The sequence below is a fragment of the Hahella sp. KA22 genome, from assembly GCF_004135205.1.
Classification (GTDB): domain Bacteria; phylum Pseudomonadota; class Gammaproteobacteria; order Pseudomonadales; family Oleiphilaceae; genus Hahella.
The window spans coordinates 2,547,492-2,778,177 of the sequence record NZ_CP035490.1 but is presented as its reverse complement, the minus strand read 5'-3'; the positions used below and the strand labels follow the sequence as shown (position 1 = coordinate 2,778,177).

The 230,686-nt window shown below is 54.0% G+C and carries 189 protein-coding genes, 8 tRNA genes and 1 pseudogene (2 of these 198 only partly in view); 93 read left to right on the top strand and 105 right to left on the bottom strand.

Annotated features, from left to right (window positions below):
- The 6 genes from pepN to EUZ85_RS12410 form a co-directional block, all read right to left on the bottom strand.
- Window positions 1–1,513 carry the 5' portion of an aminopeptidase N gene (pepN, locus tag EUZ85_RS12435; RefSeq protein WP_127969601.1) on the bottom strand. The gene continues 1,148 nt to the left of window position 1, outside the view, so 1,513 of the gene's 2,661 nt are visible here — the first part of the coding sequence; its start codon is at window positions 1,511–1,513; the stop codon falls past the left edge of the window.
- 44 nt (window positions 1,514–1,557) lie between these two features.
- The gene (locus tag EUZ85_RS12430; protein WP_127969600.1) at window positions 1,558–2,385 is read right to left on the bottom strand and encodes a DUF2797 domain-containing protein; all 828 of its coding nucleotides are present in this window, start codon (window positions 2,383–2,385) and stop codon (window positions 1,558–1,560) included.
- 86 nt (window positions 2,386–2,471) lie between these two features.
- Window positions 2,472–2,756 carry a YeaC family protein gene (locus EUZ85_RS12425; RefSeq protein ID WP_127969599.1) on the bottom strand — a complete coding sequence of 95 codons (285 nt, stop codon included), beginning with the start codon at window positions 2,754–2,756 and terminating at the stop codon, window positions 2,472–2,474.
- A 216-nt stretch (window positions 2,757–2,972) separates the two neighbouring features.
- On the bottom strand, window positions 2,973–3,863 hold the full coding sequence (locus EUZ85_RS12420; RefSeq protein ID WP_164887230.1) for a rhomboid family intramembrane serine protease: 891 nt from the start codon (window positions 3,861–3,863) through the stop codon (window positions 2,973–2,975).
- A 4-nt stretch (window positions 3,864–3,867) separates the two neighbouring features.
- Window positions 3,868–4,857, bottom strand: a complete 990-nt coding sequence (locus EUZ85_RS12415) for a metallophosphoesterase (protein ID WP_127969597.1) — start codon at window positions 4,855–4,857, stop codon at window positions 3,868–3,870.
- A gap of 4 nt (window positions 4,858–4,861) precedes the next feature.
- The gene (locus EUZ85_RS12410; RefSeq protein WP_127969596.1) at window positions 4,862–5,752 is read right to left on the bottom strand and encodes an NAD(+) kinase; all 891 of its coding nucleotides are present in this window, start codon (window positions 5,750–5,752) and stop codon (window positions 4,862–4,864) included.
- A 170-nt stretch (window positions 5,753–5,922) separates the two neighbouring features.
- Here EUZ85_RS12410 and EUZ85_RS12405 point away from each other — a divergent pair, with 170 nt between their 5' ends.
- Window positions 5,923–6,843: a DUF1853 family protein gene (locus EUZ85_RS12405; RefSeq protein WP_127969595.1), complete on the top strand. Its 921-nt coding sequence runs from the start codon at window positions 5,923–5,925 to the stop codon at window positions 6,841–6,843.
- A 9-nt stretch (window positions 6,844–6,852) separates the two neighbouring features.
- Here EUZ85_RS12405 and EUZ85_RS12400 read toward each other — a convergent pair whose 3' ends face one another.
- From EUZ85_RS12400 to EUZ85_RS12390, 3 genes are all read right to left on the bottom strand, one after another.
- Window positions 6,853–7,794 (bottom strand): 1-aminocyclopropane-1-carboxylate deaminase/D-cysteine desulfhydrase, encoded by a 942-nt coding sequence (locus EUZ85_RS12400; protein ID WP_127969594.1) that lies wholly within the window; start codon window positions 7,792–7,794, stop codon window positions 6,853–6,855.
- Window positions 7,795–7,797: 3 nt separating this feature from the next.
- On the bottom strand, window positions 7,798–9,114 hold the full coding sequence (locus EUZ85_RS12395; protein ID WP_127969593.1) for a DNA repair ATPase: 1,317 nt from the start codon (window positions 9,112–9,114) through the stop codon (window positions 7,798–7,800).
- A gap of 368 nt (window positions 9,115–9,482) precedes the next feature.
- A complete protein-coding gene (locus EUZ85_RS12390) occupies window positions 9,483–11,531 on the bottom strand; it encodes an NADPH-dependent 2,4-dienoyl-CoA reductase (RefSeq protein ID WP_127969592.1) in 2,049 nt (682 codons plus the stop codon).
- A gap of 203 nt (window positions 11,532–11,734) precedes the next feature.
- Between EUZ85_RS12390 and EUZ85_RS12385 the strand changes: the two genes are divergently transcribed.
- A complete protein-coding gene (locus EUZ85_RS12385) occupies window positions 11,735–12,790 on the top strand; it encodes an AraC family transcriptional regulator (protein ID WP_127969591.1) in 1,056 nt (351 codons plus the stop codon).
- A gap of 272 nt (window positions 12,791–13,062) precedes the next feature.
- Here EUZ85_RS12385 and EUZ85_RS12380 read toward each other — a convergent pair.
- The 7 genes from EUZ85_RS12380 to EUZ85_RS12350 all read right to left on the bottom strand — a co-directional run bounded on the left by EUZ85_RS12380 (window position 13,063) and on the right by EUZ85_RS12350 (window position 15,547).
- Window positions 13,063–13,139 (bottom strand) — tRNA-Asp (locus tag EUZ85_RS12380).
- 24 nt (window positions 13,140–13,163) lie between these two features.
- Window positions 13,164–13,239 (bottom strand) — tRNA-Val (locus EUZ85_RS12375).
- A gap of 36 nt (window positions 13,240–13,275) precedes the next feature.
- Window positions 13,276–13,352: transfer RNA gene (locus tag EUZ85_RS12370), tRNA-Asp, on the bottom strand.
- A 20-nt stretch (window positions 13,353–13,372) separates the two neighbouring features.
- A tRNA-Val gene (locus EUZ85_RS12365) sits at window positions 13,373–13,448 on the bottom strand.
- Window positions 13,449–13,669: 221 nt separating this feature from the next.
- Window positions 13,670–14,050, bottom strand: coding sequence for a lactoylglutathione lyase (gene gloA, locus EUZ85_RS12360; RefSeq protein ID WP_127969590.1), 381 nt, complete (start codon window positions 14,048–14,050; stop codon window positions 13,670–13,672).
- Between the two features lie 80 nt (window positions 14,051–14,130).
- A complete protein-coding gene (locus EUZ85_RS12355; protein WP_127969589.1) occupies window positions 14,131–14,466 on the bottom strand; it encodes a hypothetical protein in 336 nt (111 codons plus the stop codon).
- A gap of 229 nt (window positions 14,467–14,695) precedes the next feature.
- Entirely contained in the window at window positions 14,696–15,547 is an 852-nt protein-coding gene (locus EUZ85_RS12350; RefSeq protein WP_127969588.1) for a DUF2846 domain-containing protein, read from the bottom strand.
- Between the two features lie 380 nt (window positions 15,548–15,927).
- Here EUZ85_RS12350 and EUZ85_RS12345 point away from each other — a divergent pair, with 380 nt between their 5' ends.
- Window positions 15,928–16,482 carry a hypothetical protein gene (locus EUZ85_RS12345; protein ID WP_127969587.1) on the top strand — a complete coding sequence of 185 codons (555 nt, stop codon included), beginning with the start codon at window positions 15,928–15,930 and terminating at the stop codon, window positions 16,480–16,482.
- 84 nt (window positions 16,483–16,566) lie between these two features.
- Here EUZ85_RS12345 and EUZ85_RS12340 read toward each other — a convergent pair whose 3' ends face one another.
- Window positions 16,567–17,463, bottom strand: a complete 897-nt coding sequence (locus EUZ85_RS12340; RefSeq protein WP_127969586.1) for a hypothetical protein — start codon at window positions 17,461–17,463, stop codon at window positions 16,567–16,569.
- A 373-nt stretch (window positions 17,464–17,836) separates the two neighbouring features.
- Here EUZ85_RS12340 and purE point away from each other — a divergent pair, with 373 nt between their 5' ends.
- The 6 genes from purE to EUZ85_RS12310 all read left to right on the top strand — a co-directional run bounded on the left by purE (window position 17,837) and on the right by EUZ85_RS12310 (window position 25,332).
- Complete coding sequence (purE, locus tag EUZ85_RS12335) at window positions 17,837–18,328, top strand: 5-(carboxyamino)imidazole ribonucleotide mutase (protein ID WP_127969585.1); 492 nt, start codon at window positions 17,837–17,839, stop codon at window positions 18,326–18,328.
- Window positions 18,325–19,452: a 5-(carboxyamino)imidazole ribonucleotide synthase gene (locus tag EUZ85_RS12330; RefSeq protein ID WP_127969584.1), complete on the top strand. Its 1,128-nt coding sequence runs from the start codon at window positions 18,325–18,327 to the stop codon at window positions 19,450–19,452. Before purE ends, EUZ85_RS12330 begins: the two co-directional genes overlap by 4 nt.
- 359 nt (window positions 19,453–19,811) lie before the next feature.
- Entirely contained in the window at window positions 19,812–20,396 is a 585-nt protein-coding gene (gene sodB / locus EUZ85_RS12325; RefSeq protein WP_127969583.1) for a superoxide dismutase [Fe], read from the top strand.
- Window positions 20,397–20,622: 226 nt separating this feature from the next.
- The gene (locus EUZ85_RS12320) at window positions 20,623–22,683 is read left to right on the top strand and encodes a bifunctional diguanylate cyclase/phosphodiesterase (protein ID WP_127969582.1); all 2,061 of its coding nucleotides are present in this window, start codon (window positions 20,623–20,625) and stop codon (window positions 22,681–22,683) included.
- 98 nt (window positions 22,684–22,781) lie between these two features.
- Window positions 22,782–23,375, top strand: a complete 594-nt coding sequence (locus EUZ85_RS12315) for a LemA family protein (protein ID WP_127969581.1) — start codon at window positions 22,782–22,784, stop codon at window positions 23,373–23,375.
- A gap of 13 nt (window positions 23,376–23,388) precedes the next feature.
- Window positions 23,389–25,332 (top strand): M48 family metallopeptidase, encoded by a 1,944-nt coding sequence (locus EUZ85_RS12310; RefSeq protein ID WP_127969580.1) that lies wholly within the window; start codon window positions 23,389–23,391, stop codon window positions 25,330–25,332.
- A 64-nt stretch (window positions 25,333–25,396) separates the two neighbouring features.
- Here the strand turns inward: EUZ85_RS12310 and gspD are convergent, their stop codons facing one another.
- The 6 genes from gspD to EUZ85_RS12280 form a co-directional block, all read right to left on the bottom strand.
- Window positions 25,397–27,340 (bottom strand): type II secretion system secretin GspD, encoded by a 1,944-nt coding sequence (gene gspD / locus EUZ85_RS12305; protein WP_127969579.1) that lies wholly within the window; start codon window positions 27,338–27,340, stop codon window positions 25,397–25,399.
- Between the two features lie 63 nt (window positions 27,341–27,403).
- Window positions 27,404–28,240, bottom strand: coding sequence for a type II secretion system protein N (locus tag EUZ85_RS12300; RefSeq protein WP_127969578.1), 837 nt, complete (start codon window positions 28,238–28,240; stop codon window positions 27,404–27,406).
- A 6-nt stretch (window positions 28,241–28,246) separates the two neighbouring features.
- Window positions 28,247–28,996, bottom strand: coding sequence for a type II secretion system protein N (gene gspN, locus EUZ85_RS12295; protein ID WP_164887229.1), 750 nt, complete (start codon window positions 28,994–28,996; stop codon window positions 28,247–28,249).
- A 379-nt stretch (window positions 28,997–29,375) separates the two neighbouring features.
- On the bottom strand, window positions 29,376–31,025 hold the full coding sequence (gene groL / locus EUZ85_RS12290; protein ID WP_127969577.1) for a chaperonin GroEL: 1,650 nt from the start codon (window positions 31,023–31,025) through the stop codon (window positions 29,376–29,378).
- Between the two features lie 53 nt (window positions 31,026–31,078).
- Window positions 31,079–31,369, bottom strand: coding sequence for a co-chaperone GroES (groES, locus tag EUZ85_RS12285; protein ID WP_127969576.1), 291 nt, complete (start codon window positions 31,367–31,369; stop codon window positions 31,079–31,081).
- 170 nt (window positions 31,370–31,539) lie between these two features.
- Window positions 31,540–32,046 (bottom strand): FxsA family protein, encoded by a 507-nt coding sequence (locus EUZ85_RS12280; protein ID WP_127969575.1) that lies wholly within the window; start codon window positions 32,044–32,046, stop codon window positions 31,540–31,542.
- Between the two features lie 315 nt (window positions 32,047–32,361).
- Here EUZ85_RS12280 and EUZ85_RS12275 point away from each other — a divergent pair, with 315 nt between their 5' ends.
- Both EUZ85_RS12275 and EUZ85_RS12270 read left to right on the top strand, forming a co-directional pair.
- On the top strand, window positions 32,362–33,123 hold the full coding sequence (locus tag EUZ85_RS12275; RefSeq protein WP_127969574.1) for an SDR family oxidoreductase: 762 nt from the start codon (window positions 32,362–32,364) through the stop codon (window positions 33,121–33,123).
- 98 nt (window positions 33,124–33,221) lie between these two features.
- Window positions 33,222–33,542, top strand: coding sequence for an MGMT family protein (locus tag EUZ85_RS12270; protein ID WP_127969573.1), 321 nt, complete (start codon window positions 33,222–33,224; stop codon window positions 33,540–33,542).
- Between the two features lie 19 nt (window positions 33,543–33,561).
- On the opposite strand, the gene EUZ85_RS12265 is transcribed toward EUZ85_RS12270, so the two are convergent.
- Window positions 33,562–35,142 carry an MFS transporter permease gene (locus EUZ85_RS12265; RefSeq protein ID WP_127969572.1) on the bottom strand — a complete coding sequence of 527 codons (1,581 nt, stop codon included), beginning with the start codon at window positions 35,140–35,142 and terminating at the stop codon, window positions 33,562–33,564.
- 138 nt (window positions 35,143–35,280) lie between these two features.
- Complete coding sequence (locus EUZ85_RS12260) at window positions 35,281–35,766, bottom strand: YajQ family cyclic di-GMP-binding protein (protein WP_127969571.1); 486 nt, start codon at window positions 35,764–35,766, stop codon at window positions 35,281–35,283.
- A gap of 521 nt (window positions 35,767–36,287) precedes the next feature.
- On the opposite strand from EUZ85_RS12260, the gene EUZ85_RS12255 reads away from it, so the two are divergent.
- Window positions 36,288–37,274, top strand: coding sequence for a response regulator (locus tag EUZ85_RS12255; RefSeq protein ID WP_127969570.1), 987 nt, complete (start codon window positions 36,288–36,290; stop codon window positions 37,272–37,274).
- Window positions 37,275–37,793: 519 nt separating this feature from the next.
- Here the strand turns inward: EUZ85_RS12255 and EUZ85_RS12250 are convergent.
- The 3 genes from EUZ85_RS12250 to EUZ85_RS12240 are packed head-to-tail and all read right to left on the bottom strand — an operon-like array spanning window position 37,794 to window position 42,660.
- On the bottom strand, window positions 37,794–39,365 hold the full coding sequence (locus EUZ85_RS12250; protein ID WP_127969569.1) for an FGGY-family carbohydrate kinase: 1,572 nt from the start codon (window positions 39,363–39,365) through the stop codon (window positions 37,794–37,796).
- Entirely contained in the window at window positions 39,362–41,017 is a 1,656-nt protein-coding gene (locus EUZ85_RS12245; protein ID WP_127969568.1) for a glycerol-3-phosphate dehydrogenase/oxidase, read from the bottom strand. The genes EUZ85_RS12250 and EUZ85_RS12245 overlap by 4 nt, the downstream gene beginning before the upstream one ends.
- Window positions 41,005–42,660 carry an FAD-binding oxidoreductase gene (locus tag EUZ85_RS12240; RefSeq protein ID WP_127969567.1) on the bottom strand — a complete coding sequence of 552 codons (1,656 nt, stop codon included), beginning with the start codon at window positions 42,658–42,660 and terminating at the stop codon, window positions 41,005–41,007. The genes EUZ85_RS12245 and EUZ85_RS12240 overlap by 13 nt, the downstream gene beginning before the upstream one ends.
- Window positions 42,661–42,878: 218 nt before the next feature.
- On the opposite strand from EUZ85_RS12240, the gene EUZ85_RS12235 reads away from it, so the two are divergent.
- Window positions 42,879–43,922, top strand: a complete 1,044-nt coding sequence (locus EUZ85_RS12235) for an AraC family transcriptional regulator (RefSeq protein WP_127969566.1) — start codon at window positions 42,879–42,881, stop codon at window positions 43,920–43,922.
- A 32-nt stretch (window positions 43,923–43,954) separates the two neighbouring features.
- Here EUZ85_RS12235 and EUZ85_RS12230 read toward each other — a convergent pair whose 3' ends face one another.
- Window positions 43,955–44,758: a helix-turn-helix transcriptional regulator gene (locus EUZ85_RS12230; protein ID WP_127969565.1), complete on the bottom strand. Its 804-nt coding sequence runs from the start codon at window positions 44,756–44,758 to the stop codon at window positions 43,955–43,957.
- A gap of 146 nt (window positions 44,759–44,904) precedes the next feature.
- On the opposite strand from EUZ85_RS12230, the gene EUZ85_RS12225 reads away from it, so the two are divergent.
- From EUZ85_RS12225 to EUZ85_RS12215, 3 genes are all read left to right on the top strand, one after another.
- Window positions 44,905–45,792: a hypothetical protein gene (locus EUZ85_RS12225; protein WP_127969564.1), complete on the top strand. Its 888-nt coding sequence runs from the start codon at window positions 44,905–44,907 to the stop codon at window positions 45,790–45,792.
- 110 nt (window positions 45,793–45,902) lie between these two features.
- Window positions 45,903–46,397: a CesT family type III secretion system chaperone gene (locus tag EUZ85_RS12220; RefSeq protein WP_164887228.1), complete on the top strand. Its 495-nt coding sequence runs from the start codon at window positions 45,903–45,905 to the stop codon at window positions 46,395–46,397.
- A gap of 10 nt (window positions 46,398–46,407) precedes the next feature.
- A complete protein-coding gene (locus tag EUZ85_RS12215; protein WP_127969562.1) occupies window positions 46,408–46,956 on the top strand; it encodes a hypothetical protein in 549 nt (182 codons plus the stop codon).
- Window positions 46,957–46,958: 2 nt separating this feature from the next.
- On the opposite strand, the gene EUZ85_RS12210 is transcribed toward EUZ85_RS12215, so the two are convergent.
- A complete protein-coding gene (locus EUZ85_RS12210) occupies window positions 46,959–48,161 on the bottom strand; it encodes a CaiB/BaiF CoA-transferase family protein (RefSeq protein ID WP_127969561.1) in 1,203 nt (400 codons plus the stop codon).
- Between the two features lie 282 nt (window positions 48,162–48,443).
- Between EUZ85_RS12210 and EUZ85_RS12205 the strand changes: the two genes are divergently transcribed.
- The gene (locus tag EUZ85_RS12205) at window positions 48,444–49,463 is read left to right on the top strand and encodes an AraC family transcriptional regulator (protein WP_127969560.1); all 1,020 of its coding nucleotides are present in this window, start codon (window positions 48,444–48,446) and stop codon (window positions 49,461–49,463) included.
- Here EUZ85_RS12205 and EUZ85_RS12200 read toward each other — a convergent pair.
- Together EUZ85_RS12200 and EUZ85_RS31135 are read right to left on the bottom strand one after the other, a co-directional pair.
- Window positions 49,454–50,506 (bottom strand): GGDEF domain-containing protein, encoded by a 1,053-nt coding sequence (locus EUZ85_RS12200; RefSeq protein ID WP_127969559.1) that lies wholly within the window; start codon window positions 50,504–50,506, stop codon window positions 49,454–49,456. The two genes, EUZ85_RS12205 and EUZ85_RS12200, sit on opposite strands and share 10 nt — an antisense overlap.
- 172 nt (window positions 50,507–50,678) lie before the next feature.
- On the bottom strand, window positions 50,679–50,840 hold the full coding sequence (locus tag EUZ85_RS31135; protein ID WP_164887227.1) for a hypothetical protein: 162 nt from the start codon (window positions 50,838–50,840) through the stop codon (window positions 50,679–50,681).
- On the opposite strand from EUZ85_RS31135, the gene EUZ85_RS12195 reads away from it, so the two are divergent.
- Window positions 50,804–50,880: transfer RNA gene (locus EUZ85_RS12195), tRNA-Met, on the top strand. The two genes, EUZ85_RS31135 and EUZ85_RS12195, sit on opposite strands and share 37 nt — an antisense overlap.
- A gap of 21 nt (window positions 50,881–50,901) precedes the next feature.
- Here EUZ85_RS12195 and EUZ85_RS12190 read toward each other — a convergent pair.
- Both EUZ85_RS12190 and EUZ85_RS12185 read right to left on the bottom strand, forming a co-directional pair.
- Entirely contained in the window at window positions 50,902–51,156 is a 255-nt protein-coding gene (locus EUZ85_RS12190) for a hypothetical protein (protein WP_127969558.1), read from the bottom strand.
- Between the two features lie 50 nt (window positions 51,157–51,206).
- Window positions 51,207–51,533 (bottom strand): hypothetical protein, encoded by a 327-nt coding sequence (locus EUZ85_RS12185; RefSeq protein WP_127969557.1) that lies wholly within the window; start codon window positions 51,531–51,533, stop codon window positions 51,207–51,209.
- A gap of 106 nt (window positions 51,534–51,639) precedes the next feature.
- Here EUZ85_RS12185 and EUZ85_RS12180 point away from each other — a divergent pair.
- Both EUZ85_RS12180 and EUZ85_RS12175 read left to right on the top strand, forming a co-directional pair.
- A tRNA-Met gene (locus tag EUZ85_RS12180) sits at window positions 51,640–51,716 on the top strand.
- Between the two features lie 252 nt (window positions 51,717–51,968).
- The gene (locus EUZ85_RS12175) at window positions 51,969–52,538 is read left to right on the top strand and encodes a hypothetical protein (protein ID WP_127969556.1); all 570 of its coding nucleotides are present in this window, start codon (window positions 51,969–51,971) and stop codon (window positions 52,536–52,538) included.
- A gap of 59 nt (window positions 52,539–52,597) precedes the next feature.
- Here EUZ85_RS12175 and EUZ85_RS12170 read toward each other — a convergent pair whose 3' ends face one another.
- The 4 genes from EUZ85_RS12170 to EUZ85_RS12155 form a co-directional block, all read right to left on the bottom strand.
- Window positions 52,598–53,263, bottom strand: coding sequence for a hypothetical protein (locus tag EUZ85_RS12170; RefSeq protein ID WP_127969555.1), 666 nt, complete (start codon window positions 53,261–53,263; stop codon window positions 52,598–52,600).
- 148 nt (window positions 53,264–53,411) lie between these two features.
- Entirely contained in the window at window positions 53,412–55,430 is a 2,019-nt protein-coding gene (locus EUZ85_RS12165; RefSeq protein WP_127969554.1) for an ATP-binding protein, read from the bottom strand.
- A 6-nt stretch (window positions 55,431–55,436) separates the two neighbouring features.
- On the bottom strand, window positions 55,437–56,534 hold the full coding sequence (locus EUZ85_RS12160) for an ABC transporter substrate-binding protein (protein WP_127969553.1): 1,098 nt from the start codon (window positions 56,532–56,534) through the stop codon (window positions 55,437–55,439).
- A complete protein-coding gene (locus EUZ85_RS12155) occupies window positions 56,531–57,838 on the bottom strand; it encodes a diguanylate cyclase (RefSeq protein ID WP_127969552.1) in 1,308 nt (435 codons plus the stop codon). Before EUZ85_RS12155 ends, EUZ85_RS12160 begins: the two co-directional genes overlap by 4 nt.
- 420 nt (window positions 57,839–58,258) lie before the next feature.
- Between EUZ85_RS12155 and EUZ85_RS12150 the strand changes: the two genes are divergently transcribed.
- The gene (locus tag EUZ85_RS12150) at window positions 58,259–58,570 is read left to right on the top strand and encodes a hypothetical protein (protein WP_127969551.1); all 312 of its coding nucleotides are present in this window, start codon (window positions 58,259–58,261) and stop codon (window positions 58,568–58,570) included.
- A gap of 25 nt (window positions 58,571–58,595) precedes the next feature.
- On the opposite strand, the gene EUZ85_RS12145 is transcribed toward EUZ85_RS12150, so the two are convergent.
- A complete protein-coding gene (locus EUZ85_RS12145; RefSeq protein WP_127969550.1) occupies window positions 58,596–59,246 on the bottom strand; it encodes a Crp/Fnr family transcriptional regulator in 651 nt (216 codons plus the stop codon).
- Between the two features lie 100 nt (window positions 59,247–59,346).
- On the opposite strand from EUZ85_RS12145, the gene EUZ85_RS12140 reads away from it, so the two are divergent.
- From EUZ85_RS12140 to EUZ85_RS12130, 3 genes are all read left to right on the top strand, one after another.
- Window positions 59,347–61,356, top strand: coding sequence for a CHASE2 domain-containing protein (locus EUZ85_RS12140; RefSeq protein ID WP_127969549.1), 2,010 nt, complete (start codon window positions 59,347–59,349; stop codon window positions 61,354–61,356).
- A 332-nt stretch (window positions 61,357–61,688) separates the two neighbouring features.
- On the top strand, window positions 61,689–65,084 hold the full coding sequence (locus EUZ85_RS12135; protein ID WP_127969548.1) for a FecR domain-containing protein: 3,396 nt from the start codon (window positions 61,689–61,691) through the stop codon (window positions 65,082–65,084).
- 30 nt (window positions 65,085–65,114) lie between these two features.
- Window positions 65,115–65,498, top strand: a complete 384-nt coding sequence (locus tag EUZ85_RS12130; RefSeq protein ID WP_127969547.1) for a hypothetical protein — start codon at window positions 65,115–65,117, stop codon at window positions 65,496–65,498.
- Between the two features lie 109 nt (window positions 65,499–65,607).
- On the opposite strand, the gene EUZ85_RS12125 is transcribed toward EUZ85_RS12130, so the two are convergent.
- Entirely contained in the window at window positions 65,608–66,873 is a 1,266-nt protein-coding gene (locus tag EUZ85_RS12125; RefSeq protein WP_206618048.1) for a uracil-xanthine permease family protein, read from the bottom strand.
- 203 nt (window positions 66,874–67,076) lie between these two features.
- Here EUZ85_RS12125 and EUZ85_RS12120 point away from each other — a divergent pair, with 203 nt between their 5' ends.
- Window positions 67,077–68,357, top strand: a complete 1,281-nt coding sequence (locus EUZ85_RS12120; protein WP_127969546.1) for a methyltransferase — start codon at window positions 67,077–67,079, stop codon at window positions 68,355–68,357.
- A 13-nt stretch (window positions 68,358–68,370) separates the two neighbouring features.
- On the opposite strand, the gene EUZ85_RS12115 is transcribed toward EUZ85_RS12120, so the two are convergent.
- A complete protein-coding gene (locus EUZ85_RS12115; protein ID WP_011398411.1) occupies window positions 68,371–68,607 on the bottom strand; it encodes a TIGR02647 family protein in 237 nt (78 codons plus the stop codon).
- 159 nt (window positions 68,608–68,766) lie between these two features.
- Here EUZ85_RS12115 and EUZ85_RS12110 point away from each other — a divergent pair, with 159 nt between their 5' ends.
- From EUZ85_RS12110 to arsJ, 7 genes are all read left to right on the top strand, one after another.
- Complete coding sequence (locus EUZ85_RS12110) at window positions 68,767–70,221, top strand: DNA-3-methyladenine glycosylase 2 family protein (RefSeq protein ID WP_127969545.1); 1,455 nt, start codon at window positions 68,767–68,769, stop codon at window positions 70,219–70,221.
- On the top strand, window positions 70,214–70,696 hold the full coding sequence (locus tag EUZ85_RS12105; protein ID WP_127969544.1) for a methylated-DNA--[protein]-cysteine S-methyltransferase: 483 nt from the start codon (window positions 70,214–70,216) through the stop codon (window positions 70,694–70,696). The genes EUZ85_RS12110 and EUZ85_RS12105 overlap by 8 nt, the downstream gene beginning before the upstream one ends.
- A 93-nt stretch (window positions 70,697–70,789) precedes the next feature.
- The gene (locus EUZ85_RS12100; protein WP_127969543.1) at window positions 70,790–71,671 is read left to right on the top strand and encodes a DMT family transporter; all 882 of its coding nucleotides are present in this window, start codon (window positions 70,790–70,792) and stop codon (window positions 71,669–71,671) included.
- 235 nt (window positions 71,672–71,906) lie between these two features.
- Complete coding sequence (locus tag EUZ85_RS12095) at window positions 71,907–72,254, top strand: metalloregulator ArsR/SmtB family transcription factor (RefSeq protein ID WP_127969542.1); 348 nt, start codon at window positions 71,907–71,909, stop codon at window positions 72,252–72,254.
- Window positions 72,255–72,321: 67 nt separating this feature from the next.
- Window positions 72,322–72,792: an ArsI/CadI family heavy metal resistance metalloenzyme gene (locus tag EUZ85_RS12090; protein WP_127969541.1), complete on the top strand. Its 471-nt coding sequence runs from the start codon at window positions 72,322–72,324 to the stop codon at window positions 72,790–72,792.
- A 53-nt stretch (window positions 72,793–72,845) separates the two neighbouring features.
- On the top strand, window positions 72,846–73,847 hold the full coding sequence (locus EUZ85_RS12085) for an ArsJ-associated glyceraldehyde-3-phosphate dehydrogenase (RefSeq protein WP_127969540.1): 1,002 nt from the start codon (window positions 72,846–72,848) through the stop codon (window positions 73,845–73,847).
- 26 nt (window positions 73,848–73,873) lie between these two features.
- Complete coding sequence (arsJ, locus tag EUZ85_RS12080; RefSeq protein WP_127969539.1) at window positions 73,874–75,121, top strand: organoarsenical effux MFS transporter ArsJ; 1,248 nt, start codon at window positions 73,874–73,876, stop codon at window positions 75,119–75,121.
- A gap of 6 nt (window positions 75,122–75,127) precedes the next feature.
- Here arsJ and EUZ85_RS12075 read toward each other — a convergent pair whose 3' ends face one another.
- The 4 genes from EUZ85_RS12075 to EUZ85_RS31040 all read right to left on the bottom strand — a co-directional run bounded on the left by EUZ85_RS12075 (window position 75,128) and on the right by EUZ85_RS31040 (window position 79,174).
- Window positions 75,128–76,012 carry a hypothetical protein gene (locus EUZ85_RS12075; protein ID WP_127969538.1) on the bottom strand — a complete coding sequence of 295 codons (885 nt, stop codon included), beginning with the start codon at window positions 76,010–76,012 and terminating at the stop codon, window positions 75,128–75,130.
- A 42-nt stretch (window positions 76,013–76,054) separates the two neighbouring features.
- Window positions 76,055–76,513 (bottom strand): CesT family type III secretion system chaperone, encoded by a 459-nt coding sequence (locus tag EUZ85_RS12070; protein WP_127969537.1) that lies wholly within the window; start codon window positions 76,511–76,513, stop codon window positions 76,055–76,057.
- Window positions 76,514–76,685: 172 nt separating this feature from the next.
- Window positions 76,686–77,105 carry a hypothetical protein gene (locus tag EUZ85_RS12065; RefSeq protein WP_127969536.1) on the bottom strand — a complete coding sequence of 140 codons (420 nt, stop codon included), beginning with the start codon at window positions 77,103–77,105 and terminating at the stop codon, window positions 76,686–76,688.
- An 86-nt stretch (window positions 77,106–77,191) separates the two neighbouring features.
- Complete coding sequence (locus tag EUZ85_RS31040) at window positions 77,192–79,174, bottom strand: methyl-accepting chemotaxis protein (RefSeq protein WP_127969535.1); 1,983 nt, start codon at window positions 79,172–79,174, stop codon at window positions 77,192–77,194.
- A gap of 298 nt (window positions 79,175–79,472) precedes the next feature.
- On the opposite strand from EUZ85_RS31040, the gene EUZ85_RS12055 reads away from it, so the two are divergent.
- Window positions 79,473–81,557, top strand: coding sequence for a methyl-accepting chemotaxis protein (locus EUZ85_RS12055; protein WP_127969534.1), 2,085 nt, complete (start codon window positions 79,473–79,475; stop codon window positions 81,555–81,557).
- A 79-nt stretch (window positions 81,558–81,636) separates the two neighbouring features.
- Here EUZ85_RS12055 and EUZ85_RS12050 read toward each other — a convergent pair whose 3' ends face one another.
- Window positions 81,637–82,005, bottom strand: a complete 369-nt coding sequence (locus tag EUZ85_RS12050) for a DUF6713 family protein (protein WP_127969533.1) — start codon at window positions 82,003–82,005, stop codon at window positions 81,637–81,639.
- A gap of 215 nt (window positions 82,006–82,220) precedes the next feature.
- On the opposite strand from EUZ85_RS12050, the gene rluA reads away from it, so the two are divergent.
- From rluA to EUZ85_RS12025, 6 genes and pseudogenes are all read left to right on the top strand, one after another.
- Window positions 82,221–82,883, top strand: a complete 663-nt coding sequence (gene rluA / locus EUZ85_RS12045) for a bifunctional tRNA pseudouridine(32) synthase/23S rRNA pseudouridine(746) synthase RluA (protein ID WP_127969532.1) — start codon at window positions 82,221–82,223, stop codon at window positions 82,881–82,883.
- Between the two features lie 163 nt (window positions 82,884–83,046).
- A complete protein-coding gene (gene dauA, locus EUZ85_RS12040) occupies window positions 83,047–84,777 on the top strand; it encodes a C4-dicarboxylic acid transporter DauA (protein WP_127969531.1) in 1,731 nt (576 codons plus the stop codon).
- Between the two features lie 237 nt (window positions 84,778–85,014).
- A pseudogene (locus EUZ85_RS31605) lies at window positions 85,015–85,460 on the top strand (ABC transporter ATP-binding protein); the annotation flags it as partial.
- A gap of 87 nt (window positions 85,461–85,547) precedes the next feature.
- Window positions 85,548–85,985, top strand: coding sequence for a hypothetical protein (locus EUZ85_RS31600; RefSeq protein WP_371683249.1), 438 nt, complete (start codon window positions 85,548–85,550; stop codon window positions 85,983–85,985).
- The gene (locus EUZ85_RS12030) at window positions 85,975–88,902 is read left to right on the top strand and encodes a Gldg family protein (protein ID WP_127969529.1); all 2,928 of its coding nucleotides are present in this window, start codon (window positions 85,975–85,977) and stop codon (window positions 88,900–88,902) included. The genes EUZ85_RS31600 and EUZ85_RS12030 overlap by 11 nt, the downstream gene beginning before the upstream one ends.
- Window positions 88,903–88,905: 3 nt before the next feature.
- Complete coding sequence (locus EUZ85_RS12025; protein ID WP_127969528.1) at window positions 88,906–89,925, top strand: DUF4340 domain-containing protein; 1,020 nt, start codon at window positions 88,906–88,908, stop codon at window positions 89,923–89,925.
- 87 nt (window positions 89,926–90,012) lie between these two features.
- Here EUZ85_RS12025 and EUZ85_RS12020 read toward each other — a convergent pair whose 3' ends face one another.
- A complete protein-coding gene (locus tag EUZ85_RS12020; RefSeq protein ID WP_127969527.1) occupies window positions 90,013–90,939 on the bottom strand; it encodes a choice-of-anchor A family protein in 927 nt (308 codons plus the stop codon).
- Between the two features lie 306 nt (window positions 90,940–91,245).
- Here EUZ85_RS12020 and EUZ85_RS12015 point away from each other — a divergent pair, with 306 nt between their 5' ends.
- A complete protein-coding gene (locus EUZ85_RS12015; RefSeq protein WP_164887226.1) occupies window positions 91,246–93,942 on the top strand; it encodes a CHASE domain-containing protein in 2,697 nt (898 codons plus the stop codon).
- Window positions 93,943–94,050: 108 nt separating this feature from the next.
- Entirely contained in the window at window positions 94,051–94,926 is an 876-nt protein-coding gene (locus EUZ85_RS12010; protein ID WP_127969525.1) for a hypothetical protein, read from the top strand.
- A 371-nt stretch (window positions 94,927–95,297) separates the two neighbouring features.
- On the opposite strand, the gene EUZ85_RS12005 is transcribed toward EUZ85_RS12010, so the two are convergent.
- A complete protein-coding gene (locus EUZ85_RS12005; protein ID WP_127969524.1) occupies window positions 95,298–95,981 on the bottom strand; it encodes a site-2 protease family protein in 684 nt (227 codons plus the stop codon).
- Between the two features lie 82 nt (window positions 95,982–96,063).
- Window positions 96,064–98,250, bottom strand: coding sequence for a bifunctional serine/threonine-protein kinase/formylglycine-generating enzyme family protein (locus EUZ85_RS12000; protein WP_164887225.1), 2,187 nt, complete (start codon window positions 98,248–98,250; stop codon window positions 96,064–96,066).
- An 823-nt stretch (window positions 98,251–99,073) separates the two neighbouring features.
- Between EUZ85_RS12000 and EUZ85_RS11995 the strand changes: the two genes are divergently transcribed.
- From EUZ85_RS11995 to EUZ85_RS11980, 4 genes are all read left to right on the top strand, one after another.
- The gene (locus EUZ85_RS11995) at window positions 99,074–100,918 is read left to right on the top strand and encodes a carotenoid oxygenase family protein (protein WP_127969522.1); all 1,845 of its coding nucleotides are present in this window, start codon (window positions 99,074–99,076) and stop codon (window positions 100,916–100,918) included.
- A 73-nt stretch (window positions 100,919–100,991) separates the two neighbouring features.
- Complete coding sequence (locus EUZ85_RS11990) at window positions 100,992–102,605, top strand: D-arabinono-1,4-lactone oxidase (protein ID WP_127969521.1); 1,614 nt, start codon at window positions 100,992–100,994, stop codon at window positions 102,603–102,605.
- 150 nt (window positions 102,606–102,755) lie between these two features.
- Window positions 102,756–103,790 carry a hypothetical protein gene (locus EUZ85_RS11985; protein ID WP_127969520.1) on the top strand — a complete coding sequence of 345 codons (1,035 nt, stop codon included), beginning with the start codon at window positions 102,756–102,758 and terminating at the stop codon, window positions 103,788–103,790.
- Between the two features lie 316 nt (window positions 103,791–104,106).
- Window positions 104,107–105,561 carry an undecaprenyl-phosphate glucose phosphotransferase gene (locus EUZ85_RS11980; protein ID WP_127969519.1) on the top strand — a complete coding sequence of 485 codons (1,455 nt, stop codon included), beginning with the start codon at window positions 104,107–104,109 and terminating at the stop codon, window positions 105,559–105,561.
- 759 nt (window positions 105,562–106,320) lie between these two features.
- Here EUZ85_RS11980 and EUZ85_RS11975 read toward each other — a convergent pair.
- Genes EUZ85_RS11975 through EUZ85_RS11965 form a run of 3 tightly spaced genes read right to left on the bottom strand, consistent with a single transcriptional unit; the run spans window position 106,321 to window position 110,531 of the window.
- On the bottom strand, window positions 106,321–108,609 hold the full coding sequence (locus EUZ85_RS11975; RefSeq protein ID WP_127969518.1) for a polysaccharide biosynthesis tyrosine autokinase: 2,289 nt from the start codon (window positions 108,607–108,609) through the stop codon (window positions 106,321–106,323).
- A complete protein-coding gene (locus EUZ85_RS11970) occupies window positions 108,610–109,185 on the bottom strand; it encodes a polysaccharide biosynthesis/export family protein (RefSeq protein ID WP_127969517.1) in 576 nt (191 codons plus the stop codon). It lies immediately after the preceding gene.
- A 59-nt stretch (window positions 109,186–109,244) separates the two neighbouring features.
- A complete protein-coding gene (locus tag EUZ85_RS11965; protein WP_127969516.1) occupies window positions 109,245–110,531 on the bottom strand; it encodes an outer membrane beta-barrel protein in 1,287 nt (428 codons plus the stop codon).
- A 770-nt stretch (window positions 110,532–111,301) separates the two neighbouring features.
- On the opposite strand from EUZ85_RS11965, the gene EUZ85_RS11960 reads away from it, so the two are divergent.
- The 9 genes from EUZ85_RS11960 (at window position 111,302) to EUZ85_RS11920 (ending at window position 122,424) form a co-directional block, all read left to right on the top strand.
- Window positions 111,302–112,639, top strand: a complete 1,338-nt coding sequence (locus EUZ85_RS11960; RefSeq protein ID WP_127969515.1) for a UDP-glucose/GDP-mannose dehydrogenase family protein — start codon at window positions 111,302–111,304, stop codon at window positions 112,637–112,639.
- Window positions 112,640–112,761: 122 nt separating this feature from the next.
- Window positions 112,762–114,624, top strand: a complete 1,863-nt coding sequence (locus EUZ85_RS11955; protein ID WP_127969514.1) for a WecB/TagA/CpsF family glycosyltransferase — start codon at window positions 112,762–112,764, stop codon at window positions 114,622–114,624.
- Window positions 114,621–115,745, top strand: coding sequence for a glycosyltransferase (locus EUZ85_RS11950; RefSeq protein ID WP_127969513.1), 1,125 nt, complete (start codon window positions 114,621–114,623; stop codon window positions 115,743–115,745). Before EUZ85_RS11955 ends, EUZ85_RS11950 begins: the two co-directional genes overlap by 4 nt.
- Window positions 115,746–115,786: 41 nt before the next feature.
- On the top strand, window positions 115,787–117,097 hold the full coding sequence (locus EUZ85_RS11945) for an O-antigen ligase (protein ID WP_127969512.1): 1,311 nt from the start codon (window positions 115,787–115,789) through the stop codon (window positions 117,095–117,097).
- Between the two features lie 70 nt (window positions 117,098–117,167).
- Complete coding sequence (locus tag EUZ85_RS11940) at window positions 117,168–117,842, top strand: sulfotransferase family protein (RefSeq protein WP_164887224.1); 675 nt, start codon at window positions 117,168–117,170, stop codon at window positions 117,840–117,842.
- A gap of 30 nt (window positions 117,843–117,872) precedes the next feature.
- On the top strand, window positions 117,873–118,904 hold the full coding sequence (locus EUZ85_RS11935; protein WP_127969510.1) for a glycosyltransferase family A protein: 1,032 nt from the start codon (window positions 117,873–117,875) through the stop codon (window positions 118,902–118,904).
- A 130-nt stretch (window positions 118,905–119,034) separates the two neighbouring features.
- Window positions 119,035–120,021 carry a glycosyltransferase family 2 protein gene (locus EUZ85_RS11930; protein WP_127969509.1) on the top strand — a complete coding sequence of 329 codons (987 nt, stop codon included), beginning with the start codon at window positions 119,035–119,037 and terminating at the stop codon, window positions 120,019–120,021.
- Window positions 120,021–120,965, top strand: a complete 945-nt coding sequence (locus EUZ85_RS11925; protein ID WP_127969508.1) for a polysaccharide pyruvyl transferase family protein — start codon at window positions 120,021–120,023, stop codon at window positions 120,963–120,965. The genes EUZ85_RS11930 and EUZ85_RS11925 overlap by 1 nt, the downstream gene beginning before the upstream one ends.
- Before the next feature lie 37 nt (window positions 120,966–121,002).
- A complete protein-coding gene (locus tag EUZ85_RS11920) occupies window positions 121,003–122,424 on the top strand; it encodes an oligosaccharide flippase family protein (protein WP_127969507.1) in 1,422 nt (473 codons plus the stop codon).
- 85 nt (window positions 122,425–122,509) lie between these two features.
- Here the strand turns inward: EUZ85_RS11920 and EUZ85_RS11915 are convergent, their stop codons facing one another.
- Window positions 122,510–123,442 carry a glycosyltransferase family 2 protein gene (locus tag EUZ85_RS11915; protein ID WP_127969506.1) on the bottom strand — a complete coding sequence of 311 codons (933 nt, stop codon included), beginning with the start codon at window positions 123,440–123,442 and terminating at the stop codon, window positions 122,510–122,512.
- A gap of 699 nt (window positions 123,443–124,141) precedes the next feature.
- On the opposite strand from EUZ85_RS11915, the gene EUZ85_RS11910 reads away from it, so the two are divergent.
- The 6 genes from EUZ85_RS11910 to EUZ85_RS11885 all read left to right on the top strand — a co-directional run bounded on the left by EUZ85_RS11910 (window position 124,142) and on the right by EUZ85_RS11885 (window position 131,820).
- The gene (locus tag EUZ85_RS11910; RefSeq protein WP_127969505.1) at window positions 124,142–126,157 is read left to right on the top strand and encodes a hypothetical protein; all 2,016 of its coding nucleotides are present in this window, start codon (window positions 124,142–124,144) and stop codon (window positions 126,155–126,157) included.
- 406 nt (window positions 126,158–126,563) lie between these two features.
- The gene (locus EUZ85_RS11905) at window positions 126,564–128,120 is read left to right on the top strand and encodes an MBOAT family protein (protein WP_164887223.1); all 1,557 of its coding nucleotides are present in this window, start codon (window positions 126,564–126,566) and stop codon (window positions 128,118–128,120) included.
- 36 nt (window positions 128,121–128,156) lie between these two features.
- The gene (locus EUZ85_RS11900; RefSeq protein ID WP_127969503.1) at window positions 128,157–129,179 is read left to right on the top strand and encodes a hypothetical protein; all 1,023 of its coding nucleotides are present in this window, start codon (window positions 128,157–128,159) and stop codon (window positions 129,177–129,179) included.
- Window positions 129,180–129,524: 345 nt separating this feature from the next.
- Window positions 129,525–129,794 carry a LysR family transcriptional regulator gene (locus EUZ85_RS11895; protein ID WP_127969502.1) on the top strand — a complete coding sequence of 90 codons (270 nt, stop codon included), beginning with the start codon at window positions 129,525–129,527 and terminating at the stop codon, window positions 129,792–129,794.
- Window positions 129,795–129,867: 73 nt separating this feature from the next.
- Window positions 129,868–131,250: a cytochrome B6 gene (locus tag EUZ85_RS11890; RefSeq protein WP_127969501.1), complete on the top strand. Its 1,383-nt coding sequence runs from the start codon at window positions 129,868–129,870 to the stop codon at window positions 131,248–131,250.
- A gap of 177 nt (window positions 131,251–131,427) precedes the next feature.
- Complete coding sequence (locus EUZ85_RS11885) at window positions 131,428–131,820, top strand: hypothetical protein (protein ID WP_127969500.1); 393 nt, start codon at window positions 131,428–131,430, stop codon at window positions 131,818–131,820.
- Between the two features lie 309 nt (window positions 131,821–132,129).
- Here the strand turns inward: EUZ85_RS11885 and EUZ85_RS11880 are convergent, their stop codons facing one another.
- Window positions 132,130–132,696, bottom strand: a complete 567-nt coding sequence (locus tag EUZ85_RS11880) for an outer membrane beta-barrel protein (RefSeq protein ID WP_164887222.1) — start codon at window positions 132,694–132,696, stop codon at window positions 132,130–132,132.
- A 342-nt stretch (window positions 132,697–133,038) separates the two neighbouring features.
- Here EUZ85_RS11880 and EUZ85_RS11875 point away from each other — a divergent pair, with 342 nt between their 5' ends.
- Window positions 133,039–134,403, top strand: coding sequence for a DEAD/DEAH box helicase (locus EUZ85_RS11875; protein ID WP_127969498.1), 1,365 nt, complete (start codon window positions 133,039–133,041; stop codon window positions 134,401–134,403).
- 58 nt (window positions 134,404–134,461) lie between these two features.
- On the opposite strand, the gene dbpA is transcribed toward EUZ85_RS11875, so the two are convergent.
- The 7 genes from dbpA to EUZ85_RS11840 form a co-directional block, all read right to left on the bottom strand.
- Window positions 134,462–135,850, bottom strand: a complete 1,389-nt coding sequence (gene dbpA, locus EUZ85_RS11870; protein WP_127969497.1) for an ATP-dependent RNA helicase DbpA — start codon at window positions 135,848–135,850, stop codon at window positions 134,462–134,464.
- Window positions 135,851–136,032: 182 nt separating this feature from the next.
- Window positions 136,033–136,242, bottom strand: a complete 210-nt coding sequence (locus EUZ85_RS11865) for a cold-shock protein (RefSeq protein ID WP_011398470.1) — start codon at window positions 136,240–136,242, stop codon at window positions 136,033–136,035.
- A 651-nt stretch (window positions 136,243–136,893) separates the two neighbouring features.
- Window positions 136,894–137,364, bottom strand: a complete 471-nt coding sequence (locus tag EUZ85_RS11860; RefSeq protein WP_127969496.1) for a hypothetical protein — start codon at window positions 137,362–137,364, stop codon at window positions 136,894–136,896.
- A 17-nt stretch (window positions 137,365–137,381) separates the two neighbouring features.
- Window positions 137,382–138,110, bottom strand: coding sequence for a DUF5818 domain-containing protein (locus EUZ85_RS11855; protein ID WP_127969495.1), 729 nt, complete (start codon window positions 138,108–138,110; stop codon window positions 137,382–137,384).
- Between the two features lie 37 nt (window positions 138,111–138,147).
- Window positions 138,148–138,648, bottom strand: coding sequence for a tetratricopeptide repeat protein (locus EUZ85_RS11850; protein ID WP_206618046.1), 501 nt, complete (start codon window positions 138,646–138,648; stop codon window positions 138,148–138,150).
- A gap of 111 nt (window positions 138,649–138,759) precedes the next feature.
- Window positions 138,760–139,683 (bottom strand): metallophosphoesterase, encoded by a 924-nt coding sequence (locus EUZ85_RS11845; protein WP_241567018.1) that lies wholly within the window; start codon window positions 139,681–139,683, stop codon window positions 138,760–138,762.
- A gap of 2 nt (window positions 139,684–139,685) precedes the next feature.
- Complete coding sequence (locus tag EUZ85_RS11840; protein WP_127969493.1) at window positions 139,686–140,591, bottom strand: LysR family transcriptional regulator; 906 nt, start codon at window positions 140,589–140,591, stop codon at window positions 139,686–139,688.
- 96 nt (window positions 140,592–140,687) lie between these two features.
- On the opposite strand from EUZ85_RS11840, the gene EUZ85_RS11835 reads away from it, so the two are divergent.
- Together EUZ85_RS11835 and EUZ85_RS11830 are read left to right on the top strand one after the other, a co-directional pair.
- Complete coding sequence (locus EUZ85_RS11835; protein WP_127969492.1) at window positions 140,688–141,671, top strand: YeiH family protein; 984 nt, start codon at window positions 140,688–140,690, stop codon at window positions 141,669–141,671.
- A 642-nt stretch (window positions 141,672–142,313) separates the two neighbouring features.
- The gene (locus EUZ85_RS11830; RefSeq protein WP_127969491.1) at window positions 142,314–143,063 is read left to right on the top strand and encodes a protein-tyrosine phosphatase family protein; all 750 of its coding nucleotides are present in this window, start codon (window positions 142,314–142,316) and stop codon (window positions 143,061–143,063) included.
- A gap of 51 nt (window positions 143,064–143,114) precedes the next feature.
- Here EUZ85_RS11830 and EUZ85_RS11825 read toward each other — a convergent pair whose 3' ends face one another.
- The 4 genes from EUZ85_RS11825 to EUZ85_RS11810 form a co-directional block, all read right to left on the bottom strand.
- A complete protein-coding gene (locus EUZ85_RS11825) occupies window positions 143,115–143,465 on the bottom strand; it encodes a hypothetical protein (protein WP_127969490.1) in 351 nt (116 codons plus the stop codon).
- Window positions 143,466–143,765: 300 nt separating this feature from the next.
- Window positions 143,766–143,856: transfer RNA gene (locus EUZ85_RS11820), tRNA-Ser, on the bottom strand.
- Between the two features lie 125 nt (window positions 143,857–143,981).
- Window positions 143,982–144,806 (bottom strand): protein-glutamate O-methyltransferase CheR, encoded by an 825-nt coding sequence (locus EUZ85_RS11815; RefSeq protein WP_127969489.1) that lies wholly within the window; start codon window positions 144,804–144,806, stop codon window positions 143,982–143,984.
- 69 nt (window positions 144,807–144,875) lie between these two features.
- Entirely contained in the window at window positions 144,876–145,820 is a 945-nt protein-coding gene (locus tag EUZ85_RS11810; RefSeq protein WP_011398482.1) for a chemotaxis protein CheV, read from the bottom strand.
- Between the two features lie 179 nt (window positions 145,821–145,999).
- Between EUZ85_RS11810 and flgA the strand changes: the two genes are divergently transcribed.
- The 3 genes from flgA (at window position 146,000) to EUZ85_RS11795 (ending at window position 147,633) form a co-directional block, all read left to right on the top strand.
- Complete coding sequence (gene flgA / locus EUZ85_RS11805) at window positions 146,000–146,710, top strand: flagellar basal body P-ring formation chaperone FlgA (protein WP_127969488.1); 711 nt, start codon at window positions 146,000–146,002, stop codon at window positions 146,708–146,710.
- Window positions 146,711–146,835: 125 nt separating this feature from the next.
- Entirely contained in the window at window positions 146,836–147,150 is a 315-nt protein-coding gene (flgM, locus tag EUZ85_RS11800) for a flagellar biosynthesis anti-sigma factor FlgM (RefSeq protein WP_127969487.1), read from the top strand.
- 18 nt (window positions 147,151–147,168) lie between these two features.
- Entirely contained in the window at window positions 147,169–147,633 is a 465-nt protein-coding gene (locus EUZ85_RS11795) for a flagella synthesis protein FlgN (RefSeq protein ID WP_127969486.1), read from the top strand.
- Between the two features lie 121 nt (window positions 147,634–147,754).
- On the opposite strand, the gene EUZ85_RS11790 is transcribed toward EUZ85_RS11795, so the two are convergent.
- On the bottom strand, window positions 147,755–148,513 hold the full coding sequence (locus tag EUZ85_RS11790) for a type II secretion protein ATPase (RefSeq protein WP_127969485.1): 759 nt from the start codon (window positions 148,511–148,513) through the stop codon (window positions 147,755–147,757).
- A 319-nt stretch (window positions 148,514–148,832) separates the two neighbouring features.
- Here EUZ85_RS11790 and EUZ85_RS11785 point away from each other — a divergent pair, with 319 nt between their 5' ends.
- From EUZ85_RS11785 to EUZ85_RS11770, 4 genes are read left to right on the top strand one after another with little or no spacing between them, the layout of a single operon-like run.
- The gene (locus EUZ85_RS11785; RefSeq protein ID WP_127969484.1) at window positions 148,833–150,140 is read left to right on the top strand and encodes a diguanylate cyclase; all 1,308 of its coding nucleotides are present in this window, start codon (window positions 148,833–148,835) and stop codon (window positions 150,138–150,140) included.
- Window positions 150,140–150,730, top strand: a complete 591-nt coding sequence (locus tag EUZ85_RS11780; protein ID WP_127969483.1) for a peptidylprolyl isomerase — start codon at window positions 150,140–150,142, stop codon at window positions 150,728–150,730. Before EUZ85_RS11785 ends, EUZ85_RS11780 begins: the two co-directional genes overlap by 1 nt.
- A complete protein-coding gene (gene mnmC / locus EUZ85_RS11775; protein ID WP_127969482.1) occupies window positions 150,727–152,607 on the top strand; it encodes a bifunctional tRNA (5-methylaminomethyl-2-thiouridine)(34)-methyltransferase MnmD/FAD-dependent 5-carboxymethylaminomethyl-2-thiouridine(34) oxidoreductase MnmC in 1,881 nt (626 codons plus the stop codon). The genes EUZ85_RS11780 and mnmC overlap by 4 nt, the downstream gene beginning before the upstream one ends.
- Window positions 152,608–152,660: 53 nt before the next feature.
- Window positions 152,661–153,236 (top strand): CBS domain-containing protein, encoded by a 576-nt coding sequence (locus EUZ85_RS11770; RefSeq protein WP_127969481.1) that lies wholly within the window; start codon window positions 152,661–152,663, stop codon window positions 153,234–153,236.
- Window positions 153,237–153,249: 13 nt separating this feature from the next.
- Here the strand turns inward: EUZ85_RS11770 and EUZ85_RS11765 are convergent, their stop codons facing one another.
- The 4 genes from EUZ85_RS11765 to smc form a co-directional block, all read right to left on the bottom strand.
- Entirely contained in the window at window positions 153,250–155,934 is a 2,685-nt protein-coding gene (locus EUZ85_RS11765) for a hypothetical protein (RefSeq protein WP_127969480.1), read from the bottom strand.
- Between the two features lie 246 nt (window positions 155,935–156,180).
- The gene (gene ligA / locus EUZ85_RS11760) at window positions 156,181–158,232 is read right to left on the bottom strand and encodes an NAD-dependent DNA ligase LigA (RefSeq protein WP_127969479.1); all 2,052 of its coding nucleotides are present in this window, start codon (window positions 158,230–158,232) and stop codon (window positions 156,181–156,183) included.
- A gap of 178 nt (window positions 158,233–158,410) precedes the next feature.
- Window positions 158,411–159,769 carry a cell division protein ZipA gene (gene zipA / locus EUZ85_RS11755; RefSeq protein WP_127969478.1) on the bottom strand — a complete coding sequence of 453 codons (1,359 nt, stop codon included), beginning with the start codon at window positions 159,767–159,769 and terminating at the stop codon, window positions 158,411–158,413.
- Window positions 159,770–159,890: 121 nt separating this feature from the next.
- Window positions 159,891–163,379 carry a chromosome segregation protein SMC gene (smc, locus tag EUZ85_RS11750; RefSeq protein WP_127969477.1) on the bottom strand — a complete coding sequence of 1,163 codons (3,489 nt, stop codon included), beginning with the start codon at window positions 163,377–163,379 and terminating at the stop codon, window positions 159,891–159,893.
- Window positions 163,380–163,630: 251 nt separating this feature from the next.
- Between smc and EUZ85_RS11745 the strand changes: the two genes are divergently transcribed.
- Window positions 163,631–163,828, top strand: coding sequence for a DUF6316 family protein (locus tag EUZ85_RS11745; RefSeq protein WP_127969476.1), 198 nt, complete (start codon window positions 163,631–163,633; stop codon window positions 163,826–163,828).
- 19 nt (window positions 163,829–163,847) lie between these two features.
- On the opposite strand, the gene EUZ85_RS11740 is transcribed toward EUZ85_RS11745, so the two are convergent.
- Window positions 163,848–164,513 carry a GntR family transcriptional regulator gene (locus tag EUZ85_RS11740; RefSeq protein WP_127969475.1) on the bottom strand — a complete coding sequence of 222 codons (666 nt, stop codon included), beginning with the start codon at window positions 164,511–164,513 and terminating at the stop codon, window positions 163,848–163,850.
- Window positions 164,514–164,692: 179 nt separating this feature from the next.
- Here EUZ85_RS11740 and EUZ85_RS11735 point away from each other — a divergent pair, with 179 nt between their 5' ends.
- Window positions 164,693–165,814 carry an alkane 1-monooxygenase gene (locus EUZ85_RS11735; RefSeq protein ID WP_127969474.1) on the top strand — a complete coding sequence of 374 codons (1,122 nt, stop codon included), beginning with the start codon at window positions 164,693–164,695 and terminating at the stop codon, window positions 165,812–165,814.
- 162 nt (window positions 165,815–165,976) lie between these two features.
- Entirely contained in the window at window positions 165,977–167,017 is a 1,041-nt protein-coding gene (locus EUZ85_RS11730; RefSeq protein WP_127969473.1) for a GGDEF domain-containing protein, read from the top strand.
- Window positions 167,018–167,040: 23 nt separating this feature from the next.
- Here the strand turns inward: EUZ85_RS11730 and rluB are convergent, their stop codons facing one another.
- The 13 genes from rluB to sdhC form a co-directional block, all read right to left on the bottom strand.
- Window positions 167,041–168,009, bottom strand: a complete 969-nt coding sequence (gene rluB, locus EUZ85_RS11725) for a 23S rRNA pseudouridine(2605) synthase RluB (RefSeq protein WP_127969472.1) — start codon at window positions 168,007–168,009, stop codon at window positions 167,041–167,043.
- A gap of 35 nt (window positions 168,010–168,044) precedes the next feature.
- Complete coding sequence (scpB, locus tag EUZ85_RS11720) at window positions 168,045–168,674, bottom strand: SMC-Scp complex subunit ScpB (RefSeq protein WP_241567017.1); 630 nt, start codon at window positions 168,672–168,674, stop codon at window positions 168,045–168,047.
- Window positions 168,664–169,542 (bottom strand): ScpA family protein, encoded by an 879-nt coding sequence (locus EUZ85_RS11715; protein WP_127969470.1) that lies wholly within the window; start codon window positions 169,540–169,542, stop codon window positions 168,664–168,666. The genes scpB and EUZ85_RS11715 overlap by 11 nt, the downstream gene beginning before the upstream one ends.
- 2 nt (window positions 169,543–169,544) lie before the next feature.
- Window positions 169,545–170,720 (bottom strand): tryptophan--tRNA ligase, encoded by a 1,176-nt coding sequence (locus EUZ85_RS11710; protein WP_241567085.1) that lies wholly within the window; start codon window positions 170,718–170,720, stop codon window positions 169,545–169,547.
- 254 nt (window positions 170,721–170,974) lie between these two features.
- Window positions 170,975–171,850 carry a succinate--CoA ligase subunit alpha gene (gene sucD / locus EUZ85_RS11705; RefSeq protein ID WP_011398503.1) on the bottom strand — a complete coding sequence of 292 codons (876 nt, stop codon included), beginning with the start codon at window positions 171,848–171,850 and terminating at the stop codon, window positions 170,975–170,977.
- Window positions 171,850–173,016, bottom strand: coding sequence for an ADP-forming succinate--CoA ligase subunit beta (sucC, locus tag EUZ85_RS11700; protein WP_127969468.1), 1,167 nt, complete (start codon window positions 173,014–173,016; stop codon window positions 171,850–171,852). Before sucC ends, sucD begins: the two co-directional genes overlap by 1 nt.
- A gap of 319 nt (window positions 173,017–173,335) precedes the next feature.
- Window positions 173,336–174,769 (bottom strand): dihydrolipoyl dehydrogenase, encoded by a 1,434-nt coding sequence (gene lpdA, locus EUZ85_RS11695; protein WP_127969467.1) that lies wholly within the window; start codon window positions 174,767–174,769, stop codon window positions 173,336–173,338.
- A 113-nt stretch (window positions 174,770–174,882) separates the two neighbouring features.
- The gene (odhB, locus tag EUZ85_RS11690; RefSeq protein ID WP_127969466.1) at window positions 174,883–176,118 is read right to left on the bottom strand and encodes a 2-oxoglutarate dehydrogenase complex dihydrolipoyllysine-residue succinyltransferase; all 1,236 of its coding nucleotides are present in this window, start codon (window positions 176,116–176,118) and stop codon (window positions 174,883–174,885) included.
- A 31-nt stretch (window positions 176,119–176,149) separates the two neighbouring features.
- On the bottom strand, window positions 176,150–178,990 hold the full coding sequence (locus tag EUZ85_RS11685; RefSeq protein WP_127969465.1) for a 2-oxoglutarate dehydrogenase E1 component: 2,841 nt from the start codon (window positions 178,988–178,990) through the stop codon (window positions 176,150–176,152).
- A 292-nt stretch (window positions 178,991–179,282) separates the two neighbouring features.
- A complete protein-coding gene (locus EUZ85_RS11680) occupies window positions 179,283–179,987 on the bottom strand; it encodes a succinate dehydrogenase iron-sulfur subunit (RefSeq protein WP_011398508.1) in 705 nt (234 codons plus the stop codon).
- A 21-nt stretch (window positions 179,988–180,008) separates the two neighbouring features.
- Window positions 180,009–181,781, bottom strand: a complete 1,773-nt coding sequence (sdhA, locus tag EUZ85_RS11675; RefSeq protein ID WP_127969464.1) for a succinate dehydrogenase flavoprotein subunit — start codon at window positions 181,779–181,781, stop codon at window positions 180,009–180,011.
- A 3-nt stretch (window positions 181,782–181,784) separates the two neighbouring features.
- Window positions 181,785–182,132 (bottom strand): succinate dehydrogenase, hydrophobic membrane anchor protein, encoded by a 348-nt coding sequence (gene sdhD, locus EUZ85_RS11670; protein ID WP_127969463.1) that lies wholly within the window; start codon window positions 182,130–182,132, stop codon window positions 181,785–181,787.
- Window positions 182,126–182,500 (bottom strand): succinate dehydrogenase, cytochrome b556 subunit, encoded by a 375-nt coding sequence (sdhC, locus tag EUZ85_RS11665; RefSeq protein WP_127969462.1) that lies wholly within the window; start codon window positions 182,498–182,500, stop codon window positions 182,126–182,128. Before sdhC ends, sdhD begins: the two co-directional genes overlap by 7 nt.
- Window positions 182,501–183,117: 617 nt before the next feature.
- Between sdhC and gltA the strand changes: the two genes are divergently transcribed.
- Together gltA and EUZ85_RS11655 are read left to right on the top strand one after the other, a co-directional pair.
- Complete coding sequence (gene gltA, locus EUZ85_RS11660; protein ID WP_127969461.1) at window positions 183,118–184,392, top strand: citrate synthase; 1,275 nt, start codon at window positions 183,118–183,120, stop codon at window positions 184,390–184,392.
- 105 nt (window positions 184,393–184,497) lie between these two features.
- Window positions 184,498–185,385 carry an NAD(P)-dependent oxidoreductase gene (locus EUZ85_RS11655; protein WP_127969460.1) on the top strand — a complete coding sequence of 296 codons (888 nt, stop codon included), beginning with the start codon at window positions 184,498–184,500 and terminating at the stop codon, window positions 185,383–185,385.
- Window positions 185,386–185,475: 90 nt separating this feature from the next.
- Here the strand turns inward: EUZ85_RS11655 and topA are convergent, their stop codons facing one another.
- Complete coding sequence (topA, locus tag EUZ85_RS11650) at window positions 185,476–188,091, bottom strand: type I DNA topoisomerase (protein ID WP_127969459.1); 2,616 nt, start codon at window positions 188,089–188,091, stop codon at window positions 185,476–185,478.
- A gap of 224 nt (window positions 188,092–188,315) precedes the next feature.
- Between topA and EUZ85_RS11645 the strand changes: the two genes are divergently transcribed.
- Window positions 188,316–189,014 (top strand): hypothetical protein, encoded by a 699-nt coding sequence (locus tag EUZ85_RS11645; RefSeq protein ID WP_127969458.1) that lies wholly within the window; start codon window positions 188,316–188,318, stop codon window positions 189,012–189,014.
- Between the two features lie 108 nt (window positions 189,015–189,122).
- Here EUZ85_RS11645 and fadA read toward each other — a convergent pair whose 3' ends face one another.
- Window positions 189,123–190,298 (bottom strand): acetyl-CoA C-acyltransferase FadA, encoded by a 1,176-nt coding sequence (fadA, locus tag EUZ85_RS11640; protein ID WP_127969457.1) that lies wholly within the window; start codon window positions 190,296–190,298, stop codon window positions 189,123–189,125.
- A gap of 34 nt (window positions 190,299–190,332) precedes the next feature.
- Window positions 190,333–192,480: a fatty acid oxidation complex subunit alpha FadB gene (gene fadB, locus EUZ85_RS11635; protein ID WP_127969456.1), complete on the bottom strand. Its 2,148-nt coding sequence runs from the start codon at window positions 192,478–192,480 to the stop codon at window positions 190,333–190,335.
- Between the two features lie 564 nt (window positions 192,481–193,044).
- On the opposite strand from fadB, the gene EUZ85_RS11630 reads away from it, so the two are divergent.
- Window positions 193,045–193,875 carry a hypothetical protein gene (locus EUZ85_RS11630; protein ID WP_127969455.1) on the top strand — a complete coding sequence of 277 codons (831 nt, stop codon included), beginning with the start codon at window positions 193,045–193,047 and terminating at the stop codon, window positions 193,873–193,875.
- Window positions 193,876–193,904: 29 nt separating this feature from the next.
- Here the strand turns inward: EUZ85_RS11630 and EUZ85_RS11625 are convergent, their stop codons facing one another.
- Window positions 193,905–194,381, bottom strand: a complete 477-nt coding sequence (locus tag EUZ85_RS11625) for a hypothetical protein (RefSeq protein WP_127969454.1) — start codon at window positions 194,379–194,381, stop codon at window positions 193,905–193,907.
- A 346-nt stretch (window positions 194,382–194,727) separates the two neighbouring features.
- On the opposite strand from EUZ85_RS11625, the gene EUZ85_RS11620 reads away from it, so the two are divergent.
- On the top strand, window positions 194,728–195,156 hold the full coding sequence (locus tag EUZ85_RS11620) for a universal stress protein (protein WP_127969453.1): 429 nt from the start codon (window positions 194,728–194,730) through the stop codon (window positions 195,154–195,156).
- Between the two features lie 37 nt (window positions 195,157–195,193).
- On the opposite strand, the gene EUZ85_RS11615 is transcribed toward EUZ85_RS11620, so the two are convergent.
- The 7 genes from EUZ85_RS11615 to EUZ85_RS11585 all read right to left on the bottom strand — a co-directional run bounded on the left by EUZ85_RS11615 (window position 195,194) and on the right by EUZ85_RS11585 (window position 201,846).
- Window positions 195,194–195,883 (bottom strand): hypothetical protein, encoded by a 690-nt coding sequence (locus tag EUZ85_RS11615; protein WP_011398521.1) that lies wholly within the window; start codon window positions 195,881–195,883, stop codon window positions 195,194–195,196.
- A 143-nt stretch (window positions 195,884–196,026) separates the two neighbouring features.
- Window positions 196,027–197,922, bottom strand: coding sequence for an ATP-binding cassette domain-containing protein (locus tag EUZ85_RS11610; protein ID WP_127969452.1), 1,896 nt, complete (start codon window positions 197,920–197,922; stop codon window positions 196,027–196,029).
- A gap of 68 nt (window positions 197,923–197,990) precedes the next feature.
- Entirely contained in the window at window positions 197,991–198,800 is an 810-nt protein-coding gene (locus EUZ85_RS11605; protein WP_127969451.1) for an MOSC domain-containing protein, read from the bottom strand.
- A 187-nt stretch (window positions 198,801–198,987) separates the two neighbouring features.
- A complete protein-coding gene (locus EUZ85_RS11600; protein WP_127969450.1) occupies window positions 198,988–199,920 on the bottom strand; it encodes a chemotaxis protein CheV in 933 nt (310 codons plus the stop codon).
- 171 nt (window positions 199,921–200,091) lie between these two features.
- Window positions 200,092–200,167 (bottom strand) — tRNA-Gly (locus EUZ85_RS11595).
- 158 nt (window positions 200,168–200,325) lie between these two features.
- A complete protein-coding gene (locus tag EUZ85_RS11590; protein ID WP_127969449.1) occupies window positions 200,326–201,039 on the bottom strand; it encodes a TetR/AcrR family transcriptional regulator in 714 nt (237 codons plus the stop codon).
- Between the two features lie 201 nt (window positions 201,040–201,240).
- Window positions 201,241–201,846, bottom strand: coding sequence for a DUF924 family protein (locus EUZ85_RS11585; RefSeq protein WP_127969448.1), 606 nt, complete (start codon window positions 201,844–201,846; stop codon window positions 201,241–201,243).
- 194 nt (window positions 201,847–202,040) lie between these two features.
- Between EUZ85_RS11585 and EUZ85_RS11580 the strand changes: the two genes are divergently transcribed.
- Together EUZ85_RS11580 and EUZ85_RS11575 are read left to right on the top strand one after the other, a co-directional pair.
- Window positions 202,041–202,415: a sirohydrochlorin chelatase gene (locus EUZ85_RS11580; RefSeq protein ID WP_127974455.1), complete on the top strand. Its 375-nt coding sequence runs from the start codon at window positions 202,041–202,043 to the stop codon at window positions 202,413–202,415.
- A 213-nt stretch (window positions 202,416–202,628) separates the two neighbouring features.
- Complete coding sequence (locus EUZ85_RS11575) at window positions 202,629–203,522, top strand: TIGR01777 family oxidoreductase (protein WP_127969447.1); 894 nt, start codon at window positions 202,629–202,631, stop codon at window positions 203,520–203,522.
- A 152-nt stretch (window positions 203,523–203,674) separates the two neighbouring features.
- On the opposite strand, the gene EUZ85_RS11570 is transcribed toward EUZ85_RS11575, so the two are convergent.
- Together EUZ85_RS11570 and EUZ85_RS11565 are read right to left on the bottom strand one after the other, a co-directional pair.
- Window positions 203,675–204,328: a TetR/AcrR family transcriptional regulator gene (locus EUZ85_RS11570; RefSeq protein ID WP_241567016.1), complete on the bottom strand. Its 654-nt coding sequence runs from the start codon at window positions 204,326–204,328 to the stop codon at window positions 203,675–203,677.
- 162 nt (window positions 204,329–204,490) lie between these two features.
- Complete coding sequence (locus EUZ85_RS11565; protein WP_127969445.1) at window positions 204,491–204,901, bottom strand: PaaI family thioesterase; 411 nt, start codon at window positions 204,899–204,901, stop codon at window positions 204,491–204,493.
- A 328-nt stretch (window positions 204,902–205,229) separates the two neighbouring features.
- On the opposite strand from EUZ85_RS11565, the gene EUZ85_RS11560 reads away from it, so the two are divergent.
- The 3 genes from EUZ85_RS11560 to EUZ85_RS11550 all read left to right on the top strand — a co-directional run bounded on the left by EUZ85_RS11560 (window position 205,230) and on the right by EUZ85_RS11550 (window position 208,440).
- Window positions 205,230–206,954, top strand: a complete 1,725-nt coding sequence (locus tag EUZ85_RS11560; RefSeq protein WP_127969444.1) for a proline--tRNA ligase — start codon at window positions 205,230–205,232, stop codon at window positions 206,952–206,954.
- A 59-nt stretch (window positions 206,955–207,013) separates the two neighbouring features.
- The gene (locus tag EUZ85_RS11555) at window positions 207,014–207,589 is read left to right on the top strand and encodes a lytic transglycosylase domain-containing protein (RefSeq protein ID WP_164887221.1); all 576 of its coding nucleotides are present in this window, start codon (window positions 207,014–207,016) and stop codon (window positions 207,587–207,589) included.
- Between the two features lie 278 nt (window positions 207,590–207,867).
- Window positions 207,868–208,440 (top strand): NUDIX hydrolase, encoded by a 573-nt coding sequence (locus tag EUZ85_RS11550; RefSeq protein WP_127969442.1) that lies wholly within the window; start codon window positions 207,868–207,870, stop codon window positions 208,438–208,440.
- 9 nt (window positions 208,441–208,449) lie between these two features.
- On the opposite strand, the gene EUZ85_RS11545 is transcribed toward EUZ85_RS11550, so the two are convergent.
- The 4 genes from EUZ85_RS11545 to EUZ85_RS11530 form a co-directional block, all read right to left on the bottom strand.
- On the bottom strand, window positions 208,450–208,671 hold the full coding sequence (locus EUZ85_RS11545; RefSeq protein ID WP_127969441.1) for a DUF2835 domain-containing protein: 222 nt from the start codon (window positions 208,669–208,671) through the stop codon (window positions 208,450–208,452).
- Between the two features lie 103 nt (window positions 208,672–208,774).
- Window positions 208,775–213,637: an NAD-glutamate dehydrogenase gene (locus EUZ85_RS11540; protein ID WP_127969440.1), complete on the bottom strand. Its 4,863-nt coding sequence runs from the start codon at window positions 213,635–213,637 to the stop codon at window positions 208,775–208,777.
- A gap of 370 nt (window positions 213,638–214,007) precedes the next feature.
- Entirely contained in the window at window positions 214,008–214,466 is a 459-nt protein-coding gene (locus EUZ85_RS11535) for a hypothetical protein (RefSeq protein ID WP_127969439.1), read from the bottom strand.
- Between the two features lie 33 nt (window positions 214,467–214,499).
- Window positions 214,500–214,967: a hypothetical protein gene (locus EUZ85_RS11530; protein ID WP_127969438.1), complete on the bottom strand. Its 468-nt coding sequence runs from the start codon at window positions 214,965–214,967 to the stop codon at window positions 214,500–214,502.
- A 387-nt stretch (window positions 214,968–215,354) separates the two neighbouring features.
- On the opposite strand from EUZ85_RS11530, the gene EUZ85_RS11525 reads away from it, so the two are divergent.
- The 10 genes from EUZ85_RS11525 to EUZ85_RS11480 all read left to right on the top strand — a co-directional run bounded on the left by EUZ85_RS11525 (window position 215,355) and on the right by EUZ85_RS11480 (window position 224,898).
- Window positions 215,355–216,314: a MoxR family ATPase gene (locus tag EUZ85_RS11525; protein ID WP_127969437.1), complete on the top strand. Its 960-nt coding sequence runs from the start codon at window positions 215,355–215,357 to the stop codon at window positions 216,312–216,314.
- Between the two features lie 29 nt (window positions 216,315–216,343).
- A complete protein-coding gene (locus EUZ85_RS11520; RefSeq protein ID WP_127969436.1) occupies window positions 216,344–217,270 on the top strand; it encodes a DUF58 domain-containing protein in 927 nt (308 codons plus the stop codon).
- Window positions 217,270–217,734, top strand: coding sequence for a DUF4381 domain-containing protein (locus EUZ85_RS11515; protein ID WP_127969435.1), 465 nt, complete (start codon window positions 217,270–217,272; stop codon window positions 217,732–217,734). The genes EUZ85_RS11520 and EUZ85_RS11515 overlap by 1 nt, the downstream gene beginning before the upstream one ends.
- Window positions 217,728–218,762 (top strand): VWA domain-containing protein, encoded by a 1,035-nt coding sequence (locus EUZ85_RS11510; protein ID WP_127969434.1) that lies wholly within the window; start codon window positions 217,728–217,730, stop codon window positions 218,760–218,762. Before EUZ85_RS11515 ends, EUZ85_RS11510 begins: the two co-directional genes overlap by 7 nt.
- Window positions 218,759–220,771 carry a VWA domain-containing protein gene (locus EUZ85_RS11505; protein WP_127969433.1) on the top strand — a complete coding sequence of 671 codons (2,013 nt, stop codon included), beginning with the start codon at window positions 218,759–218,761 and terminating at the stop codon, window positions 220,769–220,771. Before EUZ85_RS11510 ends, EUZ85_RS11505 begins: the two co-directional genes overlap by 4 nt.
- On the top strand, window positions 220,765–222,501 hold the full coding sequence (locus EUZ85_RS11500) for a BatD family protein (RefSeq protein WP_127969432.1): 1,737 nt from the start codon (window positions 220,765–220,767) through the stop codon (window positions 222,499–222,501). Before EUZ85_RS11505 ends, EUZ85_RS11500 begins: the two co-directional genes overlap by 7 nt.
- 13 nt (window positions 222,502–222,514) lie before the next feature.
- Window positions 222,515–223,117, top strand: a complete 603-nt coding sequence (locus EUZ85_RS11495; protein ID WP_371683248.1) for a hypothetical protein — start codon at window positions 222,515–222,517, stop codon at window positions 223,115–223,117.
- A gap of 185 nt (window positions 223,118–223,302) precedes the next feature.
- Entirely contained in the window at window positions 223,303–224,154 is an 852-nt protein-coding gene (locus EUZ85_RS11490; RefSeq protein ID WP_127969430.1) for an ABC transporter substrate-binding protein, read from the top strand.
- A gap of 162 nt (window positions 224,155–224,316) precedes the next feature.
- The gene (locus EUZ85_RS11485) at window positions 224,317–224,619 is read left to right on the top strand and encodes a hypothetical protein (RefSeq protein WP_127969429.1); all 303 of its coding nucleotides are present in this window, start codon (window positions 224,317–224,319) and stop codon (window positions 224,617–224,619) included.
- A gap of 63 nt (window positions 224,620–224,682) precedes the next feature.
- Entirely contained in the window at window positions 224,683–224,898 is a 216-nt protein-coding gene (locus EUZ85_RS11480) for a dodecin (protein WP_127969428.1), read from the top strand.
- A gap of 71 nt (window positions 224,899–224,969) precedes the next feature.
- Here the strand turns inward: EUZ85_RS11480 and EUZ85_RS11475 are convergent, their stop codons facing one another.
- The 4 genes from EUZ85_RS11475 to EUZ85_RS11460 all read right to left on the bottom strand — a co-directional run.
- A complete protein-coding gene (locus tag EUZ85_RS11475; protein WP_127969427.1) occupies window positions 224,970–226,139 on the bottom strand; it encodes an FAD-dependent monooxygenase in 1,170 nt (389 codons plus the stop codon).
- Window positions 226,140–226,408: 269 nt separating this feature from the next.
- On the bottom strand, window positions 226,409–226,882 hold the full coding sequence (locus tag EUZ85_RS11470; RefSeq protein WP_127969426.1) for a VOC family protein: 474 nt from the start codon (window positions 226,880–226,882) through the stop codon (window positions 226,409–226,411).
- A 185-nt stretch (window positions 226,883–227,067) separates the two neighbouring features.
- Entirely contained in the window at window positions 227,068–229,716 is a 2,649-nt protein-coding gene (locus EUZ85_RS11465) for a family 20 glycosylhydrolase (RefSeq protein WP_127969425.1), read from the bottom strand.
- A gap of 210 nt (window positions 229,717–229,926) precedes the next feature.
- Window positions 229,927–230,686, bottom strand: the end of a protein-coding gene (locus tag EUZ85_RS11460; RefSeq protein ID WP_127969424.1) for an RICIN domain-containing protein. It continues 968 nt past the right edge of the window; only the last 760 of its 1,728 coding nucleotides appear in the window; its start codon lies off the right edge, out of view — the gene reads right to left on this strand; the stop codon is at window positions 229,927–229,929.

Here is a 230,686-nt window from a genome sequence, read left to right as displayed (position 1 = left end):
TCAAGGGCATGTCTTTACCCGAACTGTCCAGCAAACCAACCGCCAGCGGAATCTGGAACGGCTGCTTTTCCTGTTGTCCTGGTGTGGGAGGACAGCTTTGTCTAACGTCGAGACGGTACTCTTTCGTCTCCGCATCATAATGATCCGTCACTGACACCACAGGCGTTCCGGACTGACTGTACCACCGCTTGAACTGCGTAAAATCTTGTCCGCTGACTTCTTCCATACAGGCGACAAAATCATCGGTAGTCACGGCCTGACCGTCAAAGCGGGAGAAGTAGAGATCAGAGCCCTCGCGGAATTTCTCGGCTCCCAGCAGTGTGTGCAGCATACGCACCACTTCACTGCCCTTCTCATATACGGTCAGCGTGTAGAAGTTGGAGATTTCCATGTAGGAATCCGGGCGCACCGGATGCGACATTGGACCCGCATCCTCGGCGAACTGCATCGTGCGCAGCAAGGCGACGTCTTCGATACGCTTCACGGCGCGCGAATGCATGTCCGCAGAAAATTCTGCGTCTCGGAACACAGTAAAGCCTTCCTTCAGACTCAGCTGAAACCAATCCCGGCAGGTCACCCGGTTGCCGGACCAGTTGTGAAAGTATTCATGAGCGACAATCGCTTCTATACGCTGAAATGCACTGTCAGTGGACGTTTCCGGGTTCGCCAGCACACAGGAGGAGTTGAAGATATTCAGCCCTTTGTTTTCCATCGCGCCCATGTTGAAATCGCTGACAGCGACGATATTGAAGATATCCAGGTCATATTCACGACCATACACTTCTTCGTCCCAGGTCATGGATCGCTTGAGAGAGTCCATGGCATGGCTGCACTTATTCAGGTCCTGCGGTTCGACATAGATACGCAGTTGCACTTCGCGTCCGCTCATGGTCGTGAAGCTGTCCTCCACCCACCGCAGATCGCCGGCGACCAGAGCAAACAGATAACAGGGCTTCTTGAAAGGATCTTCCCATTTCACCCAATGACGATCGCCGCTTTCACCAGAAGCGACGGGGTTGCCGTTGGACAACAGCACAGGATAGCGCGCTTTCTCCGCTTCAATCGTGGTGGTGAAGGAGGACATTACATCCGGGCGATCCAGATAATAGGTAATGCGACGGAAACCTTCCGCCTCGCACTGAGTACAGAACATTGAACTGGAGCGATACAGCCCCTCCAGGCAGGTGTTTTCCTGCGGCTTGATCCAGGTGACCACGGTCAGCACGAACTGCTTGGGCAAGCGCTCCAGTCTCAACGACTCGTCGTCCAGTTGATACTCATCCGGGTTCAGCGTGCGCCCGTCCAGCAGCAAACGCTCCAGTTGCAACTCAACGCCATCCAGCTCCAGAACGTCGCGAAACGCATCGGCGTCAGGGTTGCGTCTGATATGCAGCTGAGAAGTGACTCGGGCCCCGTCTTCATAAAGCTGGAAGTTCAGGTCCGTGGCGTCGATCAAAAAGTCCGGTTTACGATAATCTTTCAGGTAAATAGTGCGAGGTTGACTTTCTTTCATAGTAATTATGCTCAAGTTTTCCGTAGGCGAGCTTCCATATACGCTCAAGCGGCGACTGAAACTTCGTATGACGTAAATTTGCGAATGTTGATGCAGCCAGTATCCAGGATCAGATACTGCCCTTTGATACCGAGTAATGTACCACTAATTTCCGGCTCTTTTTCCGGATTCAGGCTAACCACCTTCTGCGGATACTGCATCACGGGGAAGGCGATGTCGACCACCTCCGCAGACGTCAAAATTTCCATGTTATCCGCTCCCTCGGCGCAGCGTAAACCTTCCAGCGCCCCTTCCAGCTCGGCCAGCAAACGGTCTCTTTCCGCGACCAGGTTCAAAGGCTCAGGATCGCCCTTGAGCATTGCGCGCCAATTGGTTCTATCTGTCACTGATTGCCGGAAGATCTCTTCCACCAGCCCGGACATCCGGCGCGTGGTAACTTCCATAATGGGTAGAGCCTGAATTGCGCCCTGATCGATCCAACGCGTGGGCGTCTGGGTTTTACGGGTAATGCCGACTTTGATTCCCGATGAGTTGGCCAGATACACCACATGCGGAACCATACAATGGGTCTCTCCCCATTCAGGCTCCCGACAGGTGCCGGCGAAAAAATGGCACTTTTCCGGGCTCATAATACAGCTGTCGCAACGCGCCAGTTTTCTGAAGCAGGGAAAACAGAAGCCCTGACTGAAGCTCTTTTTAGTCGAGCGGCCGCAATGATTGCAGACAATCTTACCGCTGAATTTAATCTGAAGTGATTTGCCGAGCAGAGGGTTTAATTCCACCCGTTCATCGCCAACCACCAGGCTGTAGTTGACGGGGTTATCGAGCTGGCTGAACATTTTCTCCAGACAGCCTTGAGCTACTTCCCTCAAGTGAGTCCCCTTGGTTCTAAATTCATCTCTCAATTATTGTTATTGTCGAAACGCGCACTCCCGTCGCAACGGAAGCGAAGCTTCGATCAATGCTTGGAAACGCCGCTTTCGGGCGTCCATACGCCAGAGGAGGATTCAACCGCCGCCGCTTTCAAAGCGCAAGGCGTCGGCCGATCTCTTTCTATATACCCCACCCGCTGCTCTTCAGGCACATTGTGGGAAATTTCGTAGGTGATGAGCGCTTCCATGCAGAGCTCTTTCTGTTCCATTGATAATTTTTTGCCGTCCGGCCACTTCCCCAACTCCAAGGCTGTCTTCATGGCCTCATAGATCTCCGGAGTCAGGTTTTTTACTGCATTTTCAAAGGACATAAGGGGTCTCCAGCACAATGTTGCGGACTATAACATAAGGGTGATCCGACATTTCAATAAAATTCCAGTGAAAAAGTGTTGACTTACAAATGATAATCATTATCATTTGCATTGTGTGTTTGATCCCACACAGCTCTCATCAGAGTATTCACAGCTACTTGGGGGATGCGCATCAACGGAGGCTGGATAAACCAGCTCTGCAATTTGGTTTACCCGTTATGCTCCGCTGATGCCTTCCCCGTCTTTTTTTCCACTTGTTTTTAGCCACAACGCCATTGACGTCAAGCCAAACCAAAAGCCGACGAAGTGCGCGGTATTGGCGAACGACACGCCAAATTGATCAGAGACGCCCAACATCCCCGCCAACATCCACACAATACTGAAAATCACCATCGCGGAAGGCGCCCACATCCGCATACCCGGCGCTAACGCCCAACCCGCCGCATGTGCGCCAACCAAGGCGTAAGCAACGCCGGAGAAACCTCCAAACGCAGGCCCCGCCACCAGATATTGAGCGAGATTACTGAAGATCGCCGCCCCCAGAATGAACGAAACGAATCCGCCTCGGCTAAACAAGACTTCCAGAGAGCGCCCGAATATCCACAATGCAAGAGAGTTAAACAGCCAGTGCGCCAGCCCCAAGTGCAACCATGCGGGAGACAGCAGACGCCACCACTCCCCTTTCTGCAGCGTAAACAACAAGGACTGCACGCGGGAGGGCAAGTCCCCATAGGGCAACTGGAAACGATCAATAATGAAGAAATAACGACTGCTCTGAAAGTCGCCGAAGCCAGTATACAAAGCCGCCGCCAGCAAGGTCAGCAGTAACCACGCGATACAGGGAAAAGGCTTAAACTGCATTGTCAGACTGTTGCCATTGGGCTGCGGTTGCCCGCTTACAGCCTCATCCAGTCGCTCGCGAACGCCAGGATCTTCTTTGAAGCGCTGATAACAGTCCAGCACGACAGGTTTGGCGGCGGGATCTTTAACCCATATTTCCTGCCGGCCTTCATTCTCGGTGACCCATATCGCAACGCCCCTGCTGCGCAGATAGCGATACAACGACTCAATGTCTTCTTCGATTGGGATATCGCAAACTTTCTCCATATGCTCAGCGCCCGGCGGCGCCCCCCGCTTCACGCATGACATCGACCCAGACAAAATTGTCCGCCGTCAGTTTGCGGGCTCCCGCTTCGAGCCGATAGGACACCAGCTTGCCGTACTTCACTGCACTGTAATCCAGGCAGGCGATATTGGGACGAATAGGACGCGGCGCGCCTTGCAGCCAGTAATGTCCGACGAACAAGGGCGGCTCTTCCAGACCATAAAACAACAGCATGCGCCGCTCTCGCTCTGACAAGCGTCTTTCCGCCACTTCGTCAGGCAGAGCGTCCGGCTGAAACACGACGTCGCCGTAGGTTTCAGGCTCCGCCTTCCAGAACTTGGTGCGAAATGCGGTGCGAACGAAGCCATCACTGCTGCGAATAGACATACCATCCGGAAGTTTCATATCCGTGCCGCGCAACAAACGGTCCATCACATGGCCGGCAAAACTGTCGCGCACGGTGGAGGCATGCAGAAAGTCTTCCGTGATAAGACCATCAGGATGATGCTCCAGGAACTGTGAAATCAGATCATGATCCCAGCATGCGTGCACAACCCGAAAACACTGATCGTCAATCACCAGCGGCAGCGTCATGAACCATTCAAGAAACTCATTCCATTCATGCCCGTAATTTGCGAACTGATCCAGCGTTTCCCGAATCAAACGCTCATGACGGGGCGTATGCTCACGCAAATAGGTATGAGCGCTGCCCGGGCGGGCCCGGGTGCAATAGCCCAGGGCGTTGTACTCATGATTTCCCATGACAATGCGCGCGCTGCCGTGCTCCACCATATCCCGCACAATATGCAGCGCCTCTCGGATACGGGGGCCGCGGTCGACGATATCGCCAACGTAAACCGCCTGACGATGCTTATGACTGTATACGCCGTTGATCTTCCGGTAGTCGAGCTTCTCCAGCAATGCCTCCAGCGTTCTGGCGCATCCGTGGACATCGCCGATGAAGTCAAAGCCTCGGTACTTCTGGCTCTCGGACATTAGACTACTGCCCTCCCTGATCTCTACTGCTTGACCAGCCCAGTTTATCCCGGCAGATCTGATAGAAATTATGGTTCATGGGATGAATCAGACGCAGCTTCTGCGGCTTCTTACAAATCGTGACCGTATCCCCCGGCGCGCACGTGACGTGCGTCTGCCCATCGCAACTGACATGAGGATAGGTTTCGTTGTAATCGCCGATAATGATCTTAATTTCGCTGTTGCCGTCCACCACAATCGGACGGCTGCTCAGGGTATGGGGAAACATGGGCACCAGCACGATAGCGTCCAGACGCGGATGCATGATCGGACCGCCTGCAGACAACGCGTAGGCCGTGGAGCCGGTCGGCGTGGAAACGATCAGTCCGTCGGAACGCTGGCTGTTGACGAACTGTCCTTCAATATAAAGATCAAACCCAATCATACGGGTGGACTTGCCAGGGTGCAGAACAATGTCATTCAGGCCGCATCCATAGCCCACAGGCTCGCCATTGCGCTTGACGTAGGCGTCCAACAGGAAGCGTGATTCTTCGACATACTTGCCAGACAGCACTTCCGCCAGCTGAGGCTCCATTTCCGTCGGCGTAATATCAGTGAGAAAGCCCAGCCTGCCGCGATTAACGCCGAGCACCGGCACATTGCACCCGGCCAGCGCGCGCGCTGCGCCCAGCAAGCTGCCATCGCCGCCGACCACAATCACCAGGTCACAGATTTCTCCCAGCATTTTCTTGCTGGACACCTGCACGTTATGTCCTGGCAACACCGCTGCGGTAGCTTCTTCCAGGATCACCGCGTAACCTTCGCCGACCAGATAGTTTTTGAGCCGCTTCAGCGTCTCCACCACCTGTACGCTGCCCATCCGGCCCAGCAAACCGATATTACGAAACTGTTCCATACATGCCCTTAATCAAGCGTTTTTGTTATGTTACCCAAACTGCCCCGGCTTGTATGCGCCCAACGGGCGGTTTTTGTCTTTTTCCTCACCCGCGCGCCCCGCTGCAGCCCAGTCTGTGACTGCGCTCGACGACCAAAGCGCCGACAGGGGTACTAACGGAAGTTTAATTTGTGAAGCGAACGCCACAACAACTGCTCAGAGATTTACAGTGGACTTGTAATAGCCCGGTGTTGGCCGCCATTCCTGGTATGGAGCCAACACAGTTTGACCGCCAGGCGCCCATAGCGCTGAACGGCGCCGACCGGACGCTGACCATGGACCTGCTAAACATGGAGAAAGCCTTAAAAAGCCGCTTTCTGGGCCCTTACTTTGAATCGCTTTGGCGCTTCGGCGTCGAGCGACTTAGCGCCTGGCGCGTGATTGCCCACGGCTTGCAAGTGAAAGACCGTAAGAAGACTTACGGCGAGTTTGATTTTATCCTGCAGAACCCCGAAGGCAATTATGTCCATCAGGAAGTCGCCATCAAATATTACCTCGGTTTATCGACGCCCTCGGCGAAAGGCGGCGACGCCCATTGGTTCGGCCCCAATTACCTGGATCGACTGGATCTTAAGCTGGACAAGCTGCTCAGCAGCCAGATTTTACTCTCGGAAACGCCCGAAGCCAGGCAAGAGCTGGCGCATCTGGGCATTAACGAAATCGGCCGTCAGATCGTTATGAAAGGCTATCTGTTCTATCCCCTAATTGACCCAGACAGCGTGACGCCATCCACCCTCGCCGCCCCTGACCACTTACGCGGCGGCTGGCTGCCTGTCAGCGCCCTGCCCCAATTGGAGGAAACAGCCACAAACTGGATACTCACTCCAAAATCACACTGGCTATCACCCCTTGCAATACACCCCGACGACCAGACCCCAGCCATGAGCTGGGAACAGTTATACCGCGAATTGAACTCTACAGAAGGGAACAATCGTCCACAGATGTTGATCGCATTGGCTGAATCGCCGGCGGGAGGATGGCTGGAAACCGCCCGATATTTTGTCGTTAGCGACAACTGGGCGGAATCAGCAAGAACTACATTGAACAACTAGCAGAAGGAGTTAAAGTTGCTCGACAAAGCCCCGCGCGCCTTGCATGCCACCGGTATGCACCAGCACAACGTCTGAACCTCTAGGAGCCTCGCCTCGGCGCAACCACTCCAGCGCCGCATACGCCATCTTCCCTGTGTAGACAGGCTCCAAACCAACGCCTGTGTGATCGAAAAATGTTTGAATGAAGGCCATCAGCTCGGGGCTGGTCTTGGCGTAGCCGCTAAACTCATAACCTTGCATAAAGCGAAAACAGGTTTCTGGTTGCTGGTTATTCAAAACCAGCAACTCATCGATCTTAGCTGCAATAGAGTCGCCGGCGCGCAACACAGGCACACCGACCACCTCATGATGTGAGTGAGCGGCGACAAACCCCGCCATCGTACCGCCGGTGCCGCAAGGCAAGAATATGGATGCGGGAGCCGAGGGAAAGTAGGAATAGATTTGCTGCGCCCACTCAGAAACGCCCTTTAACGCCAACGTATTGCTCCCGCCTTCAGGGATAACCATCAGCTTTTGCGTAGCGATAAGCTCTGACAGCTTCCAGCCCGCAATGCTTTCCTCCACCCAGGCAGGATCATCTTTGCGGCGATACGCCTCGTTGCTAACGAACAGCAAGCGCATCCCCCACTTTTGGGCATCCTGCAGAGTTGGCGTCAGCTCACGCCGCCATGCGCCGCGCACAACGCCAAAGGTGGGGATATTCAGCATACAGCCCGCTGCGGCGAGCGCATGCAAATGGTTGGAATAGGCGCCGCCGAAGCTCAACAATCCCGACGCTTGGCTTCGCTTCGCTTCCAGCAGGCTGTATTTGAGTTTGAACCACTTGTTGCCGGATACCGACTCATGAATCAAATCGCCCCGCACCATCCACAGGCGAACGCCAGCGCGCTCAGCCACAGGGTGACTGAGCGGTTGAATGACGCAATCGGGTTGATACTGCAGAGAGGACACGAACTATTCTTGATGCTTCTCGCAACGGTTGCTTTCGCCTGCAACGAACTCAGCGGGCACAGTCACACGAGGGACGCTCTCGCCACACAGTCCCTTACCGGGAATTTCGTGTTCGCATACTGCGTTTTCGTAGTGGTCCAACCACTCTTTGTAGTGCCGCTCCGTTACAAAGCAACGCTCCGCCGCATAGGAGACTGGATTCTGTATGTAGCGCAAAACATCTTTCGCCGGGATCGTAATATGACCCGCACCAGGGTGATACACCACAAAGACCACATCCAGCTCGGACAGCTTATTGAGAATATCTCCACCGCCATCCTCAGATTCATCCTTCAGGGTTTGAATCTCCTGGCGCAGCTGCTCCTCACGCTCATCGCGATACACCAGCTCCGCCTCGCGACGCTGTAATTGCTCTTTCACAATCGTCAGTTCGCTTTCCAGACGCTGACGCAGGCGCTCCGCTTCTTCGCCACCGTCTCCCTTGCTGAGTTCTTTCTCCAGCATGGATTGACGCTTCTTGAACTGCACCATTTCCTCTTGCAAAGACAGGTATTGATCGCTGCGCTTCTGCAGTTTGATTTTGGTCTGATCGTAAAGCACCTTGGTGTGCTGGAGGCTTTGCTCCATATCCTGCACTTTGGTCTTCAGCGCCTGCATCTCCAACCGGTGCTGCCGGTTGAGCTCTTCAATTTCCGCTTCGTGCTGACTGTTCAACGTCTTGATGCGCAAGCGCTGCGCTTTCAGCAAGCGCGCCAGTTTCGTACGATGAATACGCTCCTGCTCTTCCAGCGCAGACGCGGACGCCGCCGGTTGCGACGCAACCTGAGTGGGAGTCAGGACAGGAATATCCTCTTCCTCCTCAACCACTTCACCAACTACTTCAAAGCCCAGGCGGTTTTCCTGCAGGGATTTTTTAATCACCTGAAAGTCATTGCCGCCCGGCTTCATGTCCGGGTCCCACAAATCCCGCTGATGCCAGGAGATAGCGCATTGACTGCGACACGCGAGCCGTATAGGACCTGCGCCGAGATCCGGGCCGGAACCGGAAATTTTCGCCAACCGCTTCAGCGGCACGTTCCACTCCGAATCCGCGATGCCTTCCTCGTCGAAATAGACCGTAAAAAATACCAGCGCTCGTGGTATCAACTGTTTGTTCAGCTCTGCATAGACCGCTGTTATTTCCGTATCAGCCAGATCATTCAGAGCAACCACGCCGTCCAATATGGCCTCAAATTCCGAATAGCGCATTTGCCGCGCTACATACTGATCCTCCAAGAAGAGAACCGCTTCGTAAATATCATCTTTTTGAGGTTTGGGCATGCCAATGTCCTAGATAATAAGCCCTTCTTTCTTTGCTTGTTGTTTAAGCTGCGTTGTCCAGAAGCCCATTGTCGATGTTGTTATTTTTTGTAAGCGCACCAAAATAACAGAAAATTGTTTCGTTAGCGCTTACCAAGCGTTTAAACACCAACATTTTTTTGCTCCCGGGCCATTTAAAACGGCTCCGGCGCATACGTTGATTATTAATGAAGCTGTTGAAAACTTAGCACGCAACCTTGGAAATGTCAGTTGGGCAGGTCGCGCTCAGAGGGGGAAAGGGCGCACAAATCAGGCCAATCGACCTGATTTGCACCAAAAAATGAAAGGCTGGAATGGACTCAGCGCTCACTGAGTCCAGAGAAAGGAGATCAGATTTCAGCGGCCAGTCGGCTACCCTGATTTATCGCTCGCTTAGCGTCCAACTCCGCCGCCACATCAGCGCCGCCAATCAGGTGCACCGACACGCCCGCCGCTTCAAGCGGCTGCTGCAGCTCACGCAAAGGATCTTGTCCTGCGCAAATAATCACGTTATCCACGGGCAACAACTTGGCTTCGCCATTCACAGTCACATGAAAACCGTCGTCATCTATTTTGACGTACTCGCAGCCAGCAACCATGCGCACATGTTTATTCTTCAATGAAGCGCGATGAATCCAGCCCGTCGTTTTGCCAAGATTTTTGCCGGGCTTTGAGGTTTTCCGTTGCAATAGATAGACCTCTCTGGGGGACGGCTCAACATGGGCTTCTACGCCCTGAACGCCGCCACGATGCTCTACACCCAGGTCTACCCCCCACTCCTTCATGAACGCAGAAACGTCCAGGCTGGGCGACTTGCCTTCATGGGTAATAAACTCACCGACGTCAAACCCGATACCGCCAGCGCCGACAACGGCAACCCTCTTCCCTATAGGTTTACGTCCTAACAACGCATCCAGATATCCCATCACTTTTGGATGATCAATCCCTTCTATCTCGGGTATGCGAGGGGAAACGCCGGTAGCGAGAATCACCTCGTCGTAACCGCCAGCCTTCAAGTCTTCAGCGCTCACACGGGTATTAAGGCGCACATCGACATTATGTTTTTTCAGCATACGGTCGAAGTAACGCAAGGTTTCATAAAACTCTTCTTTACCCGGAATCAGTTTGGCGACATTGAACTGACCACCAATCTTATCCCCGCCGTCAAACAGTGTTACATCATGACCTCTTTCCGCCGCCACCGTAGCGAAAGCCAAACCAGCAGGTCCGGCACCGACAACCGCCAACTTTTTCTTCGAATTGGTTTTCACGTAGACCAACTCAGTCTCATGACAGGCGCGAGGATTCACTAAACAGGAAGTCAGTTTCATCTGGAACGTGTGATCAAGACAGGCCTGGTTACAGGCGATACAGGTATTGATTTCATCCGCCCGATCTTCTGACGCCTTCACCACAAAATCTGCGTCCGCCAGGAAAGGGCGAGCCATGGAGATCATGTCCGCATCGCCATCCGCCAGCACTTTTTCCGCCACATCCGGCATGTTGATGCGGTTAGTGGTCACCAGCGGAATATTGACGTCTTTCTTCAGTTTCGCGGTTACTTTGGTGAACGCCGCGCGTGGCACCATTGTCGCGATCGTGGGGACGCGCGCTTCATGCCAGCCGATACCCGTGTTGATGATGGTGGCGCCCGCCTCTTCGATCTTCTTGGCCAGTAACACCACCTCTTCCCAGTTACTGCCGTCGTCAATCAGATCAAGCATGGAAAGGCGGTAAATAATGATGAAGTTCGGCCCAACGCGTTCACGAACGCGACGCACCACCTCTATCGGCATGCGAATCCGGCTCTCGTAGTCGCCGCCCCACTTGTCAGTCCGCTTATTGGTGTGACTCACGATGAACTGATTGATGAAATAGCCTTCCGACCCCATGATCTCAACGCCATCGTAGCCCGCCTGTTGCGCCAGAGCCGCACAGCTTGCGTAGGCGTCTATCTGCTCATCCACTTCGTCAGTGGACAGTTCGCGCGGCTTGAACATATTGATCGGCGCTTGAATGGCGGAAGGCGCCACCAGCTTGGGATGATAGGCGTAGCGTCCCGCATGCAAAATCTGCATACAGATCTTGCCGCCAGCTTCATGCACGGCTTGAGTGATAATCTTGTGTTTTTCCGCATCCGCATCAGAGTCCATCTTGGAAGCGCCCTGAGCGACCGCCCCCTCAGGATTCGGAGCAATACCACCGGTTACGATAAGACCCACCCCACCTCTCGCACGTTCAGCGTAAAACGCCGCCATACGCTGGAAGCCATTCGGCGACTCTTCCAGCCCTGTGTGCATGGAGCCCATTAGAGTCCGGTTGGCGAGGGTGGTGAAGCCCAGGTCCAAAGGGGCCAACAGATGCGGATACTTACTCGCGCCAGATGAGTTCTGTTGCATGAAACACTCCTGAATATTCACTTTAATGAGCGAAATGCCGGTAATTAAGCGGCTTCCGCCTCGAGTTATACGCAGCAATCAAGGCTACGGGATTTGCCGTATAAATTAGCTCTGTCATGCAAGACAGCCAATACCCTTGGATAACATTTTTTTATCTATAAAATACACCCATTCATCACTTTTAACACACCAAAGGGAACTCCATGCAGCTCGGCGACATATCCGTCAATTTCGTAGAACTAATGCGCGAAGCCTGTCACCGACTTAACGTTGACCCAATGCCTGTCCTCAATGAATACGGCGTTACGACAGAGACTCTCGCCTCCCCCAAGGCGCGCATTAGCATATCCCGCTTCATGCGTATTGGGCAGGCCTTGATCAGCACGGCCAACCAGCCCGCACTGGGATTATTCATGGGGCAAGCGCTACGCATCTCCCATATGGGCCTATCCGGCTATGCCGCCATGACCAGTCCCAATCTTGAGCGGGCGATCCGGCTATGGATTCACTATGAAAGCCTGAGCAGCGTAAATAAGCGAGGCAGCAGCCGGTTTTATCTGACAGAAGAAAGTGGCGTCGCACAGTTTTATTCCATCAGCCCCTATAATGAGTTCAACTATTTCGTAGTGGATTGTCTGCTCAGCGGATGGAGCGCGCTGGCGCACTGGATTACCGGACAGGAGCGATTACTGAAAGAGGTGGAAATCGAGTTTGAGGCGCCGCCTTACGCTCAGCATTATCAACGAGCTTTCAATTGTCCCGTTAAGTTCGGGCGCTCACGTAACGCACTGATTTTTAGAAAAGAAGCGCTGTCACTCCCTTCTATTTACGCCAATCCGGCGACACATAGCGAAATTGTCAGTATCTGCAACCGGGAGCTCACCACCCTGGTTGGGGCCACCAGCCTGACCGAACGGGTCAAGCAGATTATCACGCCAATGCTGCAAGGGCGCGAAGTGGGCCTCACCGAAACAGCCAAGCAACTCGGTCTATCGGAGTGGACGCTACAAAGACGATTAAAAAAGGAAGGCGTTCAGTTTCAACAAGTTCTGGACGAGACTCGCAAGCAGGTTGCGGCGACCTATCTCAAAGCCACAGACTTAACGATTGGCGAGATAGCCTATCTACTGGGCTTTTCCTCACCAGCAGCATTTCATAGGGCATTTAAGAGGTGGTTTGGCGTCAACCCGAAACCGTTCAAGGACCAGCACACTTCTGGCCGAACGGACGGAGATATAGCTGCAGACGAAGATGCCTGAGCGAGACTAACAAGAGACTGAATTAAAGCTCTACGGCGTCATCGACGAATTCGTCGTCATCAAACTCTTCGTAGTCAACATCAATGAGGTCGTCGATATATTCTTGCACGGTTACGGCTCCTTGCTAATGGTTATCGTCCAAGGTATCAAACAGGTATGTCAGGATGATGACAGAGAAAAAACAGAATAATTCTGAAAGGAAAACAAATGAGTGATTGAAATCAGAAAATTAAGATATGAAGTTAAAACAAGAGGAATATGAAGGGAAGAGTTGGCGGAGCGGACGGGACTCGAACCCGCGACCCCCGGCGTGACAGGCCGGTATTCTAACCGACTGAACTACCGCTCCGCGAAAATCCATCTTTGGGGAAGATGGTGGGTGGTGCAGGGATCGAACCTGCGACCCTCGCCTTGTAAGGGCGATGCTCTCCCAGCTGAGCTAACCACCCAGTTCCAGATGAACTGGCTCTTGATCAAGTAGAAATTGGCGGAGCGGACGGGACTCGAACCCGCGACCCCCGGCGTGACAGGCCGGTATTCTAACCGACTGAACTACCGCTCCGCGATCTCTATTTCAGAATTTGGTGGGTGGTGCAGGGATCGAACCTGCGACCCTCGCCTTGTAAGGGCGATGCTCTCCCAGCTGAGCTAACCACCCCCACGTCACTCTGAATCAAGAGGCGCTTCCGAATCAACCTTGCGAACCGCTTGGCTGCCCCGTGAAGACGATGCGCATAGTACTGATCACCCCAAGGAGTGTCAAGCGCAATGTTTAAAAAAGTTTTTCTAATTTCTATTTAGCTGAAAAGTCGATCAAAAGCGCCACATTACGGCGCTTATTCTATTAAGAAATAAGCGTCCGTGCAGGCAGAGCAAAAGTTAGCGCTGGATCAACTCAATCATATAGCCGTCTGGATCTTTAACGAATGCAATCACGGTAGTTCCGTGCTTCATTGGGCCCGCCTCCCGAACCACCTGCCCGCCTTTTTCGCGAATAGCGTCGCAGGCTTGATAGGCGTCTTCCACTTCAACGGCGAGATGACCGAACCCGGAGCCCAGCTCATATGCAGCGGTATCCCAGTTGTGAGTCAACTCAATGACGGCGTTTTCCGACTCATCGCCGTAACCGACAAACGCCAATGTGAAACGGCCTTCCGGGTAATCTTTGCGCCGTAACAGACGCATACCCAGCACTTCAGTGTAAAAACCGATGGAACGATCCAGATCCCCGACCCGGATCATCGTATGCAATAGCCTCATGATTTTCTCCTAACAACACAGTGTGAAAAATAGGGCTACCTTACCATATCCGAAAGCGCGATGACTTTGCGGGCTCGATCTCAAACATCCTGACGCGATGCGCCAGCGTCGCTGATTCCATGTCGCGCTGCGCAGGACTTTTCCTCCAGGCGAGCGGACTCGACATTAGAACGTCGGCATTCGGGAATGGCTTTATCCGCCAGCGATTGATTGATACCGTCAAAGAAATGATGGGCCGAGTCGATACTTTGTCGCACTTTGGGCTCAAGCGCCGCACTGATGCGTGTCGCTCCAGCCAAGCCGCCTTTTCCCGTCTGCAAGGCCTTATCATAGGCTCTGCTATATACATCCTTCACACGGTCAACAAAGCTTTTGGTCTTTTGCACATGATCTTGAAACATGGTCGTCACGCTCATAGTTCAGTAAGTCCTTTTTCTGTTTCCTGTCCGCCGTTGATTCGCCGCCGCTTACACCCAAAATTAAGCGGCTGAAAACCTTACCCATATTTCAGAAGCGCGGCGTCGCCGCGGCCTCTGCTTCAATCGAAGCCCTTACAGTAAATGATAGATGTTAAACCCAGATGTCACCCTATAGAACCGGGTGACAGTACAGAATTGAAAATTTAATGTGATGATCGCGCCGCCTTTAGAATGGCCACCACCACGATGCCCCCTCACTTTCCGCCAGCTGCGCCTCGTAAGCGTTTTTACGCTTGTCCAGCTCACGCTGCATACGATCCGTCTTCAGCCGCTTGGTCGGCCCCCCGCCGCACATATACATACACCACCATTTATCGGGGCGGTAATATCCCTGCTCCTTCAACCTTTCTATTTCTTCCTCGCGGGCGACCTCAATTTCTTCCTGCTCACGTTCAAATGAATATTCGATATTCTCTTTCACAATAGAGGTGGCGGCATGATTAGGCGCCAGCAGATCGCTATTCAGAAAGCGGGTCTCTACGATTTCGTTATAAGCGAAGTCAGCGGCCACCAACTGTAAATCCCCTTCCGCCCAGGGCGAGTCGGTTTCGATTTCCGGGTTTGGATCGGGTTTGCTGATTTCGGAATAACGCAGATAGTATATTTTGCCCGCATCGACACTGAGTATCTGATCTGTCATATCGCTCAGGGTAAAGCCGCCGATGCCTTCGAAGCCCAGCAGAGGCCTGCGCATAGTGACGCGTCGCTCGCCCGGAGCCACCTGCAGCCAGGTATAGCTGTTGTCGCGAAAGTTGAAATATTGACTGTCATCGACATAAACGCTGGGAGACTCGATCTCTTCTGACGCCCAGTCACTGTGAGGCCGGTAAAAATATATAAGCGCAGAAGACGCACTATCCCACTCCGAGTCAGGAATATGCACGAATTTAGGGCCGCTGACCGGATGCACAAAGGCTCCTACGCTCTTCCCCATGGATTGATAGATCTTACATCCACTCATCCCCACCGCCGTCGCCAGCAGTAGAACAAGCGTTCTGAGGCTAGGATATCGCTGCATACTCACTCCCCCGTCTATAAAGGGCGTCGCTTTCATGACCATTTCACAAATCATGGCTCTTGTTTATTGAGGCGGAGGGTTTTGCGGGACGACTCCCTTGGGGTCTAGCCCTCCAGACTGGGGATGATTCTAACAACCGTATGCTTCGCCAGCTGAGAATTGGAGCAAGAATTCGCTACAACGCGTTACTTTGAACTACATTTCTTTACAGTTATTTTGCCTGCAAGCAGGCGTCACTCGACGGACAGGTTAAATTTTCAACAGGGAACGGCGAATGACAATAATTAAGCCGTATTTTGAAACGGCTCCACATTCCCGCTCGACTGAATTGCTACAATCAGTCACAACCAATTATAAAAAATGCGCAAGGGTCACTACTCATGAACGACTCGGATGTCCTCGCCACCGCGCCTGATCCGCAAGCGGGTCGCTTGTTCACACCTGCTTTGATAGCGCTACTGCTTGGCGCAGCCCTCAGTATTTCAGCAGAAGAACTTCCCTATGAGATGGAATGGAAAGCTCTGGATGAGCCCTCTACTGAAGCCAGCGTGCATATTGAGCTCGATGACGGACAAGCGCTCGATATCACCTTCTCCGAAGCGCAAATTAACTACATCCCCATTGCAGATACCGTAGAGCGCTCCACCTTGGACTCGATTTCACTCGCTCTACTTCAGAATCCACAGCTATCGAGTATTTTTGTTCCAGGCCTGTTCTCTCCGCCAGCGGCGGGCGGCCCGGTTTATGAAGAAGCGCAACGAGCGCGCAATGATGAAAGAGAGGCCGCACTATACGACCCCAACAAATTGGCGACGCTGGAAACCTCCGTCGCGGCGGCGCTACTTTTTCGCCAATATGTAGAAGTAAGAATCGAGCCGCAATTTCAAGCGGTGGATTTCGACGCGACCACAATCGTCAACACGCCGCGCCCGTAAAAGCCGTAAAAGAAAGAATAAAGGTTGATGCATACGCAGCAGGAGCGCGCCTAAGACTCACTTAGGCGCAACAGCGCAGGCTATTTATTTCTGTATGGCCTTCAATTGCAGACCGATTTCATTCATGCGACGATCCAGCTCAACGTAGCGTTGCACCAGTTGATTACGGGTGGCGTCGATGGCGCTGACTTTCTTCTCAAGCTCTTTGAGATTGCCGTCCAGGTTCTGCTCATTCATTTTGCCGATCATGCGCTCAAGCTTGGCGACAGCCACGGTTTGCTCAGAGATGGATTTCTCCAGCTTGTCGGAGCTTTGTTTCAGAAGTTGCGTCAACTCAGCCTGCTTCCTCTCCAACGCTTCATCAGTGCGCCCCATATCATCCGCCAACGCGGAAATCTGCAGCGCCTGGGCTTCTTGAGACTTGCCAAGATTTTCACCGATGACCGTCAGGCCATTTATCTCACCGCTTAGCGCTTTGATCCTCTCCTGCGACTGCTTTAAATCGCCCTGCAGGGCTGTCAGCGCTTTCTGATTTTCCTCAATCAACTGTTTGTTGCGCTTATTGGACACATCCCACAGCTTGCGGATTTCAGAGTCCAAGGTCTTCAATTCCCTGGCCATCTCGTTGCCGCTTTGCGCCATGGTGGCGTCGGTCTGGTTGATTTGACCTTCAAGGCGCGCAGTCACCAGCTTACTTTGGGATATGTACTGAGTCGCCTGCTGCAGTTGGGTTTGCAGGGACAGAATGGTTTGTTGCTGGTTTTTGACCTGCCAATATCCAATCAGCGCGAAAGTCAGCACCAATATGAATACAAAGACGATCGCCCATTGTGCGGGACGGGACAGTCTGACATAAGCCTCCACCGGGGCCTCCGCAACCGGCGCAGCCTTTTTAGGCTCAGCAGGTTTCGCCGCAGGCGCTTTATGGCGCTGTGATTGAAATCGATCAACCTCGTCTTTCTCGGGCTTAATTGTCTCCATGTAACCTCGCTAATGGACTGTATTTATATAGTGTATCGGCAAACGCCCGATTCTGCGCGGTTGCGCCATGGCATTTTAGACAATGCCGGAGTTTCCGTACACGCGCCCTTTCCAGCTTTACCGTATTTGCGACAGAACAGGCATGAAGCAACCCGCTATTATTCCGTTTTTCCTGAGCCAGATAAAGGCTCCGCTCGCGCCTGATCGCCTGGGCCTGCGGCGGGAGCCGGCAAGGGTCCGCTTTCGTTTGCATCCCATGTACCGACTCACTAAACTATGCGCCTCTTTTTTAAACAGTATGCCTCGACCACCCGCAAATTCGCGCCCCATAGGCGAATTTATCCAATAATGACAGGGTTACTAAGGAGAAATCATGCAGCCTTTAGTTGGCATTATTATGGGCTCCAAATCCGACTGGCCTACCATGGAGCACGCCGCCGAGATGCTCGACAAGCTGGGCGTTCCCTATGAAGTGCAAGTTGTTTCCGCTCACCGCACGCCGGACCTGCTGTTTGACTACGCCAAGTCCGCCGAAAGCAGAGGCATCAAGATAATTATCGCCGGAGCTGGCGGCGCCGCCCACCTGCCCGGTATGGCCGCGTCACAAACCTCGCTACCGGTGCTGGGCGTTCCCGTGCAGTCCAAGACGCTGAATGGCCTGGACTCATTATTGTCCATCGTACAAATGCCTGGAGGCGTCCCCGTAGGCACGCTGGCGATCGGTAAAGCCGGAGCCACTAACGCTGGCCTGATGGCGGCTCAGATTGTGGGCTTGCAGGACAGCAAAATCATGGACGCCGTCAAAGCGTTCCGCAAACAGCAGACAGACACGGTTCTCAATAACGCTGATCCAAGGCAATCATGAAAAGAATTGGCATTCTCGGAGCCGGCCAACTTGGCCGCATGATGGCGCTGGCGGGTATGCCGCTGGGCTTTGAATTTGCGCTTTACGATACCTCCGGGGCCCCTTCCGCAGGCCTCGGTACGATTTTCAGCGACCCCGAAAACACTCAGTCGGAGCTGGATCGCTTCCTTGATTTCGTTGATGTAGTGACCTACGAGTTTGAGCACTTACCCCTGGATCTGGCGCAAAATATCGCCGCTCGCAAACCTCTGTATCCAGGGGTGGAAGCCTTGCGCGTATGTCAAAACAGAGAGCACGAAAAGGCGCTGTTTACCCAATTGGGCATCCCCACTCCCAAATATCGCCTGGTAAACAGCCCGGAAGAATTGGCTGAGGCAGTTCGCGAACTGGGAGCTCCCGTCGTGGCGAAATCCATTACGGAAGGCTACGACGGCAAAGGCCAGGCAGTCCTGAAATCCGCCGAGGAGGCGGAAGAGGCCTGGAACAGCATTGGACACCCCCGACTGATTGTCGAGTCCTTCGTCAATTTCTCCCGGGAAATATCCATCATCGCCGCCCGCAGCAGCACTGGTGAAACCGTCACCTACCCCTTGGCGGAAAACATTCATCATGGCGGCATTCTGCGTTACACCATCGCCCCCGCGCCGCGCATTAGCGATGATCTGGCGCAGAAAGCGGCTGAGTATATTGAAAAGCTGATGGCGCATCTGTCTTATGTGGGCATCCTGGCTCTGGAGCTGTTTGAAACGCCTGAGGGCCTCCTGGCCAATGAGATGGCGCCGCGAGTGCACAACTCCGGTCACTGGTCCATGAATGGAGCGCACACAGGGCAGTTTGAAAACCATTTACGCGCCGTCGCCGGCTTACCTTTGGGCGATACCCAGCCTGTCGGCGTCAGCTGTATGATCAACCTGATTGGTCGTCATGCTGACCGCGAAAGCGTATTGACGCTCAGCGACACGCATCTGCATCTGTATGGAAAAGAAGAGCGCGCCGGCCGCAAGCTGGGGCATATCAACATTGTCGCGGAAGACTACAAAGCGTTGATCGCCAAAGTGGAGAAGTGCCTCCCTTTCGTGCCGGAGCACTCGCCTTTCACTTCCTCGCTGGCTCACTTTGACTAGCGTTTTGTCGGTCCATTTTTATGGGCCGACATCCCCAACAAACCATCTGTATTTCTTATAACCAACTGATCCGGTCCCTCGCCTAGCTTATTAATTTTATTAATAAGTCTGATTAATAATCTTGAAAAACCCTTGATAGAACTCCATATATGCGGGTGATATCATTCTGCGCGATCAACCAAAAGAATTCTGTCGGTCGCCATCTGACCGGCATCAATACCCAGGGTGATACTGTGATGACCCTGAGCCTGCAGGCTGAATTTCCGGAGATTCGGAGCTATCTCTTCTTACTCAGTCTGTATACTCTAGAATCAGAGACTTACACGGGATTACACACTTAAAAAGACGGAGAAAATCTCATGGCATTTGAACTTCCTGCCCTCCCTTATGAAAAAAATGCGCTTGCGCCGCACATTTCCGAAGAAACTATCGAATACCACTACGGTAAGCACCACAAAACTTACGTCGATAAGTTGAACGGTCTGGTGCCCGGAACTGAGTACGAAGGGAAGTCTCTGGAAGAGATTATCATGGCTTCCAAGAGCGGCCCCGTTTTCAACAACGCCGCCCAGATCTGGAACCACACTTTCTACTGGCACTGCCTGAGCCCTAACGGCGGCGGCGAGCCTACTGGCGAGCTGGCGGACGCCATCAACAAAACTTTCGGTTCCTTCGAAAGCTTCAAAACCCAATTCACTGACAAAGCCGTTAACAACTTCGGTTCCGCTTGGACCTGGTTAGTCAAAAACGCTGACGGCTCACTGGAAATCTTCAACACCAGCAACGCAGGCACGCCAATGACTGACGGCAAAACCGCACTGCTGACCGTTGACGTTTGGGAACACGCTTACTACATCGATTACAGAAACGTTCGCCCTAACTACATGAATGCGTTCTGGAATCTGGTGAACTGGGATTTCGTCGCCAAAAACCTGGCCGCTTAATCCGTTCCAACGTCGGGGCCCAGCGCCCCGGCGTGATTCATCTCCAGACAGCCCCCACTCTCCCGCTTTTTATCTCACTCACCAGATATTCAGTTTCTCTCCGCCACGCCCTCTGTACCCGCGCGCCTAAGCTGTTACTTTGCCCCGTATATAACTACACTTTCTATAGCAGGGGATAATAAGATTGACACAAACACCACCGTCGGCGTCGAAGCAATCAATCAGCATGGTTCAAGAAAAGCAAAACGCTCCAGTAAAATGGCGACATAGTCTGTCCGCCAAATTAATGAACTGGGTGTTGTTTACCGCTTTGGCGGTAGGCGTTTTACTCAGCATTGGTCAGATTATTTTTGAATCCATGCGCGCCGTGGAGGAAATGGACAACGAGGCCAGACAAACCCTGGCCATTGTGCGCGACCCCGCCACTCAGGCGGTATACAGTATCGACCCCGACCTGGCGCAACAGGTTCTGGAAGGCCTGTTCGAAAAACCGTCCATTCGCTATGCAGCCATCGCTCATCCCAATCAGACTATTCTGGCTGAACTCTCCAAACCCCTGCAGGAAACCCAAAGCCGCTGGATGACCGACGCCATCTTCGGCAAAGAGCGCGAGTACGCCATCTCTTTATTCCGCCCAACGCCGCAACCGACCTACTATGGCGAGCTAAAGATCGTCGTAGATACCGCACCGAAATCGGCGCTGTTTTTGGAGCGCTCCATACTGATTTTTATGACCGGCCTGCTGCGCGCCCTGCTCTTGGCGTTTGTCCTGCATCTGGTTTACCACTTCCTGTTAACCGCGCCGCTCAAGGCCATTATCAACTCCCTGCTGCGCATCAACCCCGCTGAGCCCGGTTTACAGTCGCTTCCGGTTCCCCGCCAACATGAAAGAGACGAACTGGGCAGCTGGGTGCGGGCCGCCAACAGCCTTTTGCAGTCTATAGAAGAGCACCAACAGAAGCGTCAGGCGGCGGAAGCGCGGATCATCAAGCTATCCCAGTACGACTCCCTCACCGGCCTGCCAACCCGCTCCCTGTTCAGTAATTACATTGCCGCAGCGGTGGATGACTCTGAGGCGCTGAACCAGAAATTTGCGGTTTTTTGCGTCGGCATCGACGACTTTAAGTCGATCAACGAACAACTGGGCTATAGCCAGGGAGACAAGTTGCTACAAGCCTTCGCCGAGAGACTGCTGTCGCAGCGGGACGGCGTGCATACGGTCTGCCGGCTCGGCGGCGACCAATTCGCCCTGATCCTGTTTAATGTCAGCAGCAGTTACCGGGTGGCGGCTTTCGCTGAGTCACTGCTTCGGGAAATCAGTCGTCCGTTCGAGATTGAGGACCAACTGACTCCCGTATCCTGCACCATCGGCATCGCCATTTACCCGGATGACGCCCGCGATGCGGAGAAAATTCTGCAAAAGGCCGAACAGACCATGATGCTGGCCAAGTCTGTCGCCAATAATCACTTTCAGTTCTACGTCGCCAGCCTGGACAGCGAAATCCGCGAACGTAAAAAACTGGAGAAAGATCTCTCCAGGGCCATACAAAATAACGAGCTGTTTTTGGTCTACCAGCCGCAAATGGACCTGAATTCAAAGCAGGTTGTAGGCTGTGAGGCGTTGCTGCGCTGGCGTCATCCAGAACGCGGCCTGGTGCCTCCTGATGTCTTCATTCCCATTGCTGAGGCCAATGAGACCATTCTTGAAATTGGCGACTGGGTGCTGCACGAGGCCTGCGCTCAGGTTAATCAGTGGCGCAACCAGGGCTTCAACATCAAAGTGGCGATAAACCTGTCCGCCAACCAGCTCAGGCAGAAAGAGTTCGCGCCTCATGTTCTGAAGATCATCGAAAGCCGCCAAATCCCTACCTCGCTCATCGAGCTGGAGGTCACGGAAACCAGCTTCATGGAGAATCTGAATCAGGCAATCACTTCCCTGCGCCACCTGAGCGAATTCGGCATACAATGCGCCGTGGATGATTTCGGCACCGGCTATTCATCGCTCAGTTACCTGAAGCAGCTGCCTATCCGCAAGATCAAAATCGACAAACAGTTTGTCCGCGACCTGATGAAAGACGAAGACGACACCCAAATCGTGCACGCCATCATCCAGCTGGGCAAAAGCCTGCGCCTGGACGTCATCGCCGAAGGCGTGGAAACGCCACGGCAGGAGCGCTTCCTGAAGCATGACGGCTGCACGCTGGCGCAGGGCTACTATTACAGTAAGCCGGTGCCGCCGGAAGAGTTCATTGAGTTCATGAAAGTCAGTCACGCGCCGCAGACCTGACCACCAACTCATCACGTCTGACGCCGCGCATAAGGGTGGAACTTGCGTAACACCCTCATTTAACATGCGGGAAAACATTCTTTTACGGGAGTCTATTAATGAGCATTTCCGCGATTATCGGCATTGTCGTCATCATCGCCGTCGCCTTCTATCTGATATCCATCTACAACAAACTCGTGTCTCTGAAGAATCGCTTCAAGAACGCTTTCGCCCAAATAGACGTACAGTTGCAGCGTCGTCATGACCTGATTCCCAACTTGGTGGAGACCGCCAAGGCGTTTATGAAGCATGAGCAGGACACGTTGGAGAAAGTCATGCAGGCGCGCAACCAGGCGATCAATGCGCAACAGGCGGCGGCGCAACGTCCTGAAGAAGGAGACCGCATCAAACAGCTGTCTCAGGCCGAGGGCATGCTGAGCCGCGCTCTGGCGAACTTCTACGCCGTGTCTGAAAACTATCCGGACATCAAGGCGAATCAAACCATGCAACAGTTGATGGAAGAGCTCACCAGCACGGAAAATAAAGTTGGCTTCGCCCGTCAGGCTTACAATGATGCCGTAATGACCTATCACACCTATCGGGAACAGTTCCCCAGCAATCTTATCGCCGGCTTTTTCGGCTTCAAAGAAACGGAGATGTTTGAGGTTGAGTCCGCGGAGGCTCGTCAGGCTGTAAAAGTCAGCTTTAACTAATTCCTGACAAGTCATGGATTTTTTCGCCAAGCAAGAGCGCGCGCGCAAGCTCTCCGGTCTACTCCTGCTCCATTTCGCCGCCGCTTTGATCGGCATAGCGCTCGCCATTAATATCGCCGGGTTCATCGCTTACCACCAGTTCGTGGACGCGCGCATGACCCCAAACATCTGGCTGGCTGGCCCAGCCTGGTGGGTCGCACTGGCTGTCATCGCCATTGTCGCATTGGGCGCAGGAAAACGCTTTTTACAATTGAGGAGCGGCGGACGATCCGTAGCGCAGATGGTCGGCGCACGCCAGATCAACGCAGCGACCCAAAATCCAAACGAACGCCGCCTGATCAATGTCGTGGAAGAAATGAGCATCGCTTCCGGCGTGCCCATCCCCAGCATTTACATTATGGACAAGGAAGAGGCCATCAACGCCTTTGTGGCGGGCTACACGCTTGAAGACATGTCTCTGGTCGTCACCGCCGGTACGCTTAACTCACTCAGCCGGGATGAGTTACAAGGCGTTATTGGCCATGAATTCAGCCATATTCTGAACGCAGACACTCGCTTGAACGTACAGATTATCGCCGTTCTCGCGGGCATCCTTCTGATAGGCTCCACCGGCGCCTTTCTGTTGCGAATGTCCAGTCGCAGCGGCGGTAGGCGCTCACGCGACGCGCGTGGGGTAATCATTGTCTTGGCGGCAGGATTCACTCTATTCGTATTGGGTTATATTGGTCTGTTTTTTGGCCGCTTAATTCAAGCTGCGCTTTCCCGCCAACGGGAATATCTGGCGGACGCGTCGTCGGTGCAGTTTACCCGCAATCCAGAAGGTATCGCTGGTGCGCTTTTCAAGATCAGGGAAAGCCAGACACACTCCTACCTGGGACATACGTCCAGCGCCCAGGAGGTCAACCATATGTGTTTTGGCGAAAGTCTGAAGCTGAGTGCCTGGTTCGCTTCCCATCCGCCGCTGGACGAGCGCATTCGCGCTGTGGACCCGCTTTTTCTGACCAAGCAGCGCGCGCGCCGCAACCAAGGTCAAGCGCAACAAACTGCAGCAACAACCTCAAGAGCTCTCCCGGCCACATCAGGATTCGCTCCAGAAAGCGCGCCGCCCTCCACGGAGCAAATCAAAAGCGCAGGCATCGCCAGGCAAGTTGGACGTCATACGCAGGCGACGCAAGACTGGAGCCAGCGAACACTGCAACGGTTGCAGACCACCTTTGGCGACGCCCTGCATACGCCAAGTCAGTCGGAAAGCATGATCTATACTCTACTGCTGCTGGAGTCGCCAATCAGATTGCCCGTGGGCGACACCATCCTGCACTCATCGGGAATCCCGATAAAAAGCACACCAGATTTCGACAGTCTTGAACGCAAGATCACGACATTACCGGCCAATCACCGTTTACCGCTTTTAGAAGTCTGTCTTGGCGCGCTGAAAGGAGGCGACATCGCCGCTCGCTCCCACGTCGTCGCTACGGCGCAGCAAATTGTCGCCCTGGACGAACGCACGACACTTTCGGAATTCGCCATCCTCGCCCTATTACGCACGCAGCTGGATGAGAACTTCGCTCCACAGCGAGAAACGCTGAATCGCTACGAACAGGCCAGCAATGAAATTGCACTGATGCTTTCCGCTTTTGCTCGTCTGGGCGTCGCAGCTGCAGGCGCAAGCCCGGAAAACAATCCCAGCCAGTTCTTCAAACAAGTGATGTCGCAAAACTTCCCTCACCTGCATGCAAGCTTTCACTCCAGACTGGTTTCCGATCAGCTTGCGGATGCGCTCAACAGACTGTCACAGTTGTCGGCATTGCTTAAACCCGCTGTGGTCGAGGCTTTCGCACAATGCGTCAGTTACGATGGCTATGTCAGCTTGAAGGAATATGAGTTGCTGCGCGCCGCAACGGCGGTAATGGGGTGTCCGATGCCGCCTCTAGAGCCCAGCGACGAGTTTGATAATTAGGAGAGAAAAGGAAGGAATCAGGAGCGAGGCGGCGGAGCCTGTCCGCCGCCTGAACTGAGAAGTATTACTGCTCGAACGCGTTCTCTCTGTATACGCTGTCCATAGAAGGCTTGATCATGGTCTCTGCATGCTTATCGCCTTTATGATCGCGTTTGATGCTCAGGTTAAGCTCCCACAGTTGATCATACTTATCCTGGCTCGCCTTCTTGGCTTCTTCCTTGTTGCGCAGAATAGTCGGGCGCAGGAACACGAGAAGGTTTTGCTTGTCTTTTTCGCGCTTGGTGCTGCGGAACAGCGCGCCTAACAGCGGGATATCCCCCAGCAGCGGCACCTTGGCTTCTGACAGCTTGTAGTTCTCGCTCATCAGACCACCCAGCACGATAGTTTCGGCATTGTCCGCCAAGACGGAGGTCTTGATCTGACGCTTATTGGTGATGATGTCCGACGCGCTTTCGTTGGAAGGCGCAATGGAAGAGGTTTCCTGTTCGATTTCCAGCCTGACCAGATCGCCGTCACTGATGCTTGGCGTCACACGCAAGGTCAAGCCTACGTCCTGACGCTCAATAGTAGTGAACGGGTTGCTGGTGCCGTCAGTGCCAGTGCCGGTTTGCCCGGTACGGAATGGCACGTTCTGACCAACGATAATTTCAGACTGCAGGTTATCCATAGTGATGATGCTTGGCGTGGACAGCAAGTTCGCCTGCCCGCTGGTGCCCAATGCCTGAATCAACGCGCCCCAACCTTTCTTGCCGTCAGCCTCGCCAATCGCCACCGCAGCGATATCGCCGCCAATGGAAGGAGTTGAGTTGCTGGCGATCGCCGCCAGTATCGCCGAGGCGGAAATGCCCACGTTAGTGAAGTTAGTAACGGTGGCCGGGCCAGACTTGCCAGTCAAATCCCCAGCGGCCATTTGCACGCCCAACTGACGACTCAGGCCATCGCTGATTTCCACAATCGCAGCCTCGATCAATACTTGCGCACGACGCACATCCAGCTGCTGAACGATCGCCTCAATCTCTTTCATCATAGAAGGCTCCGCCCGCACTACCAGCGCATTCAAACCTTCATCTGGATAGATGCTGACTTTGCCGCCGCCAGGAGCTGCTGCCGCGCCTTCGCCTTTTGCAGGCGCAATATCGCCCATCAGGCCTTTCAGCAATTCAGCCAGAGCTTCTGCGTCAGCATGACGCAAATTGATCACCTTGGTGGTGCCGCTCACTGCTGCAGGCTGATCCAGCTTGGCGATAAGGAGGCGCATTTTATCGCGGAAGTTCTCATCACCTTTCAGGATCAGACGGTTGCTACGCTCGTCGGCCACAACGCTGAACTTGTTGGCGGGCCCTTTTGGCGCGCCTTTACCCAGCTCGGAGGGAGCCAGCTCTTCTAACAGCTTAACCATGTCGCCAACCCAGGCGTCTTTCAACTGGATGACTTCAAGTTGATAGTTAGAAGGGCTGTCGAGCTCACTGACGATGCGCTCAATACGGGCGATGTTATTAACGTGGTCACTGATAATCAGGGCGTTGGCGGCGGCGACGCCGGCAAGGTGTCCATACTTGGCCACCATCGGACGTAGAATCGGCACCAGTTCAAGGGCGTTGGCGTTCTTGACCTGTATGACCCGGGTCACCAACTGCTCCTGCGGCACCGTCTTAAAAATCGAGGTGTTCTCCGCGGTTTGCTTGGCCTCGTTCTGCTGCACAATTTTGATGATTCCCTCGGAAGGAATCGCCGCGAAGCCATGCACGTTCAACACGGAAAGAAACATTTCGTAGACTTCATCACGCCCCATGGCGGCGTTCGACACCACAGTGACTTTGCCTTTCACCCTGGGGTCGACTACAAAGCTGTAACCGGTGATGTCGGCGATTTGAGTAATGAAGGCGCGGATATCAGCGTCTTTAAGGTTGACCTTCCATGTCTGATCTTCGGCCCCCGCCACGCCGGAGAAAAAACCCGCAATCAACAACCAGGCAAATGTAAAGGCTCTAAAATGTTTCATGTCCATTCAACAATCTTTTTTTGATTTTCATTACTTTGAGGAAGTCGCTTAGCGCAGCGGGTAACTGGCTCAGCGTAATGGGTAACTGATAGTGAAAGTCGCCCCATCCCGTTCTATTTCCACCTCCAGCATGCCGCTTTCATACAGCTGCTGAATCATCTGTCTATCCTGCTCGATGTTGCCAAGGGTATGACCGTTCACTGAACGAATCACATCCCCTTTCTGCAGGTTCATGGCGCCCAACATTGGGTTATTGCCATCATACTGGTAGCCGGACGCTCCTTCGCCGCTACTCACTGGCGCCAGACCCACCGAAGCCAAGGCTCCCCGCGGATCTTCCTCCAATCTCTTCTGCGCGACGTTGACGAACTCTTCAGGAGAGTCGATCGCGCCCGTGTTTTTGGGTCTCGCCACCTGTTCGATGGCGCTGCCCGCAACAGCGACGGAATCGTCAAACGCCAGCTTCTCCAAGGCGCCATTCCGACTGATCAACACATGATCAGGAAACACTGCTGACAATTTGGCTCCGCCGGGCAGCATTTCATTAATACGATAATATTCGGCCGATTTTCCCTTTTCCGCAATGATAGCGCCGGACCCGCCCTCTTCGCCGCCGACTACAACCCCATACAGGTCCAGTCTCAACGCAGTAATCGGCGCATCCACTTGGCTCAACGCCTTTTTAGCGGAGTTATCTTCCGCCTTGCCGAATAAATTCCACGCAGGATAGTTTGCCTGCGTCGCCTGACTCTTGTTTGCATTCGCCACGCCGCCGACCGGCATGACGATAATGTCCGGGGTTCCCGCCCAAACGCCCCAGGTCACCCTTGCGGCCTGCCACGCCAGCATTACGACGATGGCGAGCAAGAGCACCCAGGTTATCTTAGTAATATGGCCTGTCAACATGGGTCGTTAAAGTATCCGTTGCTGTACCCGGAAAACAATGTCGTCAGGATTCGCCTGTTTACTCCAGGGCGCGCCCGCCAAGTCCAGCAACCGTTTGCGAATTTGTATCTTCGCTGTGCCGTCCCGCGTTACCTGAGCGCTCATAACAGGTTTGTTTTCCGTGCTATCCAGTACTTCCAGGTGAATTTCCTCACCCTCCTGTTTAATCAGCCCCTGCAACGGAGGCATTGTGGCGGTCTTATTTTCCCGGCCCATCGGATAGGTAACCGGCCCGCCCGCCCACTGCGCTCGCCCTGAAGCTCGCACAGGAAGACCCGTATCGGTGTCCAGCGTTACGTCCAAGCCACTGATCTTCAGCTCTCCGCTCAGATTCAGACGATGGCGGCGCAACGCCGGCGCCAGCGCCGCCAGATCCAAAGAACCGTCAGCAAGCACCCGGACCTGATCGAATCCATCCAATGCGGCTTTGGCGTCTATATCGATTTTGTTGGCGCGAAAGTTCAGCGCCAGAGCGTCGCCCATCTGCAGCAGACCGGATGGATATACGTCCCAATCCAGCACGCCAGTGGCCCAAGAATGAGAAATCAGCGCTTTGCCTTCCCAAAGCGTACCCTGCAGCTTCTGCACACGCACGGGAAGTTGGTTGGCGGGAACGCCGGCCTGACGCCACACAAACTCCACGGGCACGAGCAACACCAGCCCCGCCAGATAGGTCAGACCGCCAATAATAACCAATCCCACAATTTTTTTTATCACTTCTTTGGCCTACAACCTTCCCAATCAACCACTGAGCATATGCATATGCGCAATGGACTACATTCTAATTGTTGAATCGACAAACCCTACTACGCCAAGCCTCGGCGGCCATTGTCACTGACCGGGCTTCGCCTCCGGGAGGTTTAAGACGACTGTCGTGAACAGCAGAATTCTTTTATCTTCGCCTCAAAATGCAGGCTATAAAATTTTTACATGGTAACAAAAGCATAGCAGTGTTTTCTAAAGAATATTTGCAACATTGGCAACGAGTTTGAGGTTAAACATTCTTAATAGACCCCGCCGTCCGCTTCAGGTTCTTCACGCCATAAAAAAACCCGGCCGAAGCCGGGTTTTCCGCGGGAGCGTTATCGGGGGATGATTACATCATGCCGCCCATTCCGCCCATTCCGCCCATGCCGCCCATGTCTGGCATGCCGCCTTTCTTGTCGTCTTCAGGCAGGTCAGAAACCATACATTCAGTAGTGATCATCAGACCAGCAATAGACGCAGCGGACTGCAGTGCGGTACGGGTAACTTTCGCAGGGTCCAGAATACCCATCTCCAGCATGTCGCCGTATACTTCAGTGCCGGCATTGTAGCCGAATGCGCCTTCGCCCTGACGGACTTTGTCCACAACTACGGAAGGCTCGCCGCCAGCGTTAGCGACGATCTGACGCAGAGGAGCTTCCATCGCGCGACGCAGCAGGTTGATGCCGACGTTCTGATCAGCATTGTCGCCAGTCAGGTCAGAAACGGCCTGCAGTGCGCGCACCAGCGCTACGCCGCCGCCAGGCACCACGCCTTCTTCAACCGCAGCGCGGGTGGAGTGCAGCGCGTCTTCAACGCGGGCTTTCTTCTCTTTCATTTCCACTTCAGTCGCTGCGCCAACTTTGATAACGGCTACGCCGCCAGCCAGTTTAGCAACGCGCTCTTGCAGCTTCTCACGGTCGTAATCGGAAGAAGTTTCTTCGATTTGACGACGGATTTGCGCAACGCGCGCTTCGATGTCGCTCTTAGCGCCAGCGCCATCGATGATAGTGGTGTTTTCTTTGGTGACAACAACGCGCTTAGCGGTGCCCAGGTCATCCAGAGTAGCGCCTTCCAGGTTCAGGCCAACTTCTTCGGAGATAACGGTGCCGCCGGTCAGGATAGCGATATCCTGCAGCATTTCTTTACGACGATCGCCGAAGCCAGGCGCTTTAACCGCCGCAACTTTTACGATGCCGCGCATGTTGTTAACAACCAGAGTCGCCAGCGCTTCGCCTTCCAGATCTTCAGAGATCACCAGCAGAGGCTTGGAGGACTTGGCTACTGCTTCCAGTACAGGCAGCATTTCGCGGATGTTGGAGATTTTCTTGTCAACCAGCAGGATGAAAGGATCTTCCAGTTCAGCGCTCATACTGTCTTGGTTGTTTACGAAGTAAGCAGACAGGTAGCCACGGTCGAATTGCATACCTTCAACCACGTCCAGCTCGTCTTCCAGACCACTGCCTTCTTCAACAGTGATAACGCCTTCCTTACCAACTTTTTCCATCGCTTCAGCAATGATGTTGCCGATGCGCTCGTCGCTGTTGGCGGAGATGGTGCCAACCTGGGCGATGGACTTGGAGTCTTCGCAAGGACGGGAGATGTTCTTGATTTCTTTAACCGCAGCGATAACTGCTTTGTCGATGCCGCGCTTCAGGTCCATTGGGTTCATGCCCGCTGCAACGGACTTCAGGCCTTCGTTCAGGATCGCCTGAGCCAGTACAGTTGCAGTAGTGGTGCCGTCGCCCGCTTCATCGTTGGTTTTGGAAGCAACTTCCTTAACCATTTGCGCGCCCATGTTTTCGAACTTGTCTTTCAGCTCGATTTCTTTAGCTACGGACACACCGTCTTTAGTGACGGTAGGCGCGCCGAAGGACTTGTCCAGAACCACGTTGCGGCCTTTTGGACCCAAAGTGACTTTAACTGCGTCGGCCAGGGTATTAACGCCCGCCACCATGCGCTTACGCGCGGAATCGCCAAATTTAACGTCTTTAGCTGCCATAACAAAATCCCATTACTTGTTAGTTGATGACAAAAGTCTTTAGTTTCGGAGTGTTAGCCTTCGACTACGCCGAAGATGTCGCTTTCGCTCATGATCAACAGCTCTTCGCCATCAATCTTAACGGTGCTGCCGGCATACTGGCCGAAAACCACCTTGTCACCGACTTTGACCGCCAACGGACGGACATCGCCATTATCCAAAATACGGCCTTCGCCCACAGCCAGAACTTCACCCTGTGAAGGCTTTTCTGCCGCATTGCCGGGCAACACGATACCACCGGCAGTTTTGGTCTCTTCTTCCTTACGGCGCACGACAACACGTTCGTGTAACGGACGAATTTTCATTTCGCTTTTTCTCCCAGTTAGAACATTTAACTAGCTGACTTTTTGGTTTTAAACAGCAGCCGGACATCCGGGTTGGACCAGGAACGCCGAGTGCTTAAATTGTGGAGGTTTAAATGGGGCCCGGGGCGAGGATTTCAACACCCCGGCTATAATTTTTTTAAATTTTTTTCCTAGTCCTCTCGGGTGTACTCGCCTTCAATCACTTTATCCCCGCCAGCGCCTTGTCGTGGGCCGCCAGAGGGATCTCCGCGGAAAGGGCCGTCTCGTTCAGAGGTCGAAGAATAGGTCGTTTGACTATAACTGCGGCTTACTACTCGCCCGCTACGCAACAACGCGCCGCCAATACGGCCGATGAGCAACTTGCGCGTCAATGGCGTCAACAGAAGAAACCCCATGAAATCGGTCAAAAAGCCCGGCGTCACCAGCATGGCTCCGCCAATCAGCAGCGCTACGCCTTCCAGCATTTCTCCCGCTGGAGTCTCGCCCGCCTGCATTTTCGCCTGCAGACTGCTCAGCAGAGAAAATCCCTGCCGTCGCAGCATGGTCACGCCGACAAATCCAGTGACGATAAAAATCGATACCGTCGGCCAGAAGCCAATGGCGCCGCCGACTTCAATGATCAGATAAATCTCAATGAGCGCAATGAGGGGGATAAGAAAAGGTATTCTGCTTAGCATGATTCCGTCGTTACATCAGCCAGTGTTATGCAGGTGGAAATCGGTTTCTGGACCGTTTGGTGGTCGGCGAAATTACTGCCATAATACTGGCTTTACGAGCGCCTCCCGGCGCAGCCGCAAACCCTAGAACACCATATAATTCAATATAGTAAGCGGTAATTCAGCGTGGAGGAGTCCCGCCCCTGGCGGTCCGCTCCCCTCTATGAAGCGTATGTATCTTCACCTGTCGTTACTATAGATGGAGTTGTTTATTTCTATTTCAACGCGACGGACAAAGATTATTGTTTTTTCACTATCGAGAGAGTGGGACAAGTTATGCAATTGAAAGATTCTGTGGTTGTGATTACCGGTGGCGGCCAGGGCCTGGGCCGCGCCATGGCGCTGTATCTCGCCGAAAAAGGCGCCCGTCTGGCGCTGATTGACCTGTCAGAAGAAAAACTGCAGGAATGCGTCGCCAAATGCGAGGAGCTGGGCGCTGAAGCCAAGTATTATCTGTGCAACGTCGCCAAAGAGGCGGATGTTGAAAGCGTGTTCGCCAAAATTGCCGAAGACTTCGGCGGCGTCGATGCGCTGATCAACAACGCAGGCATCCTGCGGGACGGTATGCTGATCAAATATAAAGACGGCCAGGTCACTCACCGCATGAGCCTGGAGCAATGGCAGTCCGTTATCGACGTCAACCTGACCGGCGTGTTTTTGTGCGGACGCGAAGCCGCCGCCAAGATGCTGGAAAGCGGCCGCAAGGGCTGCATCATCAACATTTCCAGCATTTCCCGCGCCGGCAACATCGGCCAGACCAACTACTCAGCCGCCAAAGCCGGCGTCGTGGGCATGAGCGTGAGCTGGGCGAAGGAATTGGCGCGCTTCGGCATTCGTTGCATGGCGATCGCGCCCGGCTTTATCGAAACGGAAATGACCGGCTCGATGAAACCCGAAGCGCTGGAGATGATGACCAAGCAAATTCCTTTGCGTCGCATGGGCCAACCGAATGAAATTGCGCAGACAGTAAGCTTCATTCTGGAAAACGACTACCTTTCCGGTCGCGTCATCGAAGTAGATGGGGCGCTGCGAATCTAGCCAAAAGGGGCTTCGGCCCCTTGCTTTTTTACCTCACCGTGAAGCAGAACCCCGCTTCTTATCACCAAAAGCTTCATTAACCAATCAGCGCCGCGACCATGTCTGAACTCAGTCAACAGGAAAAACTGCAAGCTATCTGGTTCGTTGTCAGCCAGATTCCTCCTGGAAAAGTGGCGACCTATGGGCAAGTCGCCAGTCTCGCGGGATTGCCTGGTTTATCCCGCTATGTGGGATACGCCATGAAACAGCTTCCGGACGGCTCCAGCATTCCCTGGTACCGGGTTATCAACAGTCAGGGGAAAATCTCCTTCCCCCCAAAGTCCAAAGCGTTTTTTCGTCAGCAAAGCGCATTGACGCAAGAAGGCGTCGAGGTTCACAACGGACGCATCCCCCTGAAACGCTTTCAATGGGCGCCCTGACCTGAAGCCGCCCTCACCGTCATTTCAAAACGGCTTCCAGACGCACTCTCAGGAAGGTTAAAAAGATCAGGCTCGGTGTAATCATCAGCGTGGTAATGATAAAGAACACCACCCAATCGCCATTGAGACTATCCACCAACGCGCCGCTATATGAGGCCAGCAAGGTTCGCCCCAAGGTTCCGAGGGACGCCATCAGAGCATACTGCGCCGCCGTGAAAGCGCGGTTGCACATGACGGACAAAAACGCCACAAAGGCGACCGTGGACCAGGCGGACGTAAAGCCATCCACCACCACCGCGGACACCAGCATGGGTACGCTCGGCCCTACCATCGCCAGCGCTGCGAACATCAGATTGGAGGCGGCCATAGCGATACCGCCGATCATCAGGCCTCGATATAACCCATAGCGGATATTGACCAGACTGCCCAATATTGAGAACACGATGGTCACCCACCAGGTAACCGCTTTGGAATAGATGCCAATTTCTTCGTCCGTGAAGCCCACTTCTTTATAGAAAACCACCGACATCTTGCCGAGAAAGGCCTCGCCGATCTTGAACAAGAAGATAAACAACAGGATCGACGCCGCCAACTGCACGCCATTGCGACGGAAGAACTCCGCCAATGGCTCGATAAAGGTGGTCAGCAGCCAAACCAACGCGCGCTGATCCCAGCGAGTTGTGGGACTCTCAGGCGCATCCTGCGCCGCTTGCGACTCCCAACGCCACAGGGTGCGGATCATCCAGGCCAACGCCGCCAGATCCGCCATGGCGATAAACAGGGTCAACGGCGTGGAGGCGCGCCACTCTTCCGCCAGCCCTGGCTTGCCGATAATGGACCACACCGCCAACGCGATCATCACCATCAGTGCGACAAACATAGCGAGCGGCTTCGCCTCGCCTTTTGACCCCAGCACCCTCGCATAACGGGATTCCGCCGCCTGCTGGCCGCCCTCGCGATTGTTGTTAGGCTCGATGGCCGCCAGCCAGGTGAACGCCATCAGCAGAACGACTACAGCCGCCATCAGTACATACATATCGGCCCAGCCCCAGTCCCAGCGCCCCACCAGAATAAAAGGCGCAGCGCCCAGACCTGCGTAGCCCGTCCACCAACCGGCGGTGGCCATAGCTGACGCCGCTGACATCATCTTTCCGTCCCCTTCCGGGACGACATCGATGCGATAAGCGTCGATGGCGATATCCTGCGTCGCCGCGAAAAACGCCAGCGCCAGGGCGATGGACTTGGCGAGCAGCAAATCATCCGCCAGATCCACTCCCGACATCGCCCAGCAACATACCGCCACTAAAGCCTGCATCATCAGCACCCAACTGCGACGCTGCCCCAGCGCGCGCGTCAGCCAAGGCAAGCGCACGCGGTCCGCCACTGGCGACCACAAAAAGTTGGTTGAGTAGGCCAGGAACACCAGACCAAAAAAACCTATATCCGTGCGCGAATAGCCCACGTCCTTCAACCAGGCTGTGACCGCCGAGCCAATCATGACAGCGGGAAAGCCGCTGGAGATGCCAAATACAAAAATGGTCAACAGGCGTTTGTCGAGGTAATAGCGCACCCCATCGCGCCAGGAGGTCGGCGTTTCCAAGTTTCACAACCTTTTGTTTGCGGGAGAAATTCTGGCTCAGGATATAGTCAGGCGAGGCAAAGCTCCAGCATCCTGAAGCTTACTATGTAGTAAGAATATGCGGTGAGAAATGGCCGGTGAGAAACCGGCCCTGAAAAATCAGTCGCGAAAGTTATTGAACTGCATTGGGACATCCAGGGACTCGTCGCCACGCAGCAACTGGATGGCTTCTTGCAAATCATCTCTTTTCTTGCCGGTAATGCGCACCTGGTCGCCCTGGATAGAGGCCTGCACTTTCATTTTGCTTTCTTTGATCTTCTTGACGATGTCTTTCGCCACTTTCTGCTCCAGGCCTTCTTTCAGCGCATAGGAGCGCTTCACTTGCTTGCCGGATTTTTGATCTGTTGAGTCGCCCAGTACGCGCAGATCAACTTTGCGCTTGGACAATGTGGTATTGAGGATCAGCAGCATCTGCTCCAGTTGGAACTCCTGCTCCGCCGCCATTTCCACCGATTTTTCAGCCAGAGTGAATGAAGCCTCGACGCCCCGGAAGTCATACCGCATTTCCAGTTCCCGATTGGCCTGGTCCACCGCGTTGGTGAGTTCGTGACGGTCTATTTCTGAAACAATATCAAACGAAGGCATTCAATTCTCCAAATAGTCATTAACGTTTGCGCCCATCATACCCGCCCACGCAGTAAAGGTCGCGCCTGGCGAGCGTGTTTCGTCGGCTCCGCGACGAATACGGACATTCAACAGCATTCCTGGCCGCCACACTAACAAATAGCTTTCCCGGCATACCCTGCGGACGCGATCCTGACGCGGCTGCATGCAAAACTGTAAACACAACGTTACACCTGGGTGTGTCGGCAAGATCCGCCATGTGTCCGATAGCAATAAACTACAAGCCGTTTATTATAACTCGCACGAAAAATGCAGCTATACTTCTGACAACTAAGTTATTTCAAATAAAGTCTTGCAAGAACGCACGTCCAGACCAACCGCCCAGGCCTGACGGCGGGGCAAGCCCGGGCCGATTATCGCGGCCGGTTACGAAAGTTCTCACTTCATACAACCCATCCCGGCGATCCCATCCGCCGGAACGTTTATTGAACTATCGAGAATTTTTAAATGTATAACCAATAAGGTTGAACTGGACTTATTCCATGCCGAATCTAGATTTATCCATCCTTGTGGTCGACGACGCCAAATTCAGCAGCGCCATGATCGCCAAGACATTGAGAAACTCCGGTTATCACGATGTGCGTATCGCCCACAACGCCCCCTCCGCTCTACAAATGCTTGAAGAACGCGCCGTCAGCGTATTGATCGCCGACTGGCTGATGCCCGAAATGGATGGGTTGGAACTGACGGCCAAGGTTCGGCAACTTGACGAAGCCAGCAATCACTTTACCTACATCATTCTGCTGACCGCCAAAGAAGGCGTGGAAGCACTGGCCGAAGCCTTTGATCGCGGCGTCGACGACTTCGTTTATAAATCAGAGATGAACAAACAATTGTTGCCCCGCGTGTTCGCCGCAGACCGGATTTCCGATATGCAGAACACTCTGCTGGTGGCCAATCAACTGTTGATGGATAACATCAAGGAACTGCAGGAACGCAATGTGCTGGATCTGGCGACCGGCCTGGGCAATCAGGTGCTGGCCCGCGAGCGCCTTACTGATACGCTGCGTCAAATGGAGTCCCGCGGCGGCGCTGCAAGTTATCTGTTGCTGGGCATCAAGAACTGGCAGACCATCAAAAAGCACTTCAACCCGGCCATTCTTGAAGAGATCGCCAACGGCGTGTCCCGCCGCCTGCGCCACCTGACCCGACCTTTGGATACGGTCTGTCGAATCTCCGAGAATCAGTTCGCGGTCATTGGCCAGTTTTCCAGTCTGGAGCAGTGCACTACCAGCTGCTATCGCCGCATTCACGACGGCATCAATCTGAAAGCGTTCAAAACCACCGCCGGCTTCGTTTCCGTTCAGGCAGGCACCAGCGTATGCGCCATCGACGGCAGCACGACAACGCCAAAGGCCCAGCAAGTGGAAAAAGTCGCCTTGCGCCGCCTGCAGTACGCCTATGAAACCGCCACTATTGCTCTGGCCCTGTGGCCGGAAGTCAGCGACGAAGCCAAAGACGCAGAATAACCGCGTCTCGTTATCAGTCCTCGAATGATCTGAGGCGTCACCATTAAAAAGCCGGGATAGTCTTCCCGGCTTTTTAATGTCTGCTCGTCAATCTACATCACGCCAAATCAAAACTGCCAGAACACCGCTCTTTACGCAACCCCCTTATTCCAATCGGGTTATAAACTTAAAGCCCTTTCTGGCCCGGCATAACAAATACTTACGTCAATAACAGAAATGTTTCAGCAGCCGCTCCGTTATATTCTTTTGTTACAAAAGAAAAACAACCCATTACTCAAACACAACTGAGATTCGGGCCGGCGGACACTAAGATTAAATCGTGGATTTGAGTAGTATCCCCCACTTAGAGCAGGGGGGGTTAAGTAGTACCCCCTGCTTCTTTTGGGATTCAGATCTCCAGGTTTCCTTGCCTTTTTGTTTCATTTTTATCCTTAGCAGGTTTCTTTGGGGTGACGCAGTTTGTCGCCCCTTTTTGTTTATATCCCCCCCCGCTAATCTCCATCGTCATCTCGTCGCACTCTATCCCGGATAGCCCGTTATCTCCCTGATCGATTGATAGAGAGGCTGCAACTGCCGGTACATTTTTAAGTACACCTCGGAATATAAACGCTCGTATACGCTTACCACCTCCGGTCGCGGCTGAAAGGTTTTCCCTACCCGGGTCATGGCGGCGAAGGCGGCATCAAAATCCCGATGCACCCCCAGTCCGACCATGGCGTCGATAGCGGCGCCCAGCGCGGAGGTTTCATAGGTATGAGGACGCTCTACAGGAAGGTTGAAGATATCCGCCGTCAATTGCAGGGCGGCGTCGCTCTGCGAACCACCGCCGGATACGCGCAACACGCGCATTTTGACGCCTGACTTCTTCTCGATTTTTTCCCGCCCTTCCCTCAGCGCATACGCCAGTCCTTCCAAGATCGCACGATACATGTGAGCGCGAGTATGCACGTCGCCAAAACCGATAATCGCTCCTTTCGCCTCCGGCCCAGGGCTGCGCACGCCGGGGGACCAATAGGGTTGTAAAGTCAGCCCCATAGAACCTGGCGGTACCGCGTCGACCAGTTCGTCAAACAATTGCTCCGGCTCAATACCCCGTTCTTTCGCCACGCCTTCCTCGCGCAGACCAAACTCCTTCTTGAACCAGCTCACCATCCAAAAACCACGATAAATCATAACTTCCGTACAGTAGCGTCCGGGAATGGCGGAAGGATACGGCGGCATATAGGGAATGGCTTCCACATACTTGGCGTTAGTGGCGTTGATCGTGGCGGTGGTGCCGTAACTCATACACCCGATGTGAGGAGCGGAGCCACCCGAACCAATAATCTCGCAGGCCTTGTCAGACGCTGCTGCGATAACCGGCAGGTCAGCGGGCAACCCTAGCCAGGTCGCGGCGTCAGCAGTCAACGTCCCTACCGACTGTCCCGGCTCAACCAAGTCAGGTAGTTGCTCCGGGCATACCGGCATCGCGCGCCACTTCCAATCTCGCGCCGGCGCCCAGCGTAGCTTTTTATAGTCGAAGGGGATGTATCCCACCTGACTGCCGATAGAATCCACATAGTTTCCGGTCAAACGAAAATTCAGGTAACCCGATAGCAATAAAAATTTGTGCGTGCGCCGCCAGAGATCCGGTTGCCGTTGCGCCAGCCAGTTGGCCTGGGTCTTTTCCCGAAAGCGCTTGACGGTCTCCTTCACCCTGGCGATTTTGAACAGCACATCCCAGACGCCGCCTAATTTGTCCTCCGCCTGCGCATGGCGCTGATCCAGCCAGATGATGGCGGGGCGTAAAGGCGCCCCATCCCGATCAACGCAAATGACCGTGCCGCGCTGCGTCGTCACTGTGACCGCCGCGACCTGTTCAGGCGCCACTGGACTGTCGCGCCACATCAGACAACAAGCCTCTCCCAACGCTTCCCAATAGTACTCAGGATGCTGCTCCGCCCAGCCTGGCTGCTCTGAAAAATAGGGCTCGATAGGCTGTTTGCCTTTGGCGGCCACATTACCGAGGTCGTCGATCAACAGGGCGCGCACGCTTTGAGTGCCATTGTCTATGGCCATGACGTAAGTACGAGCGGAAGCGGCCGTGGTCATGCCCCGGTCTCCTCAGTTTTACGCTGTGCCTGAGCCGCATCATTATTAATAATGGTCACACCCGGCACGCCAAAATGGCGCTGAAACAGATTCCGGTAACGATTCGCCTCGTCACGCCAAACCGCCTCCGACCAGCCGAGATAACGCTGGCAACGCCGGCCGATTTCCTCCAGCATGGCTTCCGCGCCGTTCGGCGCCAGCAGGCCCAGACGGGTACGCCGCAACATCAGATCGTCCAGATGAACCACGGATTCGTTTTGCAGCGCGTGATCAATCTCCCCCCAGAGCAGATTGGTTCCGGTAATGGGCCGCAGGCGCTCTTTGTCCTTCTCCAGCATAGAAGCTCCGGCAGAGCCGTAACGTCCGCATAACCGCCGATACACCGACGCCGATACGCCGCATTCCTGGCTGTAAGGCGGCGCGCCATTGGCGAATACCCGGGCGTCCGAAGCATTGAACGCCACGCCATCGAGATAGCGGGCCGCTTCCTGCAACACATCCAAAGCAATCAATCTGAATGTGGTCAGCTTGCCCCCGGCGACGGAAATCAGTCCATTATCATTCCAGATCGAATGTTCGCGCTTTTCCTTGGAGGGGTCCGCCGCGCCGCTTGATACGACAGGGCGAATGCCGGAGTAAGTACACATGATTTCCTCCGGCTGCAATCCCAGGGACGGAAACATATGGTTCACACCGCGCATCAAGTAATCCATTTCGGCGGCGCTGATGCTGACATCCTGCTCCATGTCCTGGGTATGATCGAGGTCCGTGGTGCCCACCACGGTGACGCCTTCCCAGGGAAACGCGAAAACGGGACGCTTATCATCCGGGTGAAATCCGCTCACCGCGTAGGCGACCGGCAGTCGCCATTGGGGCAAGACCAGATGGCTGCCGCGTAGAGGGCGTATTTGCGCGCCAACGCCTTCCTGCATGCGCAATTGATCCGACCAGGCGCCGGTGGCGTTCACCACTACCCGCGCACGCACTTCACAATTGCGGTCGGCGATAGCGTCATGGAGCACCACGCCATGCAGACGTCCATTGACGCGCACAACTTCTCTGGCGCCGCAGTAATTCACCGCCACGCCGCCTTCCGCCACGCCCTGGCGCAGGATTTTCAACACCAGTCGGGCGTCGTCAGTCACTGCGTCGCCAAAGCGACTGAGACTGCGCAGTCCCTCAGCGTTTATGCCCGGGGCCAGATAGGCAGCCTGTTCCGGCCTAAAGGCTTCGTGATTACGCGCGCCCGCCATACGGTCGTATACGTCCAGCACCCGCTGAAAAATAAACCCCGGGGGAAATTCACCCCGATAATGCCCCATCAAAAAGTTAAGCGGCTCCACCAGCCCAGGCGCTTCCTCCAATAGACGCTGCCGCTCGCGCACAGAGTGACGGGTCAGAGAAAGCTGCCCCGAGGCGAGATAACGCAGCCCGCCATGCACCATTTTCGATGACTTGCTGGAAGCGCCCCAGGCGAAGTCGCGCTTTTCCACCAGCAGCGCCTTCAGGCCGTATCTTACGGCTTCCCTCAAAATACCGGCGCCGGTCACGCCACCGCCGACAATCACCAGGTCCCAGACATGCTTGCCGGATTCCAGCATGTCCCAGAGCTTTTCTCGTTGCTGTGGCCGCCAGTAGCTCAGGTTGTCCATACATCACCTCGTTTGGCGGCTTTTTTAGCAGCGATTTGCGGCTCCTCCACGCTGGCGATCAGGGTTCCCGGATTCATCAGCTGTTGTGGGTCGAACTCCCGACATAACGCCGCGATCGCGCACATGCCCAGCTCCCCTTTCTCCACCGGCAGGTAAGGCACATGATCTTTACCCACGCCGTGCTGGTGACTGATGGTGCCGCGATTGTTGACAATCATGTCGGAAGTGGAGGTTTTCATGCGCTCCCAACGCGCCAATGTTTCCTCATAGCTGGAGCCTGATTTAAAAACATAGGTGGTGTATATGGAGCAGCCCTGTCCGTAGAAATGCGACAAGTGAGTGAACACATGCACCTGCTCCCCTTCCCGCTCCAGACCTGCCCGTAGATTGGCTTCGATTTTGTTGAGCAGGTGATCGACATTATCCCAGTCGGTGGCGGTTTCCAGGGTGTCCACCACATAGCCGTCACGCCATAGCGCTTCGCGCAGGTATGGCATCAGGAAGCGTTTTTGCGCCCATTTACGTCCCAGCAACGTACCCGTGTTGACGCCCTGCCGACGCTTGATCAGCGCATTGAGCTGGCTCCTGGCTGCGCGGCACTGTTCGGTGGTCCCGGTCACGCCGACAGTCATCATGCACTTACCTGCGCCAGCCCCGCGCCACTTCAGATAGCGCTCCAGCCATTCGATCTGTTTGGGATGTCCCGCCAGCGCCAATTGTGTTTCCGTCTCCACCGCGTTGCTGACGCGCAGCATGGACAACTGCACCTTGCCCTGAACCAGCTCGCGGGCGGCGGTTTTGGCCTGAGTCCAGGAAGGGAACACGATGACGTAGAAATCTTCTTTTTCCGCCAGGGGCGTCACTCGCACTTTCACTTCCGTGAGCACCCCCATGCGCCCTTCCGACCCCAGAATAATTTCACGAATATCCGGTCCCGCCGACGAGGCGGGAAAAGTGGGGATATACATCGTTCCCCGGGGCGTCTCGACGCGGCCGCCGGCAAACAGTTGCTCGATACGGCCATAACGCAGGGACTGCTGCCCGCTGGAGCGGCTGGCGACCCAACCGCCCACCGTGGACAGTTCAAAGGATTGGGGGAAATGTCCGAGGGTGTAACCCCGCGCCCGCAATTGCGCTTCCAGATGCGGGCCAGGCGTCCCAGCCCCAAAAGTGGCGAGCTGACTCTCTTCATCCAACTCCAACAGACTGTTCATGCGCCCCATATCTATCGTCAGGATAGGCTTGTCCGAGTCAAACGGGTTGATGTGTCCCGCCACGCTGGTGCCGCCGCCGTAGGGAATGACGACAATGTCCCTCTCCAGGCAGAAGTCCAACAATTCGCGCACCGCCTCTGAGCTTTCGGGAAAGGCCACGCCATCAGGGAAAAATTGAAAATCGCCGCTGCGCATGGCCAGCCAGTCCGGCAGACTTTGCCCCCGCGCATGTCTGACGCGGGTCTCGGCGTCAGTGGTAATCAGAGGATGCGCAGGCAGACGTGACAGCGGCGTTCGCGCCAGCACACTCTCCAGCGACGCGTCAGCAAGCGGCGTCGCCTTACCAACGCGCTCATGAAGAAATCCAACGCCGCCAGGCGGCAGCTCCATCCCATTATTTTCATCGCCCCAGCCATTCCAACGCCGCATACGTGTCTCCCGGTGTGAACCTGTTTCTTACGCTGTCTGCGTCCGTCGATAGCAGCGTCGCCGCTGTAACGGACCTCAGCCCTATGATCTGTCGCCATTTCGGGCCTGTTCTCTGCGGCATATACTAATTAAAATCCGTCGTCAGTCACTGTCGGATTAAGACAGCCCCGGTATCATTTGGCGACAAACGTCAATAAACGTTGTAATAGACATAAAAAATGAACGCCAACCAGCACTTGGGATTCGCCTCCGTTCCCGCCATCAATCAATATTTGCGCTTCGCCGCCGACTCCGGTCTGGACTGCGATCGCGCTCTCGCCGCCGCCGGCGTTGATCCAGCTATTCTGCAAGGAGGGCAGCATACGCGCATTAATGGCGATCAATTTCAGGCCTTGTTGCGGGATCTCACACAACAGGCGCAGGACCCGCTATTGGGATTGAAAAGCGGCGCTTATGTGCAGCCGGGTTCGTATAGCGTGCTGGGCTATCTGGTCATGAGCTGCAGCACGTTGCGGGAAGCGGTGGAGCGCATCATTCCCTTTGAAAAGCTGGTTGGCGACATGGGGGTCACCAGTCTGACGCAAGAAGGCGGGCAGACTCTGATTCGATGGGACTGCGCCTACCCTGATCCGGATGTGCGCCCGCATATGATCGCCAATGTGCTGGCGTCCTGGGTCAACTTCGCCCGCTGGCTCGCGAATGCGGACAACGCCGCCCCCTTGCAGGTGCTTTTTGAACATCCGTCTCCCGGCCCTGAATTTAAACCCGCCTACCAGCGCGCTTTCCAATGTGAGGTCATCTTCGACAGTCCAGTGAGCGGGCTGGTGGTGAACGACAGACTGCTGGACACGCCTTTACGGCAACCAGATCTGCTGCTGCGGCAAACATTGGAAAGCCACGCCAGCGCCCAGATCAAAACGCTGGACGAGGAAGACCTGAGCTTATTGACCCGGGTGAAGAACGCCATTCGCTATCAATTGCGCCATGGCGTCAGCCGCCAGGATATGGTGGCGGAACGGCTTGGCGTCACCGCCCGTACGCTGCAGAGACGGCTGAGCGAATCCCATAGCAGCTACCAGCAGTTACTCGACGAGGTACGCCTGGAGATGGCGCAGGATATGCTGGCCCACTCCGACATCCCTATTCCAGATATCGCCCGCCAGCTTGGATTCGCGGAAGTGCGCTCCTTTCACCGCAGCTTCAAGAGCCATACGGGGGTGACGCCCGGCGAGTTCCGCGACAACGCCGGCGCGCCTTCTTGACTGCCTCAAACCAAAGCGCGGACTGAATCCGCTTAATTTTCCTGTTTCGGTATAGCGGCCAAAGCATCCTCAGGATTGACCTCTAACTGCGCAAACCAGTCAAAGGGGCTCAGACACAGCGTCCATTTTACCGGAACCAGCTGATCCGCCGGCAGCAGCCGCTCGTCCTGATAGGCGCTGCGCCGCACCTGGCGGACCAGCTCTTCCATCTCCCGTCGCCAGCGCTGCAGGGTGCTTTGCGAGACGCGCCGAAACCCGCTGTCGAACAGTCGGTCTTCCTGCTCATATTCATCCAGAACCTGTGACAGGAAACGGCTGTTCATGCTTTTAATATGCTCATGCAACGCGCCTCCCAGAGGAAAACTCAAATGCCCTTCCACTCGCAGCCGAATCTCCAGGCCCTGCTTGATATCCAGAAAGCGCCAGACTTCCAGCGCGCGTAGAAAGGCGTACATCTGCGCCTGCGATAAACCATGACGCGCCTGAATATCAGTGACGCTGTATCCCTGCGTGAGCAGAAATAAAATATTGAAATGACTGATATGGGACGCCAGAAAGCGCTCCTGTTCCGGGGTGATCCGGGTGAGCGGCTCCTGACGATTACGCGCCACCAGCACCAGATCGAGGAGAGAGACGCCAATCGCCTCACAAATTTTCTCCAGCCTGCTTAAAGAACAATCCTGATCACGAAAAAGCCGCTTAACGCTCTGCTCCGAAACGCCTAATGTTTCCGCTAGGTCGCGGTAAGTGAACCCTTTGGCCTTCAATGCAGTTTTAAGTACAGCGATTAGCTCTGATCGATCGCTACCCTGATTAACGGCCTGCTCTTGCTTCATATGTCGCCATCCTTCATATGTCGCTTCACGCAGCAAAAAGATACATATATTGTCACTTCAATATCCATAAATTTCAAAAAGTCACATAAAAACATAACCTGAGCGCATTCAAACGACAACCTAATTGTTCTGTCTCAGGAGATAACATGCATTCTCGACTTCTCAGCCTGCTCGCACTCGCCGCCCTGCCCTTCGCCGCGTCAGCGGAGACTGCTGCGCCTACACAACCCTCTCTCCAAAATGTCTGGACCGCTTCCGGCTTCGACCAGCCGGAGTCGGCGATTTACGACCGCAAGCGTCATCAAATTCTGCTATCCAGCATGAATGGGGGCGCTGGCGCCGCTAATGGACTGGGTTATATCTCCGTACTGACGGAGAGCGGAGACATTGTGAAAAAACACTGGGTGCAAGGCCTGAATGCGCCCAAGGGTCTGGGCGTCTATGGCGACCACCTTTATGTGGCGGACCTGACCCGTGTTCTGGACATCGACATCACTACGGGAAAGGTTGCTCATACCTATGAAGCGCCTGAGGCCCAGTTTCTTAACGATGTGACGGTCGCAGACAACGGCGACGTTTATATTTCCGACCTTTTGAAGCAGCGTATTTACCGCTTGCGTCAGGGCGTCCTGGAAATCTGGCTAAGTTCTGCGGAACTGAACTTTCCCAATGGTCTGTGGGCACAGCGCGATCGCCTGCTGGTGGCCGCCTGGGGACAGGATCTGCAGGCTGACTTCAGCACACGCATCCCCGGCCGCCTGAAGCAGGTTCAGCTATCCGACAAACACATCAGCGATTTGATTGACGACCAGCCTCTTGGCAACTTGGACGGCGTCACCGACGATGGCGCAAACGGCCTGCTGGCCACGGATTTCATGCGTGGCCGTCTGTTCTATTTCAACTCCCTGAACACAGCGCCGGCGGAATTCGAACTTCCCCCCGGCAGCGCCGACCTGGACTACATTCCAGAACAAAAACTGGTGCTGATGCCGCTCATGTGGAAAGGCGAACTGGCTGCCTATCGACTGCCTTAAGCCTCATTTCCCCTCCCGTCTGGTTGCGCCAGGGCGAAAACCCTGCGCAACTTTGCTTGAGAAAGCGTTACCCAATGCAGACAAATAGTCAGTATGAGGGAACGTCCAAGATGGTTGACCAAACCGGCCAAACTAAAATCAACTCTTTCCTGCGCCAACTAGGCCAGGATTACAACCTGCCGTTTATGAAGCTTGATAATAACGGCGTCTGCTCTCTCTCTGTAGATGGCCATCTCTATTCCATTGTACAAACCCATGACAGCCCCTGGTTGCTGCTACATGCGGATTTCGGCCATACGCCTGACGCGGAAGCAAGCAAAGCCGCCCTGCTGGAGAAATTGCTTGAGTGGAATTTCCTGGGCAAAAGCACCCGTGGCGCCACCCTGTCTATCAACCCGGAAAGCCATCGCCTGACGCTCCATATGCAATATCTGACAGAACAGGTTAACGAGGCGGTTCAGTTAAACAACTTACTGGACTTCTTTATTGAAAGCGCCACCCAAATCCGCGAGCAGATGGTAGACGCCATTGGCTCTGGCCATAAAGCGCCAACCGCATCCACTACCGCTCAGCCGGTACACCCAAATAGCTTCATGCGAGTATAGGAGTCGTAAGATGACCAATATCCATGGCGTATCATCCGCCAATCAAGTGCAACCAACCCAACAACCCAATTCGACGAATCCATCGTCGAGCCTGAACCATGCCTCGCCCTCTAACGACAGTGGGCGACTTGGCGGCTCAGATCTGGGAGGAGGCTCATCCTCTCACCCAACTGCTTCGTCAAACGGCCGAGCTTATCTCGCGTCCAGCACCGAAGGAGCCCAAACCTACTATGGCCAGGCGGTCAACGGCGTAAACAGTTTCCTGCAACAAAACGGCGTGCCATTGCCCAACGACCAGGCGCATAGCATCGCCAATAACGTGTCCGAGCATGAGAGAGGCACATTGTCCCAGGGCGAAGCCCACATGCGGGAAGCCCGAATGTTCGCTGGCAGCGCCGTTCAATACGCGGCCCAAGGCGATTTCAAAAATGCTGCAATCAATGGCGTCGGAGCAGTAGCCAACACTTTGGGCGCTGGCATCGTGGCGACAGTAACAGACCAATCTGATGCAGGCAAAAAGTTAGAAGAATTAAATAACGCCGTCAGCGGCACATTCTAACTTTAGTTGAACCGTTTTTTCGGCGATGAGGAAACCCCCTGTTCCATCAGGGCGTCTATCTCAGCGTCGTTAAAGCCCAACTCCGTCAATACTTCCCGGCTATGTTGGCCCAATGCGGCGCCAGCGCGACCAGGAACAAAGGCGTCTCCCTCAAATTTGATGGGGGACGCCAACTGTTTTCGACTCACGCCCTCAGCATCACTCACTTGGCAAAACATTTCCCTCGCGTTGAAGTGTGGATGCTTTTCCGCTTCGGACAAAGTTAAGACCGGTTCCACGCAGGCCTCGATCGATGCGAATACCCGTTCCCATTCCGCCAGAGTTTTACCCAGAAAAATTTTTGTTAGCTTTTTCTTGCTGGTCTGCCGATCCCGCTCACGCGGGCTTAACATCAACGGCAGCATCTGGGGAATATCCAAGACGCGGCAGAGCGCCTCGGCGAATTGCGGCTCCAAGGCGCCAACGGAAAGGTAGCGCCCGTCCTGAGTGCGGTAATAGTCGTAGCAGCCTCCGCCGTTTAGAATTTCCTCCTCCGGTTGCGGATCTTTCGCGGTCGCCAGATAGCCCGCCATCGCCATATGGTTCATCGCCAGGGCCGCGTCGCTCATGGAGATATCAATACACCGCCCTTCCCCGTTCACTTGGCGCTGCACAACCGCCGCCAGAATCCCCATCACTGCATGATGGGAGCCTCCCGCCACATCCGCCGTCTGCACGCCAAACGGGGCTGGGCCGCTTTCCACTCTTCCGCTGTAGGAACTGACGCCGGCCAGAGCCAGATAGTTAATGTCGTGACCGGGCCTGTCCCGATAGGGGCCGCTTTGCCCATATCCAGTGATGGAACAATAAATCAATCGGGGGTTAATCGCCTTCAGGGTTTCATAGTCCAACCCCAGACGCTGCATCACTCCCGGTCGAAACTGCTCCACCACTATGTCGTATTCAAGAATCAGCTTTCTGACGATATCAACAGCCTGCGGCTGTTTCAGGTCCAGGGTCAGAGAGCGCTTCCCCCTATTCAGATAAGCGTGACTGGCGGAGACCTCTCCCACCATCGGCGGAACAACTCTTAGCAGATCAGTACGCGTGGGCGATTCGATTCGCAAAACCTGCGCGCCCATGTCCGCCAGCATCATGGTGGCGCAGGGACCGGGCAACAACGTGGAGAAGTCGAGTATTTTCAGGGAGGATAAGGGCGCAGACATATAGAGAAACCACCGTTTTATTTTATTAATTCAGGTAGACAAATAACTTCCTTCTATATTGTCTACAACGATCAGATAGCCGGACGCATCGCTTCAGCCCCCATTATCATGTCCCTTGATCAAACGCCAATGGGATTCCGCGCCAAATCCATTGGCGAAATCATCCTTGATCATGACAGGCAATTAGTTAAGACTGAGCAAATCAGAGTTTCTATAGATTCCAATAGGTTAGCGCCCCACAAGGGCATGACGAACAGTATTCTCCGCCGGTATATCCAAAACATGGCAAAACTTACGGTTTCCAGTCATTTTGTTCGCGCTGCGCTGAGCGGCGCCGAAAGACAAGGCAAGGACGTTGCCGAACTATTACGCTGCGCAGGCATCCCCCTGCAGGCGTACCAGAATCCGCGCAGTCGTGTGGGCGGCCCGCAGTACACCAAACTGATGCAATGCATCTGGAAGGCTTTACAGGACGAATTCATGGGGTTGACGGACACCGTCTGTAAAACCGGAACCTTCGCCACCATGTGTTATCTGGTGGTGCACTGCAATAACCTGGAAAGCGTGCTGCGTCGCGGCCGCATCTTTTATTCTCTGTTCGACAAGCCGGTGACCTTGAAGCTGGAAGTACATGGAGATCAGGCCGTGCTCATCGTCGACGCCGAGGCGACTTTTCACGATCCCTACCACTTCTTTCAGGAAAGTCTTTTGGTTATCTGGCATCGGTTCGCCTGCTGGCTGACCGGGCAGCGAGTGGCTTTGGACGAAGCCCGCTTCAACTACCCCGAGCCGGAGCACTCCAGTGAATATCGCCACCTGTTCTATTGCCCACTGCAATTCAATCAGCCGGACACGCGCATTTACTTCCATAAACGCTATCTGCAGTTACCGGTGATCCAGGATGAGCCTTCTCTCAAGGAGTTTTTGAAAACTTCCCCCGCCGATTTGCTGGCTCGGCCGGACGACAGCAACACCTACACATCGAAAATCCGCGCACTAGTGGGGCGTGACCTTAGCCAGCAAATGCCGGATTTTGAGTTTATCGCGTCCCAGATCAATGTCAGTCCGCAAACCCTAAGGCGGCGCCTGAAAGAGGAAAACACGTCGTTTCAGGAGATTAAGGACAATATGCGGCGAGACGCGGCGATTTATTATCTTTCACGTCGGGAAATGTCCATCAACGAAATCGCCTTCAAGGTGGGATTCACCGAGCCCAGCACCTTTCATCGCGCGTTTAAGAAATGGACGGGGGTTACGCCGGGAGAATACCGGGAAAGCGTGCTGCGAGAGCGTCAGCACTGATCCTGAGACGACAGGCGCGCCGCCGCGCAGGGCTTGCGTTTTTTCTTTTCGTACAAACGCTTGTCCGCCAGCTTTAACAGCGAACGCGCGCTTCCCGTCCCGATTTGACTGGTGGACGCTACGCCAATGCTGACTTTGACAGGAATACGCATATCGTCAATGACCAGCGGGTTAGCGTAGAGATAATCGCATAGCCGCTCTGCAATTTGCTCAGCGCCCTCTTGATCCTGATCGGGCAACAGCACCACAAACTCATCGCCAGCGAAGCGAAACGCCTGATCGGACTTACGCAGCATCGCACACAGGCCCTCAGCGACATGTTTCAGATATTCGTCGCCCACGTCATGACCGTAAGCATCGTTGACCAGCTTAAAGTCATCGCAATCAATAAACGCCAGCGCCAATGGCTGATCATTACGCCCCGCTCGACTGATCTCCACCTCCAATGCGTCTTCCATTTCCCGGCGGTTGCGCAATTGCGTCAGCGGATCGCGGGTGGCGAGATCGGCGATTTTCTCCCGCGCCGCCACAGAACTCAGACATAGCGACGCCTTGACGCTCAGCTGGCGCAAAAAAAAGCATTCTTTATCGGCGCGATAACGTTCCTGGTCGTCGGCCGCCAGATTCAGGCTTCCCGCCAGACGTCCTTCAAGAATCAAAGGCAGTATCGCTATGGAGCGAATTTGGGTGCGGATTTCCGGCGGCGTCATAAAGAAGAAACGATACAGATCGGCGTGATCCATCAGCGGCTCCCGCGCTCCCTTCGTCGCCGCCAGATACTCAACGGAAGGCGCACTCACCCACTTTCCCGCCAGATCCGGCGAGGCTTTCAGGGTTTTTATCAGGGATTCCGTATGGGCGCTTTCAACCATGGCGTACCAGACATGCTTGACGCCGAATTTGACCTGCACGGTTTGCAACAGATGTTCAAGAAACGGCTGCACCTTGGCGACATTAAGGATCGCAACCTCAATGTCGAACAGGTTACGCGCAATCTCTTCATTTTTACGCGCTCGGGCGAACAGCTCTTCCAGGGAATCCATCGAAGTTCTGACTCACTCTCTCAAATGCCCTATCGGGCTGTTTCTTGAAATTACTGATTTATTATTGGCTCTAGGGCTGCGTCCAACCTCTCCTCTATGCGAGACGCCGAACAGCTCCGCTCATAAGAGAGACTGTTGGCGTCCGAAAACACAGGCTTGAGCTAAATAATAGTCAAACATCTGGATGTTTGTTCACGCCGGAGCCCAACTCCGCGTAATATTTGACCACGCCGTTAAGTTTTTCTCGCAAGGGGTTGACGGATGCAAACAAGGTCTTTAGTATACGCACCTCGTTGTCGCGGGGTGGAGCAGTCTGGTAGCTCGTCGGGCTCATAACCCGAAGGTCGTAGGTTCAAATCCTGCCCCCGCAACCAGCATTCTTAAAAGCCAGCTTTTTAGCTGGCTTTTTTATTGTCTGAAAAAATGACCTCGGCGGTCGTATCCGGGTGGCCGGCCCGTTCAAATCCTGCCCCCGCAGCCAGTATTCCTAAAGCCAGCTTTTTAGCTGGCTTTTTTATTGCCAGAAAAAACGCCCCCTCTCTCCAGACAACAAGCCTACGAAGGCCACGGGTAGTCCACGCCAACTTACGTAAGCTCCCGCACGCACCATATTTCATAGCGAATTCGATATACCATTCTTTGTTGAACACGGATCATTCAGGCTTCAAATAATTAAAGCCTGCTTTTTGGCTGATGATCGCTAGCCGACCACAATGTGACGATAAATAATGAAGGCGTTATAAAGCTCGCCCAGGCAGCCCTCTCTAAAAACAAAATAATATTTGGCGGCTTCAGAACAGAAGAAATAGAGCAGATGACCCAATACCAGCACATTATCAGCGAGACGGAATATTAGAAAAAAAATAAGTCGCTGCGTAGGCGTCACCTCTATCCCTGTATATATTTCAAACTGGAGTAGACGATTAGCCAAGAAGTGGAAAGCAACAAATTCCGTTGCCGAACCCTGAAGCGTACAGCTAATAGAAGGATGCCCTTCTGTTATTTGCGCAGGAAAAGCCTTGTCCACTGGGGCTTCATCCGAAGCCAACCGATAAATAGCGATTTTTTCAAAAGTTTTTTAGCAATTGCCATTGACGTGCGCCACTCGGATCTTTAGTATACGCCCTCGTTGTCGCGGGGTGGAGCAGTCTGGTAGCTCGTCGGGCTCATAACCCGAAGGTCGTAGGTTCAAATCCTGCCCCCGCAACCAGCATTCCTAAAAGCTCGATTTTATATCGGGCTTTTTTATTGCCTGAAGGACGACCTTAGCGGTCGTATGCGGAGGCCCGCCGCGATCAAATCCCGCCCCCGCAACCAGCATTCCTAAAAGCTCGATTTTATATCGGGCTTTTTTATTGCCTGAAGGACGACCTTAGCGGTCGTATGCGGAGGCCCGCCGCGATCAAATCCCGCCCCCGCAACCAGCATTCCTAAAAGCTCGATTTTATATCGGGCTTTTTTATTGCCCGAAAAAAGGCCTTGGCTGCCGCATCTTGTACACAAGCGATCTATTTCACCTTATTATCTCAAGTCGTTTACCCGCCAGATTTCATTAGCAGTGAATCAGATCCCCACCCAATTGAGATATAAAATACCCAAAGACCATGCCTTTCCGTTAAACAGCAAAGCTTTATCGGAGGCTCTTATCGATGTACCTCAATATAGCGAGTTATCGGCGATTTTTAGGTTCGGAGACGAGTACTCACTGAGCTCCTATCGCTACAGGCTCCGTATGCAGGAGCCGGTCACCATCCTGAAAGCCACGTATTCTCGCCTGCGTACTCGCCATTCATCGCCTAATAAGTTTATCGTGCAAGGTTTATATGAGCCGAAATGGACAATCACTTTGACTGCACTGCCAAAGGAATATTTATCCATTTCGAGCTCTCTGTTAAAGGAAGAAGCGCTTCCCAAACTGCAAAGGTGGTTCATTAAGACAGGTCCGCTGACGGGCTATGAAACCCACAGCATCGCGTTTATTTTTGATCTTTATAAAAAGAAGCTAACTCACAGAGAAGGTATCGGTAGGTGACCATAAGAGCGGGCCTCACACTGCAGCTGAGATTGGCTCTGGCCGCTTGACTCAATCAGTCACAGCTCACACTCCACCACAAACAGTCCGCCTTGTTTCAGCCATGTCTTTCTCTCTTCAGACCGGTAGAAGGCGTCGGCCACTATTTCCAGCACCTGTTCCGGGGTGATTTTGTGGGAGCAGAATTCCAGTTGTTCCGGGCCGTTGGCGTAGTCTTCAAGGATGGTGGGGGTGAGTTCATCGTGGCGGTACACGCCGACCACGGCGTCAGCGGCGAACTTCACGCCGCCCTGCTCCAGTTGACGCTTGACGTCGCCGAGGGAATGCAGCATTTCGTATTCAATCGCAGTTTTCAGCATCGCGATCAGATCGTCGGTGATTTGAGAATCCTGTAGCGCCGTGAAGTCGTCGGATGCGCCGATTTTGTGGGCGATTAACGCCGCCAGGTTGAGAATGAAATGGCAGTGATGGCCGTCATCAACCCTCTCCGGCAAGGCTATCGCCGCGCCATGAGGATCTTTATCTGGCAGACCAATTAGAGCCGCCCTCTCCTCGCCATCGCAAATCCACTCAAATCCTCCCAGACACATCTCCACATCGTCGCCTGTGGCCAGCAAGCGAGAGACCAGTTGTCCCGGACTGATTTCAATTGCAAGGGCGTTATACCAATGCGCCGCCAAAGCGGCCCCAATCTGCTCGACACAGTCGAATTGCGGTGCGTTCATGATTTCTGTACGTCTCAAAGCAGTTACCCAAGGCAAGTCGAAGTTCCGGCATCGTCGCTGATGATGGGAATCTTCGCCTCCTTAGTCTCACGCCTGATTGAACAGGCCCAACTCAACTTGTCATCCCTATACAAGCAACATACTCTCTTTAATCCCAGCACACCGGCAAGCGGATCACAAATTTCGCGCCTCGTCCCGGTTCCGATTCACAGGTTATTTCTCCCCGATGCGCCTGAATGATCTCGTACGAGATGGATAAACCCAGGCCTGTGCCCTGCCCCGCAGGCTTGCTGGTATAGAAAGGGTCAAAAATATGCTTCATCCTGTCTGGCGGAATACCCGGCCCATTATCTTCGATAACCATGCAAAGAGCGCCCGACTCAATCCGACTGGAGACGCTTATCCGCCCCCGATAGCCAGTCTCGGCTTGAGGGTCTGCGCGCTTTTCTTCAACCGCCTGACAAGCATTGATCAACAGATTCATGAATACCTGCCCTAATTGCGCGGGAAACCCCAGGATCTTCGGGTCCGCCTGCAGATCCACGTCAAAGTCGATGTCGCTGCGATGGGCCGACTGCACCAGCCGCAAAGTTCCCTCCAATTCCGACATCACACGCGCTTTGCTTTGCTCCGCGCCTTCGATCCGGGAAAAGTCGCGCAGGCTGTCCACCAGACGTTTAATGCGACTGGAGCCTTCCGTGATAATGGAGAGATGGCGATAGAGCTTGAGGAAACGCTGATCAAACTCATCCTGCACTGCGCTTTCTCCCTCGGAAAGCTCAAAAATCAGTATTTGCAGGTCGAACAGTTCCTTCAGCAAATTGGACGTGCTGACATGAATGAAGTTATTAGGATTATTCACTTCGTGCGCCACCCCGGCAACCAGGCTGCCGAGGCTGTTCATCTTTTCCGCCTGCACCAGCTGGGACTGCGCGGACTTGAGCTCTTCGTTGCGCTCAGTCAGCTCATTAACCGCGGACTGCAGCAAAGCGGTCTTATGACCGACCTTGCCTTCCAGCTCTTGCGTGGTCTGCACATTCTTCAGAGTCAGCAACACAAACTGCATCAGCGTCGGCAACAATTCATATTCCTGCTCGGCCTGAATGCGCGCCGTATCCACCCCGATGAGTCCCAGATAGAAAACAGGCCGGCCCTCTTCTTCCCAGGACAACTCCACCGCATCGCCGCTGATGCGAATACCCGCCCCTTCAGGCATCCACTGAAAGCCGCCAAAGTCCTCGATAGGCGAGTGATCCAGATATTCCACGCCGAAATCCGCCGCTCCGCGCTGCAGCGGCGCCATTGCGGTTAAACGCTCAAAACGCATGCGCCCCTGCTCGCCTTGGAAAGGAACAAACGCCGCAACCCTGGCGCCTTCGCGCGGATGCGCTTTGCGCAGCAGGTACTCCGCCGCACAGGCAAGCACCGCGCGCTTGTTGTCCAACCCCGCCATTTCCTGCGCCAGCCGAATCAAGCCTTGCTGGCGCTCCATATCCTGCAGCAGGTTCGACCGCATGGCGTTAATGGCGTCCACCAGCGATTGCAGCTCATCGGGAGCTGCTTTACGCCTTAATAGCAGCGGTTGATGCAAGCCGTCCTTACTCAGGCTTTTTGCGTAGCGCGCCATTTTCGCCAGATGCCGCGTCACCAATAGCTGCGCAATAAACAGGAAGAAGGCGGAAGTCAGGAACGTCTTTACCCCCTGGGAGCCCAGAATCACCAAAACACGACTGAACAGGCGCTCATAAACGCCTTCCAAAGAAGCGCAAACGGTCAGCTGCCCGAGGATGACCGTGCGGTCGTCGCGATGTAGCTCCAGCATGAATGACTTAACTATGGCGCTACGCTCCGCCTCCGGCGTCGCCCCCCTCGACACCAGCACTTCCTGATCCTGACGCACCATCGCGCACACCATATCGGGCAGACTCAGGATAGCATCCAGGTGAATTTCCGCCGCCTGGTAATTAAAATTCCAGATCGCGTCGGCAATGGGTCGCAAATAGCTGCGTTCTACCTGGTCAAAGCGGCTCTCTATGAGTTGAACATCCGTCCGAAAATCCAGATATAGCTGCAGTGAGGTCACGATAAGCGTAATCACCGAACTGCATAACAGAATATAGAACAGCAGGCGGAATCGCAGAGAGGTATAAAACGAACCTTCAGTCATACCCACTCAAGGCCCTTCACTGGCGCGCAACAGCTCATCCAGACTGAAGCGATACTGCGTCAACTCAGGGTGATGGAAACGGGAAAATCGCCGGAAATCCACTTTCTTCCAGTCCATATCACCGAATAGCTTCAGATAGCGCCTGACATTGCCGGCGTTCAGCTCGTCCATGTGCGTGCTCAAACTCACATGCTCGCTGGCGGGCGCCGCTCCTCGCAGGTAATCGAACATCACGACAATGGACCAGCCCGCCTCCATGAAGTGACCGCCGTAACTGGCCTCGATTTGATGGTCAGCAACCGCCATCAAGGCCTCTCCGGCCCAGTCGATGCCTCCCGCCAGCAGATCCTCCCCCATGGTCAGTCCATGTTCGCCCGCCCAGTCGACGACGCCCAGCGCCATAGAGTCACTGGCGGCCCATACGAGTTTGACGCCTGGGTAGCGCTTATATAGCCCATCCATTTTCTGCATCGCTTCCTCTCGCCGCCAATTGGCGGCCAGAACCTGATGCAGGATGACGTCCGGATTGGCGGCGACATAATCCTGTAACCCACCAACCCGGCGCAGCGAGGCGCCAGAGGAAGAAAACCCTTCCAAAGCCACAACCTCAATCATTCCCTGGTCATTGCGCATCCCCAGGCTGCGGGCGCGCTCCACCAGAGTCTGCGCCAGACTCCCGCCCGCCAGGCCTCCATCCGGAGTGACTTCCCCCACCCAAAAAACGGAGCCGGCGACCTCGTCCATCATATTGACGTCATTAAAAAAGAACATGGGCGTCTTATAGCGCTCGCCAATACTGACGTAACGAGCGCCGCCGCCTTTGAAACTTTGCAGAATGATGGCGTCCGCGCCCTCTTCCCCAGCGGCTTTCTCGATGTTGGAGGTATATAGAATGCGGTCGTCATGGGCGTAATAGACCTTCAGGGTGACGCCAAGATCTTCAGCCACGGCTTCGCTAAAGCGCACCAATGGCTCATAAAACAAATCCCCTTCGCTACGAGACACCATCAGGGCGAAGTTCAACTTTTCCTGCGCGAGGGCGATAACGGAGAAACCAGCGGTCAGCATCCCCAGTACAAGCAAAGTGATTGCGCGCAGCCTCATCGCGCGTCTGATCCAAACCAGCGCTGAAACCCGGCCGCCTCAGAAGAGGAGATCACCTTCGCCTCCCCCCGGCTCAACATATCGTCAGGACCGGCCTTGAAGCGACTGAGCCAGTCTTTGCCGGAAAGTTCCGACCAGGGCTCCTCGGCGTTGTTGCTGAACACGCCCACCCAGCTATTGCGGCTACTGCGTTTGGCCGCATATAAGGCGCAGTCGGCGATATCCGCCACCTGTTCCCAGGACAAGTAGCCAGGGCGCTGAGTAAAAAACGGATAACAGGCGAAGCCTATGGAGCAGGTTTTGTTGACGCTTTCATCCAGGCCGATTTCAAACGTCGCCTGCTCCACTTCCCGGCGAATTCTCTCGGCGATGAAGCAGGCTTGCTCACGACTCACAAAGCGACTGACCACCAGAAATTCCTCGCCGCCCCAGCGCACCAGATAGTCGGACTCGCGAAACAGCGACGCCAGCAGCTGACTGAACCCTCTTAACAGCTGATCTCCCGCCATATGGCCATATACATCGTTGACCTGCTTAAAATGGTCAATGTCGATCAGGTAGAACAATAGATCGCGCCGGGCGCCACGCACATCTTCACTGATTTTCCCTTCCGGTGGAGAAATGGGGCGATTTTCCAGATTCAGGCTTTCCCGTGCGGCGAATGCGCTGTCCTGGCGCAGAACGCTATGGATAAAGCGGCGGTTTTTGAGTCCCGTCAGAGGGTCGGTGACGCTGAGCGCCTCCAGTTTGTCATAGGCTTGCCGCAGCTCCGTATTCTTGCGCTCTAACTCCTGGGTGCGCTGGGCCACCTTCTGTTCAAGCTTATGCACATAGCCGTTCAGCTCCTGACGCAAGTCAAAGTGCTCCGTCGCCCGCTTGACGGTAAGGAGAAAGTCATGCCGGTCAAACGGCTTGATAATAAATTGATAAATGTGGGCTTGATTCACTGCTTCCAAAATGGCGCCCACATCCATATACGCGGTGAGAATAATGCGCACCGCATCAGGAATAATAAGACGAATTTTATCCAGAAACTCCACGCCGCTCATTCCCGGCATGCGCTGGTCGCTGATAATAAGACTGATGCTGGATGGGTCCTGTAGTTCCTGGGCCTTATCGAGCGCTTCCGCGCCGCTGCGGGCTTCGATAAGCCGATACTGATCCGCTAACAGGCTGGCGAGCATCTTCAGGTTGGCGGGCTCATCATCCACAACTAGAACAGTATGTCGCTCGCCAGGGTCGTTGGGTCGCTCTTCTTTCCTTTTTTTGATCGCATCCAGCTTTATGATGGAAAAAAGCGCCATAATCTGCTCAATTATTAGCCACAACTTTTCTTCAATGTAAGACTAACTTATTGCAAATAGCAAACATTCGCCCTTGCCTGAGGCGACCTTAAAAAACTTTTTACATTGTCGTCCCAGTGATCATATTTTGGACTATATTTAATACAGAGGGCCAACCGCCGCGTTCGCGGCTCCTGGACAGGCCCCTTGCGACTAGCCGGCAGTATCCGGGAAGCGGGTGAGTTCAACCAAAGCGCCTGCGCCGGGATTACGGTGGAGATGCTTCGCGAGGACGGTCGGTTAGTGAATTTTCCACACATTGAAAGTGCATTGTGTTACAGAGGATTGTTCCGTCCGCTGGTCTAATAACTATTGCAATTTCAACGCTGATCCAGATTTTCAACTTCCGAGAGTAGTCGCAACTACAAAAAGAGCCGTCCTATGAAAGTCTATATTGATGCGCCACTCGTCGCCGTCGCCCTCTTTTGCGCCGTCGCCGCAAGCATCGCCTTTGAAAGGGTGTCCATCAGTGACGATAAACATCCTCCTGTAATCCAGACCAACGCTTCCGTACTGGAAAATGTAATCGACCAGGACAAAGCTCCCGGCGTCATCCCGGGCGTACAGCCCGGACTGCGACCGGTCGCTTTAACCACCGATTATCTACGCTATCCGCCGCTGATCAGTGACGAGGCCATTCTGGAGCTATGGGCGCAAAACAAAAGGACCGCCACCCCGCTAATAACGCCTTGAAGGACGAGGCGCTGCGCGCGCCGACTCAGTAGTGAGCCGGCAGCGCGTCGTTAATGACGATTTTCTTTTTCTCCACCTTGATATATCCACCTATCTCAAGATCTTTCATGATGCGCGAGACCATCTCCCGACTGGCGCCGACTCGATTGGCGATCTCCTGCTGCGTCAGCGGAATCTCCGTAATCAGGCGATCGCCTTTGCGCTCCGACAGCTGCAGCAGAGTACTGGCGACCCTGCCGTAGACATCCATCAGCGCCAGGTTTTTCACATTATTGGTCAGTGCGCGCACGCGTTGGGTGAGGTGGATAATCAGGTTGTAGGCAAGATCGGGCGTCTGCCTGAACGCTTCCAACAGACTGGATTTGTTCAACATCAGAAAGCGGCAGGGTTCGGTAGCCATCACCGAAGCTGAGCGTTCTTTGTCATCAAATAAGGCCAATTCTCCGAAATATTCGCCGGCTTTAAGATCATTCAGAGTGACCTCTTTGCCGTTTTCATCGCTACAGAACACTCGGACCCGTCCTGAGACGATGATATAAAGGGAGTCGCTGCGGTCGCCTTCCGTAATGACAATACTGTTTTTCTGAAAACATCGAAAAACAGCATGCTTTTCCAATTGCTGGAGTTGTTCAGCGTCGAACCCGGAGAAAAGTGGAATCTGCGATAAAAGACTCATACTGTATTAGCTCCGACATCATTTTTTCTTATTACGCCGTCCCCGGCTATGTTTTATATGTTACGCGCTAGTGAGTGATTTTTCCGTAAAAATTAACCAGATGCCCGAACTAAGACAACTCCGTCCGCCCCTTCGACAGCACTTAAAGTTATGGCTGCCGCCCTTGCTGCTGAGCCTGCTTCTGGCTCTGGGTCTGTTGACGCCGGTCGGCCAGAGCATGGAAGAAGGCTTCGGATTGGATACGCTGTTTCATCTGCGTGGCGGGCGCGCCCCTCCTCCCAAAGTAGCGGTGATAGCGATCACGGAAAACACCGCTGCGTACCTGCAGGTCCCGGCTCGGCTCACCGAATGGCCCCGGTCGGTTTACGGGGAACTGGTGGACACGCTGGAAAATCAACAGGTCGGTTTGATTGCATTCGACATCTATTTCAGAGAAGCCCGGGATACCGCCGCGGACGCACGCTTTGCCGACGCCATGGCCCGCAGCGGTAAGGTCGCGCTGTTCGCCTTCAGCATGCGCCGTATCACCAACGTCGATGGTCGCCGCATTGTCGCGGACAGTGTCAGCGAGCCGCTCCCCCTGTTTGCAAACGCAGCGACGACGACAGCGCCTTTCGCACTGCCGAAAGTGTCTTCCAAAATCAGTCGTTTCTGGTTGCGACAACCCGCCAACCCACCGCGTTGGGCGATGCCCGCGGCGGCGCTGTTGCAACGCGCCCCTGACCGCGACGCCGCCATCGCCCGTTTGCAGGGGTTGCGGCCAACGCAGCTGTATAATTTCTATGGCCCGCCCCGATCCATTCCCACCATTTTCATGGAAGACCTGTTGGCGCGCCCCGGCGACTACACCGAAGTTCTGCGCGACGCTACCGTCTTCATCGGCTATGCGGCGGAATATCAGCCTGATCAGCGTGATGGCTTTTATACCCCCTTCACGCCAGACACCGGCCTGGATATCAGCGGCGTAGAGCTGGCCGCCACCGCTTACGCCAATCTGCTGGAAAACAGCGCCGTGCGTTATCACTTGGGAGTCTGGTTCATCGCAACGCTGTTTTACGCCACGCTGGCGTTCGCATTAAGCAATCTCAGTGCTCCCGGACGCGGACTGCTGTTGCTGTGTTTGCTTGCCGCAAGCTATATGACGTTGACGTACGCGTTGTTCGTACAGAGTTACGTCTGGCTTCCGTGGATGACGCCTATCCTGGGACTGACTCCCGCTGCGGCGCTGCATGGAATATGGCGGCGCGTGCAGATTATCGAGCAGCAGAAGCGACGTCTGGAGCTGGCCTTTGGCCGCTATATTCCGGCGAGTGAAATTAAGCGTCTGGCCAGTCAACCGGGGCTGCCGCAACAGCAGAAACTATTCGGCGTGTGCCTCTCAACTGACGCCGCCGGCTATACCGCGCTGTCTGAAAGCGTGTCACCAGAGCGGCTGAGCCAAATCATGGATAACTACTACCAGGCTGTGCTCACGCCAATTCGCCAGCACGGCGGAATCATTTCCGATGTGGCGGGCGATGGGGTAATCGCACTCTGGCCGCATATCCCCACCGATAAGACCTGGACGACAATCGAGCCTGCCTTGAAGGCGTTGCGCGCATCCATAGATCTGTTCAATCAACAGTATCCGGACTCGCCGCTACCCACTCGCATCGGCCTGCACGCCGGCGAAGTGGTGCTGGGCCATTTCGGGGCTTCCGACCACTTCGAATATCGGGCGATGGGCGATATCGTCAACACGACGTCGCGCATCGAAAACGCCAATAAGTTACTGGGGACGGACACACTGATCAGTGAGACCTGCGCTGATAGTCAGTCCAGCTCTCTACGCGCTCTGGGGCGATTTCTACTGCAGGGCAAACAACGACCTGTCGCCTTGTTCAGCCTGATGCAGGATAACTGGAGTCATGACAATGAGTTCGCGTTTCGGCAAGCGCTGCACTGCCTGGACCTGGGAGACATTGCGCAAGCCCGGGTTACTTTCGCGCGTCTGCACGAAAATAGCGCCGATTCCGTATGCAAATTTTATCTGCGCCAATGCGATGCAATATCTTCACAGTCAACATACAAAGGCGCACCGGAGTTTGTTTCCCAGCTTAGCAAGGTCTAGTCCATTTATATGAGTTTATTGGAATTTTTCCACTGAATTACCGGCACTAATGCCTGGATTTATTGCTAGAATCCTCTCAGAATAATTACATGACTATGCGGCACTTTCGTAAGTGTTGAATAAGCCAAAAGACAGATGACTCCTCTGTGTCCGAATTTAATCCTCAGGGATAACTTCCAAACACTGGAGCCACATCGATATAAAAACATAGTCATATATCTGGGCGGATATTGAGCTTGCCGGAAGCTGTCTCTCAAAACCGGCGCGGTGTCCTCACGTAGTTGTCAGCCTGAACATCAATAATAAATGCGGTACCCGTTAAGGAGATCGCCGTGGGCCTATTGCTGCGTGGCCAGTTGCTGTGTCGTGTTTTATGCGGAACATTGTTTTCCATTAGCCTGACGCTGTCGGAAGCGTCTGTCGCCGCGCCTCCCTGCGTGGACTGGATGGGCAAAGTTATCGCCGTCCAGGGAACGCTGGAAAAATCACTCCCCCAACAATCCTGGACCTCGTTAAAGCCGGAGCAGTATCTTTGTCCCGGCGACACTCTGCGTACGGGCAAGGATAGTCGCGCCTCCATTTATCTGCGCAACAACACTTACATGCGCCTGAATCAGAACGCAATCATGCGCTTTCCCGACAACGCCGAGAAAGAAAGTTTCTGGGTGCAGCTCAAGCAAGGCGTCGCCCACTTTCTGAGCCGTATTGTCAATCGCTTTGAAGTCGACACGCCTTACGTGAACGCCATGGTGGAAGGCACCGAATTCGTCGTGGAAGCCACGCAAGGCGGCTCCGTCACGGTGATCGAAGGCAAAGTGCTGGCTTTTACCGACACCGAACGCCTGCGCCTGACGCAGGGCGAACAAGCGCGCAGCGATACAGGCGCGCACCTGCGCAGTTTAAAGGTCAATACGCAGGACACGGTCGCCTGGGCGATTTATTACCCTCCGGGCACAGTGCTGAAGGAGTTGGCCGCTATGAGCGATGGCGATGGCGATGGCGTCGCCACGCTATCCAAAGTTCAGGAGATGATTGATCACAATCGCCCAGATGCGGCGTTACAGGCGTTACGCGCCGATTCAGACAATGGGCCCTCCTTAAGGCTTGCGCAGGCGGCGATATTATTAACGTCCGGCCAACAGCAGGAAGCAGGCAGCCTGTTGAAGTCCCTGCAAAATGACCAGCGCCTGGGACATCTCGCCCTCGCCATGCAAGCCATACTCGCTGCGGTCAACAGTCAGTCTCAACAGTCATTGAAACTGGCGCAGGACGCCGTCGCCCGGCGCTCCGACAGCCCGTCCGCACAGCTCGCCCTCTCTTACGCCTGGCAGGCCAACTTAAATCTGCCAGAAGCCATTGCCGCCGCCGAAAGAGCGACAGTGGCCGCGCCCCATAGCGTCATCGCATGGACCCGTTTGGCGGAGCTTGAGCTTACTTCCGGCGCATATCGCGACGCCAAATATGCAGCCGGACGCGCAACGGAAATAGCCCCGACTCATCCTCAAGCGCAAATCGCCGCAGGGTTTATCGCGTTGTTCGAGCACAAACTGGCTAACGCTGACGCCCATTTCCAAAGCGCGATCAAGGCGGCCCCTGGGGTTCCTGACGCCTGGCTGGGTCTGGGACTGACCAAATTGCGCGGCGGCGATCTGGAGGGCGGACGCAACGACCTCGAAGTCGCCGTCAGTCTGTCCCCCAACAATGCTGTCTTACGCAGCTATCTGGGGCGCGCCTATTTCGAAGAAAAGCGCAGCGACGACGCCAACGAGCAGTGGTTGCTGGCGAAAGAGCGCGACCCTCAGGACCCGACGCCGTATTTCTACGATGGCGTCAACAAACTCTTCAGCAACGACCCCGTCGGAGCCATAGAGGAATTAGAACACTCCAAACAACTAAACCGTAATCGCGCCGTCTATCGTTCAGATGGGCTGCTGCAAAGCGACTCCGCCGCCCGTAGCGCGGCCTTGGCCCGCGCCTATGGCGAAGCGGGCTTCGATCAGGCGGTGCTATTGGAAGGCTGGGAGGCGCTCAGACAAGATCCGACCAGCGCCGATGGCCATCGTTTGCTCGCGGATCGCTACCTGTCGCAGCCCAATCATCAGGCCGCCCGGGTTTCCGAACTGATGCAGGCGCAGCTCTGGCAACCCATCACCGCTTATCCGCTGCAACCGCAACTCTACGAGACAGGACTGCCTATCGTGGAAGGGCTTGGCCCGTCCCGTAGCGGCGTCAATGAATACCATCCATTGTTTCTACAAGATGGCGTTTACGGCCTCACCAACGGCTTTGTCGGCAGCGACGATACCTGGGGAGAAGACATCGTCGTCTCCGGTCTACAAGGCCCGGTGAGCGCCAGCTTCGGCCAGTATCACTACGAAAGTGACGGCTTCCGCAACGGCTTGGATCAGGAACAGAATATCTACAATGGGCTGTTGCAGTGGCAGGTCCATCCGTCCTTCAGCATTCAGCTGGAGGCGCGTAAGGCCGAAAAAGATGATCATCTGTTTAAACTGAAAACCATCGCTCCAGACGCAGAGCCCGAGGACCGGAGTGTCGACACGAAAACCTACAGAGTTGGCTTAGCCAGCCGCCTGGACAATCACAACAGTTGGCTGTTCTCCGCTATTCACCAGGAGTTTGAGGAAGAGCAGGCGCTGGCTGCTGCAGATACCCTTTCAGACCGTAAGCCACGCACTTACGAGGCGCAGTATATCCATACCGCATCAAACTTTTATGCCCAAATCGGCGCTGGAAGAGCTTCGATTGAAACGAAAACGAGCATTCAGAATGCTGATGGATATATCAATAGCGACGACGACATAGCCCACCGAAATATATATACCTATTTTGGAATCCAGCCGACAGAATCAGTATTTCTATTGGTCGGCGCCGCCTACGATAATTTACAGCTTGAGCGAGCGCGCAACACGTTCTTTGATCTTCCGATCCCTCTCCCGGATATCGATATTAGCGACAGCGCCACTGACGAAATTAAACAATGGTCCCCCAAATTCGGCATCGAATTCACGCCAACTGAACAGCTTACCTTCCGATTGGCGACATTTAGATCCCTCAAGCGCGATATTGCCGCTGATCGCACCATCGAGCCGGCGCAAATTCTCGGTTTCAATCAGTTGTATGACGATCCCAACGGTTCAGATGTGAAGACCTACGCTGCAGCAGCGGATTACAAGTTGGGCGGCCGCTTCGGCGCTGGCTTGGAAGCGATGCGGCGCACCGTGGATATCCATCCCAAGCTTCTGCAGGCAGAGCCTGAAAGGCCGCATCATGAATTTGAAAATTACAAACTCTACTACTTTGGCGTCCTCTCTCCGTCCGCGACGGTAGATGTCGCCTACGAATATGAAGACCAGGATTTAGAAGACAAGCAGTTTGGCACAGGATCTATTTACCGAGTGAAAACACATAGTCTTCCATTAGGCGTCACACTCTATCTCCCCAGACACTTATCTATGCGAATGGAGAGCATATACACCGACCAGAAAGTAAAAGCGTCTTTCGCCTCAGATGACCAAAGAGACTTTGACGCCAATCTTTGGACTTTCAATATTCGCCTGGATTACAAACTGCCGCGCCGCTTCGGAGAGTTGCAGTTTGGCGTTGATAACCTCTTCGATAAAAACAAAGAAATTCTGAACAGTGAGCTGGATTATCCAGGGTATTACCCGAAACGATTCCTATACAGCCGCATACAGCTGTCTTTCTAAATAAAAAATGCAAAAAACAAGGAGACAATAATGAAATTGATGAGTTTGCTTTACACCCTCGCGTTAGGATCTTCCCTCTCCCTCAGCGCCTGCGCTCATAGTCCGGGAACCAAGCCCAGCGACGGAGATCCAAACTTCCCCAACCATCCGAATACCGGGGAAAGGCATGATCCCAAGAATGTCGGCAAATACGCTTCATTCAGAATTACGATGACCAATGACGGCAGGATGGTCGTACTGAACGAAAAAGGCGAGGAAATGCGCCCCAACGCAAAACTGCCCCTTAAAGTGGAAGCTCACTATATTGAGTCAGCCGAATCCATGATGATTATGCGCTACAGAGGCTCACCAGAATATTATGTGCTGGAAGTAGGTGGCGATATCTATCACGTTCCCATTCCTCACACTCATTGATATTAACCTGACAGGGATATTGGCTGGCGCATAGAGACGCGCCTGCGCGTCGGAAAAACCACGGGAGAACAGGACCTGGCATGCGCAGGTCCTGTTGATGTAGACAAAATCAGATCATATCCTCAACACGCTCAATATGTTCCTTGCGCCCCGCAGGCATCGGCAGCAACAAATTCAGAATAATGGCGACGAAAGCGCAAAGTGAAATACCTTTAAGCCCCAGGTCTTTATCTCCGATCACCATGCCGCCAATCCCGAACACCAGCGTGACGCCGACGATCACCAGGTTACGGGCTTCACTCAAATCCACCTGATGACGAATCAGTGAATTCATTCCCACCGCAGCGATAGAACCGAACAGCAAACACAATATGCCGCCCATCACCGGGACGGGAATCGTCTGCAACGCCGCGCCGAATTTACCGATAAACGCCAGTGCGACAGCGATCACCGCCGCCCAGATCATGATTTTGGGATTGTAGTTTTTAGTCAGCATGACAGCGCCCGTCACCTCGGAGTAGGTCGTGTTGGGCGGCCCGCCAAACGCCGCCGCGACAGAGGTGGCCACGCCATCGCCGAGCAGAGTGCGATGCAAGCCCGGCTTTTGCAGGTAGTTTTTACCAGTGACCGAGCTGATCGCCAGAATGTCGCCGATATGCTCCACCGCTGGCGCCAAGGCGACAGGTATCATAAACAGGATCGCCCCCCAACTGAACTCCGGCGCCACAAAAGCGGGCAGCCCGAACCAGTCGGCGTTGAGTACTGCCGTCATGTCCACCACGCCAAAAGCCAACGACAACGCATATCCAAACGCCACGCCGCATAATATCGGCAACAAACGCAGTAGCCCCTTGCCCATGACCGCCACTATCAATGTCAACGCCAGCGCGGGTAGAGAAATCATCAACGCCGTTTCATAGGGAACCAGTTGCAGGGCGCCATTGCCGCTTTTGCCCATCGCCATATTTGCGGCCACCGGCGCCAACCCCAAACCGATGGACATGATCACCGGCCCCACCACCACTGGCGGCAATAACCGATCCAAAAAGCCGGTTCCTCTGAACCTCACCGCTGCGCTCAAAATCATGTAAGTCAAACCGGCGGCGATAAGCCCTCCCATGGTGGCGGGCAAGCCGAAAGTGGATTTCGCCGCCATGATCGGCGCGATAAAAGCGAAAGAAGACGCCAGGAATATAGGAACCTGGCCGCCAGTAATCAGGTGGAACAGCAGCGTGCCTACGCCAGCGGTGAATAATGCGACATTGGGATCAAGTCCGGTAATGAGAGGCATCAACACCAGTGCGCCGAATGCGACAAATAGCATTTGCGCGCCAGCCAGCGCCTGTTTCCATAGCGGATCGGTCGTACTCATCATGGATATTTTCCTACCTGAAAAAGCGAGTGTGTTTTTTGGCTTAAGCAAAACCCGTGCAATATAACGAAAGGCGCGCACAAGGTCACGGCGAAACGCCTCTCCAACAAGGACTTTCCCGTTATCGGGCATTAACATTTCGCTTGCCAAACCCCAAATTCACTATAAAATCTGCGCACCTTTTATCTGATCAATTATTAAACTAAATGTCAGCCGCTGTTCCGCTGCATCCTGACGCTGCTTCTAAGCGGGGCGATCTGGATCTAGTTCAACGCTTCCAGTCCCTCGACGCACTGCTCGCCGAGCACGACTATTTTTGGAAACCACGCCCCTTTGAAGCTGCTCACCCAGGCTGGCGCCATTTGCATCCAGAACTCTATAAGGCGATCAAAAGTCTGTCGGATGCAGAGGTCGATACTTGCTCCGCCGAGCCAGCCCGGTTTCGGGAAATCGCTCAACCCTTTCTGCCCTGGCTGCTGGAGTTGTCGCAGGCCAGTGAGTTAGCCGCTGCGTCAGGTCGTCCTTTGACGTTTTCACCTTTTGACGCCTTGCATGCGCCCGGACGCAAATGGCGTCAGGTCACCGCCTTCGCCGCCGCCCTTCCGCCGCTGAGCGGACACGTCCACGACTGGTGTTCAGGCAAAGGCCACCTCGCTCGCGCCGTAGCCGGCGCCAACGACGTGACGCTGAGCTGTTTTGAACTCGACGCGCAACTATGTGAAAGCGGACAGGCATTGGCGGATAAACAACACCTGCCGATCCGCTACATTCGACAGGACTTGCTACAGCCGTTTGATTGCGGCCAGGAAGCGTATCGCGGTGGGTGGCGTCTGGGCCTGCACGCCTGCGGGCAGCTACACGTCAATCTGTTGCGCGCCGGTGTCGACAGCGCGGCGGATGGCGTCGCCATCGCGCCATGCTGCTACCACAAACTCTGCCTCGGCGAGCAATACCAGCCGCTCTCCACAGCCGCCCGCTGGGCCAGACTAACCCTGTCCTTGAAAGACGTATCCCTGGCGGTGCAGGAAACAGTCACCGCCTCAGCGAAAGAGCGCGCGCTGCGAGAGAAAGAAAGCCAATGGCGCCTGGGGTTCGACGCACTGCAACGTCAGTTACGCAATAAAGACGAATACCTTCCCACGCCGACGCTTCCCAAAACCATGCTGAATGGCGACTTTATGCACTTCTGCGCGTGGGCGGCGAAGGAAAAACAACTCGACCTGCCCAAGGATATCGACTACCCCCAATTCGCAGCAGCCGGCCGCTCACGGTATCGCGAAGTACGCAGAGTAGAACTGGTGAGACATCTGTTTCGCCGCCCACTGGAAATCTGGCTGGCGCTGGATCGCGCTCTGTTTCTGCAAGAGCGGGGCTATGAAGTGACAGTGCGGGAATTTTGTAATCGCGAGATAACGCCCAGGAATATTTTGCTTGTGGGGCGCCTGCGGAAAGTCTCCCCCAATGAATCGGGACTCAGCGTCTGCTGAGCCCCAGAGACGCTCAAACCGGCTTCAATATAGTCAGCAGGGCCTGGGCGTGTTCCGCCGCGTCGTGGCCGAGGCTGGTCAGGTAACCGCCGTCCGCCTGGGTGATCAGCCCTTTCGCATGCAGCCTTTTCGCCGCCGTCACCATTTTCTGCCCTGCAGTCTGGTGCACTTTTAACCCTTCCTGGGTCGTGGTGAGATTGTATTTAGCGAGGATCTCGATTTCATCAATCAGCTCGGGCGTGTAGGCCATATAAGCTCCTGGTTATTATCATTCAGCGCAATTGCGGGGACCGGTTTTCCGGATAATACAACGAACTGCCTGAAGTGAAAAACGGTCTGTCGGGAATGAAAAAACAACAGTTCCGAAAATGGCGAGACAGGCTTCGTGTTGAGGATTAGCATAGCCTCTATGAAGACAAACGCCAACCTCGACCACGACACCTGTTACAACGCTCTGATCAGCAGAGATCACCGCTTTGACGGCTGCTTTTTCGTCGGCGTCACCAGCACCGGCGTATACTGCCGCCCCGTCTGCGCCGTCCGCAAGCCGAAAAAAGAAAACACGCTGTTTTTCCGCAGCGCCGCAGCAGCGGAGAACGGCGGCTTCCGACCCTGTTTGAAATGCCGGCCGGAACTCGCGCCCGGGCTCGCGGCGGTGGATAGCAAGCGGCAACTCGCCCGCGCCGCCTCCAATCTGATTGAACAAGGTTTTTTACGTGGACGATCACTGGCGCAACTGGCTGCGCGGATCGGCGTCAGCGATCGCTATCTGCGCGACCTGTTCCAGAGCGAGTTCGGCGTATCGCCCATTCAGTATTCGCAAACACATCGCCTGTTGCTGGCCAAACAGCTCCTGACAGAGAGCGACCTGTCCATGACGGATGTGGCGCTGGCGGCAGGATTCAACAGCACTCGCCGCTTTAATGACCTGTTTCAAAAGCACTACGGTTTAATCCCATCCAAAGTGCGGCGTCGTTCCGCGCCGACACAGACCGAGATGATCAGCTTTGAGATGCCCTACCGTCCGCCTTACGCCTGGGACGCCCTGCTCAGCTTTCTCAGCGCCAGAACCATTGCCGGCGTGGACGCTGTCATCGACGGACGTTATCGCAGGATTGTCCGAGTCGAAGCGGGAGAGGACTCCGCCGTGGGCTGGTTTGAGGCCAGCCACGAAGCAGACGCCGCCCGCATCCGCATACGCCTGGATAGTGCGCTCAGTCGCCACATTGGCTACCTCATCAATCGCCTGCGCGCCTTTTTTGATGTTTCCTGCGTCCCACAGGAGATCAATAAAGTGTTGGGGACGTTAGCGCAAAACGAGCCTGGGCTGCGTATTCCCGGCGGCATGGACGGTTTTGAAATCGCCGTGCGCGCCATTCTCGGACAACAGATAACCGTCGCGGCGGCTCGTACATTGCTTGCCAGGCTGGTGGACAAATTTGGCGAGCCTATTGAGACCCCGTTCCCGGAAATTCACCGCGCCTTCCCCAGTGCTGCGACGCTGGTCGACCTGCCCGTCGAGGAACTGGCCTCTCTTGGCGTGATCCGAACGCGGGTTCGCGCTATTCAGGAAATCGCCGCTGCGATGTTGCGAGGAGAATTGACCCTGACTCCAGCCACCAATGTGGAGCAGGAAATACAACGGCTGCACGCCATTCCAGGCATTGCCGACTGGACAGCCCAGTATATCGCTTTGCGCGCCATGTCCTGGCCCGACGGCTTTCCCGCCTCCGATGTGGGCGTGCGCAAGGCCCTGGGCGGCGTGGACGCTAAACTGGCTGCGCTGACAGCGGAAGATTGGCGGCCATGGCGAGGTTACGCCGTCATGCATTTATGGAGAAGTTTGGAGACACCCCATGATTGACTATATCGATATCGGCTCGCCCTTGGGGCGCGTCCGTCTGGCCGCTCAGAATGGCGAGCTTACCGGCTGCTATTTCGATGGCCAGAAATATTACCCTGAGCTGACGCCAGCGTGGCGTCTCCATCCTGATTGCGCCGTTTTGCAGGAAGCGGCGCGACAGCTCGAACTCTACTTCGCCGGCCAGTTACAGCGTTTCGATCTCCCCCTGGCGCCCAAAGGCACCGCCTTTCAGCAGGAGGTATGGCGCGCGCTGTCGGAGATTAATTCCGGGCGACTTTCCACCTACCAGCAGATCGCCAACTTGCTGGGGCGCCCCCGCGCCACACGAGCGGTCGGCGCGGCGGTGGGACGCAACCCCCTCTCCGTCATTATTCCCTGTCATCGCGTCATCGGCGGCAACGGTTCATTGACCGGTTACGCCGGGGGATTGAATAGAAAACAGGCGCTTTTAGAGCTGGAAAAAGCACCGCTCTGAGCCCTCTCAAAAACCGGATATTTCCACCTATATCACTGGCTTGCAAAAGAAGGCATGTTGTCATCTTTAGCCGTATCAGCATGAGCGTCGACTATGGAAAAGAAAGACTTGATCAACCTGCTCGCCCTCGCAGGATTATGGGGAGCCTCCTTCCTGTTCATGCGTATCGCGGCGCCGGAATTCGGTCCGGTGGCGATGGTGCAGTTGCGCATCACCATCGCCGCGCTCTGCCTGACGCCCATTATGCTGATCAAATATCGACATCAAGTACGCTGGGCCCATGTGCCCCACTATCTCTTTCTGGGAGTGAGCAACTCCGCCCTGCCCTTCGTCCTGTTGGGATTCGCTACGCTGCATGTAAGCGCCGGCTTTACCTCCATTCTGAACGCCGCCGTGCCTTTGTGGAGCGCAATTATCGCCGCGCTCTGGCTGGGGGACTGGCTTAATCGCTGGCAAACAGTAGGGCTGTTGATCGGCTTTCTTGGGGTATCCATCCTGATCGTCAGCAAAGGCGAGTTCTCGTTGACCGGTCCCACTCTGGCGATTATGGCCGCGTTGACCGCCACCCTCAGTTACGGCTTCTCCGCCAATTACACCAAGCGTTTCATGACCGGCGTGCAGCCCATGGTATTGGCGGCCGCCAGCCAGATCGCCGCCGCCCTGGCGCTGGCGCCGTTCACCTGGAATTACATGCCGCAAGGGGACATTTCCGTGGCCGCCTGGACTTCAGTGATCATCATGGGCGTCTTCTCCACAGCTCTGGCGTACATTATTTTCTATGGCCTGCTATCCCGTATCGGTCCTACCAAGACGGTTACCGTGACCTATTTGATTCCGGTGTTCGCCATGTTTTGGGGTTATGTCATTCTCGACGAGCCAGTCACTATTTATATGCTGAGCGGCTGCCTTGTGGTGTTCGCTGGCACGGCGCTGACCAACAGTTTGATCAAGCCGAAGCTGGCGGCTGCGCAGTAGAGATTGGACTTGCCTCCGGGCGCTCGCAAGCAGCGCCCTCTGGTTTTATTTTTCTCTCTTCTTTTATTTTCCGACCCTACTTTCCTGTCTTATTTTTCTCTCTTATTTTCCTCTCGCTTTCTTACATCTCCTCACGCTTTGCGACTTTCCGCGCTTATCTTTCCAGTTCTCTGGCGTTGACATATATGAAATTTCATATATATGATATTCCACATATATAGTACAGGAAATCGCCATGTCTCCCGTCTCATTCTTTAAGTGTCTGGCGGATGAAACCCGACTGCGTCTTATGCTTCTGATACAGAGCGAAGGCGAATTATGTGTGTGTGAATTGACTCACGCCTTACAGGAAATTCAACCGAAAATCTCCCGTCATCTGGCGCAGCTCCGCAAGTCCGGCCTGCTTTTGGACAGCAAGCGCGGCCAGTGGGTCTACTATCGTCTGAATCCAATCCTGCCCTACTGGATAAAAGCCACCCTGGAACATACCGCCTCCGGTAATGAGGCGTTTATGCAGGAGGTCAGGCGCAGACTCGCCGACATGTGCGCAAGACCCGGCGTCAGTTCCGCCTGCTGCGACTAACGCCCGTTACTATTCAGACAAGCATATGTTTTTCTACATATGATTTTACATACATAAGGAGAGCGACATGAAACGACTGCATGTACACCTGAGCGTCGAAGACCTGCAAGCCAGCGTCCGCTTTTATTCGCGCCTGTTCGCGGCTGAGCCGACTATCCTTAAAGACGACTACGCAAAATGGAAACTGGATGATCCCCGGGTCAACTTCGCCATATCCAATCGTTCCGCCAAACAGGGGTTGGACCACCTGGGCATCCAGGTGGAGAGCGAAGCTGAGCTTGATCAGGTGCGACAGGTAATGGAAGACGCCGGACGCCCCATGACGGAGGAAGAAGGCGCCGCTTGTTGCTACGCCCGCTCCAACAAACACTGGACCATCGACCCAGACGGCGTCGCCTGGGAAGCTTTTCATAGTCTGGAAGACATTCCCACCTATGGCGACGCAAGCGCCGCCAAGCAGGAAGCGGCGGCTACATCAGCGCAAAAAAGCTGCTGCGCCAGTACGATAAAACCCGACAGCGCCCGTTCCTGCTGCTAAAGTCTGCAGACATCGCCATACCGCTGGATAAACAACACAAACAGGAGTTGGTTATGACAATAAAAATCGGCATCAACGGCTTTGGCCGTATTGGTCGTCTGGCGCTTAGGGCCGCCTGGGATTGGCCCGAGGTGGAGTTTGTAAGGATCAATGACCCCGCCGGCAATGCGGCGACTCACGCCCACCTGCTGAATTTTGATTCCGTCCACGGCCGGTGGGCGCACGAAGCCGTAGCGAGCAATGATGGTATCGACATCAACGGCAAGCACATTGCTCTCAGTGCGGAGAAAGCCATCCCCGGCGCTGACTGGTCCGAGTGCGACGTCGTGATTGAAGCCTCCGGCAAGATGCGCAAGAAAGAGTTACTGCAGGCCTACTTCGCTCAGGGCGTCAAACGCGTCGTGGTTACCGCGCCAGTGAAAGAAGAAGGCGTCTTGAATGTGGTGATGGGCGTCAATGATCACTGTTTCATTCCGCAGGCGCATCGTATCGTCACCGCCGCGTCCTGCACCACCAATTGCCTGGCCCCCGTGGTGAAAGTCATTCATGAAAACCTGCATTTACGCCATGGCTCCATCACCACTATTCATGACATCACCAATACTCAAACCATTCTCGACGCAGCGCATAAAGATCTGCGACGCGCCCGGGCCTGCGGTATGAGCCTGATTCCAACCACCACCGGCTCCGCCACCGCCATAACGGAAATTTTTCCTGAGCTGTCGGGTCGCCTCAATGGGCACGCCATTCGCGTCCCGCTGGCCAATGCTTCCATCACTGACTGCGTATTCGAAGTAGAAAAACCCACCACCGTGGAGGAAGTGAATGCACTGTTTAAAAAGGCGGCGGAAAGCGAACTGAAAGGCATCCTCGGTTATGAGGAGCGCCCGCTGGTGTCCATTGATTACCGCACCGACCCTCGCTCCAGCATCATCGACGCCTTATCCACCATGGTGGTGAACGAGACGCAAGTAAAAGTCTACGCGTGGTATGACAATGAGTGGGCTTACGCCAACCGTACGGTGGAGCTGGCGCGCATGGTCGGGGCAGCATAACAGAGGCATTGGGAGCAGAAGTCGTTATGTCCGTCATCGCCAGCCTGTCGCCGCAGGTGCGTCAGTATTTATTGATCACCGGCAATTACTGGGCGTTTACGTTGACCGACGGCGCGTTGCGGATGCTGGTGGTGCTGCATTTTCACCAGCTCGGCTATGCGCCCCTGGACATTGCGCTGCTGTTTCTCTTTTATGAGTTTTTCGGCGTCGTCACCAACCTGATCGGTGGTTGGCTCGGCGCCCGCATCGGCCTTAACCGCACTATGAATCTGGGGTTGGCGTTACAGGTCATCGCACTGGCTATGCTGACGGTTCCTTCCTCCTGGTTAAGCATTCCCTGGGTGATGAGCGCCCAGGCATTGTCCGGGGTCGCTAAGGACCTCAACAAGATGAGTGCGAAGAGTGCAATCAAGCTACTGGTCCCCGCCAACGCCCAGGGCAAACTCTATAAGTGGGTGGCGCTGCTGACTGGCTCCAAAAATGCGCTGAAAGGCGTCGGTTTTTTTCTTGGCGGCGCCCTGCTGGCGCTGGTCGGATTTCGCGGGTCCGTAGCGGGCATGGCGATAGCGATCATGGTGATCTGGATCGCCAGCCTGTATTGGCTGAAACAAGACATGGGCAAAGCGAAGAACAAACCCAAGTTCAAAGATATTTTTTCGCAAAGCCGGGCGGTTAATATTCTGTCCGCAGCGCGCTTGTTTCTATTTGCTTCGCGGGATGTGTGGTTTGTGGTCGCCCTGCCCGTTTTTCTCAGCGAGCAGTTGGGATGGGACTTTTGGAGTGTTGGCGGTTTCCTGGCCGCCTGGATTATCGGCTACGGCGTCATTCAATCCGCTGCGCCCAGACTCACCGCAGGCAAAACGCCTGACGGCGCCAGCGCAACCGTCTGGGCGACCGCATTGGCGGTAACGCCTGCGATTATCGCTACAGGACTATATTTCCAGCTCCCGCCTGGGCCAACCGTGGTCGCAGGTCTGCTGGCCTTTGGCGCCGTCTTCGCCGTCAATTCATCCCTGCACAGCTACCTGATCGTCAGCTACGCCAAAGAAGACGGCGTCTCCCTTGATGTCGGTTTCTACTACATGGCCAACGCCCTGGGACGGCTATGTGGAACCCTCCTGTCAGGCTGGCTGTTCCAAACCGCCGGACTGGCCGCCTGCCTGTGGACCTCCGCCGGCTTTATCGCGACGACTGCGGTGATATCACTGTGGTTACCGAGACATACCGACAAAAGCAGGACGCAAAAGAATGAGCAGCCTTTCTATATAGACTAAAGCCCATCATTTAGCTTTCCATTCGGCAACTTGAACAGACCCTGGAACTTTAACTTCGGGTAGACCCTTAAATACAGCTGTATCAAGCTTTTCCACAGCGTTCTTAGCGTCTACATTCATTCCAAGCGCACCTTTTTTCGCCAAATGAAGGCATATCAAATCTTTGAACTCAGTGGGAGTTCCTTTAATTGCTACTGCTGAACCGAGATCACGCTCATCCAGTAAATCCTTCGAAGCCCATATCTCTCCTAATGATTTCGCACTATCACTCGATAGATCTATCTCAGCATAATGAGTGCAGTTATCCAAAAATTTTGCTTTATCGCTTACTTGCCCGTCGATACTAACAAGAAAGAAAGTAAATGCTGTGTTACCGCAATGAGTCCAATCCTTTTGATTCGTATTTGAAGAACTTCCACCCGACAGTTCTTTGACTCCGTTATGCACCAGCTCAAAGTTTGAAGCAATGCTTTTAAATGGCGGTTCTTGGCCTTTTGTTTGCTGATTAGTAGAATAATGCCTTAGTGTCATAGGCATATTTTTTAGCGCTTGATATGCTCGATTCTGAATCCCATTAAGGCTTGGCTTTTCAGTGTCGAAACTAATTTTATCTTTGGTAACTTCTTTCATAATTTCATAAGGTTTACTTCTATCATCACTCTTATAGTCACCTTTGAAATGATCATAAATTTCTTGAGCAGAAGGTTTTGCCTTTAACCCCGTTGGAGCCTCAGCATGAGACGTCTCCAACGACGCGACATCTCCTCCCGCGCTATGACCTCCCTGACTTTGTCTAGTAGTAACACTCTGACCACCGACAACGCCTTGGGCTGGATTTGCAGTGTTTACCTGATGACTTGAACTGGCAGCGTTCCCAACGATAGGATCCATTGACTTCTCCTGGCTATTCTAATGAATTTTATTGATATGGACTTATACGAAAGAAGCAAAGTTTGGTCGGGACACCTCTTTTTCCTTTGCGCCCGATTTTTTACTTAATTGAAACTCTAACTCTTCTTTAATGTCAGCACTGGACTTCATAAAACCGAGCAACAATGACTCAAAAGAATATTCATCCAGATAAATAATAGGTCTACATATACATAGCAAAACCATTCCAGAAGAGGCATTACGAGAGAACCATGCGCCTTTTGTTTTATTTAGATTAAGATTAAAGTCCAAAAGGGAAATAGCCGAATTGCCGTCCTGGTCACTTATTTTCATCATTTCGCATGAAATCAGCACCTCATCTCCTAAGACTTCAAGTTGCCAGACGAACCCTCTATCATCCTCTAACAAACAAACCCCGTTTCGATCCAAATTTAATTCGATTGCACTTTTTTTACCTAAAGCAGATAAAAAACTCTGTACGGTCTCATAGCCATTCGTCATCAATATGTCCCCACTAGAAATTTGTATTATTCTCTTGGTGACGAAATATACGATTAAGTTTCAGTTTTTTTCTAATGCGGGATAAAAATGGAGAGACGCGGTGATATCACTGTGGTTACCGAGACATAAATCCTATAAGGCGGGCAACGTGGGTTCGGGCGTATCGGAGTGATCAGTCCTCCATACCCAGCCAAAATTTGAAAACATTCAGGCTGATTCTTTCTCTTTCTGTCAGTTCAGTTGCAGCCAGTTCATTCACGACCATCACAACGCGTTCTATGCCGCAGAGCAAGACCAGGTATAGCGGCAGCTGTTCCACACTGATGTAGTAGGTCGCTAAGCAGTCTTTTATCACCCGCCGCAGATCTAGGTGCAACCGGGGGTATAGCTTATACAGCAGCCTGCCAGCCAGTTCTTGTCGATTTTGGTAATTGCTGTCGTCGGATAGAAACAGGCTATACAAACCATTAAATAACTCGGAAGGATCGCATGGCGTCAGCTGCGACCGCAGCTCTTTTATTAATAGGCGATCGGTGAAGCCTCTGGCGTCGGCGGATTGAATAATCAGCTGGCGGATTTCGTCTTGATTCATTGCTTGTCGCGTACAGTTGAGTGCTTACTAAGCTGTCACGAGGCTTGTGCTCAGAACCTGTGACAACAGAGCGGGCAATATACCCGCTACAGGCTCAACTTATCCACCAGTTGCTGCAATTGCCCGCTGATGGCGACCAGTTGTTCGCTGCAGCGTTCGCCTTCTTCGGCGGCGCGGCGGCTTTCATCGCTGAGGCTGGAGATTTTCTGGATGTGCTGGTTGACGCTGTCCGCCACGGTGGACTGTTGCTCGGTGGCGGAGGCGATGACAGTGCTCATTTGATAGATCGTGGCGACGGCGGTTTCGCCCTCGCGCAACTGATGACCGGATAACTGGTTTTTCTCCGCTGCGGCGCGGGAAATATCTCCCTGCCTGGAAATAAGTTCAACCGTCGCGTTAGCGCCGCGCATAACCTTGTCGATAATGCCGCGAATTTCGTCGGTGGAGCTGGAAGTACGCTGGGCCAACTGGCGCACTTCATCCGCTACGACAGCGAAGCCCCGCCCCATTTCGCCTGCGCGAGCGGCTTCAATCGCCGCATTTAACGCCAAGAGATTCGTCTGCTCGGCGACGCCCTGAATGACCGCCAATACTTTTTCTATATCCTGGCTATCCTTCTGCAGCTGTGCGATGACGGCATTGCTATGACCGATGCTGTCCTGCAGGTCATTCATTCCCTGGATCGCCGCCGTCATGGCGTGCTGCCCCGCTTTCACCGTCTCCGTCGCGCGGGAGGCGGAGTCGGAAGCTTCCTGAGTGGTCTGCGCCACGTCGCGAATGGAGGCGCTCATTTCGTTGACCTCCGTAGCGCACATGGCGGCCAGGTCATTCTGCGCATCGATTTTATCCGTCAACGCGCTGGACAACGCCTTCATCTGCGCGCTGACCGCCACCACACTGCTGGCTTGATCTGTAATGGTCCGGGCCAGTTGCGACAGGTAATCGCGCAACTCACTGCTGGAGCGGCCCAGGCTGTCAATTTCCTTCACTCTGGAAGCAATCCGTTGTTTATCCGTGAAGTCCCCATTGGCCAGCGCCCTGAGGGACGGGGTAATCGCTTGAATGCGCCGGGCGATGCGCGCCTGAATGAAAGCAAACACTAATGCGAGAATCATTACTGTCGCTACAGAAACGCCCAGGGCCCAATACACCGACTGCACAATGCGTTCGCGCTGAGCGTCGATAACCGCGCGAACGTCGCTGATCGCCGAGGTTAGCGCGGTCAGCAGCTGTTCCGCCCGCACATGCGAGTTATGGATGTTCTCAATGATCTGACGGGTATTATCCAACTCTCGCAGATAGCGTCCGGACAAACTTTGCAGCTCACTGCGATAGTCCTCCACCAGATCGTATTGCTCTGCATCCGATCCGCTCTCGCCCGTCAGCATACTGAGAAAGTCGTCTTCTTCCTTCTCACTCATCACGCCAAGGGGCTCCAGTCCAGAAAGCGCAGCAATGTTATCCACCAATTGGCGATGGCTGCTGGTAACCGTCTCATACAGGCTGGCGTCAGAGGTTCTGAAGTAGTTTTCGCGCTTCTCGCTCAGCCCCAACAGGCTTTCATAAGCGGCGGCGATCTTGACGAAATATTCCCCCGCCGCCTCTGGCTTGTCTTCCATACCCTTACGGGCGTACCCGGACAGCAGTGACAGTTGATCGGATATCTCCCGCTCATTCTGTTGCAGTAATTGCTGGGTATTGCCGGAAAGCTTCCCCGAGGCCCGCAAATCCGTGCGCATGAATTCGAATAGCGTCTGCAACGGCGCGGCAATAGCCGTCTGGATATCCTGAGGGAATTGCGCCAGCTTTACCTCATTTAGCTCGCGGACCGTGTCTTCCATGGCAGTCAGCAGCGTCGCCTCCCCCGTGGAAAGATAACCGTTGAGTTGTCCCGCCAGGGTCTCATTCACCGTGGCGCGGGTATCCTGATAGGCCAGATTCAGTTGCTCAGGCAGAGACAGCCGATACATGCTGAAAGCCAGCACGCCAGCCATCGCCAGCAACACCACGATTAACACAAAGGTGTTCAGTCTACTGATGAAAAGTATGGAAAATTGACGACCAGGCAAAACAGCGCCCCTATGAACAAGCACAAGATAAGACCGCTTTCCTGAAGATTACCTGTCACATCAACCTTCAAAGTTGCGGCGTATTGGACATAAACAAGAGTACAAGCGAGCCCACATAAATATACAAGCGGATTATGATAAATGGATTACATAATTTCTTAATCCTGCCATTGCCGACGACTTCCAGGCCAAAGACAAGCTCTCCATCACCTGTTTGCAACCACAGCGTCCGATTGAATTGCGCCTGGGTTGACCTAGACTTTTAAACACATTCAAGGAACCCGAGAAGGTCGCCCTCATGCTGAATACGATCTCCGTGCGCCAGAAAATGTACGCCCTTATCGCAATAGCCATCACGGGCACGCTCATCCTACTGATCCTGGCGCTTTACACTCAATACAAAACGTTGGAAGAAGCCCGTAAGAAAGAACTCCGCAATCTAGTGGAGAGCGGATATTCCATCATTGAGAGTCACTACCAGTCTTTCCAAAATGGCGTACTCACCGAATCCGAAGCAAAGTCACGGGCTCTGGAAGACATATCCAAACTACGCTACGACAATGGCAACTATTTCTGGGTGAATGACTACCACCCTCATGTGGTAATGCACCCCATCAAACCCGAACTGAACGGCAAAGACGCCACGGGCGTCAAAGATCCCAACGGCAAGGCTCTGTTCGTGGCGTTTGCGGAGAAAGTGAAGGCGGATGGAGAAGGCGTGGTTGATTATTTCTGGCCTAAACCTGGCTTCGACAAACCCGTGGAGAAATTTTCCTTTGTGAAAGGGTTCGCTCCCTGGGAGTGGGTATTGGGGACCGGCGCCTATTTAAACGATATCAAAGCGGAGTTTCAAACCAGCCTGGTCGCGGGCCTGATCATCGCCTTTGCGATCATCGCACTGGTTATCGCCTGCTCGCTGTTGATCATACGCAGCATTACCCTGCCCTTGTCTCAGATTGAAAAAGTACTTTTGGATGTAAAAGAGAACGGCGACCTGTCCCGTCGTATTGAGAGCGTGCGAGAGGACGAACTGGGCAGAGTGGCCAACGCCACCAATCACTTGTTCGATCGATGGCAAAAATTCATCGGCGAGGCCGGGGATTCCGTGAAGAAACTCGGCGACGGCGACTTCAATTCCCCTATCACCTCCGAATACAAAGGGGATATGCAACAATTGCGCGAGCACATCAATCACTCCATCGCCGTCACCGGACGTTCCATGGGCCGCATTAACTCCGTCATGGAAGCCATGGCCGCAGGCCGCCTGACCACACTTGAAGAAGACCATCGCAGCCAAGGCGAATTTGCGCGTACACTCACCCTGGTCAACAAGGCCGTGGAGCAGTTTCAACACACGATTCACATCGTACAGGAGCGACTGCAGGCTATGCGCGAAGGAGCTTTTGACGACCGTATTGAAGAAACCTTTCCCGGCGACCTCAATCACCTGAAGATAGCGATCAATGACACACTGGAGACACTGGCTTCCAGCTTCGCCAGACTGGAAGAAAGCTTCCGCCGTCTAAGCCAGGGACAGCTGGACCTGAAGACCCGGGATAACCAACCCGGGCAGTTCGGCGAGTTGCAGGACCACCTGCGTCAGACCATCAAATCTCTGCATGAGATCGCCATTCAATGTCGCGCCGACAGCAAAAATCTCACCGCCAGCACCGGCGAAGTCTCCGGCGCCTCCAGAGATCTATCCCGTCGCACCGAAGAACAGGCCTCTGCGATTGAAAGCGCAACACGTCTGATCGGGGAGCTGCGTGAGGAGCTGGACAACACCTTCGAGCTGGCGAAGGCCACGCGCAATGTCTCCGAAACCGCCGCCAAAGAGGCCCAGCTTGGTCTCAGCGTATCCGCAACCACCTTGGAGGCGATGTCTTCCATCAAATCTTCCAGCGAGAAGATCAACAATATTATCGGGGTTATCAACGATATCGCTTTCCAGACCAATCTGCTGGCGCTGAATGCTTCCGTCGAAGCCGCCCGGGCCGGCGAGCAAGGCCGGGGGTTTTCAGTGGTGGCGGCGGAAGTGCGCGCCTTGGCGCAACGTTCCGCGGACGCCGCCAAAGACATCAAGAGTTTGATCGAACTGGCGGTGACTGGCGTGGGCAATGGCTCCGATCAGGTCTCGCAGATGGCGGAGCAATTAAAGACTATCGCAGCAGGCATTGAGGAAGTCAGCGGCAGAATTTCCAGCGTGTCGCAATCGAATTCGATTCAAACCACGCGAATTCGAGATGTGTTTACTCAGTTGGAGCAGTTGAAGGACATTACCCATCGCAATGCCTCCATGGCGGAGAAAACCGCCGCCACCAGCGAGTCGTTGGTGAATATGGCGGACTCGCTGGATGACAAGCTCAGTTTCTTTAAGACTTAGTTTTTCAAGGCCCGTTATTCAAGACTTGGCTTTTTCGGGACGTGTTTTCCCAGTCTAGCCATAGGCTGGCGCCCAGGCGTCAGCGCTGATGTCTCTCGAATAAGCGGGTCTGAAAAAGCTGCCAGAGGCCGCTGACCAGGCAGGCGATAATCAACGCGATGGAAAGCGGCAGTTTGAACTGCGCGTATCCGGTAAGGAAAAAACCGGCGTGAATCAGGAACGTGAGCATGCCGAGACCCGCGCAGACATAGGAAAACAGGGGCGCATTGCGTTTTTTCAGCAACCCCTGTCGATATCCGTATAACAGGGCGGGCAACGCCAACATATTGAAAATCAGGTATCCCTGTACGCCTCCCGGAAGTTGAAACATCTCCCACTCTTTCCAGTATGCGGCGTCAATCTGATGGAAAATCAACAAACATAAGGTCGTCAGATAACTACGCTCCATGCTCTATCCTCCCGCGACGGTTGCCGTCCCAGTTTTATTTTTATTGAATCTCTTGTTTGCTTTACACGCTGAACGTCAATAACCAGCGCCGGATAGTGTATGGCCGCCGGCTCGGCGATAACAATACTTGATTGATTTATCCTGCGAACCGCCTTATAACTGCCGGATTCCCGTCCCTGGGAGCTTATTACTTCACTTGGCCAGCCGTTCCGCCTATGCAAGACGATTTCGTTTACTCTCCCCCAACCGAACCCTGGTTGGAGACGCTGTATGAAGACAAGGACATTATTGTCGTCAACAAACCCAGCGGCATTCTTACCACTCCCGGGCGCGGCGCGCATTTGTATGACAGCGTCTGGAGCCGGGTAAAGGAGAAATATCCCTTATCTCATGTGGTGCATCGGCTGGATCTCGCGACCTCCGGCGTGCTGGTGCTGGCCCTGAGACGCAATGCGGAAAAAGAGCTAAAACGGCAGTTCATGGAGCGCGAAGTGCGCAAAACCTACATCGCCAAAGTCTGGGGCGTGATCAAGGAAGACCAGGGCGAAGTGGATCTGCCGCTGATCTGCGACTGGCCCAACCGTCCCAAACAAAAAGTCTGTTTCGAACACGGCAAACCGGCGGTGACCGGCTATCGCGTGTTAGCGCGGGAAGATAACGCCACCCTGGTGGAGCTATACCCCGTTACTGGCCGCTCTCACCAACTGCGCGTACACATGCTGTCCCTTGGCCACCCGATCCTGGGAGACCGTTTCTACGCGTCTCCGGAAGCGCTGGCCGCCAGCGACCGCCTGTTGCTGCACGCGCAATCACTGAGCTTTAAGCATCCCTATTCTGGCGAGGACATGACTTTCCAGGTTCCTGCCGATTTCGCCTGAAGCCACCAACAGCAATTCTAACCCACAAAAACCCTTTAAAATCAACCACATAATCATTTCACTCTCGCGCCATGCTAAACTAAGGGCGCGCCAGACTGCGTCCCGCCATCGCGGCGAAACAATTTGGCGCCGAGTCCCTTAACTTCACATCTTCGGAGTCCATATGCCACATCGCGCGCATTTGCGTTCGGTACGTTTGGCTAGCGCCTTTGTCGATAGCTGCATCAAAGAACCCTATAACCTCCATCGCTTTCGCAAGGACCTGATCGCCGGCGTGACCGTGGGCATCATCGCCATCCCTCTGGCCATGGCGCTGGCTATCGCCAGTGGCGTGCCGCCGCAACACGGTCTTTATACCGCCATGATCGCCGGGTTCCTGATCGCGCTGACCGGCGGCTCCCGCCTGAGCATATCCGGTCCCACCGCCGCGTTTGTGGTGATCCTGTTTCCCATCGCATCTGAATTTGGACTCGCAGGCCTATTGATGGCGACGCTGCTGTCCGGCTTCATTCTGGTCGGACTGGCTTTGGCTCGCCTGGGCAGGCTGATCGAGTACATCCCGGAACCCGTCACCCTGGGCTTCACGTCCGGCATCGCCATCGTCATCGCCACGTTGCAGGTGAAAGACTTTTTCGGACTCAGCCTCGCCGAAATGCCGGAAACCTATATCGGCAAAGTCCATGCATTAGCGCTGGCGTTCCCGACGCTGGACTGGGCGAACGTTCTGGTGGCGTCTCTTACCCTGGCGTTGCTGATACTGTGGCCGCGCCTGAAAATGCCAGTCCCGGGCCACCTTCCCGCCGTTCTGCTTGGCGTCGCCGTTTCCCTCGCGCTGGCGGCAGCGGGCCATCCTGTAGACACCATCGGCTCCCGTTTCACCTACCCGCTGGCGGACGGTGGCGTGGGCCACGGCATTCCCAGTTTATTTCCGGATTTCACCTGGCCCTGGCTGCAACCGGGCCCGGACGGCCAGCCGCTGGCCTGGACCTGGAGCGCCTTCGAACGGCTTCTGCCAGCGGCGTTCTCCATCGCCATGCTGGGCGCCATTGAGTCGCTGCTGTGCGCCGTGGTTCTGGACGGCATGACCGGACGCCGCCATCAGGCCAACGGCGAGTTGCTCGGCCAGGGCATCGGCAATCTGGTGGTTCCCTTTTTCGGCGGCATCACAGCGACCGCCGCCATCGCGCGCTCCACCGCCAACTACCGCTCCGGCGCAGAGTCTCCCGTCTCCGGCATGGTGCACGCAGCCGTGGTCCTGGCCGGCCTGATCGCCCTGGGCCCCCTGCTCGCCTATCTGCCGATGGCCTCCATGGCGGCGCTGTTATTAATGGTGGCGTGGAACATGAGCGAAGCGCATAAAGTCGTCGCGCTGATCAAGAAAGCCCCTACCGGCGATATTCTGGTATTGATGACCTGCCTCACGCTCACCGTGCTGTTCGATATGGTGTTGGCGATCTCCGCCGGTATCGTCATGGCGGCGTTGCTGTTCATGCGCGATATATCCATGATGACCAAGGTCTCCGATATTTCCAGCCACCCCAAGCTGATCTCCACGCCGCTGCCGGACAATTGGGCGGTGTACAAGATCAACGGCCCCTTATTTTTCGCTGCGGCTGACAGGGTGTTTTCCGAACTGGACATGCTCACGGAAACGAAACAGGGGCTGATTCTGTACATGGACGCGGTATCCCTGCTGGACGCCGGAGGGCTTTCCGCCTTCAACAAGTTCCTCCAGTCGCGCCAAAAACGAGGGGGCCAGCTCATTCTGGCGGACTTGCAGTTTCAACCTTTGCGCACTCTTGCCAAAGCCAACGTCAGACCGATCGAGGGCGCTCTGGGCTTCGCTCCAACCCTCAGCGACGCCTTGCAATTAATTAATAATCCCTCCACCTGACTCCTGCTTCTTGTGCGCCGGGACTTCCCGGCGTTCACACCAGACGCGACAAGTGGTTAAATTTCATTAATTTTGCTCGGTCGCGGTATTTTTTTCTTATATTTAAGCCCCTATTTTAAACGCGCCCGGGAATTGGGCTTATTGGCGTTTCGACGTCGAAAAGTCAAAAGCCCACGCCCCCCCGGAATCATCTCGGCGCAATGCCGAAACATAATCAATAAGCATTATTCGTTGTAAATGTCAGAAGGGAGACATGATTCCATGATCAATGTCCAGAACCTCAGCCGTCATTACGGCGACTTCACCGCCGTCAATAACGTGAGTTTTAATATCGAAAGCGGCCGCATCGTCGGTTTACTTGGCCATAACGGCGCCGGCAAAACCACCATCATGAAAATGCTGATGGGCTATCTTGAGCCTTCGTCAGGCGACATCCGCATCGACGGCAAAGACATGCGCGAGCACTCACTCGCGCTACGCGCCAATATGGGATATCTGCCGGAGAATCCACCCACTTACCCGGAAATGACGGTGGTGGATTATCTGGACTACGCCGCGCAACTAAGAGGAACCCCTGCGGACAAACGCCGCCAGGCGGTGATAGACGCCGTCGCCCGCACCGATTTACGGGATAAGGCGCTCAACCCCATCAGCACCTTATCCCGGGATACCGGCAAAGAGTCGGCGTCGCCCAGGCCATCATCAACCGCCCCAAAATCCTGATTCTCGACGAACCCACCAACGGCCTTGACCCTTCACAGATACAGCACATGCGCGACCTCATCACGTCATTGCGCAGCCATTCCACCGTGATACTGTCCACCCACATCATGCAGGAGGTAAGCGCCATGTGCGATCGCGTGCTGATGATCCGTCACGGCGAACTGGCGCTGGATTCCTCTCTGGCTGACCTGCAAAAGTCGCAACGTCTCTTGCTGCGCAGCAGTTCAGGCCAGACGCAGATAAAGAGCGCACTGGCGGATCTGGGCGCCTTGCGGGATATCCAACCCATCGCCACCGATGGCGACACGACGACCTACGCGCTCAGTACTTCTCTATCGCAGGTGGACGAGAGCTTTGTGTCCGACGTCGCACGCAAGCTTATTAACGCCAATGCGCCCATCCTGGCGCTGCACCCGGAAGTGCGCGACCTGGAGACCGTGTTCAAGGAAGTGAATCAAGTTGCGGAGGTTCCCTATGCTGCCTGAAAAAAGCGTATTGCGGATGGCCGGTAAGGAAGTCTCTCAGTTTTTCTCTTCGCCGGTGGCGTTTGTTTTCCTGGCCGCCTTTCTTGCGGTTAACCTGTTTATTTTCTTCTGGGTGGAAGCCTTCTTCGCCCGTAACATCGCTGACGTGCGTCCCCTGTTTGAATGGATGCCGCTGCTGCTGATCTTCCTGGTGGCGGCGCTGACGATGCGCATGTGGAGCGATGAGAGGCGCATGGGCACCATTGAGTTTTTGATGACGCTGCCGGTGACGCCATTGCAATTGGTGCTGGGCAAATTTATCGCCTGCTTCATTCTGTTGCTCATCGCCCTGGCGCTGACGCTGCCGATTCCCTTCACCGTGTCTTATCTTGGGCATTTGGATTGGGGTCCGGTTATTGGCGCCTATGTGGCCACCCTGTGTCTCGGCGCCGCCTACCTCGCCATTGGCCTGTATGTCAGCGCCAAGAATGAGTCGCAAATCGTCAGTCTGATCGTCACGGTGCTGGTTTGCTCGCTGTTGTATCTGTTGGGCTCAGACACCCTGGTGGATCTGTTTGGATACTCAACGGGCGAAGTCCTCAAGCAACTGGGCACCGGCTCCCGTTTTGAGTCCATCACCCGCGGCATTATCGACATACGCGACCTGTACTACTACCTCAGCCTGGTCGGCGTATTCCTGGCGCTGAACGTACTGGCGCTGGAAAAACAACGCTGGTCCAACAGCCATGGCGCCCGCGCCAACCATCGCGCCTGGTACGCCGTCTCCGGCCTGATGATCGCCAACCTGTTCGCCGCCAATCTGTGGCTGAGCGAAGTCAAAACACTGCGAGCGGACCTCACCGACGGCAATTTGTACTCCATTAACGACGCCACCCGCGACTATATGAATCAATTGCAGGAGCCCCTGCTGATTCGTGGCTACTTCTCCGCCAAGACCCACCCTCTATTGGCCCCGCTGGTTCCCCAGCTGCGGGATCTGATCAAGGAATATGAAGTGGCCGGCGGCGGTAAAGTGCGCGTGGAGTTCGTCGATCCACAAAGCAATCCTGAGCTGGAAGACGAAGCCAACAACAAATACAGCATCCGCCCGGTGCCTTTTCAGGTATCGGACAAGTATCAGGCGTCGTTGGTGAACTCCTACTTCAACGTACTGATCAGCTACGGCGATCAATTCGAAGTATTGGGCTTCCGCGATCTCATCGAAGTGAAGGATCGCAATGAGTCGGACCTGGACGTGCGCCTGCGCAATCCGGAATACGACATCACCAAAGCCATCAAGAAAGTGCTGTACGCCTACCAGAGCCAGGGCGACCTGTTCGCCACCATTAACACCCCGGTAAAACTGAACGGTTACGTCTCTTCCACCCAGCAGCTGCCGAAAGAACTGCAAACGTTAGCGCAGGATTTAAATGACGTGCTGGCGGAAATCAAACAGGAGTCCAACGGCAAGTTCAGCTATGAGCTGCAGGACCCGAACGCAGGCGACGGCTCTCTGGCGCAGAAGATTCAGCAGGATTTCGGCATGCAACCGATGGCCACAAGCCTGCTGTCCAATGACCGCTTCTATTTCTACCTGTTGATGAACGACAGCAAACAATACGTGCAGATCGCCCTGCCCGACTCCCTCGACAAAGACGGTCTCAAGCGCAATATTGAAAGCGGCCTGAAACGCTTCTCGGCGGGTTTCACCAAAACGCTGGCGCTGGTGGTTCCAGAAAGCGACGCCAACCCTTACATGCAGCAGTTCGGCCAGCAAAGCTCGCCCAGCTTTAAAACGCTGCGCGACAAGCTAATGGAAACCATGACCGTTAAAACTGTCGACCTGAAGGACGGTCTGGTTCCTGAAGACGCCGACATTCTCATGCTGGCGGCGCCGGAGTCCCTGTCCGACAAGCAACTGTTCGCCGTTGACCAGTTCCTCATGAAAGGCGGCACGGTCCTGCTGTCCACTTCGCCCTATCAAACCCGCATGACCTCCAACTCTCTCACGGCGGGCAAACATACCTCCGGGCTGGAGACATGGCTGCAGAATTACGGGATCAACCTCGCTCAGTCCATGGTGCTGGACCCTCAGAACGCCAGCTTCCCCATTCCGGTCACACGTAATGTGGGCGGCATGTCGTTCCGGGAAATACGCCTGTTGGATTACCCTTATTTCGCTGACATACGCGACACCGGCATGAATCAGGATTCCGCAATCACTTCCGGTCTGCCTAACGTCACCATGAGCTGGGCTTCTCCCATCGAGCTGGATAAGGAAAAAACCAAGGCCCTGCAGGTCACGGAATTGCTGCACTCTTCGCCGCAGTCCTGGGTCTCCGACAAGTTGGACGTAACGCCTCGCGTTTCATCCGACGGCAGCGTCAGCCCCTGGACCAGCGAAGGCGAGCCAGAGCCCTATCTGGTGGGCGTCGCGTTGGAAGGGCGTTTCGAGTCCTCGTTCAAAGGCAAGGAGTCGCCCTTGTTGAGCAAAGCCGACGACGCGCAAAAAGCGGATCAGACCTCCACTGACGGAGATAAGTCCGGCCAGAAGGAAGAGAAAGCGCATTTCGGCGGCGTCATCGATAAATCGCCGGAGTCCGCACGCATCATTCTGTTCTCCTCCAACGAGTTCCTGAATGATCAGACCATCAGCCTGATCAGCTCCACAGAACGAGCGCCTTATCTCAACTCCATACAACTGGTGCAAAACGCCGTGGATTGGTCGCTGGAGGATCGCAGTCTGCTGCAAATCCGCTCACGCAGCCATTTCGCCAATACGCTCTACCCCATGAGCGCAGAGCGTCAACAGTTCTGGGAATACCTGAACTATGGCCTGGCGATCGCTGGACTGGCGTTGTTGTACGCATTGTTCCGCTTATGGTTCAACCGTCGGCAGAGCTATTACGCCGGCATGCTGGAATTAGGGAGGGCTTGATAGATGAACGCCAAGTGGACCAAATTACTATCCATCGCGCTGGTGGCGCAGGCGGCGATTATCATCGCCCTGCATTGGCCTGGCTCGCAGCCGGCGTACACCCACACTGATCAGGCGCTGCTTGACCTGGAGTCCAAACAGCCTGGCGCCATTCATATCTACGGCGAAGAAACGGCGAAAGTCGACCTGAAAAAAGAACAGGACGGCTGGGTGGTGGCCAGCTACTACAACCTGCCCGTCGCCAACGACAAAGTGGACGCCATGCTGGCCAAGCTGAAAGCGCTTAAGGCCAGTTGGCCGGTGGCCACCACCGCTTCCGGCGCCAAGCGCTTTGAGGTCGCCGAGGATAAGTTCCAACGCAAACTGGAACTGGCCCAGGGCGACGATACGCTGGCCACGCTCTATCTGGGCACGTCCCCGGGATATCGCAAAGTGCACGCGCGCCTGAATGAGCAGGACGCCGTGTTCGCGGTCAATTACGCCACCCATGAGCTTCCCATGGCCGGTAAAGACTGGGTGGACAACAAGCTGACCGCCGTGCCCGAAGAGAGCATCAATCAAGTCAAGATCAAGGATATCGTGCTGAACAAGAACGGCGATAAATGGGATCTGGAAGGCTTGCAGGAAGGCGAAATCACCAATGAGGAAGCTGCTCACAAACTGCTGGCGTCCCTGGCGGATATGCGCTTCGAGGATGTGCTGGGGGCGGAAGTGAAGCCGGAATATAACCTGAGCGAGCCCAAGCTACGCTTTACCCTGCAGTTAAAAGAGAAGAACGCCCAGGGGGAACAGTCTCTTGAGCTGAATTTCGGCAAACCGGCGGAAGGCGACTATTACATCCTCACCCGCTCCGACCGCCCGCAAGTGTTCAAGATCGACGCCAGTCATGTCGACTCACTGCTGGATCTGGAGCGCGCCCGCTTCGTCAGCGCCGCGCCGGTGACCGAGCCGGAGCAAAGCGAAGTCAACCTGGGACAGCAAGGCGACGCCGCTGAGGCGCCGGAAGCGCCCGCCTCTTCCTGATCCGCAAGCTGCTACCATAAAAAAGGCCCCGAATTCGGGGCCTTCTCTCATCGTATTTTATTCACAGCCACTGACTGTTTTTACTGGTTACGCCTGCGGTTTGCGACGCAGTGCGCCAGCGCCTACAACCGCTAACGCGGACAACATCAGGCCAAAGGTCGCCGGCTCAGGCAGCTCCACGTTGTGCTCATAAGGACGCCAGTTCAATTGATTGGCGCCTTGCCAGGAGTGCGCGATCACCTGGCCGTCCACATGGCCGCCATTAGCGAAAATATCCGCGCCCGGCGCCAGAATGGTTCCATAGAAGCCTGCAGCCAGGTTGATCTGCGTCGCTTCATAGAAGTTGAAGATCACGCTGGTTTCATTACCCACCCAGGACCAGTCGCTGGCTTTGATTTTGTAGTCGGCGGGATCAATATCGATGACGTCGCCCGCCACGTTGATGATCAACTCCTGGTGCTGACCGATATCTTTGGCGAAGAAGCCCCAGACTGATTCAAAGTCCTTCTCGCTGATATTGAAGATCTGCTGACCGCCGGAGCCATCGCCATTGAAAGTCAAAGCGCCCCACTGCTCAGTGACGCCAAGGGAATCCGCCAAAGACAGCTCTTTTGACAGTTGCGTCAGCTTGGCGAATTCGGCGTCAAAGTTAATCGGCAGCACCGCATGGTCTTTCACGGTTCCAAAAATGCCTGCGCTGGCGGTGGTGAACTGGCCGCCAACCAGAGCGTCGCCATGGATATCGCCGCCAACTTGGCTGTAATCGCCGCCGACGACAATCGCCAGTCCATCGTTTTCGCGGAAAGCGTTGAGCGTATAACCTGTAAGGCTGGCGTTACCGCCCACCGCCAACGCGCCTTCACTGTCATTTGGGGAAGACGTGAAATCGCCATGGAAGAAGCCGTTGTAGTTCGCCGCCGCGCCAAGATTTACCTGCGTCGCGTAAGTGTTAGCGGAGATAGACGCACTGAAACCGACAAGCGTGATTGCGTAAAATTGTTTAACTGAGATCATTGACCACCCTGACACATCAAAAAGAAATCCATATAAAAAAGAGGGGAAAGCGCCTGCGGCTAAATGTTTGACACTTCTAAAAGAAACTACCTGTCACCCTTTGCGAAGGCATGCGCATCATACCGGAGTCAACCCGCCAAACCCACGAGGAAGCCGTTCCCAAGGGTAAACAAATGTAAAAAACTGTAAGTGATTTCAAAGCCTTAAATACCCCTGGGTTATATCCGGTCTCCGTGGCGCAAACTTGTGTCTATAATCAGAATGGCGCTGATCATTTTTCAGCCCAACAGGAGGTTGCTCGCGCTCATGGCGAAACATCAGTGGCCATCGAAGCTCGGCGTTCTGGCTCCGGCGTGCGCACTGGCGATAGCCTATTTCCTCACCGCCCGCGCCGGCTTGCTACTGTCGCTGTCCGGCAGCAACGCCAGCCCGGTATGGATACCCGCCGGCATCGCACTGGCGGGTATGGTCCATTATGGCCGCAGCATCTGGCCCGCTATCTGGCTCGCAAGTTTCGCCGTGGAGCTGGTGTCCCAGCAGGCGGATTCCTTCAGCAAGGCCATACTGGCGCTCGCCATCTCTATCGGCGCGCCGCTGGAAGCGGTCATCGGAACCACCCTGATTCGTATGCACGCAGACTTCAGCCCTTCACTGGAAAAAAAAGAAGACGTAGCGCGCTTACTCATTCTCGGCGGTCCAGTGGCCTGCGTCATCAGCGCGACCCTCAGCATTGGCCTAATGAGCAGCCTGGGCGTCATACACGTCCAGGACGCCGGCGCTCACTGGCTGGCGTGGTGGTTTGGCGACACCTTCGGCGTATTGATCTTCGCCCCGATTCTGCTGCTGTGGCTGCAAAAGGAAAACAGCACACTGAAGCGGCGATTATTGGTGACATTGCCTGGCCTTGCGTCTTTCATTCTCGCCGTGATTTCTCATTATTATCTGGTGCAGGCGGACCAGAAGCAGATTAAAGAAGACGTGCGCCAGCAGGGCGTGCAACTGCGCTGGTCCACTTTCAATCAAGTACAGGGGATCACCAACGCGGTCAGCGCCCTCGCCCTGTTGTTTGAAGGCTCCAAGGTCATCACGCCAAAGGACTTCGAGCGTTACGCCTCACAGTTTCGCAACTTCCATCGCGATATCAGCGGCCTGGGTTGGGCGCCCTATGTTGATAAAGCCAGTCGCTCTAATTTCGAGCATTGGGCGTCGTTGCTGCTGGAGAAGGACTATCAAATACGTGAAACCCTGGGCCAACTGCAGATTCCCGCTTCGGAGCGCGATTTCTATGTCCCTGTGTTGTATGTCACGCCCAATACTGACGTCACCCGCGCCGCACAAGGGTTCGACCTGTATTCCAACGACATACGCCGTAGCGCTATTCTGGAGTCCATGCGTAAGGGCGACCTGACGCTGACAGCGCCAATCACGCTTGTCGGAAACTACGGCAAAGGCGCCATCTGTATTGCGCCGGTTTACTCCAGTCCGCCGCAAAGCGCCAACTCCGATCAGGCGCGCCAAATCATGGGATTCGTCGTAGGGTCGGTTCAGATAGGCAACCTGATTGATCGCCTATCCCAGGACATCAATCTTGAGCTGTTTCATATCGAGATCTTCGATATCACTGAACCCGAACAACCCGAGGCGCTGTTCATTTCCCGCCAAAGCGCACCGGACAATCCTTTACAGGATATGTTCACTCAAACCATGCAGATGGATATCTCTGGACGGGTCTGGCGAATATCCATAACGCCGACGCATTTATTCATCAAACAGGACGCCTCCATTACCCCCTGGATCGCATTGATACTGGCCGTCCTGTTCGGCAGTCTGCTTACCGCCGTTTTACTGCTGGAGACAGCCCATACCGTCAAGATAGAGAAAGCGGTCATTGATCAATCGCAACGGCTGGTCAAAGCAGAAACCCGTTATCAGGAATTATTCACGGGGTTAAAACAGGTGATCTTCCAGGCCGATAAATCCTATCAATGGCGAGTGCTTAACCCCGCCTGGAACGGGCTGACCGGGGAAAACCCTGAAGACGCCGTCGGCCGTGAGATGTTCCACTACTTTCACCCCGATGACTGCGACAAGCTGCGGGATGCGCTGCAGAAAATCGCCCGACTGGAAGAATCCAGCCTGTTTCTTGAACTGCGCCTCAACGCCCTGCAACTGGAACGGGCGCCCTGGGTGGAAGTCCATCTGCAGCGCAGCAAAGACGCCAGCGGAAAATTGGACGGCTATAGCGGCTTCATCGCCGACATCAGCGAACGCAAACGCCTGGATATCCTGAAAACTGAGTTTATATCCACAGTTTCCCATGAACTGCGCACGCCATTAACCGCCATCAACGGCTCACTGGCGCTGCTGGATTCCGGCCGCCTCGGCCTGCTGCCTGATCAGGCCAGGCAAATGCTGCATATCGCCTACAGCAACTGTGAACGCCTGCTGCGCCTGATCAATGATCTGCTTGATATCCAGAAAATAGAGTCCGGCGGCCTGGAATTCAGTTTCGAACGCCTCGACTTGCGAGACCTCATCGGGGAGGCCTTAAGCGCCAATCAGCAGCTCGCTGAAAAAGCGTCCGTCACCCTCGCCTTTGAGCCGCCGGCATCGCCCGCGCTGGTGAAAGCAGACCGGGATCGTTTGCGACAAGTGCTGGATAACCTGATCTCCAACGCCATCAAGTTCTCTCCCGCCGATAAGACCGTATCGCTGACGCTAAATGCTCACGCTCACTATTGGGAAGTCTCCGTGCAAGACCAGGGGCCGGGAGTGCCGCCGGAGTTCCGCAACAAGATTTTCCAGAAATTCGCCCAGGCGGACAGCTCCGACACCCGCCTCAAAGGCGGCACCGGCCTGGGATTGAGCATTTCCAGAGAAATCGTTCAGCGCCATCATGGTCAGATCGGCTACCACTCCGAACCGAACTGCGGCGCCACGTTTTACTTTCGCCTGCACGCCTTAACTAACGGCGCGGTGTGGGAAGCCCAAGCGTCCTCCTAGAGCTAAAGTTTCTTAATATTCTTGCTGAAACGACCTTTCTTTGACTTTCAAATGCTTTAATTTTCTAATATTTCCCTTTTATCAGCCCAATATCGAAGGATAGGCCGCATGCCGTGGACTTGGGGATTTCTGCGTGTTTCTTTTTTCGTCTGGATTGCGTTAAGCGTCGTGCTGATCGCTATGATCGTCAGCATTTTCAGTTCGCCGCTGCAAGATATTCTGCATCCGGAAGCCGGCAAAAGCTGGATCGCCGCGATTGATCCTCGCATCGTCGCGGTGGTGCTCGGGGCGATCCTGATTCAGATTCTGATTCCCGCCGCCCGCTACTACCTGACCTTGATCAATGCGCAGCAACAGGCGCTGGCGCAAATGGACGCGTTGGTGGAAATGCTGTTCGAAGACTTCGGCCTGATGTTGTCCACCCGCAAGGAAATCGACGAGGCGGTGAAAGCCATCGCCCGCAAGTTACAGGTCAGCCGCTGGCGACGCTGGCTGCCGCTGGGCCTGACGCGGCCGTCGGAAGACCTCAACATCGACAGTAAACGCGCACTGATGAACGGCTATCTGCAAACCCCTTTCGATAATTACGTGCGCCACATTCGCTCTCAGTTCGAAGCCTTTCGCAACGAACTGCCGCAATACCAAAGCGACGCCAGCAAAAAGCACAAAGGACTGCCCTATCAGTACTATCTTTCCACCTCAGAAGGCCTCATGGACTCCTGTAACCTGGAAAGTCTGCCCAAACACCTGAAGCCGGCGGCCATGCAGTTCATCGCCCATGACAAATACTGCATTAAGTCCTGCAACGACCTTTACAGCGACCGCTACATGAAAATATCCATTGAGACGGGCGACTATGACCGATTCGAAAAGGCTCAGGTCGGTTTTATCGAAATGGAATGCCGCAAAGTGCTGGAAACAGCAGTTTACCTAAAGGCGTTGATCAAACTGGCGAGAAAAAGATGGACGCTGTTTCTGGACTGAAACGCGAAAGTTAAAGCCAGATTTATTAACAAGCTAAAGCAGTATCAATTAATAAGGAGAGGCCCTGATCATCAGGGAAAACAAGAATAACTCGGCTGGCGGAAGCAGGATGCTTCAGTTTATCTTTCACGGGGCATGCGCATAAATCAGCTCCAGAAAACGTCAAAACCTAAGTTCTTAAGCGAGTATATAAGCATGCCATATGATCTTCAATGGCTCGCACAAAGAGTTACAACTCTGTTTATTCGCATGAATCAGTTATCGAACCATGAATGACATCTCCTCCGGCAGCATCGACGCAGCTAACGATGAAATGTTTTTCATTCGCCCAGATGGCGGCCTAAAGGAGCATTCAGGCTGGAAGTGTGAATTCAACCGCCAGCGACCGCATGCCAGATAAAGACGGCGTAGGCGCCAACCCAGCTCAACGGCAACAGCAGTCCTGGCAGGATCAGCCAGAGCATCCATTTGGGTTGTGTTTCCGTTTGACGAGGCTTGCACAGCGCCATCAACGCCTGTCCGCCGTTCATATGAGGCAGCGGCAATAGATTGCAGGCGGATAGCTTGGTCGCCACCAAAGCGAATAGCAGGATAAAGTTATTGCTGGCGGCGAAAGCGGCGCCTTCGCGTAAATATTCCTGGGCAACGGACAAGGGACTGAGCGCCCCCAGAAAAATCTGCGCGAAGGCAGCGAAGAAAGCACGCCAACCGTCCTCGTACACGCCCAACGCGAAAGCCAGTACAAAGAAGCATCCAGAAAGCGGGATTACCGCCCGGATCCATGCCGGTTGGCGATCATAAGCGTCAGGCGCCGGTTTAACGTCATCCCTTTCGCCTTTTTCATCTCGCTCTTCTCGCGTGTCTTTGAGTTTGACGTAGCCCGCGAGAAGAATCGCACGAATGCTGACAATGCCTGCCTGCAGCAGGAGAGGCCCGGAACCGATGCTGATCTCCCTGACTTTGACGCCAAAGGCTCTTGCGCACACCGCCATCAAGGTCAGGTGTAGAGGCATGTACAGCAGAACGGCGAGTAATAGAGCTATCTCAGGCGGCATCGACGAACTCCAATCATAATTTTATTTATGATCGGCTAGAGTACCGTCCTGGCTGACCAAAGCAACCCGAGAATGGCCTCCTCTACTGAGTGGCGGGCCCTGCGGCGGGAGCTTGGGTCGGCGTCTCCACCAGTCGGAACCCGTTCACTTGATAGCGGACATCAACGCCATTGGCGTCGCGACTGACCAACTGCATCGACTTGGGCGGACTATACCAGGAGCCGCCACGCAGGACGCGGCGTCGACAGTCTCCCGCCGTGCGCGCGGAGCCATCCGCCGGCACGCCTTTCATGGACTCACTCCAGCAATCCTGCACCCACTCCCACACATTGCCGTGCATGTCGTACACGCCCCATTGATTGGCCGGGAATGAGCCAACTGGCGAAGTGAATTGCCATTTATCGGCGCCGCTCACCAATCCGCCACAACAATCGTCTTTGCCGTAATTGGCGAATTTGTGGCCGACCTGATCTCCCCAGGAGAAACGCTTGCGGCTGCCTGCCCGCGCGGCGTATTCCCACTGCGCTTCCGTGGGTAATTGAAAGCTTCTGCCGGTTTTGGCGGAGAGCCAGGCGGCGAATTCTTCCGCGTCATTCCAGCTCACGCTGATCACCGGATTACGCCCCCGGCCCCATCCGCGATCATCGGCTTTGTTCGTACAACCGCCATCGGCGACGCAGGCGTCCCACTGCTCGAAGGTCACTTCATAGGCCATAATCTTGAACGGCGTCAGCGTCACTTCCTGCCCCTGATCGCCGCCCCATAATACGCCGCCGTCATCAAAGCCCATGCGATATTTGCCGCCGGGAATATCGACAAAGGCGATATTCAGAGATTCCAGCGCATCCTTTTCAACCAAAAACACCTGTTCGGTAAACTGCTCTCCGCTGATTTCCGTCCACCGGGTCAGCTTCTCATACCCCGGCGCGCTGACTTCCAATAAATAACGACCTGGGTCCAGCGGAATACCCTCTTCGTACTTGGGCTGAATATTGAGAATACGAATTTTCGCATCCACAGGCGTCACATCCACCGTAAAGGCGGTTTTAGCCGGCTTCAGCGAAACATAATGCGAACGGTGGTCGGCGCTGTGATTCAACGTAAAGGTTTTCGGCCAGAACCCTTTGGCGGTCACTTCAACCTCATAGTCACCCTCAGGGAGCGGCGCGCCCGGCGTATAGGCGCTCTCCTCGCCGGCGAATGTCACTGTCGCCCCTACCGGCTCCGTCACCACGACAAAGGGAAAGGTCGGCGCGGGTCGGGTCATATTTTTATAGGCCCCATATCCCACTACCGCAGCAATCATCAAGGCGACGCCTAACGCGCGCCAGACGCCGGAAGACACAGAGCCGCCCCGTTCCGTTCTGCGAGTGGAGGTAGGACTCTCCTGCGCCGCCGTTTCACCATGAGCCGTTTTTAACGACTCGACGGTAAACAGACAGGTTGCTTCCGTATCCACCGGGACATTCTTAATCGCTTCCAGGTGCGCGCGAAACTCGTCCAACGACGACAATCGACGCTCCGGCTCCTTCGCCAGCAACAAGTCCATCAACTGCTGATACATCCGCAGGTGCGCCGGCAAGGGCGGAGGCGGTTCCTGTTTATGCTTGATGCCCAGACTGATCGGGTCGGTGGCCTCGAACGGCACGGCCCCCGTCAGCATCTGATAGAACACGATGCCCAGACTGTACCAATCGGCGCGATGATCAAGCTGTCGTCCCATGGCCTGCTCAGGGCTCATATAAGGAGGCGAGCCCAATATCGATCCGGTCGTGGTGAGGTCGCCACGATGATACAGGGACTTGGCGATGCCGTAGTCCGACAGCACTGGGGTATCATCCGCGCGAAACAGAATATTGCCCGGCTTGATGTCGCGATGGATATAGCCCAGCTTGTGGGCGTAATTCATGGCCTCCGCCAACTGCAGAATAATGCGCGTCGACTCGTCTCTGGTCAGGCGGCCGGAACGGATGCGCTCCGTCAGTGAACCGCCTTCCATGAACTCCATGGAAATAAAGAAGGTGTCCTCAAAAGGCGCGATGTCGTATATCTGAATGATATTCGGGTGATTCAGCTTGGCGGTGATTTGCGCTTCCTGAATAAACCGTTGACGAAACTCTTTGTTGAGACAGATAGCCGGAGAAATAATCTTGATGGCGACGATGCGGTCCGCGAGAAGCTGCCTGGCCTTAAACACTTTGGCCATTCCACCTTCAGCAACTTCATCAAGCATTTCATAATTGGGAATTTGAGGAGATACGGTGATCACGCTGCAGCTCCAGTCCATTAGTCACATATCGGTCATTCGATGTTCAAGCATACCGTCGTATACGGAGCTTGAGTCCTTTCCTTCAGAAAGCGCGTGTGCACGCATTTTCAGGGCATGTCGGGCGCGAAGCGCGCCGCTGATGATCCGCGCCCTTATTAAGGGCGGCATGTCCGCATTATGACAAACAGAATTTAGAACGTGAAGCATTGCGCCTGAAAGCCCTCCCATAATTAATGCAGTGATAATTATGGCGACGGAAATTGACTGGGCAGTTAGGACCCGCATCCATAAGCGACAATATATCACTATTACTTTCAACAACTTGGACAACGCGTCGCGGGACGTTCCTCCGCACGCTATTACAAGGCCGACACCTTAATCAGTTTCGGCGCTGAGCTCGATTGGCCGTTTACCCTAGGGACTGTGGACAATCGTTAATTCCGTCGTCATATCCAACAAAAACGAACTTATTGCTTTCGTTAATTGGACATTTAATGGCCATCTGCTATCCCTTATAACTGTGATGCGACTATCAGTCATGTTTTCTTCATCCGAAGAAGCGTGAGTCAGATGTAATCCCAAACGACCGGATCGAACGACCGGCCGGACAGGGACCAGCGCCCTGCCCCGCCCAAGGATATGCATATGGATAAGTTGGATGGCCCCATCGCAATACCCACTTCGCGTCGCCTCGCCCGGATTGAATAACTACGCCGCCTACTGACAACGGAGAACACTATGCCTTGTTCATAGGACGCCCAGCCTTTTTTATTTAACGCCGTTCATATTTAACGTTTCTATTCATAACGCACAGGGAAAGAGCATGAATCGAAGAGATTTCATCAAGACCGCCGGAGCCGTTTCGCTAATGCCTAATGCGGCGCTGGCGTACTACCCTTCTTTGCCGGAGTCTTCATTTCCGACTTCAATTATGCAAGGAGACCTGACCCCATCCGAGGGGGTATTGGACATCATCGCCGGCGCCCTGCCTGGCGACATACATGGCCATGTGTTTATGGCGGAAGGAATTCCGCTGGAGCGTAATCAACTGACGCCCACGGGCAAAGGCGCGCTTACCCGCCTCGACTTCGGCCCCAATGAGACCGCTTTCAAACGCAAAATGATCGAGACCCATTCGTCCATCATGCAGGAGCATGTCAGCGGGTTATTCGACAAATTTTATTTACTGGGAGGTACGGTCTACTACAGCCCCAACCTGGGCTTCATGAACTATTGCAACACCGCGCCGAATTATATGGGAGATAACCGCTTCGCACTGAGTTACGAAGGCGGCACTCCCTATGAGTTCGACGCCATGAGTCTGGACTTGATTACGCCTGTCGGTAATCCCGGCGAGTGGCGCACCAGCCTTCCACCCATCGCTGACGCTCTGACACCAGACAAGTGGCTGTTCCCTCAAGTGCGCACCACCGGGCATCCGTTCTTTGATCTGGAGCGCGGCGAATGCTTCACCATCAATTACGGCGGCGTCATCGGCGAGCTTGGAACTTCCGACGGTTATCTACGCCTGATCAGGTGGAATATGCAAGGGGCGCTGGAAGCCTGGAACGTAGTCAGTCGCCAGGGCGCCAACGCTTATCTTACCGCCACCGCCCACTCCCTTGGCGTCACTCGCAACCATATTCTCATCTTCGAAACCGCGGCCAGAGTGGAGGCCACCCGCATCATGGGAACCCGCATCGTCATTCCGCAGAAGCACCGCACTCCCGTGTGGATCATCCGCAAGGCGGACCTGGCCAGCGGTGCGGAACAGGTCGTGGCGGACTATATCGAGCTGGACTTCGATACCTCCGACATCATGTGCAACTACGACGACTACGACGGTGAAGTCACACTATACGGACAGTATCTGGGAGCGATGGATAAGTCCGAACAGCAGTTTTACCTTGAGTTGCTGCACTTCGGCGGCTGGGTCCCTTCCGACGTAGCCGGATATCCCACAGCGCCGGTGGATGTCGGCGGACTGGTGCAGGCGCGCATTAAAGTCAGCACCGACTCCGCCTGGGAGATCAAAGAAGACTTCCGCCTTATCCGCGACGAATATCTGTTATGGGACATGAACGATCCCGCCTATCGCGGACATTTCCAGTTCCCAGAAACTTTCGACCACATCTACTGGGCCGCCATCGGCTACCGCCCCGAACATCTGGTCAAGCGGGTGGCGGATGCCTATCGCAAGTATCCCAACCGTCTCTTCAATAACGACAGCCTGCCGCAAACCGCCATTCCCTCGGCGCTGGTGCATATGGATTGCCGCAACATGCTCATTGCGGACGCTTATCAGTTCCCCGAAGACTGCGTTATGCGCACGCCGCAGTTTATGTCGCGACCAGGCTCTCTGGCTCAGGACGACGGCTATATCTTCACCGCAGTCGTTCGCAAACACCCCAGCGGTCCACAGTCCAACGGCAAAGAATTCTGGCTGTTCGACGCGCGCAACTTGGCTCAGGGCCCGGTATGCATACTCGGACATCAGGATCTGAACTTCGCCACCACCAACCACGCCTTATGGCGACCGGAAATCGGACCGCGCCCGGCTGACGCCTACAAAGCCGATTACGCCGACTTTTTCCGCGAAAAAATGCCATGTCACTCACAACAAGTCAGGGAGGTCCTTGAAACCTACATTCTTCCGAGATTCAGCTAGACGCATATCAGGCAGTTCATGAATGCGCTGGTTCGGCCCACAAAAAATAAGCATAAGTTTTTGGAGAACGAACATGACGCGTATAAAAACCAGTCTTTTATTGCTGATCCTAATTCTTGTTTCCGGCTTTTCCGTATCCTTGTACTCCCGCAATCAGGAGTCCGAAAAACTTCAGAACTACCAAGGCACTTATGAGTGCTCGCCAGGGGCCATTTATGATCCCGCATCGATAGAAGAAGTGCAGGACATCGTCCGTAACGCGCTGGCCGAAGGCCACACTGTCATGACCGGCAACCGCAAGTTCGCCAGTCAAATTGACGCCGCCTGCACCCAGGACGGTGAAGTTCAGATCACCTTGAAAAATATGGACAAGGTCGTCTCCTTCGACGCCAGCTCCAAAACCGTCACCGTCCAGGCAGGCATGCGCTTCAATGACTTGAACGAATTCCTGCGCAGCCAGGAGTTGGCGGTGAACATGGTGACGGAACTCGGCACGTTCACCATCGGCGGCATGCTCGGCAGCGGCACCCATGGCTCAACGCTGGCGAAACCCAGCAATATGATCGCCGATTATGTCACGGAGCTGAAAATCGTCGACGGGCTTGGCGACGTGCGCACGCTCACAGGCGAACAACTTAACGCCGCCCGTGTGAATCTTGGCGTCCTTGGAGTGGTGGTGGAAGTGACCATCCAACTGGAAGACGCCTTTAAAGTCGCCGCCAGCGTGCAAGGCTTTCGCTTCGACGACAAGCTGGAAGACGTTATTCTCAATATCGCCCGCAGCAACTATTCCGCCAATATCGCCTGGTTCCCCGGCCTCGGCAGATACACTGTGACCACCTACAACCCCGTGCCGCTGGATACTCCAGGAAACGCCTATAACGCACAGGCCGACGTCTCCGATGCGCAGGAATTTTTCTTCGGATTGCTATTTGACGCACTGCACGAAGTGCCAGGGTCCGGCTTGCAATGCCTTGCGGCGGCGGTGAGATTCAGCAGTCGCTCCACCTCTTATTATCACGATGTAGACACTGGAAAAGTGCTGGAGTCTCCCATTGGCTACTCTGATCGCATGCAGTATTTCAAATGCAGAGACCCCAACAAATGCATCTGGGATCGCTTGCCAATCGCCCTGCAGGAAGTCGCTATTCCTATTGACGACTTACCTTCCTGGATCGCTGACGTTAGAAAAATACTCGCCGCACATCCGCGCACCTGCTTTCCTCTAAACGGCATTTACTTTCGTTTCGGCAAAGCCTCTCCAAGTTATCTCGGCATGAATGCCGGACGCGACTCCGCTTATCTCGGCATCGAATACACGCTGAGACAGGAAGGCGCGGCGGTCCCCAAAAACTATTTCGTTAACCTTGAAATAGAACAAATGTCCTTACGTAAGTATCACGCGCGACCGCATTGGGGGAAAAACTCCGTGGCGATATTTGAAGATATGCCGACTCGCTACCCAAAATGGAATGACTTCGTCGCGTTTAAAGCGGAAGTAGATCCTTACAATATTTTCACAAATCCATTCTGGCGCAGAATCAGCGGTGAGGATCCCCTCGACAATTATTTAACTCCAGGCTGCAATGCAAGAGGCGAATGTTATTGTCAATCCGATGAACATTGCGCAGCGGGAACCTCCTGCACCTCCGGAGCCTATTACGGCGACGCCAATATATGTCGATAAAGAAACATATATAACGATGTATTAATTAGGCAAAAAGACCGCCGGTTACGTCAGATCAATATATGTACGCCGGCGGTTTTTCAACCCACCCAGAACTAGACCAAAAGATATAAATCTTTTTATGGATAGCAATTTATCCGGAGATTGAAAATGATATTACGCGCCTTAACCGTATTAATGACTTTGTTCATTAATTATGCTGCCGCCACCACTTTGGACGATATTAAGCCACATTCGCCAACACAAAGCCCTTGGAATGAGCAGTGGTTTTATTACATAAACGATCCAGCCGTGGGCTATATAAAGGTGAGCCTGCAGACTTACATCATGGGCGACGCACCCAGCCTGCAGGAAAAAGGCTATATTCACGTGGTATATACGCCTCAGGTGGGCGCGACCAGAGTCTATGACTATTTTTTTGACGATGTACAGCTATCCGACGGCGACCCAGAGGAACCCTACGCCTTCAGCTATAGTATCCCTGGCGTGGTGGAAGCGAATCAGAATCGTATTGAACTGACCCTTCCCGATCTCTACTTCACGTCAGAAAGGCTTGGCGCCCATGATCATTACTGGGGCTGGCCAAACCCGGGCGCCACTCCATTCGGATTGATCGGCGAACTGCCATTTATAGAAAATCGCTGGTTCGTATTTAGCCTCGGCACCCTGACCCGTTATTCATATAGCGATCAGTACGTTTCTCATGAAGGCCAGGCTATCGCTTACATCGATAAGTTATGGACCCGGAATCAAGGAAAAAGCTTCGCTTATATCATGGCGACTTCAGATAACGTCAGACTGATGTTTTCAGGGGGAGAGGACGGCGGAGTCCCCATAGAACTCTGGGCGGGCAAGTATAAGTCACCGACAGAAAACGTGACATTTTATCCATCAATAGAAGGTTTGAGCGTACATAAGACTCTGGATGCCTGCTCAGGTGAAATAACAGTTGAATTTAGTAAACTTACGCATAAACTTGTGCTCCACGCCAAGGCCGACCAACAAGACTTTTACGACTCAGAAATGCCGTCAGTCATCGTTTTTAAGGCGGATAGACCTGTCATGAAAACGATGAATGCAAAATTAACGGTCGACTTATACCGTTTTAATAAACTGGTGGAGCAAACACATTTGCCGCAGGGGATTTTAGAGTTTGGCGGAGATTGGTATTGCCGTCGCAAATAAACAATCTAATTGAAAATATGGCTAAATGTCCGATTTACGGAATACAAAATAATCGTTAGTTTAGTCGCCGATCCTCGTTCTTAGCTTTATTTAATAAAAAATATGTAATCTGATCACTGTATAGTTAGCCGAACATGTACGGAGTTGGGTCACAACGTAATAAGCAGTCACCAAATTAGTGCATTTATAGCACTGCGGAATGTACGCATATATATAAGTAAGTACAGTTTATGTTGTGGCCCAAAAAATGCCTTTATAAAGAGAGTCTAGCAGGCCGGAATCCTGTTTCGCCGGCGTCCAGGAGGAGTTACTGATCATGGGAATCTTTCAATTTAGCGGTTCGAAGACTGAACCGGAGCTAAGCTCTGGCATGTCGCCACTTATTCGGCCGCAATATTCAAAAATTCTCGCTCTATTTCGCGCAATAGATAGCATAGCTATCCATTTTTGCTTGCTGGGAACGTTAGCGCTTTTTGACGTGGCCTGGAATGAATCTTATTCCTGGCTGAGCATCATGTTCGTTATTACGTTCGGCTTTTGTGCTGAAATTAGCCAGATTTATTATCTTATGCGCGGCCTGACCACCGGCAAACTTGCATGGTATGTCGTCAGATCCTGGATGTTCGCATTGGTGCTGATCTCGCCTTTCGCCATCTTGGGCCTGCTGCCGAATATTAATTTGGAAGCGCTGGCGTATTGGGCGATCGCGGTGCCGACTGGCCTGGTGAGTCTGCACTTGCTGCGGCGCGTAGCGTTGTTCAGCATCCGCAGACGCAACGTCAGCTCCAAACGGGTAGGCATCGTCGGGGCCACAACCCTGGGCGTCAGACTTTATGACTCTTTGAGCAACATGCCATGGCTTGGTTATAAAATCGCCGGCTTTTACGATGACCGCATAGATATGACGGATTTGACCCGCCGGGTCACCATTGAAGAAAAAGCCCTGTGCGGCGGCTTCGATAAGCTCTATGAGGATGTCCACAGCGGCAAGGTGGACACCATTTACATCACTCTGCCCATGTGCGCGGAGCGTCGAATCAAAGACATGATGGACCGGCTCGCAGACACCACCGTTACCGCTTACGTCATTCCTGATTTCTTCAGTTTTAACCTGCTGTATTCGCGACTGACCACCATACGCGGCATTCCCGCTATCAGCGTTTACGATTCTCCGCTGGTGGATCACGGCTTCGCCAAGCGTATGACCGACATCGCTCTGGGTCTGTTCTTTATATTGGTGACAGCCATTCCGATGCTGATTATCGCTGCGGCGGTGAAGCTGACTTCGCCGGGCCCTGTGCTATTCAAGCAAACTCGTTACGGTATTGGCGGCGGCCCGATCAAGGTTTGGAAATTCCGCTCAATGACAGTCTGTCAGGACGGCGACAATATTCAACAGGCCACCAAGAATGACTCCAGATTGACCAAAATTGGCGGTTTCTTACGTCGCACTTCTCTGGACGAATTACCGCAGTTTTTCAATGTTCTTGGCGGCAGCATGTCTATTGTCGGCCCTCGTCCTCATGCCGTTGCGCACAATGAATATTATCGCCAACACATTAAAGGCTATATGCTGCGCCACAAGGTCAAACCCGGTATTACCGGTCTGGCCCAGGTCAACGGCTTCCGCGGCGAAACAGCAGAAATGAAAGACATGTCCGGCCGCATTTGGTATGACCTGGAGTACATTCGCCATTGGTCCCTGGGTATGGATTTCAAGATTATATTCATGACCGTCTTTAAAGGTTTTGTGGGCAAAAAAGCTTACTAAGAACACTCCGGATTCAGGCCTTTCCCACCAACCCGGGAAAGGCCGCCCTCTCCCCTGCCTCCGCGCCATTTCCATTTCTGCAAAAGCTTTGTAATTTCAACAAATAAGCACAGATTCATAACGCCACACGGCAGGCCTAATGATGGGCCGGATAGACAGACATTATCCACCAGCTTAAGCTCACGCCCCCCAATCACCACGTCAGCCCCGACATATCTCAACATCTCCGTTCAAGCCAACCAGTCGTCAAACAACGCCTCTCTTATTTCTGCCCCCACCTTCTCCACCCCCACCTGTTGCTGCGCAAATAAAATGACAACGACAAGGCGCAAGCAGGGTTTATAACACCAGTTTTCAGGCCCCACCGACGAGCATGAGGCAAACAATACTATTAATCCGGCAGACAAATAGCTTCCTTCTATTTGTCTGCAACGACAGGGCCTGCACAGGTCAGGCCCTGTCTCCCGCGGCTTGTCGCCGCGCAGGCGCGTCCATGCGCCTGGTGATTAACATGCCAATATCATTGCCATGTTAATATTAGCGCCTTCCTCTATATGAGATATATCAGAAAGGACAAATGAAGAGGGAGCGACGAAAATCCAAGCTCCCCGAAACCCAACCCATACATAGACACGGATAGATAGAAAGCAAAGCGCAGCGCGGAAGCAGAAGCAGAAGCAGAAGCAGAAGCAGACTTATATCTCACGCACAAAAAAGCCCGCATAAAAGCGGGCTTCGTGATTCAGATTACTGGGGCAACTACACTCCGGTTGGTTCAACCCGACGTTTGGTTTTCGCCGCCGTCACGCTCGTTTCCTTAAGCGGATAGGTGTTGTAGGAAGAATAATGAATGTACTCATGCTGATTCTTACGCTTCGCTACATCAATCTGATTCAATACCGCGCCGACAAGGTTGGCGTTAACTTCACGCAGACGCTTGATACCTTTTTGAATGAGCGGCGCCGGCGTATCTTCAGACCTGATGATATAAACCACCGCGTCGGAGTAAGAAGACAATACCAACGAGTCGCTCACCGCCTGAGTGGGCCCAGAATCGATGATAATGCGATCGTAACGCTTCTTGAGAACAGCCAAGACCAGGTGGAAACGGTTGCTGGAAATCATCTCCAACGGATTAGTGGGCTGCGTTCCCGCAGTCAATACACTTGCCTTGGTGCCGTTGAGACGATGTAAACATTGCTCCACTTCTGCTGTGCCTGCCACCAAGTCCGACAACCCAGGGGTATCTGGCGACAAACCAATCGACTTGGCCAGCATAGAGCGGCGCATATCGCCGTCTATCAACAGCACTTTTTCAGTCTGCCCGAGGGCTTCCGCCAGATTCAACGCCACGGTGGTTTTACCCTCTCCTGGAACCGTAGACGTCACCAGAATCACCTTATACGGCTGATCTACACGGGACAGAATCAAACTCGTGCGCAAGCTGCGAATGGATTCCGCGAAGTGACTATGCATTGAGGACAGGAAGCCCTCAAACGCCGCTTTCGACTTCTTACTTTTCACCAATGGCAACAGCCCCAATACCGGCAAACGGAATTTTTCCTCGATATCAGCGGTGCTGCGAATAGTGTTATCCAGAGCGTCACGAATAAAAGCGCGCACAACACCCAAGCCAAAGCCGGCCATGACCAACATCAGGAAGATCATTTTCTTGTTAGGCTTGTAGGGTGAGCCAGGCGGAATGGCCGAATCGATGATGCGCGCATGCGCCGCCTGCAGGCCCGTCGCTTCGTGAGTTTCTTTAGCACGCGACATGAACAGGTCGTACAGCTTGCGGTTGGTCTCCACCTCTCTTTCCAGTTCACGCAGCTGGAACTCCTTCCGGTTTACACCCTGCAAACTGTTCTTGGCCTGATCAAGCTGTCTGGCGATAGAGCGCTCGTTTTCCACAGAAATCTTATAGGCGGACTCGATGCCCCGCGCAGCGCGCTGCAACTGGGTTTCCAGCTCTGATTTAACAGACTTCAGCTCCGCCATCGCGGAGATCATTTTCGGGTGCTTCTCGCCGTAACGCTTACTCAGCTCATCTACTTTACGCTGCGCATCGTCCTGCCTTTCCTTCAGGGAGCGCACCAACGGGTTCTCCAGAATCGCCGGCAACTCCAACAGATATTCAGGGGGCGGCGTTTCACCAAAAATAGTCATCTGTTGATACACGTTGGCGGCTTCCATACGCACCCGACGCGCCTCAACATTACGTTCGGTCAGTTTGGACAGCTCTTCCGCGTTCAGGGTTTTAACCCCTCTTACGTCCACCAGTTTTTCCGCCTCACGGAACTCCTGCAGACGCTTCTCCGATTCACGCAGCTTCTCACGCAACCCTTCCAGGCTCTCGCCCAGCCACATGGTCGCCTTCTCCGTCAGCGCCATTTTCGCCGCCAGATGACTTTCAATGAATTGTGTCGCCGTAGCATTGGAGATCAACGCCGCCAGTTTGGGATCTCTGGCGTCAAAACGAACTTTAACCAACTGCGTGTTGCGCACAGGATCAATCGTTAACCGCGACATAAATATGCCGACAACGGCTTCAAACTTGGCCTTTTCAGACAGGGGCTTCTTATTAATGCGCAGGAAGTCGAGCGTATCCGGCTCAAATGGCCACACGGACTCAATCTGCTCCAGCGGCACCCACTCTTTCCAATTGAAAGCCTTTTGGCGGAATGGATCAAACTCCGGCATATTGACCAACTCCAGCCGCTTCACCACTTCTTCAGCCAGACTGCGGGAACGCAGAATCTCGTATTGGGTTTGCAGGTATTCCTGGTTATTGCTGTTCAGGCCATAAACATCCTGAATGTTAATAACTTTAGGCTGGTTGTTTTCGATCAGTACAGTTGTGGTCGCCTGATACATCGGCTTGATGTACTTGAGCGCCACATAGCCGGCGCCGCCCGCCAGCAAGACCAGAAACACGATGCCCCACTTGTATTCAAGAATAGCGTTCCAATAACGTCGAAGATCGATGATCTCTTTGTCGCCGGGCGTGTCCGCCAGATGTCGCGGCGGCGTTGATCTTAAGTTATCCATTTAAAAGAAACTCTCTTCCACAATAATAATGTCCCCTGGATGCACGCGCGTGCTCTGGTCCGCAGGACGCTGGGTTTGATTCGGATCGTTTTCGGTAATGATAAAAATCTTGTTCTTGTTTGCGCGGTTGGTGAAACCGCCAGCCAATGACGCAGCCTTACGCACGTTCAATCCAGGCTGATAGGAAAATCCGCCTGGATTCTTTACTTCGCCGTTAATAAAAAACTTCCTGTATTCCAATATGGTGACGCTGACCTTGGGATCGACCAAATACCCGTCCCTCAAGCCGTTTGCAATCAGCTCCTGCAATCGACTCACCGTCAAACCAAGCACCTTGATCTCGCCCAAAAAGGGATAAGAGACCGTACCTGCATCACTGAGCCGCGCCTCCAGCGTCAAATCGCTTTCGCCATACACTTGAACACGCACATAATCTCCAGAGCCAAGCGTATACTCAGACAACCCTTCTTCCGCAAAACTCCGTTGCGCCGGAATCAATATTGAAGCCAGCAGCATCAAAGCGGATAGAAACACACCGCTGACCATGGCTACCCAATGCTTCCTGTAATGATTCATCCAAACACCACACCTGTATAAATTTCGACACGAACAAGATACTTTATCCGCATTTAACTTTAAAACCCTGCATTAACGTATATGGTCGCCAAATTGCGTGTATGCGAATAGCTGTCCAATGTTGAATCTCTGTCTTTAAAGTTCCATGACGCGCCGACGTTCAACCATTCCCTGAATGCGTAATCCAACGCCAACGTCGCTTCGGAGGTATCGTCCTTACGGGACTCGGGGTCATTTTCGTACACATCGCGGGTCCAGTTGTATCCGACCTTGCTCGTAACCCGATCGTTCCAGTTGTGCGTCCAGGATGCGCCGACGCGCTTCTCGTCAATAAAGTCGCCTCTCCCATATGACTCCTCAGCGCTACGCTCTACTGTGAAACGCAGCTTTGAATAAGGCTTTAGCGCCCAGTCGACAATGGTCTCCCAACTGGCGCCGGAGAAATCTTCGCGACTTTCATCTTCAAAGCGCTTTTCGGCGCGGCCGACTTTAAACGTCGCCTTGGTGATATCCGTAGCGGCCCAGGAAACCCCGGCCAAAAACTTGTAGTAATCACTGTCTTTGCTGCCGCCGGCGCCATCTGCAGGAGATGGGTCATTCATATAATCCGTGTGCGTGCGCGACACATCCAGCACCAGACCAGTCTTGTTCCCCACCCGCCAGTAAAAGCCAGCTCCGGTTTCGAGAGTGCGACGATCACGCAAACGGGTTTCGTCCCGCTGATTCGTGTACTCAGTCTGCGCGCCAGCCAGTTTCAGCGTCAGGCGGCCATCGGAGGTCTTGGAGCCGAAAGTATAGGTCAGCGCAGCGCCGGAGCGGTCATACTCAATCAGGTCTTCCAACGGTGCGACGTCAGGGCCCTGCTTAATACCGGTGCCTCGATCTTCATGCCCTGCTTCAAAACGGCCCAGCAACTCCAGCGTATTGCGATGATTCAAGGTCCAGAACGCCTTACCGTTGACGAAGTGGTCGATATAATCGTCAGTGTGAGCACTGGCGTAACTGCCTGAACTCATCTTGTATCCGAGATAGTAGCTATCATCACCTTTCAGCGCCTCCAGCATTACGCCAGTGGAGACGATAGTGACGAAGGACTCTTTCTTGTCGTCCTTCTGCAGGTAGATGTTATCGTTATACTTTTCTTCGACCTTTACCTGTGGGTAAACATTGACCGGTCCGGCGGAAAAAGAAAACGGCTCGGCAGCCGCCCACGCGGAAGAACCGCTCAGTGCGGCGACGCAGGCGGCCAAAATACGAAGCTCGCCGCGACGATTGCGGACGGTTTTTTTTATATGCTTGTTAAAGTTAAAAAGAAGTTTAGATTTGGTACTACCGCCAACTGTCATTCTTCATAGTCCTTTAGCATTACTTGAGATTGTTAGCACTTAAGAAAAACATGATAATTCGTTTCATCTTGGTCATCAGATGACTAAGCAGGAAGCATGCCTGCGACAAAAAAACGCCGCGCGCATTAAAACATGTCCACTCTTAAGTTCATTATGAAAAATTTTATAAGGTTCCACTTCTGTGAGTGGGCCGCATTATATCGTTTAATACGGATGAAACCTTATAAAATTCAGCAAGAATGTACTCCTATACGTATAAAATGCCGGAAACGCGCACATATATTTCCTTTGTACTAGCCAAAAAGTTCTATAAATAACATGGCATTACTTCTGGTATTGTAATAGGGGTCTGTATTCGTCCGTGAAGCAGCTTTTAACACAATAATGTTTCGGAAAGACAATTTCATTTCATGAAAGGAATTTAATGTATCTTCGCGTATTACAGCTTGGTTACGGCGGCTACAGGCCCCGCGCCGCCCCAAAGAGGAGCGGTCGCGACAGAATGTATTCTCCGGGGCTCCATTTTGATGCAAAAAGAGTTTACATCTCAAATTCTTTAAGCAATTTTATGGCGGCCTCAACCTGATACAACCCCGACTCTACTATTCCGGGGTGCGATTAATGAACAATTTCATGCTGTAAGTAAAACCTGTAATAAATCTGGCGTATTTTTTGTAAGTCTTCATTTAAGCGGAATGTCGAATATTATTTGCGCGCCGCCGAATACAAAAAACAGCCAATTGCTGAATTAATCTTCAAGGAGAAGAGAATTGAAAGTAACAGTATTTGGAATCGGTTATGTAGGCCTTGTTCAGGCGGCCGTGCTTGCCGATGTCGGACACGATGTTATGTGCGTCGATGTCGATGAGGCGAAAGTTGAAAACCTGAAGAAGGGAATCATTCCAATTTACGAACCCGGTCTGACGCCTATCGTAGAGGCTAACTTTGAAGCGGGCCGGCTAAAATTTACGACAAACGCCAAGCTGGGCGTCGAGCATGCTGAAATTCAGTTCATCGCTGTTGGCACGCCGCCGGATGAAGACGGCTCCGCGGACCTCAAATACGTTCTGGGCGTCGCCGCCACCATCGCCAGCTACATGACCTCGCCGAAGCTGGTGATCAATAAAAGCACCGTTCCAGTCGGCACAGCGGACAAAGTAAGCGCCGCCATCGCCGCGAAATTGAGCGAGCGTGGCGAAAGTATTGAGTTTGACGTCGCTTCTAACCCTGAGTTCCTGAAGGAAGGCGCGGCGGTCACCGACTGCATGAAACCCGACCGTATCGTTGTAGGCTCAGAGAATCCGGGCTCCGTCGAAAAGTTGCGCGAACTCTATGCGCCTTTCAACCGTAACCATGATCGTATGATTGTTATGGACGTACGCTCGGCTGAACTGACAAAATACGCCGCCAACTGCATGCTGGCGACGAAAATCAGCTTCATGAATGAAATCGCCAATCTGGCGGAAAAGCTCGGCGCGGATATAGAGAACGTACGTAAAGGCATCGGCTCAGACCCACGTATCGGTTACCACTTTATCTACCCAGGCTGCGGCTACGGCGGCTCCTGCTTCCCTAAAGACGTACAAGCCATGGTTCGCGCCGCAGACAGCATCGATTTCGACGCGCAGTTGTTGAAGGCGGTGGAGTCGGTTAACTACCGTCAGAAAGAAACGTTGTTCAAAAAAGTCAGCGCCTATTTTGATCACAAGCTGGAAGGCAGAACCATCGCGTTATGGGGACTGTCTTTCAAGCCCAACACCGACGACATGCGCGAAGCCTCCAGTCGCGTGCTGATGGAAGCACTGTGGCGCGCTGGCGCGAAAGTCCGCGCATATGACCCTGAAGCCATGGAAGAAACCCAGCGTATTTACGGCGCCCGCGACGACCTGTCTCTGGTGGGGACAAAAGAGTCCGCGCTGCAAGGCGCCGACGCGCTGGTGATCTGCACCGAATGGAAGTCTTTCCGAGCGGCGGACTTTGCAATGATCAAACAAACACTGCAGAGCCCGGTCATTTTCGACGGTAGAAACTTATACGATCCTGAAACCGTGAAAAAACACGGACTGGATTACTACGGCGTCGGCCGCGGTCTCAGCATCGCTCGCTAGTCGTATACGCTCACGCCGCCTGTAACAGCGGCGTGGGCGCGGTTCGCCTCAAGGTGGCGACACCGGCTTGTTATTAACTCAAACACCAGATATTGATCTCAAAGTTTTAAGGGACTGTCAGAATGCTTAACGAAGCCACAACCACCAACGTCGGCGGAATCAGGACCAGTTGTCTCGACCGCAAACAACTCGCGTTGCTGGTGGGGGAAATCTGCCAAAACTACACTCCGGACCAGTCGGCGTTTTTGATTTTCTCCTCGAATGGGCAAGCGATTTCATTGGCGGGCTCCGACCCCGCTTACCTTGAACTGATGAACAATGTGGATCTGGTGCATGCGGATGGACAAAGCGTCGTAACTTTGTCCCGTTGGTTCTCTGAGCGTCCTATCGCAGAACGTTCGGCCACTACTGACATGATTCACGACATCCCCGTTCATTATACCCCTACTCTCAAGCATTTCTTTTTGGGCGGCCTCAAGGACGTTGTGGAACAGGCGGCGAAAATCTACAGCGACACCTACGCCAACGCAGAAATCGTAGGCATACGCGACGGTTATTTCTCAGCGGCGGACGAATTGAACATCTTGGAAGAGATCAACCAGTCCGGCGCAGACGTGCTTTGGGTTGGTCTGGGCAAACCCAAAGAGCAAGAATTCTGTATTCGCCACAAAGACAGATTGAAAGTACCGGTGGTAATCAGCTGCGGCGGTTGCTACAACTTTTTAACCGGACACTATAAAAGAGCGCCGGAATGGGTGCAGAACAACGGTCTGGAGTGGGTGCACCGCATGGTCCTCAATCCACGCAAACTGTTCTGGCGTTACTTGATCACTAATCCTCATACGATTTATCTGGCCTATAAAAACCGCTACCGTGGCGACAGAGATACGGAAAGCAAGAAAGTACTGTTTCTGCTGAAGACGTTCTCCAAAGGCGGCGGCGTGGAACGTGTATCCGCGAATCTGGCCACCAGTTTGAAAGCCCAGGGATACGATCCAGAGTTTTATGTGTTCTTTTCAAAAGAAGAAGACATCAGTCAATTGCGCCAGGATTGGCCCGTCACCTTGGTGGAGCCAGGCCGCAAGAGCCCGCTTAAACTTATCGGCGAATTTTTGAGATTTCGCCGTCATGTGAAGAATAATCACATTGGCGTCGTTATCTCATCAAAAGAGACCGCCAACCTGATCAGTCTGATTGCGCTTATGTTTTTGCCGCGGGTCATGAAGCTATTCACCCGCCATTGCGCCTTTGACGTCTCAGACCAAAAACTGGCGCCGCGCAGCATCAAAGCGCTGTACTGCATGTACGCGCTGACCCGCAGCCGCATCGTTACCGTCTCCGAGGATCTCGCGCACCAAATCAAGGCGTTCCTGCCCTATAACCGCAACAAGGTCGTGGCGCGGGCCAACCCGATTATTGATGAGCGCATCTTTACTCTGGCGGAAGAGTCCGCGCCGATTCAGGGCGACTATCTCTGCGCAGTGGGCAGACTGTGTGAACAGAAAGGCTTCGACTTACTTTTGGACGCATACAAACAAGCGCTGACTATACAGCCGGCGTTACCCAAGCTGGTTATTGTGGGCGAAGGCGATGACCGCGCCGCACTGGAAAAGCAGGCGGCGGATCTGGGGCTGACCGACAAAGTGATTTTCTACGGCTTCACTCCCAATCCTTACGCGATCATCAAACACGCCAAACTCTTTGTCATGTCTTCTCGTCATGAAGGCCTGCCTACGGCATTGGTGGAGGCGATCGCCCTGGGCGTGCCAGTGGTTTCCAGCGACTGTGAAACCGGCCCCCGTGAGCTGCTGGACAACGGCCGCTACGGCGGCCTGGCGCCCAACCAGAACCCGACTGCATTAGCACAAGCCATTGTTGATAACTTAACGACGCCTATAGCGCCCGAAGCGGAAGCGGTAAGCAAATACCGTTACGCCGACGCCGCCGACGCTTACATCAAGCTGTTCGGAGAGCGGATGGCATGAAAACCCAAAGCGTAGCCATCGTCCTGCATGACCTGCGGGGCGGCGGCGCTGAAAAAATGATGGTGCGGCTCGCCAATGCGCTGGCGGAGCAGAATACAGCGGTGTCCATGGTCTTGCTGACAGAAGGCGGGGTAAACAAGGCGGAGCTATCCTCAGCCGTAAAGCTGGTGGAACTTGGCTCCCCCCGCACCTTGAGCTCCGTACCCAGATTGGCGGCTTACTTGCGTGAAGCGCGACCAGACAGAATTCTATCCGCGCTGACCCATGTGAACGTGGCGACCGCCCTGGCCTGCGCCATGACAGGCATGCTGCGTCGTCTGGTAGTGAGCGAGCGCAACACCTACTCCCTGGACAAGAAGGTCAACACTGGCGCGGTGATGAAATTCACCTACTGGCTGGCCCCCAAAATTTATCGTCGCCTGCCAAACCCGATCATCGCGGTATCCGGCGGCGTCGCACGCGACCTGATTGAGACTGAGTCGCTGCGTCCCAAAGACGTTGTCGTCGCGCCCAATCCGGTATTAACCGCTAAGGTTCTTACTATGATGGACGAGCCCGCCAGCCACCCGTGGCTGCAAGATCCCGCCATGCGCGTCGTCGTCGCAGTGGGAAGGCTCAGCCATCAAAAAGGGTTCGACACCCTCATCCGCGCCTTTGCCCAAGTCGCAGATATCGCCAACCTGAAACTGGTCATCTTTGGCGAAGGCGAACTACGTGAGGAGTTAAGCGCGCTCGTCAGCCAACTGCAACTGACGGAAAAGGTCGATCTACCTGGTTACGCCGCCAATCCTTTAGCGGAAATGAAAGCGGCGGATTTGTTCGTGCTCTCTTCAAGGTTTGAAGGAAGCCCCAACGTCCTGGTGGAAGCCATGGCCACTGGCGTTCCCGTACTGGCGACCAACTGCCCCTCCGGGCCGGATGAAATTCTGGACCAGGGACGTTTGGCCCCGCTGGTGCCGGTTGACGACGTCAACGCCATGGCGCAGGCGTTGCGCAAGTGCATGGAGCATCCCAGCGACAACGCTGAATTGAAAAACCGGGCTGATCGCTATCGCGACGCCCTATCCGCTCAAGCCTACAGTGCGGTATTAAACGGTTCTGTCACTGTCTGGGGGCGTTGAATTCGGATGTCATCGGTTAACTGCGAAAACGGGCGTATCTTGTGACGATTACGCGCAATCAGTTAAGAGATTTTTTTCTCGGCCTGGTCATGTTTTATTACTCGGGCTTTATGTCGTTTCTGACCGGATTAATATCCGGAGGCGGCAGAAGCGGGCACGGCGGCGCGGAAATGATCGCAGAGTCAGCCAGCGGCAACATGGTGCGCCAATTGGTGGGACTCAGCATACTGGGCATAGGCGGCTATTTCGTCCTGCACCTGCGTGACCGCTCTCTGGGCACCTTTGTGTCCCGCCATATTTACTGGCTGATATTGCTCGGTTATATCGTGCTGTCCATCCTATGGTCGGTCGAGCCCAGCGTGTCGGTGCGACGCATCATCAGCCTTATGATCGTCTTTGTCGCAGCGCTGGCGCTGTTGCAAGAATACACGCCGGAATACCTGCTCAGTCTCATTGCGAGAATTCTGGGTTACGCCGCCATCGCCGGGTTGATATACGCCGTGATATCTCCCCAGAACGGCTTTATTCAGGGCGGGCTGCGGGAAGGCGCGCTACTGGGCATCTTCGGCGACAAAAACGCAGGCGCCCGCTGCTACGTGTATGCGCTCATGACTTTTTACGGCTTGCGTATGTACGAAACCCGCCAGGATAGAATCCTCATCGGCGGCCTAGTCGTAGCGATTATTCTGAGTAATTCGGCCACCGCGCTGGCGATGGTGTTTGGCGGCATGGGTCTGACCACCATTTTTAACGGCAGTCGGGTGATCGGCAACTCTCAAAAGACGTTCAACCGCCTAATCGTGGTGACAGCGGGTCTGTTGATCGGCGCCGTACTGGCTAACTATTTCTATGAACTAATCCTGCTGTCCCTGGGACGCGACCCATCGCTGACCAACCGCACCATCATCTGGGAGCTGTTAGGGCCAAGCCTGGATGACCGCCCTACTTTCGGCTACGGATACGGCGCATTCTGGGCGAGCGTCTATGTAGAATCATTCGTCAAAGTCTGGGGCTTCATCGGCAACGCCCACAGCGGTTATGTGGAGACGCGCCTCAACGGCGGTTACGTCGGGCTGATCATTTTGATCGCCACCTTTGTGATGTCTTTCTGGCGCATCGCCCGCGCCTTCACCTTCCATCCCGAGTCATCCGTATTCGCATTAATGGCGAGCATTCTGCTGATTCAGGCGGCGGTGAACTATATCGGATTCATCATCCCCAACCACGTGAGTTTCGACATGTTCATGTTCTCGATCATTGTCATCGTGGCGGGCAAATACGGGCTTTCGCGAGAACTCTCGCCCACTCCGCTGTACGAAGTGCAGCCGGATCCAGCGGAGGCGCGCGCATGAGTCGCGTCATCCACAGCTGCGCAGGCTTGCGCAGTCGCGTTTTTGATTTGACGCCAGAATGGAGTTAGTCATGGTCTCACATGAATTCAAATGCATTTTTATCCATATCCCCAAGTGCGCCGGCACCAGCATTGAGAGCGCTTTGGGACACCTTGACGGATACCAGGGACGCAATGGCCAGGATCACAGATCAATCAGGCTGATGGCGAAGCCGCGACTGAGTCTGCGCACGCTGACGTCCAAAGCGCGCCTGCTGGATATGGCGCGCAGCGTGAGACATCAGCGCCGCAGCGACATGAACCCGAAGAACAAAATCACCGTTTCCGACGAGCAGTACAAAAACTATTTTAAGTTTACTTTCGTTCGAAACCCCTGGGCGCGGGCGTACTCCATGTACAAGAACGTTATTCGCGATGAAGCCCACAAACGCACTTTCGGCATCGAAGGCGACATGTCGTTCAAGGACTTCATGCACTCCTTCGCCGGCAAAGGCATGCTGCGTCCGCAAACCTATTGGCTCAAGGACGACAATGGCGACATCTCCCTCGACTACGTCGGACGCTTTGAAAACCTGGAGGAGGATTTCAAAGAAGCCTGTCAGCGTATGGGCGCTCAACACATTGAGCTACCCCATAAAATCAAAGGCGACGGCGAAGATTATCGGCAGTATTACGACGAGGAAACCAGACAGCTGGTGAGTCGGATATACAGGGACGAGATCGAGTACTTTGGCTACACGTTTTAAGAGCCGACGGCAGCAATCAGGAATACTATCGTGACAACAGCAAACTCCGACATGACCACAGAAGCGCCACTGGTCTCCGTCATCATGCCCGTCTACAACCGGGAGAAAACGGTTGCTCAGGCGATAGAGAGCGTGCTGGCGCAATCCTTCACTGACTTTGAGTTAATTGTGGTCGACGACGGGTCTACGGACCGCTCAGCGGAAGTCGTTAAGGGCTTTTCGCAGGACGTCCGCGTGCGTTACCACCTGCAGGAAAACTCCGGCCGCCCTTCCCTCGCCCGCAACAGCGGCCTGAAGTTGGCGCGAGGACAGTGGGTGGCGTTTCTCGATTCTGATGATCGCTGGACGCCCACCAAATTGGAGCGTCAGATCGCACTACTGGAACAATGCGCGGCCCAGGGCGTCAGTCTGGATCTGGTGATCAGCGACTACGAGGTCATGGAGAGCGAAGTCGTGAAACATTCGTCTTTCTTCAAAGCCTATAGCGTTAACAAGCGTCTCGCGGGAGCTGTCGAGCAAAGCTTTCCAGACGGCTGGACTTATCGTCAGCGCCCCTTCCTGCAAGCTCTGTACGGCCTGGGTTTCGCCGCCACGCAAGCGGTGCTGGTGCGCAGATCGCTACTGGAGCGAGTCGGCGGCTTCGACAGTGAACTGGTGTTCGCTGAAGACAATGACCTGTGGATGACCATCTCTGAGCAGGGCCGGGTTGGCTGCTCCAAAGGCATAGCCTATACCTACGTGCATCACGGCGACAACATCACCAGCGTTAAATCCGACCGATTCTATACCGACACCATCAACGTGTTGTTTAAACATCTGGCCACCGCCAGAAAGTTAGGGGTGCCAATGGAGCCCCTGAAAGAAAGATACGCCAATTACTACTTATCTCTGTGCCGCAACAGATTGCGGGAGCAGCGCTGGAAGGAAGCCGCTTCGGCCTTTTACAGCGGCCTGCCCGGGCTGACCAGTAAACGCAACTGGAAAATGACCGCGCGTATTGGAATCACTGCATTGCAGAGTTTAACGACGAAACGCGCGCGACGTTCGGCGCAGCTGAGTTGAACGTGGACATGACGCATCACAGCCAACAAAAGCAAATCAGCGTAGAGAAACCTGGTATACGGAATGCCTGCAAAAAGGCTGTTCCGCTTGAACATTTTAGACAACCTCACACCATGGAGCTGGGCGACTTATGACGACAGTGGACATAACCATACTATCCTGGGATCGGCTGGAAGACACCAAAGCCGCCATCGCCAGCGCACTGACGCAAACCGGCGTGGAACTACGCGTAATCGTTGTGGATCAGGGCTCTAAAACGGAGAGCCTGAATCAATTGCGCGCATTCTGCCGCCAATATCCAAACGTGGACCTCGTTTGCAACGTTAACAACCTGGGCGTTCCAGGCGGGCGCAATCAGGCCGCTTTTCAGGGCTCCGGCGACTATATCGTCGCATTGGACAACGACGCGGAGTTCACCGACGAGCGCCAAATCGCCAACGCGGTGGAAATCATGGAGCGACAAAAAGATCTCGCCGCCATCGGTTTCCGCATCTTGCGTTTTGGCACCCGCTGCGAAGACCTGAGCAGTTGGAGCTACACCCAGAATGCGCACGAGTGGGGCGACAAGCCATTCTACACCACGCACTTCGTTGGCGCGGGCCATATGATTCGCCGTAGCGTATTCGATCAGGTAAACGGTTACGACGATTCGCTGTTCTTCCTGCAGGAAGAAGCAGAGTTGTCACGCAAACTGATCAACTCCGGCTACAAAATCCGTTATTCACCGGAAGTAGTAATCGGTCATAAAGTCGCCGCGGAGCGTCGAGTTAATTGGAACGGACCTCGCTGGCGTTTTCATGTGCGCAACCGTTTCTATATGGACGTTAAATTCAGAACGCCTTTCGCCTCTTTGTGCCTGAGCACACTGCTCACATTGTACAAAGGTTTCCGCGCCGGGTTGATTCTCGACTCCACTATTGGCTTCATGCAGGGTCTGAGCATGCTGCCGCAAGCCATTGCCTCCTGGAAGCTGCCCGGCGTCGCTTCTACGCCCGCGTCCAAAGCCTATATCGCTTCCTGCTCTCAGAACAAAGGCGCATCTCGGTGGAGCCGAATCAGACATCGATTCAAGAAGGCTGGCGTCGCGCCAGGCCAGCAAGCAGCGGAGAGCAAATAATGGGACAAATGATGGAGCCAACCGGAATCAATTCACTGCAACCAAACCGGGCGCGCTGGCGCGAGTTGAAGACTCAGCTGCTTGAGACCTTCGGCCCGGAGTTGCGCGGCAAGAAAGTCGTCTATCTGGATTATCCGTTGCACCTGAACCTGGGCGACCTATTGATTTACAAAGGCACGCTGACGCTGCTGGAAGAGCTGGGCGCGCAAGTGGAGATGAGCTTCTCCACCAGCAATGTAGACCGCTTTTTCCGCACGCGCATTCCAGAGGACCGGGTGTTATTGCTACATGGCGGTGGCAACTTTGGCGACATTTACAGCATTCACCAGGCGTTGCGGGAAAAAGTAATAAAGCAGTTTCCCAACAACCCCATCCTGATCATGCCACAGTCCGTGCACTTCAATGAGCCGGAGAAGTTCCTGCAAAACTGCGCGCTGTATCGCGAGCATAAGAACCTCAAAATGTATGTGCGCGATCAGGAGTCCTTTAATTTCATGTCGCAGGCATTAGCGCCAGATCAGCTGTTCATGGCTCCGGATTTGGCCACCATGCTGATCGACGAATGGACCTGGCCGCAGCAAATGCCGGAACGCACACTGATGTTCCGCCGCAAGGATTGCGAGTCCGTATCCAACGCAGCCGCGGCGGACGCTTTCGACTGGAACTCTTTGTACACCTCCATGGATATGAAGAAGTTTCGTCTGTTCAATCGCGTTTCAGGACTGGAGCGTAAGCACGACGTCAATCTGTTCACGTCGTCGCTGTGGGTGCGCTTCAGCGATGCGTTGATCAATAAGGCTGTGAACTTTTATCAGAGTTATGGGCAGGTCGATACGGATCGTCTGCATGGCGCAATACTGGCTCTGCTGTTGGGCAGACCTGTGCTTTTATCGGATAACTGTTACAACAAAATCGACCGCTACGTGCGTTGTTGGCTGGTGTAATGGCGTTTTCGTCAGTTTGTAATACGGAGTCAATAGTGTGTTAAACCATCGGGCATGGAAGTTGATGTGGGTTTTCGTTGAAAAATTCAGCATCGTACTCATTTCCGTTTTCACTTTCTTCATCTACGCCAAGCTGCTGGGACCCGGCGAGCTCGGGTTGGCGCTGTTCGCCCTTTCCATCGGGCAAGGCATCGGCGTTATTTACGTGGCTTTTCTGGAAGACCCGTTGGTGCGGCAGAACGATGTTCAGGCCGCTCATTTTGACTCCGCCTTCTGGGGCGGATTAGTGGTGAGTCTGGTCACCGCCGCGGCCGTCATGATAGGGAGTCTGTTCGCCAGCGATGATGTGCGCTTTCAATGGCTGATGTTTATCTCCGTGCTGCATATTCCGCTGCTGACCACCGGCCATATTTATGTCGCAGATCTGCGCCGCAAGGGCAAGTTCAAGTCTCTGGCGAAACGCACCATGGGCGGAAAGCTTATTGGCGCGGCAGTGGGGCTGACTCTCGCCTGGACCGGATACGGCAGCTTCGCCATTATCGTCCAGAGTGTCATCATGGCGCTGGTAAGTCTGGTGATCATGATGCGCACGAGTGAGCTGCATATTGGCTCCCAGTTCCGCATGTCCGTGTTTAGGGAGCTATTGTCCGTGGGCTGGCCGCTGGCGTTGCGAGGCGCCAGCTGGGACGCCATGAACCGTGGTATCGCCATCATTCTGGGTCTCACTGCCGGCTCTGCGGCGGTAGGCGTATACGGCCTCGCCCGCAGAATGATAGACATGCCTCGCAGCGCCATTTACGGCGGCTTGCTCAGCTACGCCCTCCCCGCGTTCTCTAGAAATCAGCATGACCTGCCCAATTTACAGAAAATGTTCTGCTTCACCACTCTCACCACCTGCTTCATCGTATTGCCGATGTTCGTAGGACTGGCCCTGGTGGCGCCGTACCTGATTCCCACGTTGTTCGGCGAAGAGTGGCGTCCGGCTGCGCCGCTGATTCAGATTCTGGCCCTGGTGGCGGCGGTGGGCAACACGTTGATCTATGTTCCCACGGCATTGACAGCGGTCGCCAAGAACAAACTGACGCTGCCGTCTGAGTTAATCGCCGCCGGTTCCGCCCTGGTCTTTACCGCTGTAATGGGGGCCGAAATGGGCGCCTTGGCGGGTGCTTGCGCCTTTATCGTGCATACACTGATCGCCTCGCCGGCAAAAGTAATTGGATTGAAGAAGGCGCTGCATATCGAGCCCAGCGAATGGCTGCGGACAGTGTACAAAAGCATCGTCGCCGCCACCTGTATGGTGGGTGCGGTATACGCTTTCGTCACCTATTACTCCACACTGCATCCAGCGTTATTGTCAGCCACCATTATCGCCATCGGCATGGTGACTTATCTGACCATGTATACGCTGTTACACAAAACCTGGGTCTCCGATCTGAAAGCCTTCCTGATGAAGTCTTAACGATCACGCTCAAGGGATACAAAAAAGCCGTTCCGGGATAATCCGGAACGGCTTTTTATTTGGGGCTGACTCGTGCTGAATACGCTTAACTTTTGCCTGTGATCGCCAGCAGCTTCTGACGTCCCATCACCAGAGCCATGGCCGCCAGGGCCTTTGGGTGTGAAGCTAGAAGGTGCAGATCTCCACATGCCCACATCTTGCCGCCCATTTCCGCCGACTTCACATAGTTGCCGCGACGGCGGTACGCCATGAGAAAGTCAGCGAACATCCATAGCTTCATCTTGGCCACTTCCTTTTTGGGCAGCTGGAATTCGCGCTCCACATGACGAATAAACTCCAGCTTGTGCTGCAGATTTTTCTCCATGTCGTCAGTGAGGTTGTCGCCTTCGTGGTTTTTGATCACCAGAATTTCCGGGACGGTATAACAACCACCCGCACGCGCCAGCGCCAGCCAGACAAAACGGTCTTCAGCGAAACGATAAGTCTCGGGAAATCCACCGACCTGCAGCACTGGGTCTTTCTCACAGATCACGCTGGAAGTGCCATTAATGGTGTTCTCCAGAATCAGCCCCTCAAAGCTGGACCCCGTCTTCACGATTTTTCTATGCCACTTCACCACACCGTTACATGACGATGACGTAAAGGTATCCAGCATCACGCAGTCTTTGCCTTCCCGCACCAATTCATTCCACTTGGCGATCTGCATCTCCAGCTTGGCCGGCAGCCAATCGTCGTCGGAGTCCAGAAACGCCAGAATACGGCCGGTCGCCATCGCCATCGCGGTATTTCTCGCTGCGCCGGGACCGCCGTTTTCCTGACGTTTGAACTTGATGCGCGGATCATTGAATTCTTTTACGACCGCTTCCGGGTCGTCTTTCGAACCGTCGTCCACCACCACAATTTCACCGGGCAGGACGGTTTGCTTATAAATGCAGTTAAGAGCTTCTCTCAGCTTATCAGCTCTGTTGTAGATGGGAATAATAACGCTGATATCAGCGGCGGATATTTCCTTACTCATGCAGCTCTCTCGTTTCCGTAATTCATGCTTTACCGGAATGCAGTTTTGTCGAATGGGGCACACTTTAAGTGCATTAACGATAATTTTCTAATGTTTCATTTCGCGTAAAAAAGTGACGACATGGAATCTATTAACAAGTGAAACATTAGAAAATCCAGCATTGGCGCGGCGGGCTTGGGGTTCTTAAGCAAAATGCGCATAGATTCTCTTACATAAATTTAAGTTTCAACAAGCCTTATACCCTAGGCTTACTGGCCAGGACTATGCCAAGAGGGAAATTTAATTATTTTTATCAATGGCTTATAGTAATTTCCGAAGCAATAAAAACGCCATACATGATACCGCGCCGGAGATTTTTTCGTTGTACTCGTCGCACCTGTCGGTTGACGCCCGCCACATGGCTGGCGTGATAGGTCGCGCATTAAGCTCCTTGTTAATGTTGTCACGTGGAAAATCAGGTTTTGGCGTCCTATATTGACTGAAGGTTCTGTTTTTGCAGGTAAGTCGGGAACCAGCCGGTTCCTGTTTGATCGTTCCGCCAATGAAAGCCGGGCTCAACCCCGGCTTTCTACATTCACCAGGGAGCCGGCCGTCTTTTCGACCGCCAGCTTCGGCATAAAGGGATATTTGATCATGAGACATCGAGTAAACAGCTCCTTCCGTCAAACGATAAATTCACATCGTTTTCGCGGTATAAGTATGTTGTTGAAACTGTTTTACATCGCAGCCATTTGCACTAGCTGCGCATCGCCACCACTCCAGGATGAATCGACGGACAAGGAAACCGTCCCTCCTGTCGTCATCGACGACCTTGAGCCGCCCTCCGCCGGGCTGGATGCGACTATTACCGCAACGCCTTTGTTGGAATCCGTCAGTCTGGTTCTGGACGGCAGCACCGATCTACAACAAATGAATAACAAGGTGTACTACCGCAAAAAAGGAAACGGGAACTGGCATGACGCCTACTCTCTCGTTGCGGACCCTACTGATGACGCACTTGCCGGCGGTATTATCGGCCTGGAGGAAAACACTGAGTATGAGGTGAAGGTATCTTTGCTGGAAAACGGCTCAGTTATTCAATCCTTCCAGGCGGAGTTTAAAACCTGGCCTACGGACCCGCCCATCAATCCGGACAAGGTGTATTCCATTGCCGACATCTACGATGGCGGCATGCTGGATCTGGAAGCGCTTAATATCTCCGGGACAGCGGATGGATGGGCCAAGATTGTCGGCGATGGAAAAACCGTCATTGATGGCGGCTACGACAATTACACCGCGATTAAAATCGGCGACGCCAGCTACGTGATGTTTGAAAACTTGAAAGTCAAAGGCGGTAGACTGCATGCAATCCACAGCCTGAAAGCGCATCACCTGCGCTTCCGCAATCTCGACGTCGCCGGCTGGGGTCGCACTTCCGGGGCGGTCAACGACGGCATCTCTTATGAGAAGCCCAGCGACGATGATCCCATCAATTACGATTCCGCGTTCTGGTTGGAATCAACAGGCGTCGTCGTTGTTGAGCGCAGCTATGTGCACGACCCAAGAACCGGCGCCAACACCTGGGAATTCGGACATCCCTCCGGCCCCAATGCATATCTCGTTTCCACCAAACATTCCGAACCGGCCTATCGCGGACAAGTCGTACTGCGTTACAACGACTTCGTCGGCGGCGACAAGCATCGCTTCAATGATGTAGTGGAAAGCCGTTCCAACGGTTCCCGGGACGGCGGCTTTATTCGCGACAGCGATATTTACGGCAACTATTTCGCTTTCAGCAACGACGATCTGGTTGAGCTGGATGGCGGGCAGCACAATGTGCGCTTTTACGGCAATCGTTTGGAAGCGGGTTATAACGGCGTCAGTATCGCTCCCAATATGCGCGGCCCCAGTTTTATCGCCGGCAATCTGATCCACGACTTGGGCGACGAACGCGGCATGGCCTGGACCGCCTTCAAAGCGGGCGGGCTGACGGTCAAACCGGAAGGCACAACCTACCTGTTCCACAATACTGTTTACGCCAAGGCCAATAGCCTGCACGGCACCGGTTACTCCGGGGATCGCGCCTTCAACGCCGTCACTCGCAACAATTTGCTGGTGAGCAGCGCCGGGTGGTCAGAACGTCAATACAGCATTCGCGATATTGCACAGGAACCTGGTTCCGACTTCGATTTTGACCTGCTTTACAGCACGCAGGCGGCGACGGGCGTAGTACAGGCCTACGGCGGCGCAGAGGCGAACGGCGTAACCAATGAAACGCCGCATTTCCGTGATGCGCCCGCCGGCAAGTTCAATTTACTGGAAGAAAGCGCAGCCATCGATAAAGGAACATATATCGCCAACTACTCCAACGGGGTCGTCGGAGCCGGCCCCGATATTGGCGCCTTCGAGTACGGCGTGGCGAAAGTGATCCCGGTGCGCCCAATCAAAATCACGTCGGACGCATATCGCGTAGATCTGGACGCCCAGTCTCCCGGAGCCAAAACCATCCAGCTTAGCAACAGCGGCTCGGACACTGACTTCAAGATATTGATCAATCAGCACGCCGACTGGATAAAAGTAACGCCCGCCAATGGGACGATATCCGGGGATGGAACTAAAGAGCTGGAAATCAGCATTGATTCGCAAAAGATGGGTGGCTCGGATTCCAGAGCTGGCGCCATCATTATCAAGTTTGATGACGGCTATTCAATTCCTGTATCTGTATATGCGGATTAACATGACAAGTTAACAACTTTTAATATATAAATTTTGCGAACCAAAACAGGGCGTTAAATATATAAAATGCGCCCTGATTGCACGCTTAATTATGAAAGTCTTCTCACTCTTTGATAAGTGAGAGGACTTTTGTCTCTAATGGTCTTTTTATTGCAGCAATCTACTCGTAAACTAACGCCCGTGACGCATTCCTCACGCCGCCGCACAAGAGGAAAAGCGGACACTTTGTTATTAATTTCATAAGGCGCGGAGCAACAGGCGGCGCTCTGCTCAATCAGAACAATACCAGGATTTAATCCAACTTCCGCAACCTTCAAACCTTGTTTTGACGGCGGCTTCTTATGGATTGAATTTGCTATTGTTTCTGCCTGCGCCCAATTAAATAATGCAGGGACGTTATTTAAGTATGCTATTTAATTCAAACGAATTTTTATTTGTATTCCTGCCCCTGTCGTTGTTGCTGTTTTATCTGGCGCGTAGAGCGCTGGGGAAACGCCCGGCGTTTATTGTCCTGTTCATTCTCTCCCTCGGCTTCTATGGCTGGTGGGAATGGCGCTATCTGCCTTTACTGATCGGCTCGCTGGCGGTCAATTTGTGGATCGCCGAACGCATACGCACCCGCAAACACCGCAGCGACCTGGTCGTCGGGCTGTGCTTTAACCTGGGTTTGCTGGCCGTTTTCAAGTACCTCGGATTCATCGAAGGTAATATCGAAGCCCTGTTCGGCATTGAGCTGGACTGGCCAAAACTGGCGCTGCCCATTGGTATTTCCTTCTACACATTCCAGCAGATCGCCTTTCTGGTTGACGTCGCGCGCAGCGACAGCGATGAAGCCACCGACCCCGCGCGCTATGGCCTGTTTGTGAGCTTCTTCCCACAGTTGATCGCCGGCCCCATTGTTCATCACAAGGAGATGATGAACCAGTTCGAAGCGCCGCCGTCCAATGACAAGTTAATGCGGCTCGCCGCCGTCGGTCTGGCGATCTTCGCTATTGGTCTGGCGAAGAAAACCATGATCGCCGACCCCCTGGGCGCATTCGCGACGCCATTCTTCGCCCGAGCTACCGAAGGGGGAGATATTCACTTCTTCATCGCATGGGCCGCCGCCCTCGCCTACACATTCCAGATCTACTTCGATTTCTGCGGCTACTCAGAAATGGCGATAGGCCTGGCGATGTTGTTTGGGGTAAAACTGCCCGCCAACTTCAATTCGCCTTACAAGTCACGCTCTATTATCGATTTCTGGCGCCGCTGGCACATGACCTTATCGCGTTTTCTGCGGGACTATCTCTATTTCCCACTGGGCGGAGGACGCGTATCGCGCTGGCGTCGTTACATCAACCTGATGATTGTCATGCTGGTGGGCGGACTCTGGCATGGAGCCTCCTGGACTTTTGTCATCTGGGGCGGCCTGCATGGCTCCTATCTGATGATCAACCACGGCTGGCGGGCCATTGCTGACAAACCAATGCTGAAGCCTCTGAAAGGCCTGATCAGCAACTTGTCTCTGCCAATCACGTTCTTTTCCGTGGTTATCGCCTGGGTGGTGTTTCGCGCAGAAAGCTTTGACGCCGCCATGGCGTTCTATAACGCCATGTTCGGTTTCCACGGCCTCTCCGCGCCGGAGGAATTCCGCCCGCTGATTGAAGCATTGGGACTGCAGAACTCCGTTTTCCTGTTCGCAGAAAACTACCGCACGGACTTCTACATGGGACTGATCTGGACGTTTGGCGCCGCCGTCATTGCATTCTTTGCGCCCAGTACTTTAGAACTGCTGCGCTCGGAGCGCCCCACAGCGGATTTCGACGAGATCGAAAGATCCCTGCCGGCGCCGCGCCGCTATCTGCCATCGCTGGTCAGCATGCGGGCGTGGAGTTCCGTCGCGGTAGGCGTGCTGCTGTATATTTCCCTGCGCGCCATCAATGCTGCAGCGGAAACCGAATTCCTTTACTTCCAGTTTTAAAGCATCAGGACTCGTAACACGGAAACGACGTAAATCATGACCAAGATGAGTAACGAGACACCACGCTCGCACGTACAAACTGATTCGCAACAGGAGCGCGGCAACCCGCTTAAGTTTATCATCGGCGCGCTGGCGACCGCGGCTGCCCTGATGGCGATAAACACAGCGATTACAGCCAGCACTATCGGCCGTCCGACCGCATCGTCGCAGACACTGTGCGATCAAGTGAACGCCCGCATAGACCTGGCTGAGCGCATGCAAGGACCCAATCTGTTGCTTATCGGAGGCTCCGGCGTACGCGCCGGGTTTTCCGCGCAAATGCTTAGCGACGAACTCAATCTCAATGCGCTTAACTTCGGCTTGCAAGCCTCCATGGGACCAGACCTGACGCTGAGCGAAGCCAAACGCGCGCTGAAGCCCGGAGACACGGCATTACTGGCGTTTGAGTACCCCCAGTATAAGCATGACAGCTGGAATCCTATCGAACTTAACTACGGCTTGGGGTGCGCAGCGACCTGGTTCAAACAGAAGCCGCTGCCGGAGATTGTCGAGGGACTGATGGCCACGGACCTCACCCGAGTTATTGATGTTTGGCGCTTTGCCTCTAAAGAGAACCAGCCACTTAATGCCTTCGATTCCAACGAGCATGGCGACAGACTGCCGGAAAGCTTTCCCGCTGTTTCAGACAAAGTGAAGCGCCGGTTGTCCCTGTATCAGCCGGTGAACATTGGTATTGATACGGAATCCCGCGGCGCGCAGGCTATCAAAGCGTTCGTTGAATACGCCAAGGCTAACAACATCAAGGTTTACGCCACTTGGCCAAACACTATTGATTTCCCCGAGTACCGCAAGACGTCCGGCTTTCAGCAGATCAAAGAGTTTTACGCCAACTTGGGCGTGCAGATGATTGGCGAACCGCAGCTGGGTCTGTATCCCACCACCGCCTTCTATGACACCCAGTATCATCTGGATTACGCGTCAATTAAAAAGCGTACTCAGGATTTCATCACCGCACTTAAACAAGAGCACATTAATTTCTCCGCCGCACAGGGCGGTTAAGCTCCCCTATTCTTCTATCCGCTTCTCTCTGGCTGTATGGCTTGCTTAATGCGGCTGGAGAGAAGCTTGACCTCTTACCGTCACGCCACCTTACCCACTCACTAAGCCACCAAAAAAATGCATAGCGACATGGCCACCTGAGCTGCGTCACTCCACGTGATATTAGACCAGCGAAGATTAGTTCCATTTAAAAAACCTATTCTCAGGCTATGCGCAATCAATTGGAGCCTCTTTTTTAACGATTTTATTCTTGTGCCTGATAAGCCGCCGTTTGTTTTTATTCTGCCGCGGTCACGCCAGCGACGCGGAAGTCGCCCTATCCCATAACAAAAAAAGGAGCTCCTGATGACGCTGAAGGAACTGGCCTACATCGTAGCGGTCGCAGAGGAATTACACTTTCATCGCGCAGCAGAGCGCTGCCATGTCACACAATCCACTCTCAGTATTCAGTTGAAAAAGTGCGAAGATTACCTCGGCGTCCAGATATTCCGACGTAACCGGCATTTAGTGGAAATCACACCAGAAGGCAAAGAGATTGTGCGTCTTGCGCAGAAGGCGTTAGCAGCAGCGGAACAGATACGCAGCCTGTCCAGAGACCTGCGCGCAATACGGTAATTTAGACAATCAATCACGCGATTTGAGGGCAATGTGTAGACTGACTTTCACTGGTTTGGATAGGGGATAAGTCATGAAAAAACACAATGGATTCGCCTTTGCCGCGAGCCTTTTAACCTTAGCGTTGACCTCACCGTTAAAGGCCGCGGTAGGAAACTCATATGCGCCAGTCGTGGACTCAGAGTCCTTCGACAGCGTCAAACAGCGCATGGAAGACGCCAAGGATGAAGTCGTCAAACGTCATAAAACATTGCTGGAAGAACGTTACGATCTGGCGGACAAACCTTCATCAGAGATAACCATGTCCAGAGGCAAGCCAGTGCAAACAGGCGTGCGGGTGAAGCTGGCCAATGGCGTGACCTGGGAGCAGCTCACCACGATGACGCCGGCGCAGATCAAACAGAAAGGCGTGTTTCCAAAAGGATTCCTACCGCTGCCGCATCCGAATCACAGTGAAGGTGGCATGCTGTTTCCGCAGTTTCATATTGATGAAATTAAAAAGCAGGAGGGTCGAGATCTGACGCGTTTCGATCTGGACTTCGTCATGCCTGCTCATTTTCTACCGGAGTTTCCTGCGCCCATTTACCTCACCACCCGCCCGGACCTTGGCGATGTCTCTCATGGCGAAGAGGTAACCCTGCAGAACTACTATGAAATGTTTTCCGGCGTTCTCAATCCCAAACAGCTGGAAGGGTTGCGCTTATTAGTCACGCCTTTTCCGCAACAACAGTTCAACGCCACAACGGATCGACGTTCCGCTCAACCCAGCATGGGCGTCGCCTGTTTTGACTGCCATACCAACGGGCATACCAACGACGCCACTCACTTAGTGGGCGATATACGTCCGCAGGAGCGTCGCCATCGCATCAACACACCCAGCCTTCGCGGCGTCAATGTACAACGCCTGTTTGGATCGCAACGCGCGCTGAAGACGGTCGAGGATTTTACCGAGTTCGAACAACGCGCCGCCTATTTTGATGGCGATCCGGTCATCGCCACCAAGAAGGGCGTCAATATTCTGGAACGAGGCAGCCAGGTTCATTTCATGGGCGAGTTTCAGGCGTTACTGGATTTTCCTCCTGCGCCCAAACTGGACCTGTTCGGCAAGCTCAATCCTGACAAGGCCACGGAGTCCGAACTTCGAGGGCAGGAAATCTTCTTCGGCAAAGGCCAGTGCGCGGCATGCCATGTACCGCCCTACTACACCGACAATTTGATGCACAATCTTAAAGTGGAGCGCTTTTACAACGAAGAGGTGATCAATGGCATGCTTGCTGGCGCAGATGGCCCCATCAAGACTTTTCCGCTTCGAGGTATAAAAGATTCGCCAACCTACCTGCATGACGGCCGCCTTCTGACATTGGAAGACACAGTAGAATTTTTCAACCTCGTGCTCGGCGTTAAATTGAACAAGCAGGAAAAACAGGATTTGACGGCATTTTTATACACCCTGTAAGAACCTTGCAGTTTTCGCTTAACCGATCAATGGTTTATAGGGCGAACGCCTCCGCTACTTAAGAGTGTTTACGGTGGGTAATCTCAGTGCGGAGGCGGTTATAACTGGACTCTGGCCTGCGATGAGGGGTACAGTACCCCCTCCCTCTCATTAACCCACCGTGGACACCACACCTATATGGCAAGAGAATTCCAAGACACCCACTTCCGCGTAAAAAAACTGAATGGTTATAAAGTACGAGAATTTAAGGCTTTATTGGAAGCCGACAGCACCGACGATACGCCGGTTCTACTCAACCTGAAAACAGACCACAAGCTTTGGTTCCGCTTTTTCCTGGATGAAGGCAAAGGTTTTTGGGAAGAGTGGGAAGATTTTGACGATAAGCCAGGCGAAGGCGAAAGAGAAGTGGACTATGCGTCTCTTTTCAACATCAAATCCAAGACTATCAAAGATATCTGTTGTGAAAACGCCAGAATCAAAATCAGATTCGAAGGCGGCGGCGAGTTCTGTCTGAAATCGAAAGACGAGAGCAACCACGACGCCGAAAGCCAGGCGACATTCCGTCGCTAAGCGGTTAAACAGCACTTCTGTTCGATCCCTTTCTTTTTAGCGCTTTCCGCCCACCGGGCGCGCGCCCTACGAAATTCCGGGATAAATCAGTCGCCCACCGTCACACAATACCGGTTTGTATCCGGTATGACTTACATTAAAAATAAATCGCGGCCGTTAAAGGCATGAGCGTATTTGCACGCTCTACACACTGCTCTAAACGGCCGCCAGACTCTCCCTTTGGCAGGACGCAGTCGGCTCCCCGCAGACGCAAGTCAGCAGACTCGCTCATTGGGGCATGAGTTAAAGCGACTACGGAAAAGAAAAGTGCTAGAAGGAGTACGTAATGCCGGTAAGAAAGACGTTAGAATGCGAGCCTTTAGGCAAGCCGATATATTGGTATTCCAAAATCGTAACCCCGAAACCGCCTTCTTTTCTCTTCCAGTTGAGACCTAAACCACCATATGGGCGCACGCCAGTGTATGTCTTGTCTTCATCCTGCTTATCGCGATCCTTATAGTCGATACTCACGCCATAATCAGTGTAAGCGCCGCCCACTTTGGCAAATGCATTAAATCTCTCTGAAAGCGCCGTCTCGCCTTTGATGCTCAGAGCAAAGCCATCATATTCGGTAGATTCGGTATACTCACCAAGGCTGCCAATATAAGAAGTAAAGCCGGAAGTGATATTTTGCTGGGCGAACCAAGTAGCTTCCACCGCCAGGGACGGATGGAAATAATAGCTATAGTTCAGCTGTACGTGAAAACCGACATCAGAGTTGTCACCACGGGTATCGCCAAAGCCCAGAGAAGCGCCTAACTGGTGCTCGTAAGCGTTCGCACAAGCTGAACTTAAAGACATAACCACGGCGAAAACCACGCTTGTGGATCTAGACATAAACATCCTCAACATAAAAATACAATCAATACAAAGACCTGGCGGTCTACGCTCCATTAAGCGCAGCATTTTAACCTAACGCCACAGGCGCCACCGTTACTGTATTTTACCTACGCTCCCCTGCGTGAATTACGTACGCCCCGGCGAAATGAGAACGAAGCACGCCCAGCTATTCCTGGGTTAGAGGCCAGAAAACAACGTTAAAATAACTTATCGAGACCTTTGTCAATCGGGGCATGTCCTCTGCTCAAATGATGGTCCTAAGAGAACGCTTACTGTAAGCTGCACATCCGCCAGCGAGGCTGGCCCCAACACTGTATCAGCAAGAAGAAGTTATCCTATATGAGCTTTGCCTCCCTCGGCTTGTCCGCCCCCATTCTCGACGCTATTTCTGAACAAGGCTACACATCGCCCTCCCCCATCCAGCTGAAGGCGATACCTGTCGTACTAGAAGGCAAAGACGTCATGGCGGCCGCGCAGACGGGAACCGGCAAAACCGCCGCCTTCACGCTGCCCATTTTGGAACGCTTGTCTAAAGGCGAGCGGGCTCGCTCCAACCAGGCTCGCGCCTTGATCCTCACGCCGACGCGGGAGCTTGCAGCTCAAGTCGGCGACTGTGTGTCCCTTTACAGCAGCAAACTGCCTCTGCGCTCCACCGTGGTTTTTGGCGGGGTAAAAATTAATCCGCAGATGATGCGCTTGCGTCGCGGTGTAGACGTGCTGGTGGCGACGCCTGGACGCCTGCTCGACCTGTACAATCAAAACGCCGTGCGCTTTCAGGATCTGGAAGTGCTGGTGCTGGATGAGGCCGACCGCATGCTGGACATGGGCTTTATCCACGATATTCGCAAGATTCTGGATATTTTGCCGAAACGTCGGCAAAACCTGATGTTCTCCGCCACCTTCTCTAACGATATTCGCAAGTTAGCGAAGGATCTGGTTAACAATCCGGTGGAGATTTCCGTGAGTCCGCCCAACACCACAGCCAAAACAGTCAAGCAGTGGATTCACCCGGTTGATAAAAAGCAAAAATCCGCGCTATTGGCGCAGCTCATCCGCGACAATAACTGGGACCAGGCTCTGGTGTTCAGCCGCACCAAACATGGCGCAAATCGCCTGACGCGGCAACTCAGCGCCAAAGGCATCAATGCCGCCGCCATCCACGGCGACAAAAGCCAGAACGCCAGAACCAAGGCGCTGGCGGATTTCAAAGCAGGCAGCGTACAGATTCTGGTGGCGACGGACATCGCTGCGCGCGGCATCGACATCGATCAGCTGCCGCAGGTCGTGAACTTTGATCTACCCCAAGTGGCGGAAGATTATGTACACCGCATCGGACGCACCGGCCGCGCCGGCGCGGAAGGGCAAGCAGTATCGCTGGTCAGTGCGGACGAGTTTAAATTACTCGCCGATATCGAAAGGCTGATTCAAAAGCGTCTGCCCCGTGAGGAAATCGAAGGATTTGAGCCTGAACAGCGACTGCCTGAATCGCGTCTGCCGACTCAACCCGTGAAGGCGCGCAAGCCGAAGAAACCTAAAGCAGCCAAGAATGGGGATCAGCGCGGTCAAGATAGAAAGGGCGAGAAAAAAGGCCCTCGACAAGACGGCGCAGCGAGAAACAGTGCGAACGCACCTCGCAGACAACGCAGAAGAGGCGCTGGTGGCGCTGGAAAACCTGCGCAACGCAAAGAGGCCAAGGGCAACTAATCGCTTCCTAGATCTCAGACTTCGGGGCTGACTTGTAATAGTAAGCCCCGTCTCATCATCAGTTCCTGATCTTTCTGACCCGAAACGACCGCCCTTTCATTTTTCCTTTGCCCAGTTTATCCATAGCAAGTTTGACAGCGCTTCGCGCGACGGCGACATATGCGCAATTGTCAAAGATGTGAATTTTGCCAACCAGTTTGCCGTCGACCCCGCTTTCCCCTGTCAACGCGCCGAGAATATCCCCTGGACGCACTTTCTGTTTCTTACCGCCATCGATCTGCAGAGTTTCCATCGGCGGCTTATATGCCGGGTTCTTCAGTAGACTGGTTGCAGGCGCCGGTTCAGCGCTGACAATAATCTCTTGATACTCTTCCAGGCAGGCGATTTTGTGCATCTCTGACTCACTGTAGAGAGTGCACGCAACGCCACTCGCGCCAGCGCGACCAGTGCGCCCGATACGATGCACATGAACCTCCGGATCGCGGGCGATATGGAAGTTAATGACGGCATCCAGAGCGTCAATGTCCAGGCCGCGGGCGGCGACATCAGTAGCGACCAGAATAGAGGCGCTTTTGTTAGCAAAGCACACCAGCGTTTGATCACGATCTCTCTGCTCCAGATCGCCATGCAAGGCGACAGCGCTGAAGCCATGGCTCACCAGCGTATCCGCCACTTCCTGCGTCTCGCGCTTGGTGTTGCAGAATACGACAGTGGATTCCGGCTTGTATTGCAACAGTAGCAATCGCAATACTTCCAAACGATGCGCATCGCCTTCCACCTTGTAGAAATACTGCTGAATACTGGTGTCGTCATGTGAAGACTCCACCTTGACCATCACGGGGCTGAGCATGACTCGCTCCGCGATGGACTGAATCTGGTTCGGATAGGTAGCGCTGAACAGCAGCGTTTGCCGCTGCGCCGGCATCTTCTCAACGATAGCGTCCAGCGCCGCCTGAAATCCCATTTCCAGCATACGGTCCGCTTCATCCAGCACCAGTGTGTGCAATTCGTCTAGAACCAATGTTCCTTTACGCAAATGCTCTTCAACGCGCCCTGGCGTCCCCACAATGATGTGCGCCCCATGTTCCAATGAACCAATTTGTGGTCCAAACGGCATGCCGCCGCATAGCGTTAATACTTTGATGTTATGAATTGCTCTCGCCAAACGACGGATTTCTTTGGCGACCTGATCCGCCAATTCCCGCGTGGGACATAGAACCAGCGCCTGGACGCAAAAGCGTTTTACATCCAGTTTGTTCAGTAGTCCCAAGCCAAAGGCTGCCGTCTTGCCAGACCCGGTTTTACCCTGAGCGATGACATCCTTTCCCGCCAGTATCGAAGGCAGGCTTTGCGCTTGAATAGGCGTCATAGAGTGATACCCAAGCGTGGACAGGTTCTGCAACAGTCCTGGATGTAATGAAAGAGAGGAGAAAGCGGTGGCGCTCAAGGTGAAATTCCTTTGGATGGTATAACTGCGGTGCGTCGCTGGCGTCGGTTATTCGCCGCGCGATGTGATGTATCAAACAACAAAAAAGGGCAAGGCTACAAGCCCTGCCCTTTGTGTCTCATCTGTCGATCAGACGGCGATCCCTTTGCAGTATTTGCTCAGGTTCGCCAAAAATACGCCGCTTACAGCGGAACGATGTTCTCTGCCTGAGGTCCTTTCTGTCCCTGAGTAATTGTGAACTCGACTTTCTGGCCTTCGGTCAGAGTTTTGAAACCAGAACCAGTGATGGCGCTGAAGTGAGCAAAAACGTCAGGACCGGATTCTTGCTCGATAAAACCAAAACCTTTGGATTCATTGAACCACTTTACAGTGCCGGTAACAGTATTGGACATAGTCATATCCTAAATAATCTTGGGTAAATCAATGCCTTGCATAAGGCCGCTTTGCTGGAAGTTTTTCTATTACTTATGAAAACAGGACGAGGACTATAGACAGGACTTCGAAATGGTATTGCATAAATATCAGATTTACTTACAGACTGCTCAAAGTATATGCAGGGCGATTTCGGTGTCAAGATGGAACAGACATATCCTTTCGTCTTCGTGGCCAAGTTTTCTAATTTTTGATCTATTTATAGCAAACGAGACGGAATTCTCCCCACTTTTACCCCGGCGCGTCGCCCTTGCCAGGCAAATAATCGCAGCGACCAGCTCATGATCAAACTAAATACAATCTGGATTGTCTGACATTCATGCACAGAGGCTTCAGAGGCAAGAAAGTATTTAGTCGTCAAGAAACAATTCTACTCTTCAAATAATTGATCGCAGTTCAAATAAGTAAGGATTTCCATTTCTTGACCGACTGGACAGATATAAATAGAAACAACGTCAACGTTTGTTGTTATTAATCCGGCAGACAAATAGCTTCCTTCTATTTGTCTGCAACGACAGGGCCTGCACAGGTCAGGCCCTGTCTCCCGCGGCTTGTCGCCGCGCAGGCGCGTCCATGCGCCTGGTGATTAACATGCCAATATCATTGCCATGTTAATAAGAATAAATTTCGCCAAGCATTCCTGCAGCCTGAGCGGGCTGAATTGCGTCGGTGGGGATATAAATAAACGGACCGTAGTTTTCCATGCGAACAAACATACCCGTTTCGGTTTTAAGCACCGACTCAGGCCACTTTTTCTCATCGCCTACGCCAAAACCGATCCCGTCTTTATAGAAACGGATTTTGATTTCAGCGACGCGTTTCCCGCTCTTCATTCGATGGTTTATCCATCGTTTTTTCCGAGCGGGAATCGCAATGAAAGCGCCCGCGCCATAAATCAGCGCAACCACGCCAAAAGATAAAGGGTAAACGCCGCCAACAACGCAAGACACAGCGCCTGCCGCAAGCAGGAAGCCCGCCCATAGAGGGGCGTACTTCCTCCAACGGTCAATATGTTTGAGCCACTGACTATATTCTTCTTCGTAATAGCGTTTTGACTTGCTGAAATGCGCTTCGGCGATCATTTACCCAACTTTGCGAATTAATCGGCGTTCTGCTGCTGGGTGACGTCATAGCAGTTGGGAGCGGAAGCGCCGATATAATCAACAGAGATAGTGACGCCCTGCATGCAGAATGAATACTCCGCCGCTTCGCCCGTGACATACACATCATCTCCCGGACGATATCCACTCAAGTCACCGCCCAGTGTATAAAGGCGACCTTGTGAGTCCCTGAATGCAGGGCACTCAACACCCTCCTCTGTGAGCCGCCCTTTCAGGCAGACCTTCTTGGATTGCGACACGTCAGATTCCCCCAGCATGGCCGCCTTCGAGTTACTCTCCGCGTGCACGCGGACGCCTTTCAAGCCATCCGGTATCACCGCCATACGGTATGTCACGCTCATGGAGGAGATGACTTCCGCGGCCGGCTGATCCGGGGGCATGGCGACAAACCCAAAGTCGTAGATTCCGTCGGGCGGCGCCTGTATGTATTGAAAAGCAACCAGCTCCGCATTGCTCCAGCCTGCGGTAGGAATCATCCCTTCCGCCCGAATCTCCAGCATAGGCGGATAACTTTCCAGTATGTTCACCTGTACGTTATCAACCCGGTATACCATGGATTTCGCAGCGGATTGTTTTTGGTCTGTGGCGTCCCCATCCGCCCAAACCTCCGCCGGAGCCGCCATAAATAACGGCAAACAGACGGCCATATGTTTCAGATTTACTCGCGCCCCAGTAAAAAGACTGACGCCTTTATTTATTCCATTCATTTTTTCGTCCTTTTTGAGTCAGTATGAAAATACTCTTTCATTCCCGCCAGGTTCTCGTCAGATCTTCAGAATAAAGAGCGATGGCTCTTCGGTACTCCTGCACACAGGGGTCTCCGGAGGTAGCGGCGATCACTTTCAGCAACGTTTCAACGGATTGCCTGGATTCCCCTACATTGAACAAAGCCATGGCTTTGAAGACATGCAACTCATGCGCTTCGGGAAACTGCGCCAGCCCTTCATCAAAGGTATTCAGCGCCAACACATATTCCCCCATTGCGCGATAAGTGCTGCCCAACCCCAAATATGCGCCTCGCAGCAGCGTCTCCGATAACTCTCCAGAGATTGCGTTGAGGTAGAACGGAACAGCTTCCGCCTCCAATCCTAAATAGTCATGAACGCAGGCGGCTTCGTACTGTAGCTCAGCGTCGGTAGGAAAATCTTCCGTCAATTGCACGGCAAGGTTACGCGCATCTTCATGACGCCCCTGCTCCCGTAGATATCTAATAGACTCTGCATTCATCATACTTTTTACTGTCACTCCGTCTGAAAACTCCCCTTCACATCCCGGAAGGAGATTACAATCACCCGGCTTCACGCCGCATTCTGCTGTACTTCACTTTTCCCAGAACTGACTGGGAACAATTCACGCTTAAGCATGAACAAAGTTTTCTTTCCGCAATACCGACTCACCACTCCAGCGGTACGCCACCAATTTCCCCTGCTTGGCCACGGAATAATCGAGGCAGGCCACATTGGAAGCCAACGGCTCGGGTTCGCCCGCCAGCCAATAATGGCCAACAAAGCAAGGGGGCTGCTCTTCCCCGTATCTGGGCATCGTTTGCGGCGCAGGAAGCTGTGCGGCGGCGCCGATATCCAAACCAATGGGCAATGCCACCTCGCCTAAAGTCTTCGCGTCGCGCCGCCACCATTGCACGCGAATCGCATCCCTTTCAGCTCCATCTTTATCATGAAACACAATTCCATCAGGCAGCCCTATCTCTACTCCCTTGATCAGCGTTTCAACAGCGGCGAACATCAGATGCCCTTCAGTGGAGGCGTCAATCAACATATCCAAATCCAGCAACCCCGAGGGCGAGCGAGCACGAACAATGTCGATATAGTCATGATGCCAACAGGCGTGAATCACCCGCAGACCGTCCAACTCCAACCAGAGTGGCAGGCTGTGGAAAAACGCCAGCACGTCTTTTTTCAATTCAGGCTCAGATTCAAACTCGTTCAGAAAAGCCTGATGCTGGCGGATATTCTTTTCACTACGACGGCGCAGATACTCTCCCTGGTGCAAGGTATGGAACGCCAGCGCATTAAATTCGTGATTCCCCATCACCGCCAAGGCATGACCATTCCTCACCATTTTCATGACCAGCGCCAACAGTTTACGGTGTTGTCGCAAGTGTTCTCCGCGGTCAATAAAATCTCCGAGAAATACGACTTTACGCTCAGGATGCGCGTAACCATCGCCAGCGTCCGCATAACCAAGGAGCTGGAGCAGCTTGATCAATTCATTCGCATGGCCGTGAATATCGCCAATAATGTCGTAATACTGCCTTTCCATATTCATTCTCCAGTTGGGTAACGGTTCGCCTTTCGCTCCCTCTCCTGCAATAAATCAATAAAAGCCTTTACCACGGTCGATTCTCTGTTGTCCGGCGAGCATATCCAAGAGAATTGACGCGTCAAATTAAGAGGCGTATCCAGCTCAACCAACAGCCCCTCGCGCACTTCGTCCACAATCGAAAGCCCTGATAGACAGCCTACGCCCAACCCTGCCCGTACAGATTGCTTGATCGCCTCCTGCCGGGATAACGCCAATGCAATACGCGGCCGCACGCCCATGGCTTGCATCGCCGCATCAAACACCGCACGCGTACCAGACCCAGTCTCGCGCACAATCCACGGAAACTGCTCCAATGCCTCAGCCCCAATGCGATCAACCTGCGTCAAAGGATGCCCCGCCGCACAGAATATCGCCAACCGATCAGACAGCCAGGGTGCGATGTGCAATGTGGGATGCAGAGCCGGCCCCTCAATCAGGCCAATATGCGCACGCCCTTTTTCAAGTAAAGAAAGCACCGCTTCAGTATTGTGAATCTGCAAATCGGGCTCTACTTCAGGATAGCGTTTGACGAACTCCGCCAACAGTGAAGGAAGCAGATAAGATGCAATTGTAACGCTGGCCGCCACACGCAGAGGACCAGCCACCCTTTCAATATCAGGCAGCGCCAATCCATCCACCAAACCAAGAATTCGTCGTACGCGCGGCAGCACACGTCTGCCAGCGTCACTCAGCTCCAGTTCCCGCCCCACCTTATTGAGTACGGCGTAACCCAGCGCCTTTTCCATTTCCCGAATGGACTGACTCGCCGCCGACTGACTGAGACATTGCTCCTCAGCCGCCAGAGTCAATCGCCCCAACCTGGCGGTAGCCTCAAATACTCGCAATTGCCGCAGACTTACATTCATCGATTTCTTTAAACTATCACTTAAAAAACATCCAATATACTTATCATAGGTGTTTTCTTAAAGTCCCCTTAACGAAAATACAAAGGGGCTCACGCCATGCTAGTCCACCTGATCGCGCTTGCTGTTTGCGCTATCCTACTCGCTCAAATTCCCTTTATCGCCGCTTTAGGGCTCAGCGCCCTCCCAATGGCCTCACTGCTTGGTCTGCTTTATGGCGCAGTGACAACCCATAACCCCCAAGGCGCCGCTATAACCCTCAACTTCTGTCAGCAGAAACTTCTGCGGTTGGGCATCATCCTGTTCGGCTTCAACCTCAGTTTTCAGCAAATAGCCGCTATTGGCTGGCGCACCGTATTGCTGGACGCCATCGTTATTATTTCTGTGCTTTCTATCGGCATCTATCTTGGGGTAAAGCTGCTGCGTCTGCCCAAGGAGATTGCGACGCTTACCGCGATAGGCAGCGCGGTTTGCGGAGCTGCCGCCATCATGGCCGCCGAACCCGTCGTTCGCGCAAAAGAGCAAGATGTCGCCGTGGCGGTTGGAACCGTGGTGGTATTCGGCACAATGGCGATGTTTATCTATCCCGTCATATATCACTTCACCTTGATGGAGCCATCCCTATTCGGGATTTATATCGGCAGCACTGTCCATGAGGTCGCCCAGGCCGTCGCGGCGGGACAATCCATCAGCGGAGAAGCCATGCAGTTCGCGGTAGTCGCCAAGCTCATCAGGGTGATGTTGCTGGCCCCGGTCATCATCGCCCTTAGCGCCCTGCTATTCCGTGCCCCAGCCGGCGCTAACACTCAAACCAGGATCGCCATTCCCTGGTTCGTCTTCGGCTTTATCGCCGCCGCAGCCATCAACAGTTTGATCACCTTACCTGAGCTTGTATTGGAAGCATTAAAATGGAGCTCCCAACTCGCTCTGACCCTAGCCATGACCGCCCTGGGCGTCAAAACCCGCTGGAGCGCAATTCGCCAAGCCGGAGTCCGGCCAGTCGCACTGTCTTTTATTCTGTTTATCGTATTGCTGGTCGGCGGGTTTGGATTGAACACATGGATGCTTGAAGCGACGATCTAGAGGTTGATTTCGCCCTCATGCACATCAGTCATTACAAATAATTATTTTAAGCCGATTTACATGCAGGGCGGAGCTCGCCTGCAGTTATACTCCAGACTTCGCCTCGCAATTCCGCTAACACAATGGTGGCTCACAGGCAGTGAAGCCAGCGCCCAAACACGACTCTGACAAACTTGCATAGGTTCATCCAACCAGTAACCCACTTTACGCGCGCCTGGGAGTCGTATCTTATTCCATCCTTGGCATTTCTTACTCTTCCTTTACTTTGCTCTATTGCATTGAAGGCCTGTCCAGCCTGGCGATTGCAATCAACCCAATTACCGCCAGATTAGTCATTATGCTGGCAAGAAGCCGTTATGTAAGCAGACTTTAATAGAATCTGACTGAAGCCTTCGCCCACATGCTTTCCTTCGCTGCGGATAATCACTAAGTAGTACGACCGGACCTTCCACTTCGAGTAACCAGAGCCCCCCTCACTGACTTGACCAGCATACTCCAATATTTTGACTACTCCGGCCTCATTTTTATCCGGGTTAATTCCAGCCCCAAATAAATCAAGCAACGCGCATCCAAATACCCTCTCGTTGTCGTCATTAAGATTACAAAGATTGGCACATACGAATGCTCATTTAGGAGGCAGTCATGATTTATGGTTTAAATAGTTACCTAAGAAATACCAGCGCCGCACAGTTTGGATTCAAGAATTTCCAATGGGTTCTGCCTGGCGTTCTGGTGCGTTCATCTCAGCCAAATTACGCAGGGCATGATCAGCCCCATACGCTTAGCTTTGTGCAAGTCGACTTTTTGAAAAAGAAAGGCGTCACCTGCATTATCAGTTCTAATGAATATGCGCTGGCGGAGCACTCAAAGACGCTACTGAAAACTTACGGCATTTCTTACTACCATTTCAAAATTGCTGATTTTAAAGCGGCTACCCCTGCGCAACTTGTTAACGCAGCTGAGATAATTGAAGCAAACAGGAAAAGAGGAGCCACTCTCGTGCATTGTGGTTTCGGCGAGGGCCGGACAGGAACCATCGTCGCCGGCTGGGCGATGACCAAACACATGCAAACCCAAGCAGGGGCGGACATCAATACGATGTGCAACTCGACAAGCTTACAGGCAAACTTTGGCGTCGAAACGGCAGACCAGGTTGAATCAATTCGAGCAGCGGCAAAGCTACCGAGTAATCCTGCGACAACGCCTCTTACTCTGGGGTTAGGTTCAGCCGCCAGCTTTGGCGCACCAATGGGGTCTGCCCCAAGCTTCACGGCCCCAAATGGATCAGGCGCCGGATTTTCCGGCCCGTCAGGATTGGGCATGCCTGATGACGCGAGCACGCCAGGGTTCTTTTTCGCCAACTTTAGTTCGGGCAATAGCGACGGCTTTTAAGGCTTACTGACGCGCTATTGGCTAGCCGCCAATCCGGGAATATTGCGGGACTTATCGATTAATGACGTAAGTCCCTTCCCCGACACTTATAAGCTTTCCACCATCCTTGGCGTCACGCCACTTTTCACGATTTTTGTAGCCGCACTCACACATCAGACGGTAATTAAGCTTGTCTCGCGAAGGCTGGATTCTTTGAATAGTCGCCCTTTCACTAAATATTTCTGTCTTGGACAGCAACTTTAATCTTAGCGTCGCCAGCTCAATTTCACTGATTAAGCCATGCGAAATGGCGTCTTTAGGGTTAAGAGCGATATTTTTGGATAGCTCTTGCTTCCACCGGTCCAGGTGATTGATAACATTGAGGGTTTGACGGTATGCGTCGAAACTTTCGTGAATTTTCATGATTCCTTAAAACAAACTGCCCAGATCCGCTTCACCTGCAGTACGATGAGCGATAGCCAATGACAAAAGCTGAAAGCAATGATGCACAGGATAAGATGATTCCCCCCCCAGCATGGCCCGCTGGGTGTCAGAAAAGCTCTCAGATTCGCCCAAAAATAGCCCAGAAAAAAATCAGATTTTTTCTTAGCAATCAGTAGGTTATATGGGACATAGGAGATCTAGAAACTTGCTGTATTAGCCCAGAACTAGCCCAAGCCGCATGCATGAATTTCTAAGTGATTGATTCAGAAGGGAATTCAATGGCGGTGAGGGAGGGATTCGAACCCTCGATACGGGGTGACCGTATACACGCTTTCCAGGCGTGCTCCTTCAACCGCTCGGACACCTCACCAGAGAACCAAAACAGGATTGTTGCAACCCGTGTTTTGAGGTGCGCTAATTTATACGAATGCCCCTGGAAAGGCAACCTCTAATCTTCCCTATCGCGCAAATATTTCACCGAGGCTTGGCGGGGAGCTATTTCGCTCTATAAATGATGCCCGGGCTGCAGTGCACCATCTCGAACTTATCCGGGAGATTCCCCAGGGACTCCGAGGCGCCGAGTATCAGATAGCCGCCCGGCTTCAGAGCGGAGTGCATACGGGACAGGATGTCCTTCTTCAACTCGGCCGAGAAATAGATAAGCACGTTACGGCAGAAAATCACGTCGAACTTTCCTAGCAATGAGTAGGAGTCCAACAGGTTCAATGACCGAAACTCCACGCAACGGGCCACCTCCGGCTTGATTTTCCAGGAGCCGTCAGGCGTCTTGGTGAAGTAACTGGCCATGCGCTCCTTGGAGAGTCCTCGGCCGATAGCCAGCATTTCGTACTCGCCTTTACGCGCGGCGCTGAGCACGCTGGCGGACAAGTCCGTCGCTACAATGCTGAGGGCGGCGCGCATACCGCCCAGGTTTTTACGTCGGTATTCATCCGTCACCATGGAGATGGAATACGGCTCCTGCCCTGTTGAGCAAGCCGCCGACCAAATACGAATTTGCGTGACGCCTTTATTGGCGCTCAGCTCTGGAAGTATTTTTTCTTCCAGAATCCGGAATGGATGAACATCCCTGAACCAAAGGGTTTCATTGGTGGTCATGGCGTCGACCACCGCCTCCCGTAAGGGTGAGCGCATGGATCGACTCATTTTGTCGACCAGCTCGCCCACGGTTTCAATCTTTTCATCCGCCATAATTCGCCGCAGGCGGCTTTGCACTAAGTACTGCTTATTATCGCCAAGTACAATGCCGCATGCTTTTTGGAGGAAATCCCGAAACTTATCGTAGTCTGCGTTATTAACCAGAAAAAATCCTGCCCTGACCGGTTATGCGCCAAGCGCGTCGACAGCTGAAGGTAATTACGCCAGCCGGTGTTATTGTCTTCTTTCTTCTATTGTTTTCAGCACGGATGTCACTCGCTGCGCCAACTCATCGGGGTTGAACTTGGCCATGAAATCATCTGCGCCGACTTTCGCCACCATCGCCTTATTAAAAACACCGCTTAAAGACGTGTGCAGCATGATGTACAAGTCCTTCAAGGAAGGATCGTTTTTACAGTTGGTCGTCAGCGTGTAGCCATCCATTTCAGGCATCTCTACGTCTGAAATCATCAAACTAAGATGATCGTCAATGCGACTACCGTCGGCGACCAGCGAACGAAGATAGTCCAAAGCCTGACGACCGTCATTCTTGGTGACCACCTCAACGCCCACCGCATCCATACAATGTACGATCTGCCGCCGCGCCACAGTGGAGTCGTCCACCACCAGCACTTTGTGCTCTATCGCTTTGGCGGCCAGTTCCTTATCGATGAATTCATCCGCGACGGTATCCCGTGTTGGAGAGACCTCGGCGAGAATCTTCTCCACATCAATAACTTCAATCAGCTTGTTTTCCAAGCGGGTCACCGCCGTCAAATAATTGTCTTTGCCTGCGCCTTTTGGCGGCGGATGCATATCTTCCCAATTCATATTGACGATACGCTCCACTCCGGACACCAGAAAGCCCTGGGTTTTACGGTTGTATTCCGTGATGATGACAAAGCAGTTATTGACGTCTTTTTCAGGAACAGGCATTTGCCCAGTGGCCATTCCCATATCAAGAATAGGAATGGTTTCACCGCGAATATGAGCCACGCCCCTGACCACCGGATGCCGTTTAGGCATCATTGTCAGCTTCGGGCATTGCAGAACTTCCTTAACCTTAAAAACGTTAATTCCGTATATCTGCTCACCCTGCAGCCGAAACAGGAGCAACTCCAGGCGGTTCTGTCCGACTAACTGAGTACGTTGGTTTACGCTGTCTAATACCCCGGCCATAAAGGGCGCTCCGCTGTTTGTTGTAGATTACCGAGCTATCGGATCGGGGCGCTGACGAGGTGGCGCCCCGCATGAGCTCGCCAGCCCGGCACAGACTTTGCGTGCCTTGTCGCACACCGCCATTTTATTGGCGACGCGCAAGCGGCTACCCGGTAGCTAAGTAAAGCATAGGACAAAAAATGAAAATACGCATAACCGGCTTGATGTATATCGGCATTCTCGTTTTTTCAGCCCCGGCCTTATGCAATTCCATTCCGGTCTGGCGGCAACAAACTTCCGTTGCAGTGGAAGAATTTATGATGCGGTTCGCCGCAGCAGCGGCTGAACAGCTTCAGGAGCGGGTTGTTTATGAGGTTTCCGAACCTGACTCCCGCCTGAACTTCTCTCCTTGCGAACAGACGCCAGCCGTCAAGGAAGCCAGCTCCAACGGCGGCAGACTGACGCTAAAGGTAAGCTGCGACACTCCGAGCCCCTGGCAGATCTACGTCCCCGTACAAATGGAGCGGTACAGACAAATCGTGACCATCAAATCCGCCGTGCCGCGGGATTACGCCCTGGCGCCGGAGGACCTTGAAACCAAAGAGCTGAATATCATCGACTTACGCTATGGTTTCTACACAAATACCGAAGACGTGGTCGGCATGATCACGCGGCGCCCAGTCACAGCAGGCTCTGCGCCCTATCCAAATATGCTGGAAGCGCCTAAACTTATTAATAAGGGCGACATGGTGGTAATAGAAGCGGCCACTTCCCACTTCAGTGTGAAAATGCCGGGGGTCGCCATGGCGGACGGCAGGCGCGGCCAACAGATCATGGTCAAGAACAGCTCCAGCAACCGTATGGTGCGGGCGGAAGTCATAGGATCAGGCCACGTCAGAACGCCCCTGTGAACGTACAGGTCGCGCTGTTTCAGGTAAAATGGCGACGTTCACAAAATAATTCTGAAAATCTCGCTAAAGTTTCCCTGCATTGAGCCGATAAGTTAGGTAATTAAAGTTTTTAAGAGAGTAAGGCCATGAATATCAAGGGTGTCGGTTCACCTCAAGTGAACGATATCAAGTCCCGGGAAAATCTGCAGAAGACTGAGAAAGTCGATGTAGACGCCGGGAAAAATGCGGCGGCTCCCGAAAAAAGCGGAGATTCCGGGGACAAAGTCGTCCTCAGTTCGCAGGCTCAGAACATCAGGAAAGTCGAACAGCAACTGGCGAAACTGCCCGACGTGGATAACGAACGGGTGGAGAAGATCAAAAAAGCGCTGGACGACGGGTCCTATCAGATCAATTCACGCAGTGTGGCAGAGAAATTGCTTAATTTTGAGCAAGACTTCTGATAACACTGCGAGGGCATCATGTCCGCCGATCTGAAAGTATTTATTGATCTGCTTAAACAGGATCTACAAACTCTCTCCCAACTTGAAGATGTGCTGCAGCAGGAACGCGACTCTCTGGAGCAAAGCGATATTGAAACGCTGCAGCGCATCATCGAATGCAAACTCCCCCTCCTGCAACAAATCGAAAGCCACGCGCGCACTCGTACGCAGTGGGTCAGCCAAACCGGTTTGCCCATTGAGCGCTTTCTCTCTCTGCTGAAGGAAAAGGCGCCCCCGGTGATGAAGCTATACCGCCAGTGCGAAAGCAGCCTCGCCAATATACACAAGCTGAATGAAGTCAACGGACGCATTATCGCCCGCTCACAGCAGCGCACGACCAAGATGATGCAGATCATCCGCGGCCAATCCCAGCAAATGCAGCTGTATGGCAAAAACGGCACGGAGAAAAGCGTTGGCGAAGCCCAGGCCATAGCGCAGGCCTAGATTCCTGGACATAAAAAAAGGCCGCAAATAACGCGGCCTGAAACAACATCGTCTAAGGAAAAGATCCGCAACCGGCGAAGCGCACTAACTACCTCGCCCACCGTGCGGAGGAACCGTCTACTCAGTAGGGTTTCACCACGATATACGAGTTATCGCTGAACTCGATCCCTTCCAAATGAATACTGCCCATGGTAGGACCATCCGCCGACACCCCCATCGGCCGAATATTGTTGAAACTGACTCCCTCGATATGATTTGGAAGCGTCACGTTCATGCCGCCATCCTCATTAAACAAGGGCTTAATGCGAGAAGGATCTATTTGCACGCCGACCACTTCAACTTCGGCGTCCAGGACATTAGTGATTGGAAGCAATAGTTTTCCGAGAGACCCGAGCACCTGGACCCCGTCCAGACCTGTTAATTCATCAGGATTATCGGAATTCTGACCTTCCAGTTGGGCCTTCGCGGCCATGTTGTAAAATTGCTGGAATTCTTCAGTGAAGCCCTGCGCGCCGACATTGCTCATTTCACTGTCATCCAGCGCCTGCAGCCCCGACGCATTTTGATACAGGGTTTCAGAGGCTACCGGTGAAGATTCATTTTCAGACTGGGAGGCGGCGAACGCCACCATGGGCTGGAACGGCGCCACGGCCATAGCGACGAACGCCGCGGCGTAGCGATACCGGCTTTGGCGCCGGAGGGTACGTTGCAGCTCCTTGTCAGTTATCCAGCCAAAATCTACTAACAATTCACCAAGGCGTTGACCATTAACGGTCTGCGCCGTTAATGCTTCATTAAGCTGACCTTCGGTAATGTATCCCCGGTTCACCAGGAGGCGACCTAGGCGGGATCTTTCAATAGCTTGCTGCTGAGTCGCCATGACTATAACTCCTTTTTTATTGAGTAGTAGCTCTTTAATAATGGAAGATGTTTAAAACTTGTACACCTGAGATAGGTTAATTTTTGTATGGGTTTTGCTATTGCTTACAACCAAGTATTAATGACTTACTATCAAGTATTAGCGGCTAAAGCCGCAGCCTCTCTCGCTATAACGTCTAGATGACTGAAACTTTTAAGGAATTTCTAATCATTTGTCGCTGATAACGCTGGCGGTAAAAGCATGGTTGGTTACACTTTTATAGAAGAGCCGGTTCTCAATATCTGAGACGCTTGCAGCAACCACACCCCAGGGGGCGGATTTGTCATTACCGAACAGTTACCAGGATATGTCCGCAGATACCGCGACCTATGTGCGCAGGCTGCTGGACAACGGCATGCACGGACTGCAATTCGAAGGAGAACTGGAAAGCGAGTTTGAGCGTTATCACTTGAACCGTTATGTGCACCTGAACCGGGTATACCCTCTGCTGGGGGCGCTGGTGCTGGTTTTCTTCATATTCGCCGATCATTTGGTGATTCCCGCTCTTTTTGAGCAAACCCTGCAAATCAGAGTGGCTGACGCTCTCGGCATCATCCTGGTGACGCTGGCCAGCCGACTCGCCTGGGTGCGCAACCGTTATCAGATGACTCTGTGCCTGGGAGCGCTGTGCATTCATCTGAGCTTGATCGCCATAGCGGTGAAGGCCGCCGCCATTGATCAGTTTCATTACCAGACCGGGTCAATCATCTCTGTCATATTCGTCTGCACGGTGTTACGCCTGCAGTTCCACTACATTTTTCCTTTCGCTCTATTAATGTGGCTGTCCCAGGTCCTGGCGATGCACTTTCTCATGCATCTGCACGCCTCACAGTTCACTGAGCTGCTGTTCCTGCACACCTTTGTCACGCTGATTTCAGTATTGGTGTGCTACCGGGTGGAATACGAGACCCGTAAAAACTTCCTGCAACAATTGCTCCTGCTGTATGAGCAAGAAGAGCTGCGCGCCGCACATGCAGAACTGGAACGACTTTCCTTGATGGACAGCCTGACCCAGGTCGCCAATCGCCGGCACTTTAACAAGAGCCTGGAGACGGAATGGAATCGGTGCCTCCGCGACGACAAACCTCTGGCGCTGTTGATGGTGGATGTAGACTTTTTCAAAGCCTATAACGACGCCTATGGACATCAGCGCGGCGACGACTGTCTGATTAACGTCGCCGACTGCCTGACGCAAACGTCTCGTCGCGCCGCCGACCTGGTCGCCCGCTACGGCGGCGAAGAGTTCGCCGTTATCTTGCCTCATGCGGATCAGGCGTCAGCGCAGCGCCTGGCGGAACAGATTGTGCGCCAGATCTACGAACTCAACATAGAGAACGAAGGCTCACCGGAGCTGAAACGCCTGACCGTCAGCGTAGGTTTCAGCGCACTTGCCCCTGCTCAGGGCGACGCCCCCAACACATTGATTTCTCAAGCCGACAGCGCGCTTTACATGGCAAAACGAAAAGGTAAAAATCGTGCCCACGGTTTTCCCGCCAACGAGACCTCTGAGACAGCGGAATCCGCCGCCTCAGAGGGCGAAGGCGAACCGGACATCCACGACGAATCCGAAAGCAATGGAGAAATCTAGTGAGACACAGCGTAAATGCGGGCAAAAGAGGATTACTTGGCCTGGCTTTCTGGGCGATCAGTTTGACGGCGATGGCCGCCGACCTGCCGACAGCCACCATCAGTACTTCCGAGGGCGACATCAAAATCAAGCTGTTCAGCGACAAGGCCCCTGTCACCGTTGAGAACTTCGTCAGCTATATCAAAGACGGCTACTACGACGGCTTGATCTTTCACCGTACGATTCCCCAATTCATGATTCAGGGCGGCGGCTTCAAGCCCAACATGGAGAAAAAAGACACCAAAGCGCCGATCAAGAATGAGTCCGATAACGGCCTCGCCAACGATCGTGGAACCTTGGCCATGGCCAGAACCAATGATCCTAACTCTGCTACGTCGCAATTCTTCATCAATGTTATCGATAACGCCTATTTGAACGGCGCCAAAGGCAGACCGGGCTATGCGGTATTCGGCGAAGTCGTCTCTGGCATGGACGTAGTGGACAAAATCGCTAACACCCCCACGCAGAATACAGGTCCTTATCAGAACGTGCCTGTCAAAACCGTCACTATCAACTCCATCAAACTGGATGAGGTTGCAAGCCAGCAGTGAAAGGTCCGCAACTTGATTACGCAGACCTTTCCTGGTCCGACAGCGGCGCGCCGATCTCCAACGCTTACGGCGACATTTACTTCTCTAAGGAAAGCGGCCCGGAGGAAACGGATTACGTTTTCCTCACGGGCAACCGCCTGAGGGAGCGATTCAGCAGAGCACAGCCAGGCGCCAACTTCACTATTGCGGAGACCGGCTTCGGCAGTGGCCTCAATTTCCTTATGGCCTGGGCGCTCTGGCGTGAATGCGGGCCTGCGGACGGCCACCTGCATTTCACTTCCGTGGAATTTTGTCCGCTGGCGCTGGAAGATCTGGCTCGATGCCACCAGGCTTGGCCGCAACTGGCGGAATTCGCCCGGCAGCTGCAAGCGCAATACCCTGCTCCCATGCGGGGCGTACACCGTTGTCGCTTCATCGATCAGGGCGTCACATTGACGTTATACCTGGGTGATGTCGTGGACTGGCTGACCGACTGCAGCTTTAAAGCAGACGCCTGGTTTCTGGACGGTTTCTCGCCAAAACAGAATCCCGAAATGTGGAGCGAATCGTTGTTTCCGCTGATCGCCAGCCACGCGGCGCAAGGTTGCACCGTCGCTACGTTCTCCGCTGCCGGCTTCATCCGTCGCGGCTTAAAAGAGCACGGCTTCAATGTCAGCAAGGCGCCTGGGTTCGGCTATAAAAGGGACATGACTGTCGGCGTCTTCCAGGCGGAAGAGCCAAGCCAGCCCACGGCCCTTCCCTGCAAGGAAGCCGTGGTGATCGGGTCTGGCCTGTCTGGCGCCAATGTCGCCAATGCTCTCGCCACTCGCGGCTGGAAAGTAACAGTGCTGGAAGCAGGTGATCAAGTCGCCCCGGATGCATCAGGCAACCCGCAAGGCGCGTTGTACATAAAGCCCGGCGTGGAGTGGAGCATCAACACACGTATCCACGCCAATGCCTTTTTGTATGCCGAGCGTTTTTACTCGCAGATCGCCAACCTGCCTGCGCCTATCTGGAATCCCTGTGGCGTGCTGCAGCTTGCGCATAACGATAAGGAAGCCATCAGACAGCAGAAGTTCTTCCAACACAATCGCTACCCTGATCGGGTTATCCGCCCACTCAGCCAACAAGAAGCATCGGAGCTTGCCGGCGTCAGCCTGCCAGCCAGCGCCATGCATTTGCCCGGCGGCGGCTGGTTGATTCCGCCGCAGCTATGCGCTCACCTGTTGCAACACCCTGACATTGAGGTGAGATTGAATTCGCCGGTCAGCGCATTAGAGCGCGCCAATGAAAGCGACTGGCGCATTCATATAGGTTCTGGTGAGTCCGCACAGGAACTGGAATGCGCTACCGTGATATTGGCCACCGCCAACAATCAGGCCATGCGACCAACTGCCGCGAGCGCCCTTCCCCTCAAACCCATTCGCGGCCAAGTCACCACGTTACAGGTGGAGCCTGCCGCATTACCGCAGCTGAATACCGTCTTATGCGGCGAGGGTTATCTGATGCCGCCTATTGAAAACCGGCTGGTTACAGGCGCCACGTTTAAACCCAACTGCGCTGACGCACAAGTGACCGAGGCGGATAACGACGCCAATCTTGAGCAGCTGTTCCAGCTCACTCCCGCCTTGCGCGACGAACTCGCCCAAAACCCGCCCCCCCTGCAAGGTCGCGCCTCCGTAAGAAGCGCACTGCCGGATTACCTGCCCGCCATCGGCCCATTTATCCCAGAACAGGGAGAGAAAGGTTTATTGATCGTGACCGCAATGGGCTCCAAAGGTCTCGCGCTGGCGCCGCTTGCAGGCGAACTGATAGCAGACAGGCTGGAAGGAACGCCGGCGCCCATCGAGGACAGTCTGATCCAGCGTGTTTTGCCAACCCGCTTCAGCCAGGAGTAGACTGATTGCATTGGGGCGCCAAGCATGGCGCCCCGTCGCAAGGAGCTTCGTTCATGCCGATCTATCTGGTCGACGCCGGTCACCGCATCATCACACCGTTGAGTGTGGACCCTCGGGTCAAATCCGTGGAAGAGCTTAAATCCATATCCGCCATTCACCCTATTGGCCCTCAGGATCAGGGAATGCGAGAAGACTTCCCCTATTCCGGAAGCGAACAGGATAGCGCCCCAGAGGGCGATATCTCTCGCCTCAGCGCCCAGGACGTCATGTCATCGCCTGTGCTTTACGGCAAGCAGGACTGGAGCCTGGATGAAGGATTGAGCTTTCTGCGCGAGCATAAAGTGAGACACCTGCCAGTGCGGGACGACCAGGAGGTCGTGGGTTTTCTGATTGAGCGCGAGCTGCTGCAGGCGAAACTGGAGCAGCCAGAAGCAACACTGGCCGCATTATGCGCACCCTACCTGATGGTGGGCGACGACGCCGACCTGCGCCGGATCTCCCTGGTCTTAGTGGAAAGAGACCTGGACGGCGCTTTGGTGCGTAATGTTCAGGGCGATGTGATTGGCGTACTGACCGCCACCGACATCCTGAAAGCCATCGCCCATTTCGAGGTGGAAGCCTGGGCTTAACCCAGGCCGACCATCAACAGTCTTCGTTAGGGTCCGCCCGGCAGGCGGCGTTCAAGTCCACGCCGTCAACGACGGAGAGCGGCTTCAGGGTTACCGTCACGCCACTGTCAGTTTGGGCTTCTTCCACCGAAATCAGTTTAGCGCTGCCGAAGGTGGCCAGATTAGAAAGCTTTTCGTTGGCTGCAGCGCCACGCTGGAACCGCCAGATATTCTTCAGCTTGTTCACCTGCTCGCCTTCGCCCGGCTCTTCCCCTTCATCCAGCACTTCTTCTTTCACCACGTCATAGCGCGCCAACCAGCCATCCTCGCCGCCCTGAGCCGCGCCAGCGTCAAAAATGTCCCCCGCCGTCACACCGGACACATACACCTCATTGCCCAGAGACTTAACATCCAGCACAGAATCCGCCGCCGCACCGCCGATTTGCGCATAGGCCGTAATCTCACTGGCGTTTTGATGGTAAGCAAGGTATCCGTCCTGACCGCCACGGTTGCTCTCTCCACTGACCAGCACGCCATTCGTGTAGCCAGCGGAGACGAAGCCTTTGCTGACAGTGCTGACATCAAGCGCCGCATCGTTAAAGCTGGAGCCGATCTGAGCCACACGGCGGGGATCGCCATCGTCGTTGTATGACACAATGACGGCGTCATAACCGCCGAGACTGGAGCCATTATCCTCCACCGCGCCATCGCTGAAACCGACGACATTATGATTGGAGGAAGACTCCGGCGACGCTCCCAGCAACACATCGTCGCCGGAAGAACCAAAGGTCTTGGCGAACATGAGTGCGCCGTTTTTATCAAACTTGATCAGCATGGCGTCACGACGCCCGGAGTTTTCTCCTTCGCCGACCAAACCTGACGTAGCGCCAACTACCAGCACTTCCTGACTGAGATCGACGGACAGCGCGCCGGGCTCATCATCCCAAACACTGCCGATCTGCTTGGCCCACTGTAATTCGAAGGCGCCGACATTGTTAATGCGCTGATACTTCTGCACCACCACGTCTTTACCGCCCAGGTCGCTTTCCTGCAGAGGCTCCACCGGGGGTGCGAATAAACCGCCCACTTCCAGCAAGGCGTATATATCCTGGGTGATCTCATCTGCGTTGGCTGGATTGATCTTCTCGTATAACCAGATGTCTTTAATGCGCACTGCGTAGGTCGCCGCTTCCAGCTTAATGCTCTGATGCAGAACGCCGAAGCGGTCATAGATCATGATGTCAGAGTTAGCCGGTTTACCGCCCGCGTCACCATTCACGCGTGCGAGAAACAGTTCCGACTGCGACCCCGATATCGCCTCAGCGACGCTCGCCCCGCTATTGAGCGGCAGCTCCACCGCGTTCAACCACTGGTTTATGTAGACAGCCAGAGGCTCTTCGCCTGGATTCACCGTGCCGCTGCGTCGCCAATTAAAGGTCACTTTCTCATCCCGCAACGTGGCGTCGCCATTAGCGGTCGCCTGCAGCTTGACGGTTTTACTGGTTTCGCCCACCTCGAAAGGCACGCTGACGCCATCTGTGATCAGGCTGCCGACACCTCCGTCTCCGGTATAGAGACGTAAATCCGCATTGGCGCCTTCGAAGTCGCCGTCGCTGTTGTCCCCATCCACGACAAACTCCGCATAAACGGTCTGTTCCGGCGCCTTGTCCAAGGACACTTCCACATTCAGGTAGTTACCTTCAGACACCGACGCCTTGGATACCTTAAAGCTGGCGACAGGTTCATTGTCAGTGATGGAGATAGTGGTATTGACCGGGTCAGCGAACTCAAGCAGCCCACCTTCGTAATGAGTAATCGACACCGCAATATTCTCGGTTTTTTCCGCATCGCGATCGTCATTGATAAACACCGGAATATGGCAATAACGCACACCAGGATCATAGGTGAGGAAGCCGTCCGCAACCGAGATGACCTGTCCGTCTTTCCTTGCGGTTTCAACCAGAAAGTCGCTTCCTGGCGTTGCGCCGTCACCGGAACCGCTGGTCAGGGAGTAGCGCAATATGACGCGCTGAACCGAGGGCTGCTCCAGAAATACCGGTAAGTAATGAAGCTTGGGACGCACCGCCAGTGAATCATCATGCTGACGCTCTTCAAAGAAAGCGATGTCTTCCTCAGAGAACAACGGCGTTCCTTCCGCGTCGGTGAAACACAGCGGAATCACTTCTTTCTCTTCGCCCTCGTCTTCCCGGCCGTTATTGTTGGCGTCAATCAGCTTCGAGGGACGCTCGCCAATATCGTTTTCCGCCACCGTCAGCGACTCGGATTCATAAGTGTTCGTGTCGACGAAAATAGAAAAACGGGTCTCCCCTACGCTGGAGCCATCCGACACCGTCAGCGAGACTTCCTGCGCCTCGCCAGGCGTCAACGCGTCTTCCGCCGTTCCGCCCCCGTTAACGCCGGGAATCCCGCGCATGATAATGCCTTTACGGAAGGTGTTGTCGACGTACTCCAACGCCAGCCAGCGCGGCTGGTTGGTCATGGAAAAGTCCACCAGACCATCGCCGCCGTCCACGCCAAACTCATAGGTGTATTCAACACCCAGATAAGCGGTTCCCGGTGGTTTTCCCAAAATGCGAATGGCTTCGGGCGGCGCTGTATCGCTGCCGCAGGAGGCGAGTAGTAGAGAAGTGATAACCAGCGCAGGCGTTTTCAGCGCCAACTTAACTCCGCTGCGCTGGGCCAGACCCAGGTGACCCATAGATGTGCATTCCACGCTTTATTATTCAAATTTTACAAAATCTTATAAAACTTTGTTTTTTGTAACCACAGCAGGGGGCCAGAAACCCAACCGGGATCACACTGCCGCCTTTTTATTTGCATCCGATTATTTGTATCCAACAGATAATTCTATTTCTTTGAAAGCGACTAGCCCTGTGCTTATCACCCTCTGGAATGCAAAACGGCCGCAGAAGCGGCCGTTGCAGTAAGTCAAAGATCAGCGCAATCAGGCGTCGCCGCCCAAATGCGCCTGATGTTCTTCCAGTAGCTGCTTGAATGCGCCTTCATCCAGCACCTTCACGCCAAGATCCTGCGCCTTGGTGAGTTTGGAGCCCGCCTTTTCTCCCGCCACCACAAAACCGGTTTTGGCGGACACACTACCAGACACCTTGGCGCCGAGACGGGTTAATAAATCCTTCGCCTCGTCGCGGCTGTATTCCGCAAGCGTGCCGGTCACCACGGCAGTCTGACCGGATAACGGCAGCGTCTCCGTGCTGCGTACGACCACTTCAGGCCAGCTCACGCCCTGATTCAGCAGCGCGTCAATCGTTTCCAGATTGTGTTCCTGTTGAAAGAAGGAACGAATATGGCCCGCGCTGATAGGACCGATATCCGGCGTCTCCACCAAATCCTCTTCGGTGGCCTGTTTCAGCAGCTCCAGAGTTGGGAAGTGCTGCGCCAGCAACTTGGCCGTGGCTTCCCCCACTTCCCGGATGCCCAAGGCATAGATAAAGCGCGCGAATGTGGTCTGCTTGGAAACCTCAATCGCATTAATCAGATTTTGCGCCGACTTGTCGCCCATGCGCTCCAGTCCCGCCACATCAGGGGCTTTCAGCGAATACAGGCTGGCGGGAGAGTCGATTAACTCTTTTTCCACCAGCAGCTCAACCAGTCGGTCTCCCAGGCCGTCGATATCCATGGCTTTGCGGGATGCGAAGTGCTTGATCGCCTCTTTCCGCTGAGCGGAGCAATAGAGCCCGCCAGAGCAACGCGCCACCGCTTCGCTCTCCAGTTGCAGCACGTCAGAGCCGCAAACCGGACAGTGTTCGGGACGATCCACCGGGACGGCGTTTTCCGGGCGACGATCCTGCACCACGCTAACAACCTGGGGAATGACATCTCCCGCACGACGAATGATCACCGTATCGCCAATATGCACATCCAGGCGACGAATCTCATCCATATTGTGCAGGGTAGCGTTACTGACCGTGACGCCGCCGACGAACACCGGCTTTAAGCGCGCCACCGGGGTTACGGCGCCCGTCCTGCCGACCTGGAAATCCACCGCCAGCAGCTCGGTCATTTCCTCATGGGCGGGGAACTTATGCGCGATAGCCCAGCGCGGCGCTCGCGAGACGAAGCCCAGCTCCTGCTGCAGATCAATGCGGTTAACCTTGAACACAACGCCATCGATTTCGTACGGCAATTGGTTACGAACGTTCATGATATGGCGATAATAATCCAGGCACTCCTGCGCCCCTGACGCCAACTTCATCTGGCTGTTGATCCTCAGTCCCCACTGCTGCAATTGCGTGAGAATATCGTGCTGCGTCCCCGGCAATTCACCTTCAAAATACCCAACGCTGTAGCAACACATTTCCAACGCCCGTTTGGCGGTGATGCGCGGATCAAGCTGGCGCAGACTTCCCGCGGCGGCGTTGCGCGGGTTAACGAACGTTTTCTCTCCCTTCGCCGCCGCGTCTTTGTTTATGGCGTCGAAGGCGGCCTTGGGCAGATAAATTTCACCGCGCACTTCCAATTCTGCGGGATAGCCTTCCCCACGCAATTTAAGCGGAATATTTTTTACCGTCTTAACATTGGCGGTAATGTCTTCACCCGCGGAGCCATCCCCACGAGTCACGCCACGCACCAGGTATCCATCGCGATACAACAGACTGATGGCGATGCCGTCCAGCTTCGGTTCGCAACAGTAGTCGATGCGCGCGTCTTCCGCTTCCTTGAGCCGCTCACGCACGCGACGATCGAAGTCCAGCAGATCCTGCTCTTCAAACGCATTATCTAAAGACAGCATGGGCAGACGGTGGGATACGGTCTCAAAGCCATTCGCAGGCGCGGCGCCCACCCGTTGCGTCGGCGAGTCCGGCGTAATCGTTTGCGGAAATTCCGCCTCGATTTCACGCAGTCGACGCATTAGTCGGTCGTACTCCGCATCGGGAATCGAGGGATCATCCAGTGTGTAATAACGGTAGTTATGATCGTTGATGGTTTCGCGAAGCGTATTCAGCTCTTCCTGAATGGCGGCAGGGACTTCCGACATGAGTTCATTCTTCCGAGGCAGATTATTGAATAATTATCAGACGACTCCGCCGCATGGGAACTCCAATGCGGCGGAATTGCTAAGTCTTTGATTCGGATTAAAGTATAGCGAATATAACGACAACATTATTCGTTACAGGCCAATACTCCGGGATATTCCCGGAAGCGGCGCCCCGGGTTTATACCCGGGACGACAACATGCGACGTTCAAACTCCCTGACGCGCTGACGGCAGTGCTCGATAGTCTGCGCCGTCATGACGCTGCGATTTTCATCCTTGAGTTCGCCGCCCAGGTTACGCACCAGGCATTGCGCAGTCTCCACCATGTAGTCAAAGGCGCGCATACTGTTATCCGGTCCAGGCAGGCGCACGAAGAAACAGACGCCAGGAAAGCGCTGCGACGCCATATCTTTGCCGAATACACCGGGCTCCATGGCGTTCGCCATACTGAACTGAACAGGCCCTTCATCGAAGTCATGCTCGTAACGATGAAAGATCGCCATATCGCCCATTTGCATACCGCAGGCTTCAACCAGATTGCGCAATGCAACGCCTTCGAAGCCTTCTTCGTCCTTGCTCAGTACATTGATCACCAGTATCTCTTGTAACGTCTTGGACGACTTTCCTGGCGAGCCTGACTTACTTCCTTTCTCCTCGCGACCTTTAGGCGCTTCATCGCTACGCTGGGAACCGCCGTGGAGGCCAGCTTGCTGCTGAATCGCGCTGATTTTCTTCAGAAACTTGTCTTTAAACGCAAGCATAGATTCATGTTGGGATTCTTCATGGGCGACCGGCCTGTCTATCGGCTCCGCATGCAGATCCTCTTCCTTTTCAACTTCATCCTGTGGCTCTTCCTGCTCGAACTCCACCTCAGGCTCTGGCTCATGTTCATGCAGACTGTCGTACCCGCCCTGATATCCCTGCACGCGGAAATTATCCCGCTTCAGAAACTCTTTGTAGGGGCTGTCTCGGTAAGGGCCGTCGTCATCCGCTTCCGCGTCCTCTTCGACGTACTCCTCTTCATATTGTTCATCCCTAACCTGCTCGAAGCGCTGATAAGGCGAGAAGCTTTCCTGCTCTTCCGGCAGACGCTCTTCCATCTCGTCCTCTTCAACAAACTCCGGCTCTCTGCGTCCATACCCCTGTTTGGACATGGACTCTTCCAACGCTTCATCCACTTCCAGAATCGGCGGTTCCGCCATGTCCTGGTCGTACTGATCTTCGTCCTGCAGACGCTCTTTTTCTTTAAGCTTCTCGTAGGGTTTGAAGGTAGGTTTGTATTTGACTTCCTTAATCGGCCGAGTGTAGTTCTGCTCCGCAGCTGGCTTGCCGTCTTTGATCACCCTGAAGCCAGTACCTGGCAGTTCAGGATTAAAGTCATCATCGATAGGCGTATTTTCGAAGTTGCCTCCCATACCCTGGGAGATTTCCAATGAATCCTTGCGCGCTCTTCTGACTCGGCGAAAACCATCTATAACCACGCCCAGAATTATGAGCAGGCCTATCATGATCAGCCATTCACGCAAACTGATATCCATTAATTTAATATCCCCAACTAAACATCATCATGGTATTCGCCAACCTGATCCCGCCTTTATTTCTTATCGATTGGCGAGTTAATTTATTCAATTCGCCGCTGCTTTACAATGCAGCGCGCCCTTACAATGCAGCCATTGCGGCAGCTTCTTCAACATCCACGGAAACCAGTCTCGACACGCCGGGCTCATGCATGGTGACCCCCATCAAGTGATCCGCCATTTCCATGGCGATCTTGTTGTGGGTAATGTAGATGAACTGCACCTGATCCGACATTTCTTTCACCATTCGAGCATAGCGCCCCACGTTGGCGTCGTCCAATGGCGCGTCCACTTCGTCCAACATACAGAACGGCGCGGGGTTGAGCTGGAAGATAGAGAAGATCAGCGCAATAGCGGTAAGCGCCTTCTCTCCACCCGACAACAAATGAATAGTGCTGTTTTTCTTGCCCGGAGGCCGCGCCATAATGGCGACGCCGGTTTCCAGCAAGTCTTCCCCGGTTAACTCCAGATAGGCGCTGCCGCCGCCAAAGACACGGGGAAACAAATTCTGCAGACCTTCGTTAACCTGATCGAAGGTTTCCTTGAACTTGTTGCGGGTTTCGCGATCGATTTTACGGATCGCGTTCTCCAACGTCTCCAATGCTTCCTGCAAATCCTCATGCTGACCATCGAGATAAACTTTGCGTTCGGACTGGGCTTCATATTCCTCAATCGCCGCCAGGTTAATGGCGCCGAGACGCTCCACTTTACCGACGATTTGCTCAATGCCCCGTTGCAACTGTCCTTCGTCCGCATCTTCCGCCAGCAATCCGATCACATTCTCGAGATCGTACTGGTCCTCCGCCATTTGGTCCCGCAAGGCGTTTTTACGAATATCCGTTTCCCGATGCTGCATGCGTAAAGATTCAATCCGGCTGCGCATGTTCTGGATCACCATTTCATTGCGCTGCCGGGACGATTCATCGCCCTGCATCAACTGCTCCAAATCCGCGAGGCGGTTACGCTCACGAGTCAGGATGTCTTCTTGCTGCATGCGCAACTCAAGATAGCCTTCCAGGCGCTCCTGCAGGGCGTCATCCGGATCCTGCAGGGTCTGCAGGCTTTCCTCCACCCATTGCATGCGTTCACGGTTGCGCCGCAAGTTGGCGTCGCTTTTTTCCAGCGCCTGCCGTATCGACTCTCTCCGTGTAGTGAGCGCACTGGCGCGCAACTGCATCTGGTGAGCATGCTCCCTATCCAGACGCGCCTGCGTGCGCAGGCTATCCAGTTTCTGGCGCACGTCATCGCGGCGATTGAGCAACAGCTCCTTCTTTTCCACGCTGCCTTCCAAGTCCATCAAGGCGGCGTTCCACACACCTTTGCTTTCCTGCAGTCCCATCTGCTCTTCGTCAATCTGGAACTGTATCTCCGCAATCTCTGCAGCGATAGACTCCACCCTGCGCTGTACCTGCTCACGTCGCGCTTCTTTAGCACTCAAATCGGATTTGGTCTGCAACAATTGCTTGTTGATCTCAACCGATTCCTTTTGCAGCGTTTCCCTTTCTTCATCAAAACGACTCAAAGCCGCATCAATGGTTTCCTTATCCTGAGACAACGACGCCAACTGCGCCGCGACCTCCTCCATTTCCTGTTCGATTTCCGCCAACCGACGATTGCGCGCAAGCAGGCCGTCGCCAGTCTGCTTCGCTGGCGGGGCCATAATCCAATCCTGGCCCACCTGCATGCCATCCGGCGTCAGAAAGAAGGCGCCGTCAGACAGTTCACCACGACGTTCAATCGCCGCAGAAAAACTGTCTGCAGAGCGAACGCCGTCCAGCCACGCCGCCACCGCACTGTTGACGGAACTGGCGCTGGCGAACCGCAACGCCTCGCTGTCAATTTCATCCTCACACACCAGCGCCACACCTTTGGGCGGGGCGTCTTGCAGGCGAGTCAGAAATTCGCGACTGACCACGCGCGCGGACAAACGAGCGCCCAGCACCGCTTCAAGCGCCGGCTCCCATTGCACCGCAACGCTCAATCGCTCTCCCAGCGTCGGAGCGTTATCAATCTCATGCAGCGCCAACCACTCCAGCGCCTCCTGTCGGGAAGCCTGGCTGTCGTGCTTTTGCAATGCCAGCAGCGACGCCTGCTCCCCCTTCAGGGTTTGTTCACGGGTACGGGCGTCATTGATTCTGGCGTTGAGCAATTCTTTACGCTCCTGCTCGCTCTGCTCACGCGCCCTCATCTCCTGATGAGTCAGCGCCTGTTGATCCGCATGCATTTCCAGCTCCAGCATGCGTTCACGCAAGATCTCCAAATCTTCATCATCATAAGCGCCGCCAATGAGGCTTTGCTCATCCGCCAGCTTACGTTTTCGCTCCATCAACTGCTGAACCAGCTTCTCCGCCTGCTGAATGCGGGACTGCTCCACTTCCGCCGTTTTCTGCAAATGCGCGGAGCTACGGGAAAAGTCATCCCACTCCTGTTGCCACAATTGCATAGCGTCTTCAGCCTGAGCCAACAACTCCGTAGACTCTTCTGATCTGGCCAGATGCTCTTCCAGCTCCGGCTCAATCATCATCAACTCTTCTTCCAGCTCCTGGAGATGTTGCTGCTCGCGTTCCAACTCTTCATTCAGTTCGCGATTGGTTTCCTGCAACTGCTGCATTTCCGCCTGCAATTGCTGCTCGCGTTCTTTCGCGTTACGAATCTGCTGTTCCAGCTTGGCGATCTCAGCGCCGCTGCCGTAATAATCCGCCTGCGCGCGATTCACAGCCTCATTGGCGTCCGCCCGTTTCTCACGAAAACCTTCCAGACGGCTGTCGAGAGAGGTGCGTTCGTATAGCAGGCGCTCCAGCTCAACCTCCTGGCCGCGTAACTCTTCCTGCACGCTGGTGGCGTCTTTATCCAGCGTTCGCCATTTCAGAGCATTCAACAGCGCACGCTTGTCACGCTCTTCCGCCTTCAGCTCTTTGTAGCGCTCCGCCGCCTTGGCCTGGCGATGCAGATGCTGCAGCTGTCGATCCAGTTCTTCCCGGATATCAGAGAGCCGCTCCAGATTTTCCCGCGTCCGCTTCATCCGGGACTCGGTTTCCTTGCGGCGCTCCTTGTACTTGGAGATCCCCGCCGCCTCTTCGATGAAAACCCGCAGCTCTTCCGGCTTGGATTCAATCAGACGGGAGATCATGCCCTGTTCGATAATGGCGTAACTACGCGGCCCCAGGCCGGTGCCGAGAAACAGATCCGTAATGTCTTTACGACGACATTTGTTGCCATTGAGGAAATAGAGAGACTGCGCGTCACGGGTGACTTTGCGCTTGACGGAGATTTCGTTGTAGCGGGAGAACTCGCCCTGCAGCACGCCGCCGGCGTTGTCGAAGATCAGTTCAATGGAAGCCTGCCCCACCGGCTTTCGGGTGTTGGAGCCATTGAAAATGACGTCCGTCATGGACTCGCCGCGCAGGTGCTTGGCGGAACTCTCCCCCATCACCCAACGCACGGCGTCAATAATATTAGATTTTCCGCACCCATTAGGCCCCACCACCGCAGCCATATTGCTGGGGAAATGCACGGTTGTCGGGTCTACGAACGACTTGAAACCGGCAAGCTTGATGGATTTTAGTCTCATGATGCGGAGGCTGCAGGAGCTGTCACAGGGTTTGTCCAGATATGGAGCGGGAGTTTAACGGATTAAACCCGGACGGACCAGCGCGAAACGCAGTGCTCCCGCGGCTCTAGGCTAAGCGCTTGTATCCGCTGAAGTTGTGATGTGACAAGGGCTCAGCAGCAATGATGGGACAGAGCGTCGCAAAAATTATTGATTGAAAATCAGTCAACATGTCACTAAATTAATCTTTAGTCGAACAGGAGTTGTACGCAATGGAAATCAGCAAACGTAGTAACGACCAGCAATCGAACAAACATCACCGCTCAGACCGCTTCTTCGCTGTGGAAGGCAAGTGGTACTACCGCACGCGGGAAAAAATCCATCTGGGGCCTTATGAGGCGCTGGAGGAAGCGGAAGACGGCCTGATCGCCTATCTTCGCTATCTGCATGTAGCGGAACGCAGGGAGTAGTTCACCCAATTATCGGGGGTCAGGAGGATTCCTGCAGAATACTGATCACCAGATTCTTTTGATGCTCCGCAAAGCTCTCGATAACCAGCTTCACGCCAGCGAAATCCCGCTGCTGCACGGCTTGCAATAAGCCGTTGTAGAAGTTCATTGATTGATAGAGCTCCCCTTTCTTGCGCCTGATCGCCAAATGGTAAGTGCGACTGATCGCCGGGCGCAGATTTTCGAGGATTTCCTCCAGATAAGGATTGCTCACCAGCGTCAGGCAATAACTCATCACCGCAAAACCACTGTCGATGACCGATTCGAATGACGCTTCCTCATTCATCACTGCGCGGTTGATTTGCTGCACCTGATTCATCACCGGGGCCAAGTCGCTCTCCCGCCAGCTCTCCGCTACTTTACGAGCCAACATCACCAACAATGACGCATACACGTCATACAGACTTTCCACCTGGTTAACGGTGAGATCCGACACCACTGCGCCACGGCGCGGATAAATTTCGATTAAATGACGACGCTCCAGAATCAGCAACGCTTCGCGCACTGAGCCGCGACTGACTTCCAGGTCGCCAGCCACCTTAAGCTCCTGAATACGCTCATTGGCCCGCAACTCTCCGGTAATAATCAATCTACCTAAATGTTGCGCAATTTGTTCGGCCAAGCTTTCCGGCGCTTGAAACTTCATATCGGTGTGTTCCTAAAAACTCAGTTTAAGCAAAGAGTTGCGGTAAGAGACACGATTCTAGCACACCCCCGCCCAATGAAAACGGAGGAGTAAAAGTAAAAATCGCTTGATCAAATTGTTGGATTGTCCAACAATAAAACAAAGTCATAACACAAATAATAAGAATTAAGGAGCCACCAATGTTTGGATCTACTCGCCCACAAATCACGCTGCAAATAAAAAAGTGGGGAGACCTGATTTTCGTGATTCCCCTGAGCCTCCCTATCCTGAGTTGGATACTGACCTCCCAGTTCGGCCTGGGCGATGCGAGCGCCTGCATGACGATTCTGTTTGTATTCGGGGTTGTTCCGGTTTTAGACATCCTTATTGGCAAAGACGCCAGCAATCCTGACGAACAGCATCACACGCCCTCTTTGGAGAAAAGTCTGTACTACCCCCTGCTGACCTTATCCTGCGTCCCAGCCTATCTGTTTCTGATCATTTGGGGCGCACACATATTCAGTAGCGATCTCTATCATTGGGCGGGCAAAGCCGGATGGGTGATTTCCATAGGCGTCGTCGGCGGCCTGGCTATCACCGTCGCTCATGAGCTGATCCACAAAAACTCCATTCTGGAGCAAACAGCAGGCGGATTATTGCTCGCCATGGTGGGTTATGGCGGGTTTAAGGTGGAGCACATTCGGGGACATCATGTAAATGTCGCCACTCCAGAAGACGCCTCGTCGTCCCATTACAACCAGTCCCTCTATCATTTCCTGCCTCGCGCTATTTTCTCCAATATCAAGAATGCGTGGAGGCTGGAACAACGGCGGCTGGCCAGGAAGGGACTGTCGTCTCTCTCCCTTCACAACGAACTGATCTGGTGGTATGGCGTCAGCGCAGCTCTCTTGGCCGGTTTTACTTCAGTTTGGGGCTTAATGGGCGCGCTGTTCTTTGTAGGTCAGGGAGTAGTCGCCATCCTTTTATTGGAAACCGTCAATTATCTGGAGCACTATGGCCTGCATCGATGCGCCAAAGACGATGGCGGCTATGAACGCGTCACCCATCAGCACTCTTGGAATTCCAACTACCTGCTCACCAACCTGATGCTGTTTCAACTACAACGGCACTCAGATCATCACGCCAACGCCAAGCGTCGTTATCAAGCGCTGCGGCATTTCGAAGACTCTCCACAACTACCGGCCGGTTACGCCACCATGGTGTTGCTGGCGCTGGCTCCGCCCCTCTGGCGCCGGGTTATGAACCCCAAAGTGAACCATTACTATCAACAGGACACAGGCGCAGCAGAGAATCCTCAATAAAGTTAAGGTTTTTCACCCTCTTGCGACCGACAACAATTTGACGCCCATTGCCGGTCGCCCCCTGCTCAACGCCGAATCCCCGTCACACCGGCAAGTTTCTGCCTAGGTTCAATTGACTACATATTGCTGTTTTTCAAAGAATTAAAATCCGCTGGCATTGAAATGGCAGAGTTAGCCTTGCAAGCGCCGTTTTCGCCGCTGACGGCGGATATCTCAAGGCATACGCAACACGCATGTAGTATCTATCGACGGGAGCATTCCATGTCCAACCTGACCACAGAACGAATGAGCGCTGATAACAAGGTTGTTGCCCTCGCCACTTCTAATGACTCGCTGACTCTGCGACTGGAGCATGTCGCCGGGACAATGCTGCGCAAGCTGCAAACGACGCTTGAAGTTGAAGAGTTACTGCAGATTTTCGTGGGTGAAGCCAGAGCATTGGTCGCCATAGACGGCTACTCCCACGTTTACAACAATCGTACTTGTGGAGCGCGTAAGCGGGGAACACCGCATCAATTGAATTATCGTCTCACGCTGGCGGAAGAAGCGCTGGGGGAAATCACTTTCTATCGGGGCGATCGCTTTACAGATGGCGATATCCATATCATCGAAACGCTGCTCGGCAGTCTGGTTTACCCTTTACGCAATGGGCTGCGCTATCAGGAAGCGATGAACGCCGCGCTGTCCGATTCTCTGACTGGCGTCGCCAACAAACGGGCTTTTGATTATCAGTTGCACAGAGAGGTGTCTCTGGCGACCCGTTACAAGTACAAGCTGTCGATGCTGTTTTTCGATATCGACTACTTCAAGAAGGTCAACGACACTTATGGACACGCCGCTGGCGACGCATTACTGCAGCAGCTGGCCAAAGTTGTCCGGGATAACTGCCGTGATTCGGATCTTTGCTTCCGTTTCGGCGGTGAAGAGTTCGCCATGTTGCTGGCCAAGACTGAGTCAGAGGGCGCTTACGCCATTGCAGAGCGTCTGCGCGAGGCTGTCGCGAACACCACATTTCAATATGAAGGCCACGATATCTCCTTCACGATCAGCATTGGCGTAGCGACCTATGATGGCGTTGAGAATCGGAATGATTTTCTGGAGCGCGCGGATCAAGCTCTCTACGACGCCAAGCATGCGGGCCGCAACAGAACCAGGATTGCGTCACAGGATCAAGAAGAAGCGCTCAACCAAGCGGCGAACTAAGTTCGCCGCGGTTTCAGGCTTGACTAAGGCTTACGTCTGCTTGGACCGGGTTTACGGCCGGCGGGGTTGCGCGAGGGCTTGGCTCTGCGCTCGTCTGAGGCAGCGGCCGGTTTGCGCGCTGAAGCGCGAGTTCCCGTACGGCCTGTGGAGGGTTTAGGCTTGGATGCGCCGCTTTTACCTTGTTGGCGCTGCAACTTTTCCCGTGTTTGCGGCGTCAGGGACGCCACTGTCTTCGGCTGCATTCCCGCCATTTCATACAACACGTTGACGTCTTTTTGTCCCGCCATTTCCCAATTCCCCAAACGAACGCGGCTGGGAAGGAACATGTAGCCGTAGCGCACCCGCTTCAAACGACTGACGGTAACGCCTTGAGACTCCCAAAGGCGACGCACTTCGCGATTGCGCCCTTCCTGCAGCACAACGTGAAACCAGCGGTTGCTGCCGCTACCGCCCGCTTCCTTGATGTCCGAAAATTTGGCGAGACCATCTTCCAACAACACGCCATCCCGCAAGTGGGTCAACATTTCTTCAGTCACTTCACCATGCACGCGCACTGCGTACTCACGGTCGATTTGCGAAGAGGGATGCATCAATCTGTTGGCGAGTTCGCCATCTGTTGTGAATATCAGCAACCCTGTGGTGTTGATATCCAGACGCCCCACCGCCACCCAGCGGCCGCTTTTCAGCTTGGGCAAGCGCGCAAACACAGTGGGACGGCCTTCCGGGTCCTTGCGGCTGGTGACCTCCCCTTCTGGCTTGTTGTACACCAGCACCAGAGTTTCCTCGGCGTCCACCATGGCGATCTTGTGGCCGTCGACCGAGATCTTGTCCTCAGCGGTGACGCGGTCACCCAAATGCGCCACTTTGCCGTTGACGCGCACGCGACCGCCGCTGATCCACTCTTCAGCCTCTCTGCGGGAGGCAAGCCCTTGCCGGGCGATCACTTTCTGAAGTTTCTCGCCCTGCGCCTTTTCACCGGAAGGTTCTATCATCTATTTCGCCTTAACTGTAATCACCAACGCACACATCAATGCAATGTGGCGTCGGAGGATGGCGGATCGGCTTCCATCGTTTCGGAAGCGTCCGCCGCATTTGCTTGCAGATCCAGTTCCAGAGCCCGGCCTATTTCTTCCAGGCTTCTGACCTCCGCCAAGGGCGGCAACTGATCCAATGTCTTTAAATTAAAATAGTCGAGAAACTGGCGTGTGGTGGCGAATAGCGCCGGTCTGCCCGGCACGTCTTTATGGCCAACAACGCGCACCCATTCTCTTTCCTGCAGCGTTTTCATGATCTGGCTGCTGACCGCCACGCCACGAATATCTTCAATGTCGCCTCGTGTTATGGGCTGCCGATAAGCGATGATCGCCAATGTTTCCAACATGGCGCGCGAGTACCGCTGCGGACGCTCCTCCGTCAGACGGCCCACCCAGGGCGCAAACTCATCACGCACCTGGAATCGATAACCGCTGGCCACTTCCACCAGGTTGACCGCGCGATCTGCATAAACCGCCGTCAATTCTTTAAGCGCAGCCTTAACCTCATCCCGTTGCGGCGGCGTAAAGTCCTCGACGAACATCGTCATCAACTGGTCTACCGTCAGGGGTCTATCACTGGCGAACAGCATCGCCTCGATCAACTGCGTCAGATTAACCGCCATCGTCACCTTCGCTCGTTTCCGCCTCAGGTTCGTTCTCCACTTCCCCTCGGGCGCGTACATGGATTTCGCCAAACATTTCGGTCTGGACCAATTCCAACAAGGACTCTTTCACCAGTTCCAGCACCGCCAGAAACGTCACCACCACTCCCAACTTGCCTTCATCGAAAGGAAACAAGTCTGTAAACAGAGTGAAGTGATCCGCCGAGACTCTTTCCAGCACCTGGGTCATGCGCTCCCGGGTGGACAGCCTCTCCTTTTCAATCTGGTGATGCTCAAACAGCTCTGAGCGTTTCAGCACTTCCTGCAACGCCAGCAACACTTCCGTCAGCGTCACATCCGGATGCTTTTTTTCACGCTGCAGTTTGGGTATTTCCGGGTTCGCCGTATAGAAATCGCGATCCATGCGCGGCAGTTCATCGATACGCTCCGCCGCTGTTTTGAAACGCTCGTACTCTTGCAGGCGTCGGATCAATTCCGCACGGGGATCGTCCTCTTCCTCATCGTCGTCCTTGCGCCGCGGCAACAGGAAGCGGGATTTTATCTCCGCCAGCATCGCCGCCATCACCAAATACTCCGCCGCCAACTCAAAGCGCATATCCTCCATCACCCGGATGTAGTCCATATACTGGCGGGTGACGTCCGATACATTGATATCAAGGATATCCATATTCTGCCGACGGATCAGATACAGCAATAAATCCAGAGGGCCTTCAAACGACTCCAGGAAAACTTCCAGCGCATCGGGTGGAATATATAAGTCCGAAGGCAACTCGGTAAACGGACTGCCCCCCACCATCGCCAATGGCAGCTCCTGCTGAACCGGAAGCTGCTCTGTCTGGCTGTCCGAGAGGGCGTCGGCGTTTTGCATTATCAGTCGTACGCCAGACCTATGGCGCTGCGAACTTCTTCCAGGGTCGCCTTGGCGGCGTCTCTGGCGTGATCGCAACCTTCTGCGATGATGCTGCGCACCAGTCCGGGGTCTTCTTCATAGCGCTTGGCGCGCTCACGCATTGGGCGCTGTTCTTCTATGATGGCGTCGGCCACCGGCTTTTTACACTCAATACAGCCGATACCGGCGGAGCGACACCCTTGCTGCGCCCAGGACTTAGTGGCTTCGTCGGAATACACCTGATGCAACTGCCACACCGGGCATTTATCTGGATCGCCTGAGTCCGTGCGACGCACCCGCTGAGGGTCCGTCTGCATGGTGCGGACTTTTTCCGAAATACTGTCCGCGTCTTCACGCAGACCAATCGTATTGCCGTAGGACTTGGACATCTTCTGACCATCCAGTCCCGGCATTTTCGCTTCGGGCGTCAACAACGGCTGGGGTTCGGGCAGAATAACTTTACCCCCGCCTTCGAGGAATCCGTATAAACGCTCCCTGTCGCCAAGAGATATATTTTGCTGCTCACGCAGCAACGCCCGCGCCGTCTCCAGCGCCTCGGCGTCGCCCTGCTCCAGGTAACGCTTGCGCAGACTCTCATACAATTTGGAGGTCTTCTTACCCATTCTCTTGATAGCCGCTTCCGCCTGCTCTTCAAAGCCCGGCTCACGACCATAAAGGTGGTTGAAACGGCGCGCCACTTCGCGCGTCATCTCGATATGGGACACCTGATCCGCCCCCACCGGGACCCAGCCCGCGCGATAGACCAGAATATCCGCGCTTTGCAGCAACGGATACCCCAGGAATCCATAGGTGGCCAAATCTTTTTCTTTGAGTTTTTCCTGCTGATCTTTATAAGTCGGCACTCTCTCCAGCCAACCTAAAGGCGTGATCATGGAGAGAAGCAGATGCAGCTCCGCGTGCTCCGGCACACGGGACTGTATGAACATAGTGGCTGAACCCGGATTAATGCCCGCGGCCAGCCAGTCTATCACCATTTCCCATACGGACTGTTCAATGTCGTAAGGGGTTTCATAGTGAGTGGTCAGAGCATGCCAATCGGCGACGAAGAAAAAACATTCGTACTCATGCTGTAACTGCACCCAGTTTTTCAGCACTCCATGGTAATGACCCAGATGGAGTTTTCCCGTCGGTCGCATTCCCGACAACACACGACGCTGCGAATCCACAGAGGCCAAGTTATTTCCCCAAGTTTTTATTAAAGCACCAATTATGACGGCGTCAGAAATTACGCCAAAAATGAGTCTAATTGCGTGGGATTATAGCGTTAAAAGGGCGGGAGTGAAATTTGGGAGTGGAATGCCAGCCTTTATACTGACTGGGTTGAAGGCGATAACCATCGCCACAAAATAGAAAAGCCGCCATATGGCGGCTTTTCAGACAGGCGGAAAACTTATTTCCAGCCAGTCACTTCAGCCAGCGCCTTGCCGATATCGGCCAGACTTCTAACTGTTTTAACGCCAGCCTGCTCCAGCGCCGCAAACTTTTCAGCCGCAGTGCCTTTGCCGCCCGCGATGATCGCGCCAGCGTGACCCATGCGCTTACCAGCAGGCGCAGTGACGCCGGCAATGTAAGAAACAACAGGCTTGGTGACGTTATTCTTGATGAACTCCGCCGCCTCTTCTTCCGCTGTTCCGCCGATTTCACCGATCATGACGATCGCTTCAGTCTGAGCGTCTTTCTGGAACATTTCCAGAATGTCGATGAAGTTGGAGCCAGGAATCGGGTCGCCGCCGATGCCCACGCAAGTGGACTGGCCGAAACCAAAGTCGGTGGTTTGCTTAACCGCTTCATAAGTCAGGGTCCCGGAACGGGAAACGATACCGACTTTACCTGGCTTGTGAATGTGACCAGGCATGATGCCGATCTTGCATTCGCCAGGAGTGATAACGCCTGGGCAGTTAGGTCCGATCAGACGCACGCCCAGCTCGTCGCACTTCACTTTTGCATCCAGCATGTCCAGAGTAGGAATGCCTTCAGTGATGCACACGATCAGTTTGATGCCTGCGTTTGCCGCTTCCAGGATGGAGTCTTTACAGAAAGGCGCAGGAACGTAGATAACAGACGCTTCCGCGCCAGTTTGCTCTACAGCTTCTTTAACTGTGTTGAACACAGGCAAACCCAGGTGAGTCTGGCCGCCTTTACCAGGAGTCACGCCGCCAACCATTTTGGTGCCGTACGCAATCGCCTGTTCAGAATGGAATGTGCCCTGGGAGCCAGTGAAACCCTGGCAGATTACCTTGGTATTTTTATCGATCAAAATACTCATTATTTACCCTCCGCTGCTTTAACCACAGCTTCAGCAGCATGAGTCAGACTTTCCGCTGCGATAATGTTCAACCCGCTGTCGGCAAGTTTCTTAGCGCCCAGCTCGGCGTTGTTGCCTTCCAGACGTACGACCACAGGAATCTTGACGCCAACTTCTTCTACAGCGCCGATGATGCCGTCAGCAATCAGGTCGCAACGAACGATGCCGCCGAAAATGTTGACCAGAACCGCTTTTACGTTGTCGTCGGAGAGAATGATTTTGAACGCTTCAGTAACACGCTCTTTAGTCGCGCCGCCGCCTACATCCAGGAAGTTAGCGGGCGCGCCGCCGTGCAGCTTAACGATGTCCATGGTGCCCATGGCCAGGCCTGCGCCGTTAACCATACAGCCGATGTTGCCTTCCAGCGCAACATAGTTCAGTTCCCACTTGGCTGCGTGAGCTTCGCGCGGATCTTCCTGCGAAGGGTCGTGCATGTCGCGAATGCGCGGCTGACGGTACAGAGCGTTGCCGTCTACAACCACTTTCGCGTCCAGACAGTGCAGATTGCCATCTTTAGTGATAACCAGCGGGTTCACTTCCAGAAGCGCCAGATCCAAGTCTTGGAACAATTTCGCCAAGCCCAGGAAAATTTTGGTGAACTGCTTGACCTGATCGCTGTTCAGACCCAGTGCGAACGCAAGTTCACGCGCTTGGTAAGGCTGTGCGCCCACCAGCGGGTCGATAACAGCTTTCAGGATTTTTTCAGGAGTCTCTTCAGCGACTTTCTCGATTTCAACGCCGCCTTCGGTAGACGCCATGAACACGATGCGACGCGTGCCGCGATCCATTACCGCGCCCAGGTACAGTTCCTGATCGATGTCAGTGCAGGACTCAACCAGAATCTTGTTAACAGGCTGACCTTTCTCGTCTGTCTGATAGGTTACCAGATTATGACCAAGCCACTTCTCAGCAAATGCCTTAATCTCTTCCTTGGAAGATACTAACTTAACGCCACCCGCTTTACCGCGGCCGCCTGCGTGAACCTGCGCTTTAACCACCCACTGGCTTCCGCCAATGGAGTCAGCGGCAGACATGGCCTCTTGTGCGGACTCACAGGCAAAGCCCTTGGAGACGGGCAGACCATAGTCCGCAAAGAGTTGCTTAGCTTGATACTCATGAAGATTCATAACGTTTTCCGCTTTTTAGTCAGCTTTCGACTTATTTACCACCGTGCAAACGAGCACAACGTTTCACGTTCTCGCGAGCAGGCTTCCAGCATGAGACTCAAACTTCTCAGCCTGCGCGCAAAACTGCGCCATGTCCGCTTAGGTGACCTCTCTAACACACTCTTTAAATCGAGAGCCCAGTTTTGGCGCCCTGTCTCTTCAACGACGGCCGGCCAGACGCTTTGACGTCTCACCTACGCCGCGTTCGCCGAAGGGGCGGTCGCGCTCCTTCCCGACGCTCTCAAAACAAAAGGAGGGGCAATCCCCTCCTTATTCAGCCTTAGCGCTTCTTGCGCTGGGCAATGTGGATGGCTTTGCCTTCCACCGCCAGAGCCGCTTCGTGCACCGCTTCAGAAAGCGTTGGGTGCGCGAATACAGTCATGGCCAAGTCCTCGGAGCTTGAGCCGAACTCCATCGCAATCACGCCTTGAGCGATCATTTCTGACGCCTGCGGACCTACGATATGCACGCCAAGAATACGGTCAGTGTCCTTATGAGCCAGGATCTTCACCATGCCCATTGTCGCGTTGGCGGCCATTGCGCGACCGCTTGCGGCGAATGGGAATGTGCCGACCTTGTACTCTTCGCCTTCCGCCTTCAACTGCTCTTCTGTCTTACCAACCCAGGCGATTTCCGGATGAGTGTAGATAACCCAGGGAATGCAGTCATAGTTGACGTGGCCTTTGTGGCCGGCGATACGCTCCGCCACAACGATGCCTTCTTCAGACGCCTTGTGCGCCAGCATGGGGCCACGCACGACATCGCCGATAGCCCATACGCCCGGCATATTGGTCTTGCACTGATCATCAACAAAGATGAAGCCGCGCTCGTCCAGGTTTACGCCAGAATCAGCGGCCAACAGATTGTCGGTGTTCGGCGCGCGGCCGACTGCGACAATCAACTTGTCCACTTTCAGTTCGTGGTCGCCTTTGGTGTCGCTGTAAGACACTTTCACCACGCCACGCTTCACTTCAGAACCAGTCACCCGGGCGCGCAGACGAATGTCCAGACCCTGTTTGGTGAACTGCTTGAGCGCTTCTTTAGCCAGTTGCTGATCCACTGCGCCCAGGAAAGTATCCTGCGCTTCCAGAACCACGACTTCAGAACCCAGACGCGCCCAAACGCTACCCAGCTCCAAACCAATAACGCCAGCGCCGATAACGCCAAGACGCTTGGGAACTTCGCTGAATTCCAGCGCGCCGGTAGAGTCGACAACATGCTCGTTAAGCGGAGTAGGAGGAATTTCGACTGGACGGGAGCCCGTTGCGATGATGACGTTTTCTGCGTCATAGACGGTAACATTGCCCGCGTTGTCAGTGACTTCCACTTGCTTGTTGGCCAGCAGCTTACCTGCGCCATGAATGGAAGTGACGCCATTGGCCTTGAACAGAGAAGCGATACCCTGAGTCAGGTTCTTGACGATGTTGTTCTTGCGACCCTGCATTTTGGCTACGTCGACCGTTACGTCTTGCGCCATGATGCCGTGGGTTTCAAAGTCGTGTTTGGCTTCTTCAAATTTGTGTGAAGACTCCAGCAGCGCTTTGGAAGGGATACATCCCACGTTCAGACAGGTGCCGCCAAATACTGGCTTGCCTGCTTCGTTGCTCCATTTTTCTACGCACGCCGTTTTCAATCCGAGCTGCGCCGCGCGTATCGCAGCGACATATCCACCGGGACCCGCACCGATGACGATTACGTCGAATTTATCTGCCATATTACTTTCCAATTCTTAGTTATAGGTACATAAAAGATTTTCCGACAATGCCCCTCCGCAACCGCGCGGAGGGAGCATGACGCGCCGGAAAACTCGGCGGCGAAAGCGCTGAATTAGATATCCAGCAGAATCCGCGCAGGATCTTCCAGCAGATCCTTGATAGTCACCAAAAACTGTACCGCTTCCTTTCCGTCGATCATGCGGTGGTCGTATGACAGCGCCAGGTACATCATCGGCAGAATCACCACTTGGCCATTTACAGCCATCGGACGCTCCTGGATTTTGTGCATACCCATAATAGCGGTTTGCGGCGGGTTCAGGATCGGCGTGGACATCAATGAACCGAAAACGCCGCCATTGGAAATGGTGAACGTTCCGCCAGTCATGTCTTCGATTGACAGCTTGCCGTCGCGCGCCTTCTTACCGAAGTCGCCGATGGTGGATTCAATTTCCGCCAGACCCATTTGATCCGCATCGCGCAGGATAGGCACAACCAGACCGCGCTCAGTGGATACGGCTACGCCAACGTCCTGATAACCGTGGTAAACGATGTCGTTGCCATCGATGGAGGCGTTCACAGCAGGGAAACGCTTCAACGCTTCACAAGCCGCTTTAACGAAGAAGGACATGAAGCCCAGCTTCACGCCGTTATGACGCTTCTCGAACAGATCTTTGTATTGCTTACGCAGATCCATGATCGGCTTCATGTTGACTTCGTTGAAGGTAGTCAGCATTGCAGAGTTATGCTGAGCATCCAGCAGACGACGCGCGATGCTGGCGCGCAGACGAGTCATCGGCACGCGTTTCTCTGGGCGCGCTCCCGCTGGAGAGTCGATAGCAGGCATAGTCGGCGCCGCTGCCGGTTGAGCGGAGGACTTCACTTCAGCAGTAACGCTGGTAGTGTTGGAAGACAAGTGGTTAATCACGTCTTCCTTAGTCACTCTACCGCCTTTACCCGTGCCCTGAATGTCAGAAGGATTCAGGTTGTTCTCTTCCGCCATTTTGCGCGCGGATGGGCTCAGAATCGCTTCCTGACCAGCCTTGGCTTCAGTCGCCGCAGGAGCAGCCTGTGGCTTTTCTTCCGCTGCAGCAGGCGCAGCCGTTCCAGCCGCGCCTTCTTTAAATACTGCAATAACTTCTTCGCTAAGCACCGTCTCGCCTTCGCCTTTGAGAACTTTCTCAATGACGCCAGCTGCAGGCGCTACAACCTCGAGCACCACTTTATCCGTCTCGATATCGACCAGTAGCTCGTCCCTAGCCACGGATTCCCCAGGTTTTTTATGCCAAGTCGCCACTACGCCGTCCGCGACGGACTCTGGGAAAGTAGGAGCTTTAATTTCGATCGCCATCTTTTATCCTTTGTACTAACTAAGCGCCTGTTTAAATAGTAAAGGCATCGTTAACTAATTTAGCTTGCTCTTCCGCATGGACATGGCCATAGCCCGCAGCAGGAGCGGCGGAGCCTGGACGTCCAGCGTACTCGAGATAGAGTTTCGGGTGCGTCTTCGCGAGGACGTTACGCATATGGTGCTGACTGCAGTACCAGGCGCCCTGGTTCATTGGCTCTTCCTGACACCAGACGATATTGGTCAACTTCTTGTACGCTGACAAAACTTCTTCCAGATCGTCTTCGGGGAACGGGTACAACTGCTCTATGCGGATAATCGCCACGTCCTGTATGTTTTCATTACGACGCTTATCCAACAAGTCGTAATACACCTTACCGCTACACATAATGACCCGACGAACCTGCTTCGGATCGATATGGTCGTCGATCTCGCCAAGGACTGTGTGGAAGTGTCCTTCGGCAAGCTCCTCAACCGTAGAGACCGCGTCTTTATGGCGCAGCAGACTCTTAGGACTCATCGCCACCAGAGGTTTACGCAGCGGGCGCTTAACCTGACGACGCAGCATATGGAACACCTGCGCTGGCGTGGTCGGCACGCAAACCTGGATATTGTGCTCAGCGCACAACTGCAGATAACGCTCCAGACGCGCTGAAGAGTGCTCTGGTCCCTGCCCTTCATAGCCGTGCGGCAGCAACATGGTCAGACCGCACAGACGGCCCCACTTGTGCTCGCCACTGGTGATGAACTGGTCGATAACAACCTGGGCGCCGTTAGCGAAGTCGCCGAACTGAGCCTCCCAAATCACCAGGGTTTTCGGGTTAGTCGTCGCGTAGCCATATTCGAACGCCAACACCGCCTCTTCAGAGAGGTAGGAGTCGTAGATATCGAATACCGGCTGACCTTCCGCCAAATGCTGTAACGGAATATGCAAACCGCCATCCTTCTGATTGTGAAGAACAGCATGTCTATGGGAGAAAGTGCCGCGACCAACATCCTGACCGGTCAGACGTATGCTATGGCCCTCATGCAACAAGGTCGCATACGCCATAACTTCTGCGTAACCCCAGTTCACCGGCATGGCGCTTTGGGTCATTTTCTTGCGGTCTTCCAAGATTTTGGAGACCTGACGCTGAGGCACGAATCCGTCAGGCAGCACATCCATTTTCCGGCCGAGCTTCTGCAGCGTTTTAAGACTGATGCCAGTCTTGCACTTGGCTGTCCATTTGTGGCCCAGGTAGGGAGACCAGTCAACAAACAGCTCTTTATTAGGCTCTTTCACCAAGCTTTTAACGACGTGATCGCCTTTATCCAGCAGATCGCGATATTCGTTTTCCAGGCGAGCGGATTCTTCCTCGGTGATAACGCCTTCGTTAATCAGCCGCTGAGCGTAAATCTGGCGGGTGGTTGGCAGGCTTTTGATGCACTGATACATCAACGGCTGAGTCGCAGAAGGCTCATCCGCTTCGTTGTGACCGCGGCGGCGGTAGCACAACAGGTCGATAACCACATCTTTCTTAAAGGTGTTGCGGTAATCCATCGCCACCTGTGTAACGAACAGAACTGCTTCAGGATCATCGCCGTTAACGTGGAAAATCGGCGCTTGAACCATTTTCGCAACGTCGGTGCAATACTCAGTGGAACGCGCGTCTTCACGGCGGTGAGTAGTGAATCCGACCTGGTTATTAATGATGATGTGGACCGTTCCGCCAACGCCGTAGCCACGGGTCTGGCTCATCTGGAACGTTTCCATCACTACGCCCTGGCCAGCGAACGCTGCGTCGCCGTGCATGATCACAGGCACAACCGCATCGCCAGCAGTATCGTCACGACGATCCTGCCGCGCTCTTACAGAGCCTTCCACAACGGGAGAAACGATTTCCAGGTGTGAAGGGTTGAACGCCAACGCCAAGTGGACCTCGCCGCCTGGAGTCAGAACGTTGGAAGAGAAGCCCTGGTGATATTTCACGTCGCCGGAGCCTTCATCAGACAGACGCTTGCCTTCGAATTCATCAAACAAGGCTTTGGGGTTTTTACCCAGGGTGTTGACTAACACGTTGAGACGACCACGGTGCGCCATACCGATGACGATTTCTTTGGCTCCGTAGCTGCCCGCTCTCTGGATCAACTCATCCAGCAGAGGAATCAAGCTCTCGCCGCCTTCAAGGCCAAAGCGCTTGGTGCCTGGATAACGTGAAGATAAGTATTTTTCGAGACCTTCCGCCGCGTTCAATCTTTCCAACAGGTGATAGCGACGCTCTTTCTCATATACAGGATGCGAGCGCACCGATTCAAGACGCTGCTGAACCCAGCGTTTTTCTTCAGTGTTAACGATATGCATGTATTCGGCGCCGACGGTATCGCAGTACGTAAACTCCAAACCGCGAATAATTTCGCCGAAGGTCATGGTCTCTACGCCGAAGCACAATGAACCAGTCTGGAATACAGTGTCCAGGTCCGCTCGGGTCAAGCCGTGATATTCCAACTCCAAATCCGCGACATGCTCACGCACCATCAGGTTAAGAGGGTCCAGTTTGGCTTTTTGATGTCCACGAAAACGGTAGGTGTTAATCAGCTGCAGCACCTTGACCTGTTTACGTTCATGCTCAGTGCTGACCAACGATGTTGGACTGGCTTCGACAGCCGCTGCGCGTCTGCGCGACAGTTTCAGGAACTGCTCTTTAATGACCGAGTGAGGGATGTCCTGACTGGGCAGTCCTTCCTCTTTTGGCAGTTTGTCGAAATACTCACGCCAGGCCTGGGGTATGCCGTTAGGATCGGTGAGATAGGTCTCATAGAGTTGCTCAACATAGGCAAAGTTCCCACCTGCCAAATGGGAAGTCCGCCACAGCTGCTCCATCGTGCTTTCGTGCATATAGCTCGCCTTGGTTGCATCAGGGAACTATCTGCTTAAGGCCACTGATTACGGCTCGTTCCAGCGTCGCAAAGGCGTGCCAAACCACAGATAGCGCAGAGGACATCTGCATAACCCCGTAGGTTTACAACAGTAAACCACCCCGTCCTTTCAATAGAGGGAGTGGATTTCCTACCAGTTCAGTTTGTTTATGTCGCGCGCATGTTCTGCAACACGCGCGCGCTATTAGCTTCTTAGTATAGACAGCTAATTCAGCAACGACCGTAACAGTGTAATTTTTTAAATTATAGTTTTAAGTAGCACGCTGTAAGAGCATATTGCGTATGTGGCCGATGGCTCTGGTTGGATTCAGACCTTTCGGGCAAACGCTTACGCAATTCATGATACCCCGGCAGCGGAATACGCTGAACGGGTCGTCGAGATTCGCCAATCTTTCTTCGGTAGAAGTGTCGCGACTGTCAACCAGGAATCTGTATGCCTGCAACAAGCCTGCGGGACCAACGAACTTATCTGGGTTCCACCAGAACGACGGGCATGAAGTAGAACAGCACGCACAAAGAATACATTCATACAGGCCGTCCAGCTTTTCACGCTCTTCGGGTGACTGCAATCGCTCAATCGCCGGAGGCGGATTGTCATTCACCAGGAATGGCTTAATTTTCTCGTATTGCTTGTAGAAAATCGCCATATCCACAACCAGGTCGCGAATAACCGGCAACCCTGGCAACGGACGCAAAACCAGCTTGTTGTTTTTCACTACCTGAGAAAGAGGAGTGATGCACGCCAAGCCGTTTTTGCCGTTCATGTTCATGCCGTCTGAGCCGCACACGCCTTCACGGCATGAGCGACGATACGCCAGAGTCGGATCTTTTTCTTTCATCAGTCCCAACACGTCCAGAACCATAAGGTCCTTGCCCGCAGGAACTTCCAGCTCCACATCCTGCATGTAGGGAGCTTCGTCAACTTCCGGATTATAACGATAGATGCTTACCAACATAACTCTGTCTCCCCAACGACACTAGTAACTACGAGCTTTTGGAGGAAATGGCTCCACAATCTTAGGCGCGAAGTTCACTTCCCGCTTGCTTACCCGCTTGTCCACAGGGTGGTAAAGAGAGTGCTTCAGCCAATTGTCGTCGTCCCGTTCAGTGTAGTCGTTACGGGCGTGCGCTCCGCGGCTTTCCTTTCTTTCTTCAGCCGCAACCGCTGTCGCATAAGCGACTTCGTACAGGTTATCCAGCTCTAAAGCTTCGATGCGAGCGGTATTGAACGCCATACTCTTGTCTTCAAGAACAGTGTTCTTAACACGTCCGCCCAATTCTTCCAGCAGCTTCAGACCTTTCTGCATGCTTTCGCCATCGCGGAATACACCGAAATATAGCTGCATCGTGTTCTGAAGGTCTTTACGTACTTCCGCCACTTTTTCAGAGCCGGAGCCGCTGTTCAGTCTGTCCAGACGCGCCATGGTTGCATCAATATCAGATTCAGAAGCATCGTCCACACCGTAACCGTCCTTCAACATCTTCTCGATGTGAAGTCCCGCTGCGCGACCAAATACCACCAGATCCAACAGCGAGTTGCCGCCCAGGCGATTTGCGCCATGAACGGATACGCATGCGACTTCGCCGCAGGCGAACAGGCCGTCGATGACGATGTCGTTGCCGTTAGCGTCCTGAGTCAATGCCTGACCGCCGATGTTGGTCGGAATACCGCCCATCATGTAGTGACAGGTTGGAACAACCGGAATAGGTTCTTTTGCAGGATCTACGTGCGCGAATGTTTTCGACAACTCCACGATACCTGGCAAACGCAGGTGCAGCGTCTCTTCACCCAGATGATCCAGCTTCAGCAATACGTGGTCTTTGTTGGGGCCGCAACCTCGACCTTCAAGGATCTCCATAATCATGGAGCGGGCGACTACGTCACGACCGGCCAAATCTTTCGCGTTAGGCGCATAGCGCTCCATGAAACGCTCGCCTTCGCCATTGATCAAATAACCGCCTTCACCACGACAACCTTCCGTCACCAATACGCCAGCCTCAGCGATACCAGTTGGATGGAACTGCCACATTTCCATGTCTTGCGCCGGGAAGCCTGCGCGAAGAGCCATACCGACGCCGTCGCCAGTATTGATTAATGCGTTAGTGGTGGATGCGTAGATACGGCCTGCGCCGCCGGTGGCCAGAACTGTCGCCTTGGCCTTGACGTACACAGTTTCACCGGTTTCGATGCAGATAGCCGTTACGCCAACTACCGCGCCGGACTGGTTTTTCACCAGATCGACCGCATACCATTCATTCAAAAAGGTAGTGCCGCCACGCAGGTTGCCTTGATACAGAGTGTGCAGCAGCGCGTGACCAGTACGGTCCGCCGCCGCGCAGGTGCGAGCAGCCTGGCCGCCCTTACCGAAATCTTTGGACTGACCGCCGAAAGGACGCTGATAGATACGTCCTGTCTCCGTACGGGAGAAAGGCAGCCCCATGTGCTCCAGTTCAAATACTGCCTGGGGACCTACCGAACACATATATTCGATTGCATCCTGATCGCCGATATAGTCCGACCCCTTGACGGTGTCGTACATATGCCAGCGCCAATCATCATTCGGGTCCGAACTGGCGATGGCGCAGGTGATCCCGCCTTGAGCGGAAACAGTGTGAGAACGGGTTGGGAATACTTTGGTGATACAAGCGGTTTTCACGCCGGACTCTGTCAATTGCAGGGCCGCGCGCATCCCGGCGCCGCCGCCGCCGATTACAATCGCATCGTAAGAAAGAGTTCTAAGCTTAGACATGGATTACAGCCCCCACAAAATTTGCACGCCCCAGATGAAGTAAACGAACATGATAGTTCCGCACGCTGCTTGCGCCACGAAACGGACCACGCCGTTTTTCATGTAGTCTGTGGTAATCGTCCACAAACCAATCCACGCGTGGGCGCCAAGCGCCATCAACGCAGCAAGGGAGAAAATTCTCATCCAAGTCTTGGCGAACAGTGCGCTCCATACTTCATAGGTCAGATCCGGCGTAAACACCAGGACGCCAACCATAAATGCAGTATAAAGAGCCAACACAACAGCGGAGACCCGCTGCACCATCCAATCATATGCGCCGCTACGGCCTAAATTGGTGACGCTGGTTACCATATCCAAACTCCCGCCAACAGAATGAGCACAACAGACACGGCTATCACAACCTTCGCTGCGATCTGCCCGCCCTTCAGGGTTTCACCGATCCCAGCATCCATGATGAGGTGCTTGATGCCAGCGACGAAGTGATAGAACAATGCGGCGAGAATGCCCCAAAGAATTAATTTTGCAAGAAAACTGTCCATGACTGACTGAAGGGAAGCAAAACTTTCCTTGCTCGCCAGAGATGCGTCGAGCCCCCACAACAGGAACGCTATTGCAATGAAGATAATTACACCTGATATCCGATGCAGAATAGATGTAATTGCGGGTAGAGGAAAATGGAATTTCGTCAGATCTAGATTAACAGGTCTTTTGCTATTCACAGCTTCACACTCGATTATAGCCATACAGGCGGATTATTTAAGAATGGACCTATTTGGCGGCGGGAATCCTTATGAGGCCTCCGCTTACGGGTTGCAGATTATAGTTTCCCACCTGGTAAATTACAAACGCAACAACCGTTTATAGCCCACTTAATTTAGCGCCGGACATGAGCTTTTTGGATTTGAGCCGGCAATTTATTCTTTCTTACGCAGCGTGAAGCCCCTCGGCTCAATACCCGGAAGTATTTTTTACGTATTCGAAGGCTCCGTTTTCTTTACTGATAAAGCAACGCCCCTACTCTTTATAAGCTATTTTAATTGGTGTTTTTTAAACACCGTCGGCAGTATTTTCATTACAAGGGCTTAAAAAAAGTCGGTCAGACCATTATTATGACCTCGCTTTTTATTAAGCCGACCTTGTATAAAGCCAGAATAAAGGCTGAGAGGCCACTGACGCGCGTCAGTCTCCGCCCGCCGGTCCTAACCGGCGCCGCGTGCGATTGACGCCATTGCGCAAACAACGTCAGACCTACTTAGAAGTCGGCCTGTAAACACGACCGGGCGTCTATGCCCGGTAAACACGTACGCATCACTTTAAGTCGATATAGGAGAGCACCATGACTGACAAGAAAGCGACGTTATCGGTCAATGGTAAAACAATCGAGCTTCCGGTTTATTCCGGCACCACCGGCCCAGACGTCATAGATGTCAGAGGATTGGTTGAAGAAGGTTTGTTTACCTACGATCCAGGCTTCGTATCAACCGCAGCCTGCGAATCGCAAATCACTTATATAGATGGCGCCAATGGCGTACTACTACACCGTGGGTATCCTATAGAACAGTTGGCCGAAAAGTCCGACTATCTTGAAGTCTGCTACTTACTGATACACGGCGAACTGCCTACTGCAGAGCAGGCGGAAGAGTTTCGTAGCACGGTAAAAAATCACACTATGATCCACGAGCAGCTGAGAAACTTCTTCAACGGTTTCCGGCGCGACGCTCACCCAATGGCGATCATGTGCGGCGTTGTCGGCGCCCTGTCCGCGTTCTATCACGACACGATGGACTTCTCCGATGAACACCATCGCGAAATCGCAGCATTCCGTCTGATGGCGAAAATGCCAACCCTGGCGGCGATGTGCTACAAGTACTCCACCGGCCAGCCGTTCATGTATCCCAGAAACGATCTGGACTATGCAGGCAACTTCCTGCACATGATGTTCGGCACTCCTTGCGAGCCCTATCAGGTCAATCCTGTAGTCGCCAAGGCCATGGACCGCATCTTTGTTTTGCATGCGGACCATGAACAAAACGCATCCACATCAACCGTACGTCTGGCCGGCTCCTCCGGCGCCAACCCCTTCGCCTGTATCGCTTCCGGTATTGCTGCGCTATGGGGGCCCGCTCACGGCGGCGCTAACGAAGCAGTGTTGAACATGCTTCTGGAAATCGGCGACGAGTCCCGCATTCCAGAATTCATTCAGCGCGCCAAGGACAAGAGCGATCCTTTCCGCCTGATGGGCTTCGGACACCGGGTCTACAAAAACTTCGACCCTCGCGCCAAAGTCATGAAGCAGACCTGCGACGACGTATTAAAAGAGCTTGGCTGCGAGAACGACCCACTGTTCCGCATCGCACGCGAACTGGAGCGCATCGCCCTGGAAGACCCATACTTCGTAGAGAAAAAACTCTACCCCAACGTGGACTTCTACTCCGGCATCATCCTGCGCGCCGTGGGCATTCCGGTTTCCATGTTCACCGTCATCTTCGCCATGGCGAGAACCATCGGCTGGTTCTCTCACTGGCACGAAATGGTGAGCTCCTCTTACCGGATCGGTCGTCCACGCCAGCTGTACACTGGACACACCTCCAGAGACTACCCAAGCAAATAAATAGTTTGCCGGTTGACTTGCAAAGGCCGCTTATGCGGCCTTTCTTTATTGGAGCAACCCGCGCACTATTAACCCATTGGATTTAACCACTCCAGGAAGATAAACATGGAATCAACTGAAACCGCCGCATTAGGAAGAATTTGTTTCATCGGCCTCGGCGTCATGGGATTCCCGATGGCCGGCCATCTCGCCAACAATGGCCACCAAGTCACCGTTTACAACCGCAACGTTGAAAAATCAGAGCGCTGGCTGAAAACCCACACCGGCAAGTTCATCCGCAAGCTGCGGGACGCCGCCCAATGTGACGTCATTATCTCTTGCGTCGGTGACGACAACGATCTGCGCAACATCTATTTGGGCGATGAAGGCCTGATCAACCAGTTGCGCAAAGGCTCCCTCATCATCGACCACACCACCGCATCAGCCAGCGTCGCCAAGGAGCTGTTTGAGGCCGCCCAGGAGCGTAACATAGGCTTTCTTGACGCCCCCGTATCCGGTGGGCAACAGGGCGCAGAGAACGGCGCACTGACCATTATGTGCGGAGGAGAAGAAAAAGATTTTGCTAGAGCGGAGCCCCTCCTCAAACACTACAGCCGCGCTGCAACACTGATGGGACATGCCGGCAGCGGCCAGCTAACCAAAATGGCCAACCAGATCGCTATCGCAGGATTAGTACAAGGACTGGCGGAAGCACTGCACTTTGCAGAACAGGCCGACCTGGACCCACAGCAAGTGGTGAACGTCATATCCAAAGGAGCCGCGCAATCCTGGCAAATGGAAAATCGCCATAAGACCATGATCGCCGGAGACTACGAGCACGGTTTCGCCGTAGACCTCATGCGCAAGGATTTATCCATTTGCTTACGCGAGGCCTCCAACAACAAAGCCCGACTTCCCATCACCGCTCTCGTCGACCAATTTTACGCTGAAGTGCAATCCATGGGCGGAGGTCGCTGGGATACATCCAGCCTGCTGGCGCGATTGAAGAGATAAATCAACGCACCCGTCTAGAAACATCGAAAATATCAGGCAAACAAAAAAGGGCGGTGATCAAACCGCCCTTTCTCTTTCTACGCTTACGAACTATTTGTCTTTAGCCGCCCACTTTCCATCTTTGTAGAAAGCCGACCAGCCAGTGGGCTTACCATCCTTCTCCGACATAACATACTGCTGCTTGGTCTTGCGACTGAAGCGGATAATCGCCGGATTTCCTTCTGGATCACGCGCAGGCGCATCCAGCAGGTAGTGGTGCTTAGGATCAATTTCCTTCTTGTGAGGAATCAGTTCCTCCACCAGTGGTGCGCGGGTTTCACGGTTTTTGGGAAACTTACTCGCTGCCAGGAACAAGCCTGAAGCGCCATCGCGCAACACAAAGATATCGTCAACCTTGTCGCACGCCAACTCGGGCATGACTACAGGCTCCATCTTGGGCGGCGCAGGCTCGCCATTCTTCAACAGCTTGCGGGTATTGCCACAGGTTGAACTGGTGCAACCGAAGTACTTCCCAAAGCGGCCGGTTTTAAGCTGCATCTCAGCGCCACACTTGTCGCACTCCAGTGTCGGCCCATCGTAGCCAGCCACCTTAAACTGCCCGCCTTCAATCTCATAACCTTCACAGTCCGGGTTATTCCCGCACACGTGCAGCTTGCGGGTTTCATCAATGACGTAACTATCCATGGCGGTATCGCAAATCGGACAGCGCTTTTTCGCGCGCAGCGCATTCGCCTCGCCCTCTTCATCGTCCGCACGAATCACCTCATCGCCAGGAATCAGGTTGATCGTCGTCTTACAACGCTCTTTTGGCGGCAGCGCATAACCGGAACATCCAAGGAACACGCCAGTGGAAGCTGTACGTATCTGCATCGGGCGCGAACAGGTCGGACATGTAATTTCCGTCTGCACCGCCTGATTAGCGCGCATACCGCCTTCCATGTCCGCCTTTTCCAGCTTCTTGGCGAAATCAGAGTAGAAAGCGTTGAGAACCTGCTTCCAGCCCTCGTTGCCAGACGCGATCTCATCCAGCTGACCTTCCATCTTCGCCGTAAAGCCGTAATCCATCAGATCTGTAAAGGCTTCCGTCAAACGGTCCGTCACGATATCGCCCATCTTCTCCGCATAGAAACGCCGGTTGGCCAGCTTCACATAGCCGCGCTCCTGAATGGTGGAGATGATTGACGCATAAGTAGAAGGACGCCCGATACTCCGCTTTTCCAGCTCTTTAACCAGCGTTGCTTCCGTATAGCGCGGCGCCGGCTTAGTGAAGTGCTGCGTCGGCTCCAGTTTATCCAGATCCAACTGATCGTTGATTTCGAACGCCGGCAACTCCGCTTCGTCATCCTTCTTCGCTTGCGCAGGCAGCACCTTAAGGAAGCCGTCGAACTGCAGAAGTCGGCCACGGGTTCTGAGCTCAAAGTCTCCCGCCTGCACCTGAATACTGGTGCTCAGGAAGCGCGCGTTTTCCATCTGACAGGCTACAAATTGACGCCAAATAAGGTCATACAGCTTTTCGGCGTCTTTTTCGAGACCGGAAATATGATTGGAGCCTACATTGATATCGGAAGGACGTATCGCCTCGTGCGCTTCCTGGGCCCGCTCTTTACTCACGTATGTCTTCGGGCTTTCAGGCAGATATTTATCGCCAAACTTCTTGCCGATAAATTCACGACAGGCGCTCACCGCATCAGCAGACAGGTTGGTGGAGTCCGTTCTCATATAAGTGATGTAGCCCGCCTCATAGAGACGCTGCGCCAACACCATGGTCTTCTTAACGCTAAACCCTAAACGGGTGCTCGCCGCCTGCTGCAAGGTAGAGGTGATAAATGGCGCCGGCGCTTTGGTGACGGAGGGCTTATCCTCGCGATTGACGACCTTGAACGCCTGCGACTCCAGCAACGCAGTCAGCTTGTCAGACTGCTCCTTGTTGGTAGGTCTGTAGTTCTCACCCTTATATTTGGCGACCTGGAATTTAGCCTGCTGCTTACTCTTGGACAGTAGCGCATGCAATTCCCAGTATTCTTCCGGCGTAAAGGCGCGGATTTCACGCTCGCGCTCAACAATCAGACGCACCGCGACGGATTGCACCCGCCCAGCGGACAAACCACGCGCAATCTTGGACCACAGCAGCGGCGACACCATATAACCGACCACGCGGTCGAGAAAGCGGCGCGCCTGCTGGGCGTTTACGCGATTGTAATCAAGCTGACCGGGACTTTTAAACGCCTCAGTTATGGCGGATTTTGTGATCTCGTTAAAGACCACGCGACGATAACGGGAGTCATCGCCGCCAATAGATTCTTTTAGATGCCAGGCGATAGCCTCTCCTTCACGGTCCAAGTCCGTTGCGAGATAGATCTGGTCGGCGCTTTTCGCCAGACGCCTCAATTCTTCAACGACTTTTTCTTTACCTGGAAGGACCTCGTAGCGGGCCGCCCAATCATTTTCAGGGTCAACGCCCATACGAGAGATCAGCTGATCCCGGGCTTTACGTTTCTTGATGCTTTCGCGCTCTTCAGCAGGCAGCTTGCGCATTTTCGCCGCTTCCGCCGCACGCTCTTTCGGAGATGATGTTTCCTTACCTCCACTGGTCGGCAAATCACGAATATGCCCCACACTGGATTTGACTACATATTCCGAACCAAGATATTTGTTTATGGTTTTTGCCTTTGCAGGGGACTCCACGATTACCAGCGATTTACCCATAGCGGATGGTTCTTTGCTCCTAGTTGAAATAGCCGTCATATATTAGAGGTTGTAGTCGACGGGTCAAGTGATTGCCAGAAAATCTGGTATTTAAAGTAAAAATAGCCGGCCAGGCCCAGTTTGTCGGCGTCTATTTAACTCCGATAACTTGCCCTACCCCACAATGTCGTTAACACTTAATAAGAACGACACATAAATTTATAAATGCTTCCGCCGCCTTTTATATGACAACTTTAATCGTCTTGCTCGCTGTTTTCATAACCGCCTCGATCATCATTAGCGGCGTTATGTACTCGCGACAGCAGGCGTTAGCTTATCGTCAAAGCCAACTTAAATCGTTAAAACAAAAATACGAAGAAATAAATTCGTTATTTCAGGTCATCATGCGAGTGGATGATTCCGCCAACATCGCTATCAGCCTCAACCACGCCATGATTGAAATCGCCCAGTCCATGACCAAAATGGACCGCAAGTCGGAAGAGCTACGCATCCTTCTGGACAACCTGAAACAAAGGGAGCGCGACCTAAAGACCGGCGTTCTTCTTCCCCAGGCGCAAAAAATAGTCACCAGCGACGCTGCGGTAGCCGCTATCCAACGCTCTCTTTCCGAGTGCCTGCAAAAACTACAGCGCTTCAAGCTGCGCGGCTCACTGCCCGTCCCTCTATATGAGGAATATAGCCACCACCTGCGCGAGATGGCGCTTGATGTGGAAATCGGCAGCCAACTGCAAATGGCGGAAAGCCTTGTGGCTCAGAACGACAAAGCCGGTGCCGAAAAGCATTTCAAACACGCTCGCGAGGCGCTCAAGCGCACACGCCTGGAAATCCCCAACAAGAACGATCAGATCAAAGAGATATCCGAAAAGATCAAAAATCTGATGCGTGACGGAGAAACCCAGAATCGCTCTCAGGAAACCCAGTAAAAAGCTTCCCCAACCCACTTCATCCATAAAAAAAATCCGGAGCCCCTTACGGGACGCCGGATCTCATTGCTTCCGATTCAGGTTTCCCCGAGCCGAAGCGTCAACGTATTAGATACGCTCCCAAACAGTCGCAATACCCTGCCCCAGGCCGATACACATGGTGGATACGCCCAGCGTACCGCCCTTAGCGGCCATGACATTCAGCAAGGTAGTGGAGATACGCGCGCCAGAGCAACCCAGAGGGTGACCCAAGGCGATAGCGCCGCCATTCAGGTTAACTTTCTGGTCGACCACGTCCATAAGTTTCAGATCTTTGATAACTGGCAGAGACTGTGCGGCAAACGCCTCGTTCAGCTCCCAGAAATCAATGTCTTCAACTTTCAGGCCTGCGCGCTTAAGCGCTTTCTTGGTCGCCGGCACAGGACCATATCCCATGATGGCGGGATCGCACCCTGCGGTAGCCATAGAACGAATTTTCGCCATTGGCGTCAGACCCAATGCCTGAGCCCGCTCAGCTGACATAAGCAGCATGGCGGAAGCGCCATCCGTCAATTGAGAAGACTGACCCGCTGTCACCGTGCCACTCTTAGGATCAAAAGCAGGACGCAGCTGCGCCAAGCTTTCAGCTGTGGTTTCAGGACGAATCGTTTCATCATTCTCGATCAGCGCAGGGAAGCCGTCGTCGTCATGCCCTAGAATAGAGATAATTTCATTACGGAAGCGCCCTTCCAGCGTGGCTTCGTGCGCCAGACGGTGGGAGCGAGCGCCAAACTCGTCCTGCTGCTGACGGCTGATGCCGTGCATTTTCGCCAGCATTTCCGCCGTCAGGCCCATCATGTTGGACGCTTTAGCGGAATACTTACTTGCGGCAGGATTGTGATCGAAGCCTTGAGTCATGGGTACGTGCCCCATGTGCTCAACGCCGCCCACCACGAACACATCGCCATTGCCTGTCATGATCGCCTGCGCCGCAGTATGAATCGCGGACATGGCGGAACCACACAAGCGGTTTACCGTTTGCGCTGACGAAGTATGCGGAATGCGGGTCAGCAGGGAAATCTGCCGCGCCACGTTGAAGCCTTGCTCCAGGGTCTGATTTACACAGCCCCAGATCAGATCTTCAACTTCCGCAGGGTCCACTTTGTCATTGCGGTCGAATAATGCGTCAATCAACGTCGCTGACAGCGTCTCTGCGCGCACGTTGCGGAAACAACCCGCCTTGGCGCGCCCCATCGGGCTGCGAACACAGTCGATAACGACAACGTCTCTTGGATTCAGACTCATATCATTTTCTCCGTCGGGAATTCTCTATCAGCAATTAGCCAAAAAACTTCTTGCCGGACTTAGCCATGTCGCGCAGCCCTTGGGTCGGATGATACAGAGCGCCCAGATCCGCATATTTATCAGCGATCTTGCAGAACTCTTCCACGCCCAGAGAGTCAATGTAGCGCAACGCGCCCCCACGGAACGGAGGGAAACCGATGCCAAAGATCAAGCCCATATCCGCTTCCGCCGCAGTCTCGACGATGCCGTCTTCCAGGCAGCGAACGGTTTCGATGCACAGTGGCACCATCATGCGCTCGATGATTTCCTCTTCAGAGAAGTCGCGCTGAGACTTCTGCACGGATTTGATCAGTGCGTCAACGCTGTCATCGACAATTTTCTTCTGCTTGCCTTTCTTATCCAGCTCGTATGCGTAGAAGCCCTTGTCGCTCTTCTGACCGTAACGACCTTTATCAAACATGACGTCGATAATGGTTGTTTCGGAATAGCTCATGCGATCCGGGAAGCCTTCCGCCATCACGTCGCCGGCATGCTTCGCCGTGTCCATGCCAACCACATCAAGCAGGTAAGCCGGGCCCATCGGCCAGCCGAAGCGCTCCATCACTTTGTCGACCTGTTGGAAATCGGCGCCATCGCGCACCAGACCAATAAATCCGCCGAAGTAAGGGAACAGGATGCGGTTAACCAGGAACCCAGGGCAATCGTTCACAACGATAGGCGTTTTACCCATCGCTTTGGCGTACGCTACGGTGGTGGCGATTGCTTTTTCACTGGTTTTCTCGCCGCGGATAACTTCCACCAGAGGCATCATGTGCACCGGATTGAAAAAGTGCATGCCGCAGAAGTTTTCCGGACGCTTCAGATTTTGCGCCAGACGATTGATGGAGATAGTAGAGGTGTTGGAGGTCAGGATAGTATCCTCACGCACCAGATCTTCCACTTCACGCAATACGATATCTTTGACCTTCGGGTTTTCAACAACCGCTTCAACCACCAGATCAACAGTTCCGAAATCGCCATAGCTCAATGCGGGAGTAATGCGATTCAGCACATCCGCCATTTCGCTTGCATTCATGCGGCCTTTTTCGACGCGCTTGGTCAGCAGTTTTTTGGCTTCTTTCAGACCCAGATCGATACCGGACTGATTGATGTCTTTCATCAGGATGGGCGTGCCTTTCAACGCAGACTGATACGCCACGCCGCCGCCCATGATGCCTGCGCCCAATACCGCCGCCTGTTTAACTTCGCCGGCTTTAGGCTCCAGGTCTTTCGCTTTCTTCTTCAGTTCCTGATCATTCAGGAACAAGCCGATCAAGCTGTGCGCCACAGAAGTTTTCGCCATTTTCGCGAACCCTTTGGCCTCTACTTCAATCGCCTTGTCACGGGTCATGCCCGCATGCTTCTGCATTACCTTGATGGCTTCAACAGGCGCTGGATAGTTACGTCCAGCCTGACCCGCCACGTAGCCTTTGGCGGTTTCAAACGCCATCATGCTTTCCATCGGGTTCAGCTTCAGCTTGCCGGTTTTTTCTTCCCGACGCGCTTTATAGTCCAACTTGCCTTCGATCGCCTGACGCAACACAGACAGGGCTGCATCCATCAACTTCTCAGGGGCGACCGCAGCATCTACAGCGCCTTCTTTCAAGGCCTGTTCAGCTCTCTTCTCGCCGCTGGCGCAGATCCACTCGATCGCGTAGTCGGCGCCAACCAGACGGGATAAACGTACTGTGCCGCCGAATCCAGGGAAGATTCCCAGTTTCACTTCCGGCAGACCCACTTTCGCGCTGGTGGACATGACGCGGAAGTCAGTGGAGAGACACATTTCAAAACCGCCGCCCAGAGCGATGCCGTTAATAGCAGTCACAGTGGGGAATGGCAGATCTTCAACGGCGGAGAAAATCTTATTGGCTTCCAGATTGTTGGCGACCAACTCTTCTTCAGAGCCGGCAAACAATTCCTGGAATTCAGTGATATCAGCGCCAACGATGAAACAATCTTTGTTGCTGGTAACGACAAGGCCAGTAATGCCTTGTTGACTTTGTAGTTTCTGGGTCGCTTCCGCCAACTCAGTCAGCGTCAAGCGGTTAAATTTATTAACAGACTCGCCTTGCAAATCGAAAGTTAGTACCGCGATACCATCCTCGATCTCTTTGACTGTGATGGCTTTACCTGCGTAAATCATCAACGGATCTCCAAGCATTGTTTAGCACTGGTTTATTGCCCTATATACGGGTCCCAACGGACGCCTTGCCGGGCCGCCCTTCTCCGGAGCTTCGGAATCAAAGCCGATGCATCGAACAACAATTCATACGCTCGTTTGAATCAGGTCGCAACAACATGGATAATTTTGGCCCGTTTGTCAATCTCTTCCCCAAAATTTGGCGGCGATTTTTGTCAATAATTGCTTACACTTATGACATTTTCAGCTGCTTTAAAAATTTTTAAGATTTATTTTTCATGAAATTATGCAGTATATTTCACCTTACTTTTCAAGTTAGGCGTCCTCTGGATGCGCACTGAGCGCACCCGCATAATAGGACAATATGCTTATAACTTTTTGACTAGCGCAGGCATTTCCCCTATTTTTTCTATTTATAAACCGGCGGTTGGTAGCTAGGCCGGCCATTGAAGGCGTCGTTGGAAATAATTTAAGAAAAATAGCAGGAAGCCGCACCGACAAGTCGGAAACATAATTATAAAAACAGCAGGTGGCCTTCTGCGCCCAAATTTCCTGGAGAGCGTGTCTATGAGCCAATCGGGTATACACCGGAATCCTCTCTGGTGTTGTTTTCTTGCACTTCTCGCCCTGTATTCGTCACATTCCTTTGCGCTGAACAATGCGCAGGCTGAAGCCATTCTCAAGCATTTGCACGATGTGCAGACGCACTCCTATCAAACCATTAATGCGTATTACAACTTCACTTTGAATCCTGGCGACAAAGACATCCAATCCGAAGTGAGCCAGGAAATCGAGTTTATGAATACCGCATTCAAATCGCTGGAGTCTCAGGACGGCATCGTCGAGGTGCAGGGAGAGTTGAGCGTTATGAGCGCCACCTGGCTCAAGTACAAGGAACTACTGAATACCAATATGAACGACATTGTGAAGGTGGGCTACCCTGACCTGCGACTGGTAGGCGACATGGCGCAAGTGAATATCGACCTGGTAGGCGCGACAGAAAGAACCTACGACAAGACCATGGAAATTTCAGGACACCGCCCCGCAGAGGTAATTGAGCTGGTGCGCAACTCCAAAATCATCCTGGAAAGCATGCTGACCAAGTATTCCGCCCGCAGCGCCTCCAACGTGACGCAGATATTCCAAGGAGCCAAAAGCGAAGAACCCATGGACGTTCAGGCGATCAGTTTTGATAAGAACATCGCCCGACTCCTGGCGTCACAGCAAAACACCGACGCCACGCGCAAGACTTTGGACGCCATTTCCACGAAATGGGAGTTCATCAAAAACTCTTATATCAACTACAACGAGAACAACGTTTCCTACGTCGTGAATCTGTATTCAAAAAGAATCATCAGCGATCTGGATAGTCTCGCCAAAGCATACAGCGGCGCTTAGACACGCCGCTGCCCACATCAAGCGCGTCATTAACGCGCGCCAGCAGCTACAGCCACCTTGTTGACGCGTTGCAGTATCTGCTCCAAATCTTCCGACGTTCCTCGCTCTTCCCACAGGAAGCCCACTTCATGCCCTGTGATCTGCACGGCTTTAACCTGCGATGACAGCTCACGCAAATCCTCATCCGAGAGCAGCTCATGAGGAAAGTTTCCGCTGACGGACAATTGCGTCAATTCACCGCTCTGGTTGGCGTACAGCGCCCTGCGAGGAGTTCGCGAAGCGGGTATCGCCTTATAGTAAAAGTGGGTGCGCCACGCGTCCGCCTCCAGTTTTTTCAAAGCGTCATCCAGCTTTTCCGGCGTAGTCTGCCGCACCCTAAACCCTGCCGCGAGGGCCTGCTGCCGTAAACGCATGCGTCGCCGCTCTTCCGGGCTCGGCAACACCCAGAAAATAGAGCCGCCGACGATTCCCACCACACAAAAAATAATTATCAAAGCTGTCGTCATTCGTCGTTCATCCTGTCCAAAGACCACTCAAGCGTCTCAACTACTATTAATCAGGCAGACAAATAGCTTCCTTCTATTTGTCTGCAACGACAGGGCCTGCACATGTCAGGCCCTGTCTCCCGCGGCTTGTCGCCGCGCAGGCGCGTCCATGCGCCTGGTGATTAACATGCCAATATCATTGCCATGTTAATAAGAAACCAGGAAACACTTTTTCACCTGATTTTGTCCGCTGTCATCTCAACGCATGTTTCATTAGCATTAAGCTGTTTTCAGTTTTGCGGACACTACCGAAAAGTTACACACTTGGAAAATACTTTCGGAACAATGCAGCCAAAAGGAGCACATCATGTACAAGAATATTCTCGTCGCCCTGGACTTGAGCAATGAAGGCGAACAAGTCATCGCCAAGGCCCTGAAAATGCAACAGGCGACCCAGGCCCGCCTGCACCTGACGCACGTTATCGAGCCCATCAGTTACGCCTATGGCGGCGATATTCCGCTGGATCTGGGAGATATCCAGCAGCAACTGCAAAAACATAGCGAAGAAAAACTGCAAAAACTGATAGAAAAGCATGCGCTGACCAACAGCGCCGCAGCGGTGCTGGTGGGACGCCCAGAAGGCGAAATCCATCGCTACGCGGAAGAAAATGGTATTGATTTGGTCATTGTCGGCAGCCATGGCCGCCACGGACTGCAGTTATTGCTGGGCTCCACGGCGAATGGCGTATTACATGGCGCCAAATGCGACGTTCTGGCGGTCCGCATCAGCGACTAAGCATTCAATGGAATAAAATTCGGACTGACGCGCTCCGCTATAGCGGAGCCACCCACTCTCCAGATTCAAACGACTTGCGCAGCTTCTGTAGCTGCGTCTCCAGCGAGAATGTGACGCTCGACGCCAACGAAAAAAAGCTCAACAACGCCTTCAAGTTGGAATCGCCATCACAGGCGGAGTGAATGCGTTGCCACAACGCCTGATTCACCAGCTGCAGACGACGGTTGCGCTCGACCAGCCCTTTAAGCTCCCAGTCGGGCTTTTCACCATCGCGAAACTTAAAGTACTGCTGCACCAGATAGATGGAAACCGATCGGAGAATAAATTCTTCGCCGTTGGAAAACGGCATGTGATGAATGGCCATCGGCCTTAACTCGCCGAGTATGGGGCAGTGACTGGTCGCCATCACCAACCCCATCAGCGAGCGCAACGCCTCTTCCAGACCAGTGCGCTTGTGGTAGTTGCGCTCTTTGGTGAAAACAGTCACCTCGACTTTCTGAAAAGCCGGTTCGGAGCGAAAGTCCGCCACTATCTTCTGCATGTCGAGAGCGGCGGGACAATAGCGTTCAGCGTCCTTCTTGAGAGGGCAATTCGAGCACTGGCAATTCTTCAGCTCAGTCCACTCGGCGGGCGGCTCTGAGTGCATGCTCTTATCTTCTCTCTCCGTCTCAATGATGTAGTCCAGCACTCGATTATCATCGAAACGGAATTCGTAACGCACCCGCATAAGGCTTTATCTCTCCGTAATCAATTGAGGCGACAGAAGACTAACACTTTCTCAACGGAGTCCGTCGGCTGCTGAAGTTATTCCTTTATTCTCAAGTGTAGCGGATTTGCGGATGCCGATATTTTAAAATTTGTAACCCTCTATCAGCCCCCGCCCGCCATTTCTTCAAGCTCCATCCACCTTTCCATGGTCTTTTCCAGAGTCTGCTCCAACGCGGCCAGAGACGTGAGCGCACGATTCACGTCCTCATGGGGACGACTATAAAAATCAGCGGCGGACACCTCTTCCTGCATAGCCGCCACTTCCGCTTCCAGTCGTTCGATCTCCTTGGGCAAAGCATCCAGTTCGCGCTGCAGTTTGTAGCTGAGCTTGGCCGCCTTGCCGCCATCCGACGCCGTTTTCGGCTTAGCGGCCTGAGCCTTGGGTTCAGCGGGCTTGGCTTCGGCCTTGACCACTGGACGTTGCGCAAGCCAGTCGTTATAGCCGCCTGGATATTCGGATATCTTGCCCTCTCCCTCAAACACCAGCGTGCTGGTCACAACGTTGTCGATGAAGAAACGATCGTGGGACACCAGTAAAATAGTGCCGTCGAACTCCGCCAGCAGGTTCTCCAGCAGATCCAGCGTATCCATATCCAGGTCGTTGGTAGGCTCATCCAGAACCAGAAAATTAGCCGGCATGGTGAACAGTTTAGCCAACAGCAACCGGTTAATTTCACCGCCAGATAACGCCTTGGCGGGAGTACGCAGTCTTTCCGGTGAGAACAGGAAATCTTTCAGATAGCCAGTGACGTGGACGTTACGGCCGCCAACCTCGATAAAGTCCTTTCCTTTGGCGACGTTATCCCAGACGCTGGCTTCCGGATCGATTTGCCCTCGCAACTGATCAAAGTAGGCCACTTGCAGCCGGGAGCCCCGCTTAATGACGCCCTCCGTCGCCTCCAAGCCGCCCAGGATCAACTTTATAAACGTCGATTTTCCGCAACCGTTAGGGCCCAATAAGCCCACCCGATCTTTGCGCATCAACTGCCAGCTCAGATCTTTCACCAGATTGGGCTGGTCTGCGTAGCCAAAGCTGACATTTTTCAGCTCCGCCACCAGATTACCGGAGCGTTCCTCGGAGTCCACTTTCAGGCTCACCTGCCCAACGCGGTCGCGTCGCTGCCCCCGCTCTTCCCGCAGTTTTTTCAGCGCCCTGACTCGCCCCTCATTACGAGTGCGGCGCGCCTTGATGCCCTGGCGAATCCAGACTTCTTCATCCGCCAGCTTCTTATCGAAGCGCTCCCATTCTTTTTCCTCCGCCGCCAACTGCTCCTCTTTTTTGGCCAGATAGGCTTCATAAGGCGCCGGCCAGCTCGACAATTTGCCGCGATCTAGCTCTATGACGCGCGTCGCCAGACGGTCGATAAAAGCGCGGTCGTGAGAAATAAACAGTACGCTGCCGCCGAACTGCAACAGCTCTTCCTCCAACCAGGTAATCATGTCGATATCCAGATGGTTGGTGGGCTCATCCAGCATGAGCAGGTTCGGCTCCTGCACTAGCGCGCGCGCCAGAAATACACGACGACGCCAGCCTCCGGACAATTCGGAGATAGACTTATCGCCCGGCAGCTCCAGACGCTGCATGACCGCCTCGACCTTCTGCCGCAAACGCCAGCCGTCATGAGTCTCGATTTTGTTATGCAGACGCTCAAGCTCCGCCACATTGCCTTCAGCGCCCTGCTGAGTCAGCGCGTCGTAGGCCGCGAGCCACTCCCCCACTTCCGCCAATCCTTCCGCCACCACAGAGCGCACACTGGCGTCGCCCCGCTCCGGCAGCTCCTGCGGCAGGTAGGCCATTTTCAGGTCCCTGCCTCTATTTATTTCGCCGCCATCCGGCTTGATCTCACCGGCGCAAACTTTCAAAAGCGTGGATTTACCTGCGCCATTGCGACCAACCAGGCATAGCCGCTCCTGAGATTCAATCACCAAGTCCGCATGATCCAGCAACGGAGCCATTCCAAACGCCAGGGAAACATCTTTCAGCCGTAGCAACGCCATCGTAACCTTCTAAAATCTAATAGTTTCTGAATTCGTTCTTTGCAAAGAGAGCGCATCGGTTCGACCGCTTAGTCGAGCAACTCCACTTTATCGCCAACGCAAATGATCCCGTGATTCAGTTGCACCAGGTTCTGCCCAAAAATAGCGCCAAGCTCTGTTTTGCGATAAGACGCCAGAGTGCGCAACGGCTCAGTGTCCGGGGACTTATGGCCCGAAGCAGGATCAATCGTCGTAAAAACACATCGGGAGCAAGGCTTGACCGCCACAAACTCCACTTCTCCTATACGCAACCTCCGCCAATGATCTTCCGCGAAGCTGTCCGCGCCAGCCACAACAATATTCGGGCGGAAATGGGTCATTTTAACAGGATTTTTTAAGCGGCCATTCAGGTCCTCCAACGAAGACTCAGAAGTCGCCAGAACCGGATAAGCATCCGCAAAGCTGACTTTTTGCGGCGCATCGTAATAAGCCTGATCCACTTGCCGAAAACTGCGCTCGGGAATATACACGAGACGCGCCTGCTCGCCCAGGAACTCGCTAAACCAGGCATCTGCGCGCGCATCGACAAACAACGCGGACACCTCGTCTTTCCACACCTGCACCTGCTCCAAGGCGGCTCCCTCTTGATCCGGCGCTTCAATATACAAACCACTCATTCCCGGCGCAGACAACATTAATCCCTTATCCGCAGAAACCGCCTTCACCAACACCAGTCCATGATGCTTTCTCGCCGTGATGAATTTGCCGTTCGCATCCACCAGCATAAAACGGCGATCACGATCCGCCCCCCAATTCGTAATCGCCACCTTGCTAAGGCTAACGCCCGCACAGGATTTGATGGGGTAAATATTTAACTCGGTAACTCGGATATCCGTCATAACTCTCTCCTAAGCACGCTCTCGCCTCAACGCAGGCGTAGCGCACTGGGCATACAGGGAAGGGACAAAATGCGTGGATCGTCGACGCGAAAAAATAAACCAACCTACTCCAGGCAGGCGGAAACAGGCAGTCTAATTAGGTCTACATCTGAGGACAAGGGCCGAGAGAAGAGCTCTTTGCAGCGCGCTAACGAGCCGCCAATGAATTAAGCCGCGATTGCACCAACGCCGCCAATTCATCCGGCTGGAACTTGGACAAAAAGTTATTACATCCCACCTTCTCCACCATCGCCTTATTAAAACTACCGCTTAAAGAGGTATGCAGCACCACATACAGGTCTTTCAGGCGTGGATCGTTACGAATTTCCGTGGTCAGCCTATAGCCATCCATTGCCGGCATTTCTGCGTCGGTCACCACCATTAGAAGCTTTTCAGGCACATTAACGCCCTCGTCCGCCCACTTCTTAAGAAGGTTATAGGCTTCCAAACCATTTCTGGCGGTAATCACTTTCAACCCGACTTTCTGCAAAGTCCCGATCGCCTGACTGATCGCCACCGGCGAATCGTCCACCAACAAAACTTCCTTACCCTGAGCCACTTTTCGAATATTCTCAGTCAGCGCCGTGTCGGAAACGTCAGTGGAATACGGACGAATATCCGCCAGCACCCGCTCCACGTCGATGATCTCGACAATCTGATCGTTGTAATGGGTAATCGCCGTGACGTAATGAGAGCCGCCCGCCCCTTTTGGCGGAGGCAAGATCTGCTCCCAGGTCATATTGACGATACGATCAACGCTGGCCACCAGGAAAGCCTGCACAGTGCGGTTGTATTCCGTCACGATGATGGTGGAATCCTTATCCGGCTGTAATGGCCGAAATCCTATCGCCTGAGACAGGTTAATTACTGGAACAGTGGTGTCGCGAATATGACTAACGCCACATACGACAGGATGACGATGCGGCATTTGCGTCAAATTGGGCAGTTTGAGGACTTCCTGAATTTTGAACACATTGATCGCGAAAATCTGTCTCATCCCCAGCTTGAACAAGAGAAGCTCCAAACGATTCTCACCCACCAGTTTGGTGCGCTGATCAACAGAGTCCAAAACACTCGCCATAACCTAATACCCCAGGGTAGAAACCAACTTACAGACCATACAGGCATGCTTGGCTTTAAGTTTAGACGATGGTTGAAGAAAACGCCGAGAATCCAGAGAAACCAATAGGAGACAGAGGGTCAGAACTAAATTATTTAAAAGGACTTGGAGTGAATACTTGAGGAGAAAATTTGGAGCGGGAAACGAGACTCGAACTCGCGACCCCAACCTTGGCAAGGTTGTGCTCTACCAACTGAGCTATTCCCGCTTAAAAGATCAAGTTAATCATGATGTTAACTTGCTTTGCAGCTTCTTTCGAGGTGCTCCTCAAAAGAAGTGGGCGCATTATAATTAGCGTTCCCCAAGCGCGCAACCCCTATTTTGAATTTTTTTCGTTTTATAAAACAAACGACGAAATCCTGGGATCTAACGGATATCCAGCATCATATATAGAAGACGCCGCCAGACTCTGCGCACCTTATCTTCATCTATGCTGCCGCCCTGAAGCGCGCCCTCCTGCTCCAGATTACCCACCATTCCCATAATAATGGCCGCATCCTCAATATAAGTCTCGTACCCAAGCGACTGCATAAAATCCACCAATCCGGACAACCAGGCGTCTTTATAGCGCCGAGCCAGCGCGCTCAGACTCTCATCCCGCACAGACTCCATTAAAAAAGCCTGCTCAGACATAAGCTCAGACTTGTGATGCCGGACTTGCCCCAGCACATAATTGGTCCCCATCTCCACTAATGCGTTGGCGAACTCACGCTTGCGTCCCTCATCTTCCATTACAGAAGCGGCGTCATACACGTCGGCGAGACGGCGCAATTCAGAGTAGAAAAACTCCAGCTTCTCACGGCTTTTTTCCGCGAACAGCATGAAAGCGTCGGTAATTAATTCATTAATGTCTTTAAAGTAATAAGTGGTGGAGGCTAACGGAACACCCGCTTCTTTCGCCACCGCGCGATGCTTGACGCCTTGCACGCCCTCCTTCGCCACTATGCGTAAAGCGGCCTGCAAAATTTCACGGCGGCGCTGCTCGCTCTTGACCCTTGAGGCTTTTCTTCCCTGATATTGAATCGATTCACATAAAGTCTGATCTACAGCGGGAAAGTCCAATTCAAGGCTACTAGACATAACTAACTCTTATTTTTACTTCCAGGCTCCAGACGTCACTCAGGAGCTGTTGACGCAAAGTCCAGGAAACTGTGACGAACCCCGCATGTTAACAAAGGGGAATACAAGGCTCAGCCAGCAAAGGTCAACATTGTGACCCAGGAGACAGAAAATCCTCACAGGCGAACAGCGTTAGAATAAGAAACTAGCCGTCAGACTGGATCAATCGTATATGGCAGGATAAGAAGCTAAAAACTCGACCTCCTCGGGTCTGCTCGCACGTCTCAGCATCTTATTTCTGTGGGGGAAACGTCCAAACAGGCGAATAACGTCCCGGCTCGTTTCCGCCATGGTTGCGAAACCACTGACAAAATCCTTTAACGGACCCGCCTCACAGGTCGCAACGAGCTGTCGATACAGCGCGACCGACTCCTCTTGATCGGACACTTTTTCCGAATGCAGAAGCGGCAGGTAGAAGAAGATCCGGTAAACCGGCTCCAGCCTGACGTCCAGCGCCTTTTTAAGCCCTTCCCGCGCTGTTTTCCGAGCCTCTTTGTCCTGATCAAACGCCATCGCGCCGCCGCGAAAGATATAACGTGGAAAAACATCCTGCAGAAGAATCAAGGCCAGCACGCCATCTGAGCTGTCGCGCCAATGCTGCAGCCCTTGCTCAGAGGCCAGAACAACTGTCGTTAAAAAGCGCCGGCGAATTTCACGATCACAGCTCTTCGCCTCGGTAAACCAGCGCCGGAGATTTTCCTGTGGCGGCACACCATTCTCATCCAGCTCGCCAAACCAATAACGTAAAATTTCGCTGCCCGACCACATTCCCCCTCCTCAATAATCATCGACACTAAACACAACGCAAAAGCCAAGATGGATATTCGTTTTCCGCCTAAAACTGAGTAAGCTCTCGATTATAGGCGTCCAAGTCAAGAAAATAGGCCCCATATAAAGAAAGTTGCAAACCAAACCGGCCTTATCGGCGTACCATGCACAAATTGGAGATTCGGCAATTCACTATGACTTTCGACCACACGATACTTCTTGCTCACGGCAGCCGTGACAACAATTGGCTGCAGCCTTTTATCGCCCTGACGGAGCGCCTTTCCCAGAGCGCCACTCAGGTTTCCCTGGCGTTCATGGAGCTTGCGGAACCCACACTGGAACAAGCCGTGCTAAGAGCTCAAGATCAAGGCGCACAATCCATTGCCGTGCTGCCTCTTTTTTTCGCCGCCGGCAAGCATTTGCGAGAAGACGTTCCCGCCATGATCGCCGCGCTAACCAAAACGTCTGGCGTCGACATCAGGCTGCTACCGCCCCTTGGCGAGCACCCTCTCTTCATCGCCACCGTAGAAGGAATTGTTCTCGACCTTCTCCAGTCCAATGCACACTAACAAGGCGGCCTTGCATTTGCGAGAGACCGCTAGTCGCCTCAAGAACTTGTTACGACTATATTCTGAACTGAGCGAGCTAAGCTCCGGGTATTAAACAACTTATTGTATAGCCGCCCGAATAGGCACAAGATAACCCAATCTCGCGCTGCGCACCGCCTGTGCAAAGGCGTCGAATTATGTATTAACAAAGGAAGCGTTTAAGGAGATCCGCGCATGCACATCCTGGTGACCGGGGGCACAGGTTTTATCGGCAAACAACTGTGTCGGGCGTTATGGGCCAGTGGACACGACACAACTGTGTTCAGCAGAAGACCAGAGCAGGTGGCGCATCTTGTGGGAGAGCGCTGTCGGAGTATCGGAGAGCTGCGCGCGGACCTGATAGACGCGCCGGTTGACGCCATCATCAATCTGGCGGGCGAACCTGTAGCGGACAGGCACTGGACGCAGGCCCGCAAACAAAAGCTGAAACAAAGCCGCATTGCGCTGACTCACGACTTGCTTGACATGTGCAAGCAAATGGAAACACTCCCCAAAGCTATGGTTTCCGCATCCGCGGTAGGCTACTACGGCGACCAGCAAGATTTACTGGTAACAGAGCAAACCCCGCCCCACGAGGAATTCACGCATGAGCTGTGCAGTGAGTGGGAAGCCGCCGCCCTTAGCGCAGAGAGTATTGGCATGCGCGTCGCCATCGCCCGCATTGGCCTGGTGGTGGGAAAAGAAGGCTTCCTACAGAAAATGCTGCCCGTTTTTAAGCTTGGCCTGGGAGGAAAATTTGGCGATGGAAGCCAATGGATGCCCTGGATTCATATTCAGGACCTGTTGAGAGTTCTTCTGCATTTGCTCGAAACGCCAACCTGCAGCGGCCCCTACAATGCCGTCAGCACTACACCAGTCACTAACGCCGAATTCACCGCAACCTTGGCGACACTGCTTCATCGCCCCGCATTCTGCACAGCGCCGGCATTCGCATTAAAGTTAGCGATGGGGGAATTATCGAGGATGTTACTAACGGGACAAAAGGCGATTCCAGCCCGTTTATTGGAAGAAAACTTCAGTTTTCAATTCGATACGCTTGAGGAGGCGCTGAAAGACGTCATTGACTGACTCGCTTTCAGTCCTCCGGTAATACACCGTATGAAGACGCCGCCAAGTATTGGCGACAGGGATGACGCATGCTTATTTGCGGGACGTCTTCATTTACAGGTTTCCGCACTCCCTGACTCCAGGCCCAATGCGGGACAGTCGATCACACGACGTTACGCCGCCGCGTCCAGCTCACCCAAACGTTGACGCAAGTATGACTTCACCATCAACTTTAATTCCGTCAGCATGATTGACTCAGGCTTTTCTTCCATGGTCATGGCCAGCCTCAGGATAGCGCCGCAGGCTCTGGGTAACATCACGCAAATCAACCATAGACGCTCTTGCTCAACTTGCGGATACAGCAGTTTGGCGCGATCGGTAATAGCCTGGGCGTTATCGAACAGCTCGCCGAGATCCAATTGCTGAAGCTCCGGCATCGCCTCTACACCAGACCAGATTTCCTTATAACCCGGCTCGGAGCGATAGAAATGGGCGAAGGTGTCGATAAGCTTGTCAAACCCTTCCTCCAGATCAAACTCGTTTACAAACTCCTCCATGACGGTGCTCAGCGTTTTGATATGGCGCTCAGCCAAGGCCTTGACTATAGCGGCCTTGTTGGGAAAATAACGATACAAAGACGCTAGGGAAATACCCGCGCGACGGGCGATTTCCGAGGTTTTCGCTCCCTGCACGCCAACTTCACTGATAAGAATGGCAGCTTCGTTTAATATCAGCTCGACTCTTTCCCGACTGCGCTCTTGCACGGGCTGCCTGCGCTGTTCGAGCTCCTGCAGCGCTTCTGAGTTTTTACTGGCGGTAATGTTCATAGTCATAACTTCCTGTAGTTATTCCACGAGGTTAGTACTGATCGTTCTTGAGTTAGTACTCTGATCAAAGTCATTTCATTTGGTTTTTATTGTTGTGGGTACGGCTATTATTGCGGTACAGCAGTCTACTAGCTGCGACGCGCCTGGCGGGCTCCTCCCCCCTTACCGCGGCAACGCGTAACTTCCCGTTGCGTGTGCGACCAAACCATCGCTGTTCGGCGAGTACAGATTCACTTCACAAAATGCAATCCGGGAACCCAGTTTCAACAGAGTCGCCTCCGCCAACAGGTCTTCCGGCTTGGGCCGTTGTAAAAAGTTGATGTTTAAATTGCTGGTGACAGCCATTTCCACACGCCCTAAAGTCGCCAGGATAATTGCATACATGGATGCATCCGCCAGCGACATGATGATGGGGCCGGAAAGGGTCCCTCCGGGGCGCACAAAGGTTTCTGAAAACGGGATTCTGGCGATAGCGTTCTTGCCTGAGATCTCATCAACCCGGAAATCGATGGACTCCGCCATCGGCACGCCGGTTCTGATGATGTTTTGAATTTCGTGCGCGGTCAGCATCATAGGCTCAACTGTATCATCGGACGCTGGTGAGTTTGCATCATCGCCCCGGGGTTGCCAAGCAGGTATATGGCATAAACCATGAGGCCGGTTGCGTTCTCATGACAAACTGTTGTATGACGCAAAAAAGGGCCGCTTGGATGAGCCGTTTTGGGGAAATCTGCGATAAACCCGATCGTCATGGCGGCCGTCGGGCCGCCCTCAGAGCCGTATTCGCAATTAATACAATCGCGCCTGTACGCAAGGAGTCATCGCTTCTACAATAGTGCGGCAGTAAAAATAAACCATTACCGGTAGTTAACCTTATTTATTTGTATTCCTGGGAAGATATATGCGCGCAAGTCGATACCTGATCGCCACCCTGAAAGAAACCCCTGCCGACGCGGAAGTCATCAGTCATCAGCTGATGCTGCGCGCGGGCATGATTCGCAAGCTGGCCGCAGGTCTCTATACCTGGCTCCCCCTTGGCTTGAGGGTTCTGAAAAAAGTTGAAAACATCGTCAGAGAGGAAATGGACCGTTCCGGAGCCCAGGAAGTGTTGATGCCGGCGGTGCAGCCAGCAGAGCTATGGATCGAGTCCGGCCGCTGGGAGCAATACGGCGGCGAGTTGCTGCGCATTCAAGACCGCCACAACCGTGATTTCTGCGTCGGCCCGACTCATGAAGAAGTCATTACCGACCTGATTCGCAATGAGTTGAAAAGCTATAAACAACTACCGGCTAACTTTTATCAGATTCAGATGAAATTCCGCGATGAGCGCCGCCCTCGCTTCGGCATCATGCGCGCCAGGGAGTTCCTGATGAAGGACGCCTACTCATTCCACGTGAATCAGGAATCGCTGGACGAAACTTACAAGGTCATGTACGACGCGTATACCCGCATATTCACCCGCTTTGGCCTGGACTTCCGTCCTGTGCAAGCGGACAGCGGCAGCATCGGCGGGTCTTCCTCCCATGAATTCCATGTACTGGCCAACTCCGGGGAAGATTTGATCGCTTTCAGTACTGAAAGCGATTACGCCGCCAACCTGGAAAAAGCGGAAGCCCTGACCACACTTAAGCAAGCGCCTGCGCCTACCAAAGAGATGGCCAAGGTGGCGACGCCTGACCAGCGCACGATTGAGAGCGTCTCCGCATTCTTGAATCTGCCTGCGGAGCAAACCGTGAAAACTCTGTTGGTGCTGGGCGAAGCGGAAGAAGGCAAACCTGCCCCAATCATTGCCCTGGTGCTGCGCGGCGATCATGTTCTTAATGAAATCAAAGCGGAAAAGCTGTCTGGCGTGGCGTCTCCGCTGACATTCGCCAGCGACGAAGCCATTGAGGCGGCGGTGGGCTGCAAGCCCGGCTCCATTGGCCCAGTAAATCTGTCTCTTCGCACTATTGTCGACCACAGTGCAGCCGTGCTGGCGGACTTTGTCTGCGGCGCCAACGAAGAAGGTCAGCACCTCACTGGCGTTAACTGGGGACGTGACTGCGAAATCAAAGAAACCGCCGACCTGCGCAACGTTATGGAAGGTGACCCCAGCCCCGATGGCAAAGGCGTCCTGGTGCTCAAAAAAGGTATTGAGGTGGGCCACGTATTCAAGCTGGGCGACAAATACAGCTCGGCCATGAACGCCACTGTTCTGGACGAAAATGGCAAAGCCACTGTAATGCAAATGGGCTGTTACGGTATTGGCGTTTCTCGCGTGGTCGCCGCTGCGATTGAGCAGGGCCACGATGACAAAGGGATCATCTGGCCAGACGCCCTGGCGCCTTTCCAGGTCGCCCTGGTTCCATTAAACATGCACAAATCCGACATGGTGCGCGAGAAAGCGGAAAGCCTTTATGCAGAACTGCTGCAGGCTGGCGTGGACGTTCTACTGGACGACCGCAATGAACGCCCAGGCGTTAAGTTCGCCGAAATGGAACTCATTGGCATCCCACACCGAGTCGTGATCAGCGATCGCGGTCTGGCGGAAGGCAAAGTGGAATACAAAGGCCGCCGTGATACCGACAGCACAGATATGACAGTAGATACTGTTGTAAACTTCATCAAAGAGAAGTTGAAAAAATAGTCAGTTGAATCATGCAGTACAGTTATTCAATACGCCCCGCCCTTGTTCGAGGCAAGGGCATGTCTTTGCTATTCGGGATGCTCATGCTGCTGGCGCTAACGCCGGCGGCTTCCTTCGCGGCAGGCCCTCAGGAACCGGACCCAGAGTTGCGGGCCGTATTGAAACGCACGGTCAATGAGTCCAAAAGCTTCATTGACCGCTTTGACGCCGAAGTGTGGCTGGTGGACATGTCCGCCCGGATGGAGAAATACATAAAGGACACCAACAAGCGCCTTGAGCTGCTGAAGCTGGTGCACCTGGAAGCCACTCGGGCCGGACTCAACCCGGAAATCGTCTTATCGGTCATGCATGTGGAAAGCCGCTTCGACCCCTACGCCGTGTCCAGCGCCGGCGCTCGCGGGCTAATGCAGGTGATGCCGTTCTGGATCGATGAAATTGGGCGTCCGGAGGACAATCTCCACGACGTCGCGACTAATCTGCGTTACGGCTGCACGATTCTCAAACACTATCTGGACAAGGAGAAAGGCAACCTGATTCGCGCCCTCGCCCGCTATAACGGCAGCCTGGGCAAAACCTGGTACCCAGAGAGAGTTCTGGTCGCCTGGGAACGTTACTGGTTCGTCAAACACTCCTGATTTCAGCGGCAGACTCAAGCTACACTATCCCCAAACGCCGGCGGAGCTTTTCTCCTCCGGCGTTTTTGTTATTAACATGGCAATGATATTGGCATGTTAATAACCAGGCGCATGGACGCGCCTGCGCGGCGACAAGCCGCGGGAGACAGGGCCTGACCTGTGCAGGCCCTGTCGTTGCAGACAAATAGAAGGAAGCTATTTGTCTGCCGGATTAATATAAGTTTCCACTCACTCTTACTATTCCGAGCCATTGAGCTTTGTCGCACAAGGAATTCATTATGTCCGACTCTACTGAAATCAATCCCTGGCGCACCCTCTCCAGCAATCAGGTTTATGTTAACCCCTGGATTCAAGTGGAGCACCGGGAGGTCATCGCCCCCACCGGCAAACCTGGCATTTACGGCGTTGTGCATATGAAGAACAAGGCGGTCGGCATCGTGCCGGTGGATGACCAGGGCTACACTTGGCTGGTGGGGCAGTATCGCTATGCGACGGAGTGCTATTCCTGGGAGATCCCGATGGGCGGCGCGCCTCACGACGAATGGACTGCTGACGCCGCGCGCAGAGAATTGCAAGAGGAGACGGGACTGGTTGCCGACGAGCTGGCAGAGTTAATGCGCCTGCACACCAGCAATTGTGTCACCGATGAACAAGGCGTGGTGTACGTCGCGCGCAAGCTTACACAAGTCGGCTGGAATCCGGATGAAACGGAGGAGTTAAAAGTTCGACGACTGCCCCTGCAAGAAGCCGTGGACATGGCGCTGAGCGGCGCAATTACCGACGCTATCAGCGTCGCAGCGTTATTGAAGATTGCGCTTCAACACCCAGACTGGCTGACCCAAGATGAATAAAGCCGGCTATTAAGCCAATTGCTCAATGGAGTGGAATTTATTGGCGTCATCGAAAGTGATGACAAATGAGCCTCGAATACCTTCCCGGGTTACAAAGCGCTGCAGGATGTTAGCGGGGAATTGAACCCTGAGTCCTTCCCGGCTTATGGCGTTGACGTTTTTCGCGCTACCGCGATAAACGTTCAAATACTCCTCTGAGGATATATGGATGTCGACAATAATTTGCCGCATTTCCAGACCACTCTGCGGTTACTGATCAATTCTCTAAAAATAAACCGGCGCAGCCCTCCTGCTCAATTAGAGCAGAGCGCTGCGCCGGCGTTAAGTCACATTATCAGATCTTAGTGGTGGCGTGCGACGTGCTCTGCGCCAGATCCAACAATTCTCGTAGCGCGACAGAATACATGGGGAACTCTGGATCTTTTGTCGCTTTCAGCTCGGTCAACATACCGCGCCAGCGCTCGATCAGGTCCGTATTGCACTCTGACCAGGCGTCAATGCGCTGATCAATGTCTTCCGGCGCGTCAGTCATGCGCAGGATACCGACCGTCAGAGCACGCTGCTGCCAATCGAGATCTTCACGGAAGCTCTCTCTCGCCAGCGCCTGCCAGTGGGTCGCAGGCTGCGCAATATTGAGCTGATGCCCGAACCATTGCATATCCAGTCTTTCGCCCATGCGGAAGAACATACGCGCCACGTAATCCAGGCTGGCGTTGGTCTGCTCTTGCGCCTCAATGATGCCCAGGGCTGAGTACAGATACGGCGTTCCCGCAACTGTCGCAGCCAGCTCATCCGGCACGCCAGCTTGACGATAACCGTCATAGCGTTCCTGCCACAGCTTGAGCTGGTCGCCGGAGAGCAGTTCCTTGAAGTGGTGCGCGATGTAGTCGATGCCGGTGGAGAATTTGTCCATATTCTCCATGACATTCAGTTCGCTGCGACGATTTCTCAGGAACCAACGGGTCGCTCTGCGCACTAAACGAATCAGTTCAGACATCATTGCGACCTGCATGCCGCTGCCGACTTTATAATCCAGAGCTTCGATCGCCGCCCACTGATTCTGCACCTGGAAGACGTTTCTGGCGATAACGTACGCCTGAGCGATCGCCGCAACCGGCGCGCCGGTGGACTGGCGCAGACGGTCCACAAAGGTAATGCCCATGTGATTGACCATGTCGTTGGCGACCTGGGTGGCGATAATCTCGCGACGCAGACGGTGATCGCGCATCTGACGGCCAAATTTATCCACCAGCATCTGCGGGAACTCAGTGTGCAGTTCATTGGCCAGATATTCATGGTCCACCAGATCGCTGTCGATCAGGGTTTCTTTCAACCAGCCTTTGACATAGGAAATCAGCGTACAGAGCTCCGGTCTCACCAAACCGCGCTTCATGGATTTACGCTCGGTGATGGTTTCATCATCCGGAATAAACTCCAGGCCGCGATTCAGTTTACCGATAGACTCCAGGTGATTGATCAGACGACGGTATTCTTCAATGCGGGTCGCCGCATCGGTCTCCGCAATACTCAGCGCCTGGGTCTGGCGGTAGTTGTTCATCAACACCAGATCGGCGACGGAGTCAGTCATGTCCGCCAGCAATTTATTACGTTGCTTCATGGTCATGTCGCCACCGGCGACAATCTCGTTCAGCAGGATCTTGATGTTAACTTCGTGGTCAGAACAGTCTACGCCGCCAGCGTTATCAATAAAGTCAGTGTTCAGGCGACCATAGTTGAGGGCGTATTCGATACGGGCCAACTGAGTCATACCCAGATTGCCGCCTTCGCCGATGACTTTCACCTGCAAGTCGCTCGCGTCGACCCGCAGCGCGTCATTGGCTTTATCGCCCACGTCCGCGTGCGATTCTTCAGAGGACTTCACATAGGTGCCGATACCTCCGAACCAAAGCAGGTCAACCGGAGCTTTCAGCAACTGTGAAATCAGCATATTGGGAGGCAGACGGTCCTGCTTGATGCCAAAGCGCGCCTTCATTTCAGGACTGATCGGAATCGACTTGGCGTTGCGCGAGAATATACCGCCGCCAGCCGAGATCAGTTTGCTGTCGTAATCCATCCAAGTGGAGCGCGGCAGTTCGAACAGGCGCTTGCGCTCTACGAAGCTGGACGCGGCGTCCGGATTTGGATCGATAAAGATGTGCATGTGGTTGAAAGCAGCCACCATGAGAATGTGCTCAGAACGCAACATCCCGTTGCCGAACACGTCTCCGGACATGTCGCCCACACCCACTACGGTAAAGTCGTCAGTCGCTGTATTCACGCCCATTTCACGGAAGTGTCGCTCAACTGAAACCCAGCCGCCGCGAGCGGTGATGCCCATCTTCTTGTGGTCGTAACCCTGGCTGCCGCCGGATGCAAACGCGTCGCCCAGCCAGAAGTTGTACTCTTCCGACAGTGAGTTGGCGATGTCGCTGAACGTCGCGGTGCCTTTATCCGCCGCCACAACCAGGTAATAGTCGTCTTCATCGTGACGCACCACGTCCAAAGGCGGAACCACTTCGCCACTGGACAGATTATCGGTGACATCCAACAAGCCGCGAATAAAGGTTTTATAGCAGGCGATACCTTCGTTCAGCATGGCTTCGCGATCATTCTCAGGCAGTTGCTTGGCGACAAAGCCGCCCTTCGCGCCTACCGGTACGATAACGGAGTTCTTGACCTGCTGCGCCTTCACCAGACCCAGCACTTCCGTCCGGTAATCCTCAAAGCGATCGGACCAGCGCAGACCGCCACGGGCGACTTTACCGCCACGCAGGTGCACGCCTTCCACACGAGGAGAGTAGACGAAGATTTCGAACATCGGCAGCGGCAGCGGCATTTCCGGAATGTCGCGAGGGCTGAACTTGAAGGACATATATCCCTTCACGCCATTATCTTCGCCACGCTGATAATAGTTGGTGCGCAGCGTCGCCTTGATCAGTTCGACAAAACGACGCAGTACGCGGTCTTCACTCAGGTGCTCAACTTCGTCCAGAGCCTGGTTGATTTCAATCTCCAGCTTCTGTTGCGCAGCGCCGCACTGAGCGTCGCTCTGAATTTTCGCCGGGTTGAAACGGGCTTCGAACAGCTCGTAAATGGACTTGGCGATATGGACGTGGTTGACCAGGGTATTGGCGATAAAGTCCTGGCTATAGCTGAAGCGAATCTGACGCATGTAACGGGCGTAAGCGCGGAGCATGGCGATCTGCCGCCAATCCATCTGCGCCGCCAACACCAGGCGGTTGAAGATGTCGTTCTCCGCTTCATTGGTCCACACTCGCAGAAACAGCTCTTCGAACTTCTTGCGAATTTTCTGGATGTCGATCACTTCTCCGCCACGGCTTTGCAAAGAGAAGTCATGAATCCAGACCACCTTGCCGTTACGGTCAATCGCTTCAAACGGGTGCTCGCCCAACACTCTCAGACCGAGGTTTTCAAACAGCGGCAGCACGTCAGATAACGGCACTTGCACTTCCCCGTGGAAAAGTTTGAAGTGCAGAATGCTTTCGTCTTCTTCCAATGCGCGATAGAAGCTCATCGCCAGCGGACGCTCATCGCTCAACGAGGCGATATGCTCGATATCGATCACTGCGCGACGAGGTGAAAATTCCTCTCTGTACGCGCCATTGAATGCATTGGCGTACAGGTGAATATAGGAGTTGGCCTGCTCTTCGCCATGCGCTTCGTACAAGCTCTCCATCAGGCCATCCTGCCAGGACTGAGCGGCGGCGATGATGCGTTCTTCCAGCTCAGCCGGACGCAGGTCGCGACGCTCCGCTTGCGGTACGCGCAGGTTGAACTGCGTACGCGCCAGCACGGACTCGGAGAAATAAGTGGTGAACTCTACGTCTTCCGCGCCGGTGGCCTTGACCAGGATATCGGAAATGCGCAGACGCAAATCGGTGCTGTACAGATCTCTCGGCACATACACAATGGCGCTGACAAACTGGCCGTACACGTCCTCGCGAATAAACAGACGAATTTTGCGACGCTCCTGGATATACAGAATACCCATGGCCACATCGAACAAATCATCGCGCCCCAACTGGAACAGCTCATCGCGGGGATAAACCGCCAGAATCTGATCCAACTCTTTACCCGCATAATCGCTGGGGTTGAAGCCGGAACGCTTCAGGACATGTTTAACTTTACGTCTGACCAATGGGATATCGTCAGGACGCTGATGGTATACCCGTGAGGTATACAGCCCCAAGAAACGACGCTCCCCGATGACTTCGCCCTGCTCGTTGAACTTCTTCACTGACACATAGTCAGGATAAGCGGGACGGTGCACCCGCGAGCGCTGCGACGATTTGGCGAAGGTGAAAATCTCGGATTGCAGCATCTGACGACGGGCTTTCTGCGGCAGATCGCTCATCTTCATCATTGCGGGACGTTCTGGATGGCTCTTCAAGATACCCAGTTCAGAACCCGCAACCTGCTGAATGATAGTGTCCTTGCCTGCCTTCTTGAATTGATACTCGTCGTAGCCAAGGAAGGTGAAATGGTCTGCAGCCAGCCACTTCAGAAACTCGCTCGCTTCTTTTAAATCCGTTTTTTTGACATTGGGAATATCTTGCTCGAACTCGCTGATGAGTTCTTGCGCGTGCGACTTCATTTTTTCGTAGTCGCCCACCGCGGTGCGCACTTCTCCAAGTACTGTCTCCAGTTCCTCTTTGATGCGCAGGTGATCAGCAGGATCGTTATGACGATCGATCTCCACATACACCATGGACTCGCCCAGCTCCCGCGCCGGCTCTTCATCACGGCCGATAACGCGCTTGAGTTTGGCGGAACTGTCACGCTCGATGTACAGAACCGCATGCTGAATGGAGTGCAGCGTCAACTCCATGCGGTTCAGCCCCATACGCACCGAGTCAACGATAAAGGGAATGTTGTTGTGAAGAATGCCAATGACAGTGTGGGTGGATTGCCAGCCGTGCGTTTCCAGGTCCGGGTTGAATACGGTGACCTTGGGCTGGTCTTGATGATGGTCTTGCAGGAAGTGCCAACAGGCGACGACTGCGCCGTAGATGTCCGCCAGACGGCGACTACGGATTTCGTCCAGAGGCGACATTTCGAGATAAAGCCGGGCGAACCGGTTCACATCCTCCGCTAAGCCAGGTTCCAGTTTCTTTTTGAACTCCTCCTCTAAAAGCTCAAAAAACTGCTCCCTGGTCTCTACGCTAATCTGCTTCATTAAATTTGCACCTTTTTATTATTGGCTCAAAAAAGCAACGACCCCAAAACTTCTTTTACAACGAGGCAGTGAACTGAAAGAGATGACGCCTGCAGTTTTAAGAATAGTTCAGGTATTGAAATCTGTTTATGCTGTTTGGGAGCCAAGAGCCTAGCAGGGCGGATACGCGTTTTTAATACAGTTTAGTACCTACTACAAAAGATCAAAAATCGCCGCTAACGAAATTTTTTTCTTATTTTTATCATAGAGTTGCAGAGCACACTTTGTGGGAAAGCGCCCCTGCGCCGCCACTGAAATAAGTGGAAATACCTAGGCAATAACACGCAGAAAAAAGAACGGATTTTAACCACCCCATCTAACCGCCGCGTTATCAGACCTCTTCGACTTTAATATTTGGATATGACGCCTGTATATTACTGATCAGCGTTTTTATATGGGGCAGGAATTTTTTGGCGAAGCAAGCCTCCTTTGCATAGGGGTAGGCGCCTTCAAAATACACAAACGTACTGCTGTAACGTATCAACTCAACTTTAGAAATCAAAACTTCTATGGGATGCGCCCCTTTACGCTCAGGGCAAAGATTAAACACCGCCCTGTCCCCGTCATACGACAACAAAGCATCCAGCACCCAGCGGTATTTGATTCCTCGCACAATACGCCAAAGCGCGCCCGCCCCAAGCAAAAGGACGAACAGGCACAGCAGCGGATAGGAATTCCATAAGTTATGGCCGGATGTAAAAATTAATAACCATACAAACCCGAGCGCTATTTTTTCCGGCCACAAAGATTTCTCTTCGAAGGCCACTCGTCTCCATCTTTCAATTTTCATACGCCCGCCGTTTACCACTCTATCTAATTACTGCTACTGCGATTCGAAATGAATGTCAGGCCTCGCGGCCCTGATACTCTCGATTAACTGCCCTATATGAGGCCGGAGACTCTTCTGAATACCTATTAACTTAGAATATGGGTACGCGCCTTCAAAACAGATGAACTTTTTCCCGTAGGTAATCTTTTTCACCTTCTCCAATTTGACCTCAACGGTTCGCGTCTGGACCCCGTCTCTCTGCTCAAATACAAGCTGGTCGCCATCGTACTTTAACAAGACGACCTCTACCCAACGGGTCTTTTCGCGACGCTCTATCTCAATACACGCCAGCACACTAACCATCGCCAGGATAAGAGCCGCAACCCAATACTCATCCAGGAGCGACTTGTCGGCGAAAGCTCCGCCAAACAGGAAAAATATCACAGAGATTAAGAAAACGGACTTACTGAAGATTGGCTGCCGTTCGTAATAGCGTTCAGCTCTTGTTTCTTTGATTTCCACAAACAATTCCAACGCGCTTATCAAAAATGGATAGCTGCGCCACTCTGGCTTAATCAAGGTTAAAAAATCTTAACCACCCTTGAATCAGCATTCTACAGCACGCACTTTGAAAACATGAGAGTCAGGCAGCTTTAGCCTCTCATCGCGCAACGCGCTTGTCGCATGAGAACGACTCCCGGGGTCGCAGCGATAGTTTAATGTTATGACGAATAATTAATAACGAAACAAAGTTAATTATTGCAGAATGCTGTCACGTTGGCGCTGGACGCCTGCAGCCGAGTTTCCTAACATCTTAAGCCCGCTACAGGCCCGGAACCTCCGGCGGATGCGTCGAAGGTTTGTTGACGTTTTTGGAAGAACAACGCAAACACTGGTATTAGGTTAAGCATGTCCTTACAGGCCACTCTTCTCGATCTAAAGAACCAACTCAGTGAATCCATTATCGGACAGTCGCACCTGCTCGATCGGTTGCTGATATCTCTGCTCGCTGACGGCCACCTATTGGTCGAAGGGGCGCCCGGCCTCGCCAAAACCAAAGCAATCAAAGAACTGGCTTCAAATATTGAAGGCGACTTCCAGCGCATTCAGTTCACCCCCGATTTACTGCCGGCGGACATCACCGGGTCCGACATTTATCGTCCAGAGACGGGGAACTTCGAGTTTCGCAAAGGCCCCATTTTTCACAACTTAGTGCTGGCGGATGAGATCAACCGCGCTCCCGCCAAAGTGCAAAGCGCACTGCTGGAAGCCATGGCGGAGCGGCAGGTTACCGTGAGCGGGCGCAGTTATCCGTTAAACGGTCTGTTTATGGTCATGGCCACACAGAATCCCATTGAACAGGAAGGCACATATCCTCTGCCGGAAGCGCAGCTGGACCGTTTTCTGTTGCACGTCCGCATTGATTACCCTGACTCAGAGTCCGAATTGAACATTCTGCGACTGGCTCGCCATGAGGCGGCGGGCCCTAAAGTCAAAGAGACTCAACCTCTGGAGCAGGAAGCCATTTTCCAGGCTCGCAAAGAAGTGTTGAACGTCTATATGGCCGACTCTGTTGAGCAGTACATCGTTCAGATCATCATGGCGACCCGTTTCCCCGAAAAATACGACGCCAAGCTGGCGGAATGGCTTGAATACGGCGGCAGTCCCCGCGCCACCATCGCCCTGGATCGGTGCGCCCGCGCGCACGCCTGGCTGAACGGCAAAGATTTCGTGGCGCCTGAAGACGTGCAGGCGATGGCCTTCGACGTATTGCGCCACCGTCTGATCACCAGCTTCAAAGCAGAAGCGGAAGGGGTATCGACAGACAAGGTTATCGCCCGTTTGCTGGAGCAAGTTCCCGTTCCCTGACATTAATCCTGCAGCGCCCACAGGACACAATGAATCAACATCGCGTTTACTGCCAATTGGATGAACTCATTCAACTGCGTATCGCCGCCGCCCGACTCAGCTTGCGCTTTGATCCGCGCAAACTGCAGCAACAGGCGGGGGCGCACTTGTCGCGCTTTCGCGGGCGCGGTATGGACTTCGCCGAATATCGTCCTTATCAGGAAGGCGACGACCCTCGCTCTATTGACTGGAAAGTCACCGCCCGGCGCAGTCGCCCGTTCACCAAAGTTTTTCACGAGGAAGTTGAGCGCCCGATACTGATTCTGGTGGATCAGTCCATCAGCCTGTTTTTCGGCAGTCGTCGCGCCTTCAAATCCGTGCTGGCGGCGGAAATCGCTTCGCTACTGGCCTGGGCCGGTCTGGCGCAAGGCGATCGTATCGGCGGACTGGTGTTCTCCCATTTGGGGCATCAAGCGCTGAAGCCCTCCCGACATCCCCGTCAGGCGCTGCGTATTCTGGAATGCGTCAACTCGTTCAATCAGGCGCTGAGCCTGCAACAGAGCGAGACCAGATTCAGTTTTAACGATGCGTTGCTGGAGTTGCGCCGTATCGCCCGCCCCGGAAGCCAATGCTTTATTATTTCCGACTGGCGACAGTTCGACGCCACCAGCAAAAATCTGCTGTTCGATTTGCGCCGACACAGCCAGGTGTTGCCGTTTCAGGTATTTGACCCACTGGAGCAGACCTTGCCGCCCGGCAACTTTCGTATTACCGACGGAAGTTCCCACCTGGACCTGGATACCCGCAACGAACGCCTGTCCCTGCGCCTGAAAAATGAATACGAGCAGTGGCAAAACCAATTGCTGCAGGAACTCGCCTCTATTGGTCTGGCCTGCGCCCGCCTCTCCACCTGGGAAGATCCGGCGGAGAAACTGCATCAACTGCAGTTCTCCAACGGCGCACGAGGAGCCGCCTGATGGACCCGACGCAATCCTTACAGTTGCTGGATATCATGGACCCCTCTCCCTCCGGCTGGTGGCCGCTGCCCTGGGGATGGTGGTTCGTGATTCTGGAATGTTTTTTCGCGCTGGTGGGACTCATCTGGCTCGGAATATGGCTGTATCGCCGCCACAAGCGAACCAAAGCCTCGTTGTCCGTACTGGAACATCACTGGCGCGAATTCAATGACCATGGTCGTCCCGGCGACTTTCTCGCCAACGTCAATCTCGTGCTGAAACGCCACTGCCGCACCCTGGGCCTGAAAGCCGCTCTGCCGCTATCCGGCGACGCCTGGGGCGCCTTTTTGAAAGATCGGCTGCCCAAAGGGCAACATGGAGACATCGACGCCTACCTGCAAAGCCTTTACAGCCCACGTCCCGCGCTTTCCCCAGACGTGGCCTACCAAGCCGCGCAGCGCTGGATAAGGAGGCTGCGGTGCTGACCCTCGCCTGGCCATGGTTGTTGTTGGCGCTCCCCCTTCCCTGGTTAATGAAAAAGCGCCAAAAGAATGAAGAAGGACGCAATCTGGCGTTGCGGGTTCCCTTCTATCAACAGGCCGCACTGGTGCTGGAAGGCGCCGAAGCGGGTTCAAGCAACGCGCCCAGCGGACGTTGGAGCGCGGTACTACAAGTCCTGGCCTGGGCCTTGTTGGTGCTGGCGGTTTGCCGGCCGCAGTGGCAGGGGGAGCCCATCCCCATGGACTACGAAGCCCGCGATCTCATGCTGGCGGTGGATATTTCTCCCAGCATGCAGGAAACCGATTTGCAGCTGAAAGGCTATCAAGCCACCCGGCTGGACGTGGTGAAGTCCGTGGTCACCGACTTTATCCAGGTCCGTCAGGGAGATCGGCTGGGACTGATTCTGTTTGGCGCCCAACCGTACATTCAGGCGCCGCTGACCTACGACCTGATTACCGTAGGCGAACTGCTGAATGAAGCCACCCTGGGCATCGCTGGCAACGCCACCGCCATTGGGGACGCCATTGGGCTTGGAATCAAGCGCCTGCGGGAGCGCCCCGCCGACTCCCGAGTGCTGGTGCTGCTGACTGACGGCGCCAACACCGGCGGCGAAGTCTCCCCCGAGCAAGCCGCCAAACTGGCCGCAGAAGCCGGCATTAAAATCTATACCGTCGGCGTGGGCGCAGATGAAATCATCCGCCGCGGCATCTTCGGCTACCGTAAGGAAAACCCGTCCGCCGATCTGGACGAAACTTTGCTGCGAAGCATCGCCGACCAGACAGGCGGGCAATACTTCCGCGCCCGCAACACCGGGGAGTTGGAGCAAATCTATGAATCCATCAACCAATTGGAGCCGATCAAACAGCAGCAGCGCTTCTTCCGTCCTAAAACAGAGTGGTATTGGGCGCCCTTGTTAGTCGCAGTTGCCCTGTTGTCATTGTGCTGGCTGGCGCCCGCCCTTGCCGGACTGACTCGCAGGAGCGCGCCAACGCAGCTGGAGAAGGCGCCATGATGGAGTTTTTGACGCAATTTCACTTCCTGCGCCCCGCCCTGTTATTGCTGGCGCCGGCGTTGCTGGCTCTGCTGTTTCTTATGCGCCATCGCAGAAACGGGCAAAACTCCTGGCAAACCTTATTGCCGCCGGAGTTCCTCGCCGCGCTGAGCGAGACGCCCCCGCAAACGGTCAAACGCAGCAGTTTCTGGTTGTGGCCACTGATTCTGGTCTTATCCGTCGTCGCATTGGCTGGCCCTACATGGTCGAAACAGGAAACGCCAGTCACCCTGAAGCAGGAAGCGTTGGTGGTCACGCTGGACCTTTCCCTTTCCATGTTGGCGACCGACCTGACGCCCAATCGCCTGACCCGCGCCAGACAAAAAGTGTATGACCTGCTCGACGCCCGCAAGGAAGGACAAACTGCACTGGTGGCGTTTTCCGGCAGTGGTCATGTCGTCGCGCCGTTAACGGAGGACGGCAATACGCTGCGCGCCATGCTGCCTGCGCTTGACCCGTTTATCATGCCGGAAATGGGCAGCAACGCCGCCGCTGGTATTGAAAGCGCCCTGAATGTCATCAAGCAGGCCGGCGCCGCTAACGCCCGTATTCTGTTGATCACGGACGGCGTTGAGGAAATGGATGTGCAGCCGATTAATGACCAGCTCAGCAAGGCTGGCGTATCCATTTCCGTGCTGGGCGTCGGCGCCGATGATGGCGGTCCGATCCCTATCCCCAATCGGGGCTTTATCAAACAGGGCGATCAGGTCATCGTGGCCAAACCGGACTTTGCGCTGATGCGCGAGATTGCAGGACGCCCCGGCGACCGCTTTAGCAAAATGACGCTGGACAACGCCGATCTGCGTCGTTTGCTGCCCAGCGCCAACTCCACGCATTTCAAAGACGCCAACGGGGACAGCACGCTGCAAGGCGAGCAATGGCATGACGCCGGCTATCTCCTGCTGTTAATCGTGATGCCTCTGCTGCTTTGGCAATATCGTCAGGCCGGCGTCGCGTTGTGCCTGCTGGTCTTGCTGGCGAAGCCGCAAGTCTCTCACGCGGTGGAATGGGAGAACCTCTGGTCCACGCCGAACCAGCGGGGCTGGGAGTTCTACAAGGATAAAAAATATGAAGACGCCGCGAACGCCTACAGCAGCCCAATGGGTAAAGGGGCCGCCTATTTTCGCACCGGCGACTACGCTAAAGCGGAAGCGGAGTTCGGCAAACTGGATTCGGCGAACGCCCATTACAACCGCGGCAACAGTCTGGCCTATCAGCAGCGCTACGAAGAAGCGATCAAAGCTTACGAGGAAGCCCTAAAGCGCAATCCCGAGATGTCAGACGCTAAGGAAAACAAACGCAGGCTGGAAGAGTTTCTGGAACAGCAGAAGCAGCAACAGCAACAGCAACAGCAACAGCAACAGAACAGCCAGGACCAGAATAAAGATCAGCAGCAACCGGATCAGAAAAACGCGGATCAACAACAAAGTCAGCAGCAGAACTCATCGGATTCGCAAAAGAATCAATCCAACTCGCAACCGCAAAACGGACAGCCCTCCGACCAGGACAACGCCGGGCAACCGGGCCAGCAGGGCGGAGATCCAGGACAGCACCCGCAAGATCAAAATGCGGATAAGCAGAACAGCTCCTCCGCCCAGGATGCGCAAGAGCAGCAAAATGCAGAACAGGCGCAAAGCGGGGACAAAGAAGATCAGGCTGATCCCAAAGACGCCGCCTCCAAAGCCGCCAGCGCGGAGCAACAAGAGGCCGACAAAAAAGAGGACGGCAAAGAGGCTCAGACAGCCGGACAGGCTGGCGAACCTGAAGATGCTTCCGATAAGAAGCCGTCGGAAGATGCAGCCGCCGCCCTATCAGACAATATTTCATTGAAGGACCAGCAGACAGAGCAATGGCTGCGCAGGATACCTGACGATCCCGGCGGCCTGCTGCGCAGAAAGTTCCTGCAACAATATCAACAAGGCTCGCGTCCTTCTTCGTCCAAACAAGACAGCGGTAGACCCCTATGGTAACTCCTGTAAACCGATTTTTATGCCTGCTCATGCTATGTGTTCTCAGCCTGGGAGCCTGGGCGGAGGACAGCCTGAACGTCAGTGTGGACCGCCAGGAAGTCAGACAGAATGAATCATTGCAGCTGACGATCACCAGCAAGCTGGAAGTCGACTCCGCTTTGGACTTTTTCAACCTGAACACCTTGTCCGTACCGCAGCCGGATGTCGGCGAGCTGGACAAAGACTTCGAAGTCATGGACCGTCAGCAAAGCTATCGGGTGCAGATCGAGAACAACAAGAACAACTCCATCATCACCTGGGTCTACACCCTGCTACCCAAGCGCAGCGGCGACCTGGAGATCCCGGCGGTCAAGTACAAGGACAACGAATCACAGCCAATCGCCATAAAGGTGGTTGAGACCAGCCAACAAGCGGTGGCGAAAGAAGAAAAACCCGTCTTCCTGGAAGCGGAGGTGGACAACAAGTCCGTCTACGTGCAACAGCAACTGATTTACACCATCCGCCTGTTTTACAGCGACGATATGCTGCGGGGCGAGCTGACGCACCCTGACCATCCCGACATTCTGGTCAAACAGCTGGGCAAACAAAAGGAATACACCCGTTACGTCGGCTCCCGCCGCTTCAGCGTGGTGGAGCGTCAGTACGTTATTTTCCCGCAGAAAGCCGGCAAGATCGCCATCCCCGAGCAGATTTTCACCGGTACCCTGGCTCAGCGTCGCATTGGACGCCGTTTCTACAGTGAGGAAAAGTCGCCTGCTGTGGAGATTGACGTCAAAGCGCCGCCCGCTTCGTTTTCCGGCAAACAATGGGTGCCGGCGCAAAGCCTGAGCATCCGCGACGTGTGGAGTGATCCGGCGCGGGAAATCAAGGTCGGCGACTCCTTAACCCGAACCATCAGCGTACAGGCCTTGGGCATCGAAGGCGTACAGATTCCCCCGCTGAATAGCGTCAGTGTGGAGGGCGTAAAAGTCTATCCAGAGCCTGAAAGCATCGACACGGAAGAGCACGCGGCAGGCGTCACCGGCCAACGCAAGGAAACCCAGGCCCTGGTGGCGATCAAGCCGGGAACCTACACCCTGCCCGCCGTCAGCATTCCATGGTGGGACGTGACGAACGATGTAGAGCGCGTGGCGACGCTGCCGGAACGCACTATTACAGTATTGCCCGGCGCTCAATCCGCCGTCGTCAATACGCCTGCGGCGCCGTCGCAGACAACGCTGGCGGACGACAAAACCGACTTAACCCTGGACTCAACACCCGAACCTCTGTCCACGCCCACTCCCGCTCCCTCAGGTTCTGGCGTATTTTGGCCCACCTTGTCCGGGCTGCTGCTGATCGCCTGGCTGGCCACCCTATACGCCTGGTGGAGAAAGCCGATTATCGTCAAACCTGTCATGCGGGAGCATCCGCGCCAAGGCGCTCAGCATATCGAGTTGAGTCAGTTGAAGAAGCTGGCGAAAAGTGATGTCGTCAAATTCGTGGACCTATATACCCGCTGGCTGCAGCAAGCCGCCCTGGAGCAGCGCTATGCCCACCATGTGCTCAATCAGCTGCGCGAACTGAGCCGGGAGCCGCTCAACCAGCTGCAACGCGATCTGTATGGACCGAACGCCAATACCGCCAATGCGGATTTAAGCGAGTTCGCGCTGAAGTTAGTGGCAAGCAGCGAGCAGACGATAAAAGCGGAGTCCAACACCCAGGGCGAGCCCGCGCCCTTATATCCCACTTAAGCCGCTCGCCGTGATGACAGAATTCAGCGTAGAAGAAACCCAGCTCGCACATTACGACGGCTGTCGGTATGCCCTGTTTCATCAAGAGGTTCCGCTCAGCTATCTGGAAGCCTTACAGCTTCTGGAGGAAAATCCGGCGTTCCGAGCGTTCTTCAATTCGATTTTCGCCTCCGCTGATAGCCCAGGCTATTTCTGGGAGTCGCCGCCATTATCCAGCGTCAATGAGAACCAGGCTTGTGAGTTTGTCCTGATTAACAGCGGTCCGCTTACACGCCTGCAGCCGGACTGGCGGCCTTTCGCCAAGCCGTTTCGCGCTTCTCGCCAGTCCGATCTGGTGGCGGCGTTCAACAATCTGGGCGGGGACGCCCGCCTGGTGTCGCCCCGCCCGCAGACCAAACAATGCGACTACGCTCACCTGGCTCGCTTTATCCGCAACGCGCCGCCGCAACAGGTGGACGCGTTCTGGATATATCTGGCCCGAGAGACGCTCGCGCGTATTGGCGAGCAGCCCGTCTGGCTCAGCACCGCGGGTCTTGGCGTGTCCTGGCTTCACGCGCGCATCTGCGTCACGCCCAAGTACTATCGATACGCCCCCTATGCTGCGCACCCCGCATAATTCTCCGCCCGGAAATATTTCCATCCCCTGCTAAACTTAATAGATGCGCAGTATTCTCTGTGTCTACCAGCGACTGACGCCACCTTCATTCATATAGCCTGAGGGAGTCGCCAGTCCCTGATCCAGCCGCCAGCAAGGGATGTTGTCAAGGAGGGTCCCGGTATTGACGCTTAGAGGCATATTGATTGACTCACATACTTTTTCTAACACAGCGCTACCTGGCCGGACTGATCTGTCTGCTGACTGCTTTCTCGTCTGCGTCGGCCTGGGCCCAAAAAGAAACCGTTAAGCTTAAGGTCGCTCATTTCGCCGAAGCAGGCAAAGACGGCGCTTACTATAGGGAATTAATAGAAAGCGCACTGTCGCAGGCGGGCTACGAGTACGAAATCATCACCTCTCAACCATTCCCACAGAAGCGGGTAATTCAGATGCTGGACAAAGGCGACGTGACGATCGCCTGGATGCTTCCCACAGCAGAGCGCGACAATCACCACGTCCGGGTGCCGATCCCTATCACCAATGGCTTGATCAGCAAGCGAATTATGCTGATCCCGGAAGGTCGTCAGGCTATTTACGATCAGGTTCGCAACCTGGAGGATTTTCGCACCCTGAACAAAGTGGCGGCGATCGGCAAGACATGGTACGACCGGCGCGTCTGGGAATATAACCGTTTGCCGGTGATGATTTTTGACGGCGACTGGACTGCCGCATTTCGCCCACTGGCGCAGGGAAATCGCGGCATTGATTATTTCCCCCGGGGAGCAAACGAAATTATCCGCGAGTCACACAAATATCCCGGCCTGGACATTGAGAAAAATCTGTTGCTGCAATACCAAAGCGATTTCTATTTCTATCTTTCTCACGACGCCCAGGCCCATGTAGACGCGATGACGGACAGTATGAATCGCGCGCGCAGCAGTGGTTTGATAGATCGTTTAATAAAGAAATACTGGGGAGAAGACCTCGCCGAATTGAACTTGTCGCAGCGCAGGGTTATCCATCTGGACTCGCCCCCTGAGGAAACCGCTTCACCTTGAGAAGCGCTGTTTCTCCGCCCTTTATTCACTACTTTCTTCACTGCTTTCTTCACCCCTTTCCTTGCCTCGTCATCACGCTCTCCACCTCGCCATGATCAAGCCTTCAAACCAGATCGCTTAGGGTTTATCCTTGCACCCCACAACATCAAAGGGTTCAGAATTATGAGCAACGTTAAATACAAAGTGGACGGCGTGGAAGTCAGCGCTGAAGAGTTTCGCCAAGATGAAGACAGAACCGCGGCGGAAGACTTCCTCGTCAACGCCTACCAGGAGACCCTGGGCGACATGGTTTGCTCTGAGCATGGCGAAAAAACCGGCTACGAATTGAATTACGAGTCCGAAAGCGGACAGTGCAAAATCCGCACGGAAGCCTGCTGCGAGAGCTTCGACCGGGATCTTAACATGGCGTTGATGATGAAAATGTCAGAGCAGGCGGAAGCAAACCGTTCCGACGACGACATTTAAGCAAGGATATTTCTTGCTACACTGACGAAGGAGCGTCCGTCAAAGAAACAAAGGAGAGTTCACATGTCAGATCATCATACCTACAAGAAAGTGGAAGTGGTCGGTTCATCCAAGAACAGCATCGATGAAGCCATTCAAAACGCCATTCGGGAATGCTCCCGCACTATCAAGCACCTCGAATGGTTCGAAGTTACGGAAACCCGCGGCCACATTGTCAACGGCGAAGTCGGCCACTTTCAAGTCAGCCTGAAAGTCGGCTTCCGTATCGAGAACAGCTGAGTTTCGACGGAAATCACCATCTGCGCCCCTCTATTCAGGGCCCTCAGGGGCCCGGCATACGACAGCGCAAGTTACACATTTAAGGGCAAACCACGCCCCCAAAACTGCGCCATGCTTTTGGCGACCTCAGCAAAGTCTGAGCTTTTGCTGCTGGCGTTTCTCGCTTCGCAAAACGATGCGTCCGTATTAAAAAGCGCCGCGGCCAAAGCGCGTCCCGCCCGAATAATGTCCGCCGTCTTTTCCGAGCGCACTGCGGTGAAAACCGTAAACGCCGCATTGAGGTCGCGGGGATTTTCTTGCAGACAGTTCGCCAGATGCCAGGCGTCCTCCAGCGCCTGACAAGCGCCCTGCCCGGACGTGGGCAGCGGCGCATGAGCCGCATCGCCGATGACAATCACATTGCGTTTATGCCATAACGCGATGGGATCGTGGTCATGCACATAAACCTTATGAATGCTCTCGACGGGGGTTTCTTCGATGACCTTAGCGACAGGCGACGGCCACGCGGAGAAGACCGATAGCAGCTCCTTTTTATACCGCTCCGGATTGCCCTCCTCTATGGACTTACTGACTATCGCGCCCGCCCAATACGCCGCCCGCTTGCTAACCGGCACGATGCCGAAACGTTCCCCCACGCCCCAGTAATCACGCACCGCCATATCAGTGAAGACGTCCTCTTGCGCTTCATAGACCCCAACCCAGTTGATAAAGCCCTGATATACCGGCCGACTGTCGCCATGCACGTAGCGCCTTGATGGGGAGTCCATGCGCCCGTCGGCGCCGATGACCACATCAGCCATCACCCGCGCGCCGTTTCCAAAGCATATGCAGGCTCGGTCTCGGCCCTCTTGCTCAATATCCGCCACTGCATAACCATAATGAACTTCAACGCCCAACGCGTGGAGCTTCGCCAGCAAAGCCTTTTGCAGATCCCGCCGCAATACAGACAGGCTGGGATAGCCCATGCGCCGATTGATATCGAGAATATCCACGGAGCCCAGCGCCTCGCCGTGGTGAGAAATTCTGCGCATACGCGTGGGGCGCCCGGATAACGCGGCAATGTCATTCAGAACGCCAAGCTGATCGAGCACATACGCTGCGTTTGGCCATATCACAATGCCTGCGCCAACATCCGTTGGCGCTGAACGACGCTCGTATACAGCTACGTCAAAGCCCTTTTGCGTCAGCGCAATTGCCGTGCCGACGCCGGCGACTCCGCCGCCCAGAATGGCTATTTTCATCTCGCATTTTCCTTCTGATTCGATAAGTCCCGTCGCAGACGCGAGCCATACGCACGATCGTCCACCACGCTGAGGTTTCGATAAAATCACGTCCAAGGGGGAATAAAAACACGACTTTAGGTCAGTGCGACAAGCCAAACCCGCCGCTTAACAAAGCAAATATACGAGGCGTTTGGGAGTAAAGAGAGGGAGTAAAAAGAGGCTGCAAAAGGAAGGAGAAGCAGCCGGAATCCGTTACACGAGAACTCCAGCATGCCTCTTTGTGTTCGTCAGCTCTGGCTTTCCATAAACTTCTTCGCGCGCGCCATCAGTTCTTGCTCACTGACATCTTCAATATGAGTGGCGATGTGCCAGACATGGCCGAATGGATCTTCCAGGCTACCGCTGCGATCGCCATAGAATTTGTCTTCCACCTTTAACCGCTCTTTGGCGCCGGCGGCTATCGCCCTGGCGAAGGTAGCGTCCACATCTGGAACGTACAACATCAGTGCGACAGGACTTCCACCCAGCGTTTGCGGGCCAACGAATTGCATTTCGGGGCACTCATCGGAGAGCATGACGCGGGAATCGCCAATCTTTATTTCCGCATGCCCGATGTCGCCATGCGGGCCATTCATGCGCATGATTTCTTCGGCGTCAAAAGCGCGTTTATAAAACGCCAGTGCGTCAGCGGCGCCTTTGACAGTCAGATAAGAAGTGACGGAATGATAGCCGTCCGGGATGGGTTTCACTTGCTTGCTCATAGGACCTCCGTGGCGGGGTTGCGTGTATCCGAATACAGCGCCCTATTCGTACTCCTACCGCAGCATGTCATTGATCCGGAAAAGGCATTGTCCGCCTGAATAGAAGCCCGCGCAAGCGAGAAAAAGACACCCCGGAGTTCCCAGCAAAAACTCCGGAGTGTAGGTCAAGGATTACCAATCCGCGGCTAGTTCAGTTCCACTGTGCGGCTGGCGCGACCCGAAGGGGTAAATGTTTTGAGTTTAACGCCGCCGCTGACGGCGACAGGCCCGTCATACAGTGGCGATTCGGTTGTTGGTTCGGAGCCGTCCAGGGTGTAACGGATCTCCAGACCGGGGAAGGACAAGTTCGCTTCCAGCATGCCGTCGGCCACCTTGGCGCCGGGAGGCGGTACGCGGAAATCATAACCGCCGTTCCAGCTGTCCAGACGCTTGAGGTCGTAGGCGCCGACCCGTGCGGCGAATCCGCTCCAAGCTTGATTCAGCCCGCTCAGACGTTGCGTCTGATCTGTTTCATTCGCCCAATCCGGTTGCGGCGACCAGCCTCTCTCCGCCAATCCCAACAACTTGGGCAGCGCCAGATAGAACAGATCGGATTCCGTTTTCACGTTCTCGCTCCACAGTTCGCCCTGCACGCCGAGAATCATGTCCTGTTTATCCGCCGCCAGACGGGTGCGGTCATTCCACATATCGTCTGTCAACGGATTGCCCATGCGATCCACCCACGCAGCTTTGAATACATCCATCGGCGTGAATTCATACACACGACGGGTGTCCACAAAACCAGCCCAGTAATAACCAGGTTCTTCCGGGTCTTTCTGGTAGGCCAGATCGAAGTACAGGTTGGTGGCGTTGGCCAACACTACCGGGTAACCCGCATTAGCCAGTTTGTAGGCGTTATCTTCTGTGCCCCAGCCCCACACATTGTTCCAGACATAGGGAATCATGATGCCGCCGACAAAATGCGGGTTGACCACTTTGCCGCCGTCTTCATGCATGAACGCCAGCTCTTCCCAGCCGGCGATCTTGGTTCCGTGGGCGGCGACAATACCGGTCACGGTAGCGTTGAAGAAGCGGTTCAGCATTTCCACGTCGTCCGCGCTCAATTCCTCCGAACCGAACATCCGGGTACAGGCGGGGGATTTCTTCCAGACGCCCGCCGGCACTTCATCAGCTCCCACATGGAAAGCGGGCATGCGCAGACCGGCCTGACGGTACATGCGCGACACCTCGCCGACCACTTTGTCGATGAAGAAGTAAGTGGTTGGCATACAAGGGTTCACGACGTTGTCCTTCCAGCCCTGCACAGACTTGTATTCCGACTTGTCCTCAGGATCGCTCAGCAGGAAATTTCTGCCCTGATAGGGCTTACCCGCGTCGGCGAACTGCTTCGCGCGGGATTCCATGGATTTGATCGCCGCTCTGGCGTGGCCGGGCAGATCGAACTCCGGCACCACTTCGATATGACGCTCAGCCGCGTAGCGCAGCAGCTCAACGTATTGCTGACGGGAGAAATAACCGGAGCCGTTATTGCTGTCCGCAAAGGGTCCAGAGCCGAACGAAGGAACCAGATTATCCAACTCGTTCTCGGAATGCCCTCGTTTACCCCCAACGGAGGTCAATTCAGGCAGACCGGGAATTTCCAGACGCCAGCCTTCATCATCGGAAAGGTGCAGATGCAGTTTGTTCAGTTTGTACAGCGCCATGACGTCGATAAGCTTTTTGACGCTTTCGGGCTGACTAAAATGTCGCGCCACATCCAGATGCATGCCCCGGTACGAAAAACGCGGCGCGTCGGAAATTTCCACCACCGGCAGGCGCACCGGCAGTCCGCCACCCTGGTATGTCTCCAGAGGAAGCAGACCCAACAAGGATTGCACGCCATAGAACATGCCAGTGGGAGAGTCCGCCGCGATGCGTACGCCGGAAGCCGTGCTGGTGCTCAGCTGGTAGCTTTCATCGGAGCCAGGACGCCCCTGACTTTGCGCGCCTTGCAAGCAGATGGCGTTGGCCGCGTCGGTGCAACGGCGCACCACTTCCACCGGCACGCCCAGCGCTTGAAGCTGGCTTTGTAGATAACGTCCTTCACGCATGAAACGACGGTCGAAGTAAAGTTTGAAAGGCGCCGCGACCGTGAGGCTTTCCGCCTCGTTCACAGTCATGGACGCCGGCGTCGGCAACAGTGTTGGTCCGGTTTGCGCCGCCGCCAGATATTGGCGGTTGCGCTCAAAGCGTACTTCCGCTGTGTCCAACGGCATATTGTCGCCATCAAAGCGCTGCGTTTGCTCCGGCGTAGTTTGCGCGCCCAGCGTCACATCCGTGATCGCCTCAACGCTCTGGCCGCCAGAGCCGTCATTTTTAACGATATAAAAGCCGGCTGGGGCATCGGACTTACTGATCGCCCAGAAGCTGGCTTTAAGTTGAATCTTGAGAGACTCCCCCGCTTTCAGGCCAGTGAAGCCCGCCGCCGGAGTGAGTTTGAAAAAATCGCCGTTGATGTGCTCGACATTGAACTGATCCGACGGCGTCACCGCCAGCACGTCGCGCACAAAGTTGAAATAGATGGTCCACCCGGACGCTTCCAGATCCGTGGCGCCGCGGTTATGAATGGTCAAATCCGCCAGAAAGCTGTTATAGCTGTCCTGCAAATTGTCCGTCACCTGCCAGGTCACCCCCAATTCCGACACCGTCTGCGCCGACTGCTGCGCATCAAAACCGGTGGGCGCCGCAGCGGTATGCAGAGTTTCCGCCGCCGCGTTTTGCGCCTGCATTGCGGCCAGCATGGCCACACACAGAGATAAACGCTTCAAGCGGGTTTGATTTCCTCGGTATGTCATAAGAACGTTCTCCTTTATATGCCCTTGGAGGCGTTGCGTTGTTACACATTGTTGTTATCTATTCAGTGCGAACGCTGTGCCGACCAACCCTAACTGCCAACAGGCGGGCCGCGGTTTTAGCCCCGCCGGCGACCGATGTCGCGGCGGGGACTTTCTTGTTGTTAACGAGATACTGTCTTAATCAGTCCATACTGAGGAAATTCGTTTTCCTCAGTTTTTGCGATACACCCTCACGTAATCCACTTCCATCGACTGCGGAAACACCGTTGATCCATTCGGATTGCCTGGCCAGTTACCGCCCACAGCCAGATTCAGAATCATATGGAAGCGTTGGTTATACGGCGCAGGATAAGGCGCAGCGGTGGAGTACCAGCTGGTTTGCGTCTGATAATGCACGCCGTCGATATACCAGCGAATTTCGTTTTCCTCCCACTCCAATGCGTAGGTATGGAACTGGTCCACCACGCTGGAGGAAGGCGCCATGTGATCGCCGGTGTGGGTATTGTTGGGCCATTCGCCGCCATAGTGCAGCGTGCCGTAGATTTCATTGCCGCCAGCCCCTTTCAGGTTGACCGCCTCCATGATGTCGATCTCGCCGCTGGCCGCCCAGCCGCCATAAACCCAGTCTGTCGGCAACATCCAGATAGCCGGCCACATGCCCTGCCCCCATGGCAGCTTGGCGCGAATTTCAAAACGACCGTATTTCCAGTCGCCCTTGTTGAGCGTGCGTAAACGGGCGGATGTGTAGTCACGGGTTCCTTCCGGTCCGGTGTAGCGCTCTTTCAACGCCTGAATGTGCAACTTGCCGCCGGACACCCATGAGTTTTGCGAACGCGCAGTGTAGTACTGCAGCTCATTATTGCCGCCGCCATTGCCGTTGACTTCATGCTCCCACTTGCCCAGGTCAATGCTGTCGCCATTGAATTCATCCCGCCATACCAGCGTCCATCCTGGCGGATCAGTGGGATCG

Excerpts from the sequence above, each read along its gene's own strand:
- EUZ85_RS12425 (WP_127969599.1), bottom strand. The coding sequence starts at position 2,756 with ATGTCCTTTGAAAATGCAGTAAAAAACCTGACTCCGGAGATCTATGAG.
- EUZ85_RS12420 (WP_164887230.1), bottom strand. The coding sequence starts at position 3,863 with ATGGAGAAAGTTTGCGATATCCCAATCGAAGAAGACATTGAGTCGTTG.
- EUZ85_RS12415 (WP_127969597.1), bottom strand. The coding sequence starts at position 4,857 with ATGTCCGAGAGCCAGAAGTACCGAGGCTTTGACTTCATCGGCGATGTC.
- EUZ85_RS12410 (WP_127969596.1), bottom strand. The coding sequence starts at position 5,752 with ATGGAACAGTTTCGTAATATCGGTTTGCTGGGCCGGATGGGCAGCGTA.
- EUZ85_RS12395 (WP_127969593.1), bottom strand. The coding sequence starts at position 9,114 with ATGCCCAAACCTCAAAAAGATGATATTTACGAAGCGGTTCTCTTCTTG.
- EUZ85_RS12390 (WP_127969592.1), bottom strand. The coding sequence starts at position 11,531 with ATGCAACAGAACTCATCTGGCGCGAGTAAGTATCCGCATCTGTTGGCC.
- EUZ85_RS12385 (WP_127969591.1), top strand. The coding sequence starts at position 11,735 with ATGCAGCTCGGCGACATATCCGTCAATTTCGTAGAACTAATGCGCGAA.
- gloA (WP_127969590.1), bottom strand. The coding sequence starts at position 14,050 with ATGAGGCTATTGCATACGATGATCCGGGTCGGGGATCTGGATCGTTCC.
- EUZ85_RS12355 (WP_127969589.1), bottom strand. The coding sequence starts at position 14,466 with ATGAGCGTGACGACCATGTTTCAAGATCATGTGCAAAAGACCAAAAGC.
- EUZ85_RS12350 (WP_127969588.1), bottom strand. The coding sequence starts at position 15,547 with ATGCAGCGATATCCTAGCCTCAGAACGCTTGTTCTACTGCTGGCGACG.
- EUZ85_RS12345 (WP_127969587.1), top strand. The coding sequence starts at position 15,928 with ATGAACGACTCGGATGTCCTCGCCACCGCGCCTGATCCGCAAGCGGGT.
- EUZ85_RS12340 (WP_127969586.1), bottom strand. The coding sequence starts at position 17,463 with ATGGAGACAATTAAGCCCGAGAAAGACGAGGTTGATCGATTTCAATCA.
- purE (WP_127969585.1), top strand. The coding sequence starts at position 17,837 with ATGCAGCCTTTAGTTGGCATTATTATGGGCTCCAAATCCGACTGGCCT.
- EUZ85_RS12330 (WP_127969584.1), top strand. The coding sequence starts at position 18,325 with ATGAAAAGAATTGGCATTCTCGGAGCCGGCCAACTTGGCCGCATGATG.
- sodB (WP_127969583.1), top strand. The coding sequence starts at position 19,812 with ATGGCATTTGAACTTCCTGCCCTCCCTTATGAAAAAAATGCGCTTGCG.
- EUZ85_RS12320 (WP_127969582.1), top strand. The coding sequence starts at position 20,623 with ATGGTTCAAGAAAAGCAAAACGCTCCAGTAAAATGGCGACATAGTCTG.
- EUZ85_RS12315 (WP_127969581.1), top strand. The coding sequence starts at position 22,782 with ATGAGCATTTCCGCGATTATCGGCATTGTCGTCATCATCGCCGTCGCC.
- EUZ85_RS12310 (WP_127969580.1), top strand. The coding sequence starts at position 23,389 with ATGGATTTTTTCGCCAAGCAAGAGCGCGCGCGCAAGCTCTCCGGTCTA.
- gspD (WP_127969579.1), bottom strand. The coding sequence starts at position 27,340 with ATGGACATGAAACATTTTAGAGCCTTTACATTTGCCTGGTTGTTGATT.
- EUZ85_RS12300 (WP_127969578.1), bottom strand. The coding sequence starts at position 28,240 with ATGTTGACAGGCCATATTACTAAGATAACCTGGGTGCTCTTGCTCGCC.
- groL (WP_127969577.1), bottom strand. The coding sequence starts at position 31,025 with ATGGCAGCTAAAGACGTTAAATTTGGCGATTCCGCGCGTAAGCGCATG.
- groES (WP_127969576.1), bottom strand. The coding sequence starts at position 31,369 with ATGAAAATTCGTCCGTTACACGAACGTGTTGTCGTGCGCCGTAAGGAA.
- EUZ85_RS12280 (WP_127969575.1), bottom strand. The coding sequence starts at position 32,046 with ATGCTAAGCAGAATACCTTTTCTTATCCCCCTCATTGCGCTCATTGAG.
- EUZ85_RS12275 (WP_127969574.1), top strand. The coding sequence starts at position 32,362 with ATGCAATTGAAAGATTCTGTGGTTGTGATTACCGGTGGCGGCCAGGGC.
- EUZ85_RS12270 (WP_127969573.1), top strand. The coding sequence starts at position 33,222 with ATGTCTGAACTCAGTCAACAGGAAAAACTGCAAGCTATCTGGTTCGTT.
- EUZ85_RS12260 (WP_127969571.1), bottom strand. The coding sequence starts at position 35,766 with ATGCCTTCGTTTGATATTGTTTCAGAAATAGACCGTCACGAACTCACC.
- EUZ85_RS12255 (WP_127969570.1), top strand. The coding sequence starts at position 36,288 with ATGCCGAATCTAGATTTATCCATCCTTGTGGTCGACGACGCCAAATTC.
- EUZ85_RS12250 (WP_127969569.1), bottom strand. The coding sequence starts at position 39,365 with ATGACCACGGCCGCTTCCGCTCGTACTTACGTCATGGCCATAGACAAT.
- EUZ85_RS12245 (WP_127969568.1), bottom strand. The coding sequence starts at position 41,017 with ATGGACAACCTGAGCTACTGGCGGCCACAGCAACGAGAAAAGCTCTGG.
- EUZ85_RS12240 (WP_127969567.1), bottom strand. The coding sequence starts at position 42,660 with ATGCGGCGTTGGAATGGCTGGGGCGATGAAAATAATGGGATGGAGCTG.
- EUZ85_RS12235 (WP_127969566.1), top strand. The coding sequence starts at position 42,879 with ATGAACGCCAACCAGCACTTGGGATTCGCCTCCGTTCCCGCCATCAAT.
- EUZ85_RS12230 (WP_127969565.1), bottom strand. The coding sequence starts at position 44,758 with ATGAAGCAAGAGCAGGCCGTTAATCAGGGTAGCGATCGATCAGAGCTA.
- EUZ85_RS12225 (WP_127969564.1), top strand. The coding sequence starts at position 44,905 with ATGCATTCTCGACTTCTCAGCCTGCTCGCACTCGCCGCCCTGCCCTTC.
- EUZ85_RS12220 (WP_164887228.1), top strand. The coding sequence starts at position 45,903 with ATGGTTGACCAAACCGGCCAAACTAAAATCAACTCTTTCCTGCGCCAA.
- EUZ85_RS12215 (WP_127969562.1), top strand. The coding sequence starts at position 46,408 with ATGACCAATATCCATGGCGTATCATCCGCCAATCAAGTGCAACCAACC.
- EUZ85_RS12210 (WP_127969561.1), bottom strand. The coding sequence starts at position 48,161 with ATGTCTGCGCCCTTATCCTCCCTGAAAATACTCGACTTCTCCACGTTG.
- EUZ85_RS12205 (WP_127969560.1), top strand. The coding sequence starts at position 48,444 with ATGGCAAAACTTACGGTTTCCAGTCATTTTGTTCGCGCTGCGCTGAGC.
- EUZ85_RS12200 (WP_127969559.1), bottom strand. The coding sequence starts at position 50,506 with ATGGATTCCCTGGAAGAGCTGTTCGCCCGAGCGCGTAAAAATGAAGAG.
- EUZ85_RS31135 (WP_164887227.1), bottom strand. The coding sequence starts at position 50,840 with ATGAGCCCGACGAGCTACCAGACTGCTCCACCCCGCGACAACGAGGTG.
- EUZ85_RS12170 (WP_127969555.1), bottom strand. The coding sequence starts at position 53,263 with ATGAACGCACCGCAATTCGACTGTGTCGAGCAGATTGGGGCCGCTTTG.
- EUZ85_RS12165 (WP_127969554.1), bottom strand. The coding sequence starts at position 55,430 with ATGACTGAAGGTTCGTTTTATACCTCTCTGCGATTCCGCCTGCTGTTC.
- EUZ85_RS12160 (WP_127969553.1), bottom strand. The coding sequence starts at position 56,534 with ATGAGGCTGCGCGCAATCACTTTGCTTGTACTGGGGATGCTGACCGCT.
- EUZ85_RS12155 (WP_127969552.1), bottom strand. The coding sequence starts at position 57,838 with ATGGCGCTTTTTTCCATCATAAAGCTGGATGCGATCAAAAAAAGGAAA.
- EUZ85_RS12150 (WP_127969551.1), top strand. The coding sequence starts at position 58,259 with ATGAAAGTCTATATTGATGCGCCACTCGTCGCCGTCGCCCTCTTTTGC.
- EUZ85_RS12145 (WP_127969550.1), bottom strand. The coding sequence starts at position 59,246 with ATGAGTCTTTTATCGCAGATTCCACTTTTCTCCGGGTTCGACGCTGAA.
- EUZ85_RS12140 (WP_127969549.1), top strand. The coding sequence starts at position 59,347 with ATGCCCGAACTAAGACAACTCCGTCCGCCCCTTCGACAGCACTTAAAG.
- EUZ85_RS12130 (WP_127969547.1), top strand. The coding sequence starts at position 65,115 with ATGAAATTGATGAGTTTGCTTTACACCCTCGCGTTAGGATCTTCCCTC.
- EUZ85_RS12125 (WP_206618048.1), bottom strand. The coding sequence starts at position 66,873 with ATGATGAGTACGACCGATCCGCTATGGAAACAGGCGCTGGCTGGCGCG.
- EUZ85_RS12120 (WP_127969546.1), top strand. The coding sequence starts at position 67,077 with ATGTCAGCCGCTGTTCCGCTGCATCCTGACGCTGCTTCTAAGCGGGGC.
- EUZ85_RS12115 (WP_011398411.1), bottom strand. The coding sequence starts at position 68,607 with ATGGCCTACACGCCCGAGCTGATTGATGAAATCGAGATCCTCGCTAAA.
- EUZ85_RS12110 (WP_127969545.1), top strand. The coding sequence starts at position 68,767 with ATGAAGACAAACGCCAACCTCGACCACGACACCTGTTACAACGCTCTG.
- EUZ85_RS12105 (WP_127969544.1), top strand. The coding sequence starts at position 70,214 with ATGATTGACTATATCGATATCGGCTCGCCCTTGGGGCGCGTCCGTCTG.
- EUZ85_RS12100 (WP_127969543.1), top strand. The coding sequence starts at position 70,790 with ATGGAAAAGAAAGACTTGATCAACCTGCTCGCCCTCGCAGGATTATGG.
- EUZ85_RS12095 (WP_127969542.1), top strand. The coding sequence starts at position 71,907 with ATGTCTCCCGTCTCATTCTTTAAGTGTCTGGCGGATGAAACCCGACTG.
- EUZ85_RS12090 (WP_127969541.1), top strand. The coding sequence starts at position 72,322 with ATGAAACGACTGCATGTACACCTGAGCGTCGAAGACCTGCAAGCCAGC.
- EUZ85_RS12085 (WP_127969540.1), top strand. The coding sequence starts at position 72,846 with ATGACAATAAAAATCGGCATCAACGGCTTTGGCCGTATTGGTCGTCTG.
- arsJ (WP_127969539.1), top strand. The coding sequence starts at position 73,874 with ATGTCCGTCATCGCCAGCCTGTCGCCGCAGGTGCGTCAGTATTTATTG.
- EUZ85_RS12075 (WP_127969538.1), bottom strand. The coding sequence starts at position 76,012 with ATGGATCCTATCGTTGGGAACGCTGCCAGTTCAAGTCATCAGGTAAAC.
- EUZ85_RS12070 (WP_127969537.1), bottom strand. The coding sequence starts at position 76,513 with ATGACGAATGGCTATGAGACCGTACAGAGTTTTTTATCTGCTTTAGGT.
- EUZ85_RS12065 (WP_127969536.1), bottom strand. The coding sequence starts at position 77,105 with ATGAATCAAGACGAAATCCGCCAGCTGATTATTCAATCCGCCGACGCC.
- EUZ85_RS12055 (WP_127969534.1), top strand. The coding sequence starts at position 79,473 with ATGCTGAATACGATCTCCGTGCGCCAGAAAATGTACGCCCTTATCGCA.
- EUZ85_RS12050 (WP_127969533.1), bottom strand. The coding sequence starts at position 82,005 with ATGGAGCGTAGTTATCTGACGACCTTATGTTTGTTGATTTTCCATCAG.
- rluA (WP_127969532.1), top strand. The coding sequence starts at position 82,221 with ATGCAAGACGATTTCGTTTACTCTCCCCCAACCGAACCCTGGTTGGAG.
- dauA (WP_127969531.1), top strand. The coding sequence starts at position 83,047 with ATGCCACATCGCGCGCATTTGCGTTCGGTACGTTTGGCTAGCGCCTTT.
- EUZ85_RS31600 (WP_371683249.1), top strand. The coding sequence starts at position 85,548 with ATGCGCGACCTCATCACGTCATTGCGCAGCCATTCCACCGTGATACTG.
- EUZ85_RS12030 (WP_127969529.1), top strand. The coding sequence starts at position 85,975 with ATGCTGCCTGAAAAAAGCGTATTGCGGATGGCCGGTAAGGAAGTCTCT.
- EUZ85_RS12025 (WP_127969528.1), top strand. The coding sequence starts at position 88,906 with ATGAACGCCAAGTGGACCAAATTACTATCCATCGCGCTGGTGGCGCAG.
- EUZ85_RS12020 (WP_127969527.1), bottom strand. The coding sequence starts at position 90,939 with ATGATCTCAGTTAAACAATTTTACGCAATCACGCTTGTCGGTTTCAGT.
- EUZ85_RS12015 (WP_164887226.1), top strand. The coding sequence starts at position 91,246 with ATGGCGAAACATCAGTGGCCATCGAAGCTCGGCGTTCTGGCTCCGGCG.
- EUZ85_RS12010 (WP_127969525.1), top strand. The coding sequence starts at position 94,051 with ATGCCGTGGACTTGGGGATTTCTGCGTGTTTCTTTTTTCGTCTGGATT.
- EUZ85_RS12005 (WP_127969524.1), bottom strand. The coding sequence starts at position 95,981 with ATGCCGCCTGAGATAGCTCTATTACTCGCCGTTCTGCTGTACATGCCT.
- EUZ85_RS11995 (WP_127969522.1), top strand. The coding sequence starts at position 99,074 with ATGAATCGAAGAGATTTCATCAAGACCGCCGGAGCCGTTTCGCTAATG.
- EUZ85_RS11990 (WP_127969521.1), top strand. The coding sequence starts at position 100,992 with ATGACGCGTATAAAAACCAGTCTTTTATTGCTGATCCTAATTCTTGTT.
- EUZ85_RS11985 (WP_127969520.1), top strand. The coding sequence starts at position 102,756 with ATGATATTACGCGCCTTAACCGTATTAATGACTTTGTTCATTAATTAT.
- EUZ85_RS11980 (WP_127969519.1), top strand. The coding sequence starts at position 104,107 with ATGGGAATCTTTCAATTTAGCGGTTCGAAGACTGAACCGGAGCTAAGC.
- EUZ85_RS11975 (WP_127969518.1), bottom strand. The coding sequence starts at position 108,609 with ATGGATAACTTAAGATCAACGCCGCCGCGACATCTGGCGGACACGCCC.
- EUZ85_RS11970 (WP_127969517.1), bottom strand. The coding sequence starts at position 109,185 with ATGAATCATTACAGGAAGCATTGGGTAGCCATGGTCAGCGGTGTGTTT.
- EUZ85_RS11965 (WP_127969516.1), bottom strand. The coding sequence starts at position 110,531 with ATGACAGTTGGCGGTAGTACCAAATCTAAACTTCTTTTTAACTTTAAC.
- EUZ85_RS11955 (WP_127969514.1), top strand. The coding sequence starts at position 112,762 with ATGCTTAACGAAGCCACAACCACCAACGTCGGCGGAATCAGGACCAGT.
- EUZ85_RS11950 (WP_127969513.1), top strand. The coding sequence starts at position 114,621 with ATGAAAACCCAAAGCGTAGCCATCGTCCTGCATGACCTGCGGGGCGGC.
- EUZ85_RS11940 (WP_164887224.1), top strand. The coding sequence starts at position 117,168 with ATGGTCTCACATGAATTCAAATGCATTTTTATCCATATCCCCAAGTGC.
- EUZ85_RS11930 (WP_127969509.1), top strand. The coding sequence starts at position 119,035 with ATGACGACAGTGGACATAACCATACTATCCTGGGATCGGCTGGAAGAC.
- EUZ85_RS11925 (WP_127969508.1), top strand. The coding sequence starts at position 120,021 with ATGGGACAAATGATGGAGCCAACCGGAATCAATTCACTGCAACCAAAC.
- EUZ85_RS11915 (WP_127969506.1), bottom strand. The coding sequence starts at position 123,442 with ATGAGTAAGGAAATATCCGCCGCTGATATCAGCGTTATTATTCCCATC.
- EUZ85_RS11910 (WP_127969505.1), top strand. The coding sequence starts at position 124,142 with ATGTTGTTGAAACTGTTTTACATCGCAGCCATTTGCACTAGCTGCGCA.
- EUZ85_RS11905 (WP_164887223.1), top strand. The coding sequence starts at position 126,564 with ATGCTATTTAATTCAAACGAATTTTTATTTGTATTCCTGCCCCTGTCG.
- EUZ85_RS11900 (WP_127969503.1), top strand. The coding sequence starts at position 128,157 with ATGACCAAGATGAGTAACGAGACACCACGCTCGCACGTACAAACTGAT.
- EUZ85_RS11895 (WP_127969502.1), top strand. The coding sequence starts at position 129,525 with ATGACGCTGAAGGAACTGGCCTACATCGTAGCGGTCGCAGAGGAATTA.
- EUZ85_RS11890 (WP_127969501.1), top strand. The coding sequence starts at position 129,868 with ATGAAAAAACACAATGGATTCGCCTTTGCCGCGAGCCTTTTAACCTTA.
- EUZ85_RS11885 (WP_127969500.1), top strand. The coding sequence starts at position 131,428 with ATGGCAAGAGAATTCCAAGACACCCACTTCCGCGTAAAAAAACTGAAT.
- EUZ85_RS11880 (WP_164887222.1), bottom strand. The coding sequence starts at position 132,696 with ATGTCTAGATCCACAAGCGTGGTTTTCGCCGTGGTTATGTCTTTAAGT.
- EUZ85_RS11875 (WP_127969498.1), top strand. The coding sequence starts at position 133,039 with ATGAGCTTTGCCTCCCTCGGCTTGTCCGCCCCCATTCTCGACGCTATT.
- EUZ85_RS11865 (WP_011398470.1), bottom strand. The coding sequence starts at position 136,242 with ATGTCCAATACTGTTACCGGCACTGTAAAGTGGTTCAATGAATCCAAA.
- EUZ85_RS11860 (WP_127969496.1), bottom strand. The coding sequence starts at position 137,364 with ATGATCGCCGAAGCGCATTTCAGCAAGTCAAAACGCTATTACGAAGAA.
- EUZ85_RS11855 (WP_127969495.1), bottom strand. The coding sequence starts at position 138,110 with ATGAATGGAATAAATAAAGGCGTCAGTCTTTTTACTGGGGCGCGAGTA.
- EUZ85_RS11845 (WP_241567018.1), bottom strand. The coding sequence starts at position 139,683 with ATGGAAAGGCAGTATTACGACATTATTGGCGATATTCACGGCCATGCG.
- EUZ85_RS11840 (WP_127969493.1), bottom strand. The coding sequence starts at position 140,591 with ATGAATGTAAGTCTGCGGCAATTGCGAGTATTTGAGGCTACCGCCAGG.
- EUZ85_RS11835 (WP_127969492.1), top strand. The coding sequence starts at position 140,688 with ATGCTAGTCCACCTGATCGCGCTTGCTGTTTGCGCTATCCTACTCGCT.
- EUZ85_RS11830 (WP_127969491.1), top strand. The coding sequence starts at position 142,314 with ATGATTTATGGTTTAAATAGTTACCTAAGAAATACCAGCGCCGCACAG.
- EUZ85_RS11825 (WP_127969490.1), bottom strand. The coding sequence starts at position 143,465 with ATGAAAATTCACGAAAGTTTCGACGCATACCGTCAAACCCTCAATGTT.
- EUZ85_RS11810 (WP_011398482.1), bottom strand. The coding sequence starts at position 145,820 with ATGGCCGGGGTATTAGACAGCGTAAACCAACGTACTCAGTTAGTCGGA.
- flgA (WP_127969488.1), top strand. The coding sequence starts at position 146,000 with ATGAAAATACGCATAACCGGCTTGATGTATATCGGCATTCTCGTTTTT.
- flgM (WP_127969487.1), top strand. The coding sequence starts at position 146,836 with ATGAATATCAAGGGTGTCGGTTCACCTCAAGTGAACGATATCAAGTCC.
- EUZ85_RS11795 (WP_127969486.1), top strand. The coding sequence starts at position 147,169 with ATGTCCGCCGATCTGAAAGTATTTATTGATCTGCTTAAACAGGATCTA.
- EUZ85_RS11790 (WP_127969485.1), bottom strand. The coding sequence starts at position 148,513 with ATGGCGACTCAGCAGCAAGCTATTGAAAGATCCCGCCTAGGTCGCCTC.
- EUZ85_RS11770 (WP_127969481.1), top strand. The coding sequence starts at position 152,661 with ATGCCGATCTATCTGGTCGACGCCGGTCACCGCATCATCACACCGTTG.
- EUZ85_RS11765 (WP_127969480.1), bottom strand. The coding sequence starts at position 155,934 with ATGGGTCACCTGGGTCTGGCCCAGCGCAGCGGAGTTAAGTTGGCGCTG.
- ligA (WP_127969479.1), bottom strand. The coding sequence starts at position 158,232 with ATGTCGGAAGTCCCTGCCGCCATTCAGGAAGAGCTGAATACGCTTCGC.
- zipA (WP_127969478.1), bottom strand. The coding sequence starts at position 159,769 with ATGGATATCAGTTTGCGTGAATGGCTGATCATGATAGGCCTGCTCATA.
- smc (WP_127969477.1), bottom strand. The coding sequence starts at position 163,379 with ATGAGACTAAAATCCATCAAGCTTGCCGGTTTCAAGTCGTTCGTAGAC.
- EUZ85_RS11745 (WP_127969476.1), top strand. The coding sequence starts at position 163,631 with ATGGAAATCAGCAAACGTAGTAACGACCAGCAATCGAACAAACATCAC.
- EUZ85_RS11740 (WP_127969475.1), bottom strand. The coding sequence starts at position 164,513 with ATGAAGTTTCAAGCGCCGGAAAGCTTGGCCGAACAAATTGCGCAACAT.
- EUZ85_RS11735 (WP_127969474.1), top strand. The coding sequence starts at position 164,693 with ATGTTTGGATCTACTCGCCCACAAATCACGCTGCAAATAAAAAAGTGG.
- EUZ85_RS11730 (WP_127969473.1), top strand. The coding sequence starts at position 165,977 with ATGGCAGAGTTAGCCTTGCAAGCGCCGTTTTCGCCGCTGACGGCGGAT.
- rluB (WP_127969472.1), bottom strand. The coding sequence starts at position 168,009 with ATGATAGAACCTTCCGGTGAAAAGGCGCAGGGCGAGAAACTTCAGAAA.
- scpB (WP_241567017.1), bottom strand. The coding sequence starts at position 168,674 with ATGGCGGTTAATCTGACGCAGTTGATCGAGGCGATGCTGTTCGCCAGT.
- EUZ85_RS11715 (WP_127969470.1), bottom strand. The coding sequence starts at position 169,542 with ATGCAAAACGCCGACGCCCTCTCGGACAGCCAGACAGAGCAGCTTCCG.
- EUZ85_RS11710 (WP_241567085.1), bottom strand. The coding sequence starts at position 170,720 with ATGCGACCGACGGGAAAACTCCATCTGGGTCATTACCATGGAGTGCTG.
- sucD (WP_011398503.1), bottom strand. The coding sequence starts at position 171,850 with ATGAGTATTTTGATCGATAAAAATACCAAGGTAATCTGCCAGGGTTTC.
- sucC (WP_127969468.1), bottom strand. The coding sequence starts at position 173,016 with ATGAATCTTCATGAGTATCAAGCTAAGCAACTCTTTGCGGACTATGGT.
- lpdA (WP_127969467.1), bottom strand. The coding sequence starts at position 174,769 with ATGGCAGATAAATTCGACGTAATCGTCATCGGTGCGGGTCCCGGTGGA.
- odhB (WP_127969466.1), bottom strand. The coding sequence starts at position 176,118 with ATGGCGATCGAAATTAAAGCTCCTACTTTCCCAGAGTCCGTCGCGGAC.
- EUZ85_RS11685 (WP_127969465.1), bottom strand. The coding sequence starts at position 178,990 with ATGCACGAAAGCACGATGGAGCAGCTGTGGCGGACTTCCCATTTGGCA.
- EUZ85_RS11680 (WP_011398508.1), bottom strand. The coding sequence starts at position 179,987 with ATGTTGGTAAGCATCTATCGTTATAATCCGGAAGTTGACGAAGCTCCC.
- sdhA (WP_127969464.1), bottom strand. The coding sequence starts at position 181,781 with ATGTCTAAGCTTAGAACTCTTTCTTACGATGCGATTGTAATCGGCGGC.
- sdhD (WP_127969463.1), bottom strand. The coding sequence starts at position 182,132 with ATGGTAACCAGCGTCACCAATTTAGGCCGTAGCGGCGCATATGATTGG.
- gltA (WP_127969461.1), top strand. The coding sequence starts at position 183,118 with ATGACTGACAAGAAAGCGACGTTATCGGTCAATGGTAAAACAATCGAG.
- EUZ85_RS11655 (WP_127969460.1), top strand. The coding sequence starts at position 184,498 with ATGGAATCAACTGAAACCGCCGCATTAGGAAGAATTTGTTTCATCGGC.
- topA (WP_127969459.1), bottom strand. The coding sequence starts at position 188,091 with ATGGGTAAATCGCTGGTAATCGTGGAGTCCCCTGCAAAGGCAAAAACC.
- EUZ85_RS11645 (WP_127969458.1), top strand. The coding sequence starts at position 188,316 with ATGACAACTTTAATCGTCTTGCTCGCTGTTTTCATAACCGCCTCGATC.
- fadA (WP_127969457.1), bottom strand. The coding sequence starts at position 190,298 with ATGAGTCTGAATCCAAGAGACGTTGTCGTTATCGACTGTGTTCGCAGC.
- fadB (WP_127969456.1), bottom strand. The coding sequence starts at position 192,480 with ATGATTTACGCAGGTAAAGCCATCACAGTCAAAGAGATCGAGGATGGT.
- EUZ85_RS11630 (WP_127969455.1), top strand. The coding sequence starts at position 193,045 with ATGAGCCAATCGGGTATACACCGGAATCCTCTCTGGTGTTGTTTTCTT.
- EUZ85_RS11625 (WP_127969454.1), bottom strand. The coding sequence starts at position 194,381 with ATGACGACAGCTTTGATAATTATTTTTTGTGTGGTGGGAATCGTCGGC.
- EUZ85_RS11620 (WP_127969453.1), top strand. The coding sequence starts at position 194,728 with ATGTACAAGAATATTCTCGTCGCCCTGGACTTGAGCAATGAAGGCGAA.
- EUZ85_RS11615 (WP_011398521.1), bottom strand. The coding sequence starts at position 195,883 with ATGCGGGTGCGTTACGAATTCCGTTTCGATGATAATCGAGTGCTGGAC.
- EUZ85_RS11610 (WP_127969452.1), bottom strand. The coding sequence starts at position 197,922 with ATGGCGTTGCTACGGCTGAAAGATGTTTCCCTGGCGTTTGGAATGGCT.
- EUZ85_RS11605 (WP_127969451.1), bottom strand. The coding sequence starts at position 198,800 with ATGACGGATATCCGAGTTACCGAGTTAAATATTTACCCCATCAAATCC.
- EUZ85_RS11600 (WP_127969450.1), bottom strand. The coding sequence starts at position 199,920 with ATGGCGAGTGTTTTGGACTCTGTTGATCAGCGCACCAAACTGGTGGGT.
- EUZ85_RS11590 (WP_127969449.1), bottom strand. The coding sequence starts at position 201,039 with ATGTCTAGTAGCCTTGAATTGGACTTTCCCGCTGTAGATCAGACTTTA.
- EUZ85_RS11585 (WP_127969448.1), bottom strand. The coding sequence starts at position 201,846 with ATGTGGTCGGGCAGCGAAATTTTACGTTATTGGTTTGGCGAGCTGGAT.
- EUZ85_RS11580 (WP_127974455.1), top strand. The coding sequence starts at position 202,041 with ATGACTTTCGACCACACGATACTTCTTGCTCACGGCAGCCGTGACAAC.
- EUZ85_RS11575 (WP_127969447.1), top strand. The coding sequence starts at position 202,629 with ATGCACATCCTGGTGACCGGGGGCACAGGTTTTATCGGCAAACAACTG.
- EUZ85_RS11570 (WP_241567016.1), bottom strand. The coding sequence starts at position 204,328 with ATGAACATTACCGCCAGTAAAAACTCAGAAGCGCTGCAGGAGCTCGAA.
- EUZ85_RS11565 (WP_127969445.1), bottom strand. The coding sequence starts at position 204,901 with ATGATGCTGACCGCGCACGAAATTCAAAACATCATCAGAACCGGCGTG.
- EUZ85_RS11560 (WP_127969444.1), top strand. The coding sequence starts at position 205,230 with ATGCGCGCAAGTCGATACCTGATCGCCACCCTGAAAGAAACCCCTGCC.
- EUZ85_RS11555 (WP_164887221.1), top strand. The coding sequence starts at position 207,014 with ATGTCTTTGCTATTCGGGATGCTCATGCTGCTGGCGCTAACGCCGGCG.
- EUZ85_RS11550 (WP_127969442.1), top strand. The coding sequence starts at position 207,868 with ATGTCCGACTCTACTGAAATCAATCCCTGGCGCACCCTCTCCAGCAAT.
- EUZ85_RS11545 (WP_127969441.1), bottom strand. The coding sequence starts at position 208,671 with ATGCGGCAAATTATTGTCGACATCCATATATCCTCAGAGGAGTATTTG.
- EUZ85_RS11540 (WP_127969440.1), bottom strand. The coding sequence starts at position 213,637 with ATGAAGCAGATTAGCGTAGAGACCAGGGAGCAGTTTTTTGAGCTTTTA.
- EUZ85_RS11535 (WP_127969439.1), bottom strand. The coding sequence starts at position 214,466 with ATGAAAATTGAAAGATGGAGACGAGTGGCCTTCGAAGAGAAATCTTTG.
- EUZ85_RS11525 (WP_127969437.1), top strand. The coding sequence starts at position 215,355 with ATGTCCTTACAGGCCACTCTTCTCGATCTAAAGAACCAACTCAGTGAA.
- EUZ85_RS11520 (WP_127969436.1), top strand. The coding sequence starts at position 216,344 with ATGAATCAACATCGCGTTTACTGCCAATTGGATGAACTCATTCAACTG.
- EUZ85_RS11515 (WP_127969435.1), top strand. The coding sequence starts at position 217,270 with ATGGACCCGACGCAATCCTTACAGTTGCTGGATATCATGGACCCCTCT.
- EUZ85_RS11505 (WP_127969433.1), top strand. The coding sequence starts at position 218,759 with ATGATGGAGTTTTTGACGCAATTTCACTTCCTGCGCCCCGCCCTGTTA.
- EUZ85_RS11500 (WP_127969432.1), top strand. The coding sequence starts at position 220,765 with ATGGTAACTCCTGTAAACCGATTTTTATGCCTGCTCATGCTATGTGTT.
- EUZ85_RS11495 (WP_371683248.1), top strand. The coding sequence starts at position 222,515 with ATGACAGAATTCAGCGTAGAAGAAACCCAGCTCGCACATTACGACGGC.
- EUZ85_RS11485 (WP_127969429.1), top strand. The coding sequence starts at position 224,317 with ATGAGCAACGTTAAATACAAAGTGGACGGCGTGGAAGTCAGCGCTGAA.
- EUZ85_RS11480 (WP_127969428.1), top strand. The coding sequence starts at position 224,683 with ATGTCAGATCATCATACCTACAAGAAAGTGGAAGTGGTCGGTTCATCC.
- EUZ85_RS11475 (WP_127969427.1), bottom strand. The coding sequence starts at position 226,139 with ATGAAAATAGCCATTCTGGGCGGCGGAGTCGCCGGCGTCGGCACGGCA.
- EUZ85_RS11470 (WP_127969426.1), bottom strand. The coding sequence starts at position 226,882 with ATGAGCAAGCAAGTGAAACCCATCCCGGACGGCTATCATTCCGTCACT.
- EUZ85_RS11465 (WP_127969425.1), bottom strand. The coding sequence starts at position 229,716 with ATGACATACCGAGGAAATCAAACCCGCTTGAAGCGTTTATCTCTGTGT.